The 220,467-nt window shown below is 61.0% G+C and carries 227 protein-coding genes, 3 tRNA genes and 1 pseudogene (2 of these 231 only partly in view); 147 read left to right on the top strand and 84 right to left on the bottom strand.

Features of this window, described 5'->3' with window-relative positions; translation table 11 throughout:
* Positions 1-215: the 5' portion of a GMC family oxidoreductase N-terminal domain-containing protein gene (locus AO692_RS16370; protein ID WP_152979858.1), read on the bottom strand. The gene continues 1,450 nt to the left of window position 1, outside the view; the window shows 215 of its 1,665 coding nt (coding positions 1-215); the start codon lies at positions 213-215; its stop codon lies beyond the left edge, outside the window.
* A gap of 216 nt (positions 216-431) precedes the next feature.
* On the opposite strand from AO692_RS16370, the gene AO692_RS16365 reads away from it, so the two are divergent.
* Positions 432-914, top strand: a complete 483-nt coding sequence (locus tag AO692_RS16365; protein ID WP_054311095.1) for a GNAT family N-acetyltransferase — start codon at positions 432-434, stop codon at positions 912-914.
* A 22-nt stretch (positions 915-936) separates the two neighbouring features.
* On the opposite strand, the gene AO692_RS33875 is transcribed toward AO692_RS16365, so the two are convergent.
* Positions 937-1,071: a hypothetical protein gene (locus AO692_RS33875; protein WP_275448200.1), complete on the bottom strand. Its 135-nt coding sequence runs from the start codon at positions 1,069-1,071 to the stop codon at positions 937-939.
* 190 nt (positions 1,072-1,261) lie between these two features.
* Between AO692_RS33875 and coaD the strand changes: the two genes are divergently transcribed.
* The 5 genes from coaD (at position 1,262) to queA (ending at position 4,511) form a co-directional block, all read left to right on the top strand.
* Positions 1,262-1,762: a pantetheine-phosphate adenylyltransferase gene (gene coaD / locus AO692_RS16360; protein ID WP_054311235.1), complete on the top strand. Its 501-nt coding sequence runs from the start codon at positions 1,262-1,264 to the stop codon at positions 1,760-1,762.
* A 125-nt stretch (positions 1,763-1,887) separates the two neighbouring features.
* Positions 1,888-2,382: a peptidylprolyl isomerase gene (locus AO692_RS16355; RefSeq protein ID WP_244483381.1), complete on the top strand. Its 495-nt coding sequence runs from the start codon at positions 1,888-1,890 to the stop codon at positions 2,380-2,382.
* 23 nt (positions 2,383-2,405) lie between these two features.
* Positions 2,406-2,921 (top strand): peptidylprolyl isomerase, encoded by a 516-nt coding sequence (locus AO692_RS16350; protein ID WP_054311093.1) that lies wholly within the window; start codon positions 2,406-2,408, stop codon positions 2,919-2,921.
* Between the two features lie 5 nt (positions 2,922-2,926).
* Entirely contained in the window at positions 2,927-3,376 is a 450-nt protein-coding gene (locus tag AO692_RS16345; RefSeq protein ID WP_054311092.1) for a DMT family transporter, read from the top strand.
* 64 nt (positions 3,377-3,440) lie between these two features.
* Positions 3,441-4,511 (top strand): tRNA preQ1(34) S-adenosylmethionine ribosyltransferase-isomerase QueA, encoded by a 1,071-nt coding sequence (queA, locus tag AO692_RS16340; RefSeq protein WP_054311091.1) that lies wholly within the window; start codon positions 3,441-3,443, stop codon positions 4,509-4,511.
* Positions 4,512-4,703: 192 nt separating this feature from the next.
* On the opposite strand, the gene AO692_RS16335 is transcribed toward queA, so the two are convergent.
* Positions 4,704-5,102, bottom strand: a complete 399-nt coding sequence (locus AO692_RS16335) for a GFA family protein (RefSeq protein WP_054311234.1) — start codon at positions 5,100-5,102, stop codon at positions 4,704-4,706.
* A 113-nt stretch (positions 5,103-5,215) separates the two neighbouring features.
* Here AO692_RS16335 and tgt point away from each other — a divergent pair, with 113 nt between their 5' ends.
* Positions 5,216-6,346 (top strand): tRNA guanosine(34) transglycosylase Tgt, encoded by a 1,131-nt coding sequence (tgt, locus tag AO692_RS16330; protein WP_054311090.1) that lies wholly within the window; start codon positions 5,216-5,218, stop codon positions 6,344-6,346.
* Between the two features lie 16 nt (positions 6,347-6,362).
* Here tgt and AO692_RS16325 read toward each other — a convergent pair whose 3' ends face one another.
* Positions 6,363-7,580: a serine hydrolase gene (locus AO692_RS16325; protein ID WP_054311089.1), complete on the bottom strand. Its 1,218-nt coding sequence runs from the start codon at positions 7,578-7,580 to the stop codon at positions 6,363-6,365.
* Positions 7,581-7,869: 289 nt separating this feature from the next.
* On the opposite strand from AO692_RS16325, the gene AO692_RS16320 reads away from it, so the two are divergent.
* The 16 genes from AO692_RS16320 (at position 7,870) to AO692_RS16245 (ending at position 24,146) form a co-directional block, all read left to right on the top strand.
* On the top strand, positions 7,870-8,106 hold the full coding sequence (locus tag AO692_RS16320) for an Lrp/AsnC family transcriptional regulator (RefSeq protein ID WP_054311233.1): 237 nt from the start codon (positions 7,870-7,872) through the stop codon (positions 8,104-8,106).
* 169 nt (positions 8,107-8,275) lie between these two features.
* Positions 8,276-9,688: a circularly permuted type 2 ATP-grasp protein gene (locus AO692_RS16315; RefSeq protein ID WP_054311088.1), complete on the top strand. Its 1,413-nt coding sequence runs from the start codon at positions 8,276-8,278 to the stop codon at positions 9,686-9,688.
* A gap of 72 nt (positions 9,689-9,760) precedes the next feature.
* Entirely contained in the window at positions 9,761-10,702 is a 942-nt protein-coding gene (locus tag AO692_RS16310) for an alpha-E domain-containing protein (RefSeq protein WP_054311087.1), read from the top strand.
* A 76-nt stretch (positions 10,703-10,778) separates the two neighbouring features.
* Positions 10,779-11,576, top strand: coding sequence for a transglutaminase family protein (locus AO692_RS16305; protein ID WP_054311086.1), 798 nt, complete (start codon positions 10,779-10,781; stop codon positions 11,574-11,576).
* A 104-nt stretch (positions 11,577-11,680) separates the two neighbouring features.
* Complete coding sequence (locus AO692_RS16300) at positions 11,681-13,093, top strand: aspartate aminotransferase family protein (protein WP_054311085.1); 1,413 nt, start codon at positions 11,681-11,683, stop codon at positions 13,091-13,093.
* 118 nt (positions 13,094-13,211) lie between these two features.
* Positions 13,212-13,979, top strand: a complete 768-nt coding sequence (locus AO692_RS16295; protein WP_054311084.1) for a DeoR/GlpR family DNA-binding transcription regulator — start codon at positions 13,212-13,214, stop codon at positions 13,977-13,979.
* A gap of 127 nt (positions 13,980-14,106) precedes the next feature.
* A complete protein-coding gene (glpD, locus tag AO692_RS16290; protein ID WP_054311232.1) occupies positions 14,107-15,636 on the top strand; it encodes a glycerol-3-phosphate dehydrogenase in 1,530 nt (509 codons plus the stop codon).
* Between the two features lie 20 nt (positions 15,637-15,656).
* Positions 15,657-16,736: an ABC transporter ATP-binding protein gene (locus AO692_RS16285; RefSeq protein WP_054311083.1), complete on the top strand. Its 1,080-nt coding sequence runs from the start codon at positions 15,657-15,659 to the stop codon at positions 16,734-16,736.
* 9 nt (positions 16,737-16,745) lie between these two features.
* Positions 16,746-17,813: an ABC transporter ATP-binding protein gene (locus tag AO692_RS16280; RefSeq protein WP_054311082.1), complete on the top strand. Its 1,068-nt coding sequence runs from the start codon at positions 16,746-16,748 to the stop codon at positions 17,811-17,813.
* A gap of 2 nt (positions 17,814-17,815) precedes the next feature.
* Complete coding sequence (locus AO692_RS16275) at positions 17,816-18,682, top strand: sugar ABC transporter permease (RefSeq protein ID WP_054311081.1); 867 nt, start codon at positions 17,816-17,818, stop codon at positions 18,680-18,682.
* 97 nt (positions 18,683-18,779) lie between these two features.
* The gene (locus AO692_RS16270; protein ID WP_244483380.1) at positions 18,780-19,598 is read left to right on the top strand and encodes a carbohydrate ABC transporter permease; all 819 of its coding nucleotides are present in this window, start codon (positions 18,780-18,782) and stop codon (positions 19,596-19,598) included.
* Positions 19,598-20,005 carry a DUF2160 domain-containing protein gene (locus AO692_RS16265; RefSeq protein WP_200911743.1) on the top strand — a complete coding sequence of 136 codons (408 nt, stop codon included), beginning with the start codon at positions 19,598-19,600 and terminating at the stop codon, positions 20,003-20,005. The genes AO692_RS16270 and AO692_RS16265 overlap by 1 nt, the downstream gene beginning before the upstream one ends.
* 76 nt (positions 20,006-20,081) lie before the next feature.
* Positions 20,082-21,806, top strand: a complete 1,725-nt coding sequence (locus AO692_RS16260; RefSeq protein WP_054311079.1) for an ABC transporter substrate-binding protein — start codon at positions 20,082-20,084, stop codon at positions 21,804-21,806.
* Between the two features lie 83 nt (positions 21,807-21,889).
* Complete coding sequence (glpK, locus tag AO692_RS16255; protein ID WP_054311078.1) at positions 21,890-23,380, top strand: glycerol kinase GlpK; 1,491 nt, start codon at positions 21,890-21,892, stop codon at positions 23,378-23,380.
* 187 nt (positions 23,381-23,567) lie between these two features.
* A tRNA-Lys gene (locus tag AO692_RS16250) sits at positions 23,568-23,642 on the top strand.
* A gap of 111 nt (positions 23,643-23,753) precedes the next feature.
* A complete protein-coding gene (locus AO692_RS16245) occupies positions 23,754-24,146 on the top strand; it encodes a hypothetical protein (RefSeq protein WP_054311077.1) in 393 nt (130 codons plus the stop codon).
* Between the two features lie 51 nt (positions 24,147-24,197).
* Here the strand turns inward: AO692_RS16245 and AO692_RS16240 are convergent, their stop codons facing one another.
* Complete coding sequence (locus AO692_RS16240) at positions 24,198-25,367, bottom strand: cystathionine beta-lyase (protein ID WP_054311230.1); 1,170 nt, start codon at positions 25,365-25,367, stop codon at positions 24,198-24,200.
* A 133-nt stretch (positions 25,368-25,500) separates the two neighbouring features.
* Between AO692_RS16240 and AO692_RS32810 the strand changes: the two genes are divergently transcribed.
* The 6 genes from AO692_RS32810 to AO692_RS16215 all read left to right on the top strand — a co-directional run bounded on the left by AO692_RS32810 (position 25,501) and on the right by AO692_RS16215 (position 30,844).
* Entirely contained in the window at positions 25,501-25,704 is a 204-nt protein-coding gene (locus AO692_RS32810; protein WP_152979856.1) for a hypothetical protein, read from the top strand.
* A gap of 60 nt (positions 25,705-25,764) precedes the next feature.
* Positions 25,765-26,796, top strand: a complete 1,032-nt coding sequence (locus AO692_RS16235) for an amino acid ABC transporter substrate-binding protein (protein WP_054311076.1) — start codon at positions 25,765-25,767, stop codon at positions 26,794-26,796.
* A 63-nt stretch (positions 26,797-26,859) separates the two neighbouring features.
* The gene (locus AO692_RS16230) at positions 26,860-28,047 is read left to right on the top strand and encodes an amino acid ABC transporter permease (protein WP_054311075.1); all 1,188 of its coding nucleotides are present in this window, start codon (positions 26,860-26,862) and stop codon (positions 28,045-28,047) included.
* Positions 28,048-28,051: 4 nt separating this feature from the next.
* Entirely contained in the window at positions 28,052-29,209 is a 1,158-nt protein-coding gene (locus tag AO692_RS16225; RefSeq protein ID WP_054311074.1) for an amino acid ABC transporter permease, read from the top strand.
* A gap of 45 nt (positions 29,210-29,254) precedes the next feature.
* Positions 29,255-30,058 (top strand): amino acid ABC transporter ATP-binding protein, encoded by an 804-nt coding sequence (locus AO692_RS16220; protein ID WP_054311073.1) that lies wholly within the window; start codon positions 29,255-29,257, stop codon positions 30,056-30,058.
* A 99-nt stretch (positions 30,059-30,157) separates the two neighbouring features.
* Positions 30,158-30,844: a TIGR02117 family protein gene (locus tag AO692_RS16215; protein ID WP_054311072.1), complete on the top strand. Its 687-nt coding sequence runs from the start codon at positions 30,158-30,160 to the stop codon at positions 30,842-30,844.
* A 14-nt stretch (positions 30,845-30,858) separates the two neighbouring features.
* Here the strand turns inward: AO692_RS16215 and AO692_RS16210 are convergent, their stop codons facing one another.
* Together AO692_RS16210 and AO692_RS16205 are read right to left on the bottom strand one after the other, a co-directional pair.
* Positions 30,859-32,091 (bottom strand): FAD-dependent monooxygenase, encoded by a 1,233-nt coding sequence (locus AO692_RS16210; RefSeq protein ID WP_054311071.1) that lies wholly within the window; start codon positions 32,089-32,091, stop codon positions 30,859-30,861.
* A 25-nt stretch (positions 32,092-32,116) separates the two neighbouring features.
* Positions 32,117-32,362: a zinc-finger domain-containing protein gene (locus AO692_RS16205; protein ID WP_054311070.1), complete on the bottom strand. Its 246-nt coding sequence runs from the start codon at positions 32,360-32,362 to the stop codon at positions 32,117-32,119.
* A gap of 145 nt (positions 32,363-32,507) precedes the next feature.
* Here AO692_RS16205 and AO692_RS16200 point away from each other — a divergent pair, with 145 nt between their 5' ends.
* Both AO692_RS16200 and ppx read left to right on the top strand, forming a co-directional pair.
* Entirely contained in the window at positions 32,508-34,703 is a 2,196-nt protein-coding gene (locus tag AO692_RS16200) for an RNA degradosome polyphosphate kinase (protein ID WP_054311069.1), read from the top strand.
* A complete protein-coding gene (gene ppx / locus AO692_RS16195) occupies positions 34,703-36,238 on the top strand; it encodes an exopolyphosphatase (protein WP_054311068.1) in 1,536 nt (511 codons plus the stop codon). The genes AO692_RS16200 and ppx overlap by 1 nt, the downstream gene beginning before the upstream one ends.
* On the opposite strand, the gene AO692_RS16190 is transcribed toward ppx, so the two are convergent.
* From AO692_RS16190 to AO692_RS16175, 4 genes are all read right to left on the bottom strand, one after another.
* Positions 36,225-36,641, bottom strand: coding sequence for a DoxX family protein (locus tag AO692_RS16190; RefSeq protein WP_054311067.1), 417 nt, complete (start codon positions 36,639-36,641; stop codon positions 36,225-36,227). The two genes, ppx and AO692_RS16190, sit on opposite strands and share 14 nt — an antisense overlap.
* Positions 36,642-36,862: 221 nt before the next feature.
* Positions 36,863-37,282 (bottom strand): DoxX family protein, encoded by a 420-nt coding sequence (locus AO692_RS16185; protein WP_054311066.1) that lies wholly within the window; start codon positions 37,280-37,282, stop codon positions 36,863-36,865.
* Between the two features lie 124 nt (positions 37,283-37,406).
* A complete protein-coding gene (fumC, locus tag AO692_RS16180; protein WP_054311065.1) occupies positions 37,407-38,804 on the bottom strand; it encodes a class II fumarate hydratase in 1,398 nt (465 codons plus the stop codon).
* Positions 38,805-38,920: 116 nt separating this feature from the next.
* Complete coding sequence (locus AO692_RS16175; RefSeq protein WP_244483374.1) at positions 38,921-39,712, bottom strand: NIPSNAP family protein; 792 nt, start codon at positions 39,710-39,712, stop codon at positions 38,921-38,923.
* Positions 39,713-39,864: 152 nt separating this feature from the next.
* Here AO692_RS16175 and AO692_RS16170 point away from each other — a divergent pair, with 152 nt between their 5' ends.
* From AO692_RS16170 to AO692_RS16150, 5 genes are all read left to right on the top strand, one after another.
* Positions 39,865-40,479, top strand: coding sequence for a TetR/AcrR family transcriptional regulator (locus AO692_RS16170; RefSeq protein ID WP_244483373.1), 615 nt, complete (start codon positions 39,865-39,867; stop codon positions 40,477-40,479).
* A 7-nt stretch (positions 40,480-40,486) separates the two neighbouring features.
* Positions 40,487-41,617, top strand: a complete 1,131-nt coding sequence (locus AO692_RS16165; RefSeq protein ID WP_054311064.1) for a metallophosphoesterase — start codon at positions 40,487-40,489, stop codon at positions 41,615-41,617.
* Between the two features lie 81 nt (positions 41,618-41,698).
* On the top strand, positions 41,699-42,460 hold the full coding sequence (locus tag AO692_RS16160; protein ID WP_054311063.1) for an SDR family NAD(P)-dependent oxidoreductase: 762 nt from the start codon (positions 41,699-41,701) through the stop codon (positions 42,458-42,460).
* Positions 42,461-42,763: 303 nt separating this feature from the next.
* Positions 42,764-43,441 (top strand): winged helix-turn-helix domain-containing protein, encoded by a 678-nt coding sequence (locus tag AO692_RS16155; RefSeq protein WP_054311062.1) that lies wholly within the window; start codon positions 42,764-42,766, stop codon positions 43,439-43,441.
* Positions 43,428-44,804, top strand: a complete 1,377-nt coding sequence (locus AO692_RS16150) for an ATP-binding protein (RefSeq protein ID WP_054311061.1) — start codon at positions 43,428-43,430, stop codon at positions 44,802-44,804. The genes AO692_RS16155 and AO692_RS16150 overlap by 14 nt, the downstream gene beginning before the upstream one ends.
* Here AO692_RS16150 and AO692_RS16145 read toward each other — a convergent pair.
* The 3 genes from AO692_RS16145 to groES form a co-directional block, all read right to left on the bottom strand.
* A complete protein-coding gene (locus tag AO692_RS16145; RefSeq protein ID WP_054311060.1) occupies positions 44,786-45,691 on the bottom strand; it encodes an aminoglycoside phosphotransferase family protein in 906 nt (301 codons plus the stop codon). The two genes, AO692_RS16150 and AO692_RS16145, sit on opposite strands and share 19 nt — an antisense overlap.
* A 316-nt stretch (positions 45,692-46,007) precedes the next feature.
* Positions 46,008-47,648, bottom strand: coding sequence for a chaperonin GroEL (gene groL / locus AO692_RS16140; protein WP_054311059.1), 1,641 nt, complete (start codon positions 47,646-47,648; stop codon positions 46,008-46,010).
* 112 nt (positions 47,649-47,760) lie between these two features.
* Positions 47,761-48,057 carry a co-chaperone GroES gene (gene groES, locus AO692_RS16135; RefSeq protein WP_019173599.1) on the bottom strand — a complete coding sequence of 99 codons (297 nt, stop codon included), beginning with the start codon at positions 48,055-48,057 and terminating at the stop codon, positions 47,761-47,763.
* Between the two features lie 320 nt (positions 48,058-48,377).
* Between groES and AO692_RS16130 the strand changes: the two genes are divergently transcribed.
* Positions 48,378-49,181 carry a class I SAM-dependent methyltransferase gene (locus tag AO692_RS16130; RefSeq protein WP_054311227.1) on the top strand — a complete coding sequence of 268 codons (804 nt, stop codon included), beginning with the start codon at positions 48,378-48,380 and terminating at the stop codon, positions 49,179-49,181.
* Positions 49,182-49,312: 131 nt separating this feature from the next.
* On the opposite strand, the gene AO692_RS16125 is transcribed toward AO692_RS16130, so the two are convergent.
* Positions 49,313-49,948 (bottom strand): TetR/AcrR family transcriptional regulator, encoded by a 636-nt coding sequence (locus tag AO692_RS16125; RefSeq protein ID WP_054311058.1) that lies wholly within the window; start codon positions 49,946-49,948, stop codon positions 49,313-49,315.
* A 158-nt stretch (positions 49,949-50,106) separates the two neighbouring features.
* Here AO692_RS16125 and AO692_RS16120 point away from each other — a divergent pair, with 158 nt between their 5' ends.
* From AO692_RS16120 to AO692_RS16085, 8 genes are all read left to right on the top strand, one after another.
* The gene (locus AO692_RS16120) at positions 50,107-51,282 is read left to right on the top strand and encodes an MFS transporter (RefSeq protein ID WP_054311057.1); all 1,176 of its coding nucleotides are present in this window, start codon (positions 50,107-50,109) and stop codon (positions 51,280-51,282) included.
* A 13-nt stretch (positions 51,283-51,295) separates the two neighbouring features.
* Positions 51,296-52,579 carry a D-arabinono-1,4-lactone oxidase gene (locus AO692_RS16115; protein WP_054311056.1) on the top strand — a complete coding sequence of 428 codons (1,284 nt, stop codon included), beginning with the start codon at positions 51,296-51,298 and terminating at the stop codon, positions 52,577-52,579.
* Positions 52,579-53,727 carry an alanine racemase gene (locus AO692_RS16110; RefSeq protein ID WP_054311055.1) on the top strand — a complete coding sequence of 383 codons (1,149 nt, stop codon included), beginning with the start codon at positions 52,579-52,581 and terminating at the stop codon, positions 53,725-53,727. Before AO692_RS16115 ends, AO692_RS16110 begins: the two co-directional genes overlap by 1 nt.
* A gap of 119 nt (positions 53,728-53,846) precedes the next feature.
* The gene (locus tag AO692_RS16105; RefSeq protein WP_054311054.1) at positions 53,847-54,782 is read left to right on the top strand and encodes a bifunctional helix-turn-helix transcriptional regulator/GNAT family N-acetyltransferase; all 936 of its coding nucleotides are present in this window, start codon (positions 53,847-53,849) and stop codon (positions 54,780-54,782) included.
* A gap of 180 nt (positions 54,783-54,962) precedes the next feature.
* Positions 54,963-55,487, top strand: a complete 525-nt coding sequence (locus tag AO692_RS16100; RefSeq protein WP_054311053.1) for an OsmC family protein — start codon at positions 54,963-54,965, stop codon at positions 55,485-55,487.
* Positions 55,488-55,759: 272 nt separating this feature from the next.
* Complete coding sequence (locus AO692_RS16095) at positions 55,760-56,197, top strand: MarR family transcriptional regulator (RefSeq protein ID WP_348271460.1); 438 nt, start codon at positions 55,760-55,762, stop codon at positions 56,195-56,197.
* On the top strand, positions 56,194-57,375 hold the full coding sequence (locus AO692_RS16090; RefSeq protein ID WP_054311051.1) for an HlyD family secretion protein: 1,182 nt from the start codon (positions 56,194-56,196) through the stop codon (positions 57,373-57,375). The genes AO692_RS16095 and AO692_RS16090 overlap by 4 nt, the downstream gene beginning before the upstream one ends.
* Positions 57,376-57,646: 271 nt before the next feature.
* Positions 57,647-59,179 carry a DHA2 family efflux MFS transporter permease subunit gene (locus AO692_RS16085; protein WP_054311226.1) on the top strand — a complete coding sequence of 511 codons (1,533 nt, stop codon included), beginning with the start codon at positions 57,647-57,649 and terminating at the stop codon, positions 59,177-59,179.
* Between the two features lie 87 nt (positions 59,180-59,266).
* On the opposite strand, the gene AO692_RS16080 is transcribed toward AO692_RS16085, so the two are convergent.
* Positions 59,267-59,671 (bottom strand): CAP domain-containing protein, encoded by a 405-nt coding sequence (locus tag AO692_RS16080; RefSeq protein ID WP_244483379.1) that lies wholly within the window; start codon positions 59,669-59,671, stop codon positions 59,267-59,269.
* A gap of 313 nt (positions 59,672-59,984) precedes the next feature.
* Between AO692_RS16080 and AO692_RS16075 the strand changes: the two genes are divergently transcribed.
* Positions 59,985-60,803: a DUF2189 domain-containing protein gene (locus tag AO692_RS16075; RefSeq protein WP_054311049.1), complete on the top strand. Its 819-nt coding sequence runs from the start codon at positions 59,985-59,987 to the stop codon at positions 60,801-60,803.
* A gap of 23 nt (positions 60,804-60,826) precedes the next feature.
* Here the strand turns inward: AO692_RS16075 and AO692_RS16070 are convergent, their stop codons facing one another.
* A complete protein-coding gene (locus tag AO692_RS16070) occupies positions 60,827-61,459 on the bottom strand; it encodes a LysE family translocator (RefSeq protein ID WP_054311048.1) in 633 nt (210 codons plus the stop codon).
* Positions 61,460-61,712: 253 nt separating this feature from the next.
* On the opposite strand from AO692_RS16070, the gene AO692_RS16065 reads away from it, so the two are divergent.
* The gene (locus AO692_RS16065) at positions 61,713-62,573 is read left to right on the top strand and encodes a TIGR01459 family HAD-type hydrolase (RefSeq protein ID WP_054311047.1); all 861 of its coding nucleotides are present in this window, start codon (positions 61,713-61,715) and stop codon (positions 62,571-62,573) included.
* A gap of 10 nt (positions 62,574-62,583) precedes the next feature.
* The gene (locus AO692_RS16060) at positions 62,584-63,567 is read left to right on the top strand and encodes a bifunctional riboflavin kinase/FAD synthetase (RefSeq protein WP_054311046.1); all 984 of its coding nucleotides are present in this window, start codon (positions 62,584-62,586) and stop codon (positions 63,565-63,567) included.
* A gap of 202 nt (positions 63,568-63,769) precedes the next feature.
* On the opposite strand, the gene AO692_RS16055 is transcribed toward AO692_RS16060, so the two are convergent.
* The gene (locus AO692_RS16055; protein WP_054311225.1) at positions 63,770-64,333 is read right to left on the bottom strand and encodes an HdeD family acid-resistance protein; all 564 of its coding nucleotides are present in this window, start codon (positions 64,331-64,333) and stop codon (positions 63,770-63,772) included.
* A gap of 171 nt (positions 64,334-64,504) precedes the next feature.
* Here AO692_RS16055 and AO692_RS16050 point away from each other — a divergent pair, with 171 nt between their 5' ends.
* The 3 genes from AO692_RS16050 to AO692_RS16040 all read left to right on the top strand — a co-directional run bounded on the left by AO692_RS16050 (position 64,505) and on the right by AO692_RS16040 (position 69,558).
* A complete protein-coding gene (locus AO692_RS16050; RefSeq protein WP_054311045.1) occupies positions 64,505-65,314 on the top strand; it encodes a MipA/OmpV family protein in 810 nt (269 codons plus the stop codon).
* A gap of 433 nt (positions 65,315-65,747) precedes the next feature.
* Positions 65,748-68,684: an isoleucine--tRNA ligase gene (ileS, locus tag AO692_RS16045; protein WP_054311044.1), complete on the top strand. Its 2,937-nt coding sequence runs from the start codon at positions 65,748-65,750 to the stop codon at positions 68,682-68,684.
* A 193-nt stretch (positions 68,685-68,877) separates the two neighbouring features.
* Positions 68,878-69,558, top strand: a complete 681-nt coding sequence (locus AO692_RS16040) for a hypothetical protein (protein ID WP_152979854.1) — start codon at positions 68,878-68,880, stop codon at positions 69,556-69,558.
* A 139-nt stretch (positions 69,559-69,697) separates the two neighbouring features.
* Here the strand turns inward: AO692_RS16040 and AO692_RS16035 are convergent, their stop codons facing one another.
* The gene (locus AO692_RS16035) at positions 69,698-70,144 is read right to left on the bottom strand and encodes a nucleoside deaminase (protein ID WP_054311042.1); all 447 of its coding nucleotides are present in this window, start codon (positions 70,142-70,144) and stop codon (positions 69,698-69,700) included.
* Between the two features lie 382 nt (positions 70,145-70,526).
* On the opposite strand from AO692_RS16035, the gene AO692_RS16030 reads away from it, so the two are divergent.
* From AO692_RS16030 to AO692_RS16010, 5 genes are all read left to right on the top strand, one after another.
* Positions 70,527-72,623, top strand: a complete 2,097-nt coding sequence (locus AO692_RS16030) for a pseudouridine synthase (RefSeq protein WP_054311041.1) — start codon at positions 70,527-70,529, stop codon at positions 72,621-72,623.
* Positions 72,623-73,177, top strand: a complete 555-nt coding sequence (rsmD, locus tag AO692_RS16025; protein WP_054311040.1) for a 16S rRNA (guanine(966)-N(2))-methyltransferase RsmD — start codon at positions 72,623-72,625, stop codon at positions 73,175-73,177. The genes AO692_RS16030 and rsmD overlap by 1 nt, the downstream gene beginning before the upstream one ends.
* Positions 73,178-73,452: 275 nt before the next feature.
* Complete coding sequence (locus AO692_RS16020; RefSeq protein WP_054311039.1) at positions 73,453-74,757, top strand: pitrilysin family protein; 1,305 nt, start codon at positions 73,453-73,455, stop codon at positions 74,755-74,757.
* A gap of 3 nt (positions 74,758-74,760) precedes the next feature.
* Positions 74,761-76,116, top strand: a complete 1,356-nt coding sequence (locus tag AO692_RS16015) for a pitrilysin family protein (protein WP_054311038.1) — start codon at positions 74,761-74,763, stop codon at positions 76,114-76,116.
* Positions 76,113-76,952 carry a patatin-like phospholipase family protein gene (locus AO692_RS16010; RefSeq protein WP_054311037.1) on the top strand — a complete coding sequence of 280 codons (840 nt, stop codon included), beginning with the start codon at positions 76,113-76,115 and terminating at the stop codon, positions 76,950-76,952. Before AO692_RS16015 ends, AO692_RS16010 begins: the two co-directional genes overlap by 4 nt.
* A 23-nt stretch (positions 76,953-76,975) precedes the next feature.
* Here the strand turns inward: AO692_RS16010 and AO692_RS16005 are convergent, their stop codons facing one another.
* The 3 genes from AO692_RS16005 to AO692_RS15995 all read right to left on the bottom strand — a co-directional run bounded on the left by AO692_RS16005 (position 76,976) and on the right by AO692_RS15995 (position 78,747).
* Complete coding sequence (locus AO692_RS16005; RefSeq protein ID WP_054311036.1) at positions 76,976-77,392, bottom strand: VOC family protein; 417 nt, start codon at positions 77,390-77,392, stop codon at positions 76,976-76,978.
* A gap of 107 nt (positions 77,393-77,499) precedes the next feature.
* Positions 77,500-77,865 (bottom strand): hypothetical protein, encoded by a 366-nt coding sequence (locus tag AO692_RS16000; RefSeq protein ID WP_054311035.1) that lies wholly within the window; start codon positions 77,863-77,865, stop codon positions 77,500-77,502.
* Complete coding sequence (locus tag AO692_RS15995; protein WP_054311034.1) at positions 77,866-78,747, bottom strand: NAD(P)-binding domain-containing protein; 882 nt, start codon at positions 78,745-78,747, stop codon at positions 77,866-77,868. It abuts the gene before it with no gap.
* A gap of 124 nt (positions 78,748-78,871) precedes the next feature.
* On the opposite strand from AO692_RS15995, the gene AO692_RS15990 reads away from it, so the two are divergent.
* The 7 genes from AO692_RS15990 (at position 78,872) to lpxK (ending at position 84,901) form a co-directional block, all read left to right on the top strand.
* Positions 78,872-79,192, top strand: a complete 321-nt coding sequence (locus AO692_RS15990; protein WP_054311033.1) for a helix-turn-helix domain-containing protein — start codon at positions 78,872-78,874, stop codon at positions 79,190-79,192.
* A 117-nt stretch (positions 79,193-79,309) separates the two neighbouring features.
* A complete protein-coding gene (locus AO692_RS15985) occupies positions 79,310-80,653 on the top strand; it encodes a TldD/PmbA family protein (protein ID WP_054311032.1) in 1,344 nt (447 codons plus the stop codon).
* On the top strand, positions 80,640-81,446 hold the full coding sequence (locus AO692_RS15980) for a 3'(2'),5'-bisphosphate nucleotidase CysQ (RefSeq protein WP_054311031.1): 807 nt from the start codon (positions 80,640-80,642) through the stop codon (positions 81,444-81,446). Before AO692_RS15985 ends, AO692_RS15980 begins: the two co-directional genes overlap by 14 nt.
* A 74-nt stretch (positions 81,447-81,520) precedes the next feature.
* On the top strand, positions 81,521-81,766 hold the full coding sequence (locus AO692_RS15975) for a DUF4170 domain-containing protein (protein WP_054311030.1): 246 nt from the start codon (positions 81,521-81,523) through the stop codon (positions 81,764-81,766).
* A 2-nt stretch (positions 81,767-81,768) separates the two neighbouring features.
* Entirely contained in the window at positions 81,769-82,557 is a 789-nt protein-coding gene (locus AO692_RS15970; RefSeq protein WP_054311029.1) for a lysophospholipid acyltransferase family protein, read from the top strand.
* Positions 82,554-83,870, top strand: coding sequence for a lipid IV(A) 3-deoxy-D-manno-octulosonic acid transferase (gene waaA / locus AO692_RS15965; protein WP_054311028.1), 1,317 nt, complete (start codon positions 82,554-82,556; stop codon positions 83,868-83,870). The genes AO692_RS15970 and waaA overlap by 4 nt, the downstream gene beginning before the upstream one ends.
* A 2-nt stretch (positions 83,871-83,872) precedes the next feature.
* The gene (gene lpxK / locus AO692_RS15960; RefSeq protein WP_054311027.1) at positions 83,873-84,901 is read left to right on the top strand and encodes a tetraacyldisaccharide 4'-kinase; all 1,029 of its coding nucleotides are present in this window, start codon (positions 83,873-83,875) and stop codon (positions 84,899-84,901) included.
* Between the two features lie 42 nt (positions 84,902-84,943).
* On the opposite strand, the gene AO692_RS15955 is transcribed toward lpxK, so the two are convergent.
* Positions 84,944-85,177: a DUF2093 domain-containing protein gene (locus AO692_RS15955; protein WP_054311026.1), complete on the bottom strand. Its 234-nt coding sequence runs from the start codon at positions 85,175-85,177 to the stop codon at positions 84,944-84,946.
* A gap of 143 nt (positions 85,178-85,320) precedes the next feature.
* On the opposite strand from AO692_RS15955, the gene AO692_RS15950 reads away from it, so the two are divergent.
* Positions 85,321-85,923 carry a hypothetical protein gene (locus AO692_RS15950; RefSeq protein ID WP_054311025.1) on the top strand — a complete coding sequence of 201 codons (603 nt, stop codon included), beginning with the start codon at positions 85,321-85,323 and terminating at the stop codon, positions 85,921-85,923.
* Between the two features lie 186 nt (positions 85,924-86,109).
* On the opposite strand, the gene AO692_RS15945 is transcribed toward AO692_RS15950, so the two are convergent.
* Positions 86,110-87,036, bottom strand: coding sequence for a LysR substrate-binding domain-containing protein (locus AO692_RS15945; protein ID WP_054311024.1), 927 nt, complete (start codon positions 87,034-87,036; stop codon positions 86,110-86,112).
* A gap of 92 nt (positions 87,037-87,128) precedes the next feature.
* Here AO692_RS15945 and AO692_RS15940 point away from each other — a divergent pair, with 92 nt between their 5' ends.
* Positions 87,129-88,022: a DMT family transporter gene (locus tag AO692_RS15940; protein WP_054311023.1), complete on the top strand. Its 894-nt coding sequence runs from the start codon at positions 87,129-87,131 to the stop codon at positions 88,020-88,022.
* Positions 88,023-88,037: 15 nt separating this feature from the next.
* On the opposite strand, the gene mutL is transcribed toward AO692_RS15940, so the two are convergent.
* Both mutL and AO692_RS15930 read right to left on the bottom strand, forming a co-directional pair.
* The gene (gene mutL / locus AO692_RS15935) at positions 88,038-89,882 is read right to left on the bottom strand and encodes a DNA mismatch repair endonuclease MutL (RefSeq protein ID WP_054311224.1); all 1,845 of its coding nucleotides are present in this window, start codon (positions 89,880-89,882) and stop codon (positions 88,038-88,040) included.
* A 117-nt stretch (positions 89,883-89,999) separates the two neighbouring features.
* Positions 90,000-90,938, bottom strand: a complete 939-nt coding sequence (locus AO692_RS15930; protein WP_054311223.1) for a metallophosphoesterase — start codon at positions 90,936-90,938, stop codon at positions 90,000-90,002.
* A gap of 177 nt (positions 90,939-91,115) precedes the next feature.
* Between AO692_RS15930 and AO692_RS15925 the strand changes: the two genes are divergently transcribed.
* The 3 genes from AO692_RS15925 to AO692_RS15915 all read left to right on the top strand — a co-directional run bounded on the left by AO692_RS15925 (position 91,116) and on the right by AO692_RS15915 (position 92,941).
* Positions 91,116-91,592 (top strand): DUF3828 domain-containing protein, encoded by a 477-nt coding sequence (locus tag AO692_RS15925; RefSeq protein WP_054311022.1) that lies wholly within the window; start codon positions 91,116-91,118, stop codon positions 91,590-91,592.
* Positions 91,593-91,617: 25 nt separating this feature from the next.
* Positions 91,618-92,145 (top strand): hypothetical protein, encoded by a 528-nt coding sequence (locus AO692_RS15920; RefSeq protein ID WP_244483372.1) that lies wholly within the window; start codon positions 91,618-91,620, stop codon positions 92,143-92,145.
* A gap of 118 nt (positions 92,146-92,263) precedes the next feature.
* Complete coding sequence (locus AO692_RS15915; protein WP_054311021.1) at positions 92,264-92,941, top strand: superoxide dismutase; 678 nt, start codon at positions 92,264-92,266, stop codon at positions 92,939-92,941.
* 41 nt (positions 92,942-92,982) lie between these two features.
* Here the strand turns inward: AO692_RS15915 and queF are convergent, their stop codons facing one another.
* Together queF and AO692_RS15905 are read right to left on the bottom strand one after the other, a co-directional pair.
* Positions 92,983-93,444, bottom strand: a complete 462-nt coding sequence (queF, locus tag AO692_RS15910; protein ID WP_054311020.1) for a preQ(1) synthase — start codon at positions 93,442-93,444, stop codon at positions 92,983-92,985.
* A 68-nt stretch (positions 93,445-93,512) separates the two neighbouring features.
* Positions 93,513-94,613, bottom strand: a complete 1,101-nt coding sequence (locus tag AO692_RS15905) for a mandelate racemase/muconate lactonizing enzyme family protein (RefSeq protein ID WP_054311019.1) — start codon at positions 94,611-94,613, stop codon at positions 93,513-93,515.
* Positions 94,614-94,779: 166 nt separating this feature from the next.
* Between AO692_RS15905 and AO692_RS15900 the strand changes: the two genes are divergently transcribed.
* The 3 genes from AO692_RS15900 (at position 94,780) to AO692_RS15890 (ending at position 97,671) form a co-directional block, all read left to right on the top strand.
* On the top strand, positions 94,780-95,967 hold the full coding sequence (locus AO692_RS15900) for a glycine C-acetyltransferase (protein WP_054311018.1): 1,188 nt from the start codon (positions 94,780-94,782) through the stop codon (positions 95,965-95,967).
* Between the two features lie 11 nt (positions 95,968-95,978).
* On the top strand, positions 95,979-97,013 hold the full coding sequence (gene tdh / locus AO692_RS15895) for an L-threonine 3-dehydrogenase (protein WP_054311017.1): 1,035 nt from the start codon (positions 95,979-95,981) through the stop codon (positions 97,011-97,013).
* A 154-nt stretch (positions 97,014-97,167) separates the two neighbouring features.
* Positions 97,168-97,671, top strand: a complete 504-nt coding sequence (locus tag AO692_RS15890) for an HPP family protein (protein ID WP_054311016.1) — start codon at positions 97,168-97,170, stop codon at positions 97,669-97,671.
* On the opposite strand, the gene AO692_RS15885 is transcribed toward AO692_RS15890, so the two are convergent.
* Positions 97,598-98,113: a MarR family transcriptional regulator gene (locus AO692_RS15885; protein ID WP_054311015.1), complete on the bottom strand. Its 516-nt coding sequence runs from the start codon at positions 98,111-98,113 to the stop codon at positions 97,598-97,600. The genes AO692_RS15890 and AO692_RS15885 overlap by 74 nt on opposite strands.
* A 103-nt stretch (positions 98,114-98,216) precedes the next feature.
* Between AO692_RS15885 and hmgA the strand changes: the two genes are divergently transcribed.
* From hmgA to AO692_RS15865, 4 genes are all read left to right on the top strand, one after another.
* Positions 98,217-99,530, top strand: coding sequence for a homogentisate 1,2-dioxygenase (gene hmgA, locus AO692_RS15880; RefSeq protein WP_054311014.1), 1,314 nt, complete (start codon positions 98,217-98,219; stop codon positions 99,528-99,530).
* A gap of 95 nt (positions 99,531-99,625) precedes the next feature.
* Complete coding sequence (locus AO692_RS15875; RefSeq protein WP_054311013.1) at positions 99,626-99,979, top strand: DUF1428 domain-containing protein; 354 nt, start codon at positions 99,626-99,628, stop codon at positions 99,977-99,979.
* Between the two features lie 10 nt (positions 99,980-99,989).
* A complete protein-coding gene (locus tag AO692_RS15870) occupies positions 99,990-101,003 on the top strand; it encodes a fumarylacetoacetate hydrolase family protein (protein WP_054311012.1) in 1,014 nt (337 codons plus the stop codon).
* Positions 101,004-101,030: 27 nt separating this feature from the next.
* Positions 101,031-101,567: a DinB family protein gene (locus AO692_RS15865; protein ID WP_054311011.1), complete on the top strand. Its 537-nt coding sequence runs from the start codon at positions 101,031-101,033 to the stop codon at positions 101,565-101,567.
* 136 nt (positions 101,568-101,703) lie between these two features.
* Here AO692_RS15865 and hppD read toward each other — a convergent pair whose 3' ends face one another.
* Positions 101,704-102,816 (bottom strand): 4-hydroxyphenylpyruvate dioxygenase, encoded by a 1,113-nt coding sequence (gene hppD / locus AO692_RS15860; protein WP_054311010.1) that lies wholly within the window; start codon positions 102,814-102,816, stop codon positions 101,704-101,706.
* A 121-nt stretch (positions 102,817-102,937) separates the two neighbouring features.
* Between hppD and AO692_RS15855 the strand changes: the two genes are divergently transcribed.
* Positions 102,938-103,408: an Lrp/AsnC family transcriptional regulator gene (locus AO692_RS15855; RefSeq protein ID WP_054311009.1), complete on the top strand. Its 471-nt coding sequence runs from the start codon at positions 102,938-102,940 to the stop codon at positions 103,406-103,408.
* A 1-nt stretch (position 103,409) separates the two neighbouring features.
* On the opposite strand, the gene AO692_RS15850 is transcribed toward AO692_RS15855, so the two are convergent.
* Positions 103,410-103,748 carry a TIGR01244 family sulfur transferase gene (locus AO692_RS15850; RefSeq protein WP_054311008.1) on the bottom strand — a complete coding sequence of 113 codons (339 nt, stop codon included), beginning with the start codon at positions 103,746-103,748 and terminating at the stop codon, positions 103,410-103,412.
* Positions 103,749-103,879: 131 nt separating this feature from the next.
* The gene (locus AO692_RS15845) at positions 103,880-104,881 is read right to left on the bottom strand and encodes an aldo/keto reductase (RefSeq protein ID WP_054311221.1); all 1,002 of its coding nucleotides are present in this window, start codon (positions 104,879-104,881) and stop codon (positions 103,880-103,882) included.
* 112 nt (positions 104,882-104,993) lie between these two features.
* On the opposite strand from AO692_RS15845, the gene AO692_RS15840 reads away from it, so the two are divergent.
* Positions 104,994-105,887: a LysR family transcriptional regulator gene (locus AO692_RS15840; protein ID WP_054311007.1), complete on the top strand. Its 894-nt coding sequence runs from the start codon at positions 104,994-104,996 to the stop codon at positions 105,885-105,887.
* Between the two features lie 52 nt (positions 105,888-105,939).
* Here AO692_RS15840 and aztD read toward each other — a convergent pair whose 3' ends face one another.
* The 4 genes from aztD to aztA all read right to left on the bottom strand — a co-directional run bounded on the left by aztD (position 105,940) and on the right by aztA (position 109,925).
* The gene (gene aztD, locus AO692_RS15835; RefSeq protein ID WP_054311006.1) at positions 105,940-107,148 is read right to left on the bottom strand and encodes a zinc metallochaperone AztD; all 1,209 of its coding nucleotides are present in this window, start codon (positions 107,146-107,148) and stop codon (positions 105,940-105,942) included.
* A gap of 119 nt (positions 107,149-107,267) precedes the next feature.
* Positions 107,268-108,209: a zinc ABC transporter substrate-binding protein AztC gene (gene aztC / locus AO692_RS15830; RefSeq protein WP_054311005.1), complete on the bottom strand. Its 942-nt coding sequence runs from the start codon at positions 108,207-108,209 to the stop codon at positions 107,268-107,270.
* 19 nt (positions 108,210-108,228) lie between these two features.
* Complete coding sequence (aztB, locus tag AO692_RS15825; protein ID WP_054311004.1) at positions 108,229-109,104, bottom strand: zinc ABC transporter permease AztB; 876 nt, start codon at positions 109,102-109,104, stop codon at positions 108,229-108,231.
* The gene (aztA, locus tag AO692_RS15820) at positions 109,101-109,925 is read right to left on the bottom strand and encodes a zinc ABC transporter ATP-binding protein AztA (RefSeq protein ID WP_054311003.1); all 825 of its coding nucleotides are present in this window, start codon (positions 109,923-109,925) and stop codon (positions 109,101-109,103) included. Before aztA ends, aztB begins: the two co-directional genes overlap by 4 nt.
* 213 nt (positions 109,926-110,138) lie before the next feature.
* On the opposite strand from aztA, the gene AO692_RS32300 reads away from it, so the two are divergent.
* Entirely contained in the window at positions 110,139-110,480 is a 342-nt protein-coding gene (locus AO692_RS32300; protein WP_082407393.1) for a RidA family protein, read from the top strand.
* A gap of 83 nt (positions 110,481-110,563) precedes the next feature.
* On the opposite strand, the pseudogene AO692_RS33935 reads toward AO692_RS32300, so the two are convergent.
* Together AO692_RS33935 and AO692_RS15810 are read right to left on the bottom strand one after the other, a co-directional pair.
* Positions 110,564-111,529, bottom strand: a pseudogene (locus AO692_RS33935) (alpha/beta fold hydrolase); the annotation flags it as partial.
* A gap of 83 nt (positions 111,530-111,612) precedes the next feature.
* On the bottom strand, positions 111,613-112,437 hold the full coding sequence (locus AO692_RS15810; RefSeq protein WP_054311002.1) for an SDR family NAD(P)-dependent oxidoreductase: 825 nt from the start codon (positions 112,435-112,437) through the stop codon (positions 111,613-111,615).
* Between the two features lie 213 nt (positions 112,438-112,650).
* Between AO692_RS15810 and AO692_RS15805 the strand changes: the two genes are divergently transcribed.
* The 6 genes from AO692_RS15805 (at position 112,651) to AO692_RS15780 (ending at position 117,309) form a co-directional block, all read left to right on the top strand.
* On the top strand, positions 112,651-113,685 hold the full coding sequence (locus tag AO692_RS15805) for a cysteine synthase A (RefSeq protein WP_054311001.1): 1,035 nt from the start codon (positions 112,651-112,653) through the stop codon (positions 113,683-113,685).
* Positions 113,685-114,428: an alanyl-tRNA editing protein gene (locus tag AO692_RS15800; protein WP_054311000.1), complete on the top strand. Its 744-nt coding sequence runs from the start codon at positions 113,685-113,687 to the stop codon at positions 114,426-114,428. Before AO692_RS15805 ends, AO692_RS15800 begins: the two co-directional genes overlap by 1 nt.
* 132 nt (positions 114,429-114,560) lie before the next feature.
* Positions 114,561-115,415, top strand: a complete 855-nt coding sequence (gene sseA / locus AO692_RS15795) for a 3-mercaptopyruvate sulfurtransferase (RefSeq protein ID WP_054310999.1) — start codon at positions 114,561-114,563, stop codon at positions 115,413-115,415.
* 4 nt (positions 115,416-115,419) lie between these two features.
* Complete coding sequence (locus tag AO692_RS15790) at positions 115,420-115,980, top strand: GNAT family N-acetyltransferase (protein ID WP_054310998.1); 561 nt, start codon at positions 115,420-115,422, stop codon at positions 115,978-115,980.
* A gap of 182 nt (positions 115,981-116,162) precedes the next feature.
* Positions 116,163-116,720, top strand: a complete 558-nt coding sequence (locus AO692_RS15785; RefSeq protein WP_054310997.1) for an OmpA family protein — start codon at positions 116,163-116,165, stop codon at positions 116,718-116,720.
* A gap of 118 nt (positions 116,721-116,838) precedes the next feature.
* Positions 116,839-117,309: a DUF1203 domain-containing protein gene (locus AO692_RS15780; protein ID WP_054310996.1), complete on the top strand. Its 471-nt coding sequence runs from the start codon at positions 116,839-116,841 to the stop codon at positions 117,307-117,309.
* A gap of 304 nt (positions 117,310-117,613) precedes the next feature.
* Here AO692_RS15780 and AO692_RS15775 read toward each other — a convergent pair whose 3' ends face one another.
* From AO692_RS15775 to AO692_RS15755, 5 genes are all read right to left on the bottom strand, one after another.
* Positions 117,614-118,405, bottom strand: coding sequence for a molybdopterin-binding protein (locus AO692_RS15775; protein ID WP_054310995.1), 792 nt, complete (start codon positions 118,403-118,405; stop codon positions 117,614-117,616).
* Position 118,406: 1 nt separating this feature from the next.
* Positions 118,407-119,288, bottom strand: a complete 882-nt coding sequence (locus tag AO692_RS15770; RefSeq protein WP_082407407.1) for a cytochrome b/b6 domain-containing protein — start codon at positions 119,286-119,288, stop codon at positions 118,407-118,409.
* 109 nt (positions 119,289-119,397) lie between these two features.
* The gene (locus AO692_RS15765) at positions 119,398-120,072 is read right to left on the bottom strand and encodes a DUF1345 domain-containing protein (RefSeq protein ID WP_054310994.1); all 675 of its coding nucleotides are present in this window, start codon (positions 120,070-120,072) and stop codon (positions 119,398-119,400) included.
* Positions 120,073-120,090: 18 nt separating this feature from the next.
* Complete coding sequence (locus AO692_RS15760) at positions 120,091-120,555, bottom strand: YaiI/YqxD family protein (protein ID WP_054311219.1); 465 nt, start codon at positions 120,553-120,555, stop codon at positions 120,091-120,093.
* 14 nt (positions 120,556-120,569) lie between these two features.
* Positions 120,570-121,043: a GNAT family N-acetyltransferase gene (locus tag AO692_RS15755; RefSeq protein WP_054310993.1), complete on the bottom strand. Its 474-nt coding sequence runs from the start codon at positions 121,041-121,043 to the stop codon at positions 120,570-120,572.
* A gap of 94 nt (positions 121,044-121,137) precedes the next feature.
* On the opposite strand from AO692_RS15755, the gene AO692_RS15750 reads away from it, so the two are divergent.
* From AO692_RS15750 to AO692_RS15730, 5 genes are all read left to right on the top strand, one after another.
* Positions 121,138-121,482: a cupin domain-containing protein gene (locus tag AO692_RS15750; protein ID WP_054310992.1), complete on the top strand. Its 345-nt coding sequence runs from the start codon at positions 121,138-121,140 to the stop codon at positions 121,480-121,482.
* Positions 121,483-121,641: 159 nt separating this feature from the next.
* Entirely contained in the window at positions 121,642-123,654 is a 2,013-nt protein-coding gene (locus AO692_RS15745; protein WP_054310991.1) for an acetyl/propionyl/methylcrotonyl-CoA carboxylase subunit alpha, read from the top strand.
* 381 nt (positions 123,655-124,035) lie between these two features.
* Positions 124,036-127,515, top strand: coding sequence for a DNA polymerase III subunit alpha (gene dnaE, locus AO692_RS15740; RefSeq protein WP_152979853.1), 3,480 nt, complete (start codon positions 124,036-124,038; stop codon positions 127,513-127,515).
* A 62-nt stretch (positions 127,516-127,577) separates the two neighbouring features.
* A complete protein-coding gene (locus AO692_RS15735; RefSeq protein ID WP_054310989.1) occupies positions 127,578-128,381 on the top strand; it encodes a potassium channel family protein in 804 nt (267 codons plus the stop codon).
* A gap of 78 nt (positions 128,382-128,459) precedes the next feature.
* Positions 128,460-128,966, top strand: coding sequence for a hypothetical protein (locus AO692_RS15730; RefSeq protein ID WP_054310988.1), 507 nt, complete (start codon positions 128,460-128,462; stop codon positions 128,964-128,966).
* Between the two features lie 108 nt (positions 128,967-129,074).
* Here AO692_RS15730 and AO692_RS15725 read toward each other — a convergent pair whose 3' ends face one another.
* Both AO692_RS15725 and AO692_RS15720 read right to left on the bottom strand, forming a co-directional pair.
* Entirely contained in the window at positions 129,075-129,956 is an 882-nt protein-coding gene (locus AO692_RS15725; protein ID WP_054310987.1) for a DMT family transporter, read from the bottom strand.
* Between the two features lie 77 nt (positions 129,957-130,033).
* Positions 130,034-131,398: a DNA polymerase IV gene (locus AO692_RS15720; RefSeq protein ID WP_054310986.1), complete on the bottom strand. Its 1,365-nt coding sequence runs from the start codon at positions 131,396-131,398 to the stop codon at positions 130,034-130,036.
* A 64-nt stretch (positions 131,399-131,462) separates the two neighbouring features.
* Here AO692_RS15720 and AO692_RS15715 point away from each other — a divergent pair, with 64 nt between their 5' ends.
* Together AO692_RS15715 and AO692_RS15710 are read left to right on the top strand one after the other, a co-directional pair.
* Positions 131,463-132,044: a GNAT family N-acetyltransferase gene (locus tag AO692_RS15715; protein WP_054310985.1), complete on the top strand. Its 582-nt coding sequence runs from the start codon at positions 131,463-131,465 to the stop codon at positions 132,042-132,044.
* Between the two features lie 163 nt (positions 132,045-132,207).
* Complete coding sequence (locus AO692_RS15710; RefSeq protein WP_200911742.1) at positions 132,208-133,821, top strand: hypothetical protein; 1,614 nt, start codon at positions 132,208-132,210, stop codon at positions 133,819-133,821.
* A 100-nt stretch (positions 133,822-133,921) separates the two neighbouring features.
* Here the strand turns inward: AO692_RS15710 and AO692_RS15705 are convergent, their stop codons facing one another.
* Both AO692_RS15705 and AO692_RS15700 read right to left on the bottom strand, forming a co-directional pair.
* Complete coding sequence (locus tag AO692_RS15705) at positions 133,922-134,575, bottom strand: hypothetical protein (protein WP_054310984.1); 654 nt, start codon at positions 134,573-134,575, stop codon at positions 133,922-133,924.
* The gene (locus AO692_RS15700) at positions 134,572-134,874 is read right to left on the bottom strand and encodes a DUF3572 domain-containing protein (RefSeq protein ID WP_054310983.1); all 303 of its coding nucleotides are present in this window, start codon (positions 134,872-134,874) and stop codon (positions 134,572-134,574) included. The genes AO692_RS15705 and AO692_RS15700 overlap by 4 nt, the downstream gene beginning before the upstream one ends.
* 241 nt (positions 134,875-135,115) lie before the next feature.
* Between AO692_RS15700 and AO692_RS15695 the strand changes: the two genes are divergently transcribed.
* Together AO692_RS15695 and AO692_RS15690 are read left to right on the top strand one after the other, a co-directional pair.
* The gene (locus tag AO692_RS15695) at positions 135,116-135,487 is read left to right on the top strand and encodes a response regulator (protein WP_024926172.1); all 372 of its coding nucleotides are present in this window, start codon (positions 135,116-135,118) and stop codon (positions 135,485-135,487) included.
* Between the two features lie 33 nt (positions 135,488-135,520).
* The gene (locus AO692_RS15690; protein ID WP_054310982.1) at positions 135,521-136,894 is read left to right on the top strand and encodes a PleD family two-component system response regulator; all 1,374 of its coding nucleotides are present in this window, start codon (positions 135,521-135,523) and stop codon (positions 136,892-136,894) included.
* Positions 136,895-137,312: 418 nt separating this feature from the next.
* On the opposite strand, the gene rpmG is transcribed toward AO692_RS15690, so the two are convergent.
* Together rpmG and AO692_RS15680 are read right to left on the bottom strand one after the other, a co-directional pair.
* Entirely contained in the window at positions 137,313-137,480 is a 168-nt protein-coding gene (rpmG, locus tag AO692_RS15685; RefSeq protein ID WP_006201775.1) for a 50S ribosomal protein L33, read from the bottom strand.
* A gap of 152 nt (positions 137,481-137,632) precedes the next feature.
* Complete coding sequence (locus AO692_RS15680) at positions 137,633-139,531, bottom strand: LTA synthase family protein (RefSeq protein WP_152979852.1); 1,899 nt, start codon at positions 139,529-139,531, stop codon at positions 137,633-137,635.
* 269 nt (positions 139,532-139,800) lie between these two features.
* Here AO692_RS15680 and fabD point away from each other — a divergent pair, with 269 nt between their 5' ends.
* From fabD to AO692_RS15640, 8 genes are all read left to right on the top strand, one after another.
* Positions 139,801-140,742, top strand: coding sequence for an ACP S-malonyltransferase (fabD, locus tag AO692_RS15675; protein WP_054310980.1), 942 nt, complete (start codon positions 139,801-139,803; stop codon positions 140,740-140,742).
* A 51-nt stretch (positions 140,743-140,793) separates the two neighbouring features.
* Positions 140,794-141,531, top strand: a complete 738-nt coding sequence (gene fabG, locus AO692_RS15670; protein WP_054310979.1) for a 3-oxoacyl-[acyl-carrier-protein] reductase — start codon at positions 140,794-140,796, stop codon at positions 141,529-141,531.
* A 205-nt stretch (positions 141,532-141,736) separates the two neighbouring features.
* The gene (locus AO692_RS15665) at positions 141,737-141,973 is read left to right on the top strand and encodes an acyl carrier protein (RefSeq protein WP_006203723.1); all 237 of its coding nucleotides are present in this window, start codon (positions 141,737-141,739) and stop codon (positions 141,971-141,973) included.
* Between the two features lie 34 nt (positions 141,974-142,007).
* Positions 142,008-143,270, top strand: coding sequence for a beta-ketoacyl-ACP synthase II (gene fabF, locus AO692_RS15660; protein WP_054310978.1), 1,263 nt, complete (start codon positions 142,008-142,010; stop codon positions 143,268-143,270).
* A 113-nt stretch (positions 143,271-143,383) separates the two neighbouring features.
* On the top strand, positions 143,384-144,598 hold the full coding sequence (gene mltG / locus AO692_RS15655; protein ID WP_054310977.1) for an endolytic transglycosylase MltG: 1,215 nt from the start codon (positions 143,384-143,386) through the stop codon (positions 144,596-144,598).
* 22 nt (positions 144,599-144,620) lie between these two features.
* Entirely contained in the window at positions 144,621-145,511 is an 891-nt protein-coding gene (locus AO692_RS15650; RefSeq protein ID WP_054310976.1) for a YicC/YloC family endoribonuclease, read from the top strand.
* Between the two features lie 3 nt (positions 145,512-145,514).
* Positions 145,515-146,168, top strand: a complete 654-nt coding sequence (gene gmk, locus AO692_RS15645) for a guanylate kinase (RefSeq protein ID WP_054310975.1) — start codon at positions 145,515-145,517, stop codon at positions 146,166-146,168.
* A 234-nt stretch (positions 146,169-146,402) separates the two neighbouring features.
* The gene (locus AO692_RS15640; protein WP_054310974.1) at positions 146,403-147,116 is read left to right on the top strand and encodes a DNA helicase; all 714 of its coding nucleotides are present in this window, start codon (positions 146,403-146,405) and stop codon (positions 147,114-147,116) included.
* A 51-nt stretch (positions 147,117-147,167) separates the two neighbouring features.
* On the opposite strand, the gene rsmA is transcribed toward AO692_RS15640, so the two are convergent.
* The 6 genes from rsmA to lptF all read right to left on the bottom strand — a co-directional run bounded on the left by rsmA (position 147,168) and on the right by lptF (position 154,774).
* Entirely contained in the window at positions 147,168-147,998 is an 831-nt protein-coding gene (rsmA, locus tag AO692_RS15635) for a 16S rRNA (adenine(1518)-N(6)/adenine(1519)-N(6))-dimethyltransferase RsmA (RefSeq protein ID WP_054310973.1), read from the bottom strand.
* Entirely contained in the window at positions 147,995-149,020 is a 1,026-nt protein-coding gene (gene pdxA, locus AO692_RS15630) for a 4-hydroxythreonine-4-phosphate dehydrogenase PdxA (RefSeq protein ID WP_054310972.1), read from the bottom strand. Before pdxA ends, rsmA begins: the two co-directional genes overlap by 4 nt.
* Before the next feature lie 5 nt (positions 149,021-149,025).
* The gene (locus AO692_RS15625; protein ID WP_054310971.1) at positions 149,026-149,964 is read right to left on the bottom strand and encodes a peptidylprolyl isomerase; all 939 of its coding nucleotides are present in this window, start codon (positions 149,962-149,964) and stop codon (positions 149,026-149,028) included.
* Between the two features lie 105 nt (positions 149,965-150,069).
* On the bottom strand, positions 150,070-152,490 hold the full coding sequence (locus AO692_RS15620) for an LPS-assembly protein LptD (protein WP_054310970.1): 2,421 nt from the start codon (positions 152,488-152,490) through the stop codon (positions 150,070-150,072).
* A gap of 2 nt (positions 152,491-152,492) precedes the next feature.
* Entirely contained in the window at positions 152,493-153,578 is a 1,086-nt protein-coding gene (gene lptG, locus AO692_RS15615; protein ID WP_200911746.1) for an LPS export ABC transporter permease LptG, read from the bottom strand.
* On the bottom strand, positions 153,575-154,774 hold the full coding sequence (gene lptF, locus AO692_RS15610) for an LPS export ABC transporter permease LptF (protein WP_054310968.1): 1,200 nt from the start codon (positions 154,772-154,774) through the stop codon (positions 153,575-153,577). Before lptF ends, lptG begins: the two co-directional genes overlap by 4 nt.
* Before the next feature lie 382 nt (positions 154,775-155,156).
* Here lptF and AO692_RS15605 point away from each other — a divergent pair, with 382 nt between their 5' ends.
* The 6 genes from AO692_RS15605 (at position 155,157) to AO692_RS15580 (ending at position 159,879) form a co-directional block, all read left to right on the top strand.
* Positions 155,157-156,650, top strand: a complete 1,494-nt coding sequence (locus AO692_RS15605; protein WP_054310967.1) for a leucyl aminopeptidase — start codon at positions 155,157-155,159, stop codon at positions 156,648-156,650.
* Positions 156,651-156,653: 3 nt separating this feature from the next.
* Positions 156,654-157,103 carry a DNA polymerase III subunit chi gene (locus AO692_RS15600; RefSeq protein WP_054310966.1) on the top strand — a complete coding sequence of 150 codons (450 nt, stop codon included), beginning with the start codon at positions 156,654-156,656 and terminating at the stop codon, positions 157,101-157,103.
* A 38-nt stretch (positions 157,104-157,141) separates the two neighbouring features.
* Positions 157,142-157,759 carry a hypothetical protein gene (locus AO692_RS15595; protein WP_054310965.1) on the top strand — a complete coding sequence of 206 codons (618 nt, stop codon included), beginning with the start codon at positions 157,142-157,144 and terminating at the stop codon, positions 157,757-157,759.
* Between the two features lie 5 nt (positions 157,760-157,764).
* Positions 157,765-158,619, top strand: a complete 855-nt coding sequence (locus AO692_RS15590; RefSeq protein ID WP_054310964.1) for a 23S rRNA (adenine(2030)-N(6))-methyltransferase RlmJ — start codon at positions 157,765-157,767, stop codon at positions 158,617-158,619.
* A 91-nt stretch (positions 158,620-158,710) separates the two neighbouring features.
* On the top strand, positions 158,711-159,148 hold the full coding sequence (locus AO692_RS15585) for a hypothetical protein (protein ID WP_054310963.1): 438 nt from the start codon (positions 158,711-158,713) through the stop codon (positions 159,146-159,148).
* Positions 159,149-159,282: 134 nt separating this feature from the next.
* Positions 159,283-159,879: a glutathione S-transferase family protein gene (locus AO692_RS15580; RefSeq protein ID WP_054310962.1), complete on the top strand. Its 597-nt coding sequence runs from the start codon at positions 159,283-159,285 to the stop codon at positions 159,877-159,879.
* Positions 159,880-159,976: 97 nt separating this feature from the next.
* Here the strand turns inward: AO692_RS15580 and AO692_RS15575 are convergent, their stop codons facing one another.
* Complete coding sequence (locus tag AO692_RS15575; protein WP_054310961.1) at positions 159,977-160,642, bottom strand: outer membrane protein; 666 nt, start codon at positions 160,640-160,642, stop codon at positions 159,977-159,979.
* 393 nt (positions 160,643-161,035) lie between these two features.
* On the opposite strand from AO692_RS15575, the gene AO692_RS15570 reads away from it, so the two are divergent.
* The 6 genes from AO692_RS15570 (at position 161,036) to AO692_RS15545 (ending at position 165,846) form a co-directional block, all read left to right on the top strand.
* Positions 161,036-161,803, top strand: coding sequence for an SDR family oxidoreductase (locus AO692_RS15570; protein ID WP_054310960.1), 768 nt, complete (start codon positions 161,036-161,038; stop codon positions 161,801-161,803).
* Complete coding sequence (gene uvrC / locus AO692_RS15565; RefSeq protein ID WP_054310959.1) at positions 161,800-163,851, top strand: excinuclease ABC subunit UvrC; 2,052 nt, start codon at positions 161,800-161,802, stop codon at positions 163,849-163,851. The genes AO692_RS15570 and uvrC overlap by 4 nt, the downstream gene beginning before the upstream one ends.
* 117 nt (positions 163,852-163,968) lie before the next feature.
* Complete coding sequence (gene pgsA, locus AO692_RS15560; RefSeq protein WP_054310958.1) at positions 163,969-164,556, top strand: CDP-diacylglycerol--glycerol-3-phosphate 3-phosphatidyltransferase; 588 nt, start codon at positions 163,969-163,971, stop codon at positions 164,554-164,556.
* A gap of 11 nt (positions 164,557-164,567) precedes the next feature.
* The gene (moaD, locus tag AO692_RS15555) at positions 164,568-164,819 is read left to right on the top strand and encodes a molybdopterin converting factor subunit 1 (protein ID WP_054311218.1); all 252 of its coding nucleotides are present in this window, start codon (positions 164,568-164,570) and stop codon (positions 164,817-164,819) included.
* Between the two features lie 4 nt (positions 164,820-164,823).
* On the top strand, positions 164,824-165,291 hold the full coding sequence (locus tag AO692_RS15550; protein WP_054310957.1) for a molybdenum cofactor biosynthesis protein MoaE: 468 nt from the start codon (positions 164,824-164,826) through the stop codon (positions 165,289-165,291).
* Between the two features lie 111 nt (positions 165,292-165,402).
* A complete protein-coding gene (locus tag AO692_RS15545; protein WP_054310956.1) occupies positions 165,403-165,846 on the top strand; it encodes a YbaY family lipoprotein in 444 nt (147 codons plus the stop codon).
* 139 nt (positions 165,847-165,985) lie between these two features.
* On the opposite strand, the gene ndk is transcribed toward AO692_RS15545, so the two are convergent.
* Positions 165,986-166,408, bottom strand: a complete 423-nt coding sequence (gene ndk / locus AO692_RS15540) for a nucleoside-diphosphate kinase (RefSeq protein WP_054310955.1) — start codon at positions 166,406-166,408, stop codon at positions 165,986-165,988.
* Positions 166,409-166,591: 183 nt separating this feature from the next.
* Between ndk and AO692_RS15535 the strand changes: the two genes are divergently transcribed.
* From AO692_RS15535 to AO692_RS15510, 6 genes are all read left to right on the top strand, one after another.
* Positions 166,592-167,101: a DinB family protein gene (locus tag AO692_RS15535; protein WP_054310954.1), complete on the top strand. Its 510-nt coding sequence runs from the start codon at positions 166,592-166,594 to the stop codon at positions 167,099-167,101.
* A 171-nt stretch (positions 167,102-167,272) separates the two neighbouring features.
* On the top strand, positions 167,273-168,547 hold the full coding sequence (locus AO692_RS15530; protein ID WP_244483371.1) for an MFS transporter: 1,275 nt from the start codon (positions 167,273-167,275) through the stop codon (positions 168,545-168,547).
* Positions 168,548-168,640: 93 nt separating this feature from the next.
* Positions 168,641-170,518: an ABC-F family ATP-binding cassette domain-containing protein gene (locus AO692_RS15525; protein WP_054310952.1), complete on the top strand. Its 1,878-nt coding sequence runs from the start codon at positions 168,641-168,643 to the stop codon at positions 170,516-170,518.
* Positions 170,519-170,782: 264 nt separating this feature from the next.
* Positions 170,783-171,151, top strand: a complete 369-nt coding sequence (locus tag AO692_RS15520) for a DUF4087 domain-containing protein (RefSeq protein WP_054310951.1) — start codon at positions 170,783-170,785, stop codon at positions 171,149-171,151.
* Positions 171,152-171,175: 24 nt separating this feature from the next.
* Positions 171,176-171,766, top strand: coding sequence for a hypothetical protein (locus AO692_RS15515; protein WP_054310950.1), 591 nt, complete (start codon positions 171,176-171,178; stop codon positions 171,764-171,766).
* Between the two features lie 142 nt (positions 171,767-171,908).
* Positions 171,909-174,017 (top strand): molybdopterin oxidoreductase family protein, encoded by a 2,109-nt coding sequence (locus AO692_RS15510; protein ID WP_054310949.1) that lies wholly within the window; start codon positions 171,909-171,911, stop codon positions 174,015-174,017.
* Between the two features lie 20 nt (positions 174,018-174,037).
* On the opposite strand, the gene AO692_RS15505 is transcribed toward AO692_RS15510, so the two are convergent.
* Positions 174,038-174,976 (bottom strand): MBL fold metallo-hydrolase, encoded by a 939-nt coding sequence (locus tag AO692_RS15505; protein WP_054310948.1) that lies wholly within the window; start codon positions 174,974-174,976, stop codon positions 174,038-174,040.
* A 274-nt stretch (positions 174,977-175,250) separates the two neighbouring features.
* Between AO692_RS15505 and AO692_RS15500 the strand changes: the two genes are divergently transcribed.
* Positions 175,251-176,048, top strand: a complete 798-nt coding sequence (locus tag AO692_RS15500; RefSeq protein WP_054310947.1) for an SDR family NAD(P)-dependent oxidoreductase — start codon at positions 175,251-175,253, stop codon at positions 176,046-176,048.
* Between the two features lie 116 nt (positions 176,049-176,164).
* Here the strand turns inward: AO692_RS15500 and AO692_RS15495 are convergent, their stop codons facing one another.
* Positions 176,165-177,082 carry a LysR family transcriptional regulator gene (locus AO692_RS15495; RefSeq protein WP_054310946.1) on the bottom strand — a complete coding sequence of 306 codons (918 nt, stop codon included), beginning with the start codon at positions 177,080-177,082 and terminating at the stop codon, positions 176,165-176,167.
* 265 nt (positions 177,083-177,347) lie between these two features.
* Here AO692_RS15495 and AO692_RS15490 point away from each other — a divergent pair, with 265 nt between their 5' ends.
* Complete coding sequence (locus tag AO692_RS15490; RefSeq protein ID WP_054310945.1) at positions 177,348-178,409, top strand: alkene reductase; 1,062 nt, start codon at positions 177,348-177,350, stop codon at positions 178,407-178,409.
* A 66-nt stretch (positions 178,410-178,475) separates the two neighbouring features.
* Here AO692_RS15490 and AO692_RS15485 read toward each other — a convergent pair whose 3' ends face one another.
* Positions 178,476-178,928 (bottom strand): Lrp/AsnC family transcriptional regulator, encoded by a 453-nt coding sequence (locus tag AO692_RS15485; RefSeq protein ID WP_054310944.1) that lies wholly within the window; start codon positions 178,926-178,928, stop codon positions 178,476-178,478.
* Between the two features lie 110 nt (positions 178,929-179,038).
* Here AO692_RS15485 and AO692_RS15480 point away from each other — a divergent pair, with 110 nt between their 5' ends.
* Positions 179,039-179,995 carry a nucleoside recognition domain-containing protein gene (locus AO692_RS15480; protein ID WP_054310943.1) on the top strand — a complete coding sequence of 319 codons (957 nt, stop codon included), beginning with the start codon at positions 179,039-179,041 and terminating at the stop codon, positions 179,993-179,995.
* On the opposite strand, the gene AO692_RS33555 is transcribed toward AO692_RS15480, so the two are convergent.
* Both AO692_RS33555 and AO692_RS15470 read right to left on the bottom strand, forming a co-directional pair.
* Entirely contained in the window at positions 179,970-180,248 is a 279-nt protein-coding gene (locus AO692_RS33555) for a hypothetical protein (protein WP_210168300.1), read from the bottom strand. The two genes, AO692_RS15480 and AO692_RS33555, sit on opposite strands and share 26 nt — an antisense overlap.
* Before the next feature lie 118 nt (positions 180,249-180,366).
* Entirely contained in the window at positions 180,367-181,089 is a 723-nt protein-coding gene (locus AO692_RS15470) for a glutathione S-transferase family protein (RefSeq protein ID WP_054310941.1), read from the bottom strand.
* A gap of 97 nt (positions 181,090-181,186) precedes the next feature.
* Between AO692_RS15470 and AO692_RS15465 the strand changes: the two genes are divergently transcribed.
* The 3 genes from AO692_RS15465 to AO692_RS15455 all read left to right on the top strand — a co-directional run bounded on the left by AO692_RS15465 (position 181,187) and on the right by AO692_RS15455 (position 183,747).
* Positions 181,187-182,092: a LysR family transcriptional regulator gene (locus AO692_RS15465; RefSeq protein ID WP_054310940.1), complete on the top strand. Its 906-nt coding sequence runs from the start codon at positions 181,187-181,189 to the stop codon at positions 182,090-182,092.
* Between the two features lie 102 nt (positions 182,093-182,194).
* Complete coding sequence (locus AO692_RS15460; RefSeq protein ID WP_054310939.1) at positions 182,195-183,088, top strand: cation diffusion facilitator family transporter; 894 nt, start codon at positions 182,195-182,197, stop codon at positions 183,086-183,088.
* Between the two features lie 95 nt (positions 183,089-183,183).
* Positions 183,184-183,747: a hypothetical protein gene (locus AO692_RS15455; RefSeq protein ID WP_152979851.1), complete on the top strand. Its 564-nt coding sequence runs from the start codon at positions 183,184-183,186 to the stop codon at positions 183,745-183,747.
* 11 nt (positions 183,748-183,758) lie between these two features.
* Here the strand turns inward: AO692_RS15455 and AO692_RS15450 are convergent, their stop codons facing one another.
* From AO692_RS15450 to purM, 3 genes are read right to left on the bottom strand one after another with little or no spacing between them, the layout of a single operon-like run.
* Complete coding sequence (locus AO692_RS15450; RefSeq protein ID WP_054310937.1) at positions 183,759-184,274, bottom strand: histidine phosphatase family protein; 516 nt, start codon at positions 184,272-184,274, stop codon at positions 183,759-183,761.
* Positions 184,275-184,327: 53 nt separating this feature from the next.
* Positions 184,328-185,041: a phosphoribosylglycinamide formyltransferase gene (gene purN, locus AO692_RS15445; RefSeq protein ID WP_054310936.1), complete on the bottom strand. Its 714-nt coding sequence runs from the start codon at positions 185,039-185,041 to the stop codon at positions 184,328-184,330.
* Complete coding sequence (gene purM / locus AO692_RS15440) at positions 185,038-186,102, bottom strand: phosphoribosylformylglycinamidine cyclo-ligase (protein WP_054310935.1); 1,065 nt, start codon at positions 186,100-186,102, stop codon at positions 185,038-185,040. The genes purN and purM overlap by 4 nt, the downstream gene beginning before the upstream one ends.
* A gap of 315 nt (positions 186,103-186,417) precedes the next feature.
* Between purM and AO692_RS15435 the strand changes: the two genes are divergently transcribed.
* The 3 genes from AO692_RS15435 to hdaA are packed head-to-tail and all read left to right on the top strand — an operon-like array spanning position 186,418 to position 188,804.
* Complete coding sequence (locus tag AO692_RS15435; RefSeq protein WP_054311217.1) at positions 186,418-186,969, top strand: CDP-alcohol phosphatidyltransferase family protein; 552 nt, start codon at positions 186,418-186,420, stop codon at positions 186,967-186,969.
* Positions 186,947-188,107 carry an AI-2E family transporter gene (locus AO692_RS15430; RefSeq protein ID WP_054310934.1) on the top strand — a complete coding sequence of 387 codons (1,161 nt, stop codon included), beginning with the start codon at positions 186,947-186,949 and terminating at the stop codon, positions 188,105-188,107. The genes AO692_RS15435 and AO692_RS15430 overlap by 23 nt, the downstream gene beginning before the upstream one ends.
* A gap of 7 nt (positions 188,108-188,114) precedes the next feature.
* The gene (gene hdaA / locus AO692_RS15425) at positions 188,115-188,804 is read left to right on the top strand and encodes a DnaA regulatory inactivator HdaA (protein ID WP_054310933.1); all 690 of its coding nucleotides are present in this window, start codon (positions 188,115-188,117) and stop codon (positions 188,802-188,804) included.
* 19 nt (positions 188,805-188,823) lie between these two features.
* Here the strand turns inward: hdaA and ugpC are convergent, their stop codons facing one another.
* The 7 genes from ugpC to AO692_RS15390 form a co-directional block, all read right to left on the bottom strand.
* A complete protein-coding gene (gene ugpC / locus AO692_RS15420) occupies positions 188,824-189,900 on the bottom strand; it encodes a sn-glycerol-3-phosphate ABC transporter ATP-binding protein UgpC (RefSeq protein ID WP_054310932.1) in 1,077 nt (358 codons plus the stop codon).
* A gap of 2 nt (positions 189,901-189,902) precedes the next feature.
* Complete coding sequence (locus AO692_RS15415) at positions 189,903-190,751, bottom strand: carbohydrate ABC transporter permease (protein ID WP_054310931.1); 849 nt, start codon at positions 190,749-190,751, stop codon at positions 189,903-189,905.
* On the bottom strand, positions 190,751-191,668 hold the full coding sequence (locus AO692_RS15410) for a sugar ABC transporter permease (protein ID WP_054310930.1): 918 nt from the start codon (positions 191,666-191,668) through the stop codon (positions 190,751-190,753). The genes AO692_RS15415 and AO692_RS15410 overlap by 1 nt, the downstream gene beginning before the upstream one ends.
* A 129-nt stretch (positions 191,669-191,797) precedes the next feature.
* Entirely contained in the window at positions 191,798-193,075 is a 1,278-nt protein-coding gene (locus tag AO692_RS15405) for a sugar ABC transporter substrate-binding protein (RefSeq protein ID WP_054311216.1), read from the bottom strand.
* Between the two features lie 27 nt (positions 193,076-193,102).
* Positions 193,103-194,290 (bottom strand): PLP-dependent transferase, encoded by a 1,188-nt coding sequence (locus AO692_RS15400; protein WP_054310929.1) that lies wholly within the window; start codon positions 194,288-194,290, stop codon positions 193,103-193,105.
* Positions 194,287-195,021: a FadR/GntR family transcriptional regulator gene (locus AO692_RS15395; protein WP_054310928.1), complete on the bottom strand. Its 735-nt coding sequence runs from the start codon at positions 195,019-195,021 to the stop codon at positions 194,287-194,289. The genes AO692_RS15400 and AO692_RS15395 overlap by 4 nt, the downstream gene beginning before the upstream one ends.
* Before the next feature lie 205 nt (positions 195,022-195,226).
* A tRNA-Pro gene (locus tag AO692_RS15390) sits at positions 195,227-195,303 on the bottom strand.
* Positions 195,304-195,430: 127 nt separating this feature from the next.
* On the opposite strand from AO692_RS15390, the gene AO692_RS15385 reads away from it, so the two are divergent.
* Both AO692_RS15385 and AO692_RS15380 read left to right on the top strand, forming a co-directional pair.
* Positions 195,431-195,736 (top strand): ETC complex I subunit, encoded by a 306-nt coding sequence (locus AO692_RS15385; RefSeq protein WP_054310927.1) that lies wholly within the window; start codon positions 195,431-195,433, stop codon positions 195,734-195,736.
* A gap of 71 nt (positions 195,737-195,807) precedes the next feature.
* Positions 195,808-195,884 (top strand) — tRNA-Arg (locus tag AO692_RS15380).
* 47 nt (positions 195,885-195,931) lie between these two features.
* Here AO692_RS15380 and AO692_RS15375 read toward each other — a convergent pair.
* Positions 195,932-196,153 (bottom strand): hypothetical protein, encoded by a 222-nt coding sequence (locus tag AO692_RS15375; protein ID WP_054310926.1) that lies wholly within the window; start codon positions 196,151-196,153, stop codon positions 195,932-195,934.
* A 35-nt stretch (positions 196,154-196,188) separates the two neighbouring features.
* A complete protein-coding gene (locus AO692_RS15370) occupies positions 196,189-196,533 on the bottom strand; it encodes a hypothetical protein (RefSeq protein ID WP_054310925.1) in 345 nt (114 codons plus the stop codon).
* 290 nt (positions 196,534-196,823) lie between these two features.
* Between AO692_RS15370 and AO692_RS32795 the strand changes: the two genes are divergently transcribed.
* The gene (locus AO692_RS32795) at positions 196,824-197,183 is read left to right on the top strand and encodes a hypothetical protein (RefSeq protein WP_152979850.1); all 360 of its coding nucleotides are present in this window, start codon (positions 196,824-196,826) and stop codon (positions 197,181-197,183) included.
* 112 nt (positions 197,184-197,295) lie between these two features.
* Here AO692_RS32795 and AO692_RS33300 read toward each other — a convergent pair whose 3' ends face one another.
* The 5 genes from AO692_RS33300 to AO692_RS15340 all read right to left on the bottom strand — a co-directional run bounded on the left by AO692_RS33300 (position 197,296) and on the right by AO692_RS15340 (position 201,654).
* A complete protein-coding gene (locus AO692_RS33300) occupies positions 197,296-197,514 on the bottom strand; it encodes a hypothetical protein (protein WP_162531848.1) in 219 nt (72 codons plus the stop codon).
* Between the two features lie 143 nt (positions 197,515-197,657).
* Entirely contained in the window at positions 197,658-198,788 is a 1,131-nt protein-coding gene (dprA, locus tag AO692_RS15355; RefSeq protein ID WP_054310923.1) for a DNA-processing protein DprA, read from the bottom strand.
* The gene (gene plsY / locus AO692_RS15350) at positions 198,785-199,372 is read right to left on the bottom strand and encodes a glycerol-3-phosphate 1-O-acyltransferase PlsY (protein WP_054310922.1); all 588 of its coding nucleotides are present in this window, start codon (positions 199,370-199,372) and stop codon (positions 198,785-198,787) included. The genes dprA and plsY overlap by 4 nt, the downstream gene beginning before the upstream one ends.
* Positions 199,373-199,405: 33 nt before the next feature.
* A complete protein-coding gene (locus tag AO692_RS15345; protein WP_054310921.1) occupies positions 199,406-200,692 on the bottom strand; it encodes a dihydroorotase in 1,287 nt (428 codons plus the stop codon).
* Entirely contained in the window at positions 200,689-201,654 is a 966-nt protein-coding gene (locus AO692_RS15340; RefSeq protein ID WP_054310920.1) for an aspartate carbamoyltransferase catalytic subunit, read from the bottom strand. The genes AO692_RS15345 and AO692_RS15340 overlap by 4 nt, the downstream gene beginning before the upstream one ends.
* A 165-nt stretch (positions 201,655-201,819) precedes the next feature.
* On the opposite strand from AO692_RS15340, the gene AO692_RS15335 reads away from it, so the two are divergent.
* Complete coding sequence (locus AO692_RS15335) at positions 201,820-203,451, top strand: DNA alkylation response protein (RefSeq protein WP_054310919.1); 1,632 nt, start codon at positions 201,820-201,822, stop codon at positions 203,449-203,451.
* A gap of 253 nt (positions 203,452-203,704) precedes the next feature.
* Entirely contained in the window at positions 203,705-204,046 is a 342-nt protein-coding gene (locus tag AO692_RS15330; RefSeq protein WP_054310918.1) for a DUF6105 family protein, read from the top strand.
* Here the strand turns inward: AO692_RS15330 and ruvX are convergent.
* Complete coding sequence (ruvX, locus tag AO692_RS15325; RefSeq protein ID WP_054310917.1) at positions 203,994-204,470, bottom strand: Holliday junction resolvase RuvX; 477 nt, start codon at positions 204,468-204,470, stop codon at positions 203,994-203,996. The genes AO692_RS15330 and ruvX overlap by 53 nt on opposite strands.
* A 67-nt stretch (positions 204,471-204,537) precedes the next feature.
* Here ruvX and AO692_RS15320 point away from each other — a divergent pair, with 67 nt between their 5' ends.
* The 4 genes from AO692_RS15320 to AO692_RS15305 all read left to right on the top strand — a co-directional run bounded on the left by AO692_RS15320 (position 204,538) and on the right by AO692_RS15305 (position 208,229).
* A complete protein-coding gene (locus AO692_RS15320) occupies positions 204,538-205,245 on the top strand; it encodes a metal-dependent hydrolase (protein ID WP_054310916.1) in 708 nt (235 codons plus the stop codon).
* A 96-nt stretch (positions 205,246-205,341) separates the two neighbouring features.
* Positions 205,342-205,629, top strand: coding sequence for an Asp-tRNA(Asn)/Glu-tRNA(Gln) amidotransferase subunit GatC (gene gatC / locus AO692_RS15315; RefSeq protein WP_054310915.1), 288 nt, complete (start codon positions 205,342-205,344; stop codon positions 205,627-205,629).
* A gap of 75 nt (positions 205,630-205,704) precedes the next feature.
* On the top strand, positions 205,705-207,270 hold the full coding sequence (locus AO692_RS15310; RefSeq protein ID WP_054310914.1) for an amidase family protein: 1,566 nt from the start codon (positions 205,705-205,707) through the stop codon (positions 207,268-207,270).
* Between the two features lie 164 nt (positions 207,271-207,434).
* Positions 207,435-208,229: a YdcF family protein gene (locus AO692_RS15305; protein ID WP_054310913.1), complete on the top strand. Its 795-nt coding sequence runs from the start codon at positions 207,435-207,437 to the stop codon at positions 208,227-208,229.
* Between the two features lie 89 nt (positions 208,230-208,318).
* Here AO692_RS15305 and AO692_RS15300 read toward each other — a convergent pair whose 3' ends face one another.
* On the bottom strand, positions 208,319-209,029 hold the full coding sequence (locus tag AO692_RS15300; protein ID WP_054310912.1) for a DUF599 family protein: 711 nt from the start codon (positions 209,027-209,029) through the stop codon (positions 208,319-208,321).
* A gap of 175 nt (positions 209,030-209,204) precedes the next feature.
* Here AO692_RS15300 and AO692_RS15295 point away from each other — a divergent pair, with 175 nt between their 5' ends.
* From AO692_RS15295 to AO692_RS15285, 3 genes are all read left to right on the top strand, one after another.
* Complete coding sequence (locus tag AO692_RS15295) at positions 209,205-210,608, top strand: L-serine ammonia-lyase (protein ID WP_054310911.1); 1,404 nt, start codon at positions 209,205-209,207, stop codon at positions 210,606-210,608.
* A gap of 73 nt (positions 210,609-210,681) precedes the next feature.
* Entirely contained in the window at positions 210,682-211,119 is a 438-nt protein-coding gene (locus tag AO692_RS15290; RefSeq protein WP_054310910.1) for a DUF1489 family protein, read from the top strand.
* A 100-nt stretch (positions 211,120-211,219) separates the two neighbouring features.
* Positions 211,220-211,915: a DnaJ domain-containing protein gene (locus AO692_RS15285; RefSeq protein WP_054310909.1), complete on the top strand. Its 696-nt coding sequence runs from the start codon at positions 211,220-211,222 to the stop codon at positions 211,913-211,915.
* A gap of 37 nt (positions 211,916-211,952) precedes the next feature.
* Here the strand turns inward: AO692_RS15285 and AO692_RS15280 are convergent, their stop codons facing one another.
* Entirely contained in the window at positions 211,953-213,398 is a 1,446-nt protein-coding gene (locus AO692_RS15280; RefSeq protein ID WP_054310908.1) for a D-alanyl-D-alanine carboxypeptidase, read from the bottom strand.
* Positions 213,399-213,658: 260 nt separating this feature from the next.
* Here AO692_RS15280 and AO692_RS15275 point away from each other — a divergent pair, with 260 nt between their 5' ends.
* The 6 genes from AO692_RS15275 (at position 213,659) to AO692_RS15250 (ending at position 219,013) form a co-directional block, all read left to right on the top strand.
* On the top strand, positions 213,659-213,988 hold the full coding sequence (locus AO692_RS15275) for a phasin family protein (protein WP_054310907.1): 330 nt from the start codon (positions 213,659-213,661) through the stop codon (positions 213,986-213,988).
* A 267-nt stretch (positions 213,989-214,255) separates the two neighbouring features.
* Entirely contained in the window at positions 214,256-214,582 is a 327-nt protein-coding gene (clpS, locus tag AO692_RS15270; protein ID WP_054310906.1) for an ATP-dependent Clp protease adapter ClpS, read from the top strand.
* Positions 214,583-214,588: 6 nt separating this feature from the next.
* Positions 214,589-217,054, top strand: a complete 2,466-nt coding sequence (clpA, locus tag AO692_RS15265; protein WP_054310905.1) for an ATP-dependent Clp protease ATP-binding subunit ClpA — start codon at positions 214,589-214,591, stop codon at positions 217,052-217,054.
* Positions 217,055-217,130: 76 nt separating this feature from the next.
* Positions 217,131-217,760 carry a chloramphenicol phosphotransferase gene (locus AO692_RS15260; RefSeq protein WP_054310904.1) on the top strand — a complete coding sequence of 210 codons (630 nt, stop codon included), beginning with the start codon at positions 217,131-217,133 and terminating at the stop codon, positions 217,758-217,760.
* A 168-nt stretch (positions 217,761-217,928) separates the two neighbouring features.
* The gene (locus tag AO692_RS15255) at positions 217,929-218,666 is read left to right on the top strand and encodes an AzlC family ABC transporter permease (RefSeq protein WP_054310903.1); all 738 of its coding nucleotides are present in this window, start codon (positions 217,929-217,931) and stop codon (positions 218,664-218,666) included.
* Positions 218,663-219,013 carry an AzlD domain-containing protein gene (locus AO692_RS15250; protein ID WP_054311214.1) on the top strand — a complete coding sequence of 117 codons (351 nt, stop codon included), beginning with the start codon at positions 218,663-218,665 and terminating at the stop codon, positions 219,011-219,013. The genes AO692_RS15255 and AO692_RS15250 overlap by 4 nt, the downstream gene beginning before the upstream one ends.
* Positions 219,014-219,024: 11 nt before the next feature.
* Here AO692_RS15250 and AO692_RS15245 read toward each other — a convergent pair whose 3' ends face one another.
* Entirely contained in the window at positions 219,025-219,447 is a 423-nt protein-coding gene (locus AO692_RS15245) for an HIT family protein (protein WP_054310902.1), read from the bottom strand.
* Positions 219,448-219,522: 75 nt separating this feature from the next.
* Between AO692_RS15245 and AO692_RS15240 the strand changes: the two genes are divergently transcribed.
* Positions 219,523-219,858 carry a multidrug efflux SMR transporter gene (locus AO692_RS15240; RefSeq protein WP_054310901.1) on the top strand — a complete coding sequence of 112 codons (336 nt, stop codon included), beginning with the start codon at positions 219,523-219,525 and terminating at the stop codon, positions 219,856-219,858.
* On the opposite strand, the gene AO692_RS15235 is transcribed toward AO692_RS15240, so the two are convergent.
* On the bottom strand, positions 219,827-220,467 hold the 3' portion of the coding sequence (locus AO692_RS15235) for a GNAT family N-acetyltransferase (protein WP_054310900.1). Its footprint extends 613 nt past the window's final position; only the last 641 of its 1,254 coding nucleotides appear in the window; its start codon lies off the right edge, out of view; its stop codon occupies positions 219,827-219,829. The genes AO692_RS15240 and AO692_RS15235 overlap by 32 nt on opposite strands.

Genomic DNA, 220,467 nt, shown 5'->3' with positions numbered 1-220,467 from the left:
CGCACGTATCCCCCGCGCATGGCTTTTCCCGCCTGGCCAGGTATGCGCAGGAGAGGGGAGTTGTCAGGGTATCCCGCCTCAAGAAGCAACACACGATTTGCGGAAACTTCACTTAATTTGTTTGCAAGGATGCACCCGGAAGTTCCTGCGCCTATAATAATATAATCATACATGAATAAATCCTTTGCTTTATTCAAAGGATCTATATTTTTCACCTGGACGTCTTATTTGAGATTGATTTCAATTTTTCCGGTAAAATATTCTAAATTACATCGATATATTGAGAGTGAAATTTAACATATTCTACATTAGAGGCATTCGTCATATTCCCGGTCTGTCTATCGAGTGCGCCCCAACTGGTGCATTGGGCCGACTGCAGTCAGGGTTATGATGCCCGACGGTCAGTGGTGGCGGTCAGTTTGGAAGCCGAGATGGTGCAGGAACATAGCAGGTTGCGGCGTGCGACTGGCTCGGATCTGAGAGCGATCGTTGCGCTGACTGAACAAGCCTATGCGCCATACACGCAGATGCTGGATGCGCCGCCTGTTCCTGTCACCGAGGATTACGCGCCGCGTATCGAGGCTGGCGAGGTCTGGCTGCTGGAACTTTCGGGTAGGTTGGCCGGGCTGATCGTTCTCGAACGACACGGTGACCATATCTCGATCTTTTCCGTTGCCGTAGCGCCCGAGTTCCAAGGGAAGAAACTCGGCATTCGGTTGCTCGACTGGGCCGAGGAAAAGGCGGGTGAAGCAGGGGTCGATCTGGTCAAGCTCTACACGAACGCCAGGATGGAGCGAAATATCGCGCTATATTCGGCATATGGCTATCGGGAAACCGGCAGGCGGGCCAATTCGAGACGTCCGGGCTGGACGCTGGTGGATATGGAAAAACATCTGCACGGCTCACTCCGGTGAGCCGGGCTTTTGGAGCCTCGATCTACCGGTGCTTGCCGAAACGATGGCGGCGATCGAGATCGTCGAGACGCACGCGCTCGGCTTCCTGATGCAGGCCGAAAACGGTCGCGATCAGCATGGCTACGGTCATTGCGGTGGCGAGCATGAGGATCATCATGGCTTAATCTCCTGTTCCTTGAAACGGGCAGAAGGTGAATTGGTTTCACCGCGCATGATCATCTGTACGTGAACAGACTTTAACCGTGTGTGATCGTGCCGTTCATCTGCCGTTCATGGTTGATGAAGGGTTCACGGCGCTCTCCGGCAGCCATTTGCGTTCCGGCCCGGTGCCCGCTAGAAGCAGCATCATGACCGAACGCATCGCCCTCTATGCCGGCTCCTTCGACCCGCTGACCAACGGCCATCTCGATGTGCTGAAGGCCTCGCTGACGATTGCGGACACGGTGTATGCCGCTATCGGCATCCAGGCATCAAAGACGCCGCTGTTTTCCTTCGAGGAGCGTTCCGAACTGATCGAAAAGGCCACCGCAGCCGAATTCGGCAACGAAGCCAGGCGTATTCGCGTCGTCTCCTTCGCTGGCCTTGTGATCGACGCGGCACGCAAGCATGGCGCCTCGATCATGATCCGTGGCCTGCGCGACGGCACCGATCTCGACTACGAGATGCAGATGGCCGGCATGAATGAGACCATGGCGCCCGAGTTGCAGACCGTTTTCCTGCCGGCGAGCCCTTCGGTGCGCACGATTACGGCCACATTGGTCCGCCAGATAGCCTCGATGGGTGGCGACATCCGCCCGTTCGTTCCCGTTGCCGTTGCCGGCGCGCTCAAAGCCAAATTCGCGAAATAGGTCCTGACCCTAGATATTTCGGAGATCATTCCATGCAGCTCAAGAAGCTCGCCGCCTTCCTCGTCGTGCTTGCCGGCCTGTTCGGCGGCGCGTCGCAGGCTTTCGCCGCAGAGCCAGAAAACACCATGATCATCACGCTGAAGGACGGCGACGTGGTCGTTGCCCTTCGGCCCGATCTTGCGCCCAAGCATGTCGCCCAGATCAAGAAGCTGGTGCGCGAAGGCGCCTACGACAACGTTGCCTTCCACCGCGTCATCGACGGCTTCATGGCCCAGACCGGCGATGTGCAGTACGGCAACATGAAAAAGGGCTTCGACGCCAGCCTCGCCGGCACCGGCGGCTCGAAGGAACCCGACTTGCCTGCTGAGTTCTCCAAGGAGAAATACGCGCGCGGCGTCGTGGGCATGGCGCGGTCGCAGGATCCGAATTCGGCGAATTCGCAGTTCTTCATCATGTTCGCGCCTGCGCCGTCGTTGAATGGCCAGTACACCATTGTCGGCAATGTCGAGAAGGGCATGGAATTCGTCGACAAGATCAAGAAGGGCGACGATGCCAACAACGGTTCGGTCTCCGATCCAGACCGCATGGTCAAGGTTCGCATCGCCGCCGACAAGAACTGAGTTTTATCAGAAGGATATCCAAAATGGCTGAAATCAAGGATCGCGAAAACGCGCTCATCATGGAAACGACCAAAGGCAAGGTCGTCATCGAACTGTTCCCGGATCTCGCCCCCGGCCATGTCGGACGTATCAAGGAACTTGCACGCGAAGGCGCCTACGATGGCGTTGTTTTCCATCGCGTTATCGATGGCTTTATGGCCCAGACCGGAGACGTCAAGTTCGGCAAATCGGATGGCAAGGATTTCAATCCGTCGCGTGCAGGCATGGGTGGTTCCGACAAGCCGGATCTGAAGGCGGAGTTCTCCAACGTCAACCATGCTCGCGGCACCTGCTCGATGGCGCGCGCGCAGAACCCGAATTCGGCGAATTCGCAGTTCTTCATCTGCTTCGAGGATGCCGGCTTCCTCAATCGCCAGTACACGGTCTGGGGCCAGGTCATCGAAGGCATGGAAAATGTCGACAAGATCAAGCGTGGCGAGCCGGTGCAGGATCCCGACAAGATCGTGTCGCTGAAAGTCGCCGCGGACGTGCCGGCGTAAACATCATGGCTGGCGTTCTCTGGTCGCTACTCGGCGTCCTGGCGGGCGCCTTCATCGCCATCCAGGCTCCCATCAATGCCCAGCTCGCTCGCGGGCTGGGTGTGCCCGTTGCCGCCGCCGCGATCTCGTTCCTGGCCGGCGCGATCGTGCTTGGCATCGTCACTTTCTTCACCACGCGCGGACAAGGCATCGCCATAGACTGGCGCGCGCCGGCGCCGTGGCTCTTTGTGGCCGGTGGCGTGCTCGGCGGTGTGTATGTCACGAGCTCGGTGCTTCTGACGCCAAGGATCGGCGCCGCCGCGCTGATGGCCTTCCTCGTCGCCGGTCAGCTTCTGGCAGGCATGCTGGTCGACCGCATCGGCTTCCTCGGCGTGGCTGTGCGTGAAATTTCGATGGGCCGCATCGTCGGTGCAGCCCTGCTTCTGGTCGGCGCGCTGATGATCCGGCTCTACTGACCGACAGCGCTTTGGCCAACAACCATGGTGGCGGATCGATCAAGATCGCGCTATTGCCGCGACCATGAAAGTGGATCTCTTCGATTTCGACCTGCCGGAGGAGCGTATTGCGCTTCGTCCTGTTGAACCGCGCGATACCGCACGGCTGCTGGTGGTGCGGCCAGGCGAGGGGCTTGTCGACAAGGTGGTCGGCGACCTGCCATCGCTGCTCGATCCCGGCGATGTTCTGGTCTTCAACGACACCAAGGTGATTCCCGCGCAACTGCGCGGTATTCGCCGGCGCGGCGAGGCCTCTGCCCAGGTGGAAGCGACGCTGCACATGCGCACCGGTCCAGACCGGTGGCTGGCCTTCATGCGCCCAGGCAAACGCATCGCAGAAGGTGACCGCATCCATTTCGGCCATGACGGCAATTCCTGCTTCCTTGGCCAGCTCGATGCCACGGTTCTGGAAAAGCGTGATGGCGGCGAGGTGCTGCTCGGCTTTGATCTCTCAAGCGCCTTCCTGGATGAAGCGTTGCATGCGGTCGGCCATATTCCGCTGCCACCCTATATAGCCTCCAAACGCGACGACGATGCGCGTGACCTTTCCGATTACCAGACCATCTATGCGCGCGAAGAGGGAGCGGTCGCCGCCCCGACGGCTGGCCTGCATTTCACGCCCGATTTGTTCGCGGGGTTGGATGCCAGGGGCATCGAGCGACAGTTTGTGACCCTGCATGTCGGAGCCGGTACCTTTCTGCCCGTTAAGGCCGATGATACCGCAGACCATAAGATGCATGCCGAAACCGGTTACGTGTCGCAGCAAGTCGCCGAAGCGTTGAATGCAGCCAAGGCGCGCGGCAACCGCATTGTTTGCGTTGGCACGACGTCATTGCGGCTTCTGGAAAGTGCCGTGCGCGACGACGGGATCTTGGCCGCGTGGTCCGGCGCCACCGACATTTTCATCACGCCAGGCTATCGCTTCCGCACCGCCGATGCGTTGATGACGAATTTCCATCTGCCGCGTTCGACGCTGTTCATGCTGGTTTCGGCCTTTGCCGGACTGGACACCATGCGTGCAGCCTATCAGCATGCCATCGAGACGGGTTATCGGTTTTATTCCTACGGCGACGGCAGTCTGCTGTTCCGGATGTAGCGTTTCTCAGAGGTCGGCGGCATTTAAGCGCCCCTACGCTTAGGGTACTGCGGAAGCAACGCGCGCCTTGTGCCGGGATCGGGGTGCCATCATGGCCGAAATTCATGGGCGGCTGCATCTGCTACCGGCAATTGCTTGCAGAGCAAATGGCTGCAGCACAGTCCACGAGGAATTCGGCCAATAGCGACTGCGCTAAAACCAATAGTCGACAACGCAGCGGCCGTCGCGGGGCAGGTCGGTGAAAGTGTTCAGACCGTCGAAATGGTCTATCGGCAAGGCGGCTACGGTTTCCGGTTCGGAAAGCCGCACGTTGACGGCCATGCGCCGGCGGCCTTTCTTATCCAGATGCGCGCCGCGCCACCACGCCACGTTGCCGCAGTTCGGGCAGAAATGGAACGTGAGAGCGCCATCACTGTCGTTGCGCGCATAGACACGGCTCTCGCCGGAAACCTCGATTTCCTCGCTTTCGTAGCCATAGATCCACAGTACGCCATAGCGGCGGCAGACCGTGCAGTTGCAGGCCGTCGCCCCGTCTGGAGTTCCGTTGAACTGCCAGCGCACGGCGCCGCAGTGGCATGCACCTTCGAACATCGGCATGGGATCGTCTCACGGTTCGCGGTTTCACAAGCTAGGCGCGCGAGCTGGACCGGACAAGCATTTCATCCCCGATTGTCTTGCGTCGCGGCGGGAGCTAAAGGCAGCGCATGATCGAGAATTTTTCCTTTTCCCTACTCGCTACGGACGGCAAGGCACGGCGCGGCGAAATCTCCATGCCGCGTGGCAGGATCCGTACACCAGCCTTCATGCCGGTGGGCACCGGCGGCACGGTCAAGGCGATGTATATGGACCAGGTGCGCGGCGTCGGTGCCGACATCATCCTGGGCAATACATATCATTTGATGCTGCGGCCAGGCGCGGAGCGCGTGGCGCGGTTGGGCGGCCTGCACGAATTCGCGCGCTGGCGGCATCCGATCCTGACCGACTCCGGCGGTTTTCAGGTGATGTCGCTGTCGAAGCTCAGGAAACTGACCGAACAGGGCGTCACCTTTCGCTCGCATATCGACGGCTCGCCCCATGAGATGTCGCCGGAGCGTTCGATCGAGATCCAGGGGCTGCTCGATTCCGATATCCAGATGCAGCTCGATGAGTGCACGGCACTGCCGGCCGATGCCAAAGAGATCGAGCGGGCGATGGAACTGTCGCTGCGCTGGGCCGAGCGCTGCAAGATCGCCTTCGGCAATCAGCCCGGTAAAGCGATGTTCGGCATCGTGCAGGGCGGCGACATCGCGCCGCTGCGCGTGCGCTCGGCGCAGGCGCTGTCGGCCATGGATCTCAAAGGCTACGCTGTCGGCGGACTTGCGGTGGGCGAACCGCAGGCGGTGATGCTGGACATGCTCGACATTACGTGCCCGGAATTGCCAGTCGACAAACCGCGCTACCTGATGGGGGTCGGTACGCCGGACGATATTCTGAAATCAGTGGCGCGCGGCATCGACATGTTCGATTGCGTGATGCCGACCCGGGCTGGGCGACATGGGCTTGCCTACACGCGGCGCGGCAAGATCAACCTGCGCAATGCGCGTCATGCCGACGACCCGCGGCCGCTGGACGAAGAGAGCGATTGCCCGGCCGCGCGCGACTACTCGCGGGCTTATCTGCATCATTTGGTGCGCTCGCAGGAAGCGTTGGGCGCCATGCTGCTGACCTGGAACAATCTCTCCTATTACCAGAAGCTGATGCAGGACATTCGAGACGCGATCGAGGCCGGTCAGTTCGAGGATCGTGCTGCTGTGATCACCGAAGGATGGGCGAGGGGCGATCTGCCACCTTGTTGAAGGTCTGCTGGCAGTACTACAGCGCGTCGGCGATCGCCTGAAATGCGTCTATCGTTTCGTATTCCATGACATTGCCGCTGTTGTTGTAATCGGCATAGGCTGAGGTCTTGGCAATCACCACCTTGCGCGCCGGGTTCACATAGATGAACTGGCCATAGATGCCTATTGCGGTGAAGTCGCCCTGCGGCTTGCCGGGTATCCACCATTGGTAGCCATAGCCGAACGGAATGCCGGCAGCAGGGTCTTCGCGACCTGGCATGAGATGCGGTGCGTCCGGCGTCACCGAGGCGTGGATCCAGTCGGCGGGCACGATCTGCTCGCCCTTCCAGTTGCGGCCTTCATTGAGATAAAGCAGGCCGAAGCGAGCGTAATCGCGCAGCACGGCATTCAGGCCGCCTGCGGCCAGCGTTTCCTTCTTCTGGTCGATCAGCCAATAAGCGTCGGCTTCGGGGCCGAGCCTGGACCACAGCCTTTCCTTAAAATAGTCGGGCAGGGATTTTCCTGTCGCACCTTCGAGAACCATGCCGAGCACCTGGGTATCGGCCGAGACGTAGCGGTTGAAGGTGCCCTGCGGCCGCTCGTTTTTGAGATGCGCCGTGAACTCGTTGACCGAGCCGGTCAGGATTTGGATGATGTAGCGCACGATGTCGGAGTTGAGGTCGCCATAGTCCTCGTTGAAGCCGATGCCGGACGACATCTGCAGCACGTTCTTGACCTTGACGCCCTTGTAACCACCCTCGGCCAATGTCGGCGCGTACTTCTCGACGGGGTCATCCAGCCTGATCAGCCCGTCAGCGACGGCATTGCCGACAAGGAAGGAAACGGTCGACTTGGAGACCGACATGGCGATCGACTGCGTCCCGGCGTTGTTGCCGCGCCTGTATTCCTCATGAACGATCTTGCCATCCTTGATCACCAGCAGGCCAGTGGTCTGCGTCTTTTCGATCCAGTCGGAGATCCTGCGCGTTCCGTCGCGGGAGACGTAGGTTTCAGGCAGCGGTCGCTCTGCCCGCTGAAGTTCGCTTACCTCCGGACCGTGTTCGACCCGAACGGAGGGATAAACCTTGTACAGCGAGCGGAAATTCTCATCGATGACCTCCGGTTTGAACGCGTTCGCGTAAGTATAGACGGCGTGCAGTTCCTTGATCTTCTGACGGAAGACGAAGCCGCCGACGAGCGCGACGGCAACGAGCAGAAGAACGACGCGCAGCGCCCGTCGCCAGAATGTCCGCATGAAGTTCTCCCTTAACGCATGACCCCGAAAATCGGAATCGATTTTCGGAAAGGATCATGCGCCAAATCAAAGTGTCAGAGCGTCCTTTGCGCGTCCAAATGGACGCGCGGCGCTCTGGTGCCGGAACTGCATCGGTTCCGATCGAATTGGGATGAAGTTGAAGCGGTGGCTGTCCAGCCTGTCAATGTGCCGCAACGGCAGGTGAGGTTCTTCATCCCTGTCGGAAATCGGCTTGAATGCGCTGGGCGCGTCTGCCAAAACGGATGCGAAACAGAAGGAAGGCCGGCCCGTGAAGACGTTTTTCGTGCAGTTCAAATGCGAACTCGGCAAGGCCTATGAAGTGGCGGCCGCGCTCGCCGACGCCGAGCTTGCCTCCGAGATCTATTCGACCGCCGGCCACTACGACCTGCTCGCGAAGTTCTACATCGACGACGACCAGGACATCGGCCATTTCGTCAACGAGAAAGTGCAGATCATTCCGGGTATCTCCGACACTTTCACGACGGTGACGTTCCGGGCATTTTAGACAGCGGTAAAGTGCACGCCAAATAAGCACGCGCTGCCTGGGAAGCTGTTTTGCCGCCTGACAATCGGGCAATCGTGAAGGCAAAGCAGTTGTAATGATGCAAATCGCCGATTGCGCTTGATTTTCTTCTCCGACGCCAGTTGAAATGGTGTCAGAGGGGAGTACGCGTTTGGCAGCTTTCGATGAGATGCTTCCGGAAACCACCGGGCTGAGAAGACCATACTCGGCATATGATCGCTGGCTGAAAGAACAGGACCCAGGCAGACTGACCCAAAAGATGGAGGATGCCGAGCGCGTCTTCCGGAAAACCGGTATCACCTTCGCCGTCTATGGCGAACAGGAGGCGTCCGAACGCCTCATTCCCTTCGACATCGTACCGCGCATCATCTCGGGTCAGGAATGGCGCCGTCTGGCGCTGGGCATAGAACAGCGGGTGCAGGCGCTCAATGCATTCCTGGACGACATCTACCACCGCCAGGAAATCCTGCGGGCAGGACGCGTTCCGAAGCAATTGATCGCGGCCAATGAGGCCTTTCTGCCGGAAATGATCGGCGTGCGGCCTCCAGCCGGCGTCTACACGCACATCATCGGCGTCGACATCGTGCGCATCAGCGAAAACGAATTCTATGTGCTGGAGGACAATGCACGCACGCCATCGGGCGTTTCATACATGCTCGAGAACCGCGAGACGATGATGCAGCTCTTTCCCGAGCTGTTCCAGCAGATCAAGGTGCGGCCCGTCGAGAACTATCCGGCGCTGCTCAGGCAGTCCCTGGCTGCCGTCAAGCCGAAGGGCGTGGAAGGAACGCCCACCATCGCTGTGCTGACGCCGGGCATCTACAATTCGGCTTACTATGAACATGCTTTCCTGGCCGACCAGATGGGCGTGCAACTCGTCGAGGGGCAGGATCTGCGCGTCGTCGACGGTCATGTCGCGATGCGCACCACCGAAGGTTACAAGCAGATCGACGTGCTCTATCGCCGCGTCGACGATGCTTTCCTGGACCCACTGACCTTTCGCCCGGATTCAGCACTTGGCGTGCCGGGCATCATGGATGTCTACCGCGCCGGCAACATCACCATTGCCAATGCGCCCGGCACCGGCATTTCCGACGACAAGGCGATCTATTCCTACATGCCGGAAATCGTCGAGTTCTACACCGGCCGCAAGCCGATCCTCGGCAACATCCCGACCTGGCGCTGCTCCGAGCCGGACAGCCTCAAATATGTGCAGGAGCACCTTTCTGAACTGGTGATCAAGGAGGTGCACGGATCGGGCGGCTACGGCATGCTGGTCGGCCCGACGGCGACAAAAAAGGAATGCGAGGAGTTCGCCAAGAAACTTGCAGCCAAACCTGCCAACTACATCGCCCAACCGACGCTTGCGCTCTCCACTTGCCCCATCATGACCGAGAAAGGCCTGGCGCCGCGCCACGTCGATCTCAGGCCCTATGTGCTGGTTTCCGATCGCATTCAGCTCGTGCCCGGTGGGCTGACGCGCGTGGCACTCAAGGAAGGCTCGCTGGTGGTCAATTCCTCTCAAGGGGGAGGCACAAAAGATACATGGGTGCTCGATGACTGAGGGCAGGTCGGCAGTCGGCGGTCGGCAATTGTTTGCACGCAACGGGCGACCTGCCACAGGGAGGTCCGGTTAATGCTGCTAGGACGTACCGCCAACGGGCTCTACTGGATGAACCGCTATATCGAGCGGGCGGAGAATATGGCGCGGCTGGTCGATGCCGGCCTGCGCATGGCGCTGACGCGTACGCAGGATGCCTCGGAAGAATGGCACTCGGTGGTGATCAGCGCCGGTTCCGACGTAGCTTTCACGCAGAAATATTCGGAATTCACTGCAACGAACGTCGCCGACTTCCTGTTGCGAGACACGTCCAACCCGTCCAGCGTCATGTCGTCGATCGAGACGGCGCGCCACAACGCGCGCATGGTGCGTACCGCGTTGACGCGAGAGACCTGGGAAAGCACCAACGAGGCCTGGATGGCGTTGAAGCGGATGCTTGCCCGGCCGATCGACCAGCGTGACCTGCCTTCAGTGCTTGATGCCGTCAAGCGTGAGACGGCTCTGATCCGTGGCTCCCTCTTCGGAACGCAACTGCGCAACGAGATCTTCGATTTTGCTCAGCTCGGCACCTATCTCGAACGCGCAGACAACACCGCGCGTATCCTCGATGTGAAATACTACGTGCTGCTGCCATCCATCTCCTGGGTCGGCTCGACCCTGGACAATTATCAGTGGGAATCGATCCTGCGCTCGGTATCGGCGCATCGTTCCTATCGCTGGGTCTACGAAGCCGAATACAAGCCGACGAACATCGCCGACTATCTGATCGTCAATGCGCGCATGCCGCGTTCATTGACCTTCTGCTATCGGTTCATCCTGGAGCACCTGAATTTCCTGTGTGGCGACTACGGTACGCGCCACGCGAGCCATGCGACCGCCGAACGAATTCACGCGATGCTGAAGGTTGGTTCCATCAAGGATGTCTTCGACGCCGGCCTGCACGAATTCCTTGGCAATTTCATCACCGAAAACACGCGGCTGGGCGACCAGATCGCCGAAGACTATCGGTTCTACTAGGGTGCGTTGCGATGGATTCTACCATTTCGGCTCGTTCTGACATGAACTTCAACACGCCCTAGCCGGTTTCATCTCCATGCGTCTCAAGATCTCCCACCGGACCGAATACAGCTACGACACCCCGATCAGCTATGCGCTGCAGCGCCTGCGACTGGTGCCGGGTTCGGGACCGACGCAGATGGTTCGATCGTGGGCGCTGCAGATTGAAGGTGCCAGGGAAGAGGTGCATTTCCGCGATCAGTTTGCCAACGACACCCGTCTTGTCAGCGTCGAGGGCGCGTCGCATCTCATTGTCATCGAAGCGAGTGGCGAGGTGGAGACGACCGACAAGGCCGGCGTCTACGGCGCGCATCAGGGTTTCGCGCCGCTCTGGCTGTTTCTGCACGAAACGCCATTGACGGCTGCCGGCAAGGGCATTCGTGGTCTCGTCGAGGAGATCGGCGAGGGCACCGAGATCGAGCGGCTGCATGGGTTGATGGCACTGGTACGCGATCGGATCAGCTACCAACCGGGCAGCACCAGCGCCGAAACGCTGGCCGAGGAAGCGCTCAGCCTCGGTGCCGGTGTGTGCCAGGACCACAGCCATGTGTTTATTTCAGCGGCGCGGCTGCTCGGCCTGCCGGCGCGTTACATCAGCGGTTACCTGATGATGGACGGCGTTTCAGAGCAGGTGGCGAGCCATGCCTGGGCCGAAGCGCATGTCGCAGGACTGGGGTGGGTGTCGTTCGACGCCGCCAACGGCATTTCGCCGGACGAACGTTACGTGCGGGTCGCGACCGGCCGCGACTATCGCGACGCCATGCCGGTTTCCGGCATTCGTCTGGGCCAAGGCCGCGAGCAACTCGCGGTTTCGATCACCGTCGTGCAACAGTAGCCTCGACGGCGACGGCAATTGCCGCCAGCCGGCCTTGTGCACGATTGCCCAACACCATAATGCACATGTTAATCGTATCGGGCCGAGCTCAAGGAGGAGGCGGTATGGATAGCGAAGAATTCCGCATGTGGTCGCGGCGCGCCGCGGACTGGGGCGCGGACTACCGGGATACGGTGCGGGACAGGCCGGTACGGCCACAGGTGGCGCCGGGGTCGATACTCAAGCAGATCGCGGCATCGCCACCGGAGCGAGCAGAGGCGATGGAGACGATCTTCGCCGATTTCGAGGCCAAGATCATGCCCGGCATGACGCATTGGCAACATCCGCGTTTCTTCGCGTATTTTCCGGCGAACGCTGCGCGTGTTTCGGTGATTGCCGAATATCTGGTCACGGCGGTCGCTGCGCAATGCATGTTGTGGCAGACCTCACCTGCCGCGACCGAACTTGAAACAAAAATGATCGACTGGCTGCGCCAGGCGCTGGGGCTGCCGGAAGGATTTTCCGGGGTCATCCAGGATTCGGCCTCGTCCGCCACGCTGGCCGCGGTGCTCACCATGCGGGAGCGTGCGCTGGGTTGGGACGGCAACAAAAAAGGGCTGCCAGGGCAGAAGCAACTGCGCGTCTACTGTTCGAGCCAGGTTCACACCTCGATCGATCGCGCGATCTGGGTGGCGGGCATCGGCGACGAAAATCTGGTGCGTGTTCCCACGACCGGACCTCTGCGCTCCATGGATGCAGCTGCGCTGGAAGCGGCTATTCGCGCCGACACGGAAGCTGGTTTGCTCCCCGCGGGCATTGTTGCCTGTGTCGGCGGCACCAGCACCGGCGGCACCGACGACATCGCTGCGGTCGCCGAAATCGCGCACCGCCACAATCTCTATCTGCATGTCGACGCGGCCTGGGCGGGGGCGGCGATGATCTGCCCCGAATACCGGTACTTCTGGAAGGGTTCGGAATTGGCCGATTCCATCGTCTTCAATCCGCACAAATGGCTGGGCGCCAGCTTCGACTGTTCGATCCAGTTCGTGCGCGATCCGGAAAGCCATGTACGCACGCTGGCAATCAAGCCGGAATATCTGAAGACGCATGGTCATGACGGCGTCATCAACTATTCCGAATGGACGGTGACGCTGGGCAGGCGGTTTCGCGCGCTGAAATTGTGGTTCCTGATGCGCGCGCATGGCCTGGGTGGTCTCCGAACCATGATCCGCAACCATGTTGCCTGGAGCGCTGCGCTGGCGGAACGGCTCTCGAAGGAGCCGGATTTCGAGATCGTTACCGAGCCGATGCTGTCGCTGTTCTCCTTCCGCCATCGAGCAGGCGAGGGACGGGACACGGACGAGCACAATCTAAGGCTGGTCAATGCCATCAACGACGATGGCCGCATCTACCTCACACAGACGCGTGTCGACGACCGGGTCGCGATCCGTTTCCAGGCTGGACAATTCGAGGCGACGCGAGAGGATGTCGAAGCGGCCTTCGATGTGATCGTCGAGATCGCGCGCGGTCTTCCATAGGGAGGTCGCCGAAACAAAGGGAATGCGGCGAACACGGTGTTCGCCGTTCCTGGCTCTTGCTTTTCTTCCATTTTCGTTTTTGGCTATGAGTAACAAAAACGAAAATGGGAACTGTTCCATGTACCTGTCGCCTCGCCACGCCGAGATCATTCAGATGGCCAAGGAAGCGGGGCGTGTGCTGGTCGACGACCTTGCCGCGCATTTCGAAGTGACACCGCAGACCATCCGCAAGGATCTCAATGATTTGTGCGACCAGCGGCTTTTGACCCGCATTCATGGTGGTGCGCTGTTCCCGTCCGGCATCGAGAATATGGAGTATGAAGCGAGGCGAAAGATCGCTGCCGATGAAAAGGAGGCGATCGGGCGCGCCGCCGCAGGGCTGATCCCGGACAATGCCTCGCTGTTCATCAATATCGGCACCACGACCGAAGCCGTCAGCAAGGCTTTGCTCGATCATAACGGCCTGATGGTGATCACCAACAACATCAATGTTGCCAATAGGATGCGTGTCTATCCTTCGATAGAGGTGGTGATTGCCGGCGGTGTCGTGCGTGGTTCGGATGGCGGTATCGTCGGCGAAGCGGCAGTCGATTTCATCAAGCAGTTCAAAGTCGACTACGCGGTGATCGGGGCTTCGGCCATCGATCATGACGGGGCGCTGCTCGATTTCGATTTTCGCGAAGTGAAAGTCGCGCAAGCCATTATCGCCAACACGCGCCATGTCATCCTGGTTTCGGACTGCACCAAATTCGAACGCACCGCACCCGTGCGCATCGGCCATCTCTCTCAGGTCAACACCTTCATAACCGACCGCTGCGACATCCCGTCGGTGCGCAAGATCTGCACGGACTCCGAGGTTCAACTCATTGAAACGTCACGATCCTGAGGCGGAGGCGCAAGCGTCTTTCGTTGATTTCAATTTCGTTTGACATTCGTTCTGTTTTCGAAATAACATCCAAGTGCTTTCGAAATGCGGCTATCAATGCTGCAATGCGAAAACATGGGAGGGCATTTTGGACGGAACTCCGGTCCATGACATTTTTGTCATCGGCGGTGGCATCAACGGTTGCGGTATCGCGCGCGACGCGGTCGGCCGTGGCTATTCCGTTTTCCTTGCCGAGATGAATGATCTGGCGAGCGGGACATCCTCCGGCTCGACCAAGCTCATCCATGGCGGCCTGCGTTATCTCGAATTCTATGAGTTCCGTCTTGTGCGCGAGGCGCTGATGGAACGCGAGGTGCTATGGCGCAACGCGCCACACATCATCTGGCCGATGCGTTTCGTGCTGCCTTATTTCGACGGCGGACCACGTCCGGCCTGGATGCTGCGGCTCGGTCTGTTCCTCTATGATCATATCGGCGGGCGCAAGCTGCTGCCGGCCACCAAGACGCTCGATATGCGGCGCGACCCAGCCGGCAAGCCACTCAAACCTCTGTTTTCCAAGGCGTTCGAATATTCCGACGGCTGGGTGAACGATGCGAGGCTGGTCGTTCTCAATGCCCGCGACGCCGCGGATCGCGGCGCAACCATCCGAACCCGCACCAAGGTTGTCGGCGCACGTCGCGACGGCAATCTGTGGATCCTCACGATCGAGGATCTGCGCAGCCGCAAGACCGAGACGGTCAAGGCGAAGCTGCTGGTTAACGCTGCCGGGCCATGGGTCGATCATGTCCTTTCGACGACGGTCGGCAAGAATGACGTTCACAATGTCAGGCTGGTACAGGGCAGCCACATCGTCGTGCGCAAGAAGTTCGACGACCCACGGGCCTATTTCTTCCAGAACAAGGACGGTCGCATCATCTTCGCGATCCCCTATGAGGAAGAGTTTACGCTGATCGGCACCACTGACCGCGACTACACGGATGATCCCCACAATGTGGCGATCAGCGAAGGCGAGATCGACTATCTGTGCTCAGCCGCCAGCGAGTATTTTTCCGATCCGGTGACGCGCGCCGACATTGTCTGGACCTATTCGGCGGTGCGTCCGCTTTTCGACGATGGTGCATCCAAGGCCCAGGAAGCCACCCGAGACTACGTCCTCAAGGCCGAGGGTGGAGAAGGCATGGCACCGCTGGTCAACGCCTTTGGCGGCAAGATCACTACCTATCGGCGGCTGGCGGAATCCATGCTGGAGAAGATCGAAGGCTTTCTCGGCAAGCGTGGCGAGCCCTGGACTGCGAAGGGAACCTTGCCGGGCGGTGATTTCCCGGCAACTGGTTATGAGGCCGAGGTCGCGAAGCTCAAGAAGGCCTTTGCGTTTCTTGATGCGCGCCTGGCGAAGCGGCTGGTCCGACTTTATGGCACGCGCGCGCGCACCTTGCTCGGGCTCGCCAAGTCCAAGGCCGATCTCGGCCAGGATTTCGGCGCCGACCTCTACGAGGCCGAGGTGCGTTATCTTGTCGAAAACGAGTGGGCGCAGACCGCGGAAGATATCCTTTGGCGCCGGACGAAGCGAGGTCTGCATTTCGACCGCGAACAGACCGCTCAACTGGAAGCATTTCTGCGCCGCATCAGCGGCCCGCACATAGCGGCCGCCGAATAGCGCGGCCTGGGGAGGAACGAATGCTGGAACTGCGGAACGTCTCGAAGGTCGTGGGTGCGGCAACGCACATCGACGACGTGTCGCTGACGCTGCAGCATGGGTCCCTGAACGTGCTTCTGGGGCCGACGCTGTCCGGCAAGACGAGCCTGATGCGCCTGATGGCCGGGCTCGACCGGCCGACCGCCGGCAGCGTCTGGTTCGATGGCAAGGATGTCACCGGCGTTCCGGTGCAGAAGCGCAACATCGCCATGGTCTACCAGCAGTTCATCAATTATCCGACGATGACCGTCTACGAGAACATCGCTTCGCCGCTGCGTGTTGCCGGCATCGAACGGGCCAAGATCGATCGCGAAGTACGGCAGGCAGCCGAACTTCTCAAGCTAACACCTTACCTCGAACGCACGCCGCTCAATCTCTCGGGTGGCCAGCAGCAGCGTACCGCGCTTGCGCGCGCCATCGTCAAAAACGCCAGCCTTGTGCTGCTCGACGAGCCGCTCGCCAATCTCGACTACAAATTGCGCGAGGAACTGCGTGCAGAATTGCCGAGGATCTTCGCAGAGGCCGGCACCATCTTCGTCTACGCGACGACTGAGCCGCATGAGGCGCTTCTGCTTGGCGGCAACACCGCGACGCTATCGGAAGGCAAGGTCACCCAGTTCGGTTCGACCATCGAGGTTTTCCGCAAGCCGAACGATCTGATCACGGCACGGACGTTCGCGGACCCGCCGCTCAACACGATCGTCCTGCGTAAATCCGGTGCCAAGTTCCTGCTCGACGGCGGCGTGAGCTTGCCCGTGCCGGCCGACATTACCGGCGTCGCCGATGCCAGCTACACGATCGGTTTCCAGCCGCACCATCTTTCGCTGCAGCGACCGAACGATCAGGCGGTGCCGGTGCGCGCCAAGGTGTCGATCACCGAAATCACGGGTTCGGAAAGTTTCGTGCATCTCGATTTCGCCGATGCGCGTTGGGTCATGCTTTCCCACGGCATTCTCGATTTGACCGCTGACGATGAGGTCGAGGTGTTTATCGACCCGCGCCACATCATGGTTTTCGACGCGTCCGGCCGTTCGGTCGGCGCTTCGCAACTGGCAGCGTGAGGCACCAGCATGGCACGCATCGATCTCGATCACATCCGCCATTCCTACCTGCCCAACCCGCAGAAGGAGACGGATTTCGCGCTGAAGGAAGTGCATCACACGTTCCAGGATGGCGGTGCCTATGCGCTGCTTGGCCCGTCCGGCTGCGGCAAGACCACGCTGCTGAACATCATCTCCGGCTTGCTGCATCCTTCGCACGGCAAACTGTTGTTCAACGGACATGACGTCACCAACCTGTCGACGCAGGAACGCAACATCGCCCAGGTGTTCCAGTTCCCGGTCATCTACGACACGATGACGGTCTACGACAATCTGGCCTTCCCACTGCGCAATCGCGGCGTGCCGGAGGCCGATGTCGACCGCAAGGTGCGCGAGACACTCGACATGATCGATCTCGCCGACTGGGCCAAGCGCAAGGCGAGGGGCCTGACCGCCGACCAGAAGCAGAAGATCTCGCTTGGACGCGGTCTCGTACGCTCCGACGTCAACGCGATCCTGTTCGATGAACCGCTCACCGTCATCGACCCGCATATGAAATGGGTGCTGCGTTCGCAGCTCAAGCAGCTTCACCGGCGCTTCGGCTACACCATGGTTTACGTCACGCATGACCAGACCGAGGCGCTTACCTTCGCCGACCAGGTGGTGGTGATGTATGACGGCGGCATCGTCCAGATCGGCACGCCCGCGGAACTCTTCGAACGGCCGAAACACACCTTCGTCGGTTATTTCATCGGCTCGCCAGGCATGAACGTGCTGCCGGTCGAGGTCGAGGGCAAGACGGCCAGGTTCGGCTCGTTGGCCATCGTGCTTCCCGGAGCCCCGGAGAAGACCGAAGGATCGATGGAGCTCGGGATCAGGCCCGAATATGTGCGGCTCGGCCGTGTCGGTATCGGCGTGTCGATCAGCAAGGTCGAGGATGTCGGTCGCCACAAGGTCGTACGCGCCAAAATGGAAGGCCGCGAGATCGCGGCGATCGTCGGAGAAGACGAGGAAATTCCGGCCGAACCGAAGCTGCGGTTCGAACCGGCCGGCATCAATGTCTACGCCGATTCCTGGCGTGTCGAGATGAGGGCCTGACCATGGAGAAAACATGGAACAACAAGGCCTGGTTTCTCGTCCTGCCGGTGCTGGTGCTGGTGGCCTTCTCCGCAGTGATCCCGCTGATGACGGTGGTCAACTATTCGGTTCAGGATACATTCGGTAACAACCAGTTTTTCTGGGCCGGTACAGAATGGTTCGAGGAACTGCTCGGATCCTCGCGCTTCTGGCAGGCGATGGGCCGCAACCTCGTATTCTCCGCCATCATCCTGGCCATAGAAGTGCCACTCGGTATCCTGATCGCGCTCAACATGCCGAAGAAGGGCTGGGGCGTTCCGGTCTGCCTGGTGTTGATGGCACTGCCGCTGCTGGTTCCCTGGAATGTCGTCGGCACGATCTGGCAAGTGTTCGGCCGCAGCGACATCGGCCTGTTCGGCTATTATCTGAACAAGCTGGGCTTCAACTACAACTATGTGCAGGATCCGATCGACGCCTGGTTCACCGTCATCATCATGGATGTGTGGCACTGGACGAGCCTTGTCGTGCTGCTGTGCTACGCCGGCCTCGTCTCGATCCCGGATGCTTTCTACCAGGCCGCCAAGATCGACGGTGCGTCACGCTGGGCCGTCTTCCGCTATATCCAGCTGCCGAAGATGCAACGCGTGCTGCTGATCGCGGTCCTGCTGCGCTTCATGGACTCGTTCATGATTTACACCGAACCGTTCGTCGTCACCGGCGGCGGCCCAGGCAACTCGACCACCTTCCTGTCCATCGATCTCGTCAAGATGGCGCTCGGCCAGTTCGACCTCGGCCCGGCGGCGGCGATGTCGCTGGTCTACTTCCTGATCATCCTGTTGCTGTCATGGGTGTTCTACACCGTCATGACCAACTACGACGCGGAGCGCTGATATGGCGAGCGCAAACGAACGAACAAATCCGACGGATACGGCGATCGCCGCCGGTTCCCTGAGGAGCGGTCTCTCGCAGGAGCAGCTTGCGCGGCGCATGCGCAAGCGCGGCGAGGAATCGAAGTTCTGGTGGGTGATCCCCACGCTCTACATCCTCTTCCTGCTGCTGCCGATCTACTGGCTCGTCAATATGAGCTTCAAGACCAACACGGAGATCGTGTCCGGCCTGACGCTCTATCCACACGAGCCGACGCTGCGGAACTACCGGATCATCTTCACCGATCCCTCCTGGTACATGGGTTATGTCAATTCCATCACCTATGTCGTTATGAACATGGTGATTTCGGTCGCTGTCGCCTTGCCTGCGGCCTACGCCTTCTCACGCTATCGCTTCCTTGGCGACAAGCACCTGTTCTTCTGGCTGCTGACCAACCGCATGGCGCCGCCTGCTGTGTTCGCGCTGCCGTTTTTCCAGCTCTACTCTGCCTTCGGCCTGATCGACACGCATATCGCGGTGGCGCTTGCACACTGCCTGTTCAACGTGCCGCTGGCGGTGTGGATCCTGGAAGGCTTCATGTCGGGCGTGCCGAAGGAGATCGACGAGACGGCCTATATCGATGGCTATTCGTTCCCGCGCTTCTTCTTCAAGATCTTCATGCCGCTGATCGCGAGCGGCATCGGCGTGGCCGCCTTCTTCTGTTTCATGTTCTCATGGGTGGAACTACTGCTCGCGCGCACGCTGACCACCACCGATGCGAAGCCGATCGCAGCCGTGATGACGCGCACCGTCTCGGCCTCCGGCATGGATTGGGGCCTGCTTGCCGCTGCTGGCGTGCTGACGCTGATCCCCGGTGCCATCGTGATCTGGTTCGTCCGCAACTACATCGCCAAGGGCTTTGCCCTGGGGAGGGTTTGATGGCTGTTTCTCGAAACTGGATCGTTCCCCTCATTGTCGTGATCGCCATCTATCTCGGCGCATCCGGGCTGCTGGCCTCCTTTGTTCCGGTTCAGGACGGCGCGCGTGATTGGGGCGCGCCTTTGATCGCCGGCGGATGGATGGCCTGGACCTTTCCGACCGCCATGTTCTTCCTGTCCATCTTCGGCATCCTGTCGCTGATGGCGGTGTGGGAATATGCTTCGCCCGGCGGCAATCCGCGCGTCGGCGTGCTGCGTTTCGAGACGACACGCGGCGACCGCCTCTTTATTTCGCTGCTCGGCAGCGCCTTCATCCATCTCGCTTGGCTGGGTCTCGTCGGAGCCGGCCTGTGGTGGGCTCTCGCTCTCTCCGTGGTCTACGCCATCGCGGTGTTTCGCTACGTATAGAGGGAGAAAACTGTCGGGGAGGCGGCGAGCCGGCCGCCGATCCGGGGCATATTGAAACTTATTTTGGAGGAGACCTATGCGACGGCAATTTCTGATATCGACCACCGCGCTCGCCCTGCTTGCTGGCATGGGCAACGCCTACGCAGGCATGGACGAGGCGAAAGCCTTCCTGGACAAGGAAATCGGCGACGTATCGACGCTTCCGCGCGCCGACCAGGAAAAGGAAATGCAATGGTTCATCGACGCCGCCAAGCCGTTCGCCGGCATGGAGATCAAGGTGGTGTCGGAAACCATCACCACGCACTCGTATGAATCGGAAGTGCTGGCGCCGGCCTTTTCGGCAATCACCGGCATCAAGCTGACGCACGACCTGATCCAGGAGGGTGATGTCGTCGAAAAGATCCAGACCCAGATGCAGACGGGTCAGAACCTTTACGATGCGTGGGTCAACGATTCCGACCTGATCGGCACGCACTGGCGCTACAAGCAGGTGCGCAACCTGACCGACTGGATGGCGAACGAAGGCAAGGACGTTACCAATCCGAACCTCGACATCGCCGACTTCATCGGCACTTCCTTCACCTCGGCGCCGGACAAGAAGCTCTACCAGCTGCCGGACCAGCAGTTCGCGAACCTCTACTGGTTCCGCTACGACTGGTTCAACGACGAGAAGAACAAGGCCGACTTCAAGGCTAAGTACGGTTACGATCTCGGCGTGCCGGTCAACTGGTCGGCCTATGAGGACATCGCCGAGTTCTTCAACGGTCGCGAGATCGGCGGCAAGAAGGTCTTCGGCCATATGGACTATGGCAAGAAGGACCCGTCGCTTGGATGGCGCTTCACCGACGCATGGCTTTCCATGGCCGGCAATGGCGACAAGGGCATACCGAACGGTCTTCCCGTCGACGAATGGGGTATCAAGGTCAACGAAAAGTCACAGCCTGTCGGTTCCTGCGTGGCCCGCGGAGGCGACACCAACGGCCCGGCTTCGGTCTATGCGATCCAGAAATATCTGGACTGGCTGAAGGCCTATGCTCCGGCTGAGGCACAGGGCATGACCTTCTCCGAAAGCGGTCCGGTCCCGGCTCAGGGCAACATCGCCCAGCAGATGTTCTGGTACACCGCCTTCACCGCCGACATGGTCAAGGACGGTCTGCCGGTGGTGAATGCCGACGGTACGCCGAAGTGGCGCATGGCGCCGAGCCCGCATGGCGTCTACTGGAAGGACGGCATGAAGCTCGGCTACCAGGACGTCGGTTCCTGGACGCTGATGAAGTCGACGCCGGACGACCGCGCCAAGGCGGCCTGGCTCTATGCCCAGTTCGTCACCTCGAAGACGGTCGACGTGAAGAAGAGCCATGTCGGTCTCACCTTCATCCGCGAGAGCACCATCCACCACAAGAGCTTCACGGACCGCGCGCCGAAGCTCGGCGGCCTGATCGAGTTCTACCGCTCGCCGGCCCGCGTGCAGTGGTCGCCGACGGGCACCAACGTGCCGGACTATCCGAAGCTGGCACAGCTGTGGTGGCAGGCAATCGGCGATGCATCCTCCGGCGCCAAGACCGCGCAAGAGGCGATGGATTCGCTGTGCGCCGAGCAAGAGAAGGTGATGGGCCGTCTCGAGAAGGCTGGCGTGCAGGGCGACATCGGTCCGAAGCTCGCCGAGGAACACGATCTCGAATACTGGAACAAGGACGCCGTCTCGAAGGGCAACCTTGCGCCGCAGCTCAAGATCGAGCCCGAGAAGGACAAGCCGATCACCATCAACTATGACGAGCTGGTGAAGAGCTGGCAGAAATAAACGGTGCGGACCACGGTCCGCATTGGAGAAACGGGGAGGCGGCGTTAAGCCGTCTCCCTTCTCATGTCGTGAGAGGGGAAGAGATGACAGGTTTCGTGTTAGCGATCGACCAGGGCACGACATCCTCGCGTGCGATCCTCTTCGACGGCGCTATGAAGATTGCCGGCGTCGGTCAGCAGGAATTCACCCAGCACTTTCCGGCGTCGGGCTGGGTAGAACATGATCCCGAAGAGATCTGGGCAAGCGTCGTCCACACCGTCAAGGCAGCGCTGAAAAAGGCGAACCGCAAAGCCTCCGACGTTGCTGCGATCGGCATCACCAACCAGCGCGAGACGGTCGTTGTCTGGGACAAGGCGACAGGCAAGCCGATCCACAACGCCATCGTCTGGCAGGATCGTCGCACGGCGCCGCTCTGCGCCAAGCTGCGCAAGCAGGGGATGGAGCCGAAATTCACCAAGAAGACCGGTCTGCTGCTCGATCCCTATTTCTCCGGCACCAAGATCGCCTGGATGCTGGACAAGGTGAAAGGGGCGAGGAAGCGCGCCGAGCGCGGTGAACTTCTGGCAGGGACCATCGACAGCTTCCTGATCTGGCGGCTGACTGGCGGCAAGGTACACGCAACTGATGCCACCAACGCTTCGCGCACGCTGGTCTACAACATCGCCACGAACGAGTGGGACGACGAGTTGCTGCGTATCCTGAACATCCCGGTGCAATTGCTACCGCAGGTGAAGGATTGTGCGGATGACTTTGGCGTAACGGAGAAAAATCTGTTCGGCGCCGAGATCAGGATCCTCGGCGTCGCAGGCGATCAGCAGGCTGCCACCATCGGTCAGGCCTGTTTCGAGCCCGGCATGATGAAATCCACTTACGGCACCGGCTGCTTTGCCCTGCTGAACACTGGCACCGACATCGTGCGCTCGAAGAATCGGCTGCTGACGACGATTGCCTATCGTTTGAACGGCAAGACGACCTACGCGCTCGAGGGTTCGATCTTCGTCGCAGGCGCTGCCGTGCAATGGCTGCGCGACGGCATCAAGGTGATCGGCAAGGCCGAACACAGCGGCGAACTGGCCGCGCACGCCGACGATGCGCAGAATGTCTATCTGGTGCCGGCTTTTGTTGGACTCGGCGCGCCGCATTGGGATGCCGAAGCGCGTGGCGCTATCTACGGCCTGACGCGCAACTCCGGTCCGGCGGAGTTCGCACGCGCGGCACTGGAATCAGTCGCCTTCCAGACGCGCGACCTGCTGGACGCGATGAAAAAGGACTGGAAGACCGGCAACGGCAAGACGGTGCTGCGGGTTGACGGCGGTATGGTGGCTTCGGCGTGGACCATGCAGCGGCTCGCCGACATCCTGGATGCACCGGTCGACCGTCCGACCATCCTGGAGACCACGGCGCTCGGTGCTGCCTGGCTGGCTGGCTCCAAGGCAGGGGTATGGCCGAAAATGAAGGATTTCGCGAAGGCGTGGTCGCTTGACCGTCGTTTCAAGCCCGAAATGGAAGCAAAGATCCGCGGGGCCAAGCTGAAAGGCTGGCACGATGCCGTGAATCGGACGCTGACGGCGTAATTTCGCGCGTCATGGCCTCTGCAGTCGCCGGCGCAAAGCCTGTTGTTTGCAACGGCTTGGAAATCGGCTTTTTTCCGGTTGACCGGTGGGAGCACTCTCCCTATGTTCCGCCCACTTTTCAGGCGGACCGACATTCGGAAACGCGGTCGGCGATGCCGGGCGATGTTCCGGGCCAGAACGCCAGGATGGGCCGGTAGCTCAGCGGTAGAGCACGTGACTTTTAATCATGTGGTCGAGGGTTCGATCCCCTCCCGGCTCACCATCCTAACCAGCTGAAAATTTTACGTTGTTCTAATTTAGAGTGCTGTTACGCTGTGCAAAACGCGCGTGGCCCAATTGCCTGTTTCCACGCCCGCAGCACAGTGGGCGCATCATGGCGGCAGAGTTGGATACAGTCCTGTTCGAAATGGCGGTGCGGACCGCCAGCACGCTGCCGACCAGTTTTTCGGAGAAGGTGACGGATATAGCGGCGCGCACGGCAGGCCGGCTGGCTTTCGACGTCCGGGTCGAGGGCGACTACCGTTTCCAGCGTATCGCCGGTATTCGGTATGGCGGCGATATCGGCATCCTGGCGCTGAGCAAGGATGGCCAGTCGGTGGATAGCTGCAGGGTCAACGGCGCGCTGGCGAGCTTCATCGAGCCACTGGAGAGCTGGAACGGCCTGTCCCTGCCGGCACAGGCACAGACCGATATCCTTGGCCATACCAGCCTGTTGGTTGCCGCGCTCAGGAATGCGGGCAACCTGCCCAACCGATCGGCTGGCTGAGCTGCAGCGTGAAAGTCCAGTTCGTGGGCGCGGCGGCTTGGTAGAATGGCGTCAGGCCGCCCGCGCGGCCGCGAGACCGGCTGACAGATCGGTCTTCAAGTCCTCGAGGTTCTCGAGCCCGATCTGCAAGCGGATCAGTGGGCCTTCGTAAGGCCCCTTGGCGATGGTGCGGTCGTCGAGGAAGACCGGCACGGCAAGGCTTTCATAGCCGCCCCAGGAATAGCCGAGGCCAAAGATCTTCAGCGCATCCAGGAAGGCATGTGCCTGCTTCTGGCCACCACCGGCCAGCACGACGGAGAAGACGCCGCTGGCGCCCCGAAAATCCCGCTTCCACAAGGCGTGGTCCGGGTGGCTTTCCAGGGCAGGGTGGAGCACGCGCGCCACGCCCCCGTCCATTTCCAGCCAGCGAGCGATCTCCAATGCGTTCTTGCCATGGTGCTCAAGCCGCACACCCATTGTGCGCAGGCCCCGCAGGACCTGATAGACGTCGTTGGGACCGGCACAGCAGCCCAGCGCGTCGAAGCCGCCAAGCAATTTCGGCCAGCATGCTTCGTTGGCCGAAACGGTTCCCAGCAGCACGTCCGAATGGCCGCCAGGATATTTGGTGGCGGCGTGGATGGAGATATCGACACCGTGGTCGAGGGGACGCAAATACAGCGGCGTCGCCCAGGTGTTGTCCATCATGACCACCGCGCCGATGGCATGCGCTTCCTTCGAGATCGCCGGTATGTCCTGGACTTCATAGGTATTCGAGGCAGGCGATTCGGTGAACACGATCCTCGTATTCGGTCGGAACAGGGCCTTGATGCCAGCACCGATGCGTGGCTCGTAGTATTCCACATCGACACCCATGCGCTTCAGCATGGTGTCGCAGAAGTGGCGGGTCGGCCGGTAGATGCTGTCGACCACCAGGATATGGTCGCCGGCCGAGGCGAATGCGAGCAGCGGCACCGTCACCGCCGCCAGACCAGACGGCACGATGATGGTGCCGGCGGAACCCTCGAGTTCGTCGATGGCGGCAGCCAGCGCGTCAGACGTGGGCGTTCCGTGCGTGCCATAAGTGTATTTCTGGCCGCGCGTGGTCATGGTGGCTGCGTCGGGATAGAGCACGGTGGAAGCGTGCACCACCGGCGGGTTGACGAAGCCGAAGAAATCGCGCGGGTCGTTGCCGCCATGGGCGAGCCGCGTGTTGATGCCCCAATTACCGTTGTTTTTTGCCATGATCCTGCTGCCTGCTGAGGTTGCGAAGGGATAGAGCGGGCGGGGCGGAGGCGCAACCGCCGGGTGATTGCCAGCGTCACGCTTCAAGTGGACCAGCCCGCGCGTCCTTGCGTTGTTTTTGAGCAATTTGGGGTTGAATTTCGTCAATCTGCCGAACACCGCGACAGCCATCGAGGCACGTTTGTTCGAGCGTCGATATTATTTGCTTGATGGCTGCCACGGCTCGGTCATTTTCCTTGACCTCACGGGAATTATCGCCTTCGATGTTCTTCGTGAACGGGAGCAGCTTGTGCGTCGGCTAGGGAGCCGCGTTCCGGAAGTGGGCCGGAATGGCTGATGGGGTTCGCAAAAAAAATCGGGCAATGCGCCCAAACAACCGAAAAAGGGTCTGAGGGTTATGAAACACATTGCAATCGGCATTCTGGCGGCGGCGACGATGGGTCTGATGGCGTCCGCTGCTTCGGCCGCAAGCACCTTGGAGGCGGTCAAGGCCAAGGGATTTATCCAGTGCGGCGTCAACACCGGTCTCTCGGGCTTCTCGTCGCCGGACGACAAGGGTGAATGGAAAGGTTTGGACGCCGATTTCTGCCGCGCGGTTGCAGCCGCCGTCTTCGGTGACGGCACCAAGGTCAAGTTCACGCCGCTGTCGGCCAAGGAGCGTTTCACCGCGTTGCAGTCGGGCGAAATCGATCTTCTGTCGCGCAACACAACCTGGACGATCAATCGCGATACCGCGCTCGGCCTGAACTTCGCGGGCGTCACCTATTATGACGGCCAGGGCTTCATGGTGAACGCCAAGAAGCTGCCGGGCGTCAATTCCGCGCTGCAGCTTTCAGGTGCGGCGGTCTGCGTGCAATCGGGCACGACCACCGAGCTCAACCTTGCCGACTACTTCAAGGCGAACAAGATGGAGTACAATCCAGTCGTCTTCGAGAAGGTTGAAGAAGCCAACGCGGCCTATGATTCCGGACGTTGCGACGCCTATACGACCGACCAGTCGGGCCTTTATGGCATCCGCTTGACGCTGTCGGCGCCGGGCGACCATGTCGTGCTCCCGGAGATCATCTCCAAGGAGCCGCTCGGCCCGGCCGTGCGCCAGGGTGACGACCAGTGGTATCACATCGTGAAGTGGACCTATTTTGCCCTGCTGCAGGCGGAAGAGCTCGGCATCACCCAGGCTAATGTCGACGAGCTGAAGGCTTCTGGTGGTCCTGAAGTGAAGCGCGTGCTCGGTCAGGAAGCCGACACCAAACTCGGTACCGATCTTGGCGTGTCCAACGACTGGGTCGTCAACATCGTCAAGTCCGTCGGCAATTACGGCGAGATGTTTGAGCGCAATGTCGGTGCCGGCAGCCCGCTCAAGATCGCGCGGGGCCTCAATGGGCTCTGGACGAAGGGCGGCCTGCAATACGCTCCGCCGATCCGCTGATCGAGAATACCGTCAGGGAGGTGGCGTTGCCGCCTCCCTGTTTCTCATTCAGGGGATTGACCCATGGCATCGCAGGAAGTTCTTCGCGAGGAGCCCACTCGCGGCTCCTTGATCAATGACCCGAGAGTCCGCAGCATCTTCATCCAGGTCGTCGCCGCCCTGGCATTGATCCTGTTCATCTGGTGGATCGTCGGCAACACCATCGACAATCTCCAACGTTTGCGCATCGCGTCCGGTTTCGCCTTCCTCAAGGGACGCGCCGGTTTCGACATCGCCGACAGCGCCATCGCCTATTCGTCGGATAGTACCTATGGCCGGGCGATCCTCGTCGGCCTGATCAATACGGCGATCGTAGCCCTTGCTGGCATCGTTACGGCAACCATCATCGGTTTCATGGTCGGTATCGGCCGGCTTTCCAACAACTGGCTGATCCGCAAGATCTGCACGGTCTATGTCGAGGTGTTCCGTAACATCCCGCCGTTGCTGGTCATCTTTTTCTGGTATTTCGGTGTGCTGTCGGTGCTGCCGTTGCCGCGCGACAGTATCGAATTGCCATTCGGCTCCTATGTGAACAGCCGGGGTTTCTATTTCCCGCGCGCTGTGTGGGGCGAGGGTGCATGGCTGATCCTGCTCGCTTTCCTGCTCGGCATTGCCATGTCGTGGTTCGTCGCACGCAAGGCACGCCAGCGGCAGATGGCAACCGGCCAGCAATTCCCCGTGTTCTGGACATCGGTAGCGCTGATCGTCGGGCTGCCATTGCTCGCCTATGTCGCCAGCGGTTTTCCGCTTTCGTTCGATCTGCCAAAGAAATCGACCTTCAATCTGACCGGTGGTTTCCAGGTCAAACCTGAGTTCCTGTCGCTTTATCTGGCGCTTTCCTTCTATACCGCCGCTTTCATCGCGGAGATCGTACGCGCCGGCGTTCGCGGGGTGAGCAGGGGGCAAACCGAGGCTGCAGGAGCGCTTGGGTTGCGATCTGGGCCGATCCTTCGACTTGTCGTCGTTCCGCAGGCGATGCGCATCGTCATCCCGCCGTTGACCAGCCAGTATCTCAACCTGACCAAGAATTCTTCGCTGGCCATCGCGATCGGCTATCCGGATCTCACAGCCATCGCTGGAACGGTGCTGAACCAGACCGGTCAGGCGATTGAACCCGTGTTGATCATGATGGCGGTCTATCTCGGTCTCAGCCTGTTGACGTCGGCCATCATGAATGTGGTCAACGCCAAGATGGCGCTGGTGGAGAGGTAAGGTCATGACACAGACTGATCTTTCCTGGGTCCGCACAGAGTTGGCGCAGCCGATGCCTGCGCCTCCCGGCGAGCGGGGGCTGGTTGCCTGGGTCCGCAAAAACCTTTTTGCCTCGGTTGGCGACACCATCCTGACTCTCGTCGGGCTGGTGCTGGTCGCCATGATCCTGCCACCGATCATCGACTGGGCCTTCATCCAGGCGCAGTGGACTGGCCCCGACCGCACGGTCTGCGCCACCGTGGCGCAGGGAGGCACCCAGCCTGACGGCTGGTCCGGCGCCTGCTGGTCCTTCGTCAATGCCAAGTTCGGCCAGTTCATGCTCGGGCGCTATCCGCTGGAGGAACGCTGGCGGCCCATCCTCGTCGGCATCCTTTTCGTGGCACTGCTCGCGCCGCTCCTGATCCCGCGGGTTCCACACAAGGGGCTCAATGCGGTGCTGTTCTTCCTGGTGCTGCCGATCGTGGCCTTCGTCCTGCTTGTGGGAGGCATGTTCGGCCTGCCGCATGTCGAGACGCCGCTGTGGGGCGGCCTGCTGGTGACGCTGACGCTGTCTTTCGTAGGTATCGTCGTTTCCCTTCCGCTCGGCATCCTCTTGGCACTTGGCCGGCGTTCGAAGATGCCGGTGGTGAAGATGATCTGCATCGTCTTCATCGAGACGATACGCGGCATTCCGCTGATCACAGTGCTGTTCATGGCGAGCGTGATGCTGCCGCTGTTCCTGCCGGCGGGCGTTACCTTCGACAAGTTCCTGCGCGCGTTGATCGGCGTCTCGCTGTTTGCCGCAGCCTACATGGCGGAAGTGGTGCGCGGCGGTCTTCAGGCTATCCCGAAGGGGCAGTACGAGGGTGCCGATTCCCTGGGACTGAGCTACTGGCAGAAGATGTATTTCATCGTGCTGCCGCAGGCGCTGAAGCTGGTCATCCCGGGCATCGTCAACACCTTCATCGGCATGTTCAAGGACACCAGCCTCGTCTACATCATCTCGATGTTCGACCTGCTGGCGATCGTGCGCCAGAATTTCTCCGACGCTTCCTGGGCATCGCCGCAGACACCGGCGTCGGGACTTATTTTTGCGGCGGTGGTATTCTGGCTGTTCTGCTTTGGCATGTCCCGCTATTCTATGTTCATGGAACGCCGGCTAGACACCGGTTACAAGCGCTGACCGCAAGCCGGTCGGTGCTAGAATCAACCAAGGGGAAATCGGCTTATGGCCACAGAAAATGCAGTCAGCGCGGAAGATCTCAGCGTCAACACCAAGAAGATGCATATCTCGGATACCGACGTGGCGATCGAAATCGTCGGCATGCACAAGTGGTACGGCGAGTTCCATGTGCTGAAGGACATCAACCTGAAGGTGATGCGCGGTGAGCGCATCGTCATCTGCGGTCCTTCGGGCTCCGGCAAGTCGACCATGATCCGTTGCATCAACCGGCTGGAGGAGCACCAGAAGGGCAAGATCATCGTCGACGGCAAGGAACTGACCAACGACCTGAAGAAGATCGACGAGGTGCGCCGCGAGGTCGGCATGGTGTTCCAGCACTTCAACCTGTTCCCACACCTGACCATCCTGGAGAACTGCACGCTGGCGCCGATCTGGGTGCGCAAGATCCCGAAGAAGCAGGCGGAAGAGGCCGCCATGCACTTCCTGAAGCGCGTCAAGATCCCCGAGCAGGCGCACAAATATCCAGGCCAGCTGTCGGGTGGCCAGCAGCAGCGCGTGGCGATCGCGCGTTCGCTGTGCATGAACCCGCGCATCATGCTGTTCGATGAGCCGACGTCTGCGCTGGATCCGGAAATGATCAAGGAAGTTCTGGAGACGATGGTGGGTCTTGCCGAAGAAGGCATGACGATGCTGTGCGTGACCCACGAGATGGGTTTCGCCCGCAAGGTCGCCAACCGCGTCATCTTCATGGATCAGGGCCAGATCGTGGAAGAGAACACGCCGGTCGAATTCTTCGACCACCCGCGCCACGAACGCACCAAGCTCTTCCTCAGCCAGATCCTGCACTGACCGCGTTGCGATTGTCTGCGCGAGGCCCCGTCGCAAGGCGGGGCCTTTTGCGTGGTGGATAAAGGCCTTCCATGCCAATGGCTTCGAGGAGATGCCGAGATGAGAGGGGTCTTCCGCTTCGCTCTCCGTATGCTGGCTCTGATCGCTGTCATCGCAGCGCTCGGCACGCTCATTCCGCGACCACTTTGGTCTGGAGATGAAGGCTCGGGCACGCGCCGAATCTATGTAATCAGCAATCCGATCCACACGGACATCGCCATTCCGGTCGATGCCGCGGTTCTGGAAAGGTTTCGTTTCCTGGCGGAAGATGGCATCGCAGCAAATGGGGAAGGGGTACGCTACCTCATCTTCGGCTGGGGCGGTCGGGCCTTCTATCTTGAAACGCCGACATGGTCACAACTGAGGCCTGCACCGGTATTCAAGGCGCTGACCGTGGATGCCGCAGCGATGCATGTCGATGTGGCTGGACCGATCCCCGAACCACATCCGGCCGTCGCCGGCTACGACATCAGCGAAGCGCGATTTGCCGCGCTGCTCGATTTCATCGCCGCCAGCTTCACGCGCGATGCGGATCGACCGAAATTCATTCCGGGTGCCGGCTATTCCACCAGTGATGGTTTTTACGAAGCCGAGGGTGCCTTCAACGCACTGGTCGGCTGCAATACATGGACGGCCAGGGCTCTGCGGGTGGCTGGTCTCAGAACAGGTTGGTGGAATCCGTTGCCCTGGTCGCTGAGCCTGTCCATGCAACTCTACAATCGCGATGAGCCCCGGCCGGCGCGGTAATAGGTGGAATGCGGTCAGGTCAAGGGGTTGGAGCCGGTGCTCGGCATCCGCCAACCATAAAGCCAGTCGAGATCGGCGGCGAGGCGCTGCGATGGACGCAGCGCCAGAACGAGATTGCGCGCCAGCGCAACGGGACCAGTCGCATGCCAGGCGAGGTGGTTGAGCGCGCCGCGCCGCGCGACTTTGGCCACCCTCGGCTTGCGCTGTTTTTCCCAGTTCGTCAGCGCTTGGGCGAGATTGATCGGCGTTTCGGCAACACAGGCGGCGAGCGCAGCGGCGTCTTCGATCGCCATGCCTGCACCCTGCGCGGCAAAAGGCGTCATGGCGTGTGCGGCATCGCCGATCAGCGCGACACCCTGCGGCAATGTCCATGCCGGTTTCCGGTCGACGACATGCAGCGGCCAGGCCAGCCAGGTTCCTGCTTCCGCAATCAGCTTCGCCAGGGCAGGGGCAGAGCCTTTGAGTGCCCTGGTCAGAATTGCCGGATCAGCGCGGCCGGACCAACCTTCGGCGATGCGCTCCCCCTTCGTGAAGGCGACGAGGTTGATGGCCGTACCTGCGCTGACCGGATAGGCGATCAGGTGAAAACCGGAATGCAGGAAGGCGGTCACACAGCCCGCAGCACCGATGGAGGCAAAAGTCCTGCCCGCAGTGCTATCCGCCGCAACGGTGACGCGCCAGGCGAGCTCGCCGGTGAAACGGCTCTTGCCGGCAAGGCCGGGCAGTTCCCTTGCCTTCGACCAGACACCGTCCGCACCGATCAGGAGCGAGCTGGCTGGCTGGGTCTCCGTACCATCGTGTTCGAAGCTGCCGACAGCGTTACCTCTTCCGATGCCGATATTCTTGAGCCGCGCGCCGGTGACCAGGCGGATGCCTGCTGTTGCAGTCACTTGCGCAACCAATGCTGCCTGTACGTCGGCGCGATGGGCGGTGAGATAAGGCGCCTGCCAGCGCTGTTCGGCAAATGCGCCGAGCGGTACACGCGCGCGTTCCTTCAAGCTGGCTGCGTCCTTCAGCACAACGGCTTCGGGCCGGACTGCCATCGGTAACAGCCGTTCCAGCACGCCGAGGTCTGCCAGAATGCAGGTCGCGTTTGGGGAAAGTTGGATGCCGGCCCCCACGGTTTCGAGCTGGACAGCCTGTTCATAAATCTCGACTGCAAGGCCGCGTTGCGCAAAGGCGAGCGCGGCTGTCAGCCCGGCAATGCCGCCGCCTGCGATCACCACCGGGCGGGATCGCGCATCCATTGTCATGATCGGGCGATAAGAAAGATCAGGCGGCGCGGTCGACGTAGAGGCAGCCGGCCGGTACCGTTTCGGTCGCCTTCAGCTTGGCTGAATAGCGATAGAGGGTCGAGCAATAGGGGCAGACCTTCTCGTCGTCGCTGCCGAGATCGAGGAAGACATGCGGATGATCGAAGGGTGGATTGGCGCCGACGCACATGAATTCGCGCACGCCGATCTCGATCGCCGGATGGCCCGCATCGTTCTGGAAATGGGGAATGGAACCGCCGGCCATCATCGTCTCCTTCAACGCATACGACATGCGTTTGAAGCATATCCGTGTTCTTTGCAAGTTCGATGAAATGAAACTGTCGCAAAACCCTGTCACAGGATAAATTGAGCCGGTTAACCGGCGTGACTCGCTGGAGAGAAAGGCGGACATGAACGAGCTCAAGCCGGTCCAGGCCGACTTCATCAATGTCGGAACGGCAAGCGTCGAGGGCGGCAATCCCGATCGCTTTGTCAATCGCGAATTCTCCTGGCTGCAGTTCAACCGCCGCGTGCTGGAGGAATCGCTCAACGCGAACCATCCGCTGCTCGAGCGTGTCCGCTTCCTGTCGATTTCGGCCGCCAATCTGGACGAGTTCTTCATGGTGCGCGTCGCTGGCCTTGCGGGCCAGGTGCGCGAAGGCATCGTTCTGAAAAGCCCCGACGGGCGCACGCCGGAACAGCAGCTCGAACAGTTGCTCCGCGAGGTGGAGCGCCTGCAGGAGGATCAGCAGAAGAGCCTGTCGGCGCTGATGATCCTGCTCAACAAGGAAGGCATCGAGACGGTCGCCGGCGATGCGTTGACCAAGGACGAGCGCGCCTGGCTGGAAGAGCATTTCCAGGAACAGGTTTTCCCGGTACTGACCCCTCTGTCGATCGACCCGGCACATCCGTTCCCATTCATCCCCAACCTTGGCTTTTCCATCGCGCTGGAGCTCCGGCATCGCAAGAACGGCGAGACGATGAGCGCGCTGCTGCGCCTGCCGCAGGCCTTGAAACGCTATATTCGCCTGCCAGACCGCAAGGGACATGTGCGTTTTGTTCCGCTGGAAGCGGTGGTGGGCCTCTATATCGGCAAGCTCTTCCCAGGCTATGAGGTCACCGGCTCCGGTACATTCCGTATCATTCGCGACAGCGATATCGAGGTGGAAGAAGAGTCCGAGGACCTCGTGCGGCTGTTTGAGACCGCGCTGAAACGCCGTCGCCGCGGTTCGGTGATCCGTATCGAGTTCGACAATTCGATGCCCGAGGAATTGCGCGAATTCGTCGCCGGCGAACTCGGCGTCTCATCGAGCCGCATCAGTGTCCTGACCGGGCCGCTGGCGCTGAGCCAGATCTCCGAGATCGTCTCGATTGCGCGCGACGACCTGAAGTTCGTGCCGTACAATCCGCGCTTCCCGGAACGTATCCGCGAGCATGGCGGCGATTGTTTCGCGGCGATCCGGGAAAAGGACATCGTCGTCCATCACCCGTATGAATCCTTCGACGTCGTGGTGCAGTTCCTGCGCCAGGCGGCAGCCGACCCGGAAGTCGTCGCGATCAAGCAAACGCTCTATCGCACCTCCAACGACAGCCCGATCGTGCGTGCGCTGGCCGATGCCGCCGAAGCTGGCAAGTCGGTGACCGCATTGGTCGAATTGAAGGCTCGCTTCGACGAGGAAGCCAACATCCGCTGGGCGCGCGACCTCGAGCGCGCCGGCGTGCAGGTCGTATTCGGCTTTCTGGAGCTGAAGACACACGCCAAGATGTCGTTGGTGGTGCGGCGCGAGGACGGGCGGCTGCGCAACTATGTGCATCTCGGCACCGGCAACTACCACCCGATCACGGCACGCATCTATACGGACCTGTCCTTCTTCACGACGGATGCCCACATCGCGCGCGACGTGGCACAGATCTTCAACTTCATCACCGGCTATGCCGAGCCGACCGGCGAGATGCGTCTCGCTCTATCTCCCTACACACTGCGCAGCCGCATTCTCGATCACATCAAGGAAGAAATCGAGCACGCGCAAAACGGCAGGCCCGCTCGCATCTGGATGAAGATGAACTCGCTGGTCGATCCGACCATCATCGATGCGCTCTACGACGCCAGCCGTGCCGGCGTCGAAATCGATCTCGTCGTGCGTGGTATTTGTTGTCTGAGACCCCAGGTTCCCGGGCTGTCCGAGAATATCCGGGTGAAGTCGATCGTCGGCCGCTTCCTCGAGCACAGTCGCATCTACTGCTTCGGCAACGGACATGGGCTGCCGTCGGACGAAGCCATCGTCTACATCTCGTCGGCCGATCTGATGCCGCGCAATCTCGACCGCCGCGTCGAATGCATGGTGCCGATCACCAATCCAACTGTGCATGAACAGATACTTGGCCAGATCATGCTGGGCAACATCATGGACAACCAGCAAAGTTTCGAAGTATTGGCCGATGGTACCTCGCGGCGCCTTGTGCCCGATGAGGGCGAGGAACCGTTCAACGCACAGGAATATTTCATGACCAATCCGAGCCTGTCGGGACGGGGCGATGCCTTGAAATCGCATGCGCCGAAACGCATCGCGCAGTTCAAGCGCCGCAAGAAGGACATGGCCGGCTGATGATGGCCGCTTCCCAGGGGAGGCTGCAGGATCGCCGCCCGCTGTCGATCATCGATATCGGCTCGAACTCGATCCGTCTCGTTATCTATGAGGGATTGGCGCGTTCGCCGACAGTTCTGTTCAACGAAAAGATGCTGGCTGGTCTCGGTCGCGGCATCGTCTCCACAGGCAAGCTGGACCCCGAGGCCGTCACTCGCTCCATGGAGGAGTTCCGCCGTTTTCGAGCCCTGTCCGAACAGGCCGGAGCCGAACGCATATACGTTCTCGCCACGGCCGCTGCGCGCGAGGCCGTCAACGGTCCGGACTTCATCCATCGCGCCGAACAGGTACTTGGTACAGAAATCCATGTGTTGAGCGGCCGCCAGGAAGCATACTATTCGGCGCTTGGCGTCATTTCCGGCTTCCATCCTGCCGATGGTATCGCGGGCGACCTTGGCGGCGGTAGCCTGGAATTGATCGACGTCAACGGGGAAGTGATCGGCGACGGCATCACCTTGCCGCTTGGTGGCTTGCGGTTGCAAGACATGGCCAAGAATTCGCTCGCGCAGGCGACCCGCATCGCCAGGACGCAACTGGCCAAGGCCAAGTTGCTCAAAGGTGGCCAGGGCAGGGTCTTCTATGCCGTTGGTGGAACATGGCGAAACCTGGCGCGCCTCCATATGGAAATGAACAACTACCCGCTCGGCGTCATGCACCACTATGAGATCGGCGTGGAAAGCGCGCTCGCCTTTCTCAAGCAGGTCGCCAAGGGAGACGTTGAAAAGGTCAAGGGCATCGAGGGCGTCTCGAAGAATCGCCGTTCGCTGCTGCCTTACGGCGCCGTTGTGCTGCAAGAGATACTTGGTGCGATGCAGCCGTCGAAGATCGTGGTCTCGGCAATCGGCGTACGCGAAGGCTATCTCTACTCACTGCTGGATGAGGTCGAGCGCAAGGCCGATCCGCTGATCTCGGCGGCCGAGGAACTGGCGCGGCTGCGCTCGCGCTCGGTCACCCATGCGCACGAGTTGGTCGACTGGACCGGCAAATCATTCGAGGCGTTCGGCATCGACGAGACCGTCGATGAAGCCCGCTATCGCAGGGCGGCCTGCCTGCTTGCCGATATCGGCTGGCGGGCGCATCCCGAATATCGCGGCCGTCAATCGCTCAACATCATTGCGCACGCATCCTTCATTGGCGTCGACCATCCCGGCCGCGCGTTCCTGGCGCTGGCCAATGCCTATCGCCACGACGGTGTGTTCAACGAGAACATCGCGCCGGAGATCAAGGCACTGGCGACGCCGCGCTATCTGGAACGGGCACGCAGCCTGGCCGGCATGATGCGCGTCGTTTACCTGCTTACCGCTTCGATGCCCGGTGTGATGCCTCGCTTGCGATGGGAAAGCCGTGGCAACGGGGCGCTCGCACTGGTCATCCCGGCCGATCTCGCCGGCCTCTATGGAGAGCGTCCGGCCGGGCGATTGGCGCAGCTTGCCAAGATCACCAACCGCCGCCTCTTCCTGGCGGTGGATGGCGGCCCGAGCATCAGCGCCAAGTAAGGGCCTGCCGGCTCCAGCCGTCGATCGAATAGGCGCCGGCGCCGGCAACGGCGAGCGCCAGGAAGCCGCCTGCTATGGCGATGTCCTTCATCAGCATCTGTGTGTGCAGGAAGGCGAGCGTCGGGTCTTCGCCCTGGCCGTAATGGCCGAGATAGCCGGCGATCAGGCAAAAGGCGGCGAGCAAGCCCGCCGCGATACGCATCTGGAAGCCGATCAGGACGGCAAGTCCGGCGATCAGCTCGAACGGGCCGACGCCCCATGCGGCAAGCTGGGGCGAGGGCAGGCCAAGACCGGCGAAGTAGCCGGTCGCGCTGCCGATATCGCCCAATGTCTGGATGCCGGCAGGCACGAACAGAACCGCCAGCAACAGCCGGGATAGAAGAAGCAGAAGATTGGCCGGCATGGCGTGCCTCTTTCCGAAGTCCCGCCGACGCAGTCTACATCGGTTTCGAACCTGGGGACATCGACAACGAAAAAGGCGCGGAATTCATCCGCGCCTTCTGGTTCCAGAGCGTTTCCGTTTTTCTCGGAAACACGGAAACGCTCTAACTCTTTGTCCTACGCAATTCCGGACGGAAAACCGCTACACGCTTTTCCTGGAATTGCTCTTGCTTTCAGATCGAATTAGCCGCGACGGCCGTCGATCGAATAGGCGCCGGCACCGATCAGGGCGAGCAGCAGGAAGCCGCCGGTGATGGCGAGGTTCTTCTGCAGCATCAACGGATTGAGCGGCTGCGAGAAATCGAGATGCGCGGCCGCTGTCGCGCCAAGAACGAAGACGGCAAGGATGATTGCGGCGATGCGGGTTTTGAAACCGACCAGCACGGCCAGGCCGCCGATGAGTTCAACCAGGCCGACGACGACTGCGGTGACCGATGGGACCGGCAAGCCGAGACTACCGAAGAAGCCAGCGGTGCCGGCGAGGTCGGTCAGCTTTGCGTAGCCGGCAAGGATGAAAAGGATCGACAGGAGAATGCGGCTGGCGAGAATGACGCCCGAAGCATTCGAGGTAACGCCGGAACCGGCGGATGAGTTGACGGACAATGTACCCTCCAATGGCAAGCGCTCCCCAAGGAGCACAATACCACCAAATTAACGCAACTTCAGCGTTCACTAAAGACGGTTGTCCGGCAACACATCGTTCACAGGTTTGTCACGTTAGCCGGTATCACCCGGGATGCGTCATGTCCTCCGGCTTGACCAGGCGGTCGAAGTCGGCATCGGTGACATAACCGCCGCCGACGGCCTCTTCGCGCAGCGTCGTGCCGTTCTTGTGTGCGGTCTTGGCGATCTTGGCGGCATTGTCGTAGCCGATCGTCGGCGCCAGTGCGGTGACCAGCATCAGCGAGCGTTCGAGCGCTGCCTTGATGTTGTCCTCCCGGGCTTCGATGCCGACCACGCAATTGTCGGTGAACGAGACCGCCGCATCGGAGAGCAACTGCACCGACTGCAGGAAATTGTAGGCCATCAGCGGATTGTAGACGTTGAGCTCGAAATGGCCCTGGCTGCCGGCGAAAGTGAGTGCCGCGTTGTTGCCGAACACCTGCACGCAGACCTGGGTCAGCGCCTCGCACTGCGTCGGGTTGACCTTACCCGGCATGATCGAGGAGCCCGGTTCATTTTCCGGCAGCGATAGCTCGCCGAGACCCGAGCGCGGACCTGAGCCGAGGAAACGGATGTCGTTGGCGATCTTGAACAGAGCCGCAGCCGTTGCATTGATGGCCCCGTGCGAGAACACCATGGAATCGTGCGCTGCAAGTGCCTCGAACTTGTTCGGAGCCGAAGTGAAGTCGATGCCGGTGATCTTGGCGATGTTGACCGCGACTTTCTCGGCGAAACCGATCGGAGCGTTGAGGCCGGTGCCGACGGCGGTACCGCCCTGCGCCAGTTCCTGCAGGCCGGGCAGCGTCAGTTCGATGCGCTTGATGGACGAGGCGACCTGCGCGGCATAGCCGCCGAACTCCTGGCCGAGTGTCAGCGGCGTAGCGTCCTGCGTATGTGTGCGGCCGATCTTGACGATGTGGTCAAAAGCCTTCGCCTTGGCCTCGAGTGCGGTATGCAGATGCTTCAGGGCCGGCAGAAGATCGTGCACGATGCGCTCGGCGCAAGCTATGTGCATGGCCGTCGGATACGTGTCGTTGGACGACTGGCTCATATTGACGTGGTCGTTCGGATGCACGGGCTTTTTGGAACCCATGACGCCGCCGAGCAGTTCGATAGCCCGGTTGGAGATCACCTCATTGGCGTTCATATTGGACTGCGTGCCCGAGCCTGTCTGCCAGACGACAAGCGGGAAATGGTCGTTGAGTTTGCCGTCAATCACTTCCTGCGCGGCTTCAATGATGGTCTTGCCAAGCGCGGGGTCGAGGCGGCCCAGTTCCATGTTGGCTTCAGCCGCCGCGCGTTTGACGATGCCGAGCGCCCGCACCACCGAAAGCGGCTGCTTTTCCCAGCCTATCTTGAAATTGCCGAGCGAACGCTGTGCCTGCGCACCCCAGTAACGATCGCTGGCCACCTCGATCGGGCCGAACGTGTCGGTTTCGGTTCTGGTCTTCTCAGCGCTCACGGCCTCACTCCAATCTGATGCGGTGGCAAGGGCCTATCGCGTTGCACAAAACGCTTCAAGCGGAGATTGCGTAGCCCCGCGAACCAAATCGGTTGAAGGGTATGAGGCCCGTTGCGCTACCGCAGCAGCGAGCGTGAAGTCGGCGAGAGCCACAGCGTTTCAATGGTTCTCGCGAAGACGAAACGTCCGCTGCCGGGCAGGCTGGACAGGTCCGGCACGGTCGACGCGCTGTCTTGTCTGTCTGGCCTCCTGTTCAGACCGATGACCGAGACAAAGACGTTTTCGTTCTCGCGCACGGGCAGGCGTGGGAACGTGTTCTCGGCTGGCTCTGTGAGATAGGCGCCGAGAAGGCAGGCGGAGGCCTCCCTTAGCGCGGGAACGGCCAGTGCTCTGTAGGATGAAGCGAAATCGGGCCCTGCATCGGGTTCAAGATGGTGGATCTCGATGCTGATGGAGGCCAGCAGACGCTCAGACGCGGGATTTGTCAGCCGGGCGTCGTTGGCAGCCGGCCTGGCAGCGACAGGCCGTGTTGCGTCAGTCAGATCGAAGCCGGATCCCGGCCAGGCCGGCTTCAACAACAGGACGTCGTCGGACGAGACCATTGTTGCGTTGGCCTGGTTCCTGTGACGCGCCCAGACCGGCCCATCGTAAAACGAGCCCAGTGCCTGTCGCCGTGCGTCCATCGACGCGAAGCCGCGCAGCCACACGAATGTGTCTGGCCTGCCCAGATCGCGGAACTGTCCGATCATCTTGATGTTGGCGGCTTCCTGCGTCTCGACAAACTCGCGGTCGAACAGTTCGATCAACGTCTCGCGCTGGCCAGGTACCAGCGCGTAGCGGCGCAGCTCGACGACGGGAACATCCTCGACAGAGATCGGTGCGGGCAGGGTGGTATCGAGAACCGTCACGACGCGTCTCCAAAACAGGGTGATTGTCCTGTTCATAAACAAACCGGTTGCCCTGTTTTGTCAACGTGATAGTTCTGTCGCCGTGATTGTCTGCTGACATCCCGCATGACTGACCGGCGACGGGATGTCGAACATATGAAAGGGCGACCGTCATGCAATCCAACCGCCAGAAACGCACCAACGATCCGGAAGGCATGCGCCGCCGGGTGCTCGACAAGGCCGAGGAATCTTTCCAGGCGCGCGGCTTCCACGCTACCAGCCTGGGCGATGTGATGGCTGCGGCCGCCGTCACGGGTGGCGCCTTGCACCATCATTTCCCAACAAAGAAGGCGCTTGCGCTGGCTGTTATCGAAGAGCGTGTCGCCGAAGTTGTGCGCCGCACCTGGGTCGAGCCCCTGCGAAGTTCTGCTTCGGTGCGCGCGGGCGTCAGGCAGGTTTTCGCTACCGTCGCGGACAGGTTGGAGCGACAAGGTTTCGTGCGCGGCTGCCCGCTCAACAACCTGGCGCATGAGCTGTCGTTGGCCGACTCGGATTTCCGGGTCCGTCTCGCCAGCATTTTCAAGGAGTGGCGGAGTGCCATCGCCGACAAGGTGAGAGCCGACCAGCAAGCCGGGGGTGAGGCCGGTACTGACCCGGAGCGGTTCGCGGCAAGCGTGGTAGCGCTCTATTCGGGGGCCATGTCAATGGCCAAAACTGCGCAGGATTCCAGCCTGTTGCGGCTCTGTGCGAAAGAACTGGACGAGAGCGCAGGCGGCGTGTTGAATTGAGGTCGCCATGGCCGATCAGCTTCCGTCCTCGATCTCGCGGCGCCGCTTGCTTGCCGGTATGGGAGCAGCGACCGCCGGTGTGATCGCGCCCAGCTTTGCCTTTGGCCAACCTGCTGCAGGGATACCGTCGGTCGACGCAACCTTCCTGTTCATCGCCGACGTCCATGCCTGCCGCATGGCGAGCGGTCTGAGCCCGAATTGCCTGCAAGAGGGCAAGACCGACGCGGCGCTGCTGCGTCAGATCGCGGCGCTGAATGGCATCGGCGACAAGCTTTGGCCGTCCGCAATAGACGGCGTTGCCACCGGTTTGCGTTCGGCCGGCAATCAGATCGGCACATCGCTCGGTATCGTTGTGGGCGGTGATATGACCGATGATGGTGGCGGCCAGGTGACACAGCCCAGCGAAGGCACCCAGCTTCTCCAGTTCAGCCAGCGCTACCAGCAAGGGGTCGGGCCGGACCGCGTGCACGTGCCCGTCTATGTCGGCCTCGGCAATCACGATCTTGACCAGAATGGTCCGCCGCCGCACGCGGATTGGTATCGGCGCGAACTGCGCGACTATGTCGAGGTCAATCATCGCCCTGGTGTCTTCTTCAAGCCGCCGGTGCCGGTCGCCGACTACGATGTCGCATCCGATTGTTATTCCTGGGATTGGGGAGGGCTGCATCTCGTGCAGTTGCATCGCTTCGCCGGCGATACGGCCCATGGCGCTGAAAGCAGTCTGCCTTGGCTGCAGCGCAACCTGGCGGCGAAAGCCGCGGATGGCCGGCCCGTCGTGCTGTTCCAGCATTACGGCTGGGACAGTTTTTCAGTTGAGCGCTGGGACCCGCAGAAATCCACCTTCGACGATGAAGGCGCCGGCGCACCGCATTGGTGGAGCGCAGCGCAACGGGAGGACCTGTTGGCGGTGCTCACGGGTTACAACATCGTCGCCGTCTTCCATGGCCACCAGCACGAGACGCCGATGATCTACCGTCGGGACGGGCTCGATGTCGTCAAACCGAAGGCGGCTTATCTGGGCGGCTTCGCGCTGGCCCGCATCACCAATGATGGCATGGACGTGGTACTCGGAGAAGCGACCGGCGACGATGGCGGCGTGATGTTCACCAACGCATTGTCACGGCGCTGGAAAAGCTGAGCGTCCGCCCTGTCAGGGTCGAGGCTGCGCCCTACATGGAAAGGAGATGCGGGGGCATCATCCTCTCCGGGAGAACAGGATATGACGACTACGGTTTCCGCGCGCCCGCTCGCGGGCAGGGTGGCTCTGGTCACCGGCGCTTCCTCCGGTATCGGCGAAGCCACGGCTCTGGCGCTTGCCACGGCAGGTGCCGATGTGGCGATCGTCGCCCGCCGGGCCGATCGCCTGAAAGCGCTTTCCGAACGGATCGAGAAGGCCGGTGGCAAGGTCTTTGCCATCGAGGCGGACATTGCACGCCCAGACAGCGCGCAGGGGCTGATCAACGATGTGCTGGCATATGGCAAACGGCTGGACATCATCGTCAACAATGCAGGCGTCATGCTGCTATCGCCGGTGTCCCAGGCGCGTGCCGAAGACTGGCGGCAGATGATCGAGGTCAATCTGGTCGCGCTGATGGAACTGACGCGGACGGCATTGCCGCATCTGAAGGAAAGCAGGGGCCATATCGTCAACGTGTCGTCGGTGGCTGGCCGCATCGCCAATCCCGGGGCGGCGGGTTATGCGGCAACCAAGTTCGGCGTCGTCGCCTTTTCGGAGGCGCTGCGCCGGGAAGTCTATGCCGACAAGGTGCGGGTGACGGTGATCGAGCCGGGTATGGTCGAAACCGAACTCGGTGACCATATCACCAACCCCGCCATGAAGGCCAATCTCGAGCAGCGCAGGGCTGCCACGGAGCCGCTGCAGTCCGAGGATATCGCCGCAGCCGTGCTTTACGCGGTCACGCAGCCGCCGCGTGTCAACGTCAACGAGATCCTGATCCGCCCGACCGATCAGGAGCGGTGACGCTGCCGATTTGAGAGGGGCTAAGCTTACCGATCCGTAAGGTGGCGGACAGGTGGTGGTGAGGTGCTGCCGTTATCCATCGTCTCGAGCCGTCCGCTCGTTAGACGAAGCGATTGCTTGCAAATGGAATGAGGCCCTCTCGATGAAACAGGCGGACTGCATCGCGATCACAAGGATCGCGGCGTTCCATCATTTTATCATAAAGCCCTGCCACCTCATCCTCGCGCCACTGCCTGCGCGATGACGGCTCGTTCGCGCGCCGGCTCGCGACCTGCCGAGGCCTTCCAAACCGGATCCGACCCCATGCGCATCCTGATGCTGGAGGACGACAAGAAGACGGCCGCTTTCGTCGTCAAAGGGCTGAACGAGGCGGGTCACGTCTGCGATCAGCTTGCCGACGGCCGTGACGCGCTGTTCCAGGCAACGCGCGAAGCCTATGACGTTTTCGTGGTGGACCGCATGACGCCGGGGCTCGACGGGCTTTCCGTCGTCAAGTCCTTGCGCGCCGCCGGGGTCCTGACACCGGCCATCTTCCTCACTTCCGTTGGCGGCGTCGACGACCGCGTCGAAGGATTGGAGGCCGGTGCGGATGATTATCTGGTCAAGCCTTTCGCCTTTTCCGAACTTCTGGCGCGATTGAATGCGCTCGGCCGCCGCCCGCCAGTGCAGGAACAGAAGACTGTACTGAAGGTGGCAGACCTCGAAATGGATCTGGTCAAGCGCCATGTGGTACGCCGGGGGCATCCGATAGACCTGCAACCACGCGAATTCCGTCTTCTGGAAGTGCTGATGCGCGGTGAGGGGCGGGTGATTACCCGCACCATGCTTTTGGAACGCGTCTGGGATTTCCATTTCGACCCCAAGACCAGCGTGGTGGAGACCCATGTCAGCCGCCTTCGGGCCAAGATCGACCGCCCCTTCGCGGTGCCGCTGCTGCATACCGTGCGCAACACCGGCTATAGTCTCCATGCGCCTCGCTGAAAGCCTGCTGCGCTCGACGCCGTTCCGTCTCGCCTTGAGCTTCGCGGCGCTTGTCATCCTCGCCTTCCTGCTTTCCGGCGGTATCGTCTACCAAACGATGAGCGCGAACCTGAACCGGCGCCTCGATGACTCAGTCCGGCAGGCCTATTCGATGATTGCGACGACCTATGCCGAGAGCGATGTCGACGACCTCATCACCGCGGTGAACAGCCACGCCAACGGCAGTTCCGGCAACGATCAGCTGATCTCGTTGACGGGACCGCAAGGCGAGAGCCTGGCCGGCAATCTTTCGGCGATCGACTTGCCTTTGGGATTTGCGACCGTGCCCGAAGGGACGCCGGGATTTCCCGATACGGCGCCATACCGGGCCTATTCGGGCAAGGTCGGCTCGGCCGACCTCACCGTCGCGCAGAGCTTCACCGAGACGGAGGAACTGGAGGGCCTCCTCTTGGCCAGTTTCGCCTGGGCCGCCATTATTGTTGCGGGGCTTGCCATCGCTGGCGGTGCCTATCTCGCCTCGCGGGTGCAACGGCGGCTGGATGCGATCGGCGACACCATGGTTGCGGTCTCGCATGGCAAGCTCGACGCGCGCATTCCGCAGCTCGGCCGCGATGACGACATCGATGCCGTGTCGATCCAGATCAATGCCGCCCTCGACAGGCTGGGCTCTCTGGTCGAAGGCATGCGGCAAGTCTCCAGCGACATCGCCCATGATCTGAAAACGCCGCTCAACCGCCTGCACATGATCTTGGACAGCGCCGCCGACAAGGCAGGCAGGTGCGAGGACGTTTCGGCAGACCTCGCCGAAGCACGCGCCGAAAGCTCGCAAATCGACGAGACTTTCGATGCTCTGCTGCGCATCGCGCAGATCGAGGCCGGCGCGCGCAAGGCACGTTTTGTGCAACTTGACCTCGCCGAGGTGGTGGCTTCGGTTGCGGAGATCTATGCCGAGGTCGCCAAGGACGATGGCAAGACGCTCTTCCTCGAGCGCAACGACGCCGATGGTACGATTACCGGAGATCGTGAGTTGCTGACGCAGCTTTTCGCCAATCTCATCGAAAACGCCATCCGTCATACGCCCGCCGGTACGCGGATCGAAATTTCTGTAACTCGACAAGCCGTTGGTCTCGTTGTGGAGGTGCGAGACGATGGCCCGGGCATTCCCCTGCAAGAGCACGAGAAGGTCTTTCAGCGGCTTTACCGGCTGGACAAGAGCCGCTCAATGCCTGGGACCGGATTGGGGCTGAGCCTCGTCAGGGCGATCGCCGATCTGCATGGCGCGGCGGTTTCGATGCAGCCGCTCGATCCCGGCGTTGCAGCCGTCGTGGTTTTTCCCAGCGGGACTCAGGTCTCCGTTCGGTAGTCGGCCAGCACAGCATCGATGACATTTGCCGATATGGCGATCTCCGCCGCGCTCCGGCCGATCTGGCCCGAAACGGTGATCATCGCCTTCCACAATGTCCAGGCGCGGCCGCGTGTCCAGGTGCCTCCGTCGAGGGGCAGGGCCGTGCGGAAAGCGCTACGGCTCTCGTTTCGAAACAGCGTCCAGGCGATCGCCAGATCGCAGGCCGGATCGCCGATCGCCGAACTGCCGAAGTCTATGACGCCGCATAGTTTGCCGTCCTTCACCAGCAGATTGCCCCAGGCGATATCGCCGTGCACCCAGACCGGTGGATGCTGCCACTCGGTTTCGAGTGCTTCTTCCCAGATCGCGCGCGCCGTTGTTGTGTCGATCCTGTCTTGGAGCAGGCGAAGCGCCTCTCGTGTCTGGCCGTCATAGACGGCAAGACTACCGCCCCTGAAGTAGTTCTGCGCTCCGGCGGGCGGTCCACCGGCCGTATCGATCCGGTGGAGTGCGGCGAGGAAATCGGCCAGATCGACCGCGAATTCGGCAAGGTCGCCGATTCGCTCCTCCGATGCCGTCTCGCCCTCCAGCCAGCCATAGATCGACCAGGACCAAGGATAGTCCTCGCCAAGTTTACCCCAGGCGAGCGGCGTGGGGATTGGCAATGGCAAATGCGGTGCCAGTTTCGGGAGCCAACGCTGTTCGTTGGCCACTTGCGCTGCGTAGCCGGCTGCGCTCGGCAGCCGCACACTCATCTCGTCGCCCAACAGGAAGGTGCGGTTGTCCCAACCGCCAGGTTCAACCTTGCGGATCGGCAGATCGGTCCACTGCGGAAATTGCGCGGCGATCAGTCGCCGCACCAGCGCCTTATCGATCTCGACCGTGATTCCGGATTTGCCCGGCATGGCTGTCCCTGGTGCGTGTCGGCACCTTTGCAAAAGAAGAAAGGGCGACATTTCTGCCGCCCTTTCCCGTACATTGCCTGAGAAGGACAGCCGTAGACGGATTTCGTTAAAAAACCATATCATTGCCGGCACTTACCGGCAGATCTTGAAAATTCTTTCGACGCTGGAAACGCTGGAGCGAGCGGCGGAAACAACCGCATCAAAGAAAAGGGCGGCATTTCTGCCGCCCTTCGTAAGCTTGAGCCGGTTGGCTGGACTTAGAAATCCATGTCGCCACTCAAGCCCCGCTTGCGGGCTTGAGCATTGTTGGATTTCCTTAGAAGTCCATGCCGCCCATGCCGCCCATGCCACCAGGCATGGCCGGAGCCGGAGCGTCCTTCTTCGGAGCTTCGGCGATCATGGCCTCGGTGGTGACCAGCAGGCCGGCAACCGAAGCGGCATCCTGAAGGGCAGTACGCACGACCTTGACCGGATCGACGATACCGAAGGCGATCATGTCGCCGTATTCGCCGGTCTGGGCGTTGTAGCCGTAGGTCGCGCCCTTGTTCTCGAGCACTTTGCCGGCAACGATCGAGGCTTCAGCGCCGGCATTCGAGGCGATCTGACGGATCGGAGACTGAAGGGCGCGACGGACGATCGCGATGCCAGCAGCCTGGTCGGCATTGACGCCGGCCGACTTGATGGCCTGGGTGGCACGCAGCAGGGCAACGCCGCCGCCAGCAACGATACCCTCTTCCACCGCAGCGCGGGTGGCGTTCAGGGCGTCGTCGACGCGGTCCTTCTTTTCCTTCACTTCCACTTCGGTCGCACCGCCGACGCGGATGACGGCAACGCCGCCAGCCAGCTTGGCAAGACGCTCCTGGAGCTTCTCACGGTCGTAATCCGAGGTGGTCTCTTCGATCTGCTGCTTGATCTGGGCAACGCGGCCCTGGATCTCGGCCTTCTTGCCGGCACCGTCGACGATCGTGGTGTTTTCCTTCTCGATACGGACCTTCTTGGCCTTACCGAGCATGTTGAGCGTCACGCTTTCGAGCTTGATGCCGAGGTCTTCCGAGATGACCTGGCCACCGGTGAGGATGGCGATGTCTTCCAGCATGGCCTTGCGGCGGTCGCCGAAGCCCGGAGCCTTGACGGCGGCGATCTTCAGGCCACCGCGCAGCTTGTTGACGACCAGCGTGGCCAGGGCCTCGCCTTCGACGTCTTCCGAGATGATGAGGAGCGGCTTGGAGGTCTGCACGACGGCTTCGAGAACCGGGAGCATGGCCTGCAGGTTGGACAGCTTCTTCTCGTGCAGGAGGATATAGGCGTCCTCGAGCTCGGCAATCATCTTGTCCGGGTTGGTGATGAAGTACGGCGACAGGTAGCCGCGGTCGAACTGCATGCCTTCAACGACTTCCAGTTCGGTCTCGGCGGTCTTGGCTTCCTCGACCGTAATGACGCCTTCGTTGCCGACCTTCTGCATCGCTTCGGCGATCATCTTGCCGACCGACTCGTCGCCATTGGCCGAGATGGTGCCGACCTGAGCGACTTCCTCGGAGGTCTTGATCTTCTTGGCGGCCTTGCCAAGCGCCGAAACGACTTCAACGACGGCGAGGTCGATGCCGCGCTTCAGGTCCATCGGGTTCATGCCGGCGGCAACAGACTTGGCGCCTTCCTGCACGATCGCCTGGGCCAGAACGGTTGCGGTCGTGGTGCCGTCGCCGGCGATGTCGTTGGTCTTCGAAGCGACTTCACGGACCATCTGGGCGCCCATGTTCTCGAACTTGTCTTCAAGTTCGATTTCCTTGGCGACGGTGACGCCGTCCTTGGTGATGCGCGGGGCGCCGAACGACTTGTCGATGACGACATTGCGGCCCTTCGGGCCGAGGGTCACCTTCACCGCATCGGCGAGGATGTTGACGCCGCGCAGCATGCGCTCGCGGGCATCACGGGAGAATTTTACTTCTTTAGCAGCCATTTTTTACTCCTGGGCTTTGCGCCCGAAATCAAGATTGGATGGTGCGGATGAGGGCAGGACTTGGCTCCGCATAATCTTGTCCGAAAAGTCTGCAACTTTTCGGGATCATGCTTTAGCCGATGATGCCCATGATGTCGGATTCCTTCATGATCAGAAGGTCTTCGCCATTGAGCTTCACTTCGGTGCCCGACCACTTGCCGAACAGGACGCGGTCGCCGGCCTTGACGTCCAGCGGAACCAGCTTGCCGGCCTCGTCACGAGCGCCAGAGCCGACGGCGATGACTTCGCCTTCCTGCGGCTTTTCCTTGGCGGTGTCGGGGATGATGATCCCGCCAGCCGTCTTTTCTTCGGATTCAACCCGGCGAACGACCACGCGGTCATGAAGCGGGCGGAACTTCGACTTTGCCATTTGATTTCCTCGGTGCGAAAGGTGAGAAAGAATTTCCTCCGTCCGGCCCTGCCGGACCTTCGGTTAGCACTCGCTATGGGTGAGTGCTAACGTGGCGGTGAGATAATCCCGCCTCCGGGGAGAGTCAAGGCGCGGCGCGGCATCTGGCCGCATGAAAATTGTCGTTTGTCCCGGTTGCGCTGTCAGCCGGGGATTCATCGCAGCCGATCTTGATCGGCACAGGCCGGGCGAAGACTGTTTGGCTGCCTGTCGGGCGCATGATCCAAGCGGACAAGAATTATGCTAATCTCGCGTTGTCGGATGGACCGCGGGTGGTGGCCATGCTGGAAGCGGATAAGGTGTTCGCCGGTTCGGTCCCGGAAAACTATGACCGCTATATGGTGCCGTTGATTTTCGAGCCGTACGCAGCCGATCTTGCGCAACGGGCCGCGTCCCTCTCGCCAAGCGCCGTTTTGGAAATCGCCGCAGGCACCGGGGTCGTCACACGAGCACTGGCGCCGAACTTGTCTGCTGGCGCAAGCTATGTCGTGACCGATCTCAATCAGTCGATGCTGGATTACGCCGCCTCCAGGCAGCCTCCTGACCGTCGCATCAAATGGCGCCAGGCGGATGCTTTGGCGCTGCCTTTTGAAGACGCCGTCTTTGATGTCGTTTGTTGTCAGTTCGGCGCGATGTTTTTCCCCGACCGTCCTGCGGGCTACCGTGAAGCAAGGCGGGTCCTGAAACCTGGTGGGCACTTTTTGTTCAACGTATGGGATCGCATCGAAGAAAACGTGTTTGCGAATGATGTGACGAATGCTCTTGCAAGGATTTTTCCGAACGATCCGCCGCGCTTCCTGGCGCGCACGCCGCACGGCTATCACGATACGGCGCTGATCCGCGGCGAACTCGAAGGCGCAGGTTTCTCCCGTCTGATGATCGAGACGAAAGCCGAACAAAGCCGTGCGTCCTCGCCCCGTCTCCCGGCCGTAGCGTATTGTCAGGGAACGCCCCTTCGCAACGAGATCGAGGCCGGAAAATTGGACGCTGCGACCGACTGCGCCGAAGCTGCGATCGCAGAAAGGCATGGGCACGGTGACGTTGCCGCCAAGATCCAGGCTCACGTCATCGTGGCTGTGACCTAGACGAGGAAATATGGCTTTGGCGCTTTGCGACGTCTCGCGCCTTTCGGCCTGAGGCCGTGCCTGGAGCGTTTCTGTTTTTCACAAAAAACGCTCTAACTATTTGTTTTTACGCAATTCCGGACGGAAAATCGCTAGTCGAAAAAAGCGCGCAACTGGCCGTGGATGATCGATTTGTAATCGTCGACGATGCGTTGTCCCTGCGTTTTGTCCTGTGTCAGCGCCAGCCGCACGACGCCGCCGGCGAGCTGGAAGAACAGGAATACCAAGCGTCGAAACTCTTCGCGCCGCTCCGGCTTCAGCAGATGGATAACCTGACCGCAGAAGACATCGGCCTGATGATGCGTCTCGGCGATGTCGAGATTCTGCAGCGCCTTGTCAGCCTGGATGGCGTTCTGCAGGTCCTGGATGGCGGGGTCTCCAGCGACGCGCTCGTAATAGTCGTCGAGCATCCGGTCGGAAGCCGCGATCATGCTCTCCAGCCCGTCGATGCCAACGACGATCTCCCACTGGCGCGCCCGCGTTACTTCCGAAAAGCGCTCGTAGAGCGTGGCCAGGATCGCGGACTTGTTCGGGAAGTAGTGATAGACGGTGGCGATCGGTCCGCCGGCCAGCGCGCCGACTTCCTTCATGGTGACGGCGTCTATGCCTTTTTCGCCGATCAACCGCTTGGCGGTGGCCAGGATTGCGTCGATGCGCTCGCGGCTGCGCTCCTGTTTCGGGCGGCGCCGCAACTGCGATCCGGTGGCTGCACGCTTGGCTTGTTTCATGCGCCGGTTGTCCACATTTCAACAAATCCTGGCCAACCGATCCTGGTCGGCAAATTCGCGTTGACAGGAAAGATGATAAAGTATCAGTTTTCAAGATGCTGATTGATTGTCAGCTTTTGAGTTGAGGCAACGGACGTTGGGAGGCGCCTGTGGACTCGATGGATCTCGCCCGTCCAGGGAATGGGGATTGGCTGGTCGGCAATCCGACGCGCGGGCAGCTTGCCGCGGCTCTATGGACCGGCTCCGTCGGGCTGCTGATCCTTGGTCTGCAGCCGGTGCTGCTTGGCGCGCTGTTCACGCAAGGTCATGTCAGCGGCGATGAACTGGCGCTGGTGGCAACTGCGGAACTGATCACCATCGGTATCGGCTCGGCCACCGTGGCGATGGTTCTCTCGGCGCGCAACATGCGTCGCAAAAGCACGATCCTGCTTCTCCTTCTGGCATTGGCCAATGTGTGGACAGCCTACGCGGCGAACGCCAACATGCTGATCGCGGCCCGCGCCGTTGCGGGCTTCGCCGAGGGTGGTCTGGTGGCGGTCGCGACCGAACTGATCGCGCGTTCGCGCCGGGCAGAGCGGATCGGCGGCTATTTCGTGTCACTGCAGACCTTGGCGCAATGCGTTCTGGCTTTGCTGCTGGCGCTTGCCGTCATCCCGGCCTATGGCGCGAGCGGCGGTTTCGTCACGTTGGCCGTGGTTTGCGGGCTGTCGGTTGCCGTTGCACGCGCAGTGCCTGACGACTATGCGGACCTTCCGAAGGATGAGCATTTCGCCAACGTGTTGACGCCAGGCGCCATCACCGCACTGCTTTGCATCTTCTGTTACTTCATGTTCTTTGGCTCTGTCTGGGCTTTCCTGGAACCGCTGGGCGCACAATACGGCATCGACGGCCGCACGGTCGGCCTGATCGTCTCGGCGAGTTTGGCTGCGCAGATCCTGGGCGCGATGACGGCAACCGTCTTCGAGGCGCGCATCGACTATCGGCTCGCCATCACTGCCGTCGGCATCGTTGCCGTGCTTGCGTGCGTCACACTGGCCAGTGGGCCGGCCCTGACCACTTTCTGGGCAGCTGCGCTGGCCATGGGTTTCATCCTGCTCTTCGTCGTTCCCTACCAGATCCGATTGGCGATCACCTCGGATGAGACGCGCACGACGGCGCTTCTCGTGCCGGCCGCGCAGCTGTTCGGACTGGCGCTTGGACCTGTCGCCGCCTCGCTGCTCATCGAGGAAGCGGATTTCCGTGCGGTGCCGGAATTCGCGGCTGCCAGCGTCGTCGCTTCCATCGCGTTGCTTGGCCTGTTCCTCGCCCTGACGCGCCGCCGCGCTGTCGCCTGAGCCGAGGGTGTTCATGACAGATACCTTGCGCTGGACGAACTGGTCGGGCTTTGTCGAAGCCTCGCCGCTGCGGATTTTGAATCCCGATAGCCTCGACGGCATCGTTGAGGCTGTGAAGACAGCGTCAGGTCCGCTGCGCGTCGTCGGGGCAGGGCATTCGTTCACGCCGCTCGCCAGGACGGACGGTACGATGCTGTCGCTGGAGAAGTTCGAAGGGCTGGTTTCGCACGACGCAGCTGCCAATGTCGCGCGTGTCCGCGCCGGCACAAGGCTCCGGTCGCTGATGCTGCTCCTGCAGGATATCGGCCAGGGCCTGCCCAATATGGGTGACATCGACAGGCAGGCGATCGGCGGCGCGCTCGGCACCGCGACACACGGTTCGGGCCGGATGCTCGGCGCTTATCACACACAACTCCAGGCGACGCAGTTCGTTGATGGGCGCGGCGCGGTGCGTGAACTGACGTCGGCCAAGGATCGCGACATGATCCACGCCACCGGCGTGGCACTCGGGAGCTTCGGCGTGTTGACGGAAGTCACGCTGAAGAACATCCCGACTTACAGGCTGCACCGCCGAAAATGGGTGCTGCCGATCAGGGAGATGCTGGCCGAATTCGAACCGATGATGGGCGCACACCGCTCAGCCGAATTCTACTACGTGCCCTTTTCGGGCCACGCGCAGTTCATTGCCAGCGACCTGTCCGACAAGCCGGTCAGCCCGCGGCCGCCGGAAGAGGACGAGGAGGGACTGGCGACGCTGCGCAAGCTGCGCTCGGGGCTGCGTCGGGCGCCCTGGCTACGCGGATTGATCATCCGCTCGGTCATGGCGAGGCTGCCGTCGGAGGATTATGTGCAGGATTGGCTCAACGTCTACGCCAGCGACCGTCGTACCCGCTTCAACGAGATGGAATATCACCTGCCTTTCGAGGAAGGGCCTCGGGCATTGGGTGAAATCATCGAGCTGACCGAAAAACGCTTTCCGGAGGTCTATTTCCCGATGGAGGTCCGCTCGGTGGCCGGCGACGAATTCTGGCTCAGTCCTTTCTACAAGCGGCCGACCTGCTCGATCGCGATCCATCACGACGCCGCCAACGACCCGCTGCCCTTCATGCGGGCGGCTGAACCGATCTTCCGCAAATATGGCGGGCGTCCGCACTGGGGGAAGATGCATAGCCTGAAAGCCGAGGACTTCGAGGCGCTCTATCCACGCTGGAGGGACGCGATGGACGTGCGCCGGGACATCGATCCGCAGGGCCGTTTCGTTTCGCCCTATATGGCAGACCTGTTCGGGTTGAAGTGATGGACGCCTATTTTCAGACCTTGACGGCTGCGCTGCGCGAGGCCGGACTGTTCAAGCCTTGCCTTGTGCTGGACCGTGATCGGCTCGATGCCAATATCGCGCTGACCCGGCAGAAGCTGGCACCCGAACTCGCGCTGAGGCTGGTCGACAAGTCGCTGGCCTGCCTGCCGCTTCTCTCCCGCATTGCAAATGCCCTCGGCGCGACGCGATTCATGACCTTTCACTTGCCGATCAGCGAAGCGGTGCTGAAGGCCTTTCCGACGGCAGACCTTCTGTTCGGCAAGCCGATGCCGGTGGAGGCCGTCCGGCAAGTGCTGTCGCGCAGGGATGACGCGTGGAAACGCGTATGCTGGTTGATCGATACGCAAGCGCGGCTGGAGCAATATATGGTCATGGCCGAGACGCTGGGCTGCGACCTGCGCATCGCCTTCGAGGTCGACATCGGCCTGCATCGCGGCGGTATCGCAGAACCGGCGGCGCTGTCGCAGGCGCTGCAGCGGGTTCGCCAGCATCCCCTGCTGCATTGTGAAGGCATCATGGGCTACGAGGCGCATGCGCCTCATATCCCGAACCTGTTCGGCGGACCGGAAAAAGCGTTGGCGGAATCTGTCGCCGCATTCCAGGCCTTCATCGCCTGCCTCGCGTCCGGTGAGCGGCAGATACTCAACACCGGTGGCTCGAAGACAGCGCTGCTGCATGGGGTGCGGACGCAGGCGAACGAAGTGTCGATCGGTTCGGCATTCGTGCTGCCGAGCGACTTCGATACGGCCGGCCTGACCGGATTCCAGCCCGCCGCTTTCATCGCGACGCCTGTGCTGAAGGTGGTGGAAGCGCAATTGCCGGGGCCGGCTTTCGTCGGTAGGGCGTTGCAGGCGCTTGGCCGGTTTCCGCGACGCGGCTGCTACATCTATGGCGGCAAGTGGATGGCGAAGCCGGTCTTTCCCGAAGGGGCGCGGGAGGAAGCCACACTCGGCCAATCCTCCAACCAGCAATTCATGGCTCTGCCGGACAATACCAAGCTTCAACCAGACGATTTCTTTTTTCTGCGTCCAACCCAGTCCGAATTCGTACTGCAGCAGTTCGGTACCATCGCGGTGTTTTCGCAAGGACGTGTTGTAGAGCAATGGCCGGTTCTGCCAGTGGGCTGAAGCGTCTTTCGTAAAAGCGCAACAAGTGGGCTTGATAGCTGCCTCTGGCATGCATATATTTGACTTAGTCAACAATATTGTTGACGTAGTCTAATAATGCACTCCCCGTCGAGGTTCCCATGTCCGCCTTTTCCAGCCCCAGCGACGAGCAGGTTGCCTGCGTACGCGCCTTCAACCGCTTTTATACGCGCCAGATCGGCTTGCTGGAGGAGGTGCTGCTGAAAAGCCCGTTTTCATTGAGCGAAGCACGGGTCCTGTTTGATCTTGCCCAGCGCGACGGCCAGAGCGCCGCCGAACTCGGGCGCGAGCTCGGGCTCGATGCCGGCTATCTCAGCCGCATGCTGAAGAAGTTCGAGGAGCGCGGGCTGGTGCAACGCCAGGCGCAGGCCGACGATGCCAGGCAGTCGGCGATCGCGCTGACCGAGGCGGGCAGGCAAACATTTGTGGGCCTGGACGAAGCCTCCAATCGCGAGGTTGGAACCATGCTCGACCGGCTGCCAGCCGAACGCTGTGAAACGCTGGTGACGGCGATGATGACGATCATGCGGCTGCTGGGCGAGGGAGGCGAGCCCAAGGTGCCCTATATCTTGCGGCCGCTGCAGACTGGCGATGTCGGCTGGATCACGCACCGGCAAGGCCTGCTCTACGCCCAGGAATATGGCTGGGACGAAACCTACGAGGCGCTGGTCGCCGAAATCCTCGTCAATTTCGTCAGATCGTACGATGCGAAGAAAGAGCGCGCCTGGGTCGCGGAGCGCAATGGCGAGGTCGTGGGTTCGATCTTCGCCGTGCACCAATCCGACGAAGTGGCGAAGCTCAGGCTGCTTTATGTCGAGCCGTCGGCGCGGGGACTTGGCATCGGGAAGCGATTGACAGACGAATGCATCGCCTTCGCCCGTTCGCGTGGCTACAAGACGCTCACCCTGTGGACCAACGACATTCTTGTTGCGGCACGGCGCATCTACCAGGCTGCGGGTTTCAAGCTGGCAAAGGAGGAGCGCCACACCTCCTTCGGCAAGGAACTCGTCGGCCAGATCTGGAACCTCGAACTCTAGGTCCGTTTGCGCTTAGACAGCGCGGCCGTGGCGGATTGCAACATTGTTCCGTTCTCGCGGTGCCGAGCGCACGACTGTGCCTGCGCCTGCCATGCGCAGGGCATCGCTTTGCTTTTCCTGACCGAACCGACGCGCGACACTCCAAACATTCGATGCAATCGCGCGGAGGCGAGGATCGCGATGACTTTCCGTTTCAAGGATGTTTTCGACAACACGCAAAGCGCTCTCGGCGCCGATGCCAGTCAAGCGACCGTGACCTTCCAGGCACGTTCACAGCTCGCCGACGGGTTCCGCTCGAACGTGGCGATCCGTCAGTTCAGCGTTGGCGTCGACGAGCCGCCGGCGCTCGCCGGCCAGGATACGGCGCCGAACCCCGTCGAATATATTCTGGCGGCGCTCGGGTCATGCCAGGAGATCACATATCGACTTTATGCCGACGCGCTCGGCATCCCGCTCAAAAACGTATCGGTGCAGTTGAGCGGGGACATCGACCTGCGCGGCTTCTTCAACGTCGACCCGCAGGTTCGACCGGGCTATCAACGCATCAATGCCGAAGTTTTCATCGACAGCCCGGCGCCAGCGGTCGATATCGCCCGGCTCAAGGAAACTGTCGACCGGCATTGCCCGGTGCTCGACATCCTGCGCAACCCGACACCTGTCGAGCTTCAGCTCACCACAAGGGTGCGGCAGGTGGCGGCGGAATAGAGCGCCTAAACTCAGCCAGCGAACCACCCGGCCTTAGTCCAGTTTGAAACTTTGTCAGGGTCGAACCGTCAGGTTCGGCCCTTTGTCATGCCCTCGCGCGCATGCGTCCCTGTCAGGATGCTCGCGTGCCTGCGCATGGCTGTCATGCAAATTTGCCCGATCACGTCTTTGGTGATCCGCTTGAATAGTAAGCATGCTCATTATATATCGCGCTCATGACTTCGAACACGGAACATACACTTGGCTTCCTGGTCCACACGGTGGGCCGGCTGTTGCGCAAGCGGCTGGAGCAGATGGCGATCGATACGCACCTTTCTGCCGCTCAGTGGCGGCTGCTGTTCTGGGTCGCGAAGGAAGAAGGCACAACCCAGGCCCGTATCGCCGAGTTTCTGGAAATCGAGCCGATCAGTGTTTCTCGCATGCTCGATCGCATGGAGCAGGGCGGCTGGGTCGAACGCCGGACCGACGTCAACGATCGCCGCGTGCGCGCGATCTTTCTGACCGATCTGGGGCGGGAAGCCTTCGTCTATGTGAAGAGCTTTGTCGGCGAGGTTACCGAAGAGGCGTTCGCCGGCATATCGAAGGCCGACCAGAAGATAATCATGCAGGGGCTCGAGAGGGTCATCGAGAACTTGAACAGCAACATAACGTCCTCCCAGGGCGTTGAAGACGGCACCGACGCCAAGACCTTAGAAAGTGCACACCAATGAACGCTGTGTCCAAGATCGATGAGAAAGACGCCGCCAAGCTCGAGATGGAGCAGCCGACGCCAGCTACCCAACCGGCCGTTGCAACGCCGCCTCCCGTAGAGACGCTGGCGGTTCCGCAGAAGAAAAAGTCGCGCGGCTTGCGCTTTATCCTGATGGTTTCTGTGCCGCTCATCCTCGTAGCTGCCGGCGGCTATTATTATGTGACCGGCGGCCGTTACGAAGAGACCGAAAACGCCAATCTGCAGCAGGCGACACTTTCGATCGCGGCCAATGTTCCCGGCCGCATCGTCGAAGTGAACGTTGCCGACAACAAGCCGGTGAAGAAGGGGGACGTCCTGTTCGCCGTGGATCCCGAGCCTTACAAGATCGCTCTGGCGCAGGCCGATGCCGCCGTCGCCAATGCGCGGCTTGGTGTCGAGCAGTTGCGCTCCGCCTACAGGCAGGCCCAGGCCAAGGAACTGTCGGCTTCGAGCGAAGTCACCTATGCGCAGTCGCAGTATGACCGTGCCGTTGACCTGGTGAAGAAGGGCATCAACCCGCAATCCACGCTCGATCAGACCCGCAATGACCTCGACAAGGCCAAGCAGGACCTCTCCGTCGCCGTGCAGGGCATCGATAGCGCCAAGGCTGCTCTTGATGGCAATCCCGACATCGTCACCGACCAGCATCCAACCGTGTTGGCGGCGCTTGCCGCGCGCGACAAAGCCGCGTTCGATCTTTCTCAGGCGACCGTGAGAGCGCCCGACGATGGTGTCGCCTATAAGGCCGCGTCCTTCCGTGTCGGCCAGTATGTCAGCGTCGGCACGCCGCTGTTCGCGCTGGTCGAGACCGGCGACACATGGATCGATGCCAACTTCAAGGAAACGCAGCTGACGCGCATGAAACCGGGCCAGAAGGCCGAGGTCGTGCTCGATACCTATCCGGACAAGACCTTCGAGGCGACTGTCGAGGCAATCGGTGCCGGCACGGGTGCGCAGTTCTCATTGCTGCCGGCCCAGAACGCCACCGGCAACTGGGTCAAGGTCACACAGCGCATTCCGGTGCGGCTGCAGCTCGACAATGCGGATGCCGACTTGGCTCTGCGCGCCGGCATGAGCGCTTCCGTCACCGTGGACACCGGCGTTTCGCGAGGTTTCGGCGGCCTGTTCGGCAACGCCTTTGCGGGCGAGGCCAAATAAGCCGGCTCCGTTGAGCCGGAGTGCGATTTGACGAAGCAGATCAGTTGCCGGCGGGCTCGCCTGGCGGGTGATGTCGGTTGAGACGGTGCAAACGCGCCGTTCAGCCGAACCACCTCCCTTCACGACCCGCAAAGAGTTTCCGGGCGGCAGGCGCCGAGATGTGGGCGCCGACCGTTGAACCCCCAAACGGCTGGTATCTTCCCGAATTGGGTCGCCTGCCGCCCGGAAAGCCAACAAGACGGCCGATCATTCCGTATTGGACGATATTGCCATGAGCGCAGATCAAAGCTTTCGCGAAGTCCCGAACCGCGGGCTGGCCACCGTTGCCATCATGGCCGCGACGGTGATGCAGGTGCTCGACACCACAATCGCCAATGTCGCGCTGCCTTCCATGTCGGGCGATCTCGGCGCTTCGCCCGATACCATCAACTGGGTACTGACCTCCTATATCGTCGCCGCGGCCATCGTCACGCCGATGACCGGCTGGCTATCGGACAAGTTCGGACGCAAGGAGCTCTTCCTTGGCTCGGTCGTCGGCTTTGTCGCCTTTTCGCTTTTGTGCGGACTCGCCTGGAGCCTGGAGACGATGGTGCTGTTCCGCCTCATGCAAGGCGTATTCGGCGCGTCCATCGTGCCACTGTCGCAGCTCTTCCTGATGGATATCAATCCCAAGGAACGGCGCGGGCAGGCGATGGCGATCTGGGGCGCCGGCATCATGGTGGGCCCAGTGGTTGGGCCGACTTTGGGTGGCTGGCTGACCGACAGTTATAACTGGCGCTGGGTGTTCCTGATCAACCTTCCGGTCGGCATCGTAGCCTTCCTCGGCATGGCTGCCTTCCTGCCCAGCATTCCGAAGCGCCTGCGCGGTTTCGATTTCTTCGGCTTCGCTATGCTGTCGCTCGGCGTTGGCGCGCTGCAACTGATGCTTGATCGCGGCCCCGACGCCGACTGGTTCTCTTCGACCGAAATCTGGATCGAGACGGGCCTCGCGTTGATCGGGTTCTGGGTGTTCATCGTCCATACAGTCACCGCAGAGCGGCCATTCATCGACGCCAAGATCTTCCTCGACCGCAATTTCGCGGCTTCGCTGGTGTTCATCTTCATCATCGGCGTGATCCTGCTTGCCGGCATGGCACTGCTGCCGCCGATGCTGTCGGCCATCTTCGGTTATCCGACGGTGACTACGGGCATGGTCATGGCGCCACGCGGGGTCGGCACGATGATCTCGATGCTGGCGGTCGGCCGGCTGATGAAGATGATCGACCCAAAGAAGCTGATCTTTGTCGGCATGCTGCTCACCGCCTATTCATTCTACATGATGTCCGCCTTCACGCCGCAGATGGACGCCTGGCCGATCGTGACGTCTGGCATCGTTCAGGGCCTGGGGCTCGGTCTGGTGTTCGTACCGATCTCCACCATGGCGTTTTCGACGCTCAATCCGGGCAACCTGCCGGACGCGACATCGCTGTTCACGCTGGTGCGCAACATCGGTTCGTCGATCGGCATCTCGGCTTTCACGGCGGTACTGACGCAGAATACGCAGATCAACCACATCGAACTGTCGGCGTTCATCAATCCGTTCAACCCGAACCTGTGGCTCGCCAATCCTTCGGCCGCGCTGGGCGACCGTACCGCGCTCTCTCAGGTCGACGGCCTCGTCAACATCCAGGCGCAGATGATCTCCTACGTCTCCGACTTCAAGCTGATGGCGATCGTCACGGCATGCGCCATCCCGCTGCTTCTGCTGCTGAGATCGCCGAAGCAGGCGCCGGCGGGCGGCGCGCCGGCGGTGCATATGGAGTGAGTAGCGAGATGGAGAGTAGCGAATAGTGAGTGGGGCGAGTTTTGCGCTCTAACCACTATTCGCTACTCTCTAATCACCATTCGCTCGTCATTTCCCCATCACCAGCGCCCAATAGCGCCAATCCGGCCGCTTGCCGTCCGTGACGTAGGCAAGGCCGAAGCGTGTGAATCGCGGATCGAGCATGTTGCGGCGGTGCGGCGGCGAATTCATCCACATGTCGAACAGGCGGGTGAGATCCATGCGGCCTTGCGCGATGTTCTCAGCGGCCGCCCCTTCGATGCCGTTGTCGGACACGCGCGAGGAGAAATCCTTGCCCCAGCCGGTTGTATGTTCCATGCGCCCGGCGCCAGCCATGTAGCGCGCTTGCTGAAGGGCTGCGCGTTCCAGCTGCGAGTCCGCCGTCATGGCCGACAAGCCTGCGCTGGAGCGGATCTTCCCAACCAGTCCGGAAGCAGCCGATGATGCGCCACCGCCTTCACCGGTTGTCCGCATAGTGCCGCAGCCTGCGAGCGCAACGAGCACCCCGCCACCGGCGAGCGCGAAGAAGGCACGGCGGTGGAGCTGGGGAGCGGAAGTAACGGACGGCGAAAGGTCGGATAAGGACGGCATTCAGCTTCCCATAAGAGTGATCATGGCTTTTAGCGGGCAGAGTGTGTTGTGGCTCAACAATCTGTGATGGCGGGGGTGCGACAATTTGGCAGAAAACTGCTAGTCTCCAAACGTTCATTGAGTGGCAGCCACGGGTGGCCATCTGGGTCTTCTTGACCAGGCGATGACCGCCCTCCAACCCCACGGGAGGAAGGTAATGGCCGGTTTTCACGTCATGGCTGGCGCGCACGGGCTCGAAATGCCGACAGTGCGTCGTATCACCATCTCGGATCTTTTCGATGCATTGAAGCGCGGCGCCGAGGATTTCTGGGCCAAGCCGTCGCATTATGTCTTTCTCGGCCTGATCTATCCGATCGTCGGCCTGATCCTGACGCAATGGTCGTCCGGCTCGAACGCCATCCAGCTCGTCTATCCGCTGATGACCGGCTTTGCGCTGGTCGGCCCGTTCGCGGCGATCGGCCTTTATGAGATGTCGCGGCGGCTTGAACGCGGCATGGATACCTCCTGGAAGCGCGCTCTGGATGTGCGCTATTCACCGGCACTGCCGTCGATCGCGGTCATCGGCATCATGCTGATGGCGGTCTTCCTGCTCTGGCTGTTCACCGCGCAATCCATCTACACGGCTTATTTCGGCGAGCAGCCGCCGGCCTCGATGGGAACCTTCGTGCGGGACGTGCTGACCACCGGGCAGGGTTTGGGGTTGATCCTATGGGGCAATGCCATCGGCTTCCTTTTCGCGCTGGTGGTGCTGGCCACGACGGTCATTGCTTTCCCGCTGCTGCTCGACCGCGATGTCGGCGTGGTCTCGGCCATCGATACCTCGGTGCGCGCGGTTGTCATGAACCCGGTGCCGATGCTGGCATGGGGCCTGATCGTGGCCGTGCTTCTGGTGATCGGCTCGATCCCGCTCTTTGCCGGCCTTGCCATCGTCATGCCGATCCTTGGCCATGCCACCTGGCACCTCTACCGCAAGGTGGTGGAGCCGGAGCCCAGAGCCGACCGGCGGCCCATGTAGCTAACGGATTCGAGTTGGAAAAATCAGCGCTGGCTTTCGGTCGCCATCCGAACAGCCAGCGCAGCCAGCACCGTTCCCATCAGCCAGCGTTGGACAAGCATCCATAACGGACGCCCAGCCAGGAACACCGCGATCGAGCCGGCTGTGATGGCAATGATGGCGTTGACCGATAGGCTGATCGTGATCTGAGTTACGCCCAGCACCAGAAGCTGCGACAACACCTGGCCTTTTTCCGGGTCGATGAACTGCGGCAGCAGCGACAGATAGAGCACTGCGACCTTCGGGTTCAAAAGGTTGGTCATCAACCCCATCATGAACAGCTTGCGCGGCCGGTCGCGTGGCAGTTCGCGCACCTGGAAAGGCGAGCGTCCGCCGGGCCTCAGTGCCTGCCAGGCGAGATAGAGGAGGTAGAGAGCACCGGCCAGCCGCAAGGCGTCGTAGGCATAAGGCACGGCAAGCAGCAGCGCGGTGATGCCGAAAGCAGCGGAGAATACATAGAACAGGAAGCCAATGGCGACGCCGCCGAGCGAGATCAACCCGGCCTTTGGCCCCTGAGAAAGTGAGCGCGAGATCAGGTAGATCATATTCGGGCCAGGCGTCAGCACCATGCCGAGGCAGATCAACGCAAAAGCGATATGATTGGCTGTATCGGGCACGGCTGTCCCCCAGAGAAAAGCGCCAACCCGGTGGCGTTGGCGGAAACTGCACCTTTGCCGTGTGTTCCGCAAGGGCGTGTCCCGTCGGTTGATTGCGCCAGCTCAGGCTCCTCCTTATGGCCACTGCCCGGTTCGGGCAAAAGCTGGTGACAGGCGGGAAGGCTTCGGCTAATCCGGGGCCGTCCTGGCAGTGTTTGGAACTTCAAGCGCCAACGGCCGGAGAACCCAACCGCAGTCTTTTCCCTGGGATGCCATGACGGACCTTTTTGAGACGATCGAGACATTGACCGCCGTGTCGGGCCGTTATGATGTGCTTCTGTGCGACGTCTGGGGTGTGGTTCACAATGGCGAGACGCATTTTCCGGCCGCCGCCGCTGCATTGGCTGAAGCGCGCAAGGCCGGCATTGCTGTCGTGCTGATCACCAATTCGCCGCGCCGCAGCGCCGATGTGATTGCGCAGATGCATCTGATCGGCGTGCCGGATGGCAGCTTCGACCGTATTGTCAGCTCCGGCGACGTCACGCGCGACCTGATCGCGGATGGACCCCGCAAGGTGTTCCATCTCGGCCCCGACCGCGACATGAACATCTATGATGGGCTGGATGTGGAAATCTCTGAAGAGTTCGAGGCGCAGGTCGTCGTCTGTACCGGCCTGTTCGACGACGAGGCCGAGACGCCTGAAGATTATGCAGAGATGCTCACCAGGCTGCGTGCCCGCAATCTGCCGTTCATCTGCGCAAACCCCGACATTATCGTTGAACGCGGCGAAAGATTGATCTGGTGCGCCGGCGCGCTTGCCCGCGACTACGCGCAGCTTGGTGGCCGCACACTGATCGCAGGCAAGCCGCACGCACCGATTTATGCGGCGGCGATGAAGGCAGCGGCGGAAGTGCTTGGCCGCGACATCCCCCGCAGCCGCGCACTCACCATCGGCGACGGCATGATGACGGATGTGAAGGGGGGCGCCGACAACGGTTTCGACGTGCTCTACATTTCCGGCGGCATTCATGCCCGGGATTATGGCGATCCGCTGCAGCCCGACCCGGCAAGGCTCGCAGCCTTCCTCGAAAAGCACGGCTACCGGCCGGTTGCCGTCATGCCCCGGCTGAAATAAGGAAGCCGGTATGGACAAGCCGTTCGAGCGCATTCCGGGCGACACAGTGCTGCCGTCGAAGCTGCGCGGCGGCGTGGTGGCGATCGGCAATTTTGACGGCGTGCATCGTGGCCATCAGGCTGTGCTGGAGCGGGCGCTCGACGAGGCGCGTCAGCGCGGCGTGCCAGCGCTGGTGTTAACCTTCGAACCACATCCGCGGACCGTCTTTCGACCGGATGTACCGCTCTTCGTGCTGACGCCGCCGCCGGTGAAAGCCAGGCTTCTGTCCGATTTCGGTTTCGATGCGGTGATCGAGCAGGAATTCACGCACGAATTCTCGCAACGTTCGGCGGAGTCCTTCATCACTGACATCCTGGAACGCGATCTCGGCATTTCCTGTGTCGTTACCGGCTTCGACTTCCATTTCGGCAAGGATCGGCAGGGTGGCCCCGCTTTTCTCGCCGAGGCCGGCAAGCGCCATGGCTTCGGCGTCGTGCGGGTCGAAGCTTTCTGTGACGAGGGCACCGAGGTCATCTCCTCCAGCCGCGTCCGCACGCTGCTCACAGAAGGCAATCCGGAAGAAGCGGCTGGCCTGCTCGGCTACCGCTTCACGGTCGAAAGCGAGGTGATCGGCGGGCAGCAGCTCGGCCGCACGCTCGGCTTCCCGACGGCGAACATGAAGCTTTCGCCGCAAACAACTTTGAAGGAAGGCATTTATGCCGTCCGTTTCCGCCGGCAGAATGGTTCGATCCATGACGGCGTGGCAAGTTTCGGCCGCCGCCCGACGGTAGACGACAATGGCGCGCCGCTGCTCGAAACCTTCCTGTTCGATTTCTCGGACAGTCTCTACGGGGAAACCTGCGAGGTTTCGTTTTTCGCCTACCTGCGCGGCGAGGTGAAGTTCGAAGGTCTCGATCCGCTCATTGTCCAGATGAAGCGTGACGAGGCAGAGGCGAGGGCGCTTTTGGCCGGTATCAGGCCGCTGTCCGCCCTCGACGCGAAGATCGCGTTCTAGAGCGCCGCGCGTCCTTTCGGACGCGCAAAGGACGCTCTAACACTTTTGAGCTGCGCATCGTGCTTTCCGAAAATCGATTCCGATTTTCGGGCCGATGCATTAGAGCGCCGCGCGTCCTTTCGGACGCGCAAAGGACGCTCTAACACTTTTGAGCTGCGCATCGTGCTTTCCGAAAATCGATTCCGATTTTCGGGCCGATGCGTCAGGCCCGGCTGTTCTTCAAACCCAGACCGAAGGCAATGTAGGTCCAGCCTTGAAAAACCAGGTCAATGGCCAGGAACAGGCCTAGCACCCACAGGCTGTTGACTGGCCATTGCAGGGCGATCAGCAGGCCCGCGAGCGCAGTGATGACGCCGCCAGCGATGATCCAGCCAGAGCCCTTCTCAGCACGGTGCTGGTAGCCGATCGAAGCGCGGATCAGGCCTGCGGCCACCAGCGCAATGGCCAGCAGCAGAGTGAACACCGTCGAGGCGAGCAGTGGATTGTAGAAGGCGAAGAAGCCGGCCACCGCATAGAGCAGGCCGCTGAGCAGCCAGTAGAAAAAGCGCCCCCAGGTCTTCACGCCGAAGGCATGGATGATTTCGATGGCGCCGGCCATCAACATCAGCCAGCCCACGAAGTAGACCGAGGCGACCGTGGCGATGAACAGATTGCCGAAAGCGATGCCACCAAAGATCAGCAGCAAGACGCCGAGCGCCACGAACCATCCCCATTTGGAACGGGCCTCGCCGATTACATTCTTCAGTTCGTCCGTGGGCAGGGTCATGGCCATCCTCTCCAAGGTTGCGCCTGTCACAAGGGGGACGATAACGCCGTGCCAATATGACGTCCAGTGACGGAGCCGAAACCGAATGTGTTTGAAAATCGGGGATTTAAATCAAATTTTACCAAGCTGCCCTCATAGACAATTCAACGGTGAGTTGTGCATGGTGTTGTGATGAGTCCTGCAAAGTCCCTTCCGGTGGCGATTGCCGCTGCTGTTCTCTTTGCGCCGGCCGGTGCGCGTGCCGAAGGTGATTTCTTCGGCTGGATACGCGGCGACTGGTATCTTGAGGTCGGTGTCACCGGACTGGTCGCCCCGAACTTCGAAGGCGGCAAGAAATATCTGCTTGGCGCCGAGCCGATCATCTCTCTTGGCAAGGCCGGTGGCGACACGCGCTTTTCCTCGCGCAACGACAATATTTCGCTCGGCCTCTACGACAACGGCAATTTCCGCGCCGGCCTGAACGGCAAGCTCCTGCTACGGCGCGACAGCGATACGCAAGGGCTGGAGGGGCTGGACCCGGTGCGGTGGGGCGGGGAAGTCGGCGGGTTCGCCGAATTCTATCCACTGGATTGGCTGCGTGTGCGTGGCGAGGTCCGGCAAGGATTCCGCGCGCATCACGGCGTCGTCGCGGATTTCGCTGCCGATGCGTTCTATGACGTTACACCCGAAGTGCGTATTTCCGGCGGTCCGCGCATGTCCTTTGCTTCGGCCAGCTACTTCGATGCCTATTACGGCGTCAACGCCGCCGAATCCGCAGCCACCGGCCTTGCCGAATACAAGCCGGGTGGTGGCCTGAAATCGGTCGGCGTCGGCGGTGCCGTTACCTGGAAAGTGACCGATCCTATCACGGCCAGCTTGTTCGGCGAGTACAGCCGTCTGACCGGTCCAGCTGCCGATTCCAGCCTGGTCAGGCAGAACGGCTCGAAAGACCAGTTCACCTTCGGCATTTCGACCAGCTATCGCTTCGACTTCAAGCTCTAGACGCACGCCGTTCGGGCGAGGACGGCCAGCAGATAACGGCTTTCTGCGCTTCCGGTACTCACGTACTTGGACGTACGCTCCGCTCCGGTTCTTGCCCCCGATTTTTCGGCTCGTCCCGGCCCGAATTGCGCCGCATCGGCAAACGTCGTGACACTTGCTGTAGGGAAGCGCTTTATTCCTGCCGGCTTATCCGCTAAAAGCGCGGCCATGACAGCTTTCTCGCGCCTTCGCGGCATCGCGATACGAATTAGTGGCCCGGTGTTCCGGACGGCCTGAGGTCGTCGGAGCCGCCGGGACTTTTGCGCGGGCTCTCGCGCTTTTTCCAGAACATGTTTACGCAACTCCGGACGGAAAACCGCTACACACTTTTCCTGGAATTGCTTTAGTTCAACGCCCGAGGCTCGCGCCGCCGGGCAACGCATATGGCAGATCGATGAACGACAAAGCTGAAACCCTCGACTATTCGAAAACCCTTTATTTGCCGCAGACGGAATTCCCTATGCGCGCCGGCTTGCCGGAAAAAGAACCGGTGCTGGTCAAGCGCTGGCAGGATATGGACCTCTACAAACGCCTGCGCGAAACCGCCGCTGGCCGTCCAAAATATGTCCTGCATGATGGCCCACCCTATGCCAACGGCAACATCCATATCGGGCATGCGCTGAACAAGATCCTGAAGGACATCATCGTCCGCTCGTTCCAGATGCGCGGTTTCGATTCCAATTACGTGCCGGGCTGGGACTGCCACGGCCTGCCGATCGAGTGGAAGATCGAGGAAGAGAACTACCGTTCGAAAGGCAAGTCCAAGCCGGATCTCACGCAGCCCGCAGCCATGGTGGCATTCCGCCAGGAATGTCGCGCTTATGCGGAAAAGTGGATCAAGGTGCAGGGCGACGAGTTCCAGCGCCTCGGTGTCGTCGGCGATTTCAAAAACCCGTACACGACCATGGCCTACCATGCGGAAGCCCGCATCGCCGGCGAACTGCTGAAATTCGCGACGAGCGACCAGCTCTATCGTGGCTCCAAGCCGGTGATGTGGTCGGTTGTGGAACGCACCGCACTGGCCGAAGCCGAGATCGAATACCAGGACTATGAGAGCGACACGATCTGGGTGAAGTTCCCGGTCAACGGTGCGGCCGGCGAGTTTGCCGGGGCACATGTCGTCATCTGGACAACCACGCCCTGGACGATCCCCGGCAACCGCGCGGTCGCCTATTCGCCGCGCGTTACCTACGGTCTCTACGAAGTTACGGCGGCTGAGAACGACTTTGGTCCGCAACCGGGTGAGAGGCTCATCTTTGCCGACGCGCTTGCCGAGGATTCGTCTGCAAAGGCGAAGGTGACCATGAAGCGTCTTCGCAACGTCTCAGCGGAAGAGCTTGGTAGCTTTACAGTTTCTCATCCCCTGAAGGGCCTCGGTGGCGGCTACGACTTCGTCGTGCCGATGGTCGCCGGCGACCATGTCACCGACGATGCCGGTACCGGGTTCGTGCACACTGCGCCCAGCCACGGCCGCGAAGACTTCGAGGCCTGGATGGATGCGGCGCCGGAACTGCGCAAGCAAGGCATCGACGTTGCGATCCCGTTTCCGGTCGACGATGCAGGCTTCTACACCAAGGACGCGCCGGGTTTCGGTCCGGATCGCGAGGGCGGCGCTGCACGCGTCATCGACGACAACGGCAAGAAGGGCGATGCCAACAAGGCCGTCATCGAGGCGCTGATCGCGGTGAATGCGCTGTTCGCACGCGGGCGGCTGAAGCACCAGTATCCGCACTCGTGGCGTTCGAAGAAGCCGATCATCTTTCGCAACACGCCGCAGTGGTTCGTCTATATGGACAAGGAACTCGGCGACGGCACCACGTTGCGCAACCGTGCGCTCGCCGCGATCGACGCCACGCGCTTCGTGCCGGCTGCCGGCCAGACGCGCCTGCGCTCGATGATCGAGGAGCGCCCCGACTGGGTGCTGTCGCGCCAGCGTGCCTGGGGCGTGCCGATCGCCGTCTTCGCCGACGTCGACGGCAATGTGCTGAAGGACGAGGCGGTCAACGCCCGCATCGTCGATGCCTTCGAAAAGGAAGGGGCGGATGCCTGGTTCGCCGAGGGCGCGCGCGAGCGTTTCCTGGGGTCGCGTGCCAACGAGCCGTGGACGCAGGTCATGGACATCCTCGACGTCTGGTTCGATTCCGGCTCGACCCACACTTTCACGCTGGAGGATCGTCCCGATCTGAAATGGCCGGCCGATGTCTATCTCGAAGGGTCCGACCAGCATCGCGGCTGGTTCCATTCCTCGTTGCTGGAAAGCTGCGGCACCAGGGGCAGGGCACCCTATGACGCGGTCGTTACCCATGGCTTCACCATGGATGAGGAAGGCCGCAAGATGTCGAAGTCGCTCGGCAACACCGTGGTGCCGCAAGACGTCATCAAACAGTCGGGCGCGGATATCCTGCGACTGTGGGTGGCAACGACCGACTATTGGGAAGACCAGCGGCTCGGCAAGACCATCCTGCAGACCAACATCGACGCCTACCGCAAGCTGCGCAACACCATCCGCTGGATGCTGGGAACGCTGGCCCATGACGATGGTGCCGAAGTGGCGCTCGCCGAAATGCCTGAGCTGGAGCGGCTGATGCTGCACCGACTGGCCGAGCTCGACGAGCTGGTGCGTTCGGGCTTCGATGCCTTCGAGTTCAAGCGTATCACGCGTGCGCTGCTCGATTTCATGGTCGTCGAACTGTCGGCTTTCTATTTCGACATCCGCAAGGATGCGCTCTACTGCGACGCGCCTTCCAGCGTGAAGCGCAAGGCGTCCGTGCAGGTGGTGCGCCATCTGTTCGACTGCCTGGTGAAGTGGCTGGCGCCGCTTTTGCCGTTCACCACGGAAGAGGCCTGGCTGGATCGCAACCCGCAGGCCGAATCGCTGCATCTCGAACAGATGCCAATTGTGCCTTCCGCTTGGCGCAATGATGCGCTGGCGGAGAAATGGCGCAAGGTGCGCCAGGTCCGCAGCGTTGTTACCGGTGCTCTGGAACTCGAGCGCGCCAAGAAGACCATCGGCTCTTCGCTCGAGGCGGTGCCGATCGTTTACCTCAACGATGCCAGCCTGGAAGCAGCGCTTGCCGGGATCGATCTCGCCGAGATCAGCATCACCTCGGACCTCGTCATCTCGCATGATGCGGCACCTGCGGATGCCTTTGCGCTGCGCGAAGTTCCCGGTGTCGCCGTCGTCATCGCGAAGGCGGAAGATCGCGGCCTCGTCAAATGCGCGCGCTCGTGGCGCTACACCGCCGATGTCGGCTTGGATGCAGCCTATCCGGACGTCTCGGCGCGCGATGCGGCAGCCTTGCATGAACTGCAGGCGTTCGGCCGTCTCTAGGTCTTTTCAGCTTATGCAGCGCCGGCGCCAGTGTGGTGGCCGGCGTTGCCCTTAACCGGGTGTTGAGGTAAAGACCCCACATTCCGACGAAGAACAATGACAAACTATCGCCGGATTCCCGTTGAATGAGCGCATGATGTTTCATTTCCGGGCCACCGGGGCTGGCCAGAGGTCGAGAGTGATAAAATTCAGCATGACCGAAAGACACCACGCGCGTGCGTTGGTTCTCGTGCCGCTCATGGCGTCCGGACTCGCGCTGGCTGGCTGTGTGGGTTCACCGACCTATGGCACGGGGACGCCAGCGGGTGAACAACTGCTCGGCGACGTTTCAAATGCGATTTCGCTGCGTCCTCAAAAGCGTGACGCCATCGACTACAAGCCACGCGCAACGCTGGTGAAGCCGAAGGCTGGCACGAGGGAAGCGCTGCCGGCGCCGCAGGATTCGATCACGCAGACTGCGAGCGGCGAGTGGCCGGAATCGCCGGAACAGCGCCGCGCGCGCCTGCGCGCCGAGGCGACTGCCAACGAAAACAACCCCAACTACGAGCCCGGCATTCTGGCCGACGACGTGCAGACCGACCCGGTCGCCGTGCGCAGGGCAATGGCCGAATCGGGTTCGAGCCATCCGCCGCCCCCGGACAGCGGCCAAGCCGTTGCCCGCCGCGCCGAAGTGGCAAAGCGTGTCGCCGAAAGCCAACAGAGCACACCGACGACTCGCAGGTACCTCACCGATCCGCCGGCGGCTTATCGCACCGCGGCCGATACCGCGCCGCAGGGCGAGCTTGGCGAGGATGAATACAAGAAGGAACGGCGCCTGAAGAAGGAAGCCCAGGCCAAGAGCGGCAAGTCGGGCTGGTTCGACTGGTGGAACTAGGCTGCTGATAAGCCGTCACGATAACGCCGCTGGCCCTGTCAGCGGCGTTTTTTCGTTGGAGCGGTTGCTGTTTCGCGGAGCCATGAAACGCTCCAGATCCCTGTGCTTCCGGAAAGCCATACATTTTCCTGGAGCTGCTTTAGCGGCGATCCCGGAAGAAATCCTTGAGAATGGCGGAGGCCTCCGTCTCGGCAAACCCGGCATAGACATCCGGGACATGGTGGCAGGTGGGAGCAGCGAAGAAGCGCGGTCCGTTGACCACCGCGCCGCCTTTTTCGTCCGCGGCACCGAAATAAAGCCGCCGTAGTCTGGCGAACGAGATCGCGCCGGCGCACATCGCGCACGGTTCCAGTGTCACATAAAGGTCGTGGCCGGTCAGCCTTTCGCTGGCGAGTTTCTGGCTCGCTTCACGGATCGCGAGCATTTCTGCGTGCGCGGTCGGGTCAGACAGTTCCCGTGTGCGGTTGCCTGCGGCGGCGACAATTGTGCCGCCATGGACGATGACCGCGCCGACTGGCACCTCGCCGCGCGCAGCGGCGGCTTCAGCTTCCTTCAGCGCGGCTGCCATGAAATCCGGTCGTTTCACGCGATTTCTGCTCCTTAGCGCATCGGCCCCCAAAAATCGGAATCGATTTCGGAAGCACGCTGCGCAGCTTCAAAAGTGTTAGAGCGTCCTTCGCGCGTCCGAATGGACGCATGGCGCTCCAATGGGCTTAGAATAGTCCTCGCCACCCGGCAGCGATCCTGTTATCTAGCGCGCGACTTCGAAAACCGATATCGATTTTCGAACCGGATCATGCGCACAACAGCAGCGTCACAGCGTCCTGACGCGTCGTTTCCGACGCGCGGCGCCGTGACTGCGCAGAACATGATCCCGAAAAGGCAGACTTTTCGGACAAAGGTCATGCGGTAAAACAAAGAGATAGAGCAGACTGCCAACCGCATTCCGCTCTAGCGAGCAAGGCAAGATGGACGACAAAGACAACAAGCCGCCGCGGTCGCGCGGTTCCAAAACAGACGGCCCACGCAGCCGCGATTCCGGCAAAGGTGGAAAGCCTGGTTTCGGCAAGAAGCCGTCTGCCAAGCGTTTTGACGGCGACAAGGCAGCAGGCGAACGGCCCCGCGGCGACTTCAAGCCGGGCGGCGGCAAGCCGTGGCAGAAGCGCGAGGATGGCGGCAAGCGGCCTTTCGAGAGGGGTGCGCGCGGCGAAGGCAAGCCTTTCGTCAAACGGGACGGTCCCCGCAAACCCTACGCACCGCGCGAAGACCGCGCGGCTGAGGGCGAGCGGCCAAAGCGCGATTTCGGCGATCGTACCCGCAGTGTACGCTCCGAAGGTGAGTTCCGGCAGGACCGCAAGCCTTACGAGAAGCGGGAAGGCGGCGGTTCGTTCGGCAAGCGGCCTTTTGAGAAGGGGGCACGTGGCGAAGGCAAGCCTTTCGTCAAGCGCGACGGTCCACGCAAACCCTATACGCCACGCGAGGACCGTGCGGCGGATGCCGAGCGACCAAAGCGCGACTTTGGTGGCGGCCGTCCGCGCGGGCCGCGTCCCGAAGGCGGCTTTCGTCCTGATCGCAAGCCCTACGAGAAGCGGGAAGGTACGGGCAATCCGCGTCCCGGCCGTTTCGAGCGTGGCGAGCGTAAATTCGATGGCGGACGCCCTGAGCGCCGCTTCGACAATGAAAACGGCGAGCGCGGCGAGCGCCGTTTCGAGCGCCCGAAGCGCGAGTTCGATGGTGAGCGCAAGCCGTTCCAGAAGCGCGAAGGGGGTGCGCCGAAACGTCCCTTCGACAAGGGTCCGCGCCGCGAAGATGCCGCGCATTCCCGCGTTTCGGCTGAGGCCACCGAGGCTGGCGAGCGTATCGCCAAGCGGCTGGCCCGTGCGGGCATCGCTTCCCGGCGCGACGCCGAGGAGCTGATCGCTGCCGGTCGCGTCAAGGTCAACGGCAAGGTGTTGACCTCGCCGGCGTTCAACGTGGCGGCGAATGACGTCATCCATCTCGACAATACGGAAATTCCGCCGATCGAGCGTACGCGTCTGTTCCTGTTCCACAAGCCAGCCGGCGTGGTGACCACCAACCGCGATCCGGAAGGGCGCAAGACCGTTTTCGACGTGCTGCCAGCCGAATTGCCGCGGCTGATGACGATCGGCCGCCTCGATATCAACACCGAAGGCCTCCTGCTGCTGACCAATGACGGTGGGCTGTCGCGTGTGTTGGAACTGCCCGCGACCGGCTGGCTGCGCCGGTACCGGGTGCGTGTGCATGGCAAGGTCGAGGAACAGGCGCTGGCCGACCTCAGGGACGGTATCGCCGTCGACGGCGTTTTCTATGGTGCTATCGAAGCTTCTCTGGAGCGCACACAAGGCACCAATGCCTGGCTGACCATTGGCCTGCGCGAAGGCAAGAACCGAGAAGTCAAGAACATCCTCGGTGCACTCGGCCTTGAAGTGGCACGGCTGATCCGTATTTCCTACGGTCCCTTCCAGCTTGGCGAATTGCCCGAAGGTCATGTGCAGGAGATCAAGGGCCGTACGCTACGCGAACAGCTTGGCGAAACGCTGATCGAAGAAGCCGGCGCCAATTTCGACGCCGACATCACTACCCCCTTCTCAAACAAGCCGGTGCGCCGCACCGAGCGGCGCGAGGAAGATGCGCCGCGTGCGCGGCCGTTGCGCGATGGCGACCATCGTCCAGCGGGCGAGGGCGGCCTGATCAAGGCACGCAAGCGTCGCGAAGGCAGCCGTGACGAGGCGCTCGGAAAGCTTTCGACGAAGCCGGATCGTGGCGGTTTCGGCGACCGTGGCGGCTTTGGCAAGGGTGGTTCCGGCAAAGGTTTCGGTGAGCGTGGCCCGAAGAAGGGCGAGCGCGAGCAGCGGCCGATCGATCCGCCCGGTCAGCGCCGCGCCAATGTGTGGATGGCCCCTGGTGCGAGGCCGCAGGGCGCTAAGACGGAGCGACCGGAAAAGTCCGATACTGGCAAAGGTGGTCCGCGCGGCCGCTCCTTTGACAGCAAGGGCGCTTCGCCGCGCGGCAAGGGGCCAGGTAAAGGCCCAAGGTCGCGCTGATGCGGATTGTCGGTGGTGAATTTCGCGGGCGACCGTTGGCGACGCCGCGTGATCAGTCCATTCGCCCGACCACCGATCGCGCGCGGGAAGCCGTCTTCAACGTGCTGGCGCATCGTTTTGAGGAGAAGATCGAGGGCGCGCGCGTGCTCGACCTCTTCGCCGGCACCGGTGCGCTTGGCCTCGAGGCGCTGTCGCGTGGCGCTTCTTATGCGGTCTTCATTGAGGAATCGGCGGAAGGGCGCGGGCTTATCCGCTCCAATGTCGAGGCCTTCGATCTTACCGGCCGAACGAAGATCTTTCGCCGCGATGCCACGAAGCTTGGAGAGGCCGGTACCATAGCGCCATTTGGCCTGCTGTTCGCTGACCCACCCTATGGCAAGGGCTTGGGCGAACAGGCACTGCAATCCGCGCGCGCCGGCGGATGGCTGGTGCCGGGTGCGCTTTGCGTGGTTGAGGAATCGGCTGCGGTACCGTTCCAGCCAGGGGCGGGGTTTTCGGTGATCGACGAACGCAACTACGGCGAAACCGTCATTCGCTTCATCGAGGCGGCCTGACCTGGACCTTTTCGCGCAGCGGCCTGACTTCGGCCCATATTTGCGGCAAGACGGGCAGGAGTATGCAAGGAGAATCGGCGAAAGCGCATGATTGCAGCCAAGCGGAGCGGTCGGTGAGAACTCGAAAAGATTGGCCGCGCCGCATTGTGCTTGCGGTATCGTTAGAGCGTTTCCGTTTTTCACGGAAACGCGGAAATGCTCTAGCTTTTTGCTTTGACGCAATTCCAGACGCAAAACCGCTTCGCACTTTTGCTGGAATTGCTCTGAGCGTCTTGATGGCAACGCCGGTGCTGGCCGAGCAGGCACCTCCCGAAAGCACGATCAGCCAGTTCACGCTGGGCAACGGCATGCAGGTGGTGGTCATTCCAGATCATCGTGCGCCGATCGTTACCCATATGGTGTGGTACAAGATCGGCAGTGCCGACGAACCGCCCGGCAAGTCCGGCATCGCGCACTTCTTCGAGCACCTGATGTTCAAGGCGACCAGCAATCATCCAGCCGGTGCTCTCGACCAGGCCGTTGCCGATATCGGCGGCAACGACAACGCCTTCACTTCCTACGATTTCACCGCTTTCCACGAGACCGTGCCGCCCTCGGCACTCGGCCAGATGATGGGTTTCGAGGCGGATCGCATGCGCAACCTCGTGCTGAGCGACGAGGCCGTGACCACCGAGCGCGACGTCATCATGGAAGAGCGCCGCTCTCGCATCGACAACGACCCGCAGGCGCAGCTCGATGAGGCGGTGAACGCAACGCTTTACATGAACCAGCCTTACCGCATCCCGGTCATCGGCTGGATGCAGGAAATAGAACAGCTCAACCGGGTCGACGCAAAGGCGTTCTATGATCGCTACTACGCGCCGAACAACGCCGTACTGGTCGTCGCCGGCGATGTCGAGCCTGAGGCGGTGCGCAAACTGGCGGAGGAGAATTATGGCAAGGTGCCACGCGGACCGGATCTGCCGCCTCGCATCCGCCCCAAGGAACCGGAAAAAACGACGGCACGTTCGGTGACGCTCGCCGATGCGCGCGTCAGCGTGCCGAATTTTTCCATGCAATGGGTCGTGCCGTCCTACAACACCGCCAAGCCAGGGGAAGCGGAAGCGCTCGACCTGCTGGGTGAAATCCTCGGCGGTGGCTCGCGCAGCCGCCTCTATCAGCAGCTCGTCGTCAAGCAGGGGGTCGCGGCTAGCGTCGGCGCGGGTTTCCAGGGCAGGGCGCTGGACGACACGGTTTTTGCCGCTTATGCGACGCCGCGCGGCACCGCCAAGCTTGCGGATGTCGAGAAAGCCGTTGGCGTGGAAATCGAAAAGATCGCGCGCGACGGTGTCAGCGTCGACGAGCTGGAACGAGCCAAGAACCGCTACATCCGCGCGATGATCTTTGCCCGCGACCGCCAGGATTCAATGGCCAATATCTATGGCAACGTGCTGACCACCGGCGGCACGATCAAGGATGTCGAAGAATGGCCGGAGCGGATCCGCAAGGTGGACGCCGACGAGGTCAAGGCGGCTGCACAACGCTATCTGCTCCTCGACAAGGTGGTGACGGGCTATCTCTTGCCCAAGGCGGAGAACTGAGCGATGCCGGTATCGAATCTTGCGTATGCCCGCGCGATCAGTCCGACTGTCAGGCTGCTGCTTTGCCTGATCTTCCTCGTTCTGCCGGCATTCGCCGCTTCGGCTGCCATGAATATCCAGGAGGTGAAGTCCGACAAAGGCATCACCGCCTGGCTGGTGGAAGACTACACCGTGCCGATCGTGACAATGCGTTTCGTCTTCGACGGCGGCGCCAGCCAGGACCCCGCCGGCAAGGAAGGCACGGCCAATCTGATGGCCGGCCTGTTCGACGAAGGGGCTGGCGATCTCGACAGCGATGCCTTCCAGATCAAGCTCGACGATGTCGGCGCCGAGATGAGCTTCGAAGAGACCCGTGACGGCTTTTACGGAACGATGCGCATGCTGGCAGAGAAGCGCGACGATGCGCTTGGCCTGCTCAAAATGGCGATCGAGGAGCCGCGTTTCGACCCCGCGCCGGTGGAGCGCATCCGGGCGCAGATCATTTCCGGCATCGAGGCCAATGCGCGCAACCCCGAAACCATCGCCCAGGCGAAATGGCGCAAGGTACTCTACGGCAACCATCCCTATGCCAATCCGGAAAACGGCACCAAGGAGAGCGTGGCGGCGATCGGTCAGGACGATTTGCGCGCTTTCCATAAGGCGATGTTCGGTCGCGATGGCCTGCATGTTGCGGTTGTCGGCGCGATCGATGCCGAAACGCTGAAGCGCAAGCTCGACGAAATTTTCGGCGGTCTGCCGGAAAAGCGGCAATTGCGACCTCTTGCCGATGTCGATCTCAAGCTTGGACAGACCATCGAGGTGAATTACGACCAGCCGCAAACCTCGCTGCAGTGGGCATTCCCGGGTGTCGCGCGCGACGCGCCGGATTTCTATGCCGCCGCTCTGCTCAACGAGATACTGGGTGGTCAGGCCTACACGTCCCGTCTCTATCAGGAAGTGCGCGAGAAGCGCGGGCTTGCCTACGGCGTCTCCTCGTCGCTGGTCGACCGCCGCTATTCGACGCTGTTGACCGTCGGTACGGCGACGCGCTCGGACCGCGCTGCCGAAACTTTGAAGATCGTACGCGACGTGGTGCAGCGCCTGGCGAGCGAAGGACCGACCGACCAGGAACTGGCGGCGGTGAAGAAGAACCTCATAGGCGCCTACGCCATCAACAATCTGGATTCGTCGAGTTCCATCGCCAACACGCTGGTGGAACTGCAACTCGATAAACTCGGCATTGACTACATCCAGCGCCGTGCTGCCTATATCAACGGCGTGACGCTCGACGAGGTGAAGGCCGTGGCCAAGAAATTGCTGACAGTCGATCCGGCGATCCTGGTGGTGGGGCCTGCGCTCACCACGGGTGGCAAGGGGTGAGCCCCTCCTTCTCCGTCGCCTTCGGCGGTGGCGGCGCGCGCGGCCTTGCGCATATCCATGTCATCGAAGCGCTGGACGAACTCGGCATCAAGCCAGTCGCGATAGCCGGTTCCTCCATCGGTGCGCTGATGGGGGCAGGCGTTGCCTCAGGCATGAGCGGTCGCGAAATCCATGACTATGCACGCTCCATCCTCGGTACACGGGCACAGGTGGCGAGCCGTATGTGGCGCGCGCGTCCTGGCACCTTCGCCGAGGCGATGGAAGGCGGCCTGCGGGTCGGCCAATTCAACATCGAGCGCATCCTCAAGGCCTTTCTGCCGGAAATCGTGCCGGCTCGCTTCGAGGAATTGAAAATTCCACTCAAGGTGACGGCGACCGACTATTTCGGTCATAAGCTCGCGGTGTTCGACAGCGGCGATCTGCATTCGGCGCTGGCGGCATCAGCGGCGATCCCGGCGGTGTTCCGGCCGGTTATGCGCGACGGTCGTATGCTGATCGACGGCGGTATCTACAATCCCGTGCCGTTCGACCTGGTCGAGGGATCCGCTGACATCACCATTGCAATCGATGTCGTCGGTGGCCCGGAAGAGGGCAGCAAGCGGCCGACGTCGATCGACCTTATGTTCGGCGCGACCCAGTTGCTGATGCAGTCGATCATCGCCAACAAGCTGACGCAGTGTCGCCCCGACATCCTGATCCGCCCGCCGGTGTCGCGCTTCCGCGTGCTCGATTTCATGAAGATCGACGCGGTGATGGCCGAAACCGCCGCGGTGAAGGAAGAGGTCAAGCGTGCTGTTGAGGCCGCGCTGGAAGCGCGGCGCGAACCACAGGTATAGCTTCTCGGCTGTTCGCCCGACCGTCAGTGCGCGAATATCTGTTCCAGTGAACGGAAACCTTTGAATTCCAGCGCGTTACCGGAGGGGTCGCGTATGAAAAGCGTGGCCTGTTCGCCTGGCTGACCCTTGAAACGCACCATCGGCCGTTCCAGCCAATCAATATCGTCGCGGGCTACGAGGCGGGCAGCGAGCTTTTCCCACTCGTCCATCAAGAGCACGGCACCGAAATGCGGGATCGGCACAGCGAAGCCATCGACTGCACCGTCGCGCTGCGCCGTAGCTGCATCCGGACGCAGATGCGCGGACATCTGGTGGCCGTAGAGATCGAAATCGACCCAGGTATCGGACGAGCGCCCGATGCTGCAGCCGAGAATTTCGCCATAGAAAGCGCGTGTCTCGTTCAGGTCGCGGACGGGAAAGGCGAGGTGGAAGGGTGTCATGGTTCGAACCTTTCGCGTCTGAGCCATAGGGATATCGGAACACAACCACATGCGAGAGCCCGCCGCAAACATCATCCTCGCACATCCGATCGAGATGAAGCCGGGGGTTACGCTACCGCCAACGGTCCGAAAAAGCCGATGACGCGGGTTATGCGCGCCTGACCAGCATCGATGAAGGCGATGTCGAGGCCTTCTGGAAAGGACGATCCATCCGGCAGTGCGAACTTCCAGGCGAAGCGCGCAATGTTGTGGTGAATGTCCACATCGCTTGTTCGGGAGATGCGGGCGCCCGGATATCTCGCCTGGATTCCTGCGATGTGCGCCAGCAGGTCGTTCGCGCCGTCGGCATGAACAGTCGGATCGGTGTAGGTCGCGCCTTCGCCCCACACCGACAGCAGCAGCGTCCGCCGCCGTTCGGCATCCCGGTCGGACCAGGATGCGCAATATGTGTCGATGAGATGCGTCAACGACATCTATCCGGCCTTTCCCATAAATTGCGACAGCGCCGCGAAATCGTCATGCAGGTGACCGGCAGCGATCGCCCGCCGGAAGATGGCATCATAACCATCAACCACCGTGCGGTCGATCTTGCGCACCTCCATCAACTCCACCAGATGCTGGAAAGCACTGTAGTGCGGTGAGAGCGACGAAAGCGTCTCGTCGTCTGCCGCCAACCGTCCCGCCGCCGTGCGCTTGATCAGGTCTGCGACCAACCCCTGGACCACCGGTGCGGTTGCTGTCCACTGCCTTGCCAGTTCGCCGAGATCGATCCTTTCGGCCCGGCACACCGCGATGGATTGCAACGCGCCGAACAGTGCTCCCCACATCAGGGCGAGCAAGGCGCTGTCCAGTGCGTTCGCCAACCCGAGGTCCTCGCCGACATGCTGGACATTGCCGCCCAATGCCCGAAACATGTCCTTGTTCCGATCGAAGGCCTGTCGCGGTCCCGAGACCAGGATGGTGCCGTGCTCCGTGCCGACGAAGTCCGGCGTGGCCATGATCGCACCGTCGAGATAACTCACACCATGCGCTGCGGCCCACTCACCAGCGTCTCGGGCACCATGCGGCGTACCGGAGGTCAGTTCCACGACCAGCTTGCCGCGAAGAGCCGTGGCGACGTCACCGCGCAGCAGTGCGGCGGTCGCCGGATAGTCGGTTACGTTGACGATGATGATTTCGGCCGCTTCGACTGCCTCTCGCACCGACGTTGCAACAACGGCGCCGGCGGCGGCCAGCGGCGTGGCTTTTTCCAAGGTTCGGTTCCAGACCACGGGGCGGTGTCCTGCCTTCAAGAGTGCGTGGACGAGCGCCGACCCCATGCGTCCGGTTCCCAAAACAGTGATTGCAGGCTTCATTGCGACACTCCATATCGGCTGAACAGGCGGCTTTCTTGCCGTTGGCCGAGAGCTATGAGGTGGAAGCGGTGAGGCCAATACGCACGGAAGCGTAAGTGGTTACCTGCCAGTAAGGAGAACGGGGATGGACAAGCCTCCGGACAATGGCTTTCTGATCGCGATGAAAATGGTCGCGGGCAAATGGAAGATCGATATCCTGTGTGCGCTTTCTGCCGCGCCGCGCAGGTTCGGCCGGCTGCGGCACTCGATCCCGGACATCAGCGAAAAGATGCTGGCGCAGCAACTACGCGAAATGGAGGCCGATGGGCTCGTGAAAAGACAGGCCTATCCGGGATTGCCGGCCAAGGTCGTCTATTCGCTGACGGAAAGCGGAGCTGCACTTTGTGCCGGCGCGGATGGGCTGTGCCGATGGAGTGAACAATTCGTGAGCCCCGCACAGGCATAGCGACCTGTCCTGAACTGCGGCGGATTGGCTTTCGGCATTGCGCAGACCGGGCGGGGACAATAGATGGAGCTGCGGCGCAGGCGCATGGACGCTGCCGCAAAACAGTAGGAAAGCAGCATGGCCGATACGCTCGACACCTCGAAATTGACCGATCGCGTCGCCGCGCTTGTCGACGCCGCCAGGAAGGCCGGCGCCGATGCCGCCGATGCCGTGGTGGTGCTCGGCCGCTCGACCAGCGTTTCGGTTCGGCTCGGCAAAGTGGAAAACACCAACGCGTCTGAAAGCGAAGACGTGTCGCTGCGCGTTTTCGTTGGCAATCGCGTCGCCTCCGTTTCGGCAACCGCGGCCTCGGATCCGAAGCCGCTTGCCGAAAGGGCAGTGGCAATGGCCAAGGTGTCACCGGAAGATCCCTATCAAGGTCTCGCGGATCCATCGCTGCTTGCGAATGGCGCGAACGATCTCGATCTCTTCGACAAGACGGAAATCGCCGCCGACCGGCTGCGCGAGGACGCGCTTGCCGCCGAAGAGGCAGCCCTTGCGGTCAAGGGCGTGACCAATTCGGGCGGTAGCGCCGCCGGCGCGGGCATGGGCGGTCTGGTGCTTGCCACCTCGCACGGCTTCCTTGGCCAATATGCCGCCACGCGTTTCTCTCGCTCTGCCAGCGTGATCGCGGGCGAGGGCACCGGCATGGAGCGAGATTACGATTATTCGTCGCGCCTGCATTTCGCCGACCTCGACGATCCCGAAGCGATCGGCCGCAGCGCCGGCGAGCGGGCGGTGAAGCGCATCGGCGCGCGCAAGGTGCCGACCGGTACGATCACCGTCGTGTTCGATCCACGCGTGGCGCGTGGCATTGCCGGCCATCTGGCGGGTGCCATCAACGGCGCTTCGGTGGCGCGCAAGACCTCTTTCCTGCGCGACATGATGGGTAAGCAGGTGGCTTCTGCCGCGATCACCGTGACCGACGAGCCGCTGCGCAGGCGTGGCCAGGCGTCGCGGCCCTTCGATGGTGAAGGCGTCGGCGGCGAGAAGCTTTTGATGGTCGAGAAAGGTGTCTTGAACCACTGGTTCCTGTCGACATCGGCCGCGCGTGAACTCGGGCTGATCACCAATGGCCGTGGCGCACGAAGCGGCTCGCAGGTGTCGCCGTCCTCCACCAACGTCGCCATCGAGCCTGGCGAGCGCTCGCCAGAAGAGCTGATCGGCGCATTGAAGACCGGCTTTTACGTCACCGAAGTGTTTGGGCAAGGCGTCAACATGGTGACTGGCGAATACAGCCGTGGCGCCTCAGGATTCTGGATTGAGAACGGCGAACTCACCTATCCCGTGTCGGAAGTGACGATCGCCTCGAACCTCAAGACGATGTTCCTTGGCCTGGTGCCGGCCAACGATCTCGACCGCGAATATGGCACCGCCGCGCCGACGCTGCTCATCGAAGGAATGACCCTTGCCGGAAGTTGACGCAGCCGGCCTCACCAGCGCCGATGAAGACCTTGCCTTGCTGCGCGACGCCGCGCGCGAGGCTGGCGCGATCGCGCTGCGCTATTTCGGCAAGAACCCGGAAGTGTGGATGAAGGGCGGGACCTCTCCGGTAAGCGAAGCCGACTATGCCGCCGACACCTATCTGCGCAACACGCTGCTGGCGGCCCGGCCTGATTATGGCTGGCTGTCGGAGGAAACCGCTGACGGCCCGGAGCGTCTGAAGGCGCGCCGTATCTTCGTCGTCGATCCCATCGATGGCACGCGCGGTTTTCTCGACGGTCAGAAATTCTGGTGTGTCAGTGTGGCCGTGGTCGAAGACGGCAAGTCGATCGCCGGCGTGCTCGAATGCCCCGCGGCTGATGAGACCTACTGGGCGACGCCCGACACAGGCGCCTTCCTCAATGGCCAGCGGGTCAAGGTCCGCGACATTCCGGCCGTTGCTGAGCTGGCTGGCCCGAAAGCCCTGCAGGATCTTGTGCCGCAGGCCTGGCAGGGGCGGTTGAAGCGCACCGCCTACATCCCTTCCTTGGCTTACAGGCTGGCGATGATCGCCAAAGGCAGCCTCGACGCCACCTTCGTCAAGCCCAATGCGCATGACTGGGACATCGCCGCCGCCGAGCTCATCCTGCGCGAAGCCGGCGGGCGGCTGGTCGACAGCCAGGGTTCCACGCCTGCCTTCGGCAAGGAAAAGGTCAGCCATGGTGCGCTGGCCGCCGGAAGTGGTGAAATGCTTGCCATGATGGCAAGCGTGATTTCCGGCCACGCCGGCTGAGGCGTTTCATAGGTTTCAAAATTAGCGGCTTTGGTCTAGACCAAGCACCAAATCACATGATGTGAAGGACGGACATGACCGGGGAAGACGGAAAGAAACAGCTCCTGCACCTGGTGTTCGGTGGTGAACTGACGTCACTTGGCGGCAGCGAGTTCCGCGATCTCGATGCACTCGACATCGTCGGCATCTATCCCGACTACCAGTCGGCGCTGAACGCCTGGAAATCCAAGGCGCAGGCCAGCGTCGACAACGCGCATATGCGCTATTTCGTCGTGCATCTGCATCGCCTGCTCGACCCGCAGGGTCAGGCCAGCGCGTGACGATGGAAGAGCACGTGGCGAAACCGCAGGCTGATCGGCCCGCGGCCGAAAGGAAGCGCTCCAACAGCGCGCTGAAGCCGCTGTGGAAGAAGGTGCGCGAGCCGCTCGCGCAATCGCGTTTCGTCAAGAGCCTGATCGTCAGCCTGTTCACGCTGACCATGCGCTTTATCCGGCTCACCAATCCGCGCCTCGCCCAGTCCGCCAAATTCAGCGACAAGGAATATGAAGGCATCGAGCCTGGCATCATCGCGCTGTGGCATGGCCAGCATATCCTGATGCCGGCCTTCTACCCCTCGAAGCGCGGGCTGGTTGCCATGGTGTCGCGCAGTGCCGACGCCGAGATCAACGCACAGGTGATCGAGCGCTTCGGTATCGAGACCGTGCGCGGTTCCGGCGGCCGGGCGGATGCCCGCCATATCGACAAGGGTGGCGCCAAGGCACTGATCGCACTGAAGAAATCCCTGATGGCCGGCAAGAATGTCTGCATGATAGCCGACATTCCGCATGGCACGCCACGCGATGCCGGCCTCGGTGTCATCCTGCTTGCCAAGCTGTCGGGCCGTCCGATCATTCCGGCAGCCCTTGCCACCAGCCGCCGCAAGGTGCTGGAGAAGAGCTGGGACAAGACAACCATCAACCTGCCGTTTGGCCGTTCGGCGGTCGCGGCCGGCGAGCCGATCTTCGTGGCGAACAACGCCGACGAGGCCGAGATGGAGCGCAAGCGCGTCGAACTCACGGACGCGCTCAATGCCGTTACGACGAAAGCCTATCATCTGGTGGATACGCGATGAGCGAGCGGTGGGCCCGCATGATGCTGTCGCTCTACCGCGCCGCCGGCTCGGCCGCCTATCCGCTCGCCGGCCCCTATGTCGCGTGGCGGGCTTCCAAGGGGAAGGAAGACCGTACTCGCAGCCGCGAACGCTACGGCGTCGCCAGCCGGTCCAGGCCCGATGGGCCGCTGATCTGGGTGCATGCAGCAAGTGTTGGCGAAACCAATGCGGTGGTGCCGCTGGTCCGATCGATCCTCGACTACGGCGTTACGGTGGTGCTGACCACCGGAACCGTCACTTCAGCCAAGCTGGTCGCGGAACGGCTGGGCGAGCGTGTCATTCATCAGTATGTGCCACTGGATCTGAGACCGGCGGTGAGCCGCTTCCTCAACCACTGGTACCCGGATCTTGTCATCATCGCCGAGTCCGAGATCTGGCCGAACACCATCCTGGAACTCGGTGCGCGCAGCGTGCCGCAAGTGCTGGTCAACGGGCGCCTGTCCGATCGTTCCTTCGCTTCGTGGAAGAAGCGTTCCAACATCGCCGAGGCTTTGTTCGAGAACCTCGCCCATGTTGTCGCTCAATCGGAAGTCGATGGCGAGCGTTTCCGGGCGCTCGGCGCGCGGCCGGTGACGGTTTCCGGCAACCTCAAGGTGGATACGCCGCCACCGCCAGTGGACGAAGGCGAGCTTACCCTGCTCAGCCGTCAGATCGATGGGCGCCCGACCTGGGCTGCCATCTCGACCCATGACGGCGAGGAGGTGATCGCCGCCGAAGTGCACAAGACGCTGGCGTCGCGCCATCCCGGCCTGCTCAGCATCATCGTGCCGCGCCATCCCGAGCGTGCGGGAGACCTTGTCGAGACGCTTGCCGGCATGGGGCTTACGGTCGCACGGCGCAGCCTCGACGACCAGATCACGCCCGATGTCGACATCCTGCTCGGCGATACGATCGGTGAAATGGGGCTTTATCTCAGGCTCACCGAGATCGCCTTTGTCGGTCGTTCCCTGACCTCGGAGGGCGGGCAGAATCCGCTGGAGCCGGCCATGCTCGACACAGCGGTGCTCGCCGGCCGCAACGTGCAGAATTTCCGCGATTCCTATCAAAAGCTGTTGGATGCCGGCGCCGCCAAGTTGGTGCGTGATCGACCGATGCTGGCCGGCGCTGTCAATTTCCTGCTCACCAATGAAACCGCACGCCGCGAGATGATGGCGGCAGGCGCGGCGACCGTCGAGCAGATGCGCGGCGCGTTGGCTACCACGCAGAGGGCGCTGGAGCCCTATATCCAGCCGCTTGTCGTCAAGGCCCGCCTCAAGGTGGCGGGAGGCCGCTGAGCATGGCGAGCGAAGCGCCGCCGTTCTGGTGGGAAAAACCGGATTGGCGCGCCCGTGCACTGTCGCCATTGTCCTGGATCTACGGCGCGATCGCTGGTCGCCGCATGCGCTCCGCGAAACGCGAAAAGATCGACGTACCAGTGCTTTGCGTTGGAAATTTCACGGTTGGCGGTTCCGGCAAGACTCCAGTCGCCATCGCGTTGGCAGGGCATGCGCGGCAGCAAGGGTTGAAACCCGGATTCCTGTCGCGTGGTCACGGCGGCTCTTTTGCCGAGCCGCATATCGTCGATCCGCACAACGATGCGGCCAAACATGTCGGTGACGAGCCGCTGCTTCTGGCTGAACACGCGCCGGTGGCGGTATCGCCGAACCGCGCCGCTGGTGCGCGCATGCTGATCGAAAAAGAGGGCTGCGACTTCCTCATCATGGACGACGGCTTCCAGAGCGCGCGCGTTCACATCGATTTCGCGCTGGTCGTGGTGGATGCCCGTTATGGGCTGGGCAACGGTCGTGTCATTCCAGGTGGGCCGCTCAGGGCACCGGTTCTGACCCAGCTTCTTTACGCGAATGCGCTGCTCAGGATGGGCGAGGGCACCGCTGCCGACGCTGTCGTGCGGCAGGCTGCACGTGCCGGCAAGCCGATCTTTGCCGCACGCGCCCGGCCGCGCGACGCCAAGGCACTTGCCGGCAAACGGCTGCTGGCCTTCGCGGGCATCGGCCATCCGGAAAAATTCTACGACACGGTGGCGGAGGCCGGCGGCAAAGTGGCACTCAGCCGTTCATTCCCAGATCATCACGTCTATGCCGAGGACGAACTGGCGGAACTGCTCTCCACCGCCAAGGCGGCGGATCTCGGCCTCGTCACCACTGCCAAGGATGCCGCACGCCTGCGTCACGGCACGACCCCGCCCGGATTCCTTGAAAAACTCAGCGTGCTCGAAATCGAGACGGTATTCGAGCCCGACCACACGCCGCAGCGTATTGTCGATGAGACGCTCGAAGCATGGCGAAGACGGCGGATCGGCGGGTAAGCACGGCTCCTCTTCTTCTTCCCGCAAGGGAATCGCCATTGGTCACTTACGCTTGCGTAAATCCGGATTGGCTTCGATTTCGCGCTGCAGGGAGGCGGCGGCGCTGACATAGGGCTCCTGCCTGGCGACGCTCCAGTATTTCAACTCGTCCAGGGCGATGCTCTCGCCGGTTACGGCGCAGCGCACGAAGGCGCCCGGGCTGGTGACCTGGAAATCGCCATCGAGATAGCGGATGCGGGCTTCCCGGCCACCGGGGCCTTCGAAACGGTTCATCATCGCGACAGACCTGTGTTCATATGGTCTTGTTGAGTTCGTGACCTTCGGCGTTTCCGCCATAAAACGCGGACAAGGTCAAGCGTGGGGCCAGCTTCGCACAACTCTGACGGCTTATTGTGGAGCAAAACGCCTGTCGGATCGCCATGGTCACTGCCATCTCCCGTCTTGCTTCGCTGCTCAAGCAGGCAACCGCCGGCGATGTGCCGTTGCAGACGGCGCGGTCCGATCCAGCCAAGGCGGCCTTGATCAGGACATTGGCGACGCCACGCCCGCCACTCGGCGCCGAGCCGATGGCGTCGCTGGCGCCGCCGCTCGTCGTGCCGGCTGGAAATGCAGCAGCGCAGAAGGAAGCTTCGTCGCGGATCATCGAAGCCTACCGAGCAGCGTTCGAACTGCAGGAAACCGAAACGTCGTCGATCGGCTCGCGCCCGTCGTTGGCGAGAGGCGCTGACGCGGAAACCGGCCCCCAGCCCCTCTCAGGGCAGCCGGTTGCTCGAGACGACGCGGCTTCCAGCATCCGCGCCCAACCCATGCCGGCTTATGCGCTTGCCTTGCCGCTTTCGGCCGCGGCTGGACAGGCGCGGACGGACGAGGTTGCGATCGGAAGGCGGCGCCCCGCGCAAGCGAAAGCAACGCGCGAGAAATCGAAGGAAGTTCCGCTGAAAGCGGTGTTCAGTGGCCGCGCGCTAGGCTTTGGGCTTGCGGCGTTCGCGTTGTTGCTGCTGGTCGTCCTACTGGTGTTTTAGTTTCTAACGAACACGCTTCAACTCATTGTTTTTACGCAATTCCGGACGGAAACCCGTTACACACTTTTCCTGGAATTGCTTTGCAGGCTCAAGTGGTTCGAAGCCGGCCAGGGCTCGGGGTGCCGGGTTGCCACGGGCACAAATCGTTGTGGCGGGCGACGCGCTTGCCAGGAAATTGCAGGGTGGTTAGCGCTCGGCGGCCAGAAAGCTCTGGAAGCGTTCGGACGGCACGCTAGCCGCATCGGCGATACGTCGGGCGAGTTCAGCGGCTGCGGCACGCGGTTTTCCGACCGGGCGATCGAGCCAATAGGACACGGGATTGAGTGCTGTACGCTTGTCGACGGCCACAACGCGTCCTGCCGCGACCTGGCCTTCGGCCAGAGGCGGTCGGGCAAGCGCAATGCCGAGCCCATAGGCGGCGGCATCCAGCACAAGATTATAATCCTCGAAACGGCGATCCTGCGGGCGGGGACGGTAGTCGACGCCTTGTTCGCCGAACCAGGCGCGCCAGCCGGCGGCGTCGGAATCGTGGATCAGCGGGTACTTCAGGAGCCGCGCGGCGTCGCCGGTATCAATCTCCTTCGCCAGTTCCGGTGAGGCGATCGGGAACATGTGTTCCTCGAACAATTGCATGGCGATGCGCTCGGGTATGCGCCCACGCCCGCAGCGGATGGAAAGGTCAATGCCTTCGTCGGCGAGGTCGATCTGGCGGTTGTCGACATCGAGCACGATCCTGATCTTCGGATCACCGCTTTCCAGTTGCGCCATGCGCGGCATCAGCCAGAGTCCGCTGATGGAAGGAATGGTCGCCAGTCGCACCACCGCGGAGCCTCTAGGTTCGACCCAGCGGTCGGAATTGGAGGCGATCAGCGCAAAGGCCTCGCTGGTGCGCAGATGCAGCCTATTGCCTTCGATGGTCAACGAGACGCCACGCGCGCCGCGCTCGAACAACTTCAGACCGAACCAGTCTTCCAGCCGCGCAATCTGGCGGCTGACCGCGCCATGGGTGACGTTGAGCTTCTCCGCAGCGGCTGAAAAGCTGCCTGTCTTGGCCGCTGCGTCGAAGGCGCGCAGGGTTTCGAGTGGAGGCAGTACATCCAAGCTGTGATCCATACTCACAGCTCATCCTCGATTTCGTCGTTTGTCAACGGCACCGGAAAAGCGTTTTCTGCGACCGCGACCAACAGTTGGCGTGGAGAAAGACGATGAGTGCACCAATGAGCATGGCGAATTCGGAACAACGGACAGATGTCACCGCAATGCTGGCCGTGGCACTCACCGTGGTCGGTTGGGCATCTGCCTTTCCGGCGATCCGCGCCGGTCTCGCTGCGTTCGGACCGCTGGAACTCGGCGCGCTGCGCTTTGCCATTGCCGCCGTGCCCGCCGCGATCTTCCTCGCGATCAAACGTCCGGCATTGCCCAAGCTCAACGAGCTGTGGCGCTTCGGCGTCGGCGGCGCGATTTTTGTCGCGCTTTACACGGCGATGCTGAATATCGGCGAGACCACCGTGTCGGCCGGAGCGGCAGCTTTCATCATCAATGTCAGCCCGATCTTCACGGCCATCATGGCGATGTTCCTGCTCGGCGAGCGATTCCCGGTACTGGCCTGGCTGGGCACGTTCGTCTCTTTCGCCGGCATCGGCGTCATCGCCATGGGTGAGGGCAACGGACTGACGTTCAACACCGGCGCGTTGCTGATCCTGGGCTCGGCGCTGTGTTCCTCTGTCAACACGATCGTGCAGAAGCCACTGTTTTCACGTCATCATCCGCTGACGGTTTCGGCATGGAACATGGTGCTCGGCGCGCTGTGCTTGGCGCCGTTCTTTCCCGAAAGCCTTGTCCAGGCTTCACATGCCGACACGGCAGGCCTCGGCGCGGTCATCTATCTCGGCATCATCCCGAGCTTCATCTCCTACGCCGCCTGGGCGACAGCCCTGTCGCGCCTGCCGGCCGCACGTGCCTCCAACTACCTCTATCTGGTTTCACCGGTGGCGACGGTGATCGGCTTCGCCTGGCTCGGTGAGGTGCCGACGACGCTTGGCATCATCGGCGGCGTGCTGGCACTCGGCGGCGTGATCATCGTCAACATGAAGCGATAGGCTGAAGGGAGGCTTTTATCGCCTGCCGAACAATCGCTCGATGTCGGCCAGCTTCAATTCGATATAGGTCGGGCGGCCGTGGTTACACGTACCGGATCCCGGTGTCGCCTCCATCTGGCGCAGCAGAGCGTTCATTTCGTCGGGCTTGAGCAGGCGGCCCGAGCGCACCGAGCCGTGGCAGGCCATGGTGGCGGCGATGTGATAGAGGCGCTCCGTCAGCGTTTCGGTGGTGTCGTTGTCGGCGATCTCGTCCGCCAGGTCGCGGACAAGCTGCTGGACATCGGTTTCGCCCAGCATTGCTGGTGTTTCGCGCACAGCGATCGCTCCCGGACCGAAACGCTCGACGCCAAGGCCGAAGCGCTTTAGCGTCTCGGCATGCACGGCCAGCCGTTCGGCGTCGTCTTCGGGCAGGTCGACGATTTCCGGCAGAAGCAGCATCTGCGCAGGCACCGGGCGGGAATGCAGCGCATTTTTCAGCGCCTCATAGACCAGCCGCTCATGCGCGGCATGCTGGTCGACGATGACCAGCGAATCCCTGGTTTGCGCGACGATGTAGTTTTCATGCACCTGCGCGCGCGCGGCGCCCAGCGTCGCTCCCAGCAGGGTTTCGGTGGCCTCTACCTGGCTGGCGCGGGCATCGGCACTCACCGCTGGTCCGGTGTCGAAGGCCTGCTGGTCGTGTTCGCGAAAGCCCATATCGAGCGGCCGCTGCAGCGAGCGCATGGCATCGAATCCCACCGGTCCGGAAGTGCGATAAGCCGCTTCGTAGCTGCGATGGCCGTTGGTCGGGCCGCCATGGTCGAAGCTCGTAGCCCCGGGCCTGAAAGCGGCCATCATGCCGGCGGCTCCGGTTGTTGCCGCCCGCACACCGGCGCTCGTCAGCGCCTCGCGGATCGCGCCGACGATCAAGCCGCGCACCAGGCCGGGATCGCGGAAGCGCACGTCTGCCTTGGCCGGATGCACGTTGACATCGACGGTCGCTGGATCGAGCGTCAGGAACAGCGCCACTACGGCGTGCCGATCGCGTGGCAGCACGTCCATATAGGCGCCGCGGATGGCGCCGGCGATCAGCTTGTCACGCACCGGGCGGCCGTTGACATAGGCGTATTGCTGCAGGGCATTGGCGCGCGTGAAAGAGGGGATCGAGACGTGGCCGGTCAGCCGGACACCTTCGCGCATGGCATCCACGGCTATGGAATTGTCCGGAAATTCGGACCCCATCACCTGCGCCAGCCGGCGCAATTGTCCCTCCGGGCTGTCGTCCGTTGCCGGCAGTTCCAGCGTCGAGCGATCCGAACCGGCCAGCGTGAACCGTACAGCAGGGAAGGCAATCGCGATGCGCTTGATGACGTCGCTGGTGGCCGAACTTTCGGCGCGTTCGCCTTTCATGAATTTCAGCCGGGCGGGCGTTGCGAAGAACAGGTCGCGCACCTCCACCGTCGTGCCGCGGTTGGCAGCCGCCGGCCGTACGGGCGCCACGCGTCCGCCCTCGATGCTGATTTCGGCAGCGCTGTCGCCTTGTGCGGTGCGTGAGCGGATAGACAGCCGCGCTACGGAACCGATCGAGGGCAAAGCCTCGCCGCGAAAGCCGAGCGAGCGGATGTCATTGATGTCGTCGGAAAGTTTCGAGGTGCAGTGGCGCGCCACGGCAAGCGCCAGTTCCGGTTCAGGAATGCCAAATCCGTCATCGGTGACACGGATCAAATTGAGCCCGCCGCCGGCGGTGACGATCTCGACGCGGCCAGCGCCGGCGTCCAGTGCGTTCTCCACCAGTTCCTTGACTACGCTGGCAGGACGCTCGATGACCTCGCCCGCAGCGATCTGGTTGATCATCGTTTCGGAAAGTTGGCGGATGGACATGGCCGGACTATAGCGGGATTCGCCAAGGCGGCGAACAACCGCGCCGGGCCATTTCACGCAAAGACCACAGCGAAATCGGCGGGGATTTCCCGCCGATTCCAGTTTATCCGGCCAAACCTATGCGCTTTGGATTTTCAAGGATCGGTTTTCCTCGCGCCCGAAGCCACGAATCTCGATCCGGTCATCATAGATTTCGACGATCGAGTAGGCGCTGGTTGCAGGTGTGTCGACCATGCCCTTGAAATTGAGGAAGTATTTGCCGTTGAGCTCGCCGAAATTGCCGGCATGGTTGTGGCCGTTGAAACAGGCGACGACATTGCTGGCTCCGGTCAGCAGTTCCACGATTCGTTCCGAATCCCACATGTTGTGTTCATTTTCCGGATAGACCGGATAGTGACCCATGACGATCACCCTCTCGTTCGCCGCCTGCGCCGCCTTGATGGTCTTCTCGAGCCAGGCGAACTGTTCGTCGCTCAGCGAGCCGTTCCAGCTCTGGGCATTGACAGCGCCTTTTGCCTTCAACTCCTCGAGCCGCTTGGCGGCTACCTCACGGCGCGGGTCATCCTTCGGCGGCGCGAACAGGCTGACGTCGTTGCCGTCGAGCACGATGAAGCGGTAGCCACCGCCTGCGAAATCATAATAGGCCTTTTCCATGCCGGCGGTGCGCACGACCGAAGTCAGGTATTCGGCTGCGACGTCATAGTCGTGATTGCCGAGCAGGAAGAAACGCTCATGCTTCAGCTTGTCGTAGAGGGGGAGGATATGCGCGTAGCTTTCCCAATGCCGGTCGATGATGTCGCCCAGCGTCGCGACGAAGCGCAGGTCCTCCTTGTTGAAGGCTTCGATTGCTTCCGACAGCTTCCACAGGCTGTTCGAATAGTAGCGGTTGAGCTTGAGATTGGGCACGACGGGTGCGTATTGCGGATCGGCAACGATGCCGAATTTGAACAATGGCGCCCCGTCGGCTGCTTCCGCTGCGTCGATGGTGAAACCTCCGAACGGTGCGAACATCGCGGCGGTGCCGCCTATCTTGAGGAGGTTGCGTCGGGTGATCATGAAAGCCTCTGTATTGCCAGTTACCGCGGCAGGGTAGGCAGGCTTGGTGACAGCGGCATGAAATCCGGCCTGGTTGCCGGCGGCCAATCGCTGTTCGATTTTCAGGTCGTAAAAAAGCCGAGATGACCGATGCGTGCTATGAAGAGACTACACCTGTCGCGCGGGATTGGGGGAATCATGAAGCTGGGACTGCTGCTCGCACTTTCCGTTTTGACGTATTCAGGCTCCGCTTTGGCCGGACCGGCATCGGACGCGGTGATGTTTTTCTACACGCCGGTCAAATTCGCCGCCGATCCGCAATACCGGAACCGCTTCACCGACCCCGTCATCAAGCTGTTCCAGCTCAACGACGCCGCCATCAAGAAACATCCGGACGAGGTGGCTTGCATCGATTTCGATCCGGCACTGGACGCGCAGGACTATGATGACAAGACCGTCGCCGACAGCCTGAAGCTCACCGAAGCCATTGACGGCGACCACGCGACGGTGACGGCAAGCTTCAGCCTTTTTACTGAAGGTGATGATTCCAAACGTGAAATGCTCTGGGATCTCAGGCAGGTCGACGGTTCCTGGAAGGTCGCCGATATCGCCTCCAAGAGCAACAGCTGGAAACTCAGCGAACTGGGTTGTTCGGGTGGAGAAGAACCGGAATAGGCCAATGGTGTGCAGACGCCGTTTTTTGTCTTTGCTGTTGGCCGGGATTGTCGCAGGCGGCCCGGTTGGCGGTGCGTGCGCGGAAGGACTGCTGGGCGCCAAGGCACCGACCACGCCGACCGCATCTGCAGGTGCGGCTCCAACTGCGTCCAATTTGGCCACGGCTGTCGCTCCGGATTCTCCAACGGCGCAGGTCAGGCCATTCTACGCGGATGGTGCGGATCTGGCTTCAGCCGATCATGAGCGCTTCGTCGATCCGGCAAAGACGGTGCTTGAGAAGAACGAAGCACTTAAAAAATCCGGCCAGGGTGATTGTCTCGACCAGAACATGCCGCTCGACCAGGTTCCATACGACAAGGCTGTGCTCGAAAAGACCTTCAAGTCGCTGGAGGCGATCAATGGTGACGACGCTCGCGTCGTCGTTGCCTTCGTCGAAGGCAGCGAGCCACATCGACTGGAGTGGAAACTGAAGAAGGTCGAAGGTGCCTGGAAAATCACCGACCTTCTGTCGGTCACCGGCGAGTGGGCACTCAGCCAGTACCAGTGCGAGTGACACCAGCACCAGCGACGTGGCCCTGCCATTCAAATCTCGGCCCAATGGCGTTTGTTGCGGGGAACGGGCGCGCGCGCCACGCGTTGGGCAAGCTGATCCCCAACAAGGAGCCGAGACAATGATTGCGACACGCCGTTCCGTCCTTCTGCTTGCCGCTGGCACCGCTGCGGCAACGCTGGCCCGCCCTTCCGTCCTTCGCGCAGCGAAACCGTTCGAGCAGCCGCCGTTGCCTTATGACGAGAGCGCGCTGGCCCCCCAGATATCGGCCCGCACGGTGGGTCTTCATTACGGCAAGCATCACAAGGCCTATTTCGACAAGCTGAACCAGTTGGTGCCCGGAACGCCCTATGCGGACATGACGCTCGAAAAGGTGGTGGTGGCCGCCAAGAAGGACGGCAAGGACAAGATTTTCAATCAGGCAGGCCAGGCCTGGAACCATGTCTTCTACTGGCAGCAGTTCAAGGGCGGTCCGGCCAAACCGGCCGGGGCCTTCGCCGACGCGGTCAAGCGCGACTTCGGTGACGAAAAAGGGCTGTTCAAGGCCATGGCAAAGGAAAGCGACGCCGTGTTCGGCACGGGCTGGGCCTGGCTTGTCGCCGACAACGGCAAGCTGGCCATCAAGGGCTACCAGGATGCCGGCAACCCGTTGCCCGATGGATTGAAACCGCTCGCCGGCATCGATCTATGGGAACATGCCTATTATCTCGACTACGAGAACCGCAAGGCCGAACACATCGAGGCGGTTCTGTCGGAGCGGATCAACTGGCAGGCCGTCGGCGAGCGGATGAATTCGTAACATCGGCGTTGCCGGCCAGCATCGCAATCGGGAAACTGCAGTCAGCCCCTGCCGCGATAGGGGGCGACACCGGTGTCGGGCAGCCATGCGCCTTTCGGCGGCTCGCCTGTCTGCCAGAACACGTCGATCGGAATACCACCGCGCGGGTACCAGTAACCGCCGATGCGCAGCCATACCGGTTTGGTGGCTGCCACGACGCGTCGCGCGATCATCACCGTGCAATCTTCATGGAAGGCGCCATGATTGCGGAAAGAGGTGAGGAACAGTTTCAGGGACTTGGACTCAACCAGCAGCGTGTCAGGCGCATAGTCGATGACGATGTGCGCGAAATCCGGCTGGCCGGTGACGGGGCAGAGCGAGGTGAACTCGGGGCAGGTGAAGCGTACGATCGCCGGCGGACCGTCGCCGCGCGTGAATGGCACGGTCTCCAGCACCGCATGGTCAGGATTGTTCGGCGTCTCGACCTTGGTGCCGAGCTGGGTCAGGTTTTCCGTTATCGTCATGGGCGGGCTCCTTTGGGATAGGCTCTATCCCCAAGGGGCCGCGCAAGCCAGCATCGAATGCGACCGGATCAACATCGAAAGATCGGCTCGCCGAACATCGCCGGATCCACCTCGACCCCAAGGCCGGGACCGCGCGGCGGCGTCATGCGACCGTCGGCTATGGTGAAATCGGCCTTGCCGTTGGCGACCGTGACCCAGTTGTGAAAATCGACCGTGTGCTGGCGCAGCAGTTCAGGCGTCGACAGCAGCAGGCCGCAATAGGCGGCGGTGTCGATCTGCGCGCCGCCGGTGTCCTCGATGGTGATCTTCAGGTTCCGGGCGATGGCGATGTCGCGGATCAGCTTTGCCTTGGTCAGTCCACCGACGCGGGCAAGCTTGATGGTGATACCGTCGACCAGCCGATCCGCGATGGCGCGCAACAAGGCATCGGTGCTGTCGATGGTCTCGTCCAGCACGAGCGGCCGGTCGCAAGCCGGACGGATCGCGAGATTTTCCTCGTAGCTCCCACAAGGTTGTTCCAGCGTGTAGTCGAGCGTGTGCGTCGCCTGCAGAAAGCGTCGGGTCTCCGCGGTGCCCCAGCTGCCATTGGCGTCGCAGAACAGCACGGTACCGGAAGGCACCACAGCGCGTACGGCTTCCAGGCGTGCAATATCGTCGTTGACATCGAGCCCGACCTTGACCTGCAGCCGTTGATAACCCTCGGCTATGTATTTTCGGGCGCGGGCTGCCATCGCGTCGGGGCTCTCCTGCGCCAGCGAACGGTAAAGCGGCACGCTGATGCCTTCCGCACCGCCGGCCATGGCGGCCAAGGAAAGACCGGCGCGCCTGCCGGCGAGATCCCACAGCGCCATGTCGATGGCGGCCTTGGCATAGGGGTGGCCCTTGAGCAGCAGATCCATGCGGCGGTTGAGCATCTCGATGCCGGCAGCGTCCTCGCCGATCAGGCGCGGCGCCAGTTCGCGCATGGCGGCACGAGCACCTTCCGCAAAGGCCGGATCGTAGAAAGAGCCCAGTGGCGCCATCTCGCCATAACCTTTGCCACCATCGCTACTGGCGATCTCGACGATGGTCGAATCGAAACCTTCCGCACTGCGTCCACCCGAGCACGTGTAGGTACCGTCCCGGAACGGTTGCCATTGCCGGTAAAGGGTGATGGAGGCGATGGTCATACGGTGCTCCTTCAAGGGGCCGGCCTGGTGAGACTAAGCCGCCATGTTAGCGGCGCGAAACGCGGCGTGCCGCGAAGGAAACGGCAGTTGCAGCGGTCGTTTTTATGCTAGCTTCCGGCCGGCCTGCCGCAGTATGCGTTGCCAGATTCAAGGGAGTCCGTCGTTCATGAGCCATAACTTTCTCTCCCATCTCGACACCGAATTGGCGGGCCTCAAGGCCGCAGGGCTCTACAAATCAGAGCGGGTCATCTCGTCCATGCAGTCGGCCGAGATCGAGGTGGCCGGCGAGAAGGTCTTGAATTTCTGTGCCAACAACTATCTCGGCCTTGCCGACAATGCAGACTTGCGCGCGTCCGCGCAGACGGCGCTGGATCGCTATGGCTACGGCATGGCCTCGGTGCGCTTCATCTGCGGCACGCAGGAAGAACACAAGCAGCTCGAAGCCAGGATTTCCTCCTTTCTCGGCCTTGAGGATACGATCCTTTACGGCTCCTGCTTCGACGCCAATGGCGGATTGTTCGAGACACTGCTCGGCGAGGAGGACGCGGTGATTTCGGATGCGCTGAACCACGCCTCGATCATCGACGGCGTGCGTCTCTCCAAGGCCAAGCGGTTCCGTTATGCCAACAACGACATGGCGGCGCTGGAGGAAGAGCTGAAGAAGGCGGAAGGCAGCCGTTTCAAGCTGATCGCCACCGACGGCGTCTTCTCCATGGACGGTATCATCGCCAACCTGCAGGGGGTCTGCGATCTCGCCGAGAAATACGGGGCGATGGTGATGGTGGACGACAGCCATGCCGTCGGCTTCGTCGGCAAGCATGGCCGGGGCTCGGCCGAACATTGCGGCGTCGAGGGCAGGGTGGACATCATCACCGGTACGCTCGGCAAGGCGTTGGGCGGGGCCTCCGGCGGCTATACGTCGGGCAAACGGCAGGTGGTGGACTGGCTGCGCCAGCGTTCGCGGCCCTATCTGTTTTCCAACACGCTGATGCCGGCGATCGCCGCCGCGTCGCTCAAGGTTTTCGACATCATCGAAAAGGGCGACGCACTGCGTGAAAAGCTCTACGCGAATGCGTCGCATTTCCGCTCCTCGATGAGCAAGCTCGGCTACACGCTGGCCGGTGCCGACCACCCGATCATCCCGGTGATGCTTGGCGATGCGACGCTGGCCCAGCAGATGGCCGCCAGGATGCTGGAGCGTGGCATCTACGTCATCGGCTTTTCGTTCCCTGTTGTGCCCAAGGGGCAGGCGCGCATCCGCACGCAGATGTCGGCGGCGCATTCCACAGCCGATATCGATCGCGCGGTTGCGGCATTCGAAGCGGTTGGCAAGGAACTCGGCGTCATTTCCTGAGGAAGAACACAATGTCCAACATGATGCGCGCGCTGGTGAAGGCAAAGGCCGAGCCGGGAATCTGGATGGAACGCGTGCCGGTTCCCGAAATCGGCCCCAACGATGTGCTGATCAAGGTCAAGAAGTCGGCGATCTGCGGCACCGACGTCCATATCTACAACTGGGACCAATGGGCACAGAAGACTGTGCCGGTACCGATGGTGACAGGACATGAATTTGTCGGCACCATCGCCGATGTCGGGTCCGCCGTAACCGAATACAAGGTCGGCCAACGCGTATCGGGTGAAGGCCACATCGTCTGTGGCCACTGCCGCAACTGCCGTGCGGGCAGGGGGCATCTGTGCCGCAACACGTTGGGTGTCGGCGTCAACCGGCCTGGGTCTTTCGGCGAATATGTCGCCATTCCGCAGCACAATGTCGTGCCGATCCCTGACGACATCCCTGACGAAATCGCGGCAATCTTCGATCCGCTCGGCAATGCTGTTCATACAGCTTTGTCCTTCGATCTGGTCGGCGAGGATGTGCTGGTGACCGGCGCCGGGCCGATCGGCATCATGGGCGCGCTGGTGGCGCAATGCGTTGGCGCGCGCAAGGTCGTTATCACCGACATCAACCCGACCCGGCTGGCGCTGGCCAGAAAAATGGGCGTGCATCATGTCGTCGACGCCTCGAAGGAGAAGCTGCGCGATGTCATGCATGACGAAGGCATGACCGAAGGTTTTGATGTCGGGCTGGAGATGTCGGGCTCGGCAGTTGCCTTCCGCGATATGATCGACACCATGAACAACGGCGGCAAGATCGCCATTCTCGGCATCGCACCGACCGGCTTCGAGATCGACTGGAACAAGGTCATCTTCAAGATGCTGCATCTCAAGGGCATCTATGGCCGCGAGATGTTCGAGACTTGGTACAAGATGATCGCGCTGGTGCAGGGTCCGCTGGATGTGAGCGGGCTGATCACCCACCGTATCGGCATCGACGACTACCAGAGTGGCTTCGATGCCATGCGCAGCGGTAATTCCGGCAAGGTGGTGATGGACTGGTAGGAAAAATTTTTTCTTAGCAGTGGATTTTTTCGAATAACGTTCGTTGCCTTGCTGCTGGCTCGTTTGCTAAAGCAGGCAACTTTATTGTGCAAGCGCTTCGCCCCGGAAATCGAATGGATTTTCGGGGTGATGTGTAAGAGCCGGAATTCCGACTATGCGCCGCCATATCCGCCACTTCACAGCACGCCATGAGCCGTCCAGCCATCCGCTTTCGCATGCGAAATCCGGGCTCGGCGCGGTTATCGGCATCGGCGCTGTCGGTGGTCTTGCCGCGCTGACCGACCTACCGCTGTTGTTGGCGCCGCTGGGAGCCACTGCGGTGCTGATCTTTGGCCAGCCCACCAGCCCGCTGGCGCAGCCTGCCAATGTGTTCGGTGGCTATCTGTTGGCCACTGTGGTGGGCGTGGCCGCCGCCCTGGCGCTTCCGGCCAGTTGGACGGTGGCCGCACTGGCCGTCGGTGCCGCGATCGCACTGATGTCGATGCTTCGCGTGACCCACCCGCCCGCCGGCGCGGTGCCGCTGATTGCAATCGCCGCCCCCCTGCAGAGCGCCTCGCTGTTCGGCACAATCCTGGTCGGCTGTATCAGCCTTGTCGGACTCGGCGTCGTCCATCATCGCCTGCCGCCACGCCTTCATTATCCGCGTCGGGTGGAGTGAACGACAACGCCGCTTCGACGGCGTCCAGCGCGACAGTCAGCGCTCCGCGATCCAGCTCATTGATCCGCGCCAGCAATTCCCGTTCGAACGCTTTCGCCAACGGTACCATGTCGCGATAGGCGGCAAGGCCCGCTTTGGTCAGCGCCAGATGCTCGACGCGCCGGTCCTTCTCATCGGGCGACCGGGTCAGCCAGCGCCGCCGCTCCAGTTCCGCCACGGCACGCGAGACCTTGGTCTTGTGCATGGCGGATTGTTCACCAAGCGCTTTCGCAGTCATTGCGCCGCACTGACCAAGCCCCGACAGGGTGCGCCATTCCGGGCGGGTAAGGCCGTGCCGGTCCTTGTAGACGCGCGCGAATTCGCGACTGACCAGATCCGCCAGGTGATAGAGCCGGTAGGGCAGGAAGGTTTCCAGCTCCAGGATGTCGTCTTGTCTTGCCATGATGATCGTTCCGGGCGAGCTTCTGAGGAAGCGATGCGCCGTTGATAGTTACATTTTCGATAGTTACGGATGTAACCATTATGGTCAACCACGGGAGGATGCTATGGCCTTTTCCTATATGCCGGGTTTCGGCAATGATTTCGAAACCGAGACGCTGCCGGGCTCGCTGCCACAGGGACGCAACTCACCGCAGCGGCCGGCCTACGGGCTTTATGCGGAGCAGCTGTCTGGCTCACCCTTCACCGCGCCGCGCGGTACCAACGAACGCTCCTGGCTCTACCGCATCCGTCCGAGCGTCAAGCACACCGGCCGTTTCAAGGGAGTGAGCTATCCGTTCTGGAAGACCGCTCCCAATGTCGGCGACCATGAACTGGCGCTTGGCCAGTATCGCTGGAATCCGACGCCGATGCCGACGGAACCGACCGATTTCATCGCCGGTATCCGAACCATGACGACGGCCGGTGACGCACTCGGGCAAAGCGGCATGGCCGCTCATGTCTATGTCGCCAACGCATCGATGGTAGACGACCATTTCTTTAATGCCGACGGCGAGATGCTGGTGGTGCCGCAGGTGGGACGGCTGAATTTCGTCACCGAGATGGGCGTCATCGAAATGAGGCCTGGCGAGATCTGCGTTCTCCCACGTGGATTGGTGTTCAAGGTCGAACTGCTCGATCCGGAAGTGCGCGGCTACATCTGCGAGAACTACGGCGCCAAGTTCACCATGCCCGATCGCGGTCCGATCGGTGCCAACTGCCTGGCCAATCCGCGCGACTTCAAGACGCCCTGCGCGTGGTTTGAAGAAAAAGAAAAACCCTGCCGGCTGATCGTGAAATGGTGCGGCTCGTTCCACGTCACGGAACTCGATCACTCACCGCTCGACGTGGTCGCGTGGCATGGCAATTACGCACCATATAAATATGATCTTGCTACGTTTTCACCCGTCGGCGCGCTCCTGTTCGATCATCCCGACCCGTCGATCTTCACGGTACTTACCGCGCCGTCCGGTGAGGAAGGTACGGCCAATGTCGACTTCGTCATCTTCCCACCGCGATGGATGGTGGCGGAGAACACCTTCCGACCGCCCTGGTATCACCGCAACATCATGAGCGAGTTCATGGGCCTGATCCATGGCCAGTATGACGCCAAGGAAGAAGGTTTTGTCCCTGGCGGCATGAGCCTGCACAACATGATGCTGGCGCATGGTCCGGATGCGCCCGGCTTCGAGAAGGCCTCGAAGGCCGAACTGAAGCCGGTGAAGCTCGACAACACCATGGCCTTCATGTTCGAGACGCGTTTCCCGCAGATGCTGAGCCGCTTTGGCGCGGAACTGCCGACCTTGCAGGAGGACTATATCGACTGCTGGAAGGATCTGAAGAAGCGTTTCAACGGCACGCCGGAAGGCGATTGGAGCTGATCGCGGCCATCATAATCGATTTTCTCGGTTCCGTTGTCGGAAAACGCGCCCCGCATACGTCCTAGGATCGTCAAAACCCGAAAAGGAGACGCATCATGACCTATGTCGATGGCTTTGTTCTGCCGGTGCCGCAGGCGGAGATGGAGGAATACCGGAAAAACGTCGATCTCGCCGCCGTGGTCTGGATGGAGCATGGCGCGTTGTCTTATGTCGAAGCCGAAGCCGATGATGTGCCAGATGGCCAGGTCACCTCTTTCCCGCTTGCGGTGAAGAAGGAAGCAGGTGACACAATTGTATTTTCCTACGTCACCTACAAATCGCGCGAACACCGTGACGAGGTGATGAAGAAAGTGATGGAGGACCCGCGATTGCAGCCGGGCATGCAAAATATGCCTACCTATATGAAGCGGCTGATCTATGGTGGGTTCAAAGTCTTCATGGAGCGATAAGGGGAACTGAATGAAGCTTGCCACCTTGAAGAACGGGACGCGCGACGGAAAGCTTGTCGTCGTGTCTCGCGATTTGACGCGCCTGACCGACGCCTCGTTTCTCGCGCCGACCTTGCAGGCCGCGCTCGATGACTGGCGCCGCATTGCCCCGCATCTGGCCGCGCTGGCCGAGTCGCTCGAGCATGGTTCCGTACCCACGGAGCGTTTCCATGAGCACGACGCTCATTCGCCGCTGCCGCGTGCGTACCAGTGGGCCGACGGCTCGGCTTACGTCAATCACGTCGAACTGGTGCGTAAGGCACGCAATGCCGAAATGCCGGCAAGCTTCTGGACCGATCCGCTGATGTATCAAGGCGGATCGGACACCTTTGTACCCCCGCGCGATCCGATCCGCATGGCCGATGAGGCCTGGGGTATCGATCTCGAAGCCGAAGTTGCCGTCATCGTCGATGACGTGCCGATGGGCGCAGACAAGGATCAGGCGCGCGATGCGATCCGCCTGGTCATGTTGGTCAACGACGTCACGCTGCGCACGCTGACGGCACCGGAGCTTGCCAAAGGTTTCGGTTTCTTCCAGTCGAAGCCGTCGTCGGCCTTTTCGCCGGTGACGGTCACGCCCGATGAACTCGGTGATGCATGGGATGGCGGCAAGCTGCATCTTCCGCTTTGTGTCGACCTCAACGGAAAGCCGTTCGGACGCGCCAATGCCGGCATCGACATGACTTTCGATTTTCCGGCCCTGATCGTGCACGCGGCCAAAACCCGCCCACTTTCGGCGGGGGCCATCATTGGCTCCGGCACGATTTCCAACAAAAAGGACGGTGGCCCAGGCAAGCCTGTTGCCGAAGGTGGCTCCGGCTATTCCTGCATTGCGGAACAGCGTGTGATCGAAACCATCGAGAGCGGCGAGGCGAAAACCCCATTCCTGCGTTTCGGCGATACGGTGCGCATCGAAATGAAGGACAAGGCCGGGCATTCGATCTTCGGCGCCATCGAGCAAAAGGTGGAAAAGTACCAGAAGTGACCACCGACGAGCGACAAGGGAGCGGCGATGGACCTGATCGATCATTTCCACCGCATGGCCGCGAACAATCTCTGGTCCAATGATCGCCTCTATCGGGCTGTGACGGCACTGAAGCCTGGGGAGTTCGAAGCCGGGCGCGCGGGCTTCTTTCCATCAATCAAGGCGACGCTCAACCATATCCTGTCGGTCGATCTCTACTATCTGGACATGGTGGAAGAGGGTGGTGTTGGGCTCGCCGTTTTCGACGGCTGGACGGATTTCGAGATGCCCGTCAAACTGGCGGCGGTGCAGGCCGAGACCGACCGCCGGCTGATGTCGTTTTGCGAAGAATTGACCAAACCCGACCCTGACCGGCGCGTGCCGACCGACCGGGGCGACGACGGCATCATTCCCGAGCGCATCGGTGATCTGCTGGCGCATCTGTTCCTGCACCAAATTCATCATCGCGGGCAGGTGCATGCCATGCTTTCCAGCACGTCGGTCAAGCCGCCGCAACTCGACGAGTTCCTGCTCGACTATGATATCAAACTCAGGAAAAAAGAGGCCGAGCGCCTGGGACTCTAGAGCGTTTTCCGATCTTCTCGGAAACGCGGAAACGCTCTAACTCTTTGTTTTTACGCAATTCCGGACGGAAAACCGCTGCGCACTTTTCCTGGAATTGCTCTGACGCGCCCGACCTTTGAACCGGTGGCTGCCTGGCCTATTCGGCAGCCTGCACCTTGAGCACACCGCGCTTGATCTGGTCCTGCTCGATCGATTCGAACAAGGCGCGGAAATTGCCTTCGCCGAAACCCTCATCGCCCTTGCGCTGGATGAATTCGAAGAAGATCGGTCCGATCACGGTCTTGGAGAAGATCTGCAGCAGGATTTTGGTCGTGCCGCCATTCACCACGCCTTCGCCGTCGATCAGGATGCCATGCTTCTTCATGTGCTCGACCGGCTCGTCATGGCCGTTCACGCGGGCATGTGACATCTCGTAGTAAGTGTCGGGCGGGCCAGGCATGAACTTCAGCCCGTTGTCGGCGAGCCTGTCGGTGCCGGCGTAGATGTCATCGGTGCCGACCGCGATGTGCTGGATGCCTTCTCCCCGGTACTTTTTCAGGTACTCGGCGATCTGGCTGGTATCGTCCTTGGATTCGTTCAGCGGAATGCGGATCTTGCCGCAGGGCGAGGTAATGGCGCGGCTGACGAGGCCGGTGATCTTGCCATCGATGTCGAAGAAGTGGATCTGCTTGAAACCGAACAGGTCGCGATAGAAATCCCACCACTTGTCCATGTTGCCGCGGTAGACATTGTGGGTGAGGTGGTCGAGGAAATAGAAGCCGACACCGGCCGGCTTCGGATTGGTCTCGCCAACCCAGTCGAACTCGGCGTCATAGGCCGAGCCCTTGGCGCCGTATTTCTCGACAAAGTAGAGCAGCGAGCCGCCGATGCCGACGATGGCGGGCACATCGAGCGCCTTGTCGGTGCCTTCATAGGGCTTGGCGCCCTTGGAAACGGCGTGCTCGAAGGCGTGCCTGGCGTCGACCACGCGCCACGCCATCGACGGCGCGCAGGGGCCGTGTTCGTCGACGAACTTCATGGCATGCGAGCCGGGCTCGGCGTTGAGGACGTAGTTGATGTCGCCCTGGCGCCAGACCGAGATGTTCTTGGTCTTGTGCCTGGCAACCTCGGTGTACCCCATGCGGGCGAACAGCTCGGCGAGCTTTTCAGGCTCCGGATGGGCGAATTCGACAAATTCGAAACCATCGGTACCGGCGGGATTGGCTTCGCTGATGGTGGCGGGCGGTGCGTCGTGCGGGAAGGGACCCATGGCAAATCCTCCGGTTCGTCTCCAGTTCCGCCGAGTATATGCCCGATGGCCCGCACGGTGCTTGCATTCGGGTATGCGCCTCCATCATAATGTGCGCGTTTCGTGCATGAATGAGGGCGAGATGGCGGAAGGCGCGCGCATTGATCAGTTTGACCGCAAGATATTGGCTCTTTTGCAAGGCGATGCGCGGCTTACCAATAACGATTTGTCGGAACGTGTGAACCTCTCGGCTTCGCAATGTTCGCGTCGGCGACAGCGGCTGGAGGAGGAGGGTTACATCCGCAATTACCAAGCGGTGCTCGACCGCGACAAGTTGGGCTTCTCGCTGGTCAACGTCATCACCGTGACGCTTGCCACGCACAACCGTGACAATGCCCGCCGCTTCGCCGAACTGGTCAAGCGCCTGCCTGAGGTGCAGGAAGCGCACGCATTGACCGGCGAGATGGACTACATCCTCAAAGTCGTCACGCCTGACCTGAAATCGCTGTCGGAATTCGTCAACAACGAGCTGTTGCCACACGAATCCGTGCAGCACGTGAAAACGGCGATCGTGCTGGAAACGCTGAAGGAGACCGGTGCGCTGCCGATCTGATTTAGCCCTTCAACTGCTGTACGGCAGCGTAGAGGTTGGTGCAGCGGGTACCGGAACGGCAGTAGGCGAAAACCGGTTCGGGCAGAGTATCCAGAGCCTGGGCCTGGTCCTCGACATTCTGTGCCGTCATCTGGCCGCTGATGACAGGCACCCAGCGGAATTCCAGTCCTGCGGCCTCAACCGCGGCCTTGATCTCATCGGCGCTCGGCTGGCCGGGATCCTCATTGTCGGGGCGATTGCAGATCACGCTCTTGAACCCGGCGGCCTTGATCGCCGCAACGTCCTCGACGCTGATCTGCGGCGAGACGGAATAAGTTTCGGAAATCTGACGGACATTCATGGGGCAGCTCCGGAGCAGGATGGCATATTTGGCCTGTCATGCCATTCCGAGCGATGGGCCGCAACCTTGGCGTATTGGGGCAGCGCCGATCATCCCGATCGGCGCTGCTGCGAACCCTTGGCCACCGCGGCTCAGGCCGCCCGTTCGCTATCCAGCATCGCCATCTGATGTTCGGTGTAGCGCTGACCGGCTGCCGCGCCCTTGGGCGCCGCTGCCTCGATGGCAGCGATGTCGCTGGTAGAAAGAGCAAGGTCGAGCGCACCGAGTGCTTCGGCCAGACGATCCCGGCGGCGGGCACCGATCAGTGGCACGATATCGTTGCCCCGTGCCAGCACCCACGCAACGGCGATCTGCGCCACGCTGGCACCACGCGTTTCCGCGACCTGGCGCAGAGCCTCGACCAGCTTGAGATTGCGATCGAGATTGTTGCCCTGAAACCGTGGGCTATGGCTGCGGAAGTCCGTCGCAGCCGTGGCCTTGGTTCTGTCCCAGTGGCCGCTGATCAGCCCGCGCGACAGGACGCCATAGGCGGTTATGCCAATGCCGAGTTCGCGGCACGTGTCGAGAATGCCGTCCTCAATATTGCGCGAAAGCAGGGAATACTCGATCTGCAGATCGGCAATCGGATGCACGGTGGCAGCGCGGCGAATGGTTTCGGAGCCTACCTCCGACAAGCCGATATGCTTGACATAACCCGCCTTGACGAGGTCGGCGATAGCGCCGATCGTTTCTTCGATAGGCACATTCGGATCGAGCCGTGCTGGCCGGTAGACGTCGATTGCCTCGACTCCCAGTCGCTTCAGGCTGTAGGCAGCCGCAGTCTTGACCGCATTCGGTCGGGTATCGAAGCCAAGCCAACCTCCGTCGGGACCACGCTGCGCGCCGAATTTGACGCTTAGTGCAACCTTGCCGCCGCCGCGCGTGGCGAGCGCTTCGGCGATCAGCATTTCATTGTGACCCATGCCATAAAAATCACCGGTGTCGAGAAGCGTGACGCCGGCATCCAGCGCGGCATGCAACGTCGCCAGGCTTTCAGCCCGGTCCGCTGGACCATAGAGATCAGACATGCCCATGCAGCCGAGTCCCAGGCGTGAGACGACAGGTCCGTTATTTCCAAGAGTGTGTTCGCGCATGGCCATTCCTTTCGCGTTGAACCGATGATCGAGGCGTGTCCGAAAAGATGGCGCATGCTACACTGTGCGATAAGGTGATCTTTTCCAAATAGACTGTGTGGATTTTCGCACAATGCCGATCGATCTCAATCTGCTCGCCGCTTTTGCCGCCGTTGCCCGCCGCCGTAATTTCCGGGCAGCTGCCGTTGAACGCGGCGTGTCCGCCTCGACACTCAGCCAGCAGGTGCGCGATCTGGAGGCCGCGCTCGACCTGCGGCTGCTGAATCGCACGACACGCAGCGTCGCGCCGACCGAGGCCGGCACGCGGTTGCTCGAACGGTTGACGCCGGCGCTTGCCGACATCATATCGGCCGTCGATCATCTGCAGTCGGATAGTGACAGCCCCAACGGTACGCTGCGCATCAACGCTCCACAGCCGGCGATCGATCTTGTGCTTGCGCCCCTTCTCGGTCCGTTTCTCGACGCGTTCCCCCGCATACGAGCGGAGATCGTCGCCGAGACGGCTTTTATCGACATCGTGTCTGCCGGGTTCGATGCCGGCGTGCGCTGGGGGGAAAGCCTGGCGCAGGACATGATCGCCATCCCGCTCAGTCCACCACAACGCTATGTCGTGGTGGCCACGCCATCCGTCATCGCGGCAGGTGCTCCGATCCTGAAGCCGCGCGACCTGCTTGGGCGTCCCTGTATTCGCACACAGTTTCCGAGCGGAATGAAACTGCCATGGGAATTCGAACGTGACGGCGTGCTTGAGAAGATCGAGCCGCAAGCCAGGCTGCTGTCCAGCAACATCACTTCGCAACGGCGCGCCTGCCTGGATGGCGTCGGTTTCTGGGCGACTTTCGAGGAGTATGTGCGGCAGGACATCGAGGCTGGCCGTCTGGTCAGCGTGCTGGATGATTGGTTGCCGCCGTTTCCCGGCCCGTCTCTCTACTATCCGGGCCGCAGGCACGTGCCCGCGCCACTGCGAGCCTTTGTCGATTTTGTCAGGCGGCAGCGGCGCGGTTAGAGCGTTTCCGTATTTCCGTGAAAAACGGAAACGCTCTAGCCTTGGGAGGAGGCTATTCGGTTGCGTGTGTTTCGCCTGAGCCACCGACTGCGACGATGTTGAAAGGCTTGCCGGCGAGCGGGATGTCGCCCGTCTTTGCAAAGCTTGTTGCGTCGACGAGATGGAGTTGGGCCTTCAACGGATCGGTGACGACGATGCGGTCGCCAGCAACTGCGACGCGAGGGCGCGGATCGCTCCAATGGCCGTCCATCGAGTAGGGGTCGGTCAGCTTCACGGACTGCGTGATCTTGCCCGCGACGATGTCGACCTGATGGAGTTGGCCGTCTTCGGTGAAGGCATAGGCGAAGCGAGGCCGGATCGGATCCACTGCAAAATGCACGCGTCGTGTCGGCAGGTCGACCAGCCGGAACATATCTTTGGCCGAAGGGTCGATAAGCGCCAGTCGGTCAGCGCCGTAGTTGCCGAGGAAATATTGCAGGCCCTTGCCACCGAGCAGCGTCGTCACCTTTCCGGACGGCAAGCTGGCAGGGTAGGCGATGTGCTCGATGGACGGCGCCTGATCTCCATCGCGAACCAGCAAGATACCACTCGCGCAAGCGAAGAGGAGAACGTTGCCGGACGTCGCCTCGCCATGCAGGTCCGGACAAGCGTGGATGTCGCCGACCTGCTTGCCTGCACTGTCGACGGCACGGATGCCGACCGGCAGCTCGTCTGGCTTTTCCTTGTTGGGTTCCGACAACATAACATAGTCACCATAGACCGCGGCAACACCGTGATGCGGTGCCTCGGCCTTTATCTCGCGGACGCTCGTCCCACCTTCGAGAGCCGTTTTTTCGTCGAGGATCCGGGCGGCGCCTTCACCGTCGAAGAACAATGCGAATTCGCCGCCATGCTCGACGAAATGCGATGGCTTCGTTCCGGTGATCTCCGTTCCCGTCAGCCTGGGCGCCGTGACTTCGATATCTCCGTGATCGCCATGGTCCTCGAAGGTGATGCCGGTGGAGACGGCGGACACAGCGTCGGCTTTGCCTTGCACGGCAAACACGGTGCGGCCGCTGTTACTGCGATACAGCGAGGCTGGTCCTTTCACCGATAGCGTCTCGATCTTATTGCCGGTGAGGGCATCGACGACGTTGATGACCGGTTCGCTGTGATCCGAGACAAACAGGCGCCATGCGGTTTTTTCCTCGGCGAGGGACGAGGTTGTGGCCATACTCACAGCAAGCGCGGCGATCGAGGCTGCGGCCAGAAGGCGTCTCATGGAATTCTCCTGTAATGTTATCTAATAACATGTCGATGCCGAAAATAGGCGGAAGGGATCCCTTCCGCCAGGAAAGTGATGCCGATCAGCTAGATCGATGGATACGTGAGAGTTACTCTCTAGCTGCCGAGGATGGCGCCTTTTATCTGCTTGATGTTGTTGCGCATCAGGTCGATGTAGGTCGCGGCCGGACCGTCAGCCTTCGACAAGGCGTCCGAATAGAGCGTGCCGCCCACCTTGACGTCCGTCTCGACCGAGATCTGTTCGATCAGGCGCGGATTGGTGATGTTTTCGACAAAGATCGCCGCAGCCTTTTGCTGCTTCACCTGTTCGACCAGCTTGGCAACGTCGGCGGCCGAGGGTTCGGATTCAGTCGAAAGTCCCTGTGGTGCCAGGAAAGTCAGTCCGTATTCGTGCTCGAAATAGCCGAATGCGTCATGCGAGGTGATGACGACACGCTTCTCCTGCGGGATTGCGGCAATCGCCTCGCGCACCTCCTTGTCCAGGGCGTCGAGCTTTTCGGTATAGGCGGCGGCGTTGGCCTTGTAGGTGTCGCAGCCGGCGTTGTCGGCATTGCAGAAGGCATCGGCGACGTTCTTCACATAGACCTTGGCGTTCACGACCGACTGGAATGCATGCGGATCGGTTGAGCCATGGTTGTGACCTTCATGGCTGCCTTCGGCTTCCTCGGCTTCGGCGAATTCCGGTTTGAAGTCGATCGGGGTGATGCCCTTGGTCAGTTCGACAATGCTTGCCTTGCTGGCGCTTGCCTCGACTAGGCGCTGCAGGAAGCCCTCGAAGTGCAGGCCGTTGACGAGGACAAGCTTGGCGGAGGCCATAGAGACGGCGTCAGCCGGGCTTGGCTCGTAGACATGGGCGTCGCCATCCGGGCCGACCAGCGTCGTCACATCAACACGATCGCCACCGACATTCTTAGCGAAATCGCCGATAATCGAAAAGCTGGCGACGACCTTCAAAGGTTCGGCGAAGGCATGCCCCGCGGTGATGGTTGTTAATGTTATAACGCTCAACATCAGGGCGCGACGGATCGATTTAAGCATGGCCAACTCCTTTGAACGGTCAGGCGGTTCTGTGGCGGTGGTGGACGAGGCGCGAGCGCAGCACGCCGCGCGGTCCAGCCAGGATGGAAGCGATATAGGCGGCGCCGGCAGAGAGGATGATGGCCGGGCCGGACGGCAGCGCCGCATGGTAGGACAGCAGAAGTCCGGCAGCGCAGGAGGCAAAGCCGAGTGCGACGGCGAGCACGCACATCGGTCCGACGCGCTGGCTCCAGAAACGGGCGGCGGCGGCGGGCAGGATCATCAGGCCGACGGAGAGCAGGGTGCCAAGCGCCTGGAATCCTCCGACGAGGTTGAGCACCACGAGTCCGAGGAAAATGAAATGCACTGGGCTGCCCAGCCTGCTGACCGAACGCAGGAATAGCGGATCCAGGCATTCCGCCACGAGCGCCCGCCAGAAAACGAAAAGAGCGACCAGCGTGACCACGGCAATGCCGCCAATCAGGACCAGCGCCTCATTGTTGAGCGCCAGCACGGTACCGAACAGCACGTGCATCAGGTCGATGCTGGAGCCGCGGATCGAAACCATCAGCACGCCGATCGCCAGCGAGATCAGGTAGAACGCCGCCATCGAAGCATCTTCGCGCTGAATGGAAAAGCGCGAAACCGCGCCGGCACCGAGTGCGACGATGACGCCGGCGATCAGTCCGCCGACGGTCATCGGCAGGATTTCCAGCCCGTAGAACAGGAAACCGGCGGCAGCACCGGGCAGGATGGCATGCGCCATGGCATCGCCGGAAAGGCTCATGCGCCGCAGCATCAGGAAGACGCCGACCGGGCATGCGCCGAGCGACAACATCAGCGAACCGGCCAAGGCCCGTTGCATGAAGGCGAAGTCGGCAAAGGGGGCAATGAAGAAGGCGTAGAGCGAATTCACGATGCCGCCCTCTGCCTTGCAGGATGATCGTGATGGTGGTCGTGGTGCGCGTGGTCGTTCCCATGATCGTCGTGGCCATGGTCATGACCGTCCGGCTCGCACCAGGGCGCGTCATCTTCCCAGGCTTCGTGGAACCTGCGGGCACGCAGCATGTTTTCCGCACTCAATGTCGCGGACGTGTTGCCCCAGGCCACCGTGCGGCGCGCGAGCAGCAGCGTTTCGGGAAAGTTCTGCCGAACCAATTCGAGGTCGTGCGCAACCACCATCACCGTGCGGTCTTCGCCGTGCCAGCGTTTGATCAACGCGATCAGATCACCAACCGTCTTGGCGTCAATGGCGTTGAACGGCTCGTCGAGCAGGATGAGATCGGCGTCCTGCACCAGCACACGGGCGAACAGCGCACGCTGCAACTGGCCGCCGGAAAGCGTGTCCAACGCGCGGGGCTCAAATCCTTCAAGGCCGACCGCCATGAGCGCCTTGCTGACCGACGCGCGATCCTCCGCAGTGTGCCGGCTCAACAGGCCTCGGCGTGGCCAAAGGCCGAGCGAGACCAGATCGACGACCCGCGCGGGGAAACTGCGGTCGAGCTCGGACTGTTGCGGCAGATAGGCAATACGTATGCCCGGCATCTCGACGACGGCGCCAGCCATCGGCCGGAGCGCTCCGACGATGCCTTTCATGAGGGTCGACTTGCCTGAGCCATTGGCGCCGACAACGGCGGTCAGCGAACCTTTCTGGACAGTCCCGTTCAGGTGATGAACGGCGGGGTGGCTGCCATAGCCGAGGGTGAGGTCGCGAAAGGTGAGGGCGGCTTGGCTCATGGTAGTCCGTGCTCTTACGAAAGAGGTCGTATGTTATGTTATTACATGTGTCAACACGGACTGCGAAAAAAGCTGTAAAGTTCGCTGGAAGCGCAGCACGCTATGACAGCGGAGATGACTGATTGCGCCTGCGGCCCTATTCGTTGTCCTTGACCTTGTCGGGGGGCGAGGCGCTCTCTAAAGAAGCCTTTCCAATCAGGAAAGGACATATCCATGAGCGTTCGTCGCATCGATGTCGGCCCCCGCATGAGCCAGGTGGTCATCCACGGCAATACCGCCTATCTCGCCGGTCAGGTCGGCGAGGGCAAGACCGTCGGCGAACAGACCAAGGATATCCTGGCGACCGTCGATGCATTGCTCGCAAAGGCCGGCACCGACAAGACCAAGATCCTGCAGGCGATCATCTGGCTCTCCGACATGGGCACCTTCGCCGAGATGAACAAGGAGTGGGATGCCTGGGTGCCGCAGGGCAACACGCCGGCCCGCGCCACTGGCGAGGCCAAGCTGGCTGGCCCGCAGTACCTTGTCGAGATCATCATCACCGCCGCCATCTGAGGCGGCGTCGGGATCTTATTGTTTTGGAGCGTCGGCCTTTGTCGACGCTCCATCCGGTGCATGGCGGGCGGCACGTCGTCCATCAATGCCTTTACCCACACGACAATCCGTTGGGCGATGAAATCGGTCGTGCCGGGCGACAGCACGTTGCCGGCGATGACGTGGTTGTCGGGGTCCCCGCTGTTGTCGACAGGCACTTCTTCATGCAGAGCACCCCAGCGCGAGGCGATTTCGCGCGTCCGCTCCGCACGCACCACCTTGTCATCGTTTGAGAAGATGAAAAGTGCTGGCACCTTGGCATCCCCGACCGGCGCCCGATAGGCGAGTTCGGTCAACGCGGCCATCGGCAGCAGCGCCGTGGTGGGATAGCGCCAGGTCCAGTACTTTTCGTGCAGGGCGTTGCGTGGCACGAACGAACGTTCCTTGCCGATGATCAACTCTGCCAGCTGCTTGCCCCATGGCCATAACAGCATCTCGGCGCCGGAAGCCTGTACGCCGTAGTTTGGCGAGAGGAGCGCCATGCCTATGACATCCTTCGAGGCGTCCGGTTGGGTCGCTGCCCACGTCGCGAGCGAAGCGCCTGTGGAGGTCGCGATGACAATTACCTTGTCACCGATTGTCCGGCCTATGGCGAGCGCTTCCTCATAGTCGTTGATCCAGGCATTGACGTTGCCTTCAGCCATGGCTGGACCATCCCGGCCGTGGCCGGTCAGGCGCGTGTAGAACAGGTTAGCGTCGAGTTCTTCCGCCACCTTGTCGGCCAGTGGACGGGTTTCTTCCTTGGAGGCCGAGAAGCCATGAATATAGACCACGGCAAGCGGCGTCCTGGCTTGAATCATCGGGTTGGCCCAGACGATCTCCTTTTCCAACCCGTCGCGAATGTTCGGCACCCTGGCTTCCTCGCGAATGAGATAAGCCTGTGGATCGTCGCCGATCTTCGAAGGGTCGAAGCGGATTTTGGTGTCGACCGGTACGCGCGGCCCCAACAAAGCCGCCAGGGCGATCAGGATGATCAGGCCGAGGAACATCACCGCGATACGGCGCCCCATGACAAACTCCAGAACGATCGGCGCAAACTATTGTGGTGGCTGGCTACAAGCAACGGGTGGGCGGGATGCCTGAACACGTCCCCCTAGATGGGTTGGCGTGGCTTGCGGCCGAAACTCAACGGCCTGTCGCCCCATCCTGTCATCCGGTTGAGGAACCAGTGGCGGAGCGGATGCGGCAGCATGCCGAGCACCTTGAGACACAATGTGAAACGGCGCGGGAAGGTGATCTCGAAACCACCCGTTTCAATGCCTCGCATCATCCTGTCGGCGGCGCAGGTCGAGGAAATGATTGCCGGCAGGCGAACGCCGTTCTTCTGCGTCATCGGTGTGTCGATGAAACCGGGGTTCATCACCTGGACCCGGATGTTCAGCTTGTCGAGATCGAATTTCAGCGACTGCGCCATGACATTGATGGCGGCCTTCGTGGCGCCGTAGGCGGCTGTCGTCGGCCAGCCGAAATAGGCGCTGATCGAGCCAACCATGACGATATGACCGCGGCCATGCTTGCGCATGAACTTCACTGTCGGCACGAGCCCATGCACGATGCCCATGACGTTGACATCGAAGGTGCGGCGGAATTTGCGCACCGACAGGTTGTCGCCGGCAACCTGCGTGTAGCTGCCGGCGTTGAAGACGGCGAGCACGATCGGGCCGAGATCGGCCTCTATGGCGACGACGGTGTCGGCCATGCCTTGTTCATCGGTGACATCGCATGGAAAGGCAACGATCCGGCCGGGCAGGGAAGCCGTTTCCGTGATCAGCAGGCCGATATGGTCTTCCTCGCGGGCGGTGACCGCCACGATGAAGCCTTTCGACGCCAATTCCTTCGCAAGTTCCCTGCCGATGCCGGAACTGCCCCCGGTGATCCAGGCAACGCCGTCTTTCGGGTTGGCCCGATAGAGTGTCATTCAGTGTCCCGAAAGCTCTTTCAATGGGTCATCTAGCCGTGCGGAAGTCGAAAGGAAAGCATGTTCTTGGATGCCCACTATTTTAGTTTGGACTGATGTTTTCGTTCATTCGTCAGGTTGCAATGGCGGATGCAACTGGTCCAGGTCAATTCGAGCCTTGAAACGGCAAGCCAGCGTTTCTAGGGTTCCTCGCTGACACGAGAAGGATTCCCCATGCACCGTTCGGTGATTGACGCCATCGGCAATACGCCGCTGATCCGCCTCAACCGCGCCTCGGAAGAGACCGGCTGCGAGATATTGGGCAAAGCCGAGTTCATGAACCCCGGTCAGTCGGTCAAGGACCGCGCCGGGCTTTTCATTATCCGCGATGCGGAGCAACGCGGTCTTCTGAAACCGGGCGGTGTCATCGTCGAGGGCACAGCCGGTAACACCGGCATCGGGCTCACCCTGGTCGCCAAGGCGCTCGGCTATCGCACGGTCATCGTCATTCCGGACACGCAAAGCCAGGAGAAGAAGGATACCATCCGGCTGCTTGGCGCCGAACTGATCGAGGTTCCGGCGGTCCCGTACAAGAACCCCAACAACTATGTGAAACTTTCCGGTCGCCTCGCCGAACAGATGGCGAAAAGCGAGCCGAACGGTGCGATCTGGGCCAATCAGTTCGACAATGTCGCCAATCGCGATGGCCATATCCGCACCACTGCGGAGGAGATCTGGGCGCAGACCGGCGGCAAGGTCCACGGTTTCGTTTCCGCCGTTGGTTCTGGCGGCACGCTGGCCGGCGTGGCCGCCGGCCTCAAGGGCAAGAGCAAGGACGTCAAGATCGCGCTGGCCGATCCCCTGGGGGCGGCGCTCTTTTCCTTCTACACCAACGGCGAGCTGAAGGCCGAAGGCAGCTCGATCACGGAGGGCATCGGACAGGGACGCATCACCGCCAACCTCGACGGGTTCACCCCGGACTTCTCCTTCCAGATTCCGGACGAAGAGGCATTGCCCATCGTTTTCGACCTGATCCAAGAAGAGGGGCTGTGTGTCGGTGGTTCGACCGGCATCAACATTGCCGGCGCCATTCGCCTGGCCCGCGAACTCGGACCCGGTCATACCATCGTGACCATCCTGTGCGACTACGGCACGCGCTACCAGTCGAAACTGTTCAATCCGGAATTCCTGCGCAGCAAGAACCTGCCGACACCGGACTGGATGGAGGCGGTGAGCAGCATCCCTGTGCCGTTCGAGCAGGTTGCATAATGGCCTTCAAGACCGAGGCGCTGTTTCGCGACGATTCCTATCTGAAGGATCTGGAAGCGACCGTGGTGGCCATCAACGATCGCGGCGGCATCATCCTTGATCGCACCGTCTTCTACGCAACGTCCGGCGGCCAGCCCGGCGATACGGGCCATTTCGAGCGGACGGATGGCAGCCGCGTTGCGATCGCCGCTACGGTGACCGGCGAGACCAAGGACGAGATCATCCACGTTCCGGCACCAGGCCAGTCGGTCCCGGCTGTCGGGGAAAAGCTGAAAGCCGTCATCGATTGGGACCGCCGCTACCTGCTCATGCGCATGCATGCGGCCTGCCATCTGCTCAGCGTCGTGTGCCCGTTTCCCATTACCGGCGCGGCCGTTGCCGAAGACGATTCGCGTGTCGATTTCGATATTCCCGAGACCGGCTATTCCAAGGAAGAGGTGACGGCAAAGCTGATGGAACTGGTACGGGCGGATCATCCTATTTCCATCGAGTGGATCACCGACGAGCAACTGGCCGCCAATCCCGGCCTGGTGAAGTCGAAGAATGTGCGCCCACCGAGCGGCACCGGTCGTATCCGCCTCGTGCTGATCGGCGAGGGCGCTTCGGTGGACAGCCAGCCTTGCGGCGGCACCCATGTTGCGCGTACAGGCGAAGTCGGCGAGATTCATATCGGCAAGATCGAAAAGAAGGGCCGCGAGAACCGGCGCTTCCGCATCCGGTTCGGGCCTTTACCTGCCACCTGACCGTGTCGGTGCTGGAGCACGATCCCTGAAAGTTGCAGTTTTTTCGGACAAGATCGTACGACGAAACAAATAGATGGAGCGAAATGCTGATACATCTCGACCGCATTCCGCTCTAACATCTGGGAGAACAGCATGGCCGAGGACAGCCCCTTTACCGTCGACGCGGACTGGCTTGAGCAGCGGCTCGGGCAGCCGGGTCTGTCGATCGTCGACGCTTCCTGGTATCTGCCCGCGCAGAAGCGGGACGCCCGCAGCGAATATGACGCCGCGCATATTCCGGGTGCCGTCTTTCTCGATCAGGATGCTGTGTCCGACCAGGATTCGCCGCTGCCGCACACCTTGGCTTCGCCGCGGGACTTCGCCCAGTATGTCGGAACCATGGGCATTTCGGCCGACGACACGATCGTGGTTTATGACGGTCCTGGCTTTTTTTCAGCGCCGCGCGCGTGGTGGATGTTCCGCGTCATGGGCGTATTCCAGACCTACATCCTCGACGGCGGCTTCGATCGCTGGAAGGCCGAAGGGCATCCGGTGACGGCTGAACCGACCAAGATCGCGCCCGGCATCTTCCATGCCGATTTCGACGCGTCCCGGATGGCCTCGCTCGAAGACATGCGTCGCATCGTCGCCGGCGGTGAAACCCAGATCGCGGATGCCCGTTCGCCAGGCCGTTTCGCCGGTGCCGAGCCAGAGCCGCGCGCCGGCGTGCGTGCAGGCCATATGCCTGGCGCGCATAACCTGCCTTACAGCGTACTTTCGGAAAACGGCGTGCTGCTGCCGAAGTCGAAATTGCGTGAGATTGTCGAACAGGCGGGGATCGACCTGTCGAAACCGGTCGTCACTTCATGTGGCTCCGGCGTCACGGCTGCCGTCATCACGCTGGCGCTGGAAACGCTCGGCCATACCGACAACCGGCTCTATGACGGTTCCTGGACGGAGTGGGGCGGTCTGCTGGACACGCCGGTCGAGACGGGCAAGGGCCGTTAAGCACATGAGTGCCGACGATCAGGATCGGATCGACGTCACGGTGACGTTCCTCGAGATGAACGTGCCGCCGGCATACTACCCGCCGCTGCCCTACAACCGGCAGATCGCGCTTTTGAAGACGCGGATGATCCCGCTGCATTTCTATCGTTATCTGCAGGATCGTGTCGGGCGCAAATGGCATTGGGTCAACGTGCTCAAGCTTGACGACGAGGAACTGGCCGCCGGCTTGCACCGCGAGGACCGCGACATCCGTGTGCTCTATCTCGACGGCGCGCCGGCAGGTTTCTTCGACGTCAAGCCGCATCTGCCGGGAGAAACCGAGCTCGCTTATTTCGGCATGATGGAGCATGCGACGGGGCAGGGCATCGGCCGCTGGTTCCTGGGTGCGGCGATCGAGGCTTGCTGGTCGCATGGGCCGAAGCGGATAACCGTGCAAACCTGCACGCTCGACCATCCGGCCGCGTTGCCGCTTTACCAGAAACTCGGCTTCAAACCGGTAGCGCAGAAGAAGGAAGTCGTGCGACCGATGTCTTTCGTCGAGCGATCGGCCAGCGTCATGCGTTAATGCGTTTCCGTTGTTCACGGAAACGCTCTAATTTTGTTTTGCGCAATTCCGGACGGAAACCGCGCACACTTTTCCTGGAATTGCGCGGGGACTGCTGAACAGCGCGTTCATGCCGGCTTCAGACTGGCTCTGCCATGGTACGGACGACATCGATCCGGCCATAATTTTCCCAGGAGCCAAGCATGATCTCTCGCCGTACCGTCGCCGCTGCGATGATTGCTTCGATTGCGCTGCCAAGCCTCGCCTTCGCGCAGGCACAGACACCGTCTGCCGCGCAGATCGAACGCAAACTGGAAGCGGCACCGCGCATGAAGCTGCGCCCGAACGAGCGCGTCACCATCCGTGAATTCAAGCGCCGGCCTGATCTGCGCCGTATGGCGCCGTCTATCGACATTCAATCCATCAATTTCGCCTTCGGGTCGGCTGCTATTGAGCCGTCGCAATACCGGAAGGTCGAGATCATCGCTGACGGCCTGCGCCGTACCTTGCGCCGAGATCCCGATGCCCGTGTGCTCATCGAGGGTCACACCGACGCCGTGGGTTCATTTGCGTCGAACCAGGCATTGTCGGAACGACGTGCGTCCTCGCTGAAGCGGGCCCTCGTGCGCGAATTCGGTGTGCCGGGCTATGCGCTGGAAACAGTCGGTTATGGCGAGGAATTCCTTCTGGTCCCGACCGAAAACGAGAATTGGCGCAATCGCCGTGTCACACTGCGCCGCTTCGACGATTTCATCCGCTAAGGGCTTTCGGAAGGAAAATCGACGAACTCGTTTGAGGTCGCTCGAAAGGCAGGTTTCGGGTGGGAAGCGCCTGCCGGCGGTCATAGGCTGCGGTCAAGAAAACCGGAGATCCGAACTCATGACCGTCCTGTTCAAAGCTTTACCGACTGCAACCGTGAAGGCACTGCAAAAAGGTGGGCCGGATGCCTATGGCCATATACCAGAACGCAGGATTTCCGACGGTGATGGCGTACCGTGCCGGCACTGCCTGAAGAATGTCCCGGCCGGCGAGGCATATCTGATCCTCGCCTATCGGCCATTCCCAGAGCTGCAACCCTACGCCGAGACCGGACCGATCTTTTTGCATGCCGAGGAATGCGAACGCGCCGAGGAGGCGGTGACCATTCCGGAATTGTTCCTGGAAACCGCGGACTACATCGTACGTGGATACAGCGCCGACAATCGTATCGTTTACGGAACAGGCGCCGTGGTGCCGACGCCGGAGATCGCCGAGCGGGCGCGAATGCTTCTGGAGCGCGAGGATGTCGCCTATCTGCATATGCGTTCGGCGCGCAACAACTGCTTTCAGTGCCGGATCGAACGAGGCTGAATCTAGAGCAATTCCAGGAAAAATGTTACGGTTTTCCGTCCGGAATTGCGTAAAAACAAAGAGTTAGAGCGTTTCTGCGTTTCCGTGAAAACGGAAATGCTCTAATGTAACGAATGCTTAACCAAAATCGGCCGAAGATCGCGCCAGCTTGTCACCTAGTTGTTGTATTGAGTGGCTATAAGACAAGCGTCGAAGGATTTCATCGACCGCGGATGGACCGGCGGTGAATTTTTCGGCGGACGAGGAAGCGGGGTTTCAACCCCGCTTTTTTGTTTTCTGCCGCAATGCTGGCGGGCTGCAGGGGTCAGATGCCGCCATACCAGTCATAGCCGTTGTCTTCCCAGTAGCCACCACGGCCGCCGCCGAAATTGGTGAAGGAATCCACCAGTTCGATGCGCTGGATGTATTTCGGCATCTTGTAGCCGAGTTGGCGTTCGACCCGCACGCGCAGCGGTGCGCCGTTCTCCACGGGCAGTGGCTTGCCGTTGAGGCCATACGCCAGAATGGTCTGCGGATGGCGCGCGTCGATCAGATCGATGGAGCCATAATATTTGATGTCGCCAGAGAGATTGCGGTCGATGGTATCGAGGCAATGAAACATCACGTAACGCGCCTGCGGCTTCACCACGGCCTGGTCGAGCACCAGTGAGAGAGGCGTTCCAGTCCATTTGGCAATGCAGCTCCAGCCCTCGACACAGTCGTGGCGGGTGATCTGGGTACGGCTCGGCATGGCAGTCAGTTGCTCGCGTGTCAGCGACAACGGCTTTTCCACGAGACCGGAGACCTCAAGTCGCCAGTCGGCGAAGTTGTTTGTGAGCAGGCCCTTATAGGTATCGTCGTCAGGAGCAGTGATACCGTTCGGCCGCATTGGCTGGCGGATATCGGCCTCGGTGAATTCCGGCGCCAGTGTGTCGCGGTCAGCCAGCAGGCGTTGCGCCCGGTAGGTCAGGCCGTTCGCCCCTTCCAGGAAATTGCGCAGGCCATCACCCATGCCGAGCTGGTCGTCGAAGGCATCGCAGCCGGAAAGCACGATGCCGGATGCCCCGAGGCCGGCTGCGGTCAGGAACTTTCGACGGCTGATTTGGAACTTGGCCATTTTACGCGCTCCGTCCGGTCGCATCTGTCCCGCCGCCAGGCGGATCGGTCCGGTACCAACCGGTGATGATGGATCTCAGTTCGTTGATCGGCCCTGCAGCGAGGATCATCACCATGTGCACGAGAAAGAACAGGACGAGCAGCACCATGACCGTGAAGTGGATGGTGCGCGCCGTTTGCCGCCCACCAAGAACTTCGTTGAGGAAAGGCAAGACCGCGTTCATGCTGGGTGACATGGCAAGGCCGGTCAGGATCATCAGCGGCAGAAGACCGAACAGCACGCCTCCGTAGGCAAGTTTTTGCAGGGTGTTGTAGCGGCCGGTGTGATGGAAACGCAGTCGGACGTGGTCGGCAACGTCGCGAGGCAAGTTGCGGATGTCGGCGGAACGCGGTGCGAGATCACGCCGAATGTGGCCGTTGAACAGCCCCGCAAGCAGCCAGATGAGTAGAGTCGCGCTCAAGGTCCAGGCAAAGAAGAAGTGGATGACCCGTGCGGTGCCGAGATCGTAGTAGGACGGGACGGTGGCCCAGGATGGGAACGCGCGTGCACGTTCGTTGCCGGGTGGTCCCGACCAGCCGAGAACGCCTGTGGTATCGAAACGATATCCGAGGACTTCGGTGAACCCGCGCGGACCTCGATCCGTATCCTCGGCGCCAATCCTCAGGATCGTGTTGTTGTAGCCGAAACCCGATTCCTTGCCGATGTAGAGCTGCGGCCGGGCATTGAAAATCTGCAGGCCGCTGAGCAGCAGGAAGAACAAGGCAAGAGCCCAGATCCAGTGTGTCAGTCGGGTCCAGCGATTCTGCCGATAGACGAGCGGGCCTTTTCCTGACCGGCCTGCCTGGGCTTCTTCGCTTTCGTCGATGCTGGCAATCGCGTCCATGCCCGGCCCCTTCTGCCGCATGATACGGCTCGCGAGTGGTTTTCGCATGGTAATACGAGCCTCAGCCTCGTCTTGTTTCACGCCATCACGATTTTGTGCGCGGCTCGCGTCAGTTACCGAGCGTGACGGCGACATTGACGGCCGCCGCCACGATGACCGTGTTGAACAGGAAGGTGATCAGCGAATGCAGGATCACCAGCTTGCGCATGCGGGTTGTGGTGACACCGGTGTCCGCAGTTTGCGCGGTCATGCCGATGACGATGGCGAAGTAGAAGAAATCCCAGCCCTGGGGTGGCTTGTCGCCGGGAAAATCGAGACCGCCAACCGGCTGGCGCACCGGTCTGCCCTTTGCATCGCGCACCTCGTCGTCGTCACGCCAATAGACATGGGCATAGTGAAACGCCGCCATGGTGTGGATCGTCAGCCAGCCGAGCGGCAGCGAGATCAGCGATGTCAGCAGTTCCGCCGATGAATGCTTGTGGTCGTCATTGACGATCAGGAAGAGCGAGCCGACAACAACGGCGATGACCGCAACGGTAACGGCAAAGATAATGAAGACCGGTAGATCATCGACACGCGCTTTGCGTCGGAGATGCTCCGCCGTCAGATAGGGCATGCGCGCCAGCATCAGACCAAAATAGACAAGGAAGAAGGCGTCCGCGCCGATCGAATACGCGATGGCGAGTTGGAATTGCCGCGCTACCGCCAGCGCAACGAGCCCCACGCAGGCCGCCGCCGCGAAAGGCAGCAGGCGGTTCGTGGATTTGCCAATCAATAGTTTCATGACCGCAACCTGCTGGCTTCAGCTTGGTGCTGCCGATTTGAGCGCGCGTCGCAAGATTCGGTCAAGCTCACCCAGGAAACGCGAGCGATCCTGCGGGGTGAAGCCGGCATTGTAACCCTTGCTCTCACCGGTCTCGCGCAGGTGCTGTTTCAAATCACGCATCGCGACCGCCATGCCGATCGTTTCAGGTGTGAAGGGGCGTCCGGTCGGCCCGAGCACATGGGCATCGAGCGCGACGGCCCGTGCGGCGAGCGGGATATCGGCGGTAATGACGACATCGTTCGGTGCAGCATTCTCGACGATCCAGTCGTCCGCGGCATCCGCGCCTTTGCTGACGACCACGTTGCGGATCATCGGATCTCTCGACGGGCGTAGCCCGCCGTTCGAGACGAACGTGACGGCCACACCGTGTCGTTCGGCAACCTTGATCACCTCGTCTTTCACCGGACAGGCGTCGGCGTCGACATAGATTGAGACTGTCATGGGCGTGGTCGTGGTCACTTGGCTGCTGCTGTCAATCTGCGTTCCATATCGATATGCGGGATGTCGTCTTCCAGATACTCCTCCGAAACGGCCATGAAGCCGAACGCTTCATAGAAGCGTTGCAGATGGCTCTGGGCCGAGAGCACGATCGGATGACCGGAAAAGAGCCGTTCGCACGCTGCGATCGTCTCTTTCATCAAGGCGTCCCCCAGGCGTTTGCCGCGATGGGCTGGCGAGACGACGACCCGGCCGATGACGACCGGATCGCCTGCCTTGGATGGCTTGCCGATGCGGGCGCTGGCCAGCAACGCACCGCCAGACAACAGGCGCAGATGCAAGGTATTGGGATCAGCACCGTCGAGTTCAGGATAGGGGCATTTCTGTTCGACCACGAAGACGTCAGTCCGCATCTTGAGCATCGTATAGAGTTCTCTTGGCGAGAATTCATCGAGCGTGCGCACGTCAACGCTGTAGTCAGCTTCGGCCATCAAATCATTCCGGTGCTTGTGAAGTCCCTGGGCAATGTTCCGGCACACGAGATCTTGGTCTAAGGTCGGCGCCGGCAAGCGAGACGGAGCGACCATGGCACATGTGATCGAGCGCGAGCAATGGGTTGAAAAGCCGGATGTCCTGCATGGGGAATTCCAAGCCGGAGCCTATGGTGCGGAGGTCTCCGTGATCTTCTACAGTTCCGACCAGATCGGTGACGGACCGAAATTGCACAAACATCCCTATGCGGAGGTCTTCGTCGTCAGGGAAGGGCGGGGATTGTTCACCATCGGGGACAAGACAATCGAAGCAACGGCCGGGCAGATCCTGGTCGTTCCTGCTGATGTTCCACATAAATTCTCCAACCTTGGTCCTGGACGTTTCGAGAGCACCGATGTCCATCTTGCCGGCGCCTTCATTACCGAATGGCTGGAGTAGACGGCCGAATACGGCGGCCGCACGACGATGATCTCGAAGACCGGCTTGCGGATATCGCCGGTCTTCAACTTTCGAACACCGGCTTAGCAAATGACTGCGGCTTGAGCAGGCGCTCCGGACTCCATAAAAGGTAAGGACTTAGCGGAGGACGCGGCATCCATGTTCAAGAAGATCCTGATCGCCAACCGCGGCGAGATTGCCTGCCGTGTCATCAAGACGGCGCGCAGGATGGGAATCGCCACCGTGGCGGTCTATTCGGATGCCGATCGGGATGCCGTTCATGTCGAGATGGCGGATGAAGCGGTTCATATCGGTCCGGCGCCGGCCGCGCAGAGTTATCTGGTCGCGGACAGGATCATCGAAGCTTGCAAGGAGACCGGCGCCGAAGCGGTGCATCCCGGTTACGGTTTCCTCTCGGAACGGGCGTCTTTTTGTGAAGCGCTGGAAGCGCAAGGCATCATCTTCATCGGCCCCAAGCCCAAGGCGATCAACGCCATGGGCGACAAGATCGAATCGAAGAAATTCGCCAATGCCGCCAAGGTTTCGACGGTTCCTGGGTTCCTGGGCGTCATCGAAAACGCGGATCATGCCGAGCGCATCGCCGGCGAAATCGGCTATCCGGTGATGATCAAGGCCTCCGCCGGTGGCGGCGGCAAGGGCATGCGCATCGCCTGGACGAAAGAAGAGGTGCGCGACGGCTACGATCGCGCCCGCTCGGAAGCCAAGAGCTCCTTCGGAGACGACCGTGTCTTCATCGAGAAGTTCGTCGTCGATCCACGCCATATCGAGATCCAGGTCCTTGCCGACGGACATGGCAATGCCGTCTATCTCGGCGAGCGTGAATGTTCGATCCAGCGCCGCAATCAGAAGGTGGTCGAGGAGGCACCGTCGCCTTTCCTCGACGAGAAAACCAGAAAGGCCATGGGCGAGCAGTCGGTGGCGCTGGCAAAGGCGGTCGACTATCAGAGTGCCGGCACTGTCGAGTTCATCGTCGACAAGGACAAAAATTTCTATTTCCTTGAAATGAATACCCGATTGCAGGTTGAGCATCCGGTGACGGAGTTGATAACCGGCATCGATCTGGTCGAGCAGATGATCCGCGTCGCTGCCGGGGAAAAACTGGCTTTTGGCCAGGGCAATGTGAAGCTGAACGGCTGGGCGGTCGAAAGCCGGCTTTATGCCGAAGATCCGTATCGCAATTTCCTGCCGTCGATTGGCCGCCTGACGCGCTATCAGCCACCGGAAGAAGGTCGCTTCGGCGACGTTGTCGTGCGTAACGACACCGGTGTCACGGAAGGCTCCGAAATCTCGATGTTCTACGATCCGATGATCGCCAAGCTCTGTACCTGGGCACCGACACGCATCGAGGCGATCGATGCCATGTCGGAAGCGCTGGACGAGTTCGTGGTTGACGGTATCGAGCACAATCTGCCGTTCCTCTCCGCATTGATGCAGCACCCGCGCTGGCGGGAAGGGCGGCTTTCCACGGGGTTCATTGCCGAGGAATATCCGGACGGATTCGCGCCGATCGCGCCAAATTCCGAAGACAAGGCCGTGCTGGCGGCCATCGCGACAGCGGCGGAACTGTTGCGCCGCGACCGGCTCGACCGCCTCAGCGGCCGGTTGGCACCGCATTCCGGCGCGCTCAAGCGCGACTGGGTGGTGAAACTAGGGGAGGACTATCTGTCGGCGACGGTGCTCGAAGGCATGATCTCCATTCCGATGGAGCTTGATCTGTCGATTGAAGGGGGCAAGGCACTTACGGTGACGTCGGACTGGCGGCCGGGCGAACCAGTGTGGCGCGGCGCGGTTGGCAAGCAGAAGATCGCCGCGCAGTTGCGGCCTTTGCCGAACGGTACCCGTGTCGCCTGGAAAGGGATGTCGGTCGCAGCGCAGGCTATGTTGCCGCAGACAGCAGCGCTGGAGCGGTTGATGCCGGTGAAGCTGCCGCCCGACACTTCGAAGCTGCTGCTGTGCCCGATGCCTGGGCTCGTCGTCTCGATCGCAGTCGCCGAGGGGCAAGAGGTGAAAGCCGGAGAGACACTGGCTGTGGTGGAGGCAATGAAGATGGAAAACGTGTTGCGCGCGGAGCGCGATTTGACCATTGCCAGGCTGAATGCAAAGCCGGGTGACAGCCTCGCCGTCGATGCGGTCATCATGGAATTTGCATGAAGCAGGATTGACCCAGCAAACGCTTGGAGCGCCCGCTGGGTCATGTCAGGCTACCAGTTGGTCCGCTCACCGTCAGTCACGACATAAACATAGGCCCGGGCAAGCATCCCCCGCGTTGGGTAAACCAATAGCTCACGAGGGTGATCATGGCAGGATCGCGTTCGTAATACTGTGAAGCATTTCACACGGGCCGATATGAGCGCCCGTATTACCCGTGCCCGAGGGTTCTTTTCTGTGGTCGAGGGGTCGACCCGGAGGATGGATGTGGCGAGGCGCGGATCGGCTGATTAGATTGGGTGGGGCAGACCAAGATTCGTTGGCCAGATCGGTTGAGCAGTGACAAACGAAGTCAGAATACGCGATCCTCTCAAACGCGAGGCAATGGCCCCAAAAAGGGAAGAAATTCCCGCGCGTCCGTTCATTCACCTGCGGGTTCATTCGGCCTATTCGTTGCTGGAAGGCGCCCTGCAACTCGGTCCAATCGTTGGTCACGCCATCAAGGACCAAGCACCGGCTATCGCTGTCACCGACACCAACAACCTGTTCGGAGCGCTGGAGTTCGCACAGAAGGCGGTGAAGGACGGCATCCAGCCGATCATGGGCAGCCAGATCGACCTGGCCTTTTGCGGCGAGAGCAATGATGGGCAACGCGACCGTCGCAAGCAGGGGCCTGATCTGCGCCCCGTCGTGCTTATCGCGGCAAACGAGGATGGTTATGCCAATCTGGTGCGGCTGATCAGCCGGGCCTATCTGGAGACGCCTTCAGGCGAGCCGGTGCATGTCACGACCGACATGGTTGCGGAAGTTGCCGAAGGCGTCATCTGTTTGACCGGCGGACCGCGCGGTCCGATCGGCGCAGCGCTGCGCGACGACCGCAAGGATCTGGCCGAGGCTCGACTTCTGACCCTCAAGGCCCTGTTCGGCGACCGGCTCTATGTCGAACTGGAACGCATGTCGGGCTACGATCGCGGCATAGAGCATGCCACCGTCGAACTTGCCTATCGCCACGAGCTGCCGCTGGTGGCGACGAATGAAGCGTTTTTCTCTTCGCGTGACGATTTCGAGGCGCACGACGCCTTGATTGCCATCGCCGAAGGTTCGGTGATTGCCGCCGACGAGCGCCGCCGGCTGACGCCGGACAATTATCTGAAGAGCCAGGCAGAGATGGCGCGGCTGTTCGCCGACCTGCCCGAAGCGATCGACAACACGATCGAGATCGCGCAGCGCTGCTCCTATTATCCCAAAAACCGCAAACCCATCCTGCCGCGCTTCGCCGGCGCCGACGTCGCCGACGCTGAAGCCGCCGAAATGGCCGAGGCTGAGGAACTGGCACGGCAGGCCCGAGACGGGCTTGCGAGGCGCTTCGCAGAGCGCGGCCTTTGTGAAGGCTTTACGGAGGAGCAGTATCGCGAGCGGCTGGAGTTCGAGATCGGCATCATCCAGCGCATGAAGTTTCCCGGCTATTTCCTGATCGTGTCGGACTTCATCAAATGGGCGAAACAGCATGACATTCCCGTCGGCCCGGGGCGCGGTTCCGGCGCCGGCTCGCTGGTCGCCTACGCACTCCTCATCACCGACGTCGATCCGTTGCAATTCTCGCTGCTGTTCGAGCGCTTTCTCAATCCCGATCGTGTCTCGATGCCGGACTTCGACATCGACTTCTGCCAGGATCGCCGCGAAGAGGTGATCCGCTACGTGCAGGGCAAATACGGCCGAGACCAGGTCGGTCAGATCATCACTTTCGGTACGCTGCAGGCCCGCGCCGTCCTGCGTGACGTCGGCCGCGTGTTGCAGATGCCTTACGGCCAGGTCGACCGGCTCTGCAAGATGGTGCCGCAGAACCCGGCCAATCCGGTGAAGCTGGCGGATGCAATTGCCAATGAGCCGCGTTTCGCCGAGGAGGCGGAGAAGGAGCCGATCGTCAACACGCTTCTCGAAATGGCGCAGAAGCTGGAAGGGCTCTATCGCCACGCCTCGACACACGCCGCCGGCATCGTCATCGGCGATCGTCCGCTGTCGGAACTGGTGCCAATGTACCGCGATCCGCGCTCGGACATGCCGGTCACGCAGTTCAACATGAAGAAGGTCGAGGACGCCGGGCTGGTGAAGTTCGACTTCCTCGGCCTGAAGACGTTGACGGTGCTGGATAAGGCGGTGAAGCTGATCCACCGGCGTGGCGTCGACATCGATCTAGCCACGATCCCAATCGACGATCAGCAGACCTATGCCATGCTGTCGCGGGGGGAGGTCGTCGGCGTGTTCCAGGTTGAAAGTGCCGGCATGCGCAAGGCGCTGATCGGCATGCGGCCCGACCGCATCGAGGACATCATCGCGCTGGTGGCGCTCTACCGGCCAGGCCCGATGGAGAACATCCCGACCTACAATGCGCGCAAGCATGGCGAAGAGGAAATCGCATCGATCCATCCCAAGATCGATCACCTGGTTAGGGAGACGCAGGGCGTCATCGTCTACCAGGAACAGGTGATGCAGATCGCGCAAGAGCTTGCCGGCTACACGCTCGGCCAGGCAGATCTGCTGCGCCGCGCCATGGGCAAGAAGATCCGTGCCGAAATGGACAAGCAGCGCGATATTTTCGTTGCCGGTGCCGTCGAGCGCGGTGTCGCCAAGCCACAGGCCGATTTCATCTTCGACCTGCTGGCAAAGTTCGCCGATTATGGCTTCAACAAGTCGCACGCTGCCGCCTACGCCATCGTTTCCTACCAGACCGCCTATCTCAAGGCGCATTACCCGGTGGAATTCCTGGCTGCCTCGATGACGCTCGATATGTCGAACACCGACAAGCTGGCGGATTTCCGCCAGGATGCGATGCGGCTGGGGATCGAGGTGGTAGCACCTTCGGTTCTGACCAGCTTCCGTGATTTCGAGGTGGGCGAGAACAAGATTTTCTACTCGCTGGCGGCACTGAAGGGCGTCGGCGATGCTGCCGTCGAGCACATCGTCGAAAAGCGCAAGGATGGGCCTTTCAAGAATCTCGCCGACTTCTGTGAGCGCATCGACCCCAAGATCGTCGGCAAGCGCGTCTTCGAAAGCCTGATTATGGCCGGTGCGCTCGACTGTTTCGGGCATGATCGCGCTCAGATGATCGCGGGTGTCGAGCGCATGATGGGGCTGGCCGCACTGGCGCAGCAGAACGCCACCTCGGGACAGGCCGACATCTTTGGAGCCTCTTTGGGTGCGCAGTCTCAGGCGCTCAACCTGCCGGTGACCGAGCCGTGGCTGCCGGCGGACCGCCTTCACCGCGAATTCCAGGTGGTCGGCTTCTACCTGTCGGCGCATCCGCTTGATGAATACAAGGCAGCGCTCCAGAAGATGCGGGTGCAGAACTGGGCAGAATTCTCGGCTGCGGTGAAGCGTGGCGCCTCCGCTGGCCGGCTTGCCGGAACGGTCACGGCCAAGCAGGAACGCAAGACCCGCACCGGCAACAAGATGGGCGTCGTCAATTTCTCCGATATGACCGGCCAATACGAGGCCGTGATGTTCTCGGAAACGCTCGCGCAATATCGGGACATGCTGGAGGCCGGCAAATCCGTCGTCATCACGGTTGCGGCGGAAGACAGGCCGGAAGGCGTCAATCTGCGCATCCAGACAGTGCAGTCGCTGGAAGACGAGGCGAGCCGTATCCAGAAAGCGCTACGCATTTTCCTGCGCGATGTCAGTCCGCTCAACACGTTGGCCGGCCAGCTTACGGTGAAAGGCGAGGGACAGGTTTCCTTCGTGCTGATCAAGGACGACGGGCAAGGCGAAGTTGAAATCGAACTGCCAAATCGTTACCGCATATCTCCTCAGGTGGCTTCGGCCATGCGAGCCGTGCCGGGAGTCATCGAAGTCGAACTGGTATAGGCGCCCAAAATCCTATCTGGAAAACGCTGGACGAGTGGCGTGGCTGACGTTACCCGATAGCAATGGCAGCTGAAGCGAAGCCTGAAGCCACGAACGGTTCTTCCCTGGCGAGACTGCGTGATCGCTTGCGCCGGCTCTATCACGGCCGCTCGCCGGAAGCGGTTCGCTTCCAGGCCATGGTGGTCCTGATCGATCTTCTCGTCATCGCTTTCTTTATCGCTACGCCGCTGCTGCAGAACACTGCATCTTTCCTGTGGCTGGATTATACCGTGGCCGTCATCGTCGCTGCCGATCTGCTGGCGCGTCTGCTTGCATCGACGGATATGCTGCGCCTCATGCGGCAGCCCACGAGCTGGGTCGACGTCTTTGTCCTGCTCACCTTGCTGTTTCCGACGGCGCTCGCCAATCTCAGCTTTCTGCGCATCCTGCGACTTTGGTCGCTGTCGCGCAGCGGTGTGTTGTGGCGACATTTTGGTTCTGGCCGGTTCCTGGCTTGGCGTGAAACGACGCAGGCGGTGGTCAACCTGATGACGTTCCTTTTCGTGGTGACCGGCTTCGTCTACACTTTTTTCTTCCGGCAAGGCTCCGGCCTTGTCGGTTATGTCGATGCGCTCTATTTCACGGTGGCGACAGTGACGACCACCGGCTTCGGCGATATCGTGCTGCCGGGTATCGCCGGCAAACTCACTGCCATCGTCACCATGATCACCGGTATCTCGCTGTTTGTGCGGCTGGCCCAGGCTGTCTTCCGCCCGGCAAAGGTGCTGTTTCCGTGCCCGCAATGCGGATTGCAGCGCCACGAGCCTGATGCCGTGCATTGCAAGGCTTGCGGTCATATCCTCAACATACCGGACGAGGGCAACTGACAGCGCTGACACAAAACTGAAATACGCGGTGCCGAAAAGCGGTGCAGGGGCTCTCGTGATTCAAGGGGAAGAAAACGAATGTCGATCCGCCTTTGCCTGACCGCCGCGCTGGCCACACTGTTGCTCGCGCAACCGACGAACGCCGCGGAACCGGCCTTCCTCACCACACTGGGTGGCAAATGGACCGGCAAAGGCAGTTTCCGCGTCAACACCAAGGCTCCGGCGGTCAGTGTTTCCTGTTCCTTCGCCGCCAAATCAAGCACTGTCACGCTCACCCTAGATGGCAATTGCCGCGGCATGGTGCTGATCTCGCGCAGCATCGGTGTTCGCCTGAAAGCCGATGGTCAGCGTTATGGCGGCACCTATATCGGCTCAAGAACCGGCCCCGCTGCGCTTTCCGGCCAACGCCGAGGGGATGTACTCAACCTCGGCATTCGCTGGGCCAAGCCGGTCAATGGCGACCGGAACGCCGAAATGCGGGTCGAGAAGATTGGTCAGAATGCCATGCGCATCGTCACCATCGACAAGGATGCGACCACGGGCAAGTCGGTGGTCACGGCCCAGGTCGATCTGAAACGCAACTGATCTTGGAGCGTTTCCGTTTTCACGGAACCGCGGAAACGCCCCAATTTTTTGCTTTGACGCACTTTCGGACGGAAAACCGCTACGCACTTTTCCTGGAATTTCGTTTGGTCAGTCTGCCGTTGCTGCTGCCATTTTTGCTGAACGGCGTGGCAGATTGAGCAGATTGCCCATCAGGATGAGTACGGCGCCGCCTGCGGTGAAGGCGTCGATTTGCTCCTGATAGAGCAGCCATCCGATCAGTGCCGATAGCGGCACGCGCAGGAAATCCATCGGCGAGATCAAGGTCGCGTCAGCGTAGGTGAGCGCTCGCGCCATACAGAAATGCGAGGACATGCCGGTGAAACCGATGACGAACAGCCACGGCCAGATTTCAAGAGGCGGGTTACGCCATTCGATGAGGGCAGGGATCAGTCCCAGCACCGATTGCACCACCAGCATCCAGAAAATGATGCGCACCACGCTGTCGGTGCGCGTGAGCGCCTTGACCATCACTACCGAGGCGCCGAAGAACACGGCTGCGCCCAGCACGATGAGATGGCCCGGCTCGATCGAGCCGGTGCTCGGCCGCACGATGATGATGACGCCGATCAACCCGAGGACGATCGAGGCGATGCGAAACCGATTCAGCCTTTCGCCGAGGAAAAGCACTGCCAGCAGCGCGGTCCAGATCGGTGTGGTGAACTCGATGGAGACCAGCACGCCGAGCGGTATCAGCGTTAAAGCATAGAGCCATGCGCCTTGGCCGACATAGTGGACGATATTGCGCGCGAGATGCAGCGGCAGTCTTCGCGATGCCATGGCTGCAAAACCACCTCTGGCCAGAACCAGTGGCAGCAGGATGAACCAGCCAATCACCGAGCGCAGTTCCAGCACCTGAAAGACACTGAGTACGCTGGTTGTCATACGCCCGGCGACCGACATCAGCAGGAAGGACGCGATCGACAGCGCCATCCAGAATGCGGCTTTGGGAATCGAGGGGGCCGGTGCCATGTGCGATTGTCTGGCAGATCGGTGGTCGCACCACAATCGCTAGGCCAGCCTTTCGCATGAGCCAAGCGACGAGGATTTCAGATGCGCTCCCAGGGGTGCTGTACTTCAGGGCCTTCATCTTCGTCGGGACGGGCAGGGCGGCCGCGATGACCTTTGCCGAAAGTGTAGCCAGTCTCGACTGCCTTGCGTCCGAACTTGTCGCGCAAAGTATCGATCGCGCCTTCGGCCAGCGCGCGCTTGCGCGACTGCACGTCGACGAGATCAGGCGGATCGGCCTTTTCATCATTGGAGAGATCGCTGACGCCGACTCCCAGAAGCCGATATCTGGTGCCGTCGGTTTCCCTGCGCAGCAGATCGAGCCCCGTTGAGAATATGCGATCTGCAAGGCGGGTTGGATCGCCAAGCTGGCGGTTGCGGGTGCGGGTCTTGAAATCGTGAGTCTTGAGCTTGAGCACGACCGTGCGGCCGGCAATGCCGGCCTTCTTCAGGCGCGCCGAGACTTTTTCAGACAAGGCACGCAGCACCGGCACAAGGTCGTCCATCGTGGCCAGGTCTGTGTCAAAGGTGGTTTCGGCAGAGACGCTCTTGGCGTCGTGATCTGGCTCGACGCGGCGATCGTCCTGGCCGCGTGACAGGCGGTAGAGCCGATCGCCCATGACGCCGTAGCGGCCCATGAGGTCGCCGCGCTCCATCTTCTGCAACTGACCGATCATGCGGATACCGTCGCGTGCCAGGACTTCAGCAAAAGCCTTGCCCACCCCCCAGATCATGGTCACAGGCTGCTCGGCGAGGAAGGTAACGGCCTCCTCCCTGCCGATCACCGCGAAGCCGCGGGGTTTGCGGAAATCGGATGCGATCTTGGCCAGGAACTTGCAATATGAAAGTCCGGCCGAAACGGAGATGCCGATGTCTTTTTCGACCGCCTGCGAGAAGCGCGCCAATACCATGGCAGGGGGCAGACCATGCAGTTTTTCCGTGCCGGCCAGATCGAGAAAGGCTTCATCGATCGAGATCGGTTCCACTTGCGGGGTGAGTGCCAGCATCATGGCGCGCACCTCGCGCCCGACGCGCACGTATTTTTCCATGTCCGGCTTGATGACGACCGCCTCGGGGCAAGCCTCGAGAGCCTTGAACATCGGCATTGCCGAGCGCACGCCCTGGATGCGGGCGATGTAGCAGGCCGTCGACACGACGCCACGCTTGCCGCCGCCGATGATCACCGGCTTGTCGCGCAAGGCCGGATTGTCGCGTTTTTCAACGGCTGCGTAGAAGGCGTCACAGTCGATATGGGCAATATGCAATCGGTGGAGTTCGGGGTGACGGACGACGCGGGGACTGCCGCAACGCTCGCACCGCATCGTCCTGCTGCGCTGGAGCGTCAGGCAGTCGCGACAAAAACCATGCTCGGGATCGTTGACAGGTGCCGCCATCGCTGCGAACATAAAGAGAACAAATGCAAGCTAGTCTACACGGCCGGGACACGCAATGCGACCGGAGGGACAAGTCATGAACATCGAAATCCACCCTTTGACGCCGGATTTCTGGCCTCAGTTCGAAGATCTGTTTGGCAAGCAGGGTGCATGCTACGGTTGCTGGTGCACACATTTCAGGCTGCCACCGGCTATGCGCCGGGCGAGTAACCGGCAAAGCAACAAGGATCACATCAAGGCGCGCATCGAAGCCGGGCCGCCACCCGGCTTGTTGGCGATGGAGGATGGGACCGCGCATGGCTGGATGCAGATCGGGCCGCGCGCCGACATTCCCGAATGGAACAACAAGGGAAGGGGATCCGCGCCGGTCCAGCCCTCGGATGCGGATGATCTCGGCGTCTGGGCAATTTCGTGCTTCTTCATCCGCGTGAAAATGCGTGGCCAAGGTCTGACCCACCGGCTTGTTTCTGGCGGCATCGACTTTGCCCGGAGCCGCGGCGCCCGGCAAATCGAGGCTTGCCCGATCGATCTCTCGCGCGATTCGCGCTCGCTCGGCCTTTTCGTGGGCTCATCCCGCGTTTTCGAAAAGGCCGGCTTCGAACGGCTTGTCGAGCGTAAGGCAGGACGCCCGTTGATGCGGCTGGTCCTAACACCGTGAGGAAACAAAGCCGGGGTTCATAGCCCTGTGTTTTGCGTTGGCTCCGGCCCTGCGCCAGTTGGTGCGGATTGTCATGTCGCCTTGTGGTTGTGGCGGTAATTTCCTACGAAGGAGCCGATTGGAGCGGGTTTTCCCGTTACCTTGATAGAAGTGGAGACCATAAGTGCGCCGCATATTGACGACTGTTTCCGCTCTGGCGATCTGCACTCCGGCCTTTGGCCAGGGCATCGATAGCCAGGGTGCAGCTCAGGTTCAGAAGGATATTTCCCGCTACTTCGGCAGCCAGGCTTTCGAAAAGGGCGTGATCAAGGTCGAGCCGAAAGGCGACGCCTATCAGCTTACGATCGATTTCAAGGCACTTGTGAACGCGTTCCCCAAGCAGGATTTCGTCAAATTCGACGTGCCTGCCTATGTGCTCGCGGTGAAGCCGCGCACCGACGGCAGTTGGGACGTGTCCAGCGTACTGCCTGCCAAGGGCACGTTCGAGGTGAAAACTCCCGAAGGACAGCAGAATACCGAGATCGAGATCAAGGACGGAAAGTTCTCCGGTCTTTACGATCCGGCTCTGGCGGCGTTCACCGCCGTGACATCGTCGATGGCCGGCATGACCATGACATCGAAGGACCCGAAATCGAACGTGCAGGCAAGTGCAGGTGCCACCACGATGACGGGAACGGGCGCAAAGGCTGCGGATGGTGGTGTCGATTTCACCATGAGCCAGACCGTGGCCGATTTCAGCGAGACTGTGACGATCGACGATCCTGAAAGTGGCATGAGAGTCCCGCTGACCTTCCATTCGCCGAGCTTCGCTGTGGATGCGACAGCAAAGGGGCTACGCAGCCGGGCCATACTGGATCTTGTCGCCTTTGGCGTCGCCAACCAGGAAGAAGCCAAGGTCAAGGCGAATCAGGCGGAATTGAAGACGCTGCTTCTGGCCGCGCTGCCTGTCTGGCAGCGTTTCGACGGCGCCTACAATTTCAGGGATTTCAAGGTCGGTACGCCGCTCGGCGAATTCGGGATGACCGAGATGGTCGCCAAATTCGGTGCCGATGGCGTGAGCCAGAATGGCAAACTGAGCTATGGCCTCAAAGCCAGTGGCCTGACCGTACCCGCGATCGCCGCGCAGATGCTGCCGGCATGGAGTGTCTCGCTATTGCCGACTGACATCGAACTCAACTTCGGTGGCTCCAATCTCGATCTCGATACAATGGCCAGGAAGGCCATCGACACGTTCGACTTGACCAAGGAGCCGCCGCTGCCCGAAGATTTCGGCGACAAGATCGGCGCAGAGTTCCTGGCCAAATCGCCGAAGGTGTTGATCGAGCCCAGCATCATCAAGAACAAGGATACCGAGATCGCGTTCAACGGCGAGGTTCGCTTTCCGTTCGACAAGCCGGACCCGACCAAGAAGCCGGACATGGATCTGACCATTACGGTGTCGGGCTATGACAAGATCGTCGAAAAGCTGCAAGAGGCTGCCAAGACGACGCCGGATGCCAGCAACGCGGTCGCAGCGGCATTGGCGATGAAGGGGTTTGCCAAGACATTGCCGGATGGCCGCATTGAATGGGCGTTGAATGCCAAGCCGGACGGCACTGTCGTTGTCAACGGCGTCACCGTGAAGGCTGCTGACCCGGTCGTCGATCCTTCCCAGGAAGGCGTGACCGACGATGAAGCGATTCAGGAAGAAGGCACCGATCCGGCGCAGGACACCACCGAACCTTCGGAAGGAGCGGATCAGCCGGAGCAGGCCCCACAGCAACCTGCGCAACAGTAAGAAATCGGCTCAGGGCAACCTTGCCGCATGAATCAAAAAGCCCCGCTTGATACGCCAAGCGGGGCTTTTGATTGAGATGTCCTTGAGTTGCGTAAGTTTCCTAAATGCCCAGCGCATGCGCAATTTTCGGGGCCGCTTCATGCCAATCCTGTACGACGATCAGATCGTCGGGCAGCGGCGGCAGGAATGCACGCAGCGAGTTGTCGGCCATCAGATGGAACAGATGCGCGTCGATGACCGAACCCCGTGCTGAAATGAGGTTGTTGGGCTGATCGTCGACGAAGGCGACGGGGCGTCCCTTGTCGCCGCGAAGCTTCGCCACAGCCGGCCCTTTGGCCATTTCGGTGGTGAGCAGCGGATAGCGAAGTCCGAGCTGGTCGAGATGCGCGCGCCGTGCTGCGCGATGCTTGTGTGGCATTGCTGTCAGAAGCACGATTTCTGCCCGTGCTTCCAGCGAACGCAGCGTGTCCGCGACGCCTTCGGCCAGATATTGCCATTCGGCCTGACCGGCGAAGAAATCGTCGAGCAGGGTATGCACTTCATGCTGCTCTGCCACGCGTCCAGTGGCCCTCTCCGCGACATTGCCGGTCAAGCGGAACGAAGCGAAGGTCAAGTCATAGCCGCGGATCTCCAGAAAACGCGGAAACGGCCGGATGAATTCAAGGATCACGTCATCGACATCGAGTACCAGCAGGGGCCGATCGTCGCTTGCCAATTCCGCGATCTGGCGAGCTGTCTCGGGGTCATCACTCATGTCGAACGCTCATAGTCATCTTGGTTGCCGAGGGGCAGGGCGCGTAGCGCCTTGCCCACTGATGCCGGCGCTGTGCCGGTTTCTTCACAGAAGCGCATCAAGGTTGGCTCGTGCGCCAGAACGAATTGCAATACGCCGGCGAGAAAGCCGGGTTCGGTGGCTGCGCGCCGGATGGAACTTGCCTCGATACCGGTGATCGCCAGGAAGCGCGGCAGGAGTTCAGCATCGCCGGCAACGAAGGCCAGTGCATTGATCGCAAGAGCCTCTGCCTGTTCGCGCATTGACGCTGCGTCTGCCATCGCTACCTTTGATTCCAACAATGGTTATGAGTCTGCGTCCCGAAGTAGTCACAAGCTCTGCCCAGGGCAAGGCTTGTGTCGCGTTCCTATTGTTTTGTTGCAGGCAAGCCGATCGGATTTCGGGCCGCCGGTTTGCGTTTCGTCAATCATCTCGCGCTAAAGTAAAACCGGGTTTTGGGCGCTCTCTGTTGGAGCGCATTGCGACGGTTTCCGCGCGGGAGCGCCGTCGGAGCGGGAAAATATGCCGAAGAAGGTAATGATCGTCGAAGACAACGAGCTCAACATGAAGCTCTTTCGCGACCTCATCGAGGCCAGTGGCTACGAAACCGTGCGCACTCGCAACGGCCTCGAGGCTTTGGATCTGGCGCGCAAGCACCGGCCTGACTTGATCCTCATGGATATCCAGTTGCCGGAGGTTTCGGGGCTCGAGGTGACCAAATGGCTGAAGGAGGACGACGAATTGCACGTCATTCCGGTCATTGCCGTTACCGCTTTCGCCATGAAGGGGGATGAGGAACGCATCCGTCAAGGCGGTTGCGAGGCTTACATCTCCAAGCCGATTTCGGTGCCGCGTTTCATTGAGACTGTAAAATCCTATCTGGGTGATGCCTGATGGTTGCCCGATGTTTGCCCGGAGCCGCGTGAGATGACAGCCCGTATCCTTGTCGTCGACGACGTGCCGGCCAATGTGAAGCTGCTCGAGGTTCGGCTTCTGGCCGAGTATTTCGACGTGCTGACGGCGTCGAGCGGCCCGGATGCGATTGAAACCTGCGAAAACGGCAAGGTCGACGTCGTTTTGCTCGACGTGATGATGCCGGACATGGATGGGTTCGAGGTCTGCCGCCGGCTGAAAAGCGATCCGGCGACCTCGCATATTCCGGTCGTCATGGTCACTGCTCTGGACCAGATCACCGACCGCGTGCGCGGGCTGGAGGCTGGTGCCGACGATTTCCTGACCAAGCCAGTCAATGACCTGCAACTGATGACGCGGGTAAAGAGCCTCGTTCGGCTGAAGATGTTGACCGACGAGCTGCGCCTGCGGGCTTCGACCACGCAAAACATCGGCATCGAGGAATTGCTGAGCCGCAGTTTGGCCGATGAGGATTCGCTTCCCAAGGTTCTTTTGATCGACGAGCGCCAGAGCTCAACTGAGCGTATTCAGAAAGTGCTGCGCAACAAGGCGGCTCTGGATACGGTCAAAGACCCGCATGCCGGCTTTTTCCAGGCGGCCGAAACGCCTTACGAATGCATCCTCGTTTCCACCGATTTCACCGATTTCGATCCGCTTCGGCTCTGCTCGCAGTTGCGTTCGCTCGATCGCACGCGCTTCGTGCCGATCATGCTGCTGGCAGATCCCGGTGAGGAAGATCGCGTCATTCGCGGACTGGAACTCGGCATCAACGATTACCTTACCCGGCCGATCGATCCGCACGAGTTGACGGCGCGCTTGCGCACGCAGGTGCGCCGCAAGCGCTACAACGACCAATTGCGAGCCTCTGTAACGCAGACGATCGAGATGGCGGTAACCGACGGCCTGACCGGCCTTCACAATCGCCGCTATCTCGATAGCCATCTGCAGACGCTGTTCGACCGGGCGGTGGCGCGCCGCCGCCCGTTGTCGCTCATGATCACCGACCTCGATCGCTTCAAGGCGATCAACGATACCTATGGCCACGATGGCGGCGATGATGTGTTGCGCGAGTTTGCTCATCGGCTGCGTAAGAATGTGCGCGGCATCGATCTGGCCTGCCGCTTTGGTGGGGAGGAATTCGTGGTTGTGATGCCAGACACGGAAGGTGCGGTGGCGGAAAAGGTGGCTGAGCGTATTCGCGCCGAAATCGCCCGCTCACCCTTCGCGGTCGGGCGCGAAGGCAAGACTGCTGAAATTACCATAAGCGTTGGCGTTTCGTGTCTGCTCAAGGGAGCGGACACGGTGAACGATCTGATCAAGCGGGCAGATATCGCCCTGTATGAAGCCAAGAACAGCGGCCGCAACCGGGTGGTGGCAAAGGCTGCGTAGTGTGGGGAGAGAAGCCGGTCGTTCGGCCGGTAACGCTAGCAATTTACCTTACCAGCGCGAATCTTAGGTGCGTGGTTAAGAAAGTATTGCTTTTCATCAGCGCTTGCGCAAATGTGCAGCCGCTAACGAGGAACTGTTCGGTGCGGGGGCGATGCCGGCACGTTCCATTGATACCCCATGATGCTCAGGTCCGCCGCATCTCCTGGGTCCGTGGGGTCGGCCGGCCGGCGTTGGCATATAGTGGCCTCCTCGTACCGCTGCCATCCGCCGACCGGCCCCCTTATTCTTCTTCGAATTATTGAGCTACCCTGTCTTGGCGAGCCATAGGCTCTGGCAAGGACGGGGCTTATCTCGAGAATCCGCACAAACAAAAACGCCGCCCTGGGGCGGCGTTTCGGCATTCCAGTTGGAAACCAGATTACTTGATCTTGGTTTCCTTGAATTCGACGTGCTTCTTTGCGACCGGGTCGTACTTGCGGAACGACAGCTTGTCGGTCTTCGTGCGGCTGTTCTTGCTCGTCACATAGAAGAAGCCGGTATCGGCGGTCGACAGAAGCTTGATCTTGATGTTCGCGGCTTTGGCCATGGTGTTCGTCCGTTAATTGTCTGGAGTTCGAGCCGCTGGAACACGGGGAAAACACCCGGACGCGGAAAACTTGGCCGGACACATAAAGAATGCTTCCGGAAAGTCAAGTCCGCGCGGGGTTGTTGCCCGATATCGCCGGCTGTCGATGCTCGTCAGCTCGTATGGGCGACCAGCCGATTTATGGTCTCGGGGAAGAAATCCCGAGCCGACCAGCGCTTGCCGAACATCATGTCGTACTGCAGATAACGATAGTCTCGGACCAGCGGCTCGATCTGCTTTTGTCTTGCCCAGTCGACGGTCGCTTCGTTGTCGGTGGCAAGCAGGACGTTGCGATCGATCGCGCTATACCGCTTGCTGACCTCGCCAAGGAAGCCTGTGTAATAGGGGTGCGTGATGCCGGCGGCCTTAAGCAGATGATAGGGTAGGAGTGCCGGACTGACCGAGCCAATATCCTTGGCAAGGCCCGTGCGGTTTGACCATACGACCAGCGGCGTTTCGCGGTGCAGCTTCATCTGGTCAGGCGCTTCCCTGCGCGGCGCGACATTGTCTTTGAGGAAGCCAGTTTCCACGTAGACCGGCCCCAGCGGCGGCAGGTGATCTCCGAAAAAGACGATCACGGTGGGGCGATCGCGCTTTTCGGCCCAATCGACCAAGCGTTTCAGATTGCGGTCGGCATCGGCTGCACCTTCCGCGTAGGAGAGAAGCGAATCCTTTGCCCACTGGCTGATCGGCGCTTCCACTGTGTGAGAGGCGTCAAAGTAGCGATTGGGTTCATAGGGGCCATGATTCTGGAGGCTCACGGCGAAATAGAAGAATGGTTCGTCGGATGCATCGGCCGCGGAAATAAGCTTGTCAGTCATCGCTTTGTCGGAAGCGAGCGGCCCACGCTTTTCCATATAAGGCATGGACTCTTCCGACTGGAAATCGTCGAAGCCGAAATCGGTGTAAACGGCCGTGCGGTTCCAGAACCAGTTGGTTCCGGGGTGGAATGCCCTGGCGGAATAGCCTTCGCTCTTCAGGAAGGTGGCAAGCGAAGGCACCGGCGCGCGCACATACTGCTGGTAGGGGATCGATCCCGCCGGCAGGAAGGCGTTGGAGAATCCGGTCAGTGCTTCAAACTCGACATTGGCGGTCATGCCGCCGAATTCCGGCGACAGCATCGAGCCCGAACGAAGCTGGCGCACGGCTGCGACCGGGTCGGGCTTGATCGAGACGCCAGGCAGAATGGTGGGATCCCAGAACGATTCGCTCATCACCATGATGATGTCGGGTTTCTGGTCCGGTACCGTCGCGCCAGCCTCGGGTTTGGCAATGGCTGCAATCGCTTTTTCCGAATAGCCGGCTGGCGCGCCGACATGTGCCATAGGCACGTTGAGGGCAAAAGCGAGCGCGAAGCCGTTGGAATTGTAGTTTTCCTTCTGATCCCACATCATCGGGATGATCTGCAGGCGGTCGCGCGTCCACGAGAAGGTCGCGTAATCCATGATCGAGACAAAGAAGGCGAGGAGCGGGATTGCAACCGTCAGGCGCGCCAGCCGCGCTTTGTAGCGAAGCGCGGGCGTGCGGCGGCGCCAACTGCGCCACAGCATCACCATTAGAGCCAATGTCGCGGCAATGCCGGTTGCCAGTGCCACGCCGGTCCAGGGCCGCTCGCGTACCAAAAGCGGCATCAGTTCGACGATCTGGCGCGCATAAAGGAAGTCGGTCGGATAGAGTGGATCACCGAGATAGCGCGATTTCTGGTGGCCAATGAAAGCAAGGGCCAGGGTCAGTGGCGCAAAAATCATCAGGCTTTGATGATTGCGCCCGAGCAACGCATCAAGGCCGATCAGGATGAGTGTGAACAGGATGATCGTTGTCCAGCCAGGCTTGAATGGCTGGAGGAAAAAGCCGAAAGTGGCTGCAAGGTCGCCACGGAAGATCAACTCGATGGCGAACACCAGCACTGCTGAAGCCGCCAGAGTTACCAGGCAATAGCGCAGTGCACGCCTTTCCTCGCCCGGCTCAAAGCCGGGGGCAGCGGTATTATGCTTATGCTTCGGCGCGTTCATGCCGCTCCCTGACCATCCCTTCGCCAACTCACCAGTCCCCCGACCGCAAAACCCGTCACGCAACTGTCACTCAAATGTCACAAAAAGCTAGCTCCTGTGGCGAAATTTAGAAGAGCCAGCAAACGAATCGTGTTCGATTTTCATCATGATTGATCGTCCGGGGAGCCTCGGACGTGTTGTCCGGCAGGGGATGCGAAAGCCGCGTCGGGCTTGACTTGTCGGCCGGGCTTGCGCACAGGGCAGGCGAGATCAAGCAATTGGAGCTCTCTATGGCGGTCGCGTTCACCTTTCCAGGGCAGGGCAGCCAGTCGGTCGGCATGGGCAAGGATCTGGCTGACGCCTTTCCCGGATCCCGGCGCGTGTTCGAAGAGGTGGACGAGGCGCTCGGCGAGAAACTGTCCGCTCTGATCTGGGGCGGACCAGAGGAGACGCTGACGTTGACGGCCAATGCGCAACCGGCGCTGATGGCAGTCTCCCTGGCCGCTGTCCGCGCGCTGGAATCACGTGGCTTCTCGCTGAAAGACAAGGTTGCCTACGTTGCCGGCCATTCGCTCGGCGAATATTCAGCGCTTGCCGCCGCCGGCTTCGTCTCGGTGGCCGATACGGCACGGCTCCTGCGTATTCGCGGCAACGCCATGCAGTCGGCGGTACCGGTGGGCGAAGGTGCCATGGCGGCGATCATCGGCCTTGAGCAGCCCGATGTCGAAGCAGCCTGTGCGGAAGCCGGCAAGGGTTCTGTCTGCCAGGTCGCCAATGACAATGGTGGTGGTCAATTGGTTATCTCTGGCGCCAAGGCGGCTGTCGAACTCGCTGCCAGGCTTTGTACCGAGAAAGGCGCCAAGCGAGCGCTGATGCTGCAGGTGTCGGCACCATTCCATTCGGCGCTGATGGCGCCAGCCGCCGAAGCTATGCGTGAGGCTTTGGCCGGGGTCACCAAGAATGTGCCAGTCGTTCCTGTCGTCTCCAACGTCTCGGTTTCGCCGACGAGTGATCCGGAAACCATTGCGGCGCGGCTGGTCGAGCAGGTGACGGGCCGTGTGCGCTGGCGCGAGACCGTGGAATGGTTCGGTGCCAATGGCGTCACCACGCTCTACGAGATCGGCGCCGGCAAGGTGCTTTCAGGCCTGGCACGTCGCATCAATCGCGATATCGGCGTAGCCGCGGTCGGCAATCCTGCCGACGTCGATGCGGCCGTCGCGGCAATGGCCTGATAAACCTGATGACCCCGCCCTGTGAAAGGGCGTGCTTGAAAGGGACGAAACATGTTTGATCTGACTGGCCGCAAGGCGCTCGTCACCGGGGCCACCGGGGGCATCGGCGAAGCCATCGCCAGGATATTGCATGCCCAGGGCGCGATCGTCGGCCTGCACGGAACACGTGTGGAAAAGCTGGAAGCACTGGCTGGCGAGCTCGGCGACCGCGTCAAGTTGTTCCCGGCGAACCTATCCGATCGGGACGAGGTCAAGGCGCTGGGCCAGAAGGCCGAGACCGATCTCGAGGGCGTCGATATCCTGGTCAACAATGCCGGCATCACCAAGGACGGCCTGTTCGTGCGTATGTCGGATGCCGACTGGGACAGCGTGATCGAGGTCAACTTGACCGCCGTCTTTCGCCTCACCCGGGAGCTCACACATCCGATGATGCGCCGCCGCCATGGCCGCATCATCAACATCACCTCCGTCGTCGGCGTCACCGGCAATCCCGGCCAGGCTAATTATTGCGCTTCCAAGGCCGGCATGATCGGCTTTTCCAAATCGCTGGCGCAAGAGATCGCCACCCGCAACGTCACCGTCAACTGCGTCGCCCCGGGCTTCATCGAATCGGCCATGACCGACAAGCTGAACGACAAGCAGAAAGAGGCGATCATGGCGGCGATTCCCGCCAAACGCATGGGAACGGGTAGCGAAGTAGCCTCTGCTGTCGCCTATCTCGCTTCGGAGGAAGCGTCCTATGTGACGGGGCAGACCATTCACGTCAACGGCGGCATGGCAATGATTTGACATGCGGCCGCGCCCCGTCGCGGCTTTGGAAAAACGATGCTCGCGCCTTGGATGCCGAGCCGTTTTCGTGTAATGCGGCCCGCAACCCGGCGGTTCGGGCAAAAGCCGGCCTTAATTGTTGTGTTTAAGCCCGGCCTATCTTTCAGCTTGATTAGCGGCATTGTGCCCGCTAACGAAGACAGATCATAGAACGAAGGATGCCAACATGAGTGACACCGCAGAGCGCGTCAAAAAGATCGTTATCGAGCATCTGGGCGTCGATGCCGACAAGGTGACGGAGCAGGCCTCCTTCATCGACGATCTCGGCGCGGACAGCCTCGACACGGTTGAGCTTGTCATGGCGTTCGAGGAAGAGTTCGGCGTAGAGATCCCGGACGACGCGGCCGAGACCATCCTCACGGTCGGCGACGCCGTGAAGTACATCGACAAGGCCTCGGCCTGATCTTTCCGGCATAGGTCTTCGGGAAAGGCTTGGAATGAGGCGCGTCGTCGTTACGGGCCTCGGCCTGCTGTCGCCATATGGCGTTGGGGTCGAGCACGGTTGGCGGGAACTTCTGAGCGGTCGTAGTGCCGCCAGGCGTGTCACCGAGTTTGAGGTCGAAGACCTAGCCTGCAAGATCGCGCATGTTATTCCGCGCGGCAATGGCGAGAACGGCACCTTCAATCCGGAAGCCGTTCTCGAACCCAAGGAACTGCGCAAGATTGGCGATTTCATCCTGTACGGGATTGCGGCCGCCGACGAAGCGCTGAAGGATTCGGGCTGGCAGCCGAAAACCCACGAAGAGCAATGCGCGACCGGTGTCATGATCGGTTCGGGCATTGGCGGCATCGAGGGCATCGCCGAAAACGCCCTCATCCTTCAAGAAAAGGGGCCTCGCCGTATCAGCCCCTTCTTCATTCCCGGACAGATCATCAATCTCGTCTCCGGACAGGTTTCGATCCGGCATGGGCTGAAAGGCCCCAACCACGCAGTGGTGACCGCCTGTTCGACCGGCGCGCACGCTATCGGCGACGCGGCACGGCTCATTCAATTCGGCGACGCCGACGTGATGGTGGCCGGTGGTGCTGAAGCTCCGGTCACGCGCCTGTCGCTGGCTGGTTTTGCTGCTTGCCGCGCGCTTTCCACCGAACGCAACGACACGCCGGAAAAGGCGTCACGCCCTTATGATCGTGACCGTGACGGGTTCGTCATGGGTGAGGGTGCCGGTGTCGTGGTGCTGGAAGAGCTGGAGCACGCCAAGGCGCGCGGTGCCAAGATCTATGCCGAGGTCACCGGCTATGGCCTGACCGGCGATGCCTATCATATTACGGCGCCGGCCGAAGATGGCGACGGTGCTTTCCGCTGCATGACCGCTGCGCTGAAGCGCGCCAAGCTGACGGCCGCAGATATCGACTACATCAATGCGCATGGCACTTCGACCATGGCCGACACCATCGAACTGGGCGCCGTTGAACGCTTGGTCGGAAACGCGGCCTCGAAAGTGTCGATGTCGTCCACCAAATCGTCGATCGGTCACCTGCTCGGTGCCGCTGGTGCCGCAGAGGCGATCTTTTCGGTTCTCGCCATCCGTGACAACATCGCGCCAGCCACAATCAACCTGGACAATCCTGAGCGCGAGACGGCGATCGATCTCGTTCCCAATACGCCGCGCAAGCGGCAGATCGATGTCGCATTGTCCAATTCCTTCGGCTTCGGAGGCACCAACGCATCGCTGGTCTTCCAGCGTTATAACGGCTGATTGACCGGTTTCGGCCGATCTCCCAACAGCCTTGAGACGGACGAATTCGTCATTTTTGCCATATTCCCCGCTACTCTTGGGGGATTCGTCGATAGGACATACGGTAGGGCGCCATGAACACTGTTCCGACGAACAACGAGGATGTGAGCCAAGCCGCCGCGCAGACTACGCCGATCATCCCCAAGACCGCCAACGAGGCGTTGCGTCCGGAAGCGGGCACGCCACCTCCGGTCAAGCGGTCACGGGCGTCGCGCAGCCAGATCATCGTATTCATGAACTTCCTCATCTCCTGCGTCATGCTGGCGGTGCTTGCCGCTGGCGCGGCGGTCTATTTCGGCAGGCAGGAGTTTTTTGGCCAGGGCCCATCGGCCAACGGTGACACCTTCCTCGTCAAGCCGAACAGCGGTGTACAGGATATTGCCGATCAACTGGAACGGCGTGGCCTGATCAGCGATGCGCGTGTTTTCCGTCTCGGTGTGCGTGCCTATGGCAACGATCAGGCGCTCAAGGCCGGTGAATATGAGATCAAGCCGCGCGCCTCGATGCGCGAGATCATGAACCTTCTGAAGAGCGGCAAGTCGGTGATGTATTCGCTGACCATCCCGGAAGGCTTGACCGTCCAACAGGTGCTGCAGCGCGTCGCCACCGAAGATGCGCTGACCGGCGATATGCCAGCCAGCCTGCCGCCGGAAGGCAGTCTTGCCACCGACACGCTGCGTTTCACGCGAGGCGCTACCCGCAAGCAGATGATCGACAAGCTTTCGGCCGATCAGAAGGAACTCGTTGAGGAGATCTGGGAACGCCGTTCGACCGACCTTCCGCTGGCCAGTATTGACGAATTTGTCACGCTTGCTTCCATCGTCGAGAAGGAGACTGGCCGCAGCGACGAGCGCTCGCGGGTCGCAGCGGTGTTCCTGAACCGTTTGGGCAAGGGGATGCGGCTGCAGTCCGATCCGACCATCATCTATGGTCTTTTCGGCGGCAAGGGCAAGCCCGGCGACCGGCCGATCTACCGGTCTGACATCGACAAGCAGACACCTTACAATACCTACCAGATCAATGGTCTACCGCCGACGCCGATCGCCAATCCTGGACGTGCCTCGCTTGAGGCTGTGGCCAATCCGTCGAAGACGAAAGACCTCTACTTCGTTGCTGACGGCAATGGTGGACACGTGTTCGCAGCAACCCTTGACGAGCATAACCAGAACGTCACGCGCTATCGCGCCTTGATGAAAAAGCAGGCCGAGGACGCGGCCAAGGCTGGAAATGCAACGCAGCCCGCCGCAAATGGTGATGCGACGGCAACGGGGACGAACACGGTCCAGTAAAGGTGCTTTGGGGCGCGGGGATATGAATTTGCAAAGCATGACTGGCTTCGCGCGCGCGGTCGGTGATCATCAGGGCACTGCCATTGCGTGGGAAGTGAAGTCGGTCAACGGCAAGAGTGTCGAAGCCAGGCTACGTCTTCCACCAGGCTTCGATCGGCTCGAGCAGGTCGTTCGTCAGACGGTGCAGAAACGCTTCGCGCGTGGAAACTTCCAAGCGACGCTGACTGTGGGACGTACGGGCAACCAGGCTGTCCAGCCGGTGGTCAATGAAGCTTTCCTGAGCGACATCGCTGGTCTTGCCAAGCGACTGCAGGAGCAATTTGGCGTTGCGCCAGCGACGGCCGATGGCTTGCTTGCCTTGCGCGGCGTGCTGGAGGTGCCGGAGGCGGCCGAGACCGAGGAGACGCGGGCGGCGCTTGATGAGGCGATCGCAGGGATGCTCGAAGAAGCGCTTACAGGTCTTGTCAAGGCACGGCAGGGTGAGGGCGAAGCATTGCGCGCACTGCTTTCGGGCCAGCTCGACGCGATCGAGACATTGACGCTGCGTGCCGAAGCGGATCCATCGCGCCAGCCGGCAGTGATCCGTGAGCGGATTGCCGAACAGGTTCGGCTTTTGATGGATACCGGTGCGGGGTTGGATGAGACCAGGCTCCACATGGAAGCGGCCTTCCTTGCCACCAAGGCCGACATCCGCGAGGAGATCGACCGGCTGAAGACACACGTGGTTTCGGGCAGGGCGCTGCTTTCTGCGGGAGGTGCTATCGGTCGCAAGCTCGATTTTCTGGCGCAGGAATTCAACCGCGAATCGAATACTTTATGTTCGAAATCGAATGCTGCCGCAGTCACCGCGATCGGGTTGGAGCTGAAGGCCGTTGTCGACCAGTTTCGCGAACAGGTCCAGAATCTGGAGTAACAGATGGCCGTCAAGGACACCGGTTCCCGCATCCGCCGCCGGGGCCTGATGCTCGTTCTGTCGTCGCCCTCGGGGGCCGGCAAGTCGACGATTGCGCGCAATCTCATCGAGAGCGACCAGGGCTTCGAACTTTCCGTGTCGGTCACCACGCGTCCGCGCCGTGGCAGCGAAATCGACGGTATTCACTACCATTTCCGCTCGCGTCGCGAGTTCGAACTGCTGCGCGATAATGACGAGCTGCTTGAATCGGCGGAAGTACACGGAAACTTTTATGCCACCCCGCGTGAACCCGCCGAGCGCGCCATGGCTGAAGGGCGCGACATGCTCTTCGATATCGACTGGCAAGGTGCGAAGCAGCTTAAGGAGAAGATGCGCGGCGATATCGTTTCCGTCTTCATCCTGCCCCCGTCGATGAAAGAACTGAAGGCCCGACTGAAGCGTCGGGCAGAGGATCAGGAGCAGGTCATCGAAACGCGGCTGAAGAATGCACGCACCGAGATCGAGCACTGGACAGAATACGATTTCGTCATCGTCAATGACGATCTCGACCGCGCCTTCACCGAAGTGCGCTCCATCGTCGCCGCCGAACGCCTGCGCCGCGACCGCCGACCCGGACTGTTTGACTTCGTCTCGGGTCTTCTCGACGAAGCCGTTTGAGTTTGCGGCATTAAGGTTGAGCTTTCTTTCCCGATAGATTGGTCACGTCCATCGCATTCAAGGCGTTCTCGACTCAGCGAAGCCTTGTTATGCTTTTGTTCGGCACTGGCCCGCGCCTCCGCCCTCCATTCGGGAAGCATTGTCCATGCGGGGCTCGACACTCATCGAACCAACTGTTCGAGCACCGCGCATAAGGAGGGGTTGCGAAGTTCGCTCGCAATAGGAGGTTTTTCGATGAAGCTTTCCGTCCCTGCCTATCAATTAAAGCGACAGGCCAAGCGTCTGTCGCGCAAAGAAAACATCCCGCTCCATGCCGCACTCGACCGCACTGCGGCCAAGGAAGGGTTTGCGAACTGGAGTTTGCTGGCATCCAGACGTGAGACAATGCCAGCAGCCAGCAGGTTGCTCCCATTGCTGCAGCCAGGCGACCTTCTGCTGGTCGGGGCGCGTCCGGGACATGGCAAGACACTGTTCAGTCTCGAACTGGCGGTCGAGGCGATGAAATCTGGTCGCCGCAGCGCCTTCTTCTCGCTTGAATACACGCAGAAGGATATCCTCGGTCGTTTTCAGGTCCTTGGCGTTGAGCCGACCCAGTTCGACCGCCAATTCGAGTTCGATGGCTCCGATGCGATCGACGCTGGTTACATGATGACGACACTCGAGGCGGCCCCTTGGGGCACGCTCGTTGTTGTCGACTATTTGCAGCTGCTCGACCAGAAACGAGAGAGCCCTGACCTTGTTGAGCAGATCCGCAAGGTAAGGTCGTTCGCTCGAGAAAAAGGGTTGATCTTCGTCTTCATTTCCCAGATCGACCGGTCATACGATCTGGCGAACAAGCCGTTTCCGGATCTCGACGATATCCGGCTGCCAAATCCGCTGGATCTCGGGCTGTTCGACAAGGCATGTTTCCTGAACAATGGGCTCGTTCAGTTCAAGACCTTGAATTGAGAGTTAGGGAGAAGGCCGGATAGGCTTATATTGCTTGCGTCGGGGCGGAGCCTAACCATCCAGCAAGTTGGTTAGCCGTACGAACTCTTCGACGCTGAGCGTCTCGGCACGGCGGGTCGGATCGATTTCGGCCCGTTCCAGCAATCTTTCGCCACCAAGGCTCTTGAGACTTTGCCGGAGCATCTTGCGGCGTTGACCGAAGGCCGCTTCGGTGACGCGACCGAGCCGCTTCGCATCTGTGGGCAAGGGGACTTCGCGCGGTACCATATGCACGACGGACGACGTCACCTTCGGTGGTGGCGTAAACGCCTGCGGCGGCACGTCGAATGCGATTTTTGCCTCCGTTCGCCAGCCGGCCAGAACACCGAGCCGTCCGTAGGCGCCGGAAGCGGGCTTCGCGACGATGCGCTCGGCCACTTCGCGCTGGAACATCAGCGTCAGCGATTGATAGAAAGGCGGCCAGCTATCGACGGTTAGCCAGCGAATGAGCAATTCGGTGCCGATGTTGTAGGGCAAGTTGGCGACGATCTTGACCGGGCCATCGCTCGCCAGGGTCGTGAAATCGGCCTTTAAAGCGTCACCCGAGATGACTTCCAGTCGTCCAGGATAATGGTCCGACACCTCGGAAAGGGCCGCAAGACAACGCTCGTCACGCTCGATGGCGACAACGCGGCGGGCACCATGGAGGAGGAGGGCGCGCGTCAGCCCACCCGGCCCGGGACCGACTTCTATGACGGTCGTCTGGGTCAGATCGCCAGCAGTTCGCGCTACCTTGCCTGTTAGATTCAGGTCCAGCAGGAAGTTCTGGCCAAGCGCCTTCTTGGCCTGGAGGCCATGGCGTTCAAGGACTTCTCGAAGTGGCGGCAGGCCGTCAGCGCTCATCCCTGGGCGCTCCTGGCATTGCCGGCCAGTTCTGCGGCCAGTTTGAGCGCGGCAATCAAACTATCCGGTCGTGCGATACCTCGGCCAGCGATATCGAAGGCCGTGCCATGGTCGGGTGAGGTGCGAATAAATGATAAGCCAAGAGTTACGTTGACGGCTTCGTCGAAAGCCAGCGTCTTTGCTGGGATCAAGGCCTGATCGTGGTACATGCAAAGGGCAACGTCGTAGCTTGCCCGAGCGCGTCGATGGAAAAGCGTATCAGCAGGCAGCGGACCACGCGCATCGATGCCTTCCTCGCGCAATGCTTCGACGGCAGGGGCGACGATTTCCAGATCTTCCTTGCCCATGGTGCCGCCCTCGCCGGCATGCGGATTGAGGCCGGCAATGGCAAGGCGGGGCGCTTCGATGCCGAAACGGGTTTTTAGATCCCGCGCGGTGATGCGGCCGGTCTCGACGATCAGGTCGGTGGTGAGCACTTTCGGCACGGCAGCAAGCGGAATGTGGATGGTAACGGGAACTGTGCGCAGGTCCGGCCCCGCCAGCAGCATGACCGGCGTCACCTTCCGGCCGGTGTGGCGGGCAGCCAGATGCGCCAGATATTCAGTATGGCCCGGAAAACCGAACCCGGCATCGTAGAGCGGCTTCTTGGCGATGGGGCAGGTGACAGTGCCGGCAGCGTGACCGGCAAGGCTATCCGCAACCGCGCGATCGATCGCCTCGATGACGCCCTCGGCGTTGACGGGATCCGGATGGCCGACTGTATCCACGAACTTTGCGTTCAGCGGCACGATAGGCAGGGCGCTGGCGAACACAGTGTGTGCCTCTTGCGCTGTCGTTTCGGCAATCCGGACGTCGGCGCCGACGAGACGACCGCGCGCGGCGATCAAGTTTGGATCCGCAAGCAAATAGAAGGCAGGAACACCCAGTTCTTCGCGGCGTTTCCAAGCCGCCAGTGCGATCTCCGGGCCAATGCCTGATGGATCGCCAACGCTCAACGCAAGCGGAAGTCTGATTTCGCGCACGGCCGTCAGCGCTGCACGATGACGGCTTTGGCCTTCAACTCGGAGACATATTTCTTGCTGAGTGCGTCGGCGGCATCGTCTTTCTTGCCGTCGAGCCCTTCGTTCTGAAGCATCAGTTGGGCAGTCTTGTCGTCCGAGACTTCGCGCGCCGAGCAGATGCCAATGAACTCAATGCCACGCTCGGTTTCCTTCACCTGAGTGGCGCCGCCGGCTTTTGTTGCCTTGATCTGATCGGCCCAATCCGCCGGCAACTGGGGAGCAAGCACACGGCCAAGATCGCGAACGGTTACGTCGATGAGGCCCTTGGCGAATTCGCGCGTGGTGTTGCAGCCGTTGAAACGGGCGCGCATCGCTTCCGCTTCGCGCTTGCGCTTTGCCATCAGCGCGCCGCGCTCAGCTGCCGGGACCACGAAGATAATCTGCTGCAACAGATATTCGGTGGCGGATGGCTTGTTACCGCCTTTCTGCAGCATCTTGCGCACGGCATCCTGCTCGCTCATGCCGCCACCGCCGCCTTGCTCGGAACGGTAGCGCATGCCAAGCGCCTGGTTCCAGGCCATCTGCGCACGGATGAATTCCTTGAAGTGCTGTTTGGTGACGCCTGACTTGTCCATAACACCGTCGAGCTGTGCCAACTTCATCTTGTTGTTGGAGGCAAAGCGCGCATAGGCGTCGTTCACCTGCTGGTCGGAGATGCGGATACCCAGGCGTCTCGCCTCGGCCAGTCGGAGCGTCTGCTCGACCATCTCGTCGGCGGCGTTACCTTTGCGCTTCTGCAGGCGCAGGAAGGCCGCGCGATGCTGGATGTCGCCGCTGGTAATGGCAACATTGTTGACGACATATTTGATTTCGCTGGCAAAGGCTGGTTGGGACATCGCTGTCAACGAGACGCCCGCGGTCGCGACCAGAAGTGCAAGGCCTGCGGAAAAGAGCTGTTTCCTCATTATCTCTGTTCCAAATCCATTTCTATCCCGGCTCATCGCTGAGCCGGATACAATTTTCCTTGCCCGTCCTATGCGGCGAAACCATGTCCCGCAAGGGGTAATGACTTATTGGAAGCTGCTGGAGGTCGAGCCGAAATCGCCGATGGTACGGAACGAGATGTTGAAGCCGATGTTACGGGTCACTTCCCGGGTCACGCGATCGCGGCTTTCGGACACGGTCATCATATAAGTGAAGCACTCGTCATCATAGGCAAAGCCGAGCCCGTCATTCGTCAGCACGCGTGTCTGGATGTCGTAAGTGCCTGAACCGAAGACGCGCCAGTTCTGGTTGAGGCGTGTCGATGCACCGAGCGAGACCTCGTGGCGGTCGTCCTCAAAGCCATAACCGGGCTGTGCCTGGATGAAGGCATACTGTGCCGACACTGATACTGGAGATGAGCCGCTATAGGCGGCCTTGGCTTCGGCGCGGCGGACCTCAAAGGTCTGCTCGTCGAAACGGCCGCTGACCGAAGCCGACAGACCATAGGGGCTGGTGAAGCCGGCGAGGCCGACGTAGTCGGATGTTTCGGTCTCAAGGCCGGAATAGGCGCCGACATTCACCAGATCAGGCTGCGCGAAAGAATTCCTGCCGCCAATCTGATAGGATTGGCCGAACAGGGCGTTCGTGGTCCAGCCATTGGAATAGCTGCCCGAATAACGCACGCCGACATTGGCGCGGCTGCCGCCTTCGATACGGTCATAGCCGGAGAATTTGTCGCGTTCGAACAGGGTGGTGGCGTCAAACACCATGCTCTGTGCGTCTTCGTTGGGAACGCGCAGACCACCGACATAGGATTCGTTCGGGCGCACGAACAATTGCGCGGTCGGCTCGATGATATGCGAGCCGCCGGTCAGGCTGGTGAACAGCAGCGGCCAGCGAAATTCGAGACCCGCGGTCGCCATGGCCCTGGCGAAAGAGGAGCGCATGTCAGCGGAAACACCTTGCTCGGCAGCCATCTGATTGATGGCGTCAAGTGAGCCGGAGGACGCACGCAGGTAGTTGGCATCGCCCTGGAAAGCCAGCAGGGGTGTGATGACCATGCCACCTTCGGTGACGAAGCTGTGCTTCCATTCGGCTTCTGCGGTCAGGCGGCCGGAATCGCCTTCGATGCCGCGAACACGCTGGACGGCGCTCAGCGTATCGTAGTTCACCGTGAAGGCTTCATCGAGACGGTCGCGCTTGATGACGCGGGAATTGAGGTTGATCGAGAGCTGACCACCGGCCAGTGGCGTGTCCGGGATGTAGGCATAGTCGAGCGACGGCAGCACCCAAGGCTGGAATTCGTCGCGCGCACCGGTCTGATAGCGGGCGCCGGCCTCCCGCTGCAGAACATTTTCCTGCACTTCGAAGTGCATGGCACGCACGTCGAAATAGTTCCGGTCGTTCAGGCCCGTCAGATAGACCTCCGAGCGATGCACGGAGGCGTCATAGCCGTTGATGTGATAGGTGGTCGAGAAGTTCTTGTCCGTCTGCAGCAGGACGTCCCAGCCGAAGTTCCAACGCGAATTGATCGCGAACTGGCCCTTGCTGCCCATCATGCCACGGAACTTGTTCGGGTCGCCGGTCGGACCGGAATCGACGGTATTGGGGTCGAATTTCGAAGGCTTCTTCTGGTCGATGCCTGCAATGCGCAGGCTGTACTGGCCGTTGTCGAAGCGCTGGCGCCACTCCGCTTCGCCGAGGAAACCCTGGTTGGTATAATAGGTGCCGCGCGCGGTGATGTCGTAAGTCGGCGACAGCGCGAGGTAATAAGGAATGGTGACGCCGGTGCCGAGCTTGCTGTTGAAGGTAATGCCGGGCATCAGGAAGCCGCTCTTGCGCTTCACCGTCGGGTCGGCGATCTCGAAAGCGGGCAGGAAGGCGATCGGGAACCCAAAGAACTCGAAATTGGAGTTCTCGAAACGCACCGTTTTCTTTTCGCCGTTCCAGATGATCTTGCGTGCCTTGACGCGCCAGATCGGCGCTTTGTCCGGCTTGTCCTCGCAAGGTTCGCAGGCGGTATAGACGCCGTTGTGGAACGTCGTCAGCACGCCGCCGATGCGTTCGGCGCTTTCGGCGCCGAAATAGGTCTTGTCCACAGTCTCGACGCGCAACGCGTTGACGAAGCCGTCGGCAAAATCGTCGGTGATATCAATGTGTTCGGAATTGATCTTCGTGCCGTCGCTTTGCACGAGCTGTGCGTTACCGGAGGCAACGAGGCGCTTGGTCTTGCGGTCGTATTCGACGCGCTGAGCCACCAGTTTGTTCCCGCCGTAGTCGATTTGCACGCCACCAACGGCAGTCACTGTCTGGTTGTCATTGTCGTAAACCAGGGTGTCGGATTCGAGCAGCATCTGCGAACCGGCTGGCACGCTGGGCGCTTCCACCGCCTGAGCCGCGGCCGGAATAGCGGTCGCCAAGCTGCCGGCAAAAAGGCAAGCGAGCGCGCTCACTCCGCACAAGAGTGCCGCTCGGATCGGTCTGCGACCTTGCAAAACCGGCCTCATCACTAACCGTCTTCCCTGTACAGCAGGAACGTCACCCCGAAGAACATCGCCACGACCACCGGAAACCATGCAGCTACCACGGTCGGGACGAATCCCGCCACTCCAAACGCTTTGACCAAAACAGACACAACATAAAGCAGAAACCCAGCGACTACGCCACCCAGAATCATCGTTGCAGATTGTCCCATTCGCGCAAATCGCATCGAGACGGTTGCTGCGATCAGAGTCATCGCAACCAGAAGGAAAGGCATCGCCACCAGCGAATCGAACTGCATGGCGAATGCATTTGCCTTAAGCCCGAAGGAACGAGCAACTTCAATCTTTTGCGGTAACTCGTAAAAGGGAATTGTTTCCGGCCGCGCCAGCCGTTCCTGTACGAATTCCGGCTTCAAATCCGTCGGCAATCGGTCCGTCGTTTTCTTTTCGACATTGCCGTCCTTGAGGATGCTGACGTCCTGCAGTTCCCAATAGCCATCCCGCAGGAACACCTTCTTGGCATCCTTGCGTTCGACGATATTGCCCTGCTGGTCGAGCAGGAAGAAGACAGCGTCCGCCATCTCCAGGCCCTGGTTCAAGATTGCCCGAGCGCCGATGATCGTATCGTCGGCGGCGGTCTTCTGTCGGATCCATGGAGCTGAATCAGCAGAGACATCGTTGGAGGTCCCTGAGCGCAGTTCGCTTTCGATTCTTTCGGATTGGGAAAAGCCGTAGGCGGCCAGCGGATTGAGGATCGCGACGGCGACGGCGCCGAACAGCAAAGCGCCGATGCAGCAGGGTAGCAGGAACTGCCAGGCCGAGATACCCGCGGAACGTGCGATCACCAACTCGTATTTGCGATTGAGCGAGACCAGCGTCGCCATGGCCGAGAACAGTCCGACAAAAGGGACGGTCTGCAGCATGATCATCGGCACGCGCAGCGCCGAGATGGCAAAACCCGCCTGGTATGTGAAGCCGGGGACACCAGCGATGCGGCCCGTCAACTCGGTGAAATCGATCAGAAAGACCAGCGCAAACAGCCCCAGGAAGATCCAGATGGTGATCCCCAGGTAGCGGAAGAAGAAGTAGCGGCCGAGTGTCCAACCCATCAGGAATTCCCCTGACGGGTCGTGCCGCGGCTAGCCCACCAAAGCCTCAGGCGGATGCCGATTTCGCCAAAACGGCTGAACATGTTCGTCAGCCAGTCGGCCCAACTTGACGGCAATTCCATCCGTCGATTGGAAAAGATGACCCAACCGGCCACGGCCGAGGCGCCAAAGGGCACTGCGATCACCAGATAATTGTAGAGTGGATTGGTATTGGCCTTGCCGGCGGCGAAGAAACCCAGCCAGCGCACGAACAGCGCGATGCAGATTGCCGTGATCAGTGGGTGGATGCGAGCCTCGCGGTGCGAGCGCGCGTCGCCGGCGACGGCAAGAGCGATCATCGCGAAGGCAAGAGAATAAGCCCATTCGGAGAAACGCAATGCGAGCTCGGCGCGATACTGGTCTGGCGCCTGCTGGTAATAGCGGTCGTTGGGATCAGGATTGAGCAGGTATTGTGTCGTCTGGTCCTTCGGATAGAGCGTTGCCTGCGCTGCAGTCGCAAAAGCCGACAGATCGAAGGCGTAGGACGTGAAACGAATGACCGAAACGTCGCCGGCGGGTGCCCTGCGATGCACCACGCCGTCATTCATCAGGAGCACTTTTTCGTTGCCCTTGTCGATAACCGCGCCGGTCTTGGCGTAATAGACGAGATCCGTGCCTTCCTGACGGGAATCGGCCACGAAGATGCTGCCCAAGCCGCCGTCGGCAAAGCGTTCGCCGATCTGCACGAACAGGCCGTCTTCCACCTTGCGGAAGGTTCCTTCCTGGATGATCAGCGACAGAAAGTCGGCGCGTGCGCTGGCGATCAGCTCGCGATTCTTCTGGCGGGCATAGGGTTCAACGCCGTTGTCGACGACGAAGGAGATGACGCTCGCGATCAGCGCGAGGATAAGGATCGGCTTGACGACGGTCATGCGCGAGGCGCCGGCGGCGTTGATCACCACCAGCTCCGAATCGGAATTCATGACGCTGAGCGTCTGCGCCACCGCCACGATGAGCGCGAAGGGGACGACGATCGGGATGATCGTCGGCAGAATGAGTGCCGCAACCTGGAAGAAACTTAACGCAGATTGCCCGTTGTCGGTTACCAGGTTGATACGTGTGAGAACCTGCGTCGTCCAGACAATCGCCAGCGTCCACGCCAACGCTGCAAGAAAGAGCGAGAGCGCGCGCCGGAAGATATAGAGCTCGGCGACCTTCATTCAGGGCAGTTCTTCTCGATTGATCTCGACGGGTGTCGCAGCTCTAGACGTTATCTTTCCGGTGACACCCATACAACCGGCCTGGTTTGGTTCCGTTTCAAGTCGTCATGTCCGGTGGCGCCGACTCTGGTCGGGAATGGATAAGAAAAGGCGAATAGGTATGGTTAACAGCGGTTTGCGCCAGACATTTGTGTGACCTGCTGTCGATCGTCAAGGGTCGCCGTCAGCCAAATCGTCCATTCATTGGCCCGGTGACAGGAGACCGCAGCACGCGGAGTGAGCTTATCCCCATGTATCGGCTCAAGGTTTGCCGGTCTTGCCAAACGATCGAAAAGCGCGAAAGGTCGCCCCTCGTTTCAAGCGTTCAACCAAGCAGGATCTCATGGCTGCCCGACCCACGATTGCCTTTGCCAAATTCGCCACCGTCAAGAAGGGCGCAGCCTTCGTGCTTTCCGCGGAAGAAGCGGGGCTTTCCGAACGTGCCAAGGCACATGATCCTGCCAATGCCCTGGCAAGGGTGCTGCCTGCGGCGGATTTTTTAGGAAAATTCGGCACTTCCGCCGAGATCTTCGCACCCGAAGGCACCGCGCTCGACAGGTTGGTGGTGGTCGGTACCGGCAAATCATCGGCACTGGATGAATATGCGTGGCTGAAACTCGGTGGGCACGTGGCGACATTGCTGCGCAAGGCCAAAGAAGCAGTCATCGTGGTTGATCTGCCAGGCGTCGAGACAGATGGTGCCGAAGCTGCAGGCATTGCCGCGGGCATTCTGCTGCGGGCCTATTCCTTCGACAAATACAAGACGAAGAAAGGCGACGACGGCAAGGATGACGCCAGGACCGCGACCAAGATCACCATCCAGACGGTAAATCCGGCAGCTGCCAAGAAGGCATTCGCTGAGCTCGAAGCCGTTGTCGATGGTGTGACTATCGCGCGCGACCTGGTCAACGAGCCGGCGAACGCGCTGGGGCCTATCGAATTTGCCGAGCGAGCCAAACAATTGGAAGCGCTGGGCGTCAAGGTCGAGATCCTGACCGAGAAGGAAATGAAGAAGCTCGGCATGGGCTCCCTGCTCGGCGTGGCGCAGGGTTCGCCGCGTGGTGCCCGTCTCGCGGTGCTGCAATGGAACGGCGGCAAGGCCAAGGACAAGCCGCTTGCCTTCGTCGGCAAGGGCGTGACCTTCGATACTGGCGGCAATTCGATGAAGCCGGCGTCGGGCATGGAGGACATGAAGGGCGATATGGGCGGTGCAGCGGCCGTCACAGGCCTGTTGCACGCACTCGCAGTTCGCAAGGCGAAAGCCAATGTCGTCGGCATCCTCGGGTTAGTGGAAAACAGCGTCGACGGTCATGCTCAGCGGCCTGGCGACATCGTTACCTCGATGTCCGGCCAGACCATCGAGGTGCTTAATACCGACGCCGAGGGTCGCCTGGTGCTCGCTGACGCGCTCTGGTACTGCAGCAACCGCTTCGAACCTCGATTGATGATCAATCTTGCCACGTTGACAGGCGCGATCATGGTGGCGCTCGGTCAGCACCATGCCGGGCTGTTTTCCAATGACGATGAGCTTGCCGGGCAATTGTTGCAGGCCGGTGCCGCCACACAAGAGAAGCTGTGGCGCATGCCGCTCGGCAGCGAATACGACAAGCTGATCGACTCAAAGAACGCCGACATGAAGAACATCGGCGGACGGTATGGCGGCGCCATTATCGCCGCTCAATTCCTGCAGCGCTTCGTCAAGGAAACGCCGTGGGCACATCTTGATATTGCTGGTACCGCGATGGGTGCGCCGGCGAGCGAGATCAACCAGTCCTGGGGTTCCGGCTTTGGCGTCAGGCTGCTCGACCGGTTGGTGCGCGACCACTACGAAGCCTGATCGATGGCCGAAGTGCTGTTCTATCATCTGACCGAGTCGACGCTGGAGGAGGCGTTGCCGGGCCTGCTCGAGCGCAGCGTCGACCGCGGCTGGCGGGTCGTCGTGCAGACGGGCACGGAGGAGCGCAGAGATGCGCTGGACCAACATCTGTGGGTGTATCGTGACGACGGCTTCCTGGCGCATGCAACCGATCGCGAGCCTTATCCGGCTGAACAGCCTATCCTTCTCACCACAGGGGAAATGAACCCCAATACGGCGCAGATCCGCTTCCTCGTGGATGCCGCCACGCCTCCTGACTTGTCCGGCTACGATCGCGCTGTTTTCCTGTTCGATGGGCATGATGCAGGCCAGGTCGAGGCTGCGCGCGGCCACTGGAAGGACATGAAGGGTGCTGGCCACACCGTGACCTATTGGCAGCAGACGGCGGACCGGCGCTGGGAGCGGAAAGCATGAGATTGCGTGGGTACGCGCAGCGTTCTATGGGCTGAGCCATGCGCAAACTGTTTCTGCTCGTTATCCTGGCCGGCGTCGCCCTCGGTTTCATCTATCCTTGGGCCGTTCGAAGCTTTTCCGGCGAAGAGCTTGGCACCTGGCATGCCTATCAGGACGGCCGCTTCAAGCCGGTAACGGTATCGCTGAAGGCTGGAACCGGACCGGTCCGGGTCTTTGTCGATCTGACGAGCAATGCAGATCGCATCCTGGCCTTTGATCGTACCGTGCTGACGCTGACAGCTGCCGCCGGCAATCGAACCGTGCTTGCGGAACGGCTGAGTTTCAGCGGCAATCCGACGCCACGCGAACAAAGCCCGCAGTTGACCGACAAGGTGTTCCGTGACGAAGCAGGACTGATCGAGGTCGAGGAAGCAGGCACCTATGTCTTCACCCTCGGATATGGCGATGCCGATAACATCCAGATCAAGGCAGTGGACCTGGTGTTGCGTACCGGTGCGGCCGTTCCGGACAGACGGGCCATTCAGATCGGCTTCGGGTTGATCGCGCTTGGGGCGATTGGTCTGATACTGGCGATCCGTTTCGGCGGATCGCGACGTCCTGACAAACCCGAAACTCCGCCGAAGCCGCGCTGGGGCAGGGGCGGAAGCGCCGTCTGAAGGCTATGAATTATCGCCATGCCTATCATGCCGGAAATTTCGCTGACGTGGTCAAACACGTCGTGCTGGTGCGGCTGATCGAATATTTGAAACGCAAGGAGAAGCCGTTTCGCGTCATCGATACCCATGCCGGTATCGGTCTTTATGATCTTTCCTCGAATGAAGCTCAGAAGACGGGCGAATGGCGCGATGGCATCGGTCGAGTGGCCAGGATCGACCCGGGCATACAGGCGACGGTTTTGCTGGGGCCTTATCTCGAAGCAGTCAATGCCTGCAACACCGATGGCGGCATTCGCTTCTATCCGGGGTCTCCATGGCTTGCACGGCGCCTGCTGCGCAATCAGGATCGGCTGACGGCGATCGAATTGCACCCTCAGGACGCCGTCCGACTGAAAGGGCAGTCCGAAGGCGATTTTCAAACGCGTGTTATCGAACTGGACGGCTGGTTGGCGCTTGGCGCACACTTGCCGCCCAAGGAAAAGCGCGGGCTTGTGCTCGTCGACCCTCCCTTTGAACAGGAGGGTGAGTTCGATCGTCTCGCAGCGGGTGTAGAAAAGGCTTACAAACGCTGGCCAGGCGGTATCTATGCGCTCTGGTATCCGATCAAGGATCGACACAGCGTGGCCGATTTCCGCAATCGGCTGACGGCATCCGGCATGAACAAGGTGCTCGACATCGTTTTCGAGGTGCGGCCGGCTTCGAACAGCGAACGACTGGACGGCACTGGCATGGTGGTGGTCAATCCGCCATTCACCCTGGAGCAGGACCTTCGCCTGATCCTGCCTGCGCTGCAGGCGGCGATGGCCGAACCAGCCGCTGCCGGTTGGCGGCTCGACTGGCTGGCGCGCGAGGATGGTTAGGCATCGGATTTGATCGAGGCCCAATACTTCCCAGCTTGACCGTGTGACGGCAAATCCGCACAGTGCCGCCGATCAGAAATGAGGCGCCGCCATGACTCACTTGTTCAAATCTCTCCTTGCCGGGTTGATTGGCCTGGGTTCTGTCCTGACCGTTGCTCCGGCGGCGCAAGCTGCCGATCTGTCCAGCTATTCGGGCGATCCGGGCGTGTGCGGGGAAGCTTGGGTGCTCAACAAGATCAGCAGCCGCTTTGCGCACCAGGTCCGCAACGTGCCGAATCTGCCTGACGTGCAGATTACCGATTTCCGTCGCATCAACGAGCGCCGTTATCAGCCGGCGGAGGATAACTGGCCGATAGGCCGTCGTTATTGCGATGCAAGGGTCATTCTCTCCGATGGGCATGAGCGCAGCATCTGGTATCTGATCGAGGAAGGGCAGGGCTTTGCTGGCGTTGGCGACAATGTCGAGTTCTGCGTTTCGGGCTTCGATCGCTGGCATGTCTATGACGGTGCCTGCCGCGTTCTGCGCTAACGATTCCGACGCCTCGGCAGAGGCGTTTTCCGGAATTTCATCTGGCTCTCACTCCGCTCATCAGTGGGCATCGCACCCGTGTTCGGTCTTGGCGCGCGGCCGAGATCCGGGCACCCAATTCCAATGAGGACATCATGCCCAGCCTGCTCTATGCAACCGCTTCGCCATACAGTTCCAAGGTCCGCATGGCGGCGGCCTATGCCGGCATCGTGTTGGAATTGAAACCCGTCAAGACGGAAGAGGACCCGGCAGATCTGATCGCTGCCAATCCGCTGGGCAAGATCCCGGTGCTGATTTTGGAAAGCGGCCAGTCGATCTTCGATAGCCGTGCCATCACCCAGTATCTTAACCGGCAGGCCAAGAACGTGCTGTTTCCGCGCAACCCCGAAAAGCGCATTGAAGCCGAGGTGCTGGAAGCGTTGGCGGATGGCATCTGTGATTCGGCGCTATCGATGGTCTATGAACGCAGGGTGCGGCCCGACGACAAGGTGTTCCAACCTTGGCTGGACCGGCAATGGGCCAAGATCACCCGGGCTCTCGACAGCCTGAACGCCAATCCACCCAAGCTGCCGAAAAAAATCACCGTCGGCCAAATCGCACTGCGTGCGGCGCTTGGCTATCTGTCTTTGCGTTTCGCTGGCAAATGGGAAAAGGGGCGAGGCAGGCTGCTGCGCTGGGCGGCGCGCTTCGACGAGAAGTTTCCGGAACTGAAGGGATGCGTGCCGGCCTGAGCTGAAGGCCGTCTGGTTGTCGTTCAGCTCGTTCGGGTGCGCATCGAACAAAAAAGCCGGGCTTGCGCCCGGCTTTTCATGCTGAATCGGAAATCGATCAGAACTTCATACCCACGCCGAACTGGACGCGGTTGTCGCTGCTCTTGACCTTGCCGATACCGTTGTCAAAGTCCTTGGAACCGTAGTCGGTGTAGCGATACTCAACGCGACCGAACACGTTTTCAGTGAACTTGATGTCGGTACCGACACCGGCGGTCCAGCCGAACATGGTCTTACGATCGTTGAGACCGGTGACCTCGTCGGTGACCTTCAGGCCCTGGCCTGCACCGCCGGCCGTGCCGTAAAGCAGGATATCGGGGCTGACGGTGTAGCCCAGGCGAGCGCGGATCGAGCCTTCAAGGCCCGACTTGGACTTGAAGCCGTTTTCCGAGCCCTTCGTGCCGTTGTAACCGAGGTCGCCCTCAAGACCGTAAACGAAGCTGTCCTGCTGCCAGTTGTAGCCGGCAAAAGCTCCGCCGAGGAAGCCGTCGGTCTTGATGCGGGTGTCGAAGTCTTCGACCTTGGTGCGGCCTGCGAAGCCGTAGCCGAGCTGCACACCGGCATAAGCTCCGGCCCAGGAGGCAACCGGCAGTTCGGCAACAGGAGCCGGAGCCGGCGGCTCTTCCGCAACGACGTCCGCAGCGAAAGCCGGAACAGTGCCGAGAACAGCGAGAAGCCCGATCGCAGCAACCGACGTCCGCGTGATTTTGTGGTTGATAGACATAGTTCTTACTCCATAAAGCCAAAGACGCTGGCTTGTTCCTTGCGAACCAGACCCGCCGGGGGGAGAAACGGATCAAGCGCTCAACGGTTCCGGAATTTGGGCGGCAAATGCGGCGGAAGCGAACCTGAACTTGGGTCTTTAGCTGGCGCGAATGAGGCTGAACCATGACGTTGCACTAGTGCAACAAAGTTGTCAGGAGCCTTTCGCCGAGGAAGCTGTACCCCGCTTGGTGCAAGGGGTTGTGGTCTCTATATTGGCCATTCGACCAGATGGCCGAATCCGAGTCGAAACCTTCATTTCAGCGCATCGACACAATATGGCCACAGGAACGAACGGCATTTTACTATTGAGCGGTCTCATTTGCTGGCTGCCCTTATCGCGGATGAAAGCCAGATGACGAACAAAACCACAGCGACGGCCCTTGTGACGGGCGGAGCGAGACGAATAGGCAAGGCAATCGTCGAGGATCTTGCCGCCAACGGGTTCTCCGTCGCCATCCATTGCAACCGTTCCCGCGAAGAGGCAGAAGCTCTCGCAAGCGAGATTGTAGCGGCCGGCGGTCGTGCCGCCGTCGTCGCCGCAGATCTGACCGACGCGGATGCGACGGCTGGGCTGGTCGATGCCGCGACGAAGGCGCTCGGGCCTATCGGCCTTCTGATCAACAACGCCTCGTTGTTCGAGGAAGATTCGATCGAGGATTTCGATTGGTCCGGTTGGGATCGCCATTTCGCGGTGCATGTGAAAGCGCCCGCACTTTTGGCACAACGTTTTGCTCGTGCCTTGCCGGAGCGCCAGGATGGTCTGATCGTCAACATGATCGATCAGCGGGTGTGGCGGCCGACGCCGCGCTATTTTTCCTATACGCTTTCGAAATCGGCATTGTGGGCCGCCACGCAGACGATGGCGCAGGCGCTGGCGCCGCGCATACGCGTCAATGCGATTGGGCCGGGACCGACGTTGAAGGGAGTGCGTCAGGATGATCGTGACTTCCAAACGCAGCTCGACGGTGTGTTGCTGAAGCATGGCGCTGACCTTGGCGAATTTGGCGCGACGATACGATATCTATGGAGTGCGCGGTCGGTCACCGGCCAGATGATCGCGCTGGACGGCGGCCAGCATCTTGCATGGCAAACGCCGGATGTGACAGGCGTGGTGGAATGAGTTCCGGCAAAGCAAAAAACGGACGCGCGGCGGGCGAGGATCTGCCCGATGTCGATCTGGATGACGACGACAGCATCGAAGCGGAGGTTGTGCCTTCCGGCCCGGTGGTCGCCTTCACCGCGATCGACTGGACACAACATGCCGGCGACACCGACGGCATGGTCGGCGCGGAAGTCATCCAGACGCTGGTCAAGCGTTTGCCCAATGCCCCTGGTGTCTACCGGATGATGAACGTTGCCGGCGATGTGCTCTATGTCGGTAAGGCGCGCAGTCTGAAGAAGCGGGTAACGCAGTACGCGCAAGGTCGTTTCCACACCAACCGTATCGGTCGCATGGTGCGCGAGACAGCGACGATGGAATTCGTCGTCACCCGCACAGAGATTGAAGCGCTGCTGCTGGAAGCAAATCTCATCAAGCGTTTGCGGCCGCGTTTTAACGTGCTGCTACGCGACGACAAGTCGTTCCCCTATATCCTCCTGACTGGGGATCACTCGTCGCCTGGTATCTACAAGCACCGTGGTGCGCGTTCGCGAAAAGGCGATTATTTTGGCCCGTTTGCTTCCGCGCAAGCGGTGGGGCGCACCATCAATTCACTGCAGCGAGCCTTCCTGCTGAGGAGTTGCACGGATTCTTTCTATGAAAACCGGACACGCCCATGCCTGCTTTACCAGATCAAGCGTTGTGCCGGGCCGTGCACGGGTGAGATTTCGCACGGCGACTATGCCGTGCTGGTCGAGGAGGCGAAGGATTTCCTGTCGGGTCGCAGCCAGAAGGTGAAGACCGAGATTTCCGCCGCGATGCAGGCTGCTGCCGAAAATCTCGATTTCGAACATGCCGCAGTCTACCGCGATCGTTTGGCGGCACTTGCCCATGTGCAGAGTCATCAAGGGATCAATCCGCAGTCGGTGGAAGAAGCGGATGTCTTCGCCATTCACCAGGAAGGCGGGCAGGTCTGCATCCAGGTGTTCTTCTTCCGGACGGGCCAGAACTGGGGCAATCGTGCCTATTTTCCCAAGGCCGATCCAGCCATGGAAGCAGCCGAGGTGTTGGGTTCCTTCCTTGCCCAATTCTACGACGACAAGCCGACGCCGCGCACGGTGCTGCTTTCACATGCCGTGGACGAACAGGACCTGCTTGCCGAGGCGTTGTCGACCCGTGCTGGCCGCAAAGTCTCGATCTCGGTGCCGCAGCGCGGCGAGAAGAAGGATCTGACCGACCATGCACTGCAGAACGCGCGCGAGGCGCTTGGCCGCCGTTTGGCGGAGACCTCGACGCAGGCGAGATTGCTGGCTGGATTCGCGGAAACATTCGGTTTGCAGAAGCCGCCCGTGCGCATCGAGGTCTACGACAACTCGCATATTATGGGCACCAACGCCGTCGGCGCCATGGTCGTTGCCGGGCCGGAGGGGTTCGTCAAGAACCAGTATCGCAAGTTCAACATCCGCTCGACCGAGATTACGCCTGGCGACGATTTCGGCATGATGCGCGAGGTGATGGAGCGGCGCTTCTCCCGCCTCATCAAGGAGCATGGCGAAGAGGCTGTTGCGGGTGAGGAGGCCGGCGAACCGGACGACCTCGTCTCCAATGGTTTCCCCGCCTGGCCTGATGTCATTCTGATCGATGGTGGCCAAGGGCAGATGTCAGCGGTGCGCAAGATCCTTGCGGACCTCGGCGTCCAGGATCGGGTTGTCGCCATCGGTATCGCCAAAGGCCAGGACCGCGAGGCGGGGCGCGAACGTTTTTTCGTCGAGGGCAAGCCGTCCTTTACGCTGCCGGTGCGAGATCCAGTGCTCTATTTCATCCAGCGGCTGCGTGACGAGGCCCACCGGTTCGCGATCGGCTCGCACCGTGCTCGCCGCAAGAGGGAGATGGTGAAGAGTCCATTGGACGAGATCGCCGGCATCGGTCCCGGCCGGAAACGCGCGTTGCTTCTGCATTTCGGTACGGCCAAGGCGGTAAGCCGAGCCGCTGTCGAGGACCTGATTGTGGTCAACGGCATTTCGGAGCAGGTCGCGCGGCTTGTTTACAACCATTTTCATGAGAATTGACTGTCTGTACGGTGTTTTTGCGCTGGCTAGTCGATTTTCAATGGTTGACCCCTGATATCGGCTTCTGATTTGAGTACGGAAGTAAGAAAAGAAACGACCCGGAAGTTCCAGGCACGCATGGCGAAACACGCATTCAACCTGCCCAATATACTCACCTATGCGCGCATCATCGCAGTGCCGATGGTTGTCGTGTGCTTCTTTCTCGAAGGCCATCTGAAATCGAGTGATTTCGCGCGCTGGCTCGCGCTGGCGATCTTTCTGGCCGCGTCGATTACCGATTATTTCGACGGCTATCTGGCGCGCGCCTGGCAACAGACCTCCAATATCGGCAAGATGCTCGATCCCATCGCTGACAAGCTTCTGGTTTCGACCTGCCTGCTTCTGCTTGCCGCTGACGAAGACGGCATTGCCGGCTGGTCGCTGTGGGCGGCCATCATTATCCTGTGCCGCGAGATCCTGGTTTCGGGACTGCGCGAGTATCTTGCTGCACTGAAGGTTTCGGTGCCGGTCACACAGCTTGCCAAATGGAAGACGACGATCCAGATGGTGGCGATCGCCTTTCTGCTTGCTGGTCCCGCCGGCGACAAGATTTTCCCGTTTACCACCGAGACCGGGCTGGTGCTGCTCTGGATCGCGGCGGTTGTGACGCTCTACACCGGCTATGACTATTTTCGTGCCGGATTGAAGCATATCGTCGACGAATGACGGGACGTGCGATGAAGCTCATCTATTTCGCCTGGGTGCGGGAGCGGATCGGCAAATCCGAGGAGGATGTCGAGCTTCCGGCCGAGGTGACGACTGTGACTGAACTGCTTGCCTGGCTGAAATCGCGCGGCGAGGAGTACGAAAACGCACTCCAGCATCCGCGCTCGATCCGCGTTGCCATCAATCAGGAACATGTCGACCATGGTGAGAAGATCGACGGTGCGCGTGAGATCGCATTGTTCCCGCCGATGACGGGAGGCTGATGCCGTGCTTGGCGTCGTCAAGCCGAAAATCAGCATCCAGGCGCAGGATTTCGATATCGCTGCCGAAATCGCGACACTCGGTGCTGGTCGCACCGACATCGGCGCGGTGGTCACATTTTCCGGCCTTTGCCGTGACGAAGATGGCATGCTGGCGGCACTTGAGCTGGAACATTACCCAGGTATGGCAGAAGCCGAGATCCGTCGCATCGCTGCCGATGCAGTTGGCCGCTGGCCGCTGCAGGGTGTCACGGTTATTCATCGGCATGGTCGCATCCGGCCAGGTGAAAACATCGTGTTGGTGGTAACGGCGTCCGCACACCGGCGGGCCGCCTTCGAGGCTGCTGATTTCCTGATGGATTACCTCAAATCCCGTGCTCCTTTCTGGAAGAAGGAACATCGTGCCGATGGCACGGAAGGCGGCTGGGTCGAAGCCAAGGAGAGCGACGAGCAGGCGGCCACGCGCTGGCGTTGAGCCTCTGACGGAAGGCTGCTTGTACCCGAAAATACCCAAGATCAGCCATGGATTGTCCGCAATCGGGGCGGATTTTTCATCAGCGCCGCTGGGCGCCGGTGGAGATGCGCCATGCTGGACAGGATCGCGGAATTGCTCATCTTCGGCTTCGCGCCGATGATGGTGGTTATGCTAGCCACGCCAGACGTGACGATGGCGGCTGAACGGCGATTGACCGGTGAGGTCACCTATCGCGAGCGTCTGATCTTGCCCAAAAACGCTGTGCTTGTGGTGCAGTTACTCGACGTTTCTCAGCCGAACGCGCCAGTCCGGGTAATCTGCGAGCAACGTGTCGACCCTGCCGGCCAGGTGCCGGTGCGTTTCACGTTGAAATTCGACAGCCAGGACATTCGCCCTCAAACAACTTACGCGGTGGATGCCCACATTACGATCGACGGTCGGCCGCTGTTCCTGACCAATGCCCGCCATTATGTCGACCCGCTTGCCAGCGAACCGATGACGATGGTGTTGAGGCAAGTGCAAGACAAACAGAACGGGGCCGGCACGCCAGGCTAGAGCAATTCCAGGAAAAAGTGCGTAGCGGTTTTCCGTCTGGAATTGCGTAAACTTTTGCTGTCGGGAAAGAAAAAGCCGGGCTAGGTGCGCCCGGCTTTTTGATGAAGCGACTGCCTCGTTGCCGAGGCCGAAGTTAGGGTCAGCCGACGATCTCGGTCCCCGAAAACCAGTAGGCGATCTCTTCGGCAGCGGTTTCCGGAGCATCCGAACCGTGCACCGAATTCTCGCCGATCGATAGCGCGTGTACCTTACGGATGGTGCCCTCTGCGGCGTTGGCCGGGTTGGTGGCGCCCATCACTTCACGATTCCTGGCGATTGCGTTTTCGCCTTCGAGAACCTGCACGATCGTCGGGCCCGATGACATGAATTCCGTCAGTTCGCCGAAGAAGGGGCGGTCCTTATGGACGGCGTAAAAGCCCTGAGCTTCGCGCAGGCTCATCCAGACGCGCCTGGAGGCGACGACGCGCAGGCCGGCATCTTCGAGCATCTTGGTGATGGCGCCCGTGAGGTTGCGCTTGGTGGCATCCGGCTTGATCATCGAGAAAGTGCGTTCGATCGCCATGGGTCGTCCTTTGGTGATGGGGATTGAGGTGTGGCGGGCTCTATACAAGCCGCCCGGGCCATTGCCAAGAGGAGGCGTTGTTCCTCCTGCCGGGGCAAAATGGTCATGGCTTTGCCTTTGCTGACGCTCTAGATCAGGTTCCTGTCGGAGTTGCATTCCGACAGGCGGGAACCGAGGGTTGGAATGAAACGACATTTCATGATGTTCGCAGCCTACAATCAGTGGGCCAACAACCGTCTTTACGATGCCGTCGACAATCTGACCGACGAGGAATTCGGGCGTGATGCCGGTGCTTTCTTCGGTTCCATGATGGGCACACTCAACCATCTGCTGGTCACCGATCGTATCTGGATGAAGCGCTTCACCGGTCAGGGCGACGCGCCGGCCAGCCTTGACGTCATCATTCAAAGGGCGCTGCCGGCGCTCCGGATGGCGCGTGAAGCCGAAGACAAGCGCATCGTCGAATGGGTCGAGGGACTGGGCGACAAGGATATCGCGGGACGGTTTTCCTACGTGACCACTGACATGCGCACGATCTCGCAGCGACTGGCGCCGGCGCTCGATCATCTCTTCAACCACCAGACACATCACCGAGGCCAGGCGCATATGATCCTGACTGTTCTTGGTCGCGCCTCTGTTTCTCTGGATCTCATGCAATTCCAACGCGCGGAAGAGGGGCGTGCCTTTGCATGATGCAAGCCCCGGTGCTTCGGTCGGGGCAAACGGCATTGGCGTAGAATCGCATCAGCTCAATTTTTTCGGCTGGCCCACACATCCTAGCGATGTTCTCCATTGCGCGCGCTCATTGCCAATGCGAAGCCACGGGGCGTCGGCCGTTTGAGCCGCGAAGGCTTCGAAATGTCCATGAACAGTTACTCCGAACAGACCGGGCGCATGGTCGCTCTGCTGCTTATTGCCGGATCCGGGGTCGTCGCGGTCGCCAAAGGCATGAGCCTTTCGTTCCTGGCAATCCGGCTTCAGCAGGATTTCGGGCTTGGTCCTGCTGGGATAGGTGCGCTCATCGGAGTGGGGCCGTTGCTTGGTGCGATGGTCAGTCCACTTGCTGGAGCGATATCGGACCGGCTTGGACGACGCACAGTGCTGGCCATCGCCATTTCCTTCGCTGGTCTCGGCATGATCGGTCTCGGACTTGCTCAGTCCGTTGCTGCATTCACATTCGCCCACGTCGTGGCATCCATTGCCGGCGCAGTCTACGAGCCAGCCGCTCGCGCCATGATGAGCGACGCGGCACCTGAAAAATTACGTCTGAAGGTATTTTCGTGGCGCTATCTTGCCATCAATGCCGGCTGGGCGATCGGCCCCTTGATCGGCCTGGCTTTCGGGGCGACTTCCGACGTTCTGTTTGTTGTGGCCGGCCTGGTTCATCTGGCATTCGGATCGACCATCTTCCTGTTCGTGCCGGAGATCGCGGCAAGTTCAGAAAATGCCGCGGGGCAGCGCGTTGGGGGCTGGCGACGTCTTGTCGGCGCTTTTCGCGACCCCCGGCTCATGTTCTTCGCCGGCGGCGGCACGTTACTGGTGGCCGTCTATGGGCAATGGTCGGTGCCGCTATCCCAGTACATCATCAAGGACTTCGCCAAAGGCGTCGAGATATTCGCGTTGCTGGTCAGCACCAATGCGGCCGCAGTGCTGGTGGCGAGCACGCCGGCGCGCCTGGTGATCGAGCGAATCGGCGCGCTGCGTGCGCTGGTGCTGGGCTGCCTGCTGTTTCTTTTCGGTAATCTAGGATTTGCGGTATCTTCGGGCGTCGAGATGCTGGTCGTTTCGATGATTGTCTTTACGATCGGTGAGGTCCTGGTCGTCCCAGCTGAGTACATGCTGATCGATGGCATTTCGACCGCCGCCAACAGAGGCACCTATTTCGGAGCGCATTCGCTCTCCACTGTCGGCAATTTCTTCGGCCCCCTGCTGGCCGGAATGGCACTCGGGGCTTACGGCGGAACCGGCATGTTCCTGTTGTTCGCGATGTTTTCGGCCGGCAGTGCACTGCTTTTCGCTATCGGTCATTCGTTGCCGCCGCCACGCCGGCTTGGTGCCGATGCGCCAGTTGAAGCTGTGGGCTCGGTGTTGGGCGATTTGTTGCGGGCCAGGCGGCTTGCGCCAGTCAGGACTGTATAGCGGCACCGCACCGCTCGCGACCGGCTCCCATGCCGAAACAGTCGGCCGCATCCCCTTGCCATTATTGCCTATACGGGCCAAAACCGCGCCGCCATGCTTATCATCAACGACCTTTCGCTCCGCATAGCCGGACGCCTGCTTCTCGACCACGCTTCGCTGACGCTGCCCACAGGCACGAAGGCGGGTCTCGTCGGCCGCAACGGTACCGGCAAGACCACGTTGTTCAAGGCAATCACCGGCGATCTCGCTTCCGAGACCGGCTCGATCAGCATTCCGAAGAACACGCGCATCGGCCAGGTGGCGCAGGAAGCGCCCGGCACGGAGGATTCGTTGCTGGAGATCGTGCTGGCCGCCGACAAAGAGCGTGCTGCACTGTTGGAAGAAGAGAAGACGGCGACCGATCCCAACCGTATCGCCGAAATCCATATTCGGCTGGCCGACATCGATGCCCACACTGCCGAATCCCGCGCGGCCACCATTCTGGCGGGCTTAGGCTTTGATGAAGCGGCGCAAGCGCGCCCGGCATCATCCTTTTCCGGCGGCTGGCGCATGCGCGTTGCGCTCGCGGCGGTGCTGTTTTCCGAGCCGGATCTTCTGCTGCTCGACGAGCCGACCAACTATCTCGACCTCGAAGGCACGCTCTGGCTGGAGAACTACGTTTCGAAATATCCGCATACCGTGCTCCTGATCTCGCACGATCGTGATCTTCTCAATCGCGCGGTCAACTCAATCGTGCATCTCGACCAGCAGAAGCTGAGTTTTTGGCGCGGTGGTTACGATCAGTTCGAACGGCAGCTTTCCGAGCAGCTGGAACTGCAGGAAAAGAGCCGCGTCAAGCAGGAGGCGCAGCGCAAGCACCTGCAGTCCTTCGTCGACCGCTTCCGTGCCAAAGCCTCGAAGGCCAGGCAGGCACAGTCGCGCATCAAGGCGCTGGAGCGCATGAAGCCGATTGCGGCCCTGGTCAACGATTCCGTCAAGCCGTTCTCCTTTCCGGAGCCCGTGAAGACCGTTGCCTCTCCCATCGTGGCGTTGTCCGGCGTTGAGGTTGGCTACACGCCCGGCAAGCCGATTTTGAAGAAGATGACATTGCGGATCGACGCCGATGACCGCATCGCGCTGCTCGGTGCCAACGGCAATGGCAAGTCGACCTTTGCCAAGTTGCTTGCTGGACGGCTCAAGGCGGAGACCGGCACGATGACGATCGCGCCTGGGTTGAAGGTAGCGATCTTCGCCCAACATCAGCTTGATGATCTGCGCCCGGATGAAAACGCCTACGAACATGTACGCCGTCTCATGCCGGAAGCACCGGAGGCAAAGGTGAGGGCGCGTGTCGCGCAGTTTGGCCTGGCAACCGAAAAGATGAATACCGCTGCCAAGGACCTGTCTGGCGGCGAAAAGGCGCGACTGCTGATGGGCTTGGCTGCCTTCGAAGGACCGAACCTGTTCATTCTCGACGAACCGACCAACCATCTCGACATCGATTCCAGAGAATCGCTGATTCACGCGCTCAACGATTTTCCGGGTGCGGTGATCCTGATTTCCCACGACCGCCATCTGCTCGAGGCGACCGCCGACCGGCTGTGGCTGGTCAAGGACGGTGCGGTCAATCCGTATGACGGCGACCTCGATGACTACAAGACGCTGGTAACCGGTGTCTCGGTAGACCGTCGCGAAAAGCGGGAGGCCGACAAGGCCTCCAAGGCCGACCGCCGCAGGGAGGCAGCGGCAAGGCGCGCGGCGCTCGAGCCGCTGGCCAAGGAAATTCGTGCGACCGAAGGACTCATGGATCGCCTGCGCAAACGCATCGACCTTATCGAGGACGAACTCGCCAATCCGGCACTTTACGAGAAGGACCCGATCAAGGCGACGCGGTTTGCCAAGGAGCGTTCGGAACTGATGGCCCAACTCAACGGCCATGAAGAGCGCTGGCTGACAATGTCGGCCGAGTACGAGGAAGGCATCGCGGAGTAGGCGCCCAATCCTGATCGGGCCCGGAAACTCAGGTCAGCTTAACAGCAAGCGCTGTGCCATCTGGTCGGCTCCGCGCCCGCAGTGTTTAAGAAGTCTTTTATTATCAGTTACTTGCTGTGCTTTATGCAAGGTCGCTCTGCAACGACTGACAAAGATCGGGTATGCCCAGAGTTGTCAGGTTAGCGTGTTGTCATGTTAGCATGGGGGGATGAAGCTGGCGGGGCAAGCGGGTGGTGGGCGAAGCTTCAACCGAGAGGGATCGTCATGCGCTTGTTTCTTACCATCAGCTTGGGGGTGATCGCGTGGGCCGTATCTGCCGACGCAGCCGAACGTCGTTGCGGCTGGTACGGCAATCCTACCCCCGGCGACTTGTTGCTCACCGATCGGCAGGGCGATTGGTGGATCACGGGAGGCGGCGAGGACAGAGATGCCAAAGGCATCGAAAATACCCCGCAGATGGACGAGACGCGGTTTGTCGAAACCAACGTGCCGGGGGCGGGCCGCGGTTATAACTGCGCCTGCCTGACGGTGGAGACCAACGCGAAGACACACAGGGTTCTGAGGGTGTTTGCCGGGGAAATCGTACCTTTGGCACGGTGCCGCGCCGACAAGGCGTTGCCGAGTCCGGACTGAGCGCGGCGTCGATAGGCGAGCGTCATGGACACTCAACCCGTTCATCCCGATGTCTTCATTCACGTCCGCATCATCGTCGGCATGGTGCTGGGATTGAGCCTGACGCGCCTGGTCGCGGGCCTCACCCGCTTTGTGCAACATCCGGCCCGGGAACGGATCTATCCGATCCACATGGGTTGGGTGTTGTTCATGTTTCTCGCCATCATTCATTTCTGGTGGTACGAGTTCGGGCTGTCTGCAATCCGTCACTGGACGTTCGAACTCTATCTGTTCGTCATCCTGTACGCGGTGCTGTTCGCCACGATCGCATCGCTGCTGTTTCCGGACCGCATGGAAGAATATTCCGGCTATGAGGAATACTTCCAGTCGCGGCGCCGATGGTTCTATGGGTTTCTGGCGCTGATCTTCCTGGTCGATATGGCCGATACCGCCTTCAAGGGCACCGAACATTTTCGTTCGCTCGGGATAGAATATCCGATCAGGCAGACTCTGTTCGCGATCTGCTCGATCATCGCGATTTTTGTTGCGAGCAAAACCTATCAGATGGTGTTCGTGACCGTCGGCCTGATCTACCAGATTTCGTGGATTTTGCGCCTGTTCAACATCATGAGCTAGTCCGATTCAGCCGACGCGGTAGCAGCTTCCCTGTTTTGGGAAATACATTTTCCGTACACTTGCATAGGGGAGGTCACTCTTGCCTCCCGTCCTTGATCAACTGGCCCTACACTCGGAGCCGGCGAACAGGTAAAAGAGCGACATGAACACCCATGCCAAGATCCGCATCGGCCATTCGGCCTGTCCGCATGACTGCCCGTCCACCTGTGCGCTCGATGTCGAGCTGCTGGCGCCGGACCGCATCGGGCGCATCCACGGGGCCAAGGACAACAGCTACACAGCGGGCGTCGTCTGCGCCAAGGTGGCGCGCTATGCCGATCGCGTCCATCACCCCGACCGTCTGCTGAAGCCGCTGGTGCGTGCCGGCGCCAAGGGCGGCGGCCAATGGAAGGAAGCGAGCTGGGAGGCCGCGCTCGACCTCGTCGCTGAAAAATTCATCGCGGCGGAAGAAAAACTCGGCTCCGAGACGGTTTGGCCCTATTTCTACGCGGGCACGATGGGGCTGGTGCAGCGTGACGGTATCGAACGTCTGCGCCACGCCAAGAAATATTCCGGCTTTTTCGGATCGATCTGCACGAACCTGGCCTGGACAGGTTACGTGATGGGCACAGGCGCGCTGCGCGGTTCCGATCCGCGGGAGATGAGCCGTTCCGACTGCGTCGTCATCTGGGGCACCAATGCGGTGGTCACACAGGTCAATGTGATGACCCATGCGATCAAGGCACGCAAGGAACGCGGCGCCAAGATCGTCGTCATCGACATCTACGAAAACGCGACGATGAAGCAGGCCGATGTCGGCCTGGTGGTGAAGCCCGGCACGGACGGCGCGCTCGCCTGCGCGGTCATGCATGTGCTGTTTCGCGAGAACATGGCCGACCGCGCCTATCTCGAAAAATACACCGATGATCCGATCGGGCTGGAGGCGCATCTGGCCGACAAGACGCCGGAATGGGCGGCGGCGATCACGGGGCTGACCGTTGCCGAGATCGAAGCCTTCGCGCGACTGGTCGGCACCACCAAGCGTACTTTCTTCCGGTTGGGCTACGGTTTTGCACGCCAGCGCAACGGCTCGGCCAACATGCATGCCGCACTTTCCATCGCCGCGGTCACCGGCTGTTGGCAATATGAAGGCGGCGGCGCTTTTCATTCCAATTCAGGCATTTCCGGCTTCAAGTTCAACAAGGATCTTCTGGAAGGCGACCGCTATCGCGATCCCAAGGTGCGCTATCTGGACCATTCGCGCATCGGCCCGGTGCTGACCAATGCGGAGAACGCGCTCTATGGCGGTCCGCCGGTGACGGCGCTGCTGATCCAGAACACCAATCCGATGAATGTCGCGCCCGAGCAGCGCTTGGTGAAAGAAGGTTTCCTGCGCGAGGACCTGTTCACTTGCGTGCACGAACAGTTCATGACGGACACGGCCAAGGTTGCCGACGTCGTTTTGCCGGCTACCATGTTCCTGGAGCATGACGACATCTACAAGGGCGGCGGTAATCAGCACATCACGCTCGGTCCGAAGCTGATCGAGCCGCCGGCTGGCCCGCGCACCAATCATTATGTCATCGAGGAATTGGCCAAGCGTCTCGGTATATCGCATATGCCCGGCTTCGGCTTGACCGAAAAGGAACATATCAACGCGCTGCTCAAGAATCGGGACCTCGATTTCGACACGCTGCGCGAACAGCGCTGGGCCGACATGCAGCCGGATTTCGAGACCGCGCATTTCCTCAAAGGTTTTGGCCACCCGGACGGTAAGTTCCGTTTCAAGCCGCAGTGGAACGGTGGTTATGCACCCAACAAGCCGCCAAAGAGCATGGGCATCTTTGGTCCTGTCGGGCAACTGCCGGAATTTCCCGATCATGTCGACCTGATCGAAGTGGCGGATGCCAAACATCCGTTCCGGCTGGCGACGTCGCCGGCGCGCAACTTCCTGAATTCCTCCTTTGCCGAGACGCCGGTATCCCAGGCCAAGGAAGTGCGGCCGGAACTTTTGATCCATCCGGAAGATGCTGCTGCTCTTGGTCTGAGCGAGGGCGCGCGAGTCGAAGTCGGCAATCCACGCGGCGAAATCGTGCTTCACGCCAAGCTGTTCGCGGGCCTCAAGCGCGGCGTGGTGATCGCCGAAGGGATCTGGCCGAATTCAGCGCATGAGCGCGGCGAGGGCATCAATGTGCTGACGGGTTCGGATGCGCCGGCACCCTATGGCGGGGCCGCGGTGCACGACAACAAGGTGTGGGTGCGGGCAGCGTAGGTCGCGAACGATAGGCTCGATCAATCGTATCCGAATGGTCTGCCATTGGTGAAGACGATGTCGGTGTAGATGTTCATCGTCTCGTTGATCGGATAGATTTTCGCAGAGCGTATCAACTCGTCCGGCGTGGCCTCCGACGCCTGGAGCTTTCCTTGCCGAATGGCTTCGAATGCACCCTTTGCGTCAACCAAAGTTTGACGGTTCATCAGCGGTAGCGAATTCTGCGGAACAGCTTTCGCGCTGCCGTGGGCACCGTAGATTTTGGTCTTCGAACCGATCACGCCAAGAGCCTTGTCGAGCGAAGCCAGGTAGTCCTTGACGTTTCCAACGAACAAGGGACCCGGATACAGAAAGTCTCCGACGAACAGCATGTCGTCATTTTCCTTCCACAGCGAGATTTCATCCTTGGTGTGGCCGGGTGTTGAAAGCAGTTGAAGCTTGAGTTCGCCAAGGTCGATGATTTCGTCGGGCGCAACATAGCGAGCTACGCGAAAGCTGCTTGGCGACAGCTTGTCGATATCGTGAAGATCGATTCCGACCGGAACCGTGGTCGTCCCGTCCTTGTCGGCGAGATCTCTCGTGTAGGGCAGATCGACGAGCCAGACCTCTTTGAATTTGTCGAGGCCGGCCATGTGATCGAAATGCAAATGAGAAGGGATGACCGCCACAGGCTTGTCGGTGAGTGACGCGACGACTTTCGTGATGTCTTCTTCGCGCGACGCTCCGCCGTCCAACAGCAGCGCTCTTTGCGTGCCTACGAAGAGATAGGAGACATTTCCCTGGTAGTAGGTCGGCTCGCCGATCGCAAAAATGCGATCGTCGATCTTGTGGATCGCATATGCGCTGTCCCCGAAGTAGTAAGCATCCGGTGGAAGAGGAGGGCGGTCCTTGGCCTGAACATTGCCCAACCCCAAAAACAAGGTGAGCAAAATGGCGCTTGCAAGCCGAACGGGTTTCATGGGCTTGCCCTCCTTGGACCTGTCTGTCGCCGCACAGAGACGATAGGGGATCGGGCACAGGCAAACATCCGCGACTTTCGGCTATGAGTTCGCGCGGGGGGAGGCATTTCCGCAGATTGATGTGCTCGATAAGGGCACTTCGTCGTCCCGAAATTGAAACGCCGAGGTCCATGACGTCCCCCTAATGCAAGGGAGCGACCAGCCATATCCTTCTGGATCGACAACGGCGCCTGCCTTGCTTGCTTCTGCAGGAGGCTGCCACAGCAGAAGGTGCATGCTCATGGTACTCGACCGCTTCAGATTGGATGGACGCACCGCGGTTGTGACCGGCGGCGCGGCGGGGCTCGGCCAGGCCTTTGCGCTGGCGCTGGCCGAAGCCGGCGCAAGGGTCGCCGTGATCGACCGCGACCCGGCGACAGAAACTGCGCAGGTGCTTGGAGAGCGGGGATTTTCGGTTGCCGCCGATCTTGCCAAGGAGGAGCAGGTCGCGGTGGCGGTCGGCAGAATACTCGAATGGAGCGGCGGAAAGCTCGATATCCTCGTCAACAATGCAGGCATCGCGACGCCACCGGCGCGACTGCTCGATGTGAGTGTCGATGAGTGGGATCGCGCCATCACCATCAATCTGCGCAGCATGTTCCTGGTGACGAAAGCGCTACTGCCGGAACTTATCGCCAGCGGGCGCGGCTCGATCGTGAATTTGAGTTCCTATCTCGCCCTTGTCGGCGTCTACCCGGACTTCCCAGTGACGGCTATTCCATACGCCACGAGCAAGGCCGGCGTTGTCGGCTTCACCCGGCAGATCGCCGTCGAATACGCCAAGGACAAGGTGCGCGCCAATGCGATCGCGCCAGGCTGGCATCTCGGTACGAAACTTGGCCGCGAAGCCGAGGGCAAGATCAGCACCGAGGAGTATCGGCGCTTTGCCGACTTCATGGAAAGCTCGGTGCCGATGGGACATACCGGTCGGCCGGACAATCTGGTCGGGCTGATCCTCTATCTGGCAAGCGACGCATCTTCCTATCTCACCGGGCAGATCATCGCCCATGACGGCGGCATCACGGCTGCCTGATTTCGGAGTAGGGGCTAGAGCAATTCCAGGAAAAGTGTGTAACGGTTTTCCGTCCGGAATTGCGAAAAAACAAAGAGTTAGAGCGTTTCCGCGTTTCCGTGAAAAACGGAAACGCTCTAGCGTTCAAATGGACGCCGGGCGAGCCGGGCCAGAAAAGTCGCTTCTCCTCGTGCCGCGGAGTCATAAGCTGCCACCATCTTGGCGACGAAGGCTGTCACCTTCGGGCTGGTGAGATGTCGCGATGTGTGCAGTGCCCAGGCATCGACCCGCCGCCCCGGCACGATTCCCCAATTGGCGAGCGCCCCTGTCCTGAAGTCCGGCTCCGCCAGCCAGCGTGGTATTACCGCGACACCTGCACCGGCGAGAACGGCGTTGTAGACGAGAAGCATGGAAGAGCAACGCAGCACCGTCCGAGGTCGGACCGTCCTGCGCTCGTTGCCTGCATCGATCGTCCATTCGGCCGCTTCGCGCCCCGCGGCGATCATCACAGCCGGTACAGTCATCCCATCTGTTTCGGGGATGGACAACTGCGGCGGGGCGGCAAATACCAGATCGTCCCTGAGGAAGCATTGGCCGACCAAATCTGTGTCCGTGTCCGGATTTGCCCGCACGACGATGTCGAATTCCTCGGTGATCGGATCGACAAAACGGTCGTCGACCGAGACTTCGACCGTCACATCCGGATAGGCGGCGATGAACTCCGCAACGATCCTGCCAAGTGCTGTATGCGCGAAGAGCCCGGGGACGCTGATCCTCAGCTTTCCGCGCGGACGTCCGGCATGACCAGCGACCTCTTCGCCCACTTCCGCAAGCTCGTCGATGAGATGCGCAGTCCGATTGCGTAGCAGCTGACCTTCTTCGGTCAGGCGAAGCGCGCGTGTCCCGCGTTCGATCAAGCGGACTCCCAGCTCCTGCTCCAGCTCGCTCAGGCGACGCGAAAGCGTGGTTTTCGGAATGCCGCTGGCCCGGCTCGCGGCGCTGAAACCACCATGCTGCGCGATCGTGTTGAAGTCCGACAACTTGGAAATATCCATGGTTTTGTTCCGGAAATGGCACGATTTGCACCATTTCGACCCGCTAATGCTTCGATCGGATCGAAGCTATCTTCGCCGTGCATCCGTTGGCAATGGCATAAAATTGCTGGTTTGTAAGAACGTTCGCCAATCCGACGGTTGAGGACCACGGTGGAAGCCGCGTGCCGAAATCGGTCCATCAATGACGCTGGTGTCTCTGTTTGTCTGCGCGCCTGCGCGCTCGGCGAACTTCGGATGCCCGGAACCTGAACACAGAGGACGAGATATGAGCGATCTTTGGAAGCCGATCACCATCGGCGACATGACCCTGCCGCATCGCCTTGCGATGGCGCCGATGACGCGCAGCCGTGCCAAGGCCGACGGCACGCCCGGAGACCTTGCCGCCGAATACTATGCTCAACGCAGTTCGTTTGGCCTGATCGTTACCGAGGGCACGCAGCCCTCCGATGACGGGCAGGGTTATGTCACCACGCCCGGCATCTACACCGATGCACATGTCGAAGGCTGGAAAAAGGTGACCTCGGCGGTCCATGACGCCGGCGGCAGGATGTTCATCCAGCTCATGCATGTCGGACGCATGTCGCATCCGGACAATACCCCGCATCGCCGCCAGCCGATCGCGCCATCGGCAATCGCGCCCGGTCTTCAGATGTTCACGGCCGCCGGCATGCAGGATGCACCGACGCCGCGCGAAATGACTTCGGACGACATCAAGAAAACAGTCGATGAATTTGTTCTTGCTGCCAGACGGGCTGTCGATGCCGGCGCAGACGGTGTCGAGATCCATGGCGCCAATGGCTATCTGATCCACCAGTTCTTTGCGCCCAACGCCAACCATCGCACCGACGCGTATGGTGGGTCGATCGAAAACAGGGCGCGGTTCGGGATCGAAGTGGCCGCTGCGGTTGCGGCTGAGATCGGCCCGCAACGCGTCGGTTTCCGTATTTCGCCATCTGCTCCGATCGGCGGATTGGTGGAAGGAGATCAGGCTGCAGACCTTTATCGGCATGTCGCCACCGAATTGGACAGGCTGGGCCTAGCATACCTGCATTTCCTGCATACCAGCGATGAGGTGCTCGCCGAGGACATCCGTGCACGCTGGTCGCGGCCGCTGCTCTTTCTGCGTTCCGGCCGTACGCTGGAAAATCTGGAGGACGACTTGCTTACAGGCCAAGCAGATGTCTTGCCGATCGGCCGCTGGGCGCTGGCAAATCCAGATTTCATCGAGCGCTACAAGAACGGAGCGCCGTATAACGAAGCGGACCGGGCGACCTTCTATGGCGGCGGCGCACGAGGCTATACCGACTATCCAGTCCTCGCGGCTTGAAATCGCAGCCGCCTCACCGCATGAGCTCCGATGGAATGCCCAGGCAATTAGAGCCGACGGGAGAACCTAGAGTGGAATGGATGTCGCCTCCTTGGCCGTCTTGATCACGAACATGGTGTAGAAGCGGGCGACATTGGCTTGATCCCGCAAGAGGCGGTCACACAGCGCGTCGAACTCGTCCATATCCACCAGGCGAAGAATCAGAAAAGCGTCGGTCTGGCCGCTCACGCCATAGGCCTGGCTGACTGCCGGCTCCTGGGCCGCGAGATCGAGGAAGCGGCGCATGTGTTGCTCGCCATGGCGTTCCAACTCGACAGTGACGATGGCTCTCAATCCTCTGCCAGCCTTGGCTGGATTGAGGATCGCGACGACGCGGTCGATGATGCCGGTCGATCTCAGTCGTCGTATGCGACGCAGACAGCTCGACGGTGAAAGCCCCACCTCGTCCGCCAGATCGGCGTTGGTGCGCGAAGCGTCCTTCTGCAGGAGATTGAGAAGCCGTTTGTCGATCCGATCCATGATCCGGTCCTCTTCTGGCCGTGCAATTTTATTGCATCATCATGCAAATTTTGACCACAAATGCCAGCGGCCTCACGCTAGTCATTGGCCTCCAAAACGGAGGTGTCGTCATGACCATTTACGCCGCTCTCTATCGAAAGACGCTGGAAGCGTTCGAAGTCTATTGGGACCTGGTCCGCATCATCATCCCGGTCGCTATCGCCACACAGATCCTGCAGGAATTGGGCTTTATCCGGCTGATCGCTCCGGTCTTCGAACCGTTGATGGCGATGGTCGGGTTGCCGCCGGCGCTCGCCCTCAGCTGGCTGACGGGGCTGCTGGTAGGCATGTGGGGCGCCATCGTCGTCGTGTTCACACTTGTGCCCGTGTCGGCGCTAAACACGGCGGACATGACTGTTCTCTCGGCGCTGCTGTTGTTCGCGCATGCCATTCCCATCGAGCAACGCATCATCCAGAAGGCTGGGCCGAGTTTTCTCGTTACCGCAACCCTTCGCATTGGCGGCGGACTGCTCTTTGCGGCGCTCCTGCATCAGCTATTCGCGGCAACTGGATGGCTGTCCGAACCACTGAAGCCGGCGTGGCTGCCGATGAATGAAAGCACCGGCTGGTTCGGCTTTTTCCTGGGCATGCTGAAGACCCTGGTGACCATGCTGGTCATTCTCGTCGCGCTGAGTTGGCTGATCGAGCTTCTCAAGATCTCGGGGCTGCTGGGCCAATTCAACAAGGCGCTTGCACCGCTGTTTCGTTTTGCAGGCATCGGGCCCCAAACCGTGCCTATAACCGCCATCGGCATGTTTCTCGGGATTTCCTATGGCGGCGGTCTGCTGATCCGCGAGGCACGAACGGCCGCCGTGGAGCCCCGGCAGATTTTCCTTGCCTGCGTATTCATGGGTTTTGCCCACAGCATCATCGAAGACACGCTTGTTGTCGTTGCCTTGGGGGCGGACTTCACGAGCGTATTCTTCGGTCGTCTGGCCTTTGCCTTCGTTGCCACCGCGTTGATCGCCAGGATCACGCATCCTGCCTCTGACAATGCGTTCCTCAACGGCGTCTTCCGCAAGGGCTGACAAAGAATGTTTGTGCTTTTGAGGTGTTCAAATGTCCATTGAATTGGCTTCGAAAATCGCGGGCCGTCACCGAGTTGCAAAGGGCGAGATCGGCGATTTCACCGCACCAAGCCCGCTGCCTCAACCGGTGAAGGAAATCGGCAATCTCCACGGCCGCGGTACAGAACTGTATCTCAATATCCTCGATGTGCTCGGCCATCTCGACCGCGTTTGCCCCAGTCAGGTTCAGGCTCTGCTGGAGGAAACCGAACATGTGCTCGGCGAACTCCTTCGGCGAAAGAACTATAGTTCGCGGTCTTCCGCTTTGCCTGTCCGTGCAAGCCGTTTGCGCGCCATCAGCTGATGGCGCGCATTTCCTTGCAGTTGCTGTCTTAAGCTGCCAGCGCGTTGCTGGTCTCGCGCAGTACATCGGCGAGGGGGACAAGTCCTTTCATCGCGCCGCTGCCGATGGCCGGCCGGCCATCCTCTACCGCCAGTGCAAAACGAAACGCGGGATCGGCTTCGATGCGCTGGCGCAGCGCCTGGATGCGCGGATAGTCCTGCGGATCGACCGCCTTGTGGAAGTCCGCCCACCGAGCCACGCCGGCAAACACGGCATCGGCCAGCGTCGGTCTGTCGCCGAGCAGATAGGCGCTGTCGCCGATCATCGCCTCTAGCTGTTCATGTCGTTTGGCGACGAAGTCGCGGCCGAATTTGCGCAACGTCTCTCGTTCTTGTTCTGTGGCCTCTTCGGCCTCCAGCGCCACCCATAGCGGTGTGAACGCGCCGGTGAAGCCGGTGTTCAGGAACGCGACGTATTGATGCAGTCGGTCGGCCTCAGGCGTGCCGGGCTCGAATGTAATGCGGCGCTCCAAATCGCGCGCTTCCAGCCAGAGCGCGATCGCCATCGTCTCGGTCAACACACGGCCTTCGCCGGTGATCAGCACCGGGGTTTCCACCCGGCCGTTCAGGCGCTTGTAGGCGTCGGTGCGCATCTCGCCCAGCATGTCCACGCGGGTAAGGCGATAGGGCTTGCCGAGCCATTCAAAGGCGGTGACGAGCCCCGCCGAGGAGCCGAGCGGGAAGCCGGAGGTGAGGATCGGTTCGGATGTCATGTCGTTTCTCCATCGTTGATGTGATGGATATACGTTCGTGGACTTTTCTGCTGTAGACTGCCATTTTCGGACATAATGTCCATGAATGTAGACTTTGATGCTAAATCTCAACGATCTTCATTTCTTCGCCCAAGCGGTTGACAGTGGTGGTTTCGCGGCGGCTGCGAGGCGTCTCGGCTGTCCGAAATCGACGGTGAGCAAGCGGGTTGCGGCCTTGGAAGCGGCACTCGGCGCTCAACTGCTCCATCGGAGCTCGCGTAATTTCACGCTGACCGATGTGGGGCGTGACGTTTACGATCATGCCAGCGCGGCGATGATCGAGGCGGAAGCGGCCGAAATGGTTGTGCAGCGGAAGCTGGCGGAGCCGAGTGGCATCGTGCGGATCACGGCTTCGGTGCCGAACGCGCAGTTTAGGCTGGCGCATCGCTTGCCGGAGCTGGCGCGCCGGTATCCCAAGTTGAAGATCCAGTTGCATGTCACCGACCGTTTCGTCGATCTCGTGCAGGACGGTTTCGACATCGCTATCCGCAGCCATTTCGAGCCGCTGCCGGATTCCGATCTGGTGCAGCGGCGTATGAGCGAAGATCCAATCACGCTGGTGGCCGCGCCATCTTATCTCGTCGAACGCGGCGAGGTGGCAACGCCAGAGGCACTGAGCGAGCATGACGGGCTGATGAGTACGATGACGGCAAAGGTCTGGCGTTTGAGCGATGCGCGCGGCCATACCGTGGAAGTCGCACCGCAGCCGCGACTTCATGCCGATGAATCGGTGCCGTTGCTGAAAGCCGCCGAAGCTGGCCTCGGTATCGTCTGCCTGCCGGAACTGATCTCGGCCGAGGCGATCAGGGAGGGGCGGCTGGTGCGGCTGTTGCCGGCCTGGACAGCGGGTAGCGTCATGACGACGATCCTGACCCCGCATAAGCGCGGACAACTCCCCGCTGTGCGTGCGGTGATCGATTTCCTGTTGCAGAAGGCAACAGCAGACACGCGCCCCACGGCATAGAGACTGGGCCGCGAAGGTGCTTGCCCAACCTCACGACGCAGTGTCTTTCAACCGATGTCCATATCAGTCTAGCTTGACCTCGAATCCGGCCCGGAGATTTCGATGAGTGGTGATCACCAGCATGGCGACCTTGAGACCACACCGGCCTCGCGATTGTGGATGGCGCTCGGGCTGACGGGAACATTCCTTGTCGCAGAGGTTGTCGGCGGCATCGTTACCGGCAGCCTGGCACTGATTTCCGACGCCATGCATATGGCGACCGATGCCATGGCGCTGGTCATCGCGCTGATCGCCATTCGCCTCGGCCGCCGCGAAGCGGACCTTTTGCGTACCTACGGTTATGCCCGCTTCGAGATCCTGGCTGCCGCCTTCAATGCGATGCTGTTGCTCGCCGTGGCGTTCTACATCCTCTACGAGGCCTACAGAAGGCTGTTCGAGACGCAGGAAATCGCCTCGGTCGGCATGCTGCTGATTGCCGTCATAGGTCTTCTCGTCAATCTGATCTCGATGCGGCTTCTGACCAGCCATGCCGACAAGAGCCTCAACGTCAAAGGCGCCTATCTGGAAGTCTGGGCCGACATGCTGGGTTCGATCGGCGTCATTGCCGGGGCGATCGTCATCTGGCTGACCGGTTGGCAGTGGGTGGATTCGCTGATCGCGGTGGGTATCGGCTTTATGGTGTTTCCGCGCACCTGGGTGCTGCTCAAGGAGTGCATCAACATCCTGCTCGAAGGCGTGCCGCCCGGCATGAAGCTGGTGGACGTTGAAACCGCCATCAAAGAGATTCCAGGCGTCGCCTCCGTGCATGACCTGCATCTGTGGGCGATCACGCAAAGCAAGCTTTCGCTGACAGCTCATGCTGTGCTGGATGAGGGCGCCGACGCGGAAACCGTGCGACGGGGCGTGGAGGCAGTGCTGCGTGAGAAATACGATCTGCACCACACCACGTTGCAGATGGAGCGCGAGCCCTGCACGCAAGTGGAGAGTATTCACTAGGCCCCACCGGGAAGGTGCGGCAATTTGGTCCTCTTGTTCCTCTAGTCACTAGAGGATCTACCTTTCGAGACACCATTTCGAAAGAGGAGGCCGTCATGAGTTGGCATGGCTCCAAGCAGAGCGGGCGTCACGGTGGGGGTGGCCGTAATATCGGCCATGGCGCCGGGCATCGAGATAACCACAGCTACGACGAAGAACGTCACGGCAGTGCTGCCCAATGGGGGCGGGTCGGCGAGCCCGCGTCGGGCGGACGCGCGTTGGGGCATAATGATCGTGGTGGCACCAACGACCCTGCGCAATCCTCTGGAATCGTATCGAAGTTCGCCATCTTCGCAGCGATAGCGGCTCTGGTCCTTTGGTCACTGCTCGCCTGGGCAGCCTATGGGCTTGTCGATGTGCTGGGTGGGTGGCTGTCCGCTAATGGCGGTACGTTGCTGCAGGGCGGCAAGGATGCGGCAGGTGCTGTTGGCATCGGCAAGGAAATCATCGACAGGGTCGATATCCAGGGCGCGAACGGAGTTGTGCAGCGCCTTATAGCTGCGGCGCTGGTCGTCGCGCGCCCGACCATTGTGTTCGTGTGGTTTCTTGGAGCGCTGGCAATCGTGGCGGCGCCGTTCGTCGTCAGACGGCTTGGTCGTCTCGTCCGTTCAAGACACTGAAGAGTGTGGGTTCAGCCGAGGTCTTTCGGGCGCAGGAAATGGATGAGTGTAGCGGCGCCGACGTCGAGGCCGGTCCAGTCACCATTGAACTCGAACACAGCCAACGCCCCTGTCGGGAATTTTTTCTTCAATGACTTCACCAGCTTGCCATTCGAGGTGTTACCGGCGAGGCTCTCGGCGAGATCGCCAAGGCCGGGATTGTGGCCGAGCACGAGCAATGTTTCGGCATCCTCGCCGTTCCGCCTGATTTCGCCAAGAATAGCTTGAGCCGGCATTTCGTAGAGTGACCGAGAAAAGCTTGGCTCGGGCCGCGACAGCCATTCGCCCGCTGCCAGACGCCAGGTCTCGCGTGTGCGTTCGGCCTCCGAGACCAGGGCGCGATCGGGCAGCCAGTTGCGCTGTGCGATGGTGCGGCCGATCAGAAGCGCTGCCTCGACGCCGCGCGGCGCCAGCGGGCGCTCGATATCGGCGAGATCGGGATTGTCCCAACTGGACTTGGCGTGGCGCAGCAGAAGAAGCCGTTTCATGACGTGATCCTTGCGAGACGCTTTTCCAGAGCCGGTCGAACCGGCAAGCTAGCCTAAGGCGTGATGCGCGCCAATTGCTCGAGGTCCACGCTGGTGCGCAGCGGATTGGGCGCGGCAACCACGGCGCTGGCGACCGTTTCGTTGTCGACGAAACCGGAGAACACTGTATGGCCGCCTTCCATGCGCGCCTTGCCTTCCGCCACCAATCTCAGCGCCATGGGATAGATCTGATGCTCGGCCTTGAGCACTCGGGCGGCGAGGCTGTTCTCGCTGTCGTCCAGCAGGACGGGAACCGCGGCCTGGGCGATGATCGGGCCTTCGTCCATGGCTGGGGTCACGAAATGCACGGTACAGCCATGGACGCGCATGCCTGCGTCCAACGCGCGCCGATGGGTATCCAGTCCCGTGAAGGAAGGCAGGAGGGCAGGGTGGATGTTGATCATCTTGCCCTGCCATTTCTCGACGAATGGCGTGGTGAGCAGGCGCATGTAGCCGGCCAGCGCCACCAGTTCGGTACCGAAGCCAGCCAGGGCCGCGTCGATCGCCGCGTCGTGCGCGTCCTTGCTCGGATGGTCGGCGCGGGCAACGACCTTGGTCGGAATGCCGCGTGCGATCGCAATGCCGAGGCCGGCGGCATCCGGCTTGTCGGAAATGACACCAACGATCTCGGCCGGAAAGTCCGGATCACTGGCCGCAGCGATCAACGCGGTCATGTTGGAACCGCGGCCGGAAATGAGGATCGCCGTGCGCTTGCGTTGTATTGTCATAGACTGATCGATCCCCGGTAGATCACGCCAGTGTCGCGGCGCGGCACGATGCGGCCGATCGGCGTCACCGTCTCGCCGGCTTCCTGCAGCACGGCCGCCACTTGCGCCGCCTGACCAGAGGCTACCACGACAATCATGCCGATGCCGCAGTTGAAGGTGCGCATCATCTCAGCGGGTGCGACCCCGCCGGTCTTGGCGAGCCAGGAGAAGACCGGCGGCACATCGATCACCTCGAGATCGAGTTCTGCGGAAAAATCCTTGGGCAGAACGCGCGGGATGTTATCGGGGAATCCGCCGCCGGTGATGTGGGCGAGCGCCTTGATGCCGTGCGTGTTGCGGATCGCCTTCAAGATCGACTTCACATAGATGCGGGTGGGTTCGAGCAGCGCTTCGGCCAAGGTGAGGCCGGGCGCGAACGGCGCCTTGGCGTCCCAGGCGAGACCGCTGGTTGCAACGATGCGGCGGATCAGCGAATAGCCGTTGGAGTGCGGACCTGAAGAGGCGAGGCCGAGCAGCACATCGCCCTCGACGACATCGTCGGTCGGCAAAAGCTGGTCGCGCTCGGCGGCACCCACGGCAAAGCCGGCGAGATCATAGTCCTTGTCCTGATACATGCCGGGCATTTCGGCGGTCTCGCCGCCGATCAGCGCGCAGCCGGCCTGACGGCAGCCTTCGGCGATGCCGCCGACGATCGCCACGCCTTGTTCGGGATCGAGTTTGCCCGTGGCAAAATAGTCGAGGAAGAACAACGGTTCGGCACCCTGCACGACCAGGTCGTTGACACACATGGCGACGAGGTCGATGCCGATGGTGTCGTGCTTGCCGGCATCGATGGCGATCTTGAGCTTGGTGCCGACGCCATCATTGGCGGCAACCAAAACCGGATCGGTGAAGCCGGCTGCCTTGAGGTCGAACAGCCCGCCGAAACCGCCAATCTCGCCATCGGCGCCCGGCCGGCGGGTGGCCCGCACCAGCGGCTTGATCTTTTCCACCATCAGATTGCCGGCGTCGATGTCGACACCCGCGTCGGCATAGGTGAGCCCGTTGGTTGGTTCCTTCATCGCTGTTCCCTGCTTGGGCCGGCGAGCGGCCGACACCACCTTAACGCGTCAGGCGGCTCTTCGCACGAACAGTCCGGCCTCGCAACTGCAAGAGAAACGGTCGACAGCTTTCGTTTGGAGCGCCGCGCGTCCATTTGGATGCGGAAAGGCGCTCCAACACCTGATTTGGCGCAAGATCCTTCCGAAAGTCGAATCCGATCTTCAGGTCATGCACTCGACAATTCGGTGGATAGCAAGACGCGATTTCACGATCCCTTGCGGTTCTTGTCACCTTCGCCCATGTATCGGCAGGAAACAAAGACGGGCCCGCTGTTGGTGACCATCCCCAACCTGATCTCCATCCTGCGCCTGCTGCTGGTGCCTGGCGTGGTGCTGGCCATGTTGCAAGCGCACTGGGAATGGGCCTTTGCCGGATTCGTTATCGCCGGCGTCTCGGACGGTGTCGATGGCTTCATTGCGCGCCACTTCAACCAACATTCAAGGCTGGGTGCCTATCTCGACCCGATCGCGGACAAGCTGCTCCTGGTTTCCGTCTTCATCGTGCTCGGCATCAGTGGGGAACTGCCGCTTTGGCTGGTAGTCGCCATGGTTTCGCGCGATGGGCTCATCATTTGCGCGGTTGTGCTCTCGTCGGTCATGGGGCATCCGGTCGAAGTGAAGCCGCTTTTCGTCTCCAAGGCGAACACGGCCGTGCAGATCATCCTGGCGGCGGAAGTGCTGGCCGAGCTGGCCTTTGCCATGCACCTCGATCCACTGCGCGGTATCTTGATAATGCTTTCCGGGCTCTTGACCGTGGCTTCCGCTGCGGCCTATCTCGTGGCCTGGCTGAGGCATATGAGTGGTAATGGCGAAGGCAGCACTTCCTGATCACGACGCGGCCGAGGCAGCGGCCGCATCCGCTTTCCGGCGCCAGCTGCGGTTCTGGCTGATCGGGGCGGTTATCCTGATCGGCTTCCTCTACCTGTTCAGCGACATTCTGCTGCCTTTCGTGGCCGGCATGGTGCTGGCCTATTTCCTCGATCCTGTTGCTGACCGGCTGGAGAGGTTCGGCCTGTCCCGTGTCATGGCGACGGTGGTGATCCTCATCGCCTTCATCGTTGTCCTGGTGCTGGCCTTCGTCATCCTGGTGCCAGTGCTGGCCTCGCAGATGGCGGGCTTTGCCGAGAAGTTGCCGGAATATCTCACCCGTCTGCAGGCATTGGTCACCAATTTCGACCCGACTTGGTTGGAACAGCGCTTCGGCGTCAGTGCGGCCAGTCTCAAGGACGGCCTGAATTCGGTGCTGAGTTCCGGGCTCGGCTTGGTGACCACGGTTTTCCAATCGCTGTGGAACTCCGGCATGGCGCTGGTTTCGGTGGTGTCACTGTTCGTGGTGACGCCTGTGGTCGCCTTCTACATGCTGCTCGACTGGGACCGCATGGTGGCGACGGTGGACAGCTGGGTGCCGCGCGACCATGTCGAGACGGTTCGCCAGATATCCGCCGATATCAACACAGCTACCGCTGGCTTTGTGCGCGGGCAAGGCACGCTCTGCCTGGTGCTGGGCGCCATGTACGCGGTGGGGCTGACGCTGACAGGGCTGAATTTCGGCATCCTGATCGGTCTGTTCGCCGGGCTGATCTCCTTCATTCCCTATGTGGGGTCGCTGACCGGGCTGGTGCTGGCGATCGGTGTCGCGATCGTGCAGTTCTGGCCTGACTGGACGATGATCGTGGCAGTCGCGGCAGTGTTCTTCATCGGCCAATTCATCGAAGGCAATATCCTGTCGCCCAAGCTCGTGGGGAAAAGCGTCGGCCTGCATCCCGTCTGGCTGATGTTCGCACTGTTTGCCTTCGGTGCCCTGTTCGGCTTTGTTGGCCTGCTGATCGCCGTTCCAGCCGCCGCGGCCGTCGCTGTGCTGGTGCGCTTCGCCATCTCGCGGTACCTGGAATCGCCGCTCTACAAGGGGCATGGTGCCGAACCGCCGCCCTTGCAGGGCAAGCGGACCAGGCCACGACGCGGCTAGCGAATTCATGGAACGGTCACGACAGCTTCCGCTCGATCTCGGGCATGGCACCGCCTATTCGCGCGACGACCTGGTCGTGTCGGCTTCAAACACGGAGGCGGCGACACTTGTCGACCGCTGGCCGGACTGGCCGGCGCCAGTGGTGGTGCTGGCCGGCCCAGCAGGGTCCGGCAAGACGCATCTGGCTGAAATCTGGCGCGAGGCAGCCGATGCGGTCACCATCGAAGCCGGCAAGATCGGGCAAGGCGCGCTCGCTTTTGACGGACGCCCCGTTCTGATCGATGACATAGATGCCGGCGTCTTCGACCAGCAGGGATTGTTCCATCTCATCAATAGCGTTCGGGGAGCAGGTTCTCACCTCCTGCTGACCGCCAGGCGTTTTCCCGCAGCCTGGGGTACGACACTGCCCGATCTATCGTCGCGCCTGAAGGCGGCGGCTACCGTCGAGATCCATGAACCGGACGACGTCCTTCTGGCGGGCGTCATCACAAAACTGTTCGCCGACCGTCAGGTCGAGGTGGAACCGCATGTCGTGCAATATCTGGTGCGGCGCATCGAACGTTCGCTGGCAACGGCGATACGGGTGGTCGAACGGCTCGATCGCATGGCGCTGGAACAGAAGGCGCGCATCACCCGCACGATGGCGGCTGACGCCGTCAACGCCATGGATGAAGGGCAGGGCGAGTTCGAGCTGTAACGCGCTCGCTTCTTGGCCACTAGGTGCCCGGTTCAACCCTGCCGCCGCTGACGGGGTCGAAAATGTGCTGGGCGGCGCGATCGACGGCGAGGCGCACTTGCTGTCCAGGCGCCAGAACGGGCCGGCCGATGGCATAGATACGCAACTGCTCGCCGGCCAGGCGCACATAATATTGCGTCGACATGCCGAGTGGTTCGACAACCTCGACCTCGGCCTTGAGCGGGCCGTCGTCAACGATCCTGATGTCTTCCGGCCGCATGCCGACAGCGAGCACATCACCATCCCGTAGCGGCAGGCCGTCCGGCAGGCGCAATTTCTGGCCGTCGCCGAAAACCGCTTCGGCGACGGCATGTCTGGAAACGGTCGCCGGCAAAAAGTTCATGGCTGGCGAACCGATAAAGCCGGCGACGAACATGTTCGCCGGATGGTCGTAGAGCTCCAGCGGCGCGCCGACCTGCTGCACATTGCCGTTGTGCATGACGACGATGCGGTCGGCCATGGTCATGGCTTCGGTCTGATCGTGGGTGACATAGATCGAAGTCGTCTTGAGCTGCTGGTGCAGCGCCTTGATCTCAGTACGCATGTGCGTGCGCAGCTTGGCATCGAGATTGGACAAGGGTTCGTCGAACAGGAAGACCTGCGGATCCCGCACGATGGCCCGGCCCATGGCGACGCGTTGCCTCTGACCGCCGGACAGCTGGCGTGGCAGGCGCTCCAGCAGAGGATCAAGCCCCAGCCGTTTCGCCGCGCCCTCGACGCGGGTCTCGATCGCTGCCCTCTCGGTTTTCCGCAACATGAGGCTGAAGCCCATGTTGGACGAGACATTCATATGCGGATAAAGCGCATAGGACTGGAACACCATGGCGATGTCGCGGTCCTTCGGCGCGACGTCGTTGACGATGCGGTCGCCAATGCGGATATCGCCGCCCGATACCTCTTCCAGGCCGGCGATCATGCGCAACAAGGTGGATTTGCCGCAACCGGATGGGCCGACCAGCACCACGAACTCGCCGTCGGCGATCTTCAGATCGACCTCGTTGAGGACGCGGACGACACCATAGTCCTTTTTGACCTTTTCCAGCGTGACGGAAGCCATGATCACCCCTTGACTGCACCGGCGGTGAGCCCGGTGACGAGATAGCGTTGCAGGAAGGCGAAGAAGATGCAGACCGGGATCAGCGCCAGCACCGATGCGGCCATCATCTGCCCCCAGTCGACGGCGAATTTGCCAATGAAGGTCAGCAGGCCGACCGCGAAAGTTTTCTGGTCCTCGCTGGAGATCAGCATCAGCGCAAAGAGCAGCTCGCTCCAGGCTGCCGTGAAGACGAATCCGAGCGTCGCACCCATGCCGGGCAAAGTCAGCGGCACGATGACCTGCCGCATGGCCTGGCCGCGCGTGCAGCCGTCGATCATCGCGGCCTCTTCCAGATCCTTCGGGATGCCGTCGAAGAAGGACTGCATCAGGAAGGTGGCGAAGGCGGTGTTGAAGGCGGTGTAGATGATCACCAGTCCGGTGAGCGAGTTTGTCAGCCCGATCTGGCCCATGATGCGGTAGATCGGCGGGATCACCATCACAAGCGGGAAAGTCTGGGTAAGCAGTAGCGCAATCGCCACCAGCGCCTTGCCACGGAAAGTGAAGCGGCTCATCGCATAGCCGGCGAGCGTGGCAACCACCGTCACGAGCGCCGCCGTCGCCACGGAAACGATGACACTGTTGAGGAAATAGCGCGGGAAGTCGGAAGCCGCGAGCACGGTGCGGAAGTTCTCCAGCGTCGTGCGTGATGGCCAAAGGGTGATGCCTTCGGCGTAGAGCAGGTCGCCTGGGGTTACGGAGATTTTCAGCGTCCAATAGATCGGGAAAAGCGCAAAGATCACGTAAAAGGCAATCGCTGCGTAGTGGCCGACGCCACCCCAAAGGCGGGAGGATGAAGAGCGTCCGGCGATCATCACACATGTCTCACGAGAGAGCGCCGGATGCCGATGAGGACGAAGGCATAGGCGATGAGCAGGACGAGCAGCAGCACGGCGACCGCCGATGCGTAGCCTTTGTCCAGCGATTTGAAGGCGCTGACATAGATGTAGACCGGCACGGTGCTGGTCGAACCCGCCGGCCCGCCTTCGGTCATGACGTAGATCAGGTCAGCGAAGGTGGCGATCCAGATGGTGCGCAGCACGACAGTGATGGCGATGGTCGGCGCGAGGAACGGCAGCGTGACCTTGCTGAAGCGCTGCCAGGGTGATGCCCCGTCGATCGCCGCCGCCTCATGCAGTTCGGACGGGATCGATTTCAGCGCGGCCAGCAGGGTTATTGCGAAGAACGGCACACCGAACCAGACATTCGCGACGATCGGTCCCCACATGGCGGTCGAGGGATCAGAAAGCACGTTGGTCGGCTCGGCTTTCAGCCCGAGCGCATAGAGCCAATGTGGCAGCGGTCCGATAATCGAGTTGAACAGCCAAGCCCAGGTAAGGCCGGAAAGAAATGTAGGCACGGCCCAGGGCAGAAAGACCACCGCCTGTACGATCTTGCGGCCGTTGAATTCCTTGTCGAGCAGCAGCGCGAGCCCAAGACCGAGAAAGAACTGGAAGAACAGGCTGGCGACGGTCCACCACAGGGTGTTCCACAGCGCCTGATGCAGTACGGCATCCGAAAGCATCGCCTGATACTGGGCGAGACCGACGAACTCTGACTTGAACGCGGAAAACTTGCGGAAAGAATAGCTGATGCCGACGATCAGCGGCACAAGCAGCACCGTGACCAGCAGCACGATAGCCGGGCTGAGATAGAGCCATGGTTCAACGCGCGCGAAGAAAAGGCCATTGCGGCGACGCGGCGGCGCGATGTCTGCGACTGCGTAGGTCATTCGAATGCTCACAAATCGGTCAAATCTCAGTGGCCGGAGCGCCCAGCATTTGGCGAAGCGATTGCGGGCAAGCACGAGAGACGGCGCACTACTGGAAGGTTGTCTGCGCCGCCCCAGGGGAAGGAATGGCTACTTCTTGTTCTTCGCCAGCCAGTCCTGCTGCTCCTTGGTCAGGAAGGCCGCCCATTCGTCGGCGACGGTCTTGGCGTCCTTCTGGCCGAGCAGCACTTCCTGGAAGTTCTTGATCGCCACCTGGTCGACGAAGTTGCCAAGGTTTTCCAGATGCACCGGCGGCGTCACGAACTCATACTTCGCCGAATCGTTCAGTTCGTCGAACCAGCCCTTGAATTGCTCGGTCGCGAAGTGTGGATCCTTGTCCGCCCCGTCGTGGATCGGGATAACGCCTACGGTCTTGGCCCATTCCAGATTTGCCTTCGGCGCGGTCAGCGTGCCGATCAGCTTGGCGCTTTCTTCCTTGTGCTCGCTGTCGGCGAACATCGACCAACCTGCATAGCCGAGCGTCGGATAGGATTTGCCATTGGGGCCGACCGGCATCGGCGCAACCGCGAAGTCCTCCGCCGGCATCTTCTCCGCCACGCCGATCAGCGCATCAGGATCCTGGTCGAGCATAGCGCAGGTTCCCGAATAGAAGCCCGTGACGATCTCATTGAAACCCCAGGACACGCTGTCCTTCGGCGCATAGCCGTTCTTGTAGAGGTCGGCCAACATCTGCAGTCCCTTGACCGCGCCCTCGGAATTGGCGGTCGAGGTGCCGTCCTCGGTGAACTGCGCGCCGTTGCCGGCGGCGATGTTCATGAACATGTTGACGCCGGTATAGGAGCCTGGCCCGCCGCGCAGGCAGTAGCCGTACTTGCCCTGGATCGCCGATATCTTCTTCGACGCCTCGACGAACTCGTCCATCGTTGCCGGCGGCTTGTCCATGCCGGCTTCCTTGAACAGCTTCTTGTTCCAGAACATGGCGCGGATGTAGTAGCCGTAGGGTAGCATATATTGCTTGCCACCGGCCACCGAGCCGAAGGTCTTGGCCCGCTCGCCAATCGTGCCGGCGTCCGGCCACTTGGCCATATAGGGTGCGAGGTCTTCAAGCTGGCCGTTGTTGGCATAGAGCGCCAGCCAGCGTTCTGGCATCTCGACCACGTCGGGCGTGTCGCCAGCCTGCACCATGGTCAGGAATTTCTCGAATGCCTGGCCCCAGGGCAGCGAGACGAGCTCGACCTTGACGCCGGGGTTGGCCGCCTCAAACTCCGCGATCTGCTTTTTCAGCAGCTCGGTGCGCGGCGGGCTGGTGATGACCTCGACCATCTTGATCGTGGTGTCAGCCATCGCGGCACTTGCCGAGATGGCCAGCCCGGCCACGGCGGTAAGCAGTGTCTTCAACGTTCCCATGTCTTCCATTCCCATTTGTTCGACAGTTTATTTTCTTGCTTTTTCAAGGGCCTGTGTGATGTCGCTCCACAAGTCCTCGACATTCTCCAACCCGACATTGAGCCGGATGGTTCTTGGGCTGACGCCGAAGCGCGCCATGGAATTCACGCCTGGGGTCTGTTCCAGGGATGCCTTGGCCGGCACGACCAGGCTTTCATGGCCGCCCCAGGACACGCCGATGCGGAAATAGTTCAGCGCGTCGGTGAAGACGGGGATGTCGATCTCCTCGGTCACCTCGAAGGAGAACAGTCCGGCATAGCCGGCGAGCGTCGCCTTGCCGGGATGGTTCGAATAGACGGGATGGTTGACGCGTTCGACCATGCCGTGCGCCTTGAGCCGTTCGGCGATGGTGAGCCCGCTTTTCATGTGGTGTGGCAGGCGCAACGGCAGCGTGCGCAGGCCGCGCAGCAGAAGCCACGCCTCGAAAGGCGAAAGCTTGCCGCCAAGATAAGAATAGGTCTGCTCGTTGATGCGGCGGATGTTTTCGGCCGAACCGGCTACAACGCCGGCAACGGTGTCGCTGTGGCCGCCGAGATATTTGGAGGCCGAGTGCAGCACCAGATCGACGCCGTGGGCGATCGGCTTCTGGAAGATCGGGGTTGCCCAGGAATTGTCGATCGTGGTGACGATGCCGTGCTCTTTCGCCAGCCGGGTCAGATGCGGCAGGTCCTGCAGCTCGAACATCATCGAGGTCGGGCTTTCGAGATAGAGCAGCTTGGCGCCGGGCAGGGCGGCAGCCACCGCGTCTGGATCGGAGCCGTCGACATAGTCGACGGTGATGTTGAGGCGCGGAAACAGCCGTTCGAACAGGCGATAGGCGTCGCCATAGCAGTTGCGCACCACCACGATACGATCACCCGCGCCAACGAAGGCCAGAACCGTGGCGCTGATCGCCGCCATGCCGGATGAGAATCCGCGCGCTGCCTCGGCGCCCTCAAGCGCTGCTACCCGTTTTTCGAACTCCATGACGGTTGGATTGTCGCCGCGCGAATAGATCGGCTGGCGCCGTTTGCCGGCAAACGTGTCGGCCATCTCGGCATAGCTGGCGAAGGTGAACAGCGACGTCTGGTAGATCGGCGGCACCACGGCGCCGCCGACGAACGGGTCGTCATGGGCAAGCAGCGTGGCTGCTTCTGCAACCGGATCGATGTCGAGGTTCGGGCGAGGGTCGTTCATGCCTGGCGTGCCTGGTTGCGTGCTGCCTCGCCGCGCCGCAGGTCGGCTTCGACGGTGGCGATCAGTTTCAGCGCCTCGGCGCGCGCGCCTTCAGCGTCGCGAGCTGCGATGCGCTCGTAAATGGAGCGATGGTAAGGGAAGGAGGCGTGGCCGAAGTTGCGCACGCCGAGCGGATGCTCCCAGAAACGGTGGAACATTTCGTGCATGGCTGCGATCAACTGCTCGAACAGCGGGTTGCCGGACGCCCTGTAGATCGCCTGGTGGAACTCCCAGTCTTCCTCAGACGACATGCCGGCGCGGCTGTGAAAGGCCTCTTCCATCGTTTCGAGCTTGCGACGGATCAGATCGAGCTCCTGCGGGCCCGTGCGCATGGCGCACAGGGAAACGGCTTCGGCCTCCAGAGCGCGGCGGACTTCCAGTGTCTGCATGAGGCTGGCGAAGTCGTTGCCGCCGGCAAGCGTCAGCGGCATATGCAGCATATGTGGGGAGACGGCGGCCTTCAGGAACGTGCCGCTGCCTTGCAGGCGTTCGACAAGGCCGAGACCTTCCCAGCGCGTCAATGCCTCGCGCACGGTGTTGCGACTGACCTTCAGCCGCTCGGCCAGAATGCGCTCCGTCGGCAGCTTGTCACCCGGCTGCAAGGCCTCCTGCTGAACGAAACCCGCCAACGCCTCCAGCACCGCGTCGTCGCGTGCAGTGGTCTGGATCGGAGGAAGGCGAAGCTGGCTCATTCGTCACCGATTGGATCAATGGTCCAACCAATTGCATGATAGAAAAAGGGAGTCAACCGCGGAAGCGCGCTCAAATGGAAGTTGGGGAAAACCGAGCCGGCAACGCTTTGCGAGGCTGACGCTCGCGTGGGGCTTCAAGCGCCTCAAGGCGCGCCTTGGGGCGCAAGCGGGCCAACGCATGAGTGTTCAGGAAATGTGGGAAGAATGGTCGGAGTGGCAGGATTCGAACCTGCGACCCCCTGATCCCAAATCAGGTGCGCTACCAGGCTGCGCTACACTCCGAGGCCGCGTGTTGCCTAGTGGGTCGCACGCCGCAAAGCAAGCCCTAAAACCATTGGTCTTGCGGTTATTTCCATTGCGCAGTAAGCACCGGGAAGGAAACGGCGCGCCGCCGAGCAACGAGGTCCTCATGTCCGCACGCATTTTCAGCCCAGCCAAGACCGCCATGCAGTCGGGCAAGGCTCGAACCGGCAATTGGGTGCTCGAATTCGATCCGGAAAAGCCGCGCAAGATCGACCCGCTGATGGGCTACACCACCTCCGGCGACATGAAGAGCCAGATCAGGCTTTCGTTCGAGACGCGCGAGGAAGCGGTGGCATATGCCGAGAAGCAGGGCCTGGCGTTTCGGGTCGAAGAGCCGAAGGAAACCAAGCGGAGGCAGATTTCCTACTCGGACAATTTCCGCTATGACCGCCGCACGCCTTGGACACATTGACTGCTGATTGTTGCGGCAAAAGCCGTCGACTGCCCGCTTTGAGTTTGCTGCCCCGATTCGAGGCAGCCAGCGGTCCCGTAGCTCAGCTGGATAGAGCACCGGCCTTCTAAGCCGATGGTCACAGGTTCGAATCCTGTCGGGATCGCCAATAATTTCAAATGACTACGTGTCGTTTTTGAAGCCGTTCTCCAGAATTTACGGCCATTTCTTTCCCTTCAGTCCCTTGGGCTTCATTCCGTCGGCGGTTTCCATGAACTGGGCAACGGTGTCGACCCATGCCGCCGTCTTTGGCGGAATCTCCGCTTCCTCGGTAAGCCAAGCCTCGACCAGTGAAACGTCACATCCCAAGGCTTGCGCCAGCGTCTCAGGCGACCAGCGGACGATGGATAGGCACTCTTCGAGGCGTTCGGGTGTCATCGGAAGATACAGTCCTGTTTCATTTCGTGCCTTCCTTAACTTGAAACCGCCTGCAGTTCCTTCGGCAGGGGCTGACTTGAGCATTGCATATGCATGTCACGGGCGATCTGCTTGCGCTGCTTGTCCTGATGTTCCTTGATAGCCAGTGCAATCCCGATCCCGTATGGGCCAAGCAGGAGACCAGGTGCCAATTTGCGGGTTTCCTTTTCCTTGGCCTCAAAGGCCAATGCTGTCGCTCGAATTTGTTCGCACTGCTTCGACCGCCATTTTGGATCTTTGGTCGAGAGTGTGGCCGCGTAGTTGGTTGGTGAAGTTGCACAGCCGGAGACCAGTGCCGCAAGCAGGATTGCCACGCCCGTTGATACTCGATCCGTCGCCATGACGTCTCCATTTGCTCAGTCGTTGTTCGATGGAGAGCGATCTATGGAACGCTCTCAGCACGATGGCCGTAGATGCATCGCACCAAATGCGACCTAGCGGCCACAGTACCCTAAGCGGGTTTCCAAATGACTCACAAGCATGTCTCAAATCGTCCCGGCCGACGGCCGCTCAAGGATTGCTGGGTGGTTCCCATCTGTGCGGCGCTTCACAGACGCTGACTGACAGGTGCAGTACGCCAATTCTGTAAATCCCGGAAACGGGCTCAGGCTACGCGGATGGAGATTGTGCGATGGCTATGTGCGAAACTTCGCATTGGACCCTCGACTGCGGCGATGGGCATGGATGTTATCTGGTCGAATACAGCGATACCGGCGAACTCGCAGGATGGGGTTGCAACAGCGAACCGGTAAAAGGTCGACCAAAACGAAAAGATGACAACCTGAACCGTCTGGATACCGTCAGGCCAATTCAATTTTGCTGCAACGGCATGAGTCGAGATGGGTTGGCCCGTGCGCTCGACGACCTTGTCGCGGATTTGGCGGTCCCGTCGGGCAAGGAGCGCGAATTGGTCACCCAATGTTCGACCGGGACGGTGGCGGAAATTCTCCACGGTATCGGATTGGTCAGGAAAGCAAAGACCGCCAAATAGGAGTGCGGCGGTCTTCTGCAATCTCGAGGGCAGGCACGTTCTCGCACGGGCACATGAAAATTGCCGGGGACGCTGGGTGTCGGATCGCGAACGGCCGACCTTGGCCGTCACTTCATGCGGCGTCGGAAGAGCGCTTCTTCTTTTCCAGCCTCTTCTTCTCCAGTTCCCGCTTCTTTACGATTTCGCTCAGGATCTGGTGGGCGGCCTCGGCCTCGCGCTTGCTCAGCCCGGCAAGAAGCTGGTTGGCAAACACCACAGGCTGATCAGTTTCGTTGTCCCAGACCGACCAGAGATCCGTTGGCTCCAGCACTAACTCAAAACGTTCCTTCACAATCGCCTCCGTTTTCCCCACGCCCTGGCATGGCGAGAGTGGTGCGCGATTCTGTTCAACGAAACATGAGTAAAATCAGTAGGATAAGATTAGAATTTTATCGAACGAGCGAGTTCGCTGTCGTTTCGGTCCGGCAATGTGGATCAATGGCTAAAGATCAGTGAAACAAACCCGCCCGCATGGCGCTCAAGCCGACCGGCAAGATCCAGCTCCAGCAGGACTATCGCGACCTGGGCCGGGTGCAAGCCGGTATGTCGGATGATTTCGTCAATATTTACAGGGGCTTGGCCAAGCGTTTCGATGACCCGTTCGCGCTCGCTATCGGCAGGCGGTAGTGTCGCCGAAAAATCCGATGGTTCTTCCGCGGGAGTGTTTGGTACGAACCGCGTGTCGATCTGCGATGCCAGCGCGTTAAGTATGTCCGCCGTTTCGGTGACCAGAGTAGCGCCATCCTTAATGAGACCATTCGTTCCACGGGCGCGCGGGTCGAGGGGAGAGCCCGGCACAGCGAATACCTGCCGTCCCATTTCGGCAGCCAGTCGCGCGCTGATCAGCGACCCCGACCGCTCGGCGGCTTCCACCACGACAAGCCCGAGTGCCGCGCCAGCAACCAACCGGTTGCGGCGTGGAAAATCCTGGGCGCGTGGTTGCCAACCGAACGGCATTTCGGAAACCACCGCACCACGTTCGGCTATCTCGTCGTTGAGTCCGGCATTTTCGGGTGGATAGGGCAGATCGAGCCCTCCAGCCAGCACGGCGACCGTACCGGTGAGAAGGCTGCTCTGGTGGGCGGCGGTATCGATGCCGCGTGCAAGGCCCGAAACGATTGCATAGCCCTCACGGCCGAGTTCGGCGGCCAGGATACGCGCCATCTTGATGCCGGCGAGTGAGGCATTGCGCGCACCGACAATGGCAACCGTCGGCATGGCGAACACCGCGCCGGCGCCTTTCACGGCAAGCACAGGCGGCGGATGATCCATGTGTTTGAGCAGCGGGGGGTAATCCGGTTCACCGATGCAGACGAAGCGTGCGCCAATGCGCCTTGCAGCCTGCATTTCCGCTTCGATCTCAGCGATTGCAGGGATCCTGACCAGACGGCTGGCACCACCGGAAAGCGTCAGTTCAGGCAGGACTTCGAGCGCTGCCTCTGCCGAGCCGAAACGGTTGATGAGCGCGCGGAAGGAAGCCGGTCCGACATTCGGAGTGCGGATAAGGCGCAGCCAACTCAGCCGTTGCCGGTCACTGAGGCGCAACCCGACAACGGGCTTGCTCACCCTTTGGCTCCGATTCGGCCTTCTGTTCCGGCCCTCAGTCGCTCGATGTTGGCGCGATGCTTGTAGAAGATCAGCACGCTCATCAACGCGAAGGCCAGCGCATATTGCACTTGGCCGAAAAAGAACAGCACGACCGGTACGACGACACAGGCAACGAGTGCCGCAAGTGACGAGTAGCGGAACAACACCGCCATCGCGAGCCAGACAGCGCCGAAGATCAACGCCACTTGCCAGGCAAGTCCGATCAGCACGCCGAGATAGGTGGCGACACCCTTGCCTCCCTTGAAACCGAGCCAGACCGGGAAGATGTGTCCAATGAAGGCGCCGGCGCCAGCGAGCGCGCCGGCTTCCATCCCGTAACGCGCGAAGATCAGCGCCGGGATAGTGCCCTTCAGCGCGTCCAGGATCAGTGTTGCTGCGGCGAGGCCCTTGTTGCCGGTACGCAGAACGTTGGTGGCGCCGATATTGCCGGAACCGATGCTGCGTACATCGCCGAGGCCGGCAGCGCGTGTCAAAAGCAGGCCGAAGGGAATCGAGCCGCACAGATAACCGATGACCGGCGCAAGAATGGAAATCAGCGACATTGCTCCCCCGTCGCCCCGCGTCTCTTACGAACGCTAGGCGGAAAACACTGTGCGGCCCGCAACCAGCGTTTGCAAGACCTTGCCCTGCAGACGCGCGCCCTCGAAGCAGGTGTTTTTCGAGCGCGAGCGGATACCGGCCTCGCTCACGATCCAGGGTTCGTCGAGATCGACCAGAACAAGATCCGCTGGTGCACCGCGCTTCAATGTGCCACCAGCCAAGCCGAACAGCCGGGCAGGGGCCGTCGATAGCACTTCGACAAGCCTGAGCAGCGACAGATCCTGGTTATGATAGAGGCGCAGGGCAACAGAAAGCAGTGTCTCGAGCCCGATCGCGCCTGCTGCGGCATCGGCGAATGGCAGGCGTTTGGTGTCGACGTCTTGTGGATCATGCGAGGAAACGGCGATATCGATCGTTCCGTCCTTCAGTGCCTCGATCATCGCCACGCGGTCTTCCTCGGCGCGCAGCGGCGGCGCCAGACGGAAGAAAGTGCGGTATTGCCCGACATCGTTTTCGTTCAGCGCCAGATTGTGAATGGCTACGCCGGCAGTCACATTGGCACCGTCCGTCTTGGCGCGGGCAATCGCGGCCGCCGACATCGCCGTGGAGATCTTGGCTGCGTGGTAGTTGCCCCTGGTCAGCCGGGCGAGTGCCAGATCGCGCTCCAGCGGGATCAGTTCAGCTTCGCGCGGAATGCCGGAGAGGCCAAGCCAACTGGCGTAGAGCCCCTCGTTCATGACGCCGGCCGACGCAAGGTCGGCATCCTGTGTCTCGTGCGCAATGACCGCACCGAAGTCGCGGGCATAGGTGAGCGCGCGCCGCATCACCAGCGCATTGGCGATGGTGTGGCGACCATCGGTGAAGGCAACGGCACCGGCCTCGCGCAGCAGGCCGAATTCGGTCATCTCGCGACCATGCAATCCCTTGGTGACGGCGGCTGCCGGGAAGACGTTGACGCTTGCCGTTTCACGGGCCGTGCGCAGCACAAATTCCACCAGCGCCACCGTATCGATGGTCGGATCGGTATCGGGCATCATCACCAGCGAAGTGACGCCGCCAGCGGCGGCCGCATGGCTTGCCGAGTGAATGGTTTCGCGGTGTTCGCCGCCGGGCTCGCCAATGAAAACCCGTGAGTCGATCAGGCCGGGAATGATCGCCTTGCCGGCGCAGTCGATGATCCTGGCGCCCTCCGGAGTGCCCTGATTGAGCGCTTCCGCGCCGGCGGCAACGATCGTCTTGCCGTCGATGATGACGGTGCCGATCTCATCGATGCCGCGCGAGGGGTCGACAATGCGCGCGCGCTGAAAAATCGTCCTAGTCATGCGCCGCGGCCTTCCTGATTGCGGCGCGGATCGAGCAGCGCTTCCATCACCGCCATGCGCACGGCGACACCCATCTCGACCTGTTCCTGGATGACGCTCTGCGGCCCGTCGGCCACTTCCGAGGCGATCTCGACGCCGCGATTCATCGGCCCGGGATGCATGACAAGCGCATCGTCCTTTGCAGCCTTCAGTTTCTCGGCATCGAGGCCGAAATAGCGGAAATATTCACGCACCGATGGCACGAAAGCGCCTTCCATGCGCTCGCGCTGCAGCCGCAGCATCATGACGACGTCTGCATCCTTCAGGCCCTCGGCCATGGAGCGCGCCACGATGACGCCCATGCGCTCGATGCCGGAAGGAAGAAGCGTCGAGGGCGCGACCACGCGCACCTGGGCACCCAGCGCATTGAGCAGGATGATGTTGGAGCGGGCGACGCGCGAATGCAGGATGTCGCCGCAGATCGCCACGATAAGCTTGGAAAGAGGTCCCTTGGCGCGGCGGATGGTGAGCGCGTCCAGCAGCGCCTGTGTCGGGTGCTCATGCGTACCGTCGCCGGCATTGACCACCGAACAGCCGACCTTCTGCGCGAGCAGCGCGGCCGCGCCCGCCGACTGATGACGAATGATCAGGATATCGGGGCGCATGGCATTCAGTGTGATCGCGGTGTCGATCAGCGTTTCGCCCTTTTTCACCGAAGAGGAGGCGACCGACATGTTCATGACGTCGGCACCGAGCCTTTTTCCCGCGAGCTCAAAGGACGACTGGGTGCGCGTCGATGCTTCGTAGAACAGGTTGATCTGGGTACGCCCGCGCAGTGTCGAGGTTTTCTTCTCGGATTGGCGCGAGATCGCCACCGCGCGGTCGGCGCGATCCAGAAGGATCTCGATATCGGCAGGAGAAAGGTCGCTTATGCCCAGAAGGTGGCGGTGCGGAAACAGCGGAAGGGACGAAGCGTCAGTCATCTCAAGGCGTTGCTATAGGGCGGGTGCGGGCCACCCGCAAGCGCCTCGATTGGAAAGCGCGCCTTTCCACCGGTATTTTCGTCGCCTACGCGTGACAGCTTCGTTATAAACCGGCAGCGGTCCCGGATTCGAGCAGTCAGGCGGGACCGATTTGAAAGGGAAAGCGTGGCCGACGACGTGATAAATCAGCCGCCGCCGCTTGCCGGGGGCAATGCCTGGCGGGGCGATCCTTTGCTGATCCAACTGGCGGAGCGATTCTCGGAGCCGGTGCGCAAGGACCTCGACCAGCTCGGCCGCTTCGTGCTGACGCAGGAAGCGCAGGACCTGGCACGGCTCGTCAACATCGAAACGCCGAAGCTCAGGACCCATGACCGGCAGGGCCGGCGCATTGACCTTGTTGAGTTCCATCCTGCTTATCACGCGCTGATGCGCCGTTCGGTCGCAAACGGTCTGCATTCATCCGTGTGGGAAAATGGTGAGACCGAGATCGGCCGTCGCCATCAGGTGCGCGCGGCGCGCTTCTATCTGACGGCGGAACTGGAGACCGGCCATCTGTGTCCGATCACCATGACCAACGCCTCGCTGGCGGCGCTGATGGCCAACCCGAAGATCTTCCGGGAGTGGGCGCCACGCGTGACCACGCGCAAATACGATCAGGCGCAGAAGCCGCCGGTGGAAAAGACCGGGCTGACGCTCGGCATGGGTATGACCGAAAAACAGGGCGGCACCGATGTGCGCGCCAACATCACCAAGGCCGAGCGCGCCGGCTCCAGCGGCTTCTATCGGTTGTCCGGCCACAAATGGTTCATGTCGGCGCCGATGTCGGATGCCTTCCTAGTGCTGGCACAGGCGTCGGAAGGGCTGTCGTGCTTCCTGGTTCCGCGCATTCTCGGCGACGGATCGGGCAACGGCTTCAGATTCCAGCGCCTGAAGGACAAACTTGGCAACCGCTCCAATGCCTCCTCGGAAGTCGAGTTCGACAATGCCATCGGCGAGATGGTGGGCGAGCCGGGGCAAGGCATCAAGACCATCATGGACATGGTCACACTGACCCGTCTCGATTGCGCCGTCGCTTCCGCCGCACTCATGCGGGCCGGCCTGGCGGAGGCCGTTCACCACACGCGCCATCGCAAGGTGTTCGGTGCCAATCTTGTCGACCAGCCGCTGATGCAGCGCGTTCTGGCCGATATGGCGCTCGACGTGGCTGCGGCCACGGCGTTGTCGTTCCGCCTGGCACGCTCCTTCGATGAAGCGGCGGCGGACCGGGGCGAGGCCGCCTTTGCAAGGGCGATGACGCCGGTCGTGAAATATTGGGTCTGCAAGATTGCGCCGTCGTTGCTTTACGAGGCGATGGAGTGCCTGGGTGGCAACGGATATGTCGAAGAGGCTCCGTTGGCGCGCTATTATCGAGAGGCGCCAGTCAACGCCATCTGGGAAGGTTCCGGCAATGTCATGGCGCTCGACGTACTGCGTGTGCTCGGGCGAGCGCCGGCGCTGTTCGAAGAAGTGCTGGCCGGTATCGACAGCGACCTTGGCGCCACCGGACACGGCACGATCAGCGTGCTGAAGGCGGCCATGCAGGTGGCTTCGACGGACGAAGGCTCCGCCCGATTGTTGACGGAGCAGTTGGCTCTGGCGGCAGCAGCCGCGGAACTGAAGCGGCTGGGGGCAGGGCGCATTGCCGATGCCTTCATCGAAACGCGACTGGCAGGACAGTGGCGCAATACCTACGGCATGCTCGACTCACGCCACGACGCGCGGATGATCCTGGATACGCTCTATCCGGCGACGAACTGACGCGAGCGCACTCTTTCAGCCTCTCCCAAGGAGCAGGCCATTCCACTGGAATGCGTCTGCCGATCGGCTGTTAACCTTAACAAATGGTTTCCATTGCGGTGGCGGGCGGTAAGCCCCACTGTCTTTCTTCAAACCGCAGGAAGATCATGCGCACGTCGCCATCGCTCGAAAGCCAAGAGAGGACCGTCCATAGGGCGGTTTGGGCCGAGCTGTGCGCGGATCCGTGGTGCCGGGCGGCAGGAAAGGTCTGCTGATGCGCACCTTGCTACTGCTCTGGATTGCGCCGCTCACTTTGTTCTGGGGCTGGTACTTCCTGTCGCTCAACGACATGAATTTCGGCTATGTCATGTTGAGCCGCCAACTGCATGACCTGGTTTTCGAACTTTATGGCGAGATCCTCGGCATTGATCCTGCGCTGATCCCGGGGATGGTCGCCAAGGCCTGTGTCTTCGATTCGTTCCTGGTCGCGGGCATTGTCGCTTTCCGGCGACGCCGCCAGATCGCCGCCTGGTGGAGCCGGCAGCGTGCCGATCAGGTGCAGCTCAATCGGATCGAGCAAGTGTCCGGAGACGGTCCAAGACTCCCTGCAGAATAAAGGCTGCAGCGGCCGAATCGATGCGCGTTTCGCGTTTTCGCCGTGAAACATCCATCTCGAGCAGCACGCGCTCTGCCGCCACCGTCGACAGGCGTTCATCCCATAAAACGAAAGGCAACGGGCTGAGCGGCGCCATATTGCGCACGAAGGCGCGTGATTTCTGGGCTCGTGGTCCTTCGGAACCGTCCATATTGACGGGCAGGCCAATGATGATCGCTGCCACATTCTCCTTGCCGAGCAGGCCGATCAGGGCTGCGGCATCGATCGAGAACTTCTTTCGCATGATGACGGGACGGGGATGCGCGAAGGAAAGGCCACGGTCTGAAACCGCAACTCCAATGGTCTTGTCGCCCAGGTCGATGCCGGCAAGCGTGCCACCCGCGCTCAGCAATTGGGGCAGGTCCTCGATGGCGATGATTCCCACGCGCTTTCCTTTGACTTGATCCGCCGCCGTTCTATCTTCCTGCTCTCACAAAATCGAGGAGCGGTTGATGAAACTCACCTGGTACGGGCACTCGGCGTTTCGTGTGGAGGCTGGCGGCGCGACGATCCTGATCGATCCCTTCCTGGTAGGCAACCCATCCTGGGGTGGAGGCTGGGAAGGTGTGGCCGATGGTGTCACCCACGTGCTGATCACGCACGGCCATGACGATCATGTCGGCAGTGCTGTCGATATCCTGAAAAAGAGTGGCGCCATGCTGGTCGCCAATTTCGAGATCTGCATGCTGCTGGTCGGCAAAGGTGTGTCCGGCGACAAGATCAACCCCGGCAACATTGGCGGCACCGTCGATTGCGGTGGGTTCACCACGACTTTCGTGCAGGCGCTGCATTCCTCCTCGCTGTCAGGCGAAGATGGCACGAATACCTATCTCGGCAATCCGGGCGGAATGGTGCTGCATTTTCCGGATGACAAGACGCTTTACCATATGGGCGACACCGATATCTTTTCCGATATGGCGCTGATCAACGAGTTGCACGAGCCGAAGGTCGGTCTTGTGCCGATCGGTGATCGCTTCACCATGGGCGGCGCGGTGGCAGCCCTTGCGTGCCGGCGCTTCTTCAAGTTCGATACGGTTGTGCCTTGCCATTTCGGCACCTTCCCGGTGATCGACCAGTCGGCTGACAAGTTCGTCGCCGGCATGGAAGGTTCTGGCGCCAAGGTGGTGTTGCCTAAAGTTGGCGAGACCGTTTCCCTGTAACGAGGCGAATGTGGTTCCGCGCCGTTCAAGGTTGCGCGCGGCGCGGCGCGCGGCTATAGCCGCCTGAACCTTTCCGACACGATCGCCGAGGCACCCATGTCCGTCGACATCCAGACCGTCAAGCGCGTCGCGCGCCTTGCCCGCATCGCTGTGAGCGAGGAGGACGCCGCACGCATGACCGGCGAACTCAACACCATTCTCGGTTTCGTCGAGCAATTGAACGAGGTTGATGTTTCCGGCGTCGAGCCGATGACGTCGGTGACGCCGATGGCGATGCGGAAGCGCGAGGATATCGTGACCGACGGCAACAAGGCCGCCGACATTGTCGCCAACGCGCCGGCGACCGAGGAAAACTTCTTCCTGGTGCCCAAGGTGGTGGAATAAAGCCCTGACCGTTGCGGTAACGATTCAAGATCCCGTTTCCGGCCGTCCGCGATTTTACGAAAAGAAGCTTGCCTGATGAGCGACCTGACCAGACTGACCATTGCCGAAGCGCGCGCGAAGCTGCGGGCCAGGGAGATTTCCGCAGCGGAGATCACCGACGCCTATCTTGCGGCGATCGATCAGGCCAATCCGCTGCTCAACGCCTATGTGGCGGTGACGCACGACAAGGCGCGCGATATGGCCAAGGCTTCCGATTCCAGGCTCGCCAAGGGCGAGGGTGGTGAGCTGGAAGGCATTCCACTCGGCATCAAGGATCTGTTCGCCACCGAAGGCTTACACACGCAGGCTTGCAGCCACGTGCTTGACGGTTTCAAGCCGCGCTATGAATCCACCGTGACAAGCAATCTGTGGGCCGATGGCGCCGTCATGCTCGGCAAACTCAACATGGACGAGTTCGCCATGGGCTCTTCCAACGAGACCTCTTACTACGGTCCGGTGGTCAATCCCTGGCGCCGCTCGCGCGTGCAGACCACTGTCAAACCGACTTTCCATGACGGCAGCGCCGGCTTCGTGAAGCCGGGCGGCGTCGACGAAAACCGTACCTACGACAACATGCAACTGGTCCCTGGCGGTTCTTCCGGTGGTTCGGCGGCGGCGGTTTCCGCCTTTCTGTGTGCTGGCGCCACCGCTACCGATACCGGGGGCTCGATCCGTCAGCCGGCCGCCTTTACCGGCACGGTCGGTATCAAGCCGACCTATGGTCGAGTGTCGCGTTGGGGCGTCGTAGCCTTTGCATCATCGCTCGATCAGGCCGGGCCGATCGCACGCGACGTCCGTGATGCTGCCATCCTGTTGAAATCCATGGCATCGGTCGACGCCAAGGACACCACCTCCGTCGATCGCCCGGTGCCGGACTATGAGGCCGTGCTTGGCCGTCCGATCAAGGGCATGAAGGTGGGCATTCCGCGGGAATACCGCGTTGACGGCATGCCGGAGGAGATCGAGGCGCTCTGGCAGCAGGGTATCGCCTGGCTGAAGGACGCGGGTGCCGAAATCGTCGATATCTCGCTGCCGCACACCAAATACGCGCTGCCAGCCTACTATATCGTGGCGCCAGCCGAAGCCTCATCGAACCTCGCCCGCTATGATGGCGTGCGCTATGGTCTGCGCGTGCCCGGCAAGGACATCGTCGACATGTATGAGAAGACCCGTGCCGCCGGTTTCGGCCGCGAGGTCAAACGCCGCATCATGATCGGCACCTATGTGCTTTCGGCCGGCTACTACGACGCCTACTATCTGCAGGCACAGAAGGTGCGCACGCTCATCAAGAAGGACTTCGAGGACGTGTTCGCCGCGGGTGTCGACGTGATCCTGACGCCGGCCACGCCGTCGGCCGCTTTCGGCGTCGCGGACCAGGATATGGCTGCCGACCCGGTCAAGATGTATCTCAACGACGTTTTCACGGTAACTGTGAACATGGCTGGCCTGCCCGGCATTTCCGTGCCGGCCGGCCTCGATTCGCACGGCCTGCCACTCGGACTGCAGCTCATCGGCCGACCTTTCGACGAAGAGACGCTGTTCCAGACCGCGCATGTCATCGAGAAGGCGGCCGGTCGCTTCGAGGCCAATCAGTGGTGGTAAGCCAACTGCGTTTCCATTCCTCGGCTTGATTCCGAGACGGGAACAGTCCGCGTTCCGCAGTTTTGCCGGAATCCCGATGGACCACTGTCGCGGGCCGAGGACGAATCTTCGGCGTCTCGAAGGAGGATTGGGATTCAACCTTCGGGCATGACTGGGGCTGTCAGATGTTCTTCTTTCTTTCCAAAGTCTTCTGGTTCTTCGTTCAACCACTCAACCTGGCGATCTTCCTGTTGCTCGCCGGTCTGCTCGCTGGTTTCTTCGGCCGCCGCAGGCTGCTCAAGGCCGGTGCTTTTTTCGCGGCCCTTCTCCTGGTTCTCTCGGTGTGGACGTCGTTCGGCGCGATGATCATGACGCCGCTGGAGGAGCGCTACCAGCGTCCGGCTGCACCTCAGCAGATCGACGGCATCGTCGTGCTTGGCGGCGGCATGGAAGGCGCGATCAATCTGGCGCGTGGTGGCTACGAGCTCAGCACGGCCGGTGACCGTTTTGTCGAGACCGCGATCCTGGCCAGACGCTATCCCGAAGCCAGAGTGGTGGTTTCGGGCGGCGCCGGGGAGTTGATCCTCGAGGGGGAAGGCGATGCCGTCACCGCACAGCGATTGCTGACGGCGCTTGGCGTTGCGCCGGAGCGGTTGGTGCTGGAGAGCGAATCCCGCAACACCTATGAGAATGCCGTCTTCACGCGCAAGCTGGTGACGCCAAAACCGGGCGAAATATGGCTTCTGGTGACATCGGCATTCCACATGCCGCGTTCCAAGGCCCTGTTCGACAAGGCCGGTTTCCAAACCGTGCCCTGGCCTGTCGACTATCGCACGTCCGGCCGGGAAGGCATCGGTCTTTTCACGGACAATCCGGTCGATTCATTGCAGACGACGACCATGGCCATCAAGGAATGGATCGGCCTGTTCGTTTATTGGATGACGGGCAAGATCGATCGGCTTTACCCCGGTCCCGCCTAGAGCAATTCCAGAAAAAGTGCGTAACGGTTTTCCGTCCGGAATTTTGCAAAACAAAGAATTAGAGCGTTTCCGTGGATAGTGGAAACGCCCTAGGGCCGATCGGCCTCGACCAGTACCGCGGCGCGTGCGTTGGAGAAAAACTGGCGCCGTACCAGCACGGCGAGCAGGATCAGCGTCGTGACGGCGAATATGCCGGCATTCATGAACCAGCCCAGATAGGCGAGCGAGAAAAAGATGCCGCGCAGGCCGGCATTGAAGTGTTTGCCGGCCAGTATGTTCATTTTCGCGGCACGGGTGATTGCCGCCTCCGTTTCGTGAGGGGCTACGATTCCTTCCTGTGTCGTCGGCACAGCGCCGATCAGGATGGAGCAGTAGTTGAATAGCCGGTACGACCAGCCGAATTTAAAAAAGGCGTAGGCCAGCAGCACGATCAGGCCGAGGATCTTGGCTTCGAATACTCCCTGTGGCGGCGTGCCGACAAAAGGCAATATCGAAACCACCGCCAGCACATGGTTCGATGCGCCAAGCAGCGCGAAGCAGCCACCGATGGCGAAGATCGAACTGGACGCGAAGAAGGCGGTGCCTTGCTGCAGGCCGATCATGATCGACGTGTCGATCATGCGCAGCTCGCGCTTGGCCATGGTGCGCATCCAGGCTTCGCGCTGTGCGTTCATAGCGGTGGTCAGGGAAATGCGGTGGAAAAGCTTGCCGTCTGCGGCCAGCGCAAAAAAGACCCAGACGCCGAGGAAAAAAGCCACCGCCAGCAGGTCGTTCAGCGAAAATAGAAAAGAATCGCTCATGGACACTATTTAATACATAGAACGCTACGGAATGCCTTATCCCGCCGACGGTCGTAAGCCGATGTCGCTTGCAGCGAAACGGACGTCGGGGCGGCGTCTAGCATCCGATGACGAATGGCGAAATGATCGACTGGATTGCGCTACCCATCCGGGAGCGCCTGAGGAGCTTGGAAGCGTGTTTCTTTCGGTTTTCGACCTGTTCAAGATCGGCATCGGGCCATCGAGTTCGCATACGATGGGGCCGATGACGGCGGCAGCGCGTTTCCTGGAGGAGCTCGAGGGTAACGATTGGCCACGCCCCGTCGGCGTACAGGTGGAACGGATCGCCGCCAGCCTGCACGGATCTCTCGCCTATACCGGCATCGGACATGGCACTGACCGTGCTGTCATTCTGGGCCTGGCTGGTGAAATTCCGCAGACTGTCGATCCGGACAAGGCGGAAGGCATCGTGGCGGCGGTGACGGCGCAGAAGCGCATTTCGCCGCCTGGGCGATCGTCCTATCGCTTCGATCCGGCCAAGGATCTCGTGCTCGACAAGAAGACCCCACTGACCGGTCATGCCAACGGCATGGCTTTTTACGCTTACGATGCGGCTGATCGCCTGCTCCTGAAGCGTATCTACTATTCGATCGGTGGCGGCTTCGTCGTTTCGGACGAAGAACTGCAGCGCATGAAGGCGAAAGGCACGGTCACGACGGAAGGCAAAAAAGTGCCGTATCCGTTCAAGAATGCCGTGGAGATGCTGAAAATGGCCGAGAAAAGCGGCCTTTCGATCGCCGAGATGAAGCGGATCAACGAAGAAACACACATGTCGCGCGAGAAGCTCGATGACGGGCTCGACGCAGTGTGGGATGCCATGCGCGGCTGTATCGAACGCGGCCTGACCCAGGAAGGCATCATGCCGGGTGGGCTAAAGGTACGCAGGCGGGCGCGCCAGCTGCACGACAAGCTGCAGGAGCAATGGCAGCAGAACCGGCCGAACCCATTGCTCGCCAATGACTGGCTGTCGATCTACGCCATGGCTGTGAACGAGGAAAACGCCGCCGGCGGTCGCGTTGTCACCGCGCCGACCAACGGTGCAGCCGGCACGCTTCCGGCGGTGCTTCGCTACTGGCTCCACTTCCATCCCGAGGCCGATCAGGCGTCGATCCGGGACTTCCTGCTTACCGCGGCCGCTGTCGGTGGCATCATCAAGTCGAATGCATCCATTTCCGGGGCCGAAGTCGGCTGCCAGGGTGAGGTGGGGTCGGCCTCGGCAATGGCGGCGGCCGGGCTCTGCGCCGTCATGGGCGGCACGCCGGAGCAGGTGGAAAATGCCGCGGAGATCGCGCTGGAGCACCATCTCGGCATGACCTGCGATCCCATAGCGGGGCTCGTCCAGGTGCCTTGCATCGAACGCAACGCGCTCGGCGCCGTGAAGGCGGTGACGGCGGCCTCGCTCGCCATCAAGGGCGACGGCAAACATTTCGTGCCATTGGACGCAGCCATCGAGACAATGCGTCAGACCGGGCTCGACATGAGCGAGAAATACAAGGAGACCAGCCTTGGCGGTCTCGCCGTCAATGTAGTGGAGTGTTGAGCAGGCTCCTCTGGCATTGTGGAGAAGTCACGGAGGCCGTTGACCCGCGCTGCTGGCGTACTACCTTCCAGCCATGGCTCTCAATCTCATCAAACTGTGCGTCGGCTGTGACAGCGTCGAGGATCTCGAGGAATGGATCGCGGATCGGCTCGATGACAAACGCCGGGCCGGCGAGCCGGTTGAGCAGTATCACACCACGCGCATGGTGCCGACGAGGGGCCCCGAAATCGTCGATGGCGGCTCACTTTACTGGGTGATCAAGGGCAGCGTGCAGTGCCGACAACTGATCACCGAGATCAGGCCCTTCACCGACAACGAGGGCATCGGACGCTGTCATCTGGTCCTCGATCCGGTCGTGGTCCGCACCGAATGGCAGCCGCGACGCGCGTTCCAGGGGTGGCGTTACCTGAAACCTTCCGATGCGCCGGTCGATCTCGGCAAGGGCAGGGTGGGTTGGGCTGAAATGCCCTCCAAGCTGCGACAAGAACTCGCGGAACTCGGCCTACTCTGAACTTGTTGAAGATGGAAGATCGCCTCGGGCCGGTGACTTGCCGGCGTATTGGTGTCCCGAGAGGATCGCGGTAGACTTTGTCAAACCGGGATGATCGGCCATGGGTATTGTGATCATCGTTGCTGCAATCGCGCTCGGCCTCGCTGGAGCGGCAGCGCTTTTTCTGCGTGCCGATCCCAAGGCGTTGGCCAGTAATGCGCGCCTGGCCTTGCCGGTAGGTCTCGGAACTGCCGGTATCGCGATCCTGGCCGCTGGACGCGCCGGATTTGGCCTGCTCGCGCTTGCCGCCGCCGGCTCGCTCTACATGCTGTTTCGCAGGGAACGCCCGGTGGGCACACTGATCACGCGCCATTCCCTGGTGCGTACGGCTGCCCTGGAAATGGAGCTCGATCATGACACCGGCCGGCTCGAAGGGCTGGTGTTGGCAGGTCTCAGCGAGGGAAAGATGCTCGGGGCGATGAGCCTGACGGATCTCGGGCTACTCTACCAGGAACTGGCGGTCGATCCCGACAGCCGGCAGTTGCTAGAGACGTATCTTGACGGCCGTTTTCCCACCTGGCGCCTCGACACGCAGACGTATCGTGGCGAGAGGCTGGGTGTTGCGCCAGGTCCTGGCGCCATGACTAAGGAGGAGGCCTACAAGATCCTTGGTCTTGAAACGGGCGCCGCCGCGACGGATGTCCGCAAGGCGCACCGCCGCTTGATGCAACGCTTGCACCCCGATGTCGGAAACGCGTCGTTCCTGGCGGCGCGGATCAACGAAGCCAAGGACGTCCTGCTCTCCAATCACCATTGACCTCCTTCGATAAGATACGTTTCCGGGAGAAATCCGTTCACTGCTGCACGGCGTAGCAGGAGATGCTCTTCCGCTTCAGCGCGTTGCAGGCCTTCCACGCCGCTTCCTTGGTCTCGAAACCGAAGCGGGCGCGATAATAGGTGGTGCCGTCCTTGTCGAAGGCGACGGTAAAGCCGGAAGCCTTGGCCAGTACACGGCCGGCCTGTTTGGCGACCTTGTCCAGCTGAGCCTTGGCATCAGCTTCACGCGGTGCCGAGGCGATCTGAACAGCCCAGCCGCCCGAAGCGGCGGAATTCGTGGAGGTCGACGCCGTCATCATGCGGTCGATCGGAGTTTCTTCGACGGGTGCGTAGGCCTGGACGACCGGAAGCTCGGCCGGGATTGCCATTTCAGCAGCCGATGCCGTCACGGGAGCTGCCGCCGCGATTACTTTCTTGGTCTTGCGAGACGGCTTGGCCGGCTCAACCACCGCGTCCTCGGCCGCAACTTCAACGGCAGCAGTCTCGTCGGCGGAAGCAACGAGGATCTCCGGTTTCTCGTCGGGAGTCGGCGCATTCTTCTTGGGCAGGAAGACGTTGGCGATCGCCGCCACGGCCGTGTCGCCCGAGGCCCGCGCGACGAGCGGGCCGGAGCCGCGAGTCGAGGTCTGCGGCATATAGGTCTGAATCAGCGAAGCCATCTGCTTGTCGCGGGAACCGCCTGAAGAACCGCCCATCACCACGGCGACGAGCTTACGGTTGCCGTCAGCGACCGAGGAAACCAGGTTGAAGCCGGACGCACGGGTGTAACCGGTCTTGATGCCGTCGACACCCTTGATGCGGCCGAGCAGACGGTTGTGGCCGTTGATCTGACGCTTGCCATACGCAAATGAGCGCGTGGAGAAGTAACCATAATATTGCGGGTAATGCTCGCGCAGCGCCATGCCGAGCACCGCCATGTCATGTGCGGTGGTGAACTGGCCCGGGTCCGGCAAGCCGTTGGCATTGCGGAACACCGTGCTTTTCATGCCCAAAGCACGCGCCTTGGATGTCATCATCCGAGCAAAATTCGCTTCTGAGCCACCAAGCATTTCGGCGAGCGCAGTCGAGGAATCATTGGCGGATTTGGTCACCATCGAGAGGATCGCGGTTTCGACCGTGACGGCGCCGCCCTTGCGCACGCCGAGCTTCGTCGGCGGTTCGGCTGCGGCCTTGGCCGAGAAGACGACTGGGGTGTTCTTGGCGATGCGACCCTGCGCGAGCGCCTCGAAGGTCAGGTACAACGTCATCATCTTGGTCAATGACGCCGGATAGCGACGCGCATTGGCGTCCTTCGCGTAAAGCGTCTTGCCTGTCTTGGCATCGACGACGATTGCCGAGGAGGGCGCCGCCATCGCGGACACGACGTCGGTCACCGCGAATGTCAGCGCGAGCGAAGCGACCATGGAAGTTTTGAGGAGAGAAGAAACCGACTTGGACACGATGCCTGTTAACGCCTGACGCACTGCTGCTTCCTTTGAATTTTGCTTGCACCCCGGGGAGTCGGCAAAGGTCCGGCCCCGCATTTGGCCAACCTACTTTAACGCTCGTTACCAATCCGTTTATGGTAACCGCCTCGTTCACCATTTTGGCTGCAGTTGAGGCTAGCTTTATTCGAATCTTAGGGACTGAAGGGGCATTCGCGCGGGAATTGACTTTTTGTGCATCGCAACATACATCTTATGCATCGCACAAATCAGCCGATCCGTACGAAAAGGAATGCCAGATGAGCCAGACCTACGAGGATTTCAGCAAATACGGCAAGGAATTCGCCGACACCGGCTTGAAGAGCTTTGCTTCGCTTTCCAAGGGTGTGCAGACGATCGCCAGCGAGGCGACCGAATACACCAAGAAGAGCTTCGAGAACGGCGCAGCCTATTTCGAAAAGCTTTTGTCGGCCAAGTCTCTGGAAAACGCGGTTGAACTCCAGAGCGACTACGCCAAGCAGGCGTACGAGGCTTTCGTGGCCGAGGCTACCAAGATCAGTGAACTGTATGCCGATCTCGCCAAGGACGCCTACAAGCCGTTCGAATCGCTGACTGCCAAGGCGAAGTAAGCTTCATTTTCTGCCAGTTTGCGGGTTTCCGACCCGCCCAACGAGCCCGGTTGCGCTTGCGCAGCCGGGTTTTTTCGTATCCGCCGGTGTGACACCTTCACGTTTGCGAAAAACGGCACTGAATGAGGACCTAGCCATATTGTCAGCTAACCAGAAGGGCTTAAAATCCTGCATCGATACCCTACATGTCGGGTTCTGATGGGGATTCGATCCAGAAGGCAGGAATACGTGACCACCGGTAAGACTGCCACGACAGACGTGGCGCGAATGCAGAACGGCGGCGACGGTAATGGCACCGGTCGCGGAACGGCCGTCATCACGCGCACGAAAACCAAGACAAAGAAACCGAGCCTCTACCGGGTTCTGATCCTCAATGACGACTACACCCCGATGGAATTCGTGGTTCACGTGCTGGAGCGTTTTTTCCAGAAGGACCGCGAAGCCGCCACACGCATCATGCTTCATGTCCACAATCACGGTGTGGGCGAGTGCGGGGTCTACACCTACGAAGTGGCCGAGACCAAAGTGTCTCAGGTCATGGATTTCGCCCGACAGAACCAACATCCGCTGCAATGCGTGATGGAGAAGAAGTGAGGTAACATGCCGGCTTTCTCCCAGGGCCTGGAAAAGGCGCTTCATCAGGCGCTGACCTTCGCCAACGAACGTCACCACGAATATGCGACGCTCGAACATCTTCTGCTGGCCCTGATCGACGACAATGAGGCGGCAGCGGTGATGCGCGCCTGCAATGTCGATCTGGACGAGTTGAAGCAGACCGTTCTGACTTATATCGATACCGAGCTCGACAATCTCGTCACCGGTTACGATGAGGATTCCAAGCCGACGGCGGGTTTTCAACGCGTCATCCAGCGTGCCGTGATCCATGTGCAATCATCGGGCCGTGAGGAAGTCTCCGGCGCCAATGTGCTCGTGGCCATCTTCGCGGAACGCGAGAGCCACGCTGCCTATTTCCTGCAGGAACAGCAGATGACCCGTTACGATGCGGTCAACTACATCTCGCACGGTATCGCCAAGCGCCCTGGCTCATCGGAAAGCCGGTCGCCGCGTGGCGCCGAGGACGAGCAGAGCGGCACTAATGGTGCCGAGCAGCAGGAAGAGGGTGGCAAGAAGAAGCAGCAGGACGCGCTGACTGCCTACTGTGTCAACCTCAACAACAAAGCCAAGGCAGGCCGCATCGATCCGCTGATCGGCCGTGCGTCTGAAATCAACCGCACCATCCAGGTGCTGTGCCGCCGTTCCAAGAACAATCCGCTCTACGTCGGTGACCCTGGCGTCGGCAAGACGGCGATCGCCGAAGGCCTCGCCAAGCGCATCGTCGAAGGTGACGTGCCGGAAGTGCTGTCGGATGCCACTATCTTCGCACTCGACATGGGCACGCTGCTGGCCGGAACGCGCTATCGCGGCGATTTCGAGGAGCGTCTGAAGCAGGTCGTCAAGGAGCTTGAGGACTATCCGGGCGCCATCCTGTTCATCGACGAGATCCATACGGTGATCGGTGCCGGCGCCACCTCGGGTGGTGCCATGGATGCTTCGAACCTGCTCAAGCCTGCGCTGTCGTCCGGAGCGATTCGTTGCATCGGCTCAACGACTTACAAGGAATTCCGCCAGTTCTTCGAGAAGGATCGCGCGCTCGTTCGCCGGTTCCAGAAGATCGACGTCAACGAGCCGACGGTCGAGGATGCCATCGAGATCATGAAGGGTCTGAAGCCCTATTTCGAGGAATTCCACAAGGTCAAGTACACGACCGATGCGATCAAGGCTTCGGTCGAGCTTTCGGCTCGCTACATCAACGACCGCAAGCTGCCGGACAAGGCGATCGACGTGATCGACGAAACCGGCGCCTCACAGATGTTGCTGCCCGAAGGCAAGCGCAAGAAGACGATCGGAATCAAGGAGATCGAGGCGACCATCGCCACCATGGCACGTATCCCGCCGAAGACGGTTTCCGCCGACGATGAGAAGGTGCTTGCCGGACTCGATGTCGAATTGAAGCGTGTCGTCTATGGTCAGGATACGGCGATCACCGCGCTCACTTCAGCGATCAAGCTGGCGCGTGCCGGCCTGCGCGAACCGGAGAAGCCGATCGGCTCCTACCTGTTCTCGGGTCCGACCGGCGTCGGCAAGACCGAAGTGGCCAAGCAGCTCGCCGCCTCGCTCGGCGTCGAACTGCTGCGCTTCGACATGTCGGAATATATGGAGCGCCATACGGTCTCGCGGTTGATCGGCGCGCCTCCGGGTTATGTCGGCTTCGATCAGGGCGGCCTGCTCACCGACGGCGTCGACCAGCATCCGCACTGCGTGCTGCTGCTCGATGAAGTGGAAAAGGCGCACCCGGACCTGTTCAACATCCTGTTGCAGGTGATGGACCACGGCAAGCTGACCGACCACAACGGCAAGCAGATCGACTTCCGCAACGTGATCCTGATCATGACAACGAACGCAGGCGCGGCGGATGCGCAGCGCGCGGCGATCGGCTTCGGCTCGACCAAACGTGAAGGCGACGACGTCGAGGCGATCAACCGGCTGTTCACACCGGAATTCCGTAACCGTCTCGATGCCATCATCCCGTTCGGCTCGCTGCCCGTACCTGTGGTGCATCAGGTGGTGCAGAAGTTCGTCATGCAGCTGGAGGCGCAGCTTTCAGAGCGTGGGGTCACTTTCGATCTGTCGCCGGAAGCGATCGCCTGGCTGGCCGACAAGGGCTATGACGAGCGCATGGGCGCGCGCCCGCTTGGCCGTATCATCCAGGAACACATCAAGAAGCCGCTGGCAGACGAGGTGTTGTTCGGCAAGTTGAAACACGGTGGTACGGTGCGCGTCAGCGTCGAGAAGAAGGAGACCGGCGAGGCTGGGCTCAAGCTGGAAACGCTGGCCGACGAGACACCGGTGAAGCCGAAAAAGGAACCGGAAGAGAACGCGCCGAAGCCACGCAAGGCGGCGGCCAAGAAGGCCACCGTCAAGAAGGCTGTCGCTTCCAAGCAGGTGCCTAAGGGCAAGGACGGCGGCAAGCGCAGCCTGGTGCCGCAACTGCCGCGCAAGAACTGACGGCTGTCGCTGGTGAACCGCCGACAAAAAAGCCCCGGCGAAGGGGCTTTTTCATTTGTAGCGGAGGCGAAAGACCATGGGTTTGGGTCGGATCGTTATCTTGAACGGCGCCCCACGATCGGGAAAGTCGAGCATCGTGCGGGCGGTTCAGGAAATTTTCGATGGCGCCTGGATGAATCTTGGCGTCGATGTCTATGAGCCTGTCACGCCGCTGCGCTATCGCCCTGGCATCGGTCTCAGACCCGGCGGCGAACGTCCGGATCTGGAGACGATGGTTCCGACATTCTATGCGGCGCTGTACGAAACAATCGCCGCGCACAGCCGGCTGGGCTTGAACGTTGTGGCCGACATCGGACATCACGCCTCTTACTCCAAATCGTTGAATATCCTCCCCGATTGCGCACGGCGCCTCGAAGGACTGCCGGTTCTGTTCGTCGGCGTCAGATGCCCGTTGGAGGAAATCATGAGACGTCGCGGTCTTTCTGAGCCGGGTCGGGAAGGCCGGTATCTCAGCGGCACCGTCGACGATCCTTTTCCGCTTCCGGTACGGCGATGGCAGCAGGAAGTGCACGAGCCGGGAATCTACGACCTGGAAGTCGACACATCGGCGCTTACGCCCGGGGAATGCGCCCAAGTGATCCGTGAGCGGCTGGACCGGAACTCACGCCGGCCAAATGCGTTCGAGAAGCTCGCGGCAAAAGCGTAGCAAACGCGAAGAGCCCACGGGTCGGCTATCGGTCCGCCGGCCTGCTTTGCCGAATGCAAAAATATTGACGCTACGCGCGTGCTTACAGGATTTCCTGGATCAACGGAAAGGCGGCATGCACCTTTCGCCGTGGTCGCATCACAGGGCAGCCCATGCTATGGCCGAGGCATGTCGACCTCGATCTCCGACACGACGCTGCCCCGTTCGATCTGGTTCCTGCGCGGCGTTCGCGCTGCTTTTTCCCTTCCTGGGTTGATCCTTGTCAGCTCTTTCGTCGGCTTCGCCGCATTGGCGAAAGATGCCGGAGTCACGGTGGCGCAGGCTGCCTTCATGACGGGCATTGTCTGGGCACTGCCATCGATGGTCGTGCTCGTGGGCGCCATCGTATCGGGAGTGGCGTTGCCAGCCGCAATGTTTGCTGTGACGCTGTCGGCCATCCGCCTGATGCCGATGGTGATGGCGCTCGTGCCCGAGATGCGCGCCGACAGAACCCGGCCGTGGGTACTCTATCTGCTCTCGCATTTCGTGGCCGTGACCTCCTGGGTGCTGGCCATGGAACGCCTGAAGCACATTCCACGCGATAAGCGTACGATCTTTTATGCCGGCCTCGGTGGCATGCTGGTGACGGCGAACATCATTGTCGTCGTCACCTTCTACGCGGTGGCGGATGCGCTGCCTTTCGCCATTTCGGCGGCGTTGCTGATGCTGACGCCGATGTATTTCCTGACCTCGCTATGGGGTTCTGCCCGCGAGCGGGCAGGGCACATGGCGATGGCTTTCGGCGTTGGTCTCGGGCCGCTCTTTCACGTGTTGCTGCCGCAATTCGATCTCTTGGCGGCCGGACTGGTCGGCGGCACGGCAGCCTATGGGTGGCACCTGTGGCGCCGCCGGGTGCACGCGGCATGAGCTATTTTTCCAGCGGCACTTGGTGGTGGCCCTATCTGTTCATTCTTGCAGCCGGTTTCGCCGCCACCGATGTCTGGCGCTTCCTCGGTGTCTATCTCGGCGGCAAGCTTTCCGAAGACTCCGACCTTCTGGTGCTGGTCCGCACCATGGCGACGGCCCTTGTCGCGGCCGTCATCGGCAATCTGATCGTCTTTCCCGGTGGCGCGCTCGCGCACACCTCGCTTGTCTTGCGTATCGCTGCAGCAGCCTTGGGATTCGCTGCCTATCTGGTGTCGGGCAAGCGCATGGTCGCTGGCATCGTTGTGGCTGAACTTCTGCTGGTGGCGGGGCTCTATCTGAGGCTTTGATTCGGGCCGGTTCAGCTGGCCAGCGCTGCCTTGATCTTGTCGGCATTCGCGGCGAGCACGTCAGGCTTTTCCATCTCGCCACTGTGCGGCTTAAGCGGCACGCCGTCGAAGCGCGGAATGACGTGCACATGCAGGTGGTATACGGTCTGACCCGAGGCCGGCTCATTGAATTGCATGATGGTGACGCCGTCGGCAGCGAAGGCTTTCTTCACGGCTTGCGCGACCTTCTGGACGACGGCAAAAAGCGGCGCGAATGTCGCTGGGTCGGCATCGAGCAGGTTGCGCGATGGCGCACGCGGAACGACCAGGATGTGGCCCTTGCCTTGCGGCATGACATCCATGAAAGCGATCACGGCATCATCTTCATAGACACGGTGCGAGGGAATCTCCCCGCGCAACAACTTGGCGAAGATGTTGGTATCGTCGTAGCTCATGATGTGCCTCTCGTGCTCTCTGGCCGGTCAGGGTATTCATCGCGCAGGTTGCACGAAATCAGGCCCCGGAAAAGCATGTTGCAGAACTATCTCTATCTCATCGTGGCGATCCTGTTCGAGGTGGTTGCGACCACGGCGCTCAAGGAAACGCAAGGATTTACCAGGCTCGGACCATCGCTGGTCTCGGTGGCCGGCTACGCGCTTGCCTTCTATTTCCTGTCGCTGCCGCTGCGCACCATGCCGGTGGGCATCGTCTATGCGCTGTGGTGCGGCGCCGGCATTGTGCTGATCACCGCCATCGGCTGGATCTGGTTTCGCCAGGCGCTCGACATGCCCGCGCTCGTCGGCATGGGGCTGATCATGGCTGGCGTGGTGGTGATCAACCTGTTTTCTCGGACCGTGGTTCACTGAGACAAGGTTCATCGACCGCTGTCTCGCCTTTGCGGAAAGGCGTGTGCTCGGCGAGATAGTCACTCATCGACGCCACTTCGCGGCGTTCGCGTACGAGATAATCGGCGACGGCGCGCCTGAGGCCGGGGTGTGCGATGTAGTGTGCCGAATGCACCGTTACTGGCCGATAGCCGCGCGCCAGCTTGTGGTCACCCTGGGCGCCAGCCTCCACGACCCGTAATTTCCTCTCGATCGCAAAATCGATGGCCTGATGGTAGCAGACTTCGAAATGCAGGAAGGGATGGTCCTCGATGCAGCCCCAATTGCGGCCATAGAGCGTATCGGAGCCGATGAAGTTGATAGCGCCGGCAATGTAGCGGCCGTTGCGTTTGGCCATGACGAGCAGGATGTCGTTGGCCATGCGCTCGCCAATCAGCGAAAAGAAGCGGCGGTTAAGATAGGGCCGACCCCATTTGCGGCTGCCGGTATCCATGTAGAAGGCGAAGAAATCGTCCCAGACTCGCTCGGTGATGTCCTTGCCCGTCAACCGCTCGATGGTGATGCCGGCACCAAGCGCTTCGCGACGCTCCTTCTTCAGCGCCTTGCGCTTGCGGGATGCCAGCGTAGCCA

Origin of the sequence: Mesorhizobium sp. 1M-11, assembly GCF_001303895.1 — a bacterium.
Classification (GTDB): domain Bacteria; phylum Pseudomonadota; class Alphaproteobacteria; order Rhizobiales; family Rhizobiaceae; genus Mesorhizobium.
Note: the sequence above shows the minus strand (reverse complement) of the source record. Positions and strands in the feature narration are given on the sequence as shown.

What these genes read in the sequence shown, in the direction of transcription:
- AO692_RS15975 (WP_054311030.1), top strand. Translation starts at nt 81,521, where the DNA reads ATGACCGGGGAAGACGGAAAGAAACAGCTCCTGCACCTGGTGTTCGGT.
- purN (WP_054310936.1), bottom strand. Translation starts at nt 185,041, where the DNA reads ATGACAATACAACGCAAGCGCACGGCGATCCTCATTTCCGGCCGCGGT.
- AO692_RS15400 (WP_054310929.1), bottom strand. Translation starts at nt 194,290, where the DNA reads ATGAACGACCCTCGCCCGAACCTCGACATCGATCCGGTTGCAGAAGCA.
- mltG (WP_054310977.1), top strand. Translation starts at nt 143,384, where the DNA reads ATGAACACTGTTCCGACGAACAACGAGGATGTGAGCCAAGCCGCCGCG.
- AO692_RS15575 (WP_054310961.1), bottom strand. Translation starts at nt 160,642, where the DNA reads ATGTCTATCAACCACAAAATCACGCGGACGTCGGTTGCTGCGATCGGG.
- AO692_RS16160 (WP_054311063.1), top strand. Translation starts at nt 41,699, where the DNA reads ATGACGACTACGGTTTCCGCGCGCCCGCTCGCGGGCAGGGTGGCTCTG.
- lpxK (WP_054311027.1), top strand. Translation starts at nt 83,873, where the DNA reads ATGGCGAGCGAAGCGCCGCCGTTCTGGTGGGAAAAACCGGATTGGCGC.
- AO692_RS15845 (WP_054311221.1), bottom strand. Translation starts at nt 104,881, where the DNA reads ATGCGCGAACACACTCTTGGAAATAACGGACCTGTCGTCTCACGCCTG.
- AO692_RS15690 (WP_054310982.1), top strand. Translation starts at nt 135,521, where the DNA reads ATGACAGCCCGTATCCTTGTCGTCGACGACGTGCCGGCCAATGTGAAG.
- AO692_RS16300 (WP_054311085.1), top strand. Translation starts at nt 11,681, where the DNA reads ATGGATAGCGAAGAATTCCGCATGTGGTCGCGGCGCGCCGCGGACTGG.
- hmgA (WP_054311014.1), top strand. Translation starts at nt 98,217, where the DNA reads ATGGCCTTTTCCTATATGCCGGGTTTCGGCAATGATTTCGAAACCGAG.
- fabD (WP_054310980.1), top strand. Translation starts at nt 139,801, where the DNA reads ATGGCGGTCGCGTTCACCTTTCCAGGGCAGGGCAGCCAGTCGGTCGGC.
- rpmG (WP_006201775.1), bottom strand. Translation starts at nt 137,480, where the DNA reads ATGGCCAAAGCCGCGAACATCAAGATCAAGCTTCTGTCGACCGCCGAT.
- AO692_RS16230 (WP_054311075.1), top strand. Translation starts at nt 26,860, where the DNA reads ATGGCATCGCAGGAAGTTCTTCGCGAGGAGCCCACTCGCGGCTCCTTG.
- AO692_RS15810 (WP_054311002.1), bottom strand. Translation starts at nt 112,437, where the DNA reads ATGACACTCTATCGGGCCAACCCGAAAGACGGCGTTGCCTGGATCACC.
- AO692_RS16235 (WP_054311076.1), top strand. Translation starts at nt 25,765, where the DNA reads ATGAAACACATTGCAATCGGCATTCTGGCGGCGGCGACGATGGGTCTG.
- AO692_RS15510 (WP_054310949.1), top strand. Translation starts at nt 171,909, where the DNA reads ATGAACACCCATGCCAAGATCCGCATCGGCCATTCGGCCTGTCCGCAT.
- AO692_RS15300 (WP_054310912.1), bottom strand. Translation starts at nt 209,029, where the DNA reads ATGAGCGATTCTTTTCTATTTTCGCTGAACGACCTGCTGGCGGTGGCT.
- AO692_RS15485 (WP_054310944.1), bottom strand. Translation starts at nt 178,928, where the DNA reads ATGGATCGGATCGACAAACGGCTTCTCAATCTCCTGCAGAAGGACGCT.
- AO692_RS15415 (WP_054310931.1), bottom strand. Translation starts at nt 190,751, where the DNA reads ATGATCGCCGGACGCTCTTCATCCTCCCGCCTTTGGGGTGGCGTCGGC.
- AO692_RS15735 (WP_054310989.1), top strand. Translation starts at nt 127,578, where the DNA reads ATGGCAGCTGAAGCGAAGCCTGAAGCCACGAACGGTTCTTCCCTGGCG.
- AO692_RS16130 (WP_054311227.1), top strand. Translation starts at nt 48,378, where the DNA reads ATGCTGGAAGCGGATAAGGTGTTCGCCGGTTCGGTCCCGGAAAACTAT.
- AO692_RS16305 (WP_054311086.1), top strand. Translation starts at nt 10,779, where the DNA reads ATGCGTCTCAAGATCTCCCACCGGACCGAATACAGCTACGACACCCCG.
- AO692_RS16000 (WP_054311035.1), bottom strand. Translation starts at nt 77,865, where the DNA reads ATGTCGTTGACGCATCTCATCGACACATATTGCGCATCCTGGTCCGAC.
- AO692_RS16080 (WP_244483379.1), bottom strand. Translation starts at nt 59,671, where the DNA reads ATGCGGACAACCGGTGAAGGCGGTGGCGCATCATCGGCTGCTTCCGGA.
- AO692_RS15375 (WP_054310926.1), bottom strand. Translation starts at nt 196,153, where the DNA reads ATGACACCCGAACGCCTCGAAGAGTGCCTATCCATCGTCCGCTGGTCG.
- AO692_RS16355 (WP_244483381.1), top strand. Translation starts at nt 1,888, where the DNA reads ATGATCATCACGCTGAAGGACGGCGACGTGGTCGTTGCCCTTCGGCCC.
- AO692_RS15290 (WP_054310910.1), top strand. Translation starts at nt 210,682, where the DNA reads ATGGCTCTCAATCTCATCAAACTGTGCGTCGGCTGTGACAGCGTCGAG.
- AO692_RS16170 (WP_244483373.1), top strand. Translation starts at nt 39,865, where the DNA reads ATGCAATCCAACCGCCAGAAACGCACCAACGATCCGGAAGGCATGCGC.
- AO692_RS16075 (WP_054311049.1), top strand. Translation starts at nt 59,985, where the DNA reads ATGGCCGGTTTTCACGTCATGGCTGGCGCGCACGGGCTCGAAATGCCG.
- AO692_RS15340 (WP_054310920.1), bottom strand. Translation starts at nt 201,654, where the DNA reads ATGACTGACGCTTCGTCCCTTCCGCTGTTTCCGCACCGCCACCTTCTG.
- AO692_RS16060 (WP_054311046.1), top strand. Translation starts at nt 62,584, where the DNA reads ATGGACAAGCCGTTCGAGCGCATTCCGGGCGACACAGTGCTGCCGTCG.
- fabF (WP_054310978.1), top strand. Translation starts at nt 142,008, where the DNA reads ATGAGGCGCGTCGTCGTTACGGGCCTCGGCCTGCTGTCGCCATATGGC.
- AO692_RS16085 (WP_054311226.1), top strand. Translation starts at nt 57,647, where the DNA reads ATGAGCGCAGATCAAAGCTTTCGCGAAGTCCCGAACCGCGGGCTGGCC.
- AO692_RS15780 (WP_054310996.1), top strand. Translation starts at nt 116,839, where the DNA reads ATGACCGTCCTGTTCAAAGCTTTACCGACTGCAACCGTGAAGGCACTG.
- moaD (WP_054311218.1), top strand. Translation starts at nt 164,568, where the DNA reads ATGAAGCTCATCTATTTCGCCTGGGTGCGGGAGCGGATCGGCAAATCC.
- coaD (WP_054311235.1), top strand. Translation starts at nt 1,262, where the DNA reads ATGACCGAACGCATCGCCCTCTATGCCGGCTCCTTCGACCCGCTGACC.
- AO692_RS15900 (WP_054311018.1), top strand. Translation starts at nt 94,780, where the DNA reads ATGAGCCATAACTTTCTCTCCCATCTCGACACCGAATTGGCGGGCCTC.
- AO692_RS15665 (WP_006203723.1), top strand. Translation starts at nt 141,737, where the DNA reads ATGAGTGACACCGCAGAGCGCGTCAAAAAGATCGTTATCGAGCATCTG.
- AO692_RS15940 (WP_054311023.1), top strand. Translation starts at nt 87,129, where the DNA reads ATGAGTGCACCAATGAGCATGGCGAATTCGGAACAACGGACAGATGTC.
- AO692_RS15950 (WP_054311025.1), top strand. Translation starts at nt 85,321, where the DNA reads ATGGTCACTGCCATCTCCCGTCTTGCTTCGCTGCTCAAGCAGGCAACC.
- AO692_RS15245 (WP_054310902.1), bottom strand. Translation starts at nt 219,447, where the DNA reads ATGAGCTACGACGATACCAACATCTTCGCCAAGTTGTTGCGCGGGGAG.
- AO692_RS16150 (WP_054311061.1), top strand. Translation starts at nt 43,428, where the DNA reads ATGCGCCTCGCTGAAAGCCTGCTGCGCTCGACGCCGTTCCGTCTCGCC.
- AO692_RS16295 (WP_054311084.1), top strand. Translation starts at nt 13,212, where the DNA reads ATGTACCTGTCGCCTCGCCACGCCGAGATCATTCAGATGGCCAAGGAA.
- AO692_RS16110 (WP_054311055.1), top strand. Translation starts at nt 52,579, where the DNA reads ATGGACGCCTATTTTCAGACCTTGACGGCTGCGCTGCGCGAGGCCGGA.
- AO692_RS16040 (WP_152979854.1), top strand. Translation starts at nt 68,878, where the DNA reads ATGACCGAAAGACACCACGCGCGTGCGTTGGTTCTCGTGCCGCTCATG.
- AO692_RS15640 (WP_054310974.1), top strand. Translation starts at nt 146,403, where the DNA reads ATGAAGCTTTCCGTCCCTGCCTATCAATTAAAGCGACAGGCCAAGCGT.
- rsmA (WP_054310973.1), bottom strand. Translation starts at nt 147,998, where the DNA reads ATGAGCGCTGACGGCCTGCCGCCACTTCGAGAAGTCCTTGAACGCCAT.
- AO692_RS15870 (WP_054311012.1), top strand. Translation starts at nt 99,990, where the DNA reads ATGAAGCTTGCCACCTTGAAGAACGGGACGCGCGACGGAAAGCTTGTC.
- AO692_RS15915 (WP_054311021.1), top strand. Translation starts at nt 92,264, where the DNA reads ATGATTGCGACACGCCGTTCCGTCCTTCTGCTTGCCGCTGGCACCGCT.
- AO692_RS15580 (WP_054310962.1), top strand. Translation starts at nt 159,283, where the DNA reads ATGCCCAGCCTGCTCTATGCAACCGCTTCGCCATACAGTTCCAAGGTC.
- AO692_RS16240 (WP_054311230.1), bottom strand. Translation starts at nt 25,367, where the DNA reads ATGGCAAAAAACAACGGTAATTGGGGCATCAACACGCGGCTCGCCCAT.
- clpS (WP_054310906.1), top strand. Translation starts at nt 214,256, where the DNA reads ATGCAGAACGGCGGCGACGGTAATGGCACCGGTCGCGGAACGGCCGTC.
- AO692_RS15755 (WP_054310993.1), bottom strand. Translation starts at nt 121,043, where the DNA reads ATGGCCGAAGCTGACTACAGCGTTGACGTGCGCACGCTCGATGAATTC.
- AO692_RS15680 (WP_152979852.1), bottom strand. Translation starts at nt 139,531, where the DNA reads ATGAACGCGCCGAAGCATAAGCATAATACCGCTGCCCCCGGCTTTGAG.
- AO692_RS15875 (WP_054311013.1), top strand. Translation starts at nt 99,626, where the DNA reads ATGACCTATGTCGATGGCTTTGTTCTGCCGGTGCCGCAGGCGGAGATG.
- hdaA (WP_054310933.1), top strand. Translation starts at nt 188,115, where the DNA reads ATGGAACGGTCACGACAGCTTCCGCTCGATCTCGGGCATGGCACCGCC.
- AO692_RS16325 (WP_054311089.1), bottom strand. Translation starts at nt 7,580, where the DNA reads ATGCGGACATTCTGGCGACGGGCGCTGCGCGTCGTTCTTCTGCTCGTT.
- AO692_RS16050 (WP_054311045.1), top strand. Translation starts at nt 64,505, where the DNA reads ATGAGTCCTGCAAAGTCCCTTCCGGTGGCGATTGCCGCTGCTGTTCTC.
- AO692_RS15840 (WP_054311007.1), top strand. Translation starts at nt 104,994, where the DNA reads ATGCCGATCGATCTCAATCTGCTCGCCGCTTTTGCCGCCGTTGCCCGC.
- AO692_RS15700 (WP_054310983.1), bottom strand. Translation starts at nt 134,874, where the DNA reads ATGGCAGACGCAGCGTCAATGCGCGAACAGGCAGAGGCTCTTGCGATC.
- mutL (WP_054311224.1), bottom strand. Translation starts at nt 89,882, where the DNA reads ATGTCCATCCGCCAACTTTCCGAAACGATGATCAACCAGATCGCTGCG.
- AO692_RS15620 (WP_054310970.1), bottom strand. Translation starts at nt 152,490, where the DNA reads ATGAGGCCGGTTTTGCAAGGTCGCAGACCGATCCGAGCGGCACTCTTG.
- AO692_RS15790 (WP_054310998.1), top strand. Translation starts at nt 115,420, where the DNA reads ATGAGTGCCGACGATCAGGATCGGATCGACGTCACGGTGACGTTCCTC.
- AO692_RS33555 (WP_210168300.1), bottom strand. Translation starts at nt 180,248, where the DNA reads ATGTTCGGTTTCCTCCAGCAGAGCCTGAACCTGACTGGGGCAAACGCG.
- AO692_RS15725 (WP_054310987.1), bottom strand. Translation starts at nt 129,956, where the DNA reads ATGGCACCGGCCCCCTCGATTCCCAAAGCCGCATTCTGGATGGCGCTG.
- AO692_RS16165 (WP_054311064.1), top strand. Translation starts at nt 40,487, where the DNA reads ATGGCCGATCAGCTTCCGTCCTCGATCTCGCGGCGCCGCTTGCTTGCC.
- AO692_RS16215 (WP_054311072.1), top strand. Translation starts at nt 30,158, where the DNA reads ATGAGAGGGGTCTTCCGCTTCGCTCTCCGTATGCTGGCTCTGATCGCT.
- AO692_RS15345 (WP_054310921.1), bottom strand. Translation starts at nt 200,692, where the DNA reads ATGACTAGGACGATTTTTCAGCGCGCGCGCATTGTCGACCCCTCGCGC.
- AO692_RS15855 (WP_054311009.1), top strand. Translation starts at nt 102,938, where the DNA reads ATGGCGGAAGGCGCGCGCATTGATCAGTTTGACCGCAAGATATTGGCT.
- AO692_RS16265 (WP_200911743.1), top strand. Translation starts at nt 19,598, where the DNA reads ATGGCTGTTTCTCGAAACTGGATCGTTCCCCTCATTGTCGTGATCGCC.
- AO692_RS16280 (WP_054311082.1), top strand. Translation starts at nt 16,746, where the DNA reads ATGGCACGCATCGATCTCGATCACATCCGCCATTCCTACCTGCCCAAC.
- AO692_RS15275 (WP_054310907.1), top strand. Translation starts at nt 213,659, where the DNA reads ATGAGCCAGACCTACGAGGATTTCAGCAAATACGGCAAGGAATTCGCC.
- AO692_RS32300 (WP_082407393.1), top strand. Translation starts at nt 110,139, where the DNA reads ATGAGCGTTCGTCGCATCGATGTCGGCCCCCGCATGAGCCAGGTGGTC.
- AO692_RS16100 (WP_054311053.1), top strand. Translation starts at nt 54,963, where the DNA reads ATGACTTTCCGTTTCAAGGATGTTTTCGACAACACGCAAAGCGCTCTC.
- ileS (WP_054311044.1), top strand. Translation starts at nt 65,748, where the DNA reads ATGAACGACAAAGCTGAAACCCTCGACTATTCGAAAACCCTTTATTTG.
- AO692_RS16190 (WP_054311067.1), bottom strand. Translation starts at nt 36,641, where the DNA reads ATGCCGGCCAATCTTCTGCTTCTTCTATCCCGGCTGTTGCTGGCGGTT.
- AO692_RS15320 (WP_054310916.1), top strand. Translation starts at nt 204,538, where the DNA reads ATGAAACTCACCTGGTACGGGCACTCGGCGTTTCGTGTGGAGGCTGGC.
- AO692_RS15995 (WP_054311034.1), bottom strand. Translation starts at nt 78,747, where the DNA reads ATGAAGCCTGCAATCACTGTTTTGGGAACCGGACGCATGGGGTCGGCG.
- AO692_RS16155 (WP_054311062.1), top strand. Translation starts at nt 42,764, where the DNA reads ATGCGCATCCTGATGCTGGAGGACGACAAGAAGACGGCCGCTTTCGTC.
- AO692_RS15330 (WP_054310918.1), top strand. Translation starts at nt 203,705, where the DNA reads ATGCGCACCTTGCTACTGCTCTGGATTGCGCCGCTCACTTTGTTCTGG.
- AO692_RS16270 (WP_244483380.1), top strand. Translation starts at nt 18,780, where the DNA reads ATGCGCAAGCGCGGCGAGGAATCGAAGTTCTGGTGGGTGATCCCCACG.
- AO692_RS15310 (WP_054310914.1), top strand. Translation starts at nt 205,705, where the DNA reads ATGAGCGACCTGACCAGACTGACCATTGCCGAAGCGCGCGCGAAGCTG.
- AO692_RS16365 (WP_054311095.1), top strand. Translation starts at nt 432, where the DNA reads ATGGTGCAGGAACATAGCAGGTTGCGGCGTGCGACTGGCTCGGATCTG.
- groES (WP_019173599.1), bottom strand. Translation starts at nt 48,057, where the DNA reads ATGGCAAAGTCGAAGTTCCGCCCGCTTCATGACCGCGTGGTCGTTCGC.
- AO692_RS16055 (WP_054311225.1), bottom strand. Translation starts at nt 64,333, where the DNA reads ATGACCCTGCCCACGGACGAACTGAAGAATGTAATCGGCGAGGCCCGT.
- groL (WP_054311059.1), bottom strand. Translation starts at nt 47,648, where the DNA reads ATGGCTGCTAAAGAAGTAAAATTCTCCCGTGATGCCCGCGAGCGCATG.
- purM (WP_054310935.1), bottom strand. Translation starts at nt 186,102, where the DNA reads ATGAAGGAACCAACCAACGGGCTCACCTATGCCGACGCGGGTGTCGAC.
- plsY (WP_054310922.1), bottom strand. Translation starts at nt 199,372, where the DNA reads ATGTCGCTGATTTCCATTCTTGCGCCGGTCATCGGTTATCTGTGCGGC.
- AO692_RS16275 (WP_054311081.1), top strand. Translation starts at nt 17,816, where the DNA reads ATGGAGAAAACATGGAACAACAAGGCCTGGTTTCTCGTCCTGCCGGTG.
- AO692_RS16015 (WP_054311038.1), top strand. Translation starts at nt 74,761, where the DNA reads ATGCCGGTATCGAATCTTGCGTATGCCCGCGCGATCAGTCCGACTGTC.
- gmk (WP_054310975.1), top strand. Translation starts at nt 145,515, where the DNA reads ATGGCCGTCAAGGACACCGGTTCCCGCATCCGCCGCCGGGGCCTGATG.
- AO692_RS16145 (WP_054311060.1), bottom strand. Translation starts at nt 45,691, where the DNA reads ATGCCGGGCAAATCCGGAATCACGGTCGAGATCGATAAGGCGCTGGTG.
- AO692_RS15405 (WP_054311216.1), bottom strand. Translation starts at nt 193,075, where the DNA reads ATGGGAACGTTGAAGACACTGCTTACCGCCGTGGCCGGGCTGGCCATC.
- AO692_RS15785 (WP_054310997.1), top strand. Translation starts at nt 116,163, where the DNA reads ATGATCTCTCGCCGTACCGTCGCCGCTGCGATGATTGCTTCGATTGCG.
- AO692_RS15305 (WP_054310913.1), top strand. Translation starts at nt 207,435, where the DNA reads ATGTTCTTCTTTCTTTCCAAAGTCTTCTGGTTCTTCGTTCAACCACTC.
- AO692_RS15695 (WP_024926172.1), top strand. Translation starts at nt 135,116, where the DNA reads ATGCCGAAGAAGGTAATGATCGTCGAAGACAACGAGCTCAACATGAAG.
- AO692_RS15370 (WP_054310925.1), bottom strand. Translation starts at nt 196,533, where the DNA reads ATGGCGACGGATCGAGTATCAACGGGCGTGGCAATCCTGCTTGCGGCA.
- AO692_RS15520 (WP_054310951.1), top strand. Translation starts at nt 170,783, where the DNA reads ATGCGCTTGTTTCTTACCATCAGCTTGGGGGTGATCGCGTGGGCCGTA.
- glpK (WP_054311078.1), top strand. Translation starts at nt 21,890, where the DNA reads ATGACAGGTTTCGTGTTAGCGATCGACCAGGGCACGACATCCTCGCGT.
- AO692_RS15430 (WP_054310934.1), top strand. Translation starts at nt 186,947, where the DNA reads ATGGCGAAGGCAGCACTTCCTGATCACGACGCGGCCGAGGCAGCGGCC.
- AO692_RS15600 (WP_054310966.1), top strand. Translation starts at nt 156,654, where the DNA reads ATGGCCGAAGTGCTGTTCTATCATCTGACCGAGTCGACGCTGGAGGAG.
- aztD (WP_054311006.1), bottom strand. Translation starts at nt 107,148, where the DNA reads ATGAGACGCCTTCTGGCCGCAGCCTCGATCGCCGCGCTTGCTGTGAGT.
- AO692_RS15470 (WP_054310941.1), bottom strand. Translation starts at nt 181,089, where the DNA reads ATGACATCCGAACCGATCCTCACCTCCGGCTTCCCGCTCGGCTCCTCG.
- AO692_RS15535 (WP_054310954.1), top strand. Translation starts at nt 166,592, where the DNA reads ATGAAACGACATTTCATGATGTTCGCAGCCTACAATCAGTGGGCCAAC.
- AO692_RS15945 (WP_054311024.1), bottom strand. Translation starts at nt 87,036, where the DNA reads ATGGATCACAGCTTGGATGTACTGCCTCCACTCGAAACCCTGCGCGCC.
- AO692_RS16120 (WP_054311057.1), top strand. Translation starts at nt 50,107, where the DNA reads ATGGATCTCGCCCGTCCAGGGAATGGGGATTGGCTGGTCGGCAATCCG.
- AO692_RS16335 (WP_054311234.1), bottom strand. Translation starts at nt 5,102, where the DNA reads ATGTTCGAAGGTGCATGCCACTGCGGCGCCGTGCGCTGGCAGTTCAAC.
- AO692_RS15765 (WP_054310994.1), bottom strand. Translation starts at nt 120,072, where the DNA reads ATGAAACTATTGATTGGCAAATCCACGAACCGCCTGCTGCCTTTCGCG.
- AO692_RS15745 (WP_054310991.1), top strand. Translation starts at nt 121,642, where the DNA reads ATGTTCAAGAAGATCCTGATCGCCAACCGCGGCGAGATTGCCTGCCGT.
- AO692_RS15455 (WP_152979851.1), top strand. Translation starts at nt 183,184, where the DNA reads ATGAGTTGGCATGGCTCCAAGCAGAGCGGGCGTCACGGTGGGGGTGGC.
- AO692_RS16200 (WP_054311069.1), top strand. Translation starts at nt 32,508, where the DNA reads ATGAACGAGCTCAAGCCGGTCCAGGCCGACTTCATCAATGTCGGAACG.
- AO692_RS32795 (WP_152979850.1), top strand. Translation starts at nt 196,824, where the DNA reads ATGGCTATGTGCGAAACTTCGCATTGGACCCTCGACTGCGGCGATGGG.
- AO692_RS16245 (WP_054311077.1), top strand. Translation starts at nt 23,754, where the DNA reads ATGGCGGCAGAGTTGGATACAGTCCTGTTCGAAATGGCGGTGCGGACC.
- AO692_RS15465 (WP_054310940.1), top strand. Translation starts at nt 181,187, where the DNA reads ATGCTAAATCTCAACGATCTTCATTTCTTCGCCCAAGCGGTTGACAGT.
- AO692_RS15775 (WP_054310995.1), bottom strand. Translation starts at nt 118,405, where the DNA reads ATGGCCAAGTTCCAAATCAGCCGTCGAAAGTTCCTGACCGCAGCCGGC.
- AO692_RS15525 (WP_054310952.1), top strand. Translation starts at nt 168,641, where the DNA reads ATGCTTATCATCAACGACCTTTCGCTCCGCATAGCCGGACGCCTGCTT.
- queA (WP_054311091.1), top strand. Translation starts at nt 3,441, where the DNA reads ATGAAAGTGGATCTCTTCGATTTCGACCTGCCGGAGGAGCGTATTGCG.
- AO692_RS15750 (WP_054310992.1), top strand. Translation starts at nt 121,138, where the DNA reads ATGGCACATGTGATCGAGCGCGAGCAATGGGTTGAAAAGCCGGATGTC.
- AO692_RS15770 (WP_082407407.1), bottom strand. Translation starts at nt 119,288, where the DNA reads ATGGACGCGATTGCCAGCATCGACGAAAGCGAAGAAGCCCAGGCAGGC.
- AO692_RS15240 (WP_054310901.1), top strand. Translation starts at nt 219,523, where the DNA reads ATGTTGCAGAACTATCTCTATCTCATCGTGGCGATCCTGTTCGAGGTG.
- AO692_RS15395 (WP_054310928.1), bottom strand. Translation starts at nt 195,021, where the DNA reads ATGAGCCAGCTTCGCCTTCCTCCGATCCAGACCACTGCACGCGACGAC.
- AO692_RS15480 (WP_054310943.1), top strand. Translation starts at nt 179,039, where the DNA reads ATGACCATTTACGCCGCTCTCTATCGAAAGACGCTGGAAGCGTTCGAA.
- AO692_RS16205 (WP_054311070.1), bottom strand. Translation starts at nt 32,362, where the DNA reads ATGGCCGGCGGTTCCATTCCCCATTTCCAGAACGATGCGGGCCATCCG.
- AO692_RS15450 (WP_054310937.1), bottom strand. Translation starts at nt 184,274, where the DNA reads ATGAAACGGCTTCTTCTGCTGCGCCACGCCAAGTCCAGTTGGGACAAT.
- waaA (WP_054311028.1), top strand. Translation starts at nt 82,554, where the DNA reads ATGAGCGAGCGGTGGGCCCGCATGATGCTGTCGCTCTACCGCGCCGCC.
- AO692_RS15990 (WP_054311033.1), top strand. Translation starts at nt 78,872, where the DNA reads ATGGACAAGCCTCCGGACAATGGCTTTCTGATCGCGATGAAAATGGTC.
- AO692_RS16225 (WP_054311074.1), top strand. Translation starts at nt 28,052, where the DNA reads ATGACACAGACTGATCTTTCCTGGGTCCGCACAGAGTTGGCGCAGCCG.
- tdh (WP_054311017.1), top strand. Translation starts at nt 95,979, where the DNA reads ATGTCCAACATGATGCGCGCGCTGGTGAAGGCAAAGGCCGAGCCGGGA.
- queF (WP_054311020.1), bottom strand. Translation starts at nt 93,444, where the DNA reads ATGACGATAACGGAAAACCTGACCCAGCTCGGCACCAAGGTCGAGACG.
- lptF (WP_054310968.1), bottom strand. Translation starts at nt 154,774, where the DNA reads ATGAAGGTCGCCGAGCTCTATATCTTCCGGCGCGCGCTCTCGCTCTTT.
- AO692_RS15605 (WP_054310967.1), top strand. Translation starts at nt 155,157, where the DNA reads ATGGCTGCCCGACCCACGATTGCCTTTGCCAAATTCGCCACCGTCAAG.
- AO692_RS15250 (WP_054311214.1), top strand. Translation starts at nt 218,663, where the DNA reads ATGAGCTATTTTTCCAGCGGCACTTGGTGGTGGCCCTATCTGTTCATT.
- AO692_RS15890 (WP_054311016.1), top strand. Translation starts at nt 97,168, where the DNA reads ATGCGCCGCCATATCCGCCACTTCACAGCACGCCATGAGCCGTCCAGC.
- AO692_RS15500 (WP_054310947.1), top strand. Translation starts at nt 175,251, where the DNA reads ATGCTCATGGTACTCGACCGCTTCAGATTGGATGGACGCACCGCGGTT.
- AO692_RS15760 (WP_054311219.1), bottom strand. Translation starts at nt 120,555, where the DNA reads ATGACAGTCTCAATCTATGTCGACGCCGACGCCTGTCCGGTGAAAGAC.
- AO692_RS15805 (WP_054311001.1), top strand. Translation starts at nt 112,651, where the DNA reads ATGCACCGTTCGGTGATTGACGCCATCGGCAATACGCCGCTGATCCGC.
- AO692_RS15930 (WP_054311223.1), bottom strand. Translation starts at nt 90,938, where the DNA reads ATGATCACCCGACGCAACCTCCTCAAGATAGGCGGCACCGCCGCGATG.
- AO692_RS16030 (WP_054311041.1), top strand. Translation starts at nt 70,527, where the DNA reads ATGGACGACAAAGACAACAAGCCGCCGCGGTCGCGCGGTTCCAAAACA.
- gatC (WP_054310915.1), top strand. Translation starts at nt 205,342, where the DNA reads ATGTCCGTCGACATCCAGACCGTCAAGCGCGTCGCGCGCCTTGCCCGC.
- aztA (WP_054311003.1), bottom strand. Translation starts at nt 109,925, where the DNA reads ATGAGCCAAGCCGCCCTCACCTTTCGCGACCTCACCCTCGGCTATGGC.
- AO692_RS15490 (WP_054310945.1), top strand. Translation starts at nt 177,348, where the DNA reads ATGAGCGATCTTTGGAAGCCGATCACCATCGGCGACATGACCCTGCCG.
- AO692_RS15260 (WP_054310904.1), top strand. Translation starts at nt 217,131, where the DNA reads ATGGGTTTGGGTCGGATCGTTATCTTGAACGGCGCCCCACGATCGGGA.
- AO692_RS15705 (WP_054310984.1), bottom strand. Translation starts at nt 134,575, where the DNA reads ATGAGTGATGACCCCGAGACAGCTCGCCAGATCGCGGAATTGGCAAGC.
- AO692_RS15800 (WP_054311000.1), top strand. Translation starts at nt 113,685, where the DNA reads ATGGCCTTCAAGACCGAGGCGCTGTTTCGCGACGATTCCTATCTGAAG.
- AO692_RS16125 (WP_054311058.1), bottom strand. Translation starts at nt 49,948, where the DNA reads ATGAAACAAGCCAAGCGTGCAGCCACCGGATCGCAGTTGCGGCGCCGC.
- dnaE (WP_152979853.1), top strand. Translation starts at nt 124,036, where the DNA reads ATGGCCCCAAAAAGGGAAGAAATTCCCGCGCGTCCGTTCATTCACCTG.
- AO692_RS16090 (WP_054311051.1), top strand. Translation starts at nt 56,194, where the DNA reads ATGAACGCTGTGTCCAAGATCGATGAGAAAGACGCCGCCAAGCTCGAG.
- uvrC (WP_054310959.1), top strand. Translation starts at nt 161,800, where the DNA reads ATGAGTTCCGGCAAAGCAAAAAACGGACGCGCGGCGGGCGAGGATCTG.
- AO692_RS16065 (WP_054311047.1), top strand. Translation starts at nt 61,713, where the DNA reads ATGACGGACCTTTTTGAGACGATCGAGACATTGACCGCCGTGTCGGGC.
- sseA (WP_054310999.1), top strand. Translation starts at nt 114,561, where the DNA reads ATGGCCGAGGACAGCCCCTTTACCGTCGACGCGGACTGGCTTGAGCAG.
- AO692_RS15255 (WP_054310903.1), top strand. Translation starts at nt 217,929, where the DNA reads ATGTCGACCTCGATCTCCGACACGACGCTGCCCCGTTCGATCTGGTTC.
- AO692_RS16005 (WP_054311036.1), bottom strand. Translation starts at nt 77,392, where the DNA reads ATGACACCCTTCCACCTCGCCTTTCCCGTCCGCGACCTGAACGAGACA.
- AO692_RS15590 (WP_054310964.1), top strand. Translation starts at nt 157,765, where the DNA reads ATGAATTATCGCCATGCCTATCATGCCGGAAATTTCGCTGACGTGGTC.
- AO692_RS15570 (WP_054310960.1), top strand. Translation starts at nt 161,036, where the DNA reads ATGACGAACAAAACCACAGCGACGGCCCTTGTGACGGGCGGAGCGAGA.
- AO692_RS15955 (WP_054311026.1), bottom strand. Translation starts at nt 85,177, where the DNA reads ATGATGAACCGTTTCGAAGGCCCCGGTGGCCGGGAAGCCCGCATCCGC.
- AO692_RS16260 (WP_054311079.1), top strand. Translation starts at nt 20,082, where the DNA reads ATGCGACGGCAATTTCTGATATCGACCACCGCGCTCGCCCTGCTTGCT.
- AO692_RS16345 (WP_054311092.1), top strand. Translation starts at nt 2,927, where the DNA reads ATGGCTGGCGTTCTCTGGTCGCTACTCGGCGTCCTGGCGGGCGCCTTC.
- AO692_RS16115 (WP_054311056.1), top strand. Translation starts at nt 51,296, where the DNA reads ATGACAGATACCTTGCGCTGGACGAACTGGTCGGGCTTTGTCGAAGCC.
- AO692_RS15850 (WP_054311008.1), bottom strand. Translation starts at nt 103,748, where the DNA reads ATGAATGTCCGTCAGATTTCCGAAACTTATTCCGTCTCGCCGCAGATC.
- AO692_RS16105 (WP_054311054.1), top strand. Translation starts at nt 53,847, where the DNA reads ATGTCCGCCTTTTCCAGCCCCAGCGACGAGCAGGTTGCCTGCGTACGC.
- AO692_RS16020 (WP_054311039.1), top strand. Translation starts at nt 73,453, where the DNA reads ATGGCAACGCCGGTGCTGGCCGAGCAGGCACCTCCCGAAAGCACGATC.
- AO692_RS15650 (WP_054310976.1), top strand. Translation starts at nt 144,621, where the DNA reads ATGAATTTGCAAAGCATGACTGGCTTCGCGCGCGCGGTCGGTGATCAT.
- AO692_RS15530 (WP_244483371.1), top strand. Translation starts at nt 167,273, where the DNA reads ATGAACAGTTACTCCGAACAGACCGGGCGCATGGTCGCTCTGCTGCTT.
- pgsA (WP_054310958.1), top strand. Translation starts at nt 163,969, where the DNA reads ATGGCGAAACACGCATTCAACCTGCCCAATATACTCACCTATGCGCGC.
- AO692_RS15985 (WP_054311032.1), top strand. Translation starts at nt 79,310, where the DNA reads ATGGCCGATACGCTCGACACCTCGAAATTGACCGATCGCGTCGCCGCG.
- AO692_RS16285 (WP_054311083.1), top strand. Translation starts at nt 15,657, where the DNA reads ATGCTGGAACTGCGGAACGTCTCGAAGGTCGTGGGTGCGGCAACGCAC.
- AO692_RS15715 (WP_054310985.1), top strand. Translation starts at nt 131,463, where the DNA reads ATGAACATCGAAATCCACCCTTTGACGCCGGATTTCTGGCCTCAGTTC.
- clpA (WP_054310905.1), top strand. Translation starts at nt 214,589, where the DNA reads ATGCCGGCTTTCTCCCAGGGCCTGGAAAAGGCGCTTCATCAGGCGCTG.
- AO692_RS15885 (WP_054311015.1), bottom strand. Translation starts at nt 98,113, where the DNA reads ATGGCAAGACAAGACGACATCCTGGAGCTGGAAACCTTCCTGCCCTAC.
- tgt (WP_054311090.1), top strand. Translation starts at nt 5,216, where the DNA reads ATGATCGAGAATTTTTCCTTTTCCCTACTCGCTACGGACGGCAAGGCA.
- AO692_RS16310 (WP_054311087.1), top strand. Translation starts at nt 9,761, where the DNA reads ATGCTGCTAGGACGTACCGCCAACGGGCTCTACTGGATGAACCGCTAT.
- AO692_RS15730 (WP_054310988.1), top strand. Translation starts at nt 128,460, where the DNA reads ATGTCGATCCGCCTTTGCCTGACCGCCGCGCTGGCCACACTGTTGCTC.
- AO692_RS15720 (WP_054310986.1), bottom strand. Translation starts at nt 131,398, where the DNA reads ATGTTCGCAGCGATGGCGGCACCTGTCAACGATCCCGAGCATGGTTTT.
- AO692_RS15905 (WP_054311019.1), bottom strand. Translation starts at nt 94,613, where the DNA reads ATGACCATCGCCTCCATCACCCTTTACCGGCAATGGCAACCGTTCCGG.
- AO692_RS15410 (WP_054310930.1), bottom strand. Translation starts at nt 191,668, where the DNA reads ATGACCTACGCAGTCGCAGACATCGCGCCGCCGCGTCGCCGCAATGGC.
- AO692_RS15970 (WP_054311029.1), top strand. Translation starts at nt 81,769, where the DNA reads ATGGAAGAGCACGTGGCGAAACCGCAGGCTGATCGGCCCGCGGCCGAA.
- AO692_RS15585 (WP_054310963.1), top strand. Translation starts at nt 158,711, where the DNA reads ATGACTCACTTGTTCAAATCTCTCCTTGCCGGGTTGATTGGCCTGGGT.
- AO692_RS15505 (WP_054310948.1), bottom strand. Translation starts at nt 174,976, where the DNA reads ATGAAACCCGTTCGGCTTGCAAGCGCCATTTTGCTCACCTTGTTTTTG.
- AO692_RS15595 (WP_054310965.1), top strand. Translation starts at nt 157,142, where the DNA reads ATGCGCAAACTGTTTCTGCTCGTTATCCTGGCCGGCGTCGCCCTCGGT.
- AO692_RS15385 (WP_054310927.1), top strand. Translation starts at nt 195,431, where the DNA reads ATGTCCGCACGCATTTTCAGCCCAGCCAAGACCGCCATGCAGTCGGGC.
- AO692_RS15625 (WP_054310971.1), bottom strand. Translation starts at nt 149,964, where the DNA reads ATGAGGAAACAGCTCTTTTCCGCAGGCCTTGCACTTCTGGTCGCGACC.
- AO692_RS16210 (WP_054311071.1), bottom strand. Translation starts at nt 32,091, where the DNA reads ATGGATGCGCGATCCCGCCCGGTGGTGATCGCAGGCGGCGGCATTGCC.
- AO692_RS16350 (WP_054311093.1), top strand. Translation starts at nt 2,406, where the DNA reads ATGGCTGAAATCAAGGATCGCGAAAACGCGCTCATCATGGAAACGACC.
- fabG (WP_054310979.1), top strand. Translation starts at nt 140,794, where the DNA reads ATGTTTGATCTGACTGGCCGCAAGGCGCTCGTCACCGGGGCCACCGGG.
- AO692_RS15925 (WP_054311022.1), top strand. Translation starts at nt 91,116, where the DNA reads ATGAAGCTGGGACTGCTGCTCGCACTTTCCGTTTTGACGTATTCAGGC.
- AO692_RS15865 (WP_054311011.1), top strand. Translation starts at nt 101,031, where the DNA reads ATGGACCTGATCGATCATTTCCACCGCATGGCCGCGAACAATCTCTGG.
- AO692_RS33875 (WP_275448200.1), bottom strand. Translation starts at nt 1,071, where the DNA reads ATGATGATCCTCATGCTCGCCACCGCAATGACCGTAGCCATGCTGATC.
- AO692_RS16220 (WP_054311073.1), top strand. Translation starts at nt 29,255, where the DNA reads ATGGCCACAGAAAATGCAGTCAGCGCGGAAGATCTCAGCGTCAACACC.
- AO692_RS15515 (WP_054310950.1), top strand. Translation starts at nt 171,176, where the DNA reads ATGGACACTCAACCCGTTCATCCCGATGTCTTCATTCACGTCCGCATC.
- ppx (WP_054311068.1), top strand. Translation starts at nt 34,703, where the DNA reads ATGATGGCCGCTTCCCAGGGGAGGCTGCAGGATCGCCGCCCGCTGTCG.
- hppD (WP_054311010.1), bottom strand. Translation starts at nt 102,816, where the DNA reads ATGGGTCCCTTCCCGCACGACGCACCGCCCGCCACCATCAGCGAAGCC.
- ugpC (WP_054310932.1), bottom strand. Translation starts at nt 189,900, where the DNA reads ATGGCTTCCGTCACGCTGGAAAAGGTCAAAAAGGACTATGGTGTCGTC.
- AO692_RS15460 (WP_054310939.1), top strand. Translation starts at nt 182,195, where the DNA reads ATGAGTGGTGATCACCAGCATGGCGACCTTGAGACCACACCGGCCTCG.
- aztC (WP_054311005.1), bottom strand. Translation starts at nt 108,209, where the DNA reads ATGCTTAAATCGATCCGTCGCGCCCTGATGTTGAGCGTTATAACATTA.
- rsmD (WP_054311040.1), top strand. Translation starts at nt 72,623, where the DNA reads ATGCGGATTGTCGGTGGTGAATTTCGCGGGCGACCGTTGGCGACGCCG.
- AO692_RS15285 (WP_054310909.1), top strand. Translation starts at nt 211,220, where the DNA reads ATGGGTATTGTGATCATCGTTGCTGCAATCGCGCTCGGCCTCGCTGGA.
- ndk (WP_054310955.1), bottom strand. Translation starts at nt 166,408, where the DNA reads ATGGCGATCGAACGCACTTTCTCGATGATCAAGCCGGATGCCACCAAG.
- AO692_RS15495 (WP_054310946.1), bottom strand. Translation starts at nt 177,082, where the DNA reads ATGGATATTTCCAAGTTGTCGGACTTCAACACGATCGCGCAGCATGGT.
- AO692_RS15545 (WP_054310956.1), top strand. Translation starts at nt 165,403, where the DNA reads ATGCTGGACAGGATCGCGGAATTGCTCATCTTCGGCTTCGCGCCGATG.